This is a genomic window from Pseudomonas sp. D1-36, assembly GCF_051132205.1.
In the GTDB taxonomy this organism is placed as follows: domain Bacteria; phylum Pseudomonadota; class Gammaproteobacteria; order Pseudomonadales; family Pseudomonadaceae; genus Aquipseudomonas.
Genome location: NZ_CP071674.1, coordinates 4,925,367 through 5,156,052 on the forward strand (window position 1 = coordinate 4,925,367; position 230,686 = coordinate 5,156,052).

Consider the following 230,686-nt stretch of genomic DNA (forward strand, 5'->3'; position numbering starts at 1 on the left):
GTCTTTGTCAGTCATAGAAAACTCGTTTTGCTCATGTGTTCGGGTGCTCGGTACACGTGGATTCGTGTCGGCGGAGCACGCCTTGTTCAGTTCGACGCACGGTACAGCCCGTGCGCATCGATGTAGGCCAGGACCGCGTCGGGCACCAGGAAACGTACCGACTTACCGCTGGCCAGCAGTTGACGGATCTGGGTGGCGGATACCGCGAGCGGCGTCTGCCAGACGAATGCAATCTGTCCGCTCGGCCCCTTGAGGGCCAGCGGGTCGCTCACCGAGCGCGCCGCCAGCAGGTTGCGCAAGGCATCCGGCGGTTCGCTGTCGGCATCCGGGCGTTGCAGCACCAGGATGTGGCAATGCTGGAGCAACTCTTCCCAGCGATGCCAAGTGGGCAGGCCGCAAAAAGCGTCCCAGCCCAGAAGTAGAAAAACCTGGGCATCGGCGGCCAGTTCGGCACGCATCAGCTCCAGGGTATCAATGGTGTAGGACGGTTTGTCCCGCTGCAATTCGCGGGCATCCACCACCAACGGCGCCACGCCGGCCACCGCGCACTCGACCATCGCCAGGCGATCCCGGGCCGACACCTGCGGCGCGTCCCGATGAGGCGGCCGGGCGCTGGGCGTCAGGCGCAACTCATCGAGGGCCAGCGCGTCGGCGACTTCCAGCGCACCGCGCAGATGGCCGATGTGCACCGGGTCGAATGTGCCACCCAGGATACCAATGCGCTTTGGCGCGATCGCCGTCACAACGGGCATCGTCATAGAGGCCAGTGGGTCGAGGTCGCCCAAGTCAGGCCGGCTCCTGTCCGCGCAACTGGCCGTCACCGACCACGATGTACTTCTCGCAGGTCAGGCCTTCGAGGCCCACCGGACCGCGGGCGTGCAGCTTATCAGTAGAAATGCCGATCTCGGCACCCAATCCGTATTCAAAGCCATCGGCGAAGCAGGTCGGGGTGTTGATCATCACCGAAGCAGAGTCCACTTGCGCCACGAAACTCCGGGTTTCGCCCTGGTGTTCGGTGACGATGGCGTCGGTGTGATGGGAGCCATGACGGTTGATATGCTCGATCGCCTGGTCGAGCCCATCGACCACGCGGATCGACAGGATCGGCGCCAGGTATTCGGTATCCCAGTCTTCTTCCGTGGCCGCAACGGCCTCGATAATTGCCCGCGTGCGCTCGCAACCACGCAGCTCGACGCCTTTTTCGCGGAACTGGGCAGCCATCGACGGCAGGAAATCCTTGGCTACGGCCTGGTCCACCAGCAGGGTTTCCATCGCACCGCAGATGCCATAACGATAAGTCTTGGCGTTGAAGGCAATGCGCTGGGCCTTCGGCAATTCGGCGTGGGCGCTGACGTAGATATGGCAGATGCCGTCCAGGTGCTTGATCACCGGCACGCGGGCGTCGCGACTGACGCGCTCGATCAGGCCCTTGCCGCCGCGGGGCACGATGACGTCCACAAACTCGGGCATGGTGATCAGCGCCCCGACCGCGGCGCGATCGGTGGTTTCCACCACTTGCACGACGGCGGCCGGCAGGTTGGCTTCGGCCAGGCCACGCTGGATGCAGGCGGCAATGGCGCGGTTGGAATGGATCGCCTCGGAACCGCCACGCAGGATGGTCGCGTTACCGGACTTCAGGCACAGGCTCGCGGCGTCGATGGTCACGTTCGGCCGCGACTCGTAGATGATCCCGACCACGCCCAGGGGCACGCGCATCTTGCCGACCTGGATACCCGATGGCCGATAGCTCATGTCGCGGATCGCCCCGACCGGGTCCGGCAGTGCCGCGACCTGGCGCAGACCGACGATCATGCCGTCGATGCGCGCCGGTGTCAGCGCCAGGCGTTCGAGCATGGCCGGTTCCAGACCATTGGCCCGGCCAGCGGCCAGGTCCAGCTCATTGGCGGCGGACAACTCGGCGCGAGACGCGTCCAGCGCGTTGGCGGCGGCCTGCAAGGCGCGGTTTTTCTGCGCGGTGCTGGCACGGCCGATGACGCGCGACGCTTCGCGGGCGGCGCGACCCAGGCGGGTCATGTAGTCAAGAACGGACTCAGTCATGGTCTGTGTGGTCTTGGCAAAGAGGAAAGCGGCAGATTATAGCTGTCGTAACCCTCGACTAACAGCATGGACTCACAGCGGTGACCGGCGGAGGCGCAAAACAGCCATCGAACGTGAATGTTTCCGTGAATGTTCAGCGGTAATTAAGCTTTCCATTGTTATCATCGCGCTACTTTTGGCCTTACTTCGTCCATCGACATGACCGATTCGCCTTCCGTACCCATCGCTTTGCCACACGCTTTTTTTGATCGCGACGCCCAGGTGCTCGCCCGGGACCTGCTGGGCAAGGTCATTCGCCACAAGGTCGGCAGCCTGTGGCTCAGTGCGCGGATCATCGAGACCGAAGCCTATTACTTCGCCGAGAAAGGCAGCCACGCCTCCCTGGGCTATACGGAAAAGCGCAGGGCGTTGTTTCTCGATGGCGGCCACATCTATATGTATTACGCCCGGGGCGGCGATTCACTGAATTTCAGTGCGCAAGGCCCGGGTAATGCGGTGTTGATCAAGTCTGCGTATCCCTGGGTGGATGCCATCAGCGGCCCGGACAGCCTGGCGCGGATGCTCCTCAACAATCCCGACGCCCAAGGCCGACCACGCGCGCCACAAAAGCTGTGTGCCGGCCAGACCTTGCTGTGCAAGGCCCTGGGCCTGAAAGTGCCGGACTGGGACGCCAAACGCTTCGACCCTGAACGGCTGCTGGTGGAAGATGTGGGCGTGCCGACGGTGAATGTGATCCAGACCACTCGCCTGGGCATTCCACTGGGACGAGACGAACACCTGCCCTACCGCTTCGTCGATGCCGCCTACGCGCAATGGTGTACCCGCAACCCGCTGCGGCGCGGACAGGTCGAGGGCCGGGATTATGTTTTGCTGTCCTGAACACAACGCCGTGCATGCCCATCAATATTCAATGGAGTTGTCTTTATGGGCCAATGGCTCGATAGCATTACCGGCTGGCTGACCGTCAACCCACAATGGCTGGCGGTGGCGGTGTTTGTCGTCGCTTGCGTTGAATGCCTGGCCATTGCCGGGTTGATTGTGCCGGGCACGGTGTTGTTGTTCGCCATCGCGGTGCTGGCCGGCAGTGGGGCGTTGTCCCTGGGCGAAACCTTGCTGCTGGGCCTTCTCGGCGGATTGCTGGGGGATCTGGTTTCGTACTTTCTCGGACGGCATTTCCACCAGAACATCCGGCGCCTGCCGGGGCTGCGACAACATCCGGAATGGATGAGCGCAGCGGAAAGCTATTTCCAGCGCTACGGTATCGCCAGCCTGCTGGTGGGGCGTTTCATCGGCCCGCTGAGGCCGATGCTGCCGATGGTGGCCGGGATGTGCGACATGCCGTTCCCACGCTTCGCGGTCGTCAGCGTGGTGGCGGCGGCAGGCTGGACCGTTGCCTACCTGCTTCCCGGCTGGGCCACCGGAGCGGCGTTCCGCCTGCCACTGCCCGAAGGCTTCTGGCCACAAGCCGGCGTCGTCATCGGCAGCATCGCGGTGATGCTCGGCCTGAGCGTCAACAGCAGCCTGCGTCGTCACCGTCATGCCTCGGCAATCATCGCGGGTGTTGGCCTGGCCATCCTGATCGGCCTGTTCACTGGTTTTCGCTACCTGACGGCTTTCGACCAGGGCCTGATTGCCCTGGTCCAGGAACATCGCAGCGCAACGCTGGATGAAATCGCCGTGACCTTCACGCTGATCGGCGAATTCCGCTACATGCTGATCTTCAGCGCCCTGGTTACCGGACTGTTGTTATTGGGACGCCAATGGCGCCAGGCAATCTTTGCCGGGGGCACGATGCTGCTCACGGCCCTGGCCAACACCGGCTCCAAACTGTTTTTCGCCCGCGTGCGCCCTGAGATCCTGAGCGAACCGTTGACCAGCTACAGCATGCCCAGCGGCCATGCTTCTGGCGCATTCGCGCTGTTCCTGACCCTCGCCGTGCTGGCCGGCCGGGGACAGCCGCCGCGCCTGCGCTTGACGTGGCTGCTGCTAGGCGCATTGCCGGCCCTGGCCATCGCCCTGTCGCGGGTGTACCTCGGGGCGCATTGGCCGAGCGACATCGTTGCCGGCGCCATGCTCGCCGCCACCGTCTGCGCCGCCGTCCTGTGGCTGACCCAGCGCCAGGAACCGCTGCGCGCCATGTCGCCAAGAGTCTGGTGGCTGGTCCTGCCGGCGCTGTTGGCGGCCTTCAGCTTCTTCGCCCTGCGGCACCTGCCGCATGCGATGTTGCGGTATGCCTATTGATGTCAGGCAAACAGTTCGCCCTGTAATTCATCCAACAGCGCTTGGATCGCATCCAGCCGCTGTTGCGGGTCGTCAAGTTGCAGGAGGTCGATCTTGTCCAGTTCATTGAACGGCAGCAGATAGGCCAGCTGATTGGCGAGGGACTGTTGGCCCTTGGCTTCGGTGCCCATGTTCAGCGCCTCGACCATCGGGTGTTCGGCGAGGGCCTTGAGCAGCGCCACCAGGTCGGCATCTTCATCTTGCAACGGTTGTTCCGGCTCGTCCTCCAGCCACTCGACCTGCGCCACGGTGAGCTGATCCGCCTGGACGCTGGTGCTGTGCACCAGGAAACGCCGTGCGCCTTGCACGCGGATCCCCAGCAGACCGTTTTCCTGCTGGGAAAAATCGGTGATCAGCGCTTCACACCCGACCCGCGCGTAGCCATCGGGAGCAATGCCGACTTCCTCGCCATCGAGGATGCACACCACGCCAAAACCTTCGCCTTTTTTCATGCAGCGCCCGATCATGTCGAGGTAACGCGCCTCGAAGATTTGCAGATCAAGAGTGCAACCGGGGAACAACACAGTGTTCAACGGGAACAGCGGCAAGCTCATAACCCATTCCTTAAACAGTCATCGACACCACCAGCGGCAGCAGCACCGCCGTGGCCACGCCCATCAAACTCATCGCCAGGGCCGCGAAGGCGCCGGTCTCCTCGCTTTCCTGCAACGCCACCGAGGTGCCCACCGCGTGGGCGGTCAGGCCCAGGGCCATGCCCCGCGCTTCAGGGCTGTGGACACCCAATCGGGTCAAAATACTCGGCCCCAGGATCGCCCCCAGCACACCGGTGATCAGCACGAACACCGCCGCCATGGCCGCCACGCCGCCAATCTGCTCGGCCACCAGCATGGCGATCGGCGACGTCACCGACTTGGGCGCCATCGTCATGAGGATCATGTGCTCGGCGCCAAACGCCCAGCCCAGCACCACCGCGGAACCGGTGGCGAACACCCCGCCTACCACCAGCGTAGTAAAAATCGGCCAGAACAATTGGCGGATTCGCCGCAGGTTCAAGTACAACGGCACCGCCAAGGCCACGGTTGCCGGCCCCAGCAGAATGCTCAGGATCTCGGTGCTCTTGCGGTACTCGGCGTAACTGATGCCGCAGCCCACCAGCACGGCGATCAACACCAGCATCGACATCAATACCGGCTGAAGAAACACCCAGCGAGTCTTCTCGAACGCCGCCAGCACCAATTGATAGGCGCCCAGGGTAATGCCGATGCCGAACAGCGGGTGATGGATGACCGAGGTCCAGGCGCCTTGCCAATCGAACATCATGGGGCGTCCTCCGGCTCGACACTGTGGCGCCGGGCCAGGCGCTGCATTATCACGCCCGTCAACGCCACCGAAAGGACCAACGACAACATCAGCGCACCGACAATCGCCCAGAAATCGGCGGCGATCGCCCGGGCATAGACCATCACCCCAACCGCCGGCGGCACCAGCAGCAACGGCAGGTAGCGCAACAGGCTGCTGGCGGCCAGGTTCAACGGCTCGCTGACTTCGCCGCGAGTGATCAGGTAGCCCAGCATCAGCAGCAGGCCAACGATCGGCCCCGGCAGGATCGGCAGGAACAAATGGTTGATGGCAGTGCCCAGCAATTGGAACAGCACCAGCCAGGTCAGGCCCCGTAGCAACATCCGCTCTTTCCCCCGCAACACGTGTTCAAAGAATGCGCCGGCATTATAAGCACGCCCACGCTATGGTTCGGCATTCGTAAAAAGCATGGTCGATGACCTTCCCGGTCGGCCATGTTGATCTACAGTGGTTCTCGGGGGCGCAGACCCCCGTTCCATAAAAGCAGGACAGATGAACCAAGGAGAGTCTCAATGCCCTACGTTCCCGTTACAGCGCTCAAGGATTATGTCGGCAAGGAACTGGGATGTTCCGACTGGCTGACCATCGACCAGGACCGCATCAACCTGTTCGCCGAAGCCACCGGCGACTTCCAGTTCATCCATGTCGACCCGGTCAAGGCCGCGCAGACCCCGTTCGGCAGCACCATCGCCCACGGTTTCCTGTCGCTGTCGCTGATGCCCAAATTGATGGAAGACATCCTGATCCTGCCCGAGGGTGTGAAGATGGTCGTCAACTACGGGCTCGACAGCGTGCGCTTCATCCAGCCGGTGAAGGTCGACTCCAAGGTCCGGCTCAAGGTCGATCTGGTGGACGTGACCGAGAAAAAACCTGGCCAATGGCTGCTCAAGGCCACCGCCACGCTGGAAATCGAAGGTTCGGAAAAACCGGCCTACATCGCCGAGCCACTGTCGCTCTGCTTCGTGTAGACCCTCGCGGTCGCGAAACCGCTCATGCAGTTTCGCATCGCGTCAACGCGCATAGCTGCGGCATACTCGTCGCCTGATTACCTGGATCCCGTTATGCGCGCACTTGTACCCCTGACCCTGGCCCTCCTGCTCACAGCCTGCGGCGATGGCGAATCGCTGCTGCCTCCCGATGCACGCCTGCCCGATGGCGGGCGTTATCGCGGCGACCTGGTGGACGGCCTGTTGCAAGGCCAGGGACGCATCGATTACCCCAACGGCAGCTGGTACGCCGGCCAGTTCGACAAGGGCCAGTGGCACGGCACCGGGGAGTGGCACGGCAGCAATGGCGAAGTCTATCGCGGCCAATTCGAGCAAGGCCTGTTCCATGGCCAGGGCAGCCTGACCACACCGACCAGCAGCTACACCGGCGGCTTCAAGCAAGGCCGGCGGGACGGCGAAGGGACGCTCAAGGAAAACGGCATGACCTACCGGGGCGAATTCAAGGCCGACCGTTACTCCGGCCTCGGGCGTCTCGAACTCGACGATGGCAGCCAGTATCAAGGCCCGTTCGCCAACGGCAAGCCCAACGGCGAAGGCCAGCGCTTCGATGCCAGCGGCAACCAGTTCACCGGGCATTTCGTCGACGGCCAGCTCCAGGGCAAGGGCACGTTCAACAGTGCCGAAGGCGACGTCTACATCGGCGGTTTCCGCAACAACCAACTCAACGGTCGGGGGCGTTATGAAAATGCCGACGGCGATGTCTGGATCGGCCAGTTCAAGGACGGCGCGCTGACCGGCAAAGGCGAACTGATTGGCGCGGACGGCAGTCATTATCTCGGCCAGTTCAACGAATGGCGCTTCACCGGCGAGGGCCGCCTCAACCTGCCCGATGGCAGCTTCTACGTGGGCCAGTTCGAAAGCGACAGCTACCACGGGCGCGGCACCTTGGTACTGACCGACGGCACGGTGCAAAGCGGCACCTGGGCCAACGGCCTGCGGATACGCGACGCCGACGGTAAGCTGCTGCCGGACGTGCTCGAACGCGGCATCCTGGCCCAAGGCCGCCTGCTCGACGAAGCGCTGGCCGATATCCCCGCGTCGACGCCTGAGGTGGAACTGTACAGCCTGACCCTGGGCGGCGACGGCAAGCAGAGCGTGTTCCTGCGTGAATCCGACTACGTTGCCAATATGCTTGCCAGCCGTTTCGGCGCGACCGGCCAGATCCGCCTGGTGAACCACCGCGATCACCTCAGCGACCGGCCCATGGCCAGCCGCGAAAGCCTGCGCCGCGCCGCCGTCACTTTGGCCGAGCGCAGCGGCCCGGAAGACCTGATATTCATCTACCTGACCAGCCACGGCACCAGCGAGCACGAACTGGTGCTCGACCAACCTCGCATGGAACTGGCCGACCTGCCCGCCGACGAACTGGCCGTTGTCCTGGCGCCGCTCAAGCATCGCGACAAGATCGTGGTGATCTCGGCCTGTTATTCCGGTGGGTTCATTCCGGCGCTCAAGGATGAACGCACGTTGATCATGACCGCGTCCCGGGCCGACCGGGTGTCATTCGGCTGCTCCGAGGAGGCCAACTTCACTTATTTCGGCGACGCCCTGTTCGCCCAGGCGCTGAACCAGACCGACGACCTGGAGCAAGCGTTCAAGCGCGCCAAGGGCATCGTTGCCGAACGCGAGCAGGCGGACAATTTCGAAGCCTCGGAACCGCAGATCTGGGCGCCGAGGACGGTGCTGTCCCACTGGCAATTGCTGCGCAAGCAACAAGCGCGAAAAGCATTGCGAAGTGCTGCATTGAACGACGAGGGCAAAAAGAGCAACTAAGCTGAACCGTATCAAGGGGGAGACACTATGTACTTGACGCCTCAGCATGTTTTGCTCGCCGGCGCGACCGGATTGACCGGGGAACATCTGTTGGATCGGCTGCTCAATGAGCCGACCATCACCCGGGTACTGGCGCCTTCCCGCCGGCCACTGGCCGAGCATCCGCACTTGGAAAATCCGGTTGGAGAACCGGCCGAGTTGCTGCAACGGCTCGAAGGCCCGGTCGACATCGCCTTCTGCTGCCTCGGCACCACCATCAAGAAAGCCGGCTCCGAACAGGCGTTTCGCGCCGTGGACCTGGACCTGGTGGTGGCCTTCGCCAAACGCGCCCGGGAGCTGGGCGCGCGGCATCTCATCGTGATCAGTGCGTTGAATGCCGACGCGAAGTCGTCGATCTTCTACAACCGGGTCAAAGGCGAAATGGAGGCGGCCCTCAAGGCCCAGGATTGGCCGCAACTGACCATCTGCCGCCCTTCCCTGCTGCTCGGCGAGCGGGTTGAACCGCGCCTGGCCGAGCAACTGGCCGGGCCGTTGTCCAAGCTGATTCCCGGCAAGTACCACGGTATCGAAGCCTGCCAACTGGCCCGGGCCATGTGGCGTCTGGCGCTGGAAGAGCAGGATGGGGTGCGGGTGGTGGAGTCGGATGAGTTGCGCAGGCTTGGGAAATGATTCTGTAGCGCCTGCGTGGATGCATAGTGGCGAGGGAGCTTGCTCCCGCTCGACTGCGCAGCAGTCGCCTTGGATCTCAGGGGGAAAAGCTGGGGGCTTCTCCGCAGCCCAGCGGGAGCAAGCGCCCTCGCCACAGGTTGTGAGGCAATTGCTTGCTACAACCCCCCAGTCGCCTGGAACCCCACACCCAACGCCGTAAACAACGACAACGGCAACAACAAAGTATCGAGCAACGCGCTCCCAGGCAGGTCGAGGCCCGGATAGCTCGGCGCCTCAGCGCCAAAGCGGTCCTTGGCGCAGCAACCGCCGTTCAGCGCATAAAGATCCAGGCGCGTCCCGGCGTACACCACCGGAGCACCCGGCTTGGCGGCGTCGAGGGTGCGGGCGGTGGCGCAACCGGTCAGTTGCAACGCCAGCAACACCGCCAGCAGCTTATTCATCGCTGCTCAAATGATGCTCGCCCCAACGTGGCAGCATGTCTTGGGGAATGTTCATCAGGTTGAGGATCCGGGCGACCACGAAATCGATCAGGTCATCGATGGTCTGTGGCTGATGATAGAAACCCGGCGAGGCCGGCAAAATGGTCACGCCCATGTTCGACAGCTTGAGCATGTGCTCCAGGTGAATGCTCGAATACGGCGCTTCCCGGGGCACCAGGATCAACTGGCGACGCTCCTTGAGCGTGACGTCCGCCGCCCGTTCGATCAGGTTGTTGCAGGCACCGGTGGCAATCGCCGACAGCGTCCCGGTGGAACACGGCACCACCACCATCGCCGCTGGCGCGCCGGAGCCGGAGGCCACCGGCGACATCCAGTCTTCCTTGCCATACACACGAATCTGCCCCGCCGCCGCACCGGTGTACTCGGTGAGGAAGGCCTGCATCATCTGGGTCTTGGGTGGCAGGGTCACGTCGGTCTCGGTGGCCATCACCAGTTGCGCGGCCTTGGAGATGAGGAAATGCACTTCGCGGTCTTCGCGCACCAGGCAATCGAGCAAGCGCAAGCCGTACTGGGCGCCGGACGCACCAGTCATCGCCAGCGTGATGCGTTCGGGGCCATTGCCCTGCAAGCGAGTGTTCATTTCAGCGCCTCGGCCAGTTTGCCGTGCAGGCCGCCGAAGCCGCCATTGCTCATGATCACCACGTGGGTACCGGGCTGGGCCTGGCTTTTGACGCGTTCGATGATGCCCTCCAAGGAATCGCTGACAATCGACGGCACCGTACACAGCGCGGCGGTGGCGGCCAGATCCCAACCCAGGTTGGCCGGCGCATACCAGATCACCTGGTCGGCATCGACCACGCTTTCCGGCAAGCCGTCGCGGTGGGCACCGAGCTTCATGGAATTGGAGCGCGGCTCGATGATAGCGATCAACGGCGCATCACCGATGCGCTTGCGCAAGCCGTCGAGGGTGGTGGCAATAGCCGTCGGGTGGTGGGCGAAGTCGTCGTAAATGGTGATGCCGCGGACTTCGGCAACCTTTTCCATCCGCCGTTTCACGCTTTTGAACGCGCTCAACGCGGCGATGCCCATGGACGGCACCACGCCGACATGCCGGGCCGCCGCCAGGGTCGCCAGGGCATTGGCGACGTTGTGCTGGCCGGTCATGTCCCACTCGACCACGCCTTGGGGCTGGCCTTCGAACATCACTTCAAACTCAGAGCCGTCATCCTTGAGCAGCTTGACCTGCCACTGACCGCCCGCACCGGTGGTTTGCACCGGCGTCCAGCAGCCCATTTCAATGACGCGCTGCAACGCCGGCTCGGTAGTCGGGTGGATCACCAGGCCTTCGCTGGGGATGGTGCGCACTAAATGGTGGAATTGCCGCTCAATGGCCGGCAAATCGGGGAAGATGTCCGCATGATCGAACTCGAGGTTATTAAGGATCGCCGTGCGTGGACGGTAGTGGACGAACTTCGAGCGCTTGTCGAAAAATGCGCTGTCGTACTCATCGGCCTCGATCACGAAGAACGGCGTGCCACCCAGGCGCGCCGACACCGAGAAATTCTGCGGCACGCCACCGATCAAGAAGCCCGGGCTCATGCCCGCGTGCTCCAGCACCCAGGCGAGCATGCTGCTGGTGGTGGTCTTGCCGTGGGTGCCGGCCACGGCCAGGACCCAACGGCCCTGCAGCACATGGTCGGCCAGCCATTGCGGCCCGGACACGTACGGCAGGCCTTTGTTGAGCACGTACTCCACCGCCGGGTTGCCACGGGACATGGCGTTGCCGATGACCACCAGGTCCGGCGCCGGGTCCAGCTGTGCCGGGTCATAGCCCTGGGTCAACTCGATGCCCTGGGCTTCCAGCTGAGTGCTCATGGGTGGATAGACGTTGGCGTCGGAACCCGTCACGTGATGGCCTAATTCCTTCGCCAAAACCGCCATCGAACCCATGAAAGTGCCGCAAATACCGAGAATATGGATGTGCATAGTCGACCTCGTAAACATGGCCGCAGGTTAGCGTAGGGAGGGGAAAATCGCACCTTGTGTTTGGCCTTCGCACCGAGATCCACCGTGGGAGCGAGCCTGCTCGCGAAGGGCCGCGACGCGGTTATCGGGCAATCGCGTGCTTGCGCAGTTTGCGGTAGAGGGTATTGCGGCTGATCCCCAGCTGTTCAGCTGTGTGGGTCATATGCCAGCGCTGGCGCTCCAGCGCATCGAGCAACGCCAGTCGCTCGGCATCTTCCAGCGGGTGTTCTGTCGGGGCTTCTACCTGCTCCACCGGGCATTGGCGGATCATCGCCGGCAAGTCTTCCAAACCAATCCGCCCGCCGTCGCATAACGCAGCGAGGGTACGCAGCACATTGCGCAGTTGCCGCACGTTGCCCGGCCAATCGAAGCCCAGCAACGCCTGGCGCGCCGGTTCGTCGATAAACACCGTCTCGGCGCCGCTCTCTTCAGCCAACAGGAAATCCAGCAGCTGAGATTTGTCACTGCGCTCACGCAACGCCGGCAACGGGATTTCCAAGCCATTGAGGCGGTAATACAGATCCTCGCGAAAACTGCCATCGCGCACCCGGTCGAGCAATTGCCGGTGAGTGGCGCTGATGATGCGTACGTTCACCGCCTCGGGTTCGCCGCCGATGGGCACCACGAGGCGATCTTCCAGCACCCGCAGCAAGCGAGTCTGCAAGGCCAGCGGCATGTCGCCGATTTCATCGAGAAACAGCGTGCCGCCGTCGGCCTGTTGCAACTTGCCGCGCATGCCCTCTTTTCTCGCGCCGGTGAAGCTGCCGCCGCGATAACCGAACAGCTCGCTTTCGATCAGGCTTTCTGGAATCGCGGCGCAGTTGAGGGCGACGAAGTTTTTTTCGGCGCGCTGGCTGGCATGGTGCACAGCCTTGGCAAACGCCTCCTTGCCGGAGCCGGTCTCGCCGTGGATCAGCAGCGGCACATCGCGTTCGTAGACCCGCAGTGCCTTGCGAAAATGTTCCTGCAACGCCGCATCCCCCAGGCAGATCCCCGGCAGACGTGCCGACTCGATGACTTTGAAGGCCGGCGCGACCGGGGCCGGGACGCTACGCGGCTGGCCGCGCAACACGGCAAACAGATGCCGGCCGTCACGGGTGCGCAACGGCCAACTGGCGCTGGCCTGGGCACTGGCCCGGCCCATCAGCTCATCCAGGGAACAATCAAAAAAGTCTTCGACCCGCTGACCAAGCAAGCCGCCACGAATGTGCCCGAGCAGGTTCAGCGCGCTCTGGTTCACCGCGCAGATCCGCCCTTCGCCGTCGAACGCCATCAGCCCTTCGCTGAACAGCCCCACGGACTCGGCCTGCAAGTGGAAGCGCAGCAACCATTGATTGTCGAAGCAACGCAGGAAATAACAGCTCTCGATCATCTTCGCCGAGAGATTGACCAGGGCCATGGTGTGAAACTGGCTCTGGCGCGACACGTCTGGCCGGGCCGAGGACACGTCAAGCACCGCCAGCAGTTCGCCATGAGGGTCGAACACCGGGCTCGCCGAGCAGGTCAGGCCGGTGTGACGGCCGCGGAAATGTTCTTCCTGGTGGATGGTCAGGGCTTGGCGTTCCACCAGGCAGGTGCCGATGCCGTTGGTGCCTTCGCAGGCTTCGCTCCAGTCGGCGCCCAGCCAAAGGCCGGCCCGCTCGAAAATCTTCCGCTCGCTGGGGGCAGTGACGCAGTTGAGGATCACGCCCCGAGCGTCGGTGAGCAGCACAGCGTGGCCGGCGCCGGAGAGTTGCTGATGCAGGCTGGTCATTTCCGTGCCGGCGATATGCAGCACTTGCTGCAAACGCTCGCGGCTTTCCAGCACTCGGCCATGTTCAAGCACCGTCGGCGCCAGGTTCTGCGCCGGGTCGAGGTGATAGTCCTCAAGGCAGCGCAGCCAGGAACGGGCAATCGACGGATCGCTGCCAGGCCCCTGCAAATGGGCCTTGCCCTGGGTGACCGTCAAGACTTGCTGGGCATGGCGACTCAAATGGTTGCTGTGCATGTTCTTATTATTCTCCCCGAAGGACCTTTTTGGACCTGCAGACACATTGCCCCGTGGCGAGGGAGCTTGCTCCCGCTGGGCTGCGCAGCGGCCCCAAAACCTGAGCACGCGGTGCATCAGGTTGACCGAGTTGGCTTTGGGGGACCGCTTCGCGATCCAGCGGGAGCAAGCTCCCTCGCCACATAAGCGGTCCGCCCATGGCCTCGCCGTCGAAGCCAGCATCCTCCAGCCCACCGACCTTTGCAATGCTGGCGCGACCTGCCGGTCACAGACTGTCTCAGCCATGGCACAAACTGTCACACCCTGCGTATCGCAACCGTGACACAGCCCCTCCGTTTGTCTGACGAATTCCTCCCAAAGTCTTGATTTCCGGGCCCTGCAAGGCAATGGCCCAACCTTTGCTCTAGGCTTAAGTACCAGCGCGAATTTGCGCGGCTCCCTAATAAGCACAAAAGCCAAGGAGAACTCATCATGCGTTACGCTCACCCCGGTACTGAAGGCGCTATCGTTTCGTTCAAGGCCAAATACGGTAACTACATCGGCGGCGAGTTCGTCGCGCCTGTCAAAGGTCAGTACTTCACCAACACTTCGCCGGTCAATGGCCAGCCCATTGCCGAATTCCCGCGCTCCACGGCCGAAGACATCGACAAAGCCCTGGATGCCGCTCACGCCGCCGCTGATGCCTGGGGCGCTACGTCGGTCCAGGCCCGTTCGCTGATCCTGCTGAAAATCGCCGACCGCATCGAAGCGAACCTCGAAACCCTGGCGATCACCGAATCCTGGGACAACGGCAAGGCCGTGCGTGAAACACTCAACGCCGACATCCCATTGGCAGCCGACCACTTCCGCTACTTCGCCGGTTGCCTGCGAGCCCAGGAAGGCAGTGCCGCCGAGATCGACGGCAACACCGTGGCCTATCACATCCATGAACCATTGGGCGTGGTCGGGCAGATCATCCCGTGGAACTTCCCGCTGCTGATGGCCGCCTGGAAACTCGCCCCGGCTCTGGCCGCCGGCAACTGTGTGGTACTCAAGCCGGCCGAGCAAACCCCGCTGGGCATCTGCGTGCTGATGGAACTGATCGGCGACCTGCTGCCACCGGGCGTGCTGAACGTGGTGCAAGGTTTCGGCAAGGAAGCCGGTGAAGCCCTCGCCACCAGCAAGCGCATCGCCAAAATTGCCTTCACCGGTTCCACCCCGGTGGGCTCGCACATCATGAAATGCGCCGCCGAGAACATCATCCCGTCCACCGTGGAACTGGGCGGCAAGTCGCCGAATATCTTCTTCGAAGACATCATGCAGGCCGAGCCAAGCTTCATCGAAAAAGCCGCCGAAGGCCTGGTGCTGGCGTTCTTCAACCAGGGCGAAGTCTGCACCTGCCCATCCCGCGCCTTGGTGCAGGAGTCGATCTACGACGAATTCATGCAAGTGGTGATGAAGAAAATCGAGCAGATTAAGCGCGGCGACCCGCTGGACACCGACACCATGGTCGGCGCCCAGGCATCCGAGCAGCAATTCGACAAGATTCTTTCGTACTTGGAAATCGCCAAGGGCGAAGGCGCGCAACTGTTGACCGGCGGCCAGGTGGAGAAACTCGAAGGCAACCTTTCCAGCGGTTATTACATCCAGCCGACCCTGCTCAAGGGCACCAACAAGATGCGCGTCTTCCAGGAAGAAATCTTCGGCCCGGTGGTGAGCATCACCACCTTCAAGGACGAAGCCGAAGCCCTGGCCATCGCCAACGACACCGAGTTCGGCCTCGGCGCGGGCCTCTGGACCCGCGACATCAACCGCGCCTACCGCATGGGCCGGGCGATCAAGGCCGGTCGCGTCTGGACCAACTGCTACCACCTGTACCCGGCCCACGCCGCGTTCGGTGGCTACAAGAAGTCCGGCGTCGGGCGCGAGACGCACAAGATGATGCTCGACCACTACCAGCAGACCAAGAATCTGCTGGTGAGCTACGACATCAATCCGCTGGGGTTCTTCTAAGTAAAAAAGGGCGAGGCAGGCAACCCTGCTTCGCCCTTTAGATTGCCTTCGCGAGCAGGCTCGCTCCCACAGGGATTTGTGGATAACTCTTCTTCAGGGTTGGAACCGATCCACTGTGGGAGCGAGCCTGCTCGCGAAGGCGGCGGTCCAGCTTGCATCCATGCTGTATGCAACACACCGGTTCCAAGAGCAGCCCCGCTCCAACAGGGCCAAAAAAAATAAAAACAGGTGAACCCTTATGCCAAGCGATCATGCAACCCCGCAACCGGCAACGTCCTCGGTCGATTTCGAAAAAGTCGGCTCCGAATATTTCCAACAACGTGAACTGAAGAAAGGCGCGGCGGGCTGGGTCCTGCTGGTAGGCCTGGGCGTGGCCTATGTCATTTCCGGCGACTACGCTGGCTGGAACTTCGGCCTGGCCCAGGGCGGCTGGGGTGGGATGTTCCTCGCCACGCTGCTGATGGCCGCGATGTACCTGTGCATGTGTTTTTCCCTCGCCGAGCTGTCTTCGATGATCCCCACCGCCGGCGGCGGCTACGGTTTTGCCCGCAGCGCATTCGGGCCTTGGGGCGGATTCCTCACGGGAACCGCGATCCTGATCGAATACGCCATTGCCCCGGCGGCGATTGCCGTGTTCATCGGCGCCTATTGCCAGTCGCTGTTCGGCATTGGCGGCTGGATGATCTACCTGGCGTTCTACATCATCTTCATTGCCATCCACATTTTCGGCGTCGGAGAAGCCCTCAAGCTGATGTTCATCATCACCGCCGTCGCCGCTCTGGCACTGGGAGTCTTCCTGGTGGCGATGGTGCCGCACTTCAACGTCGCCAACCTGCTGGACATTCCGGTCACCGAGGCCGCTGGGGCCAGTTCGTTCCTGCCGTTCGGCTACGTCGGCGTCTGGGCGGCCATCCCTTATGCGATCTGGTTTTTCCTCGCCGTTGAAGGCGTGCCGCTGGCCGCTGAAGAAACCAAGAACCCCAAGCGCGACCTGCCGCGCGGCCTGATCGGCGCGATGCTGGTGCTGGTGGCCTTTGCCCTGCTGATTCTGGTGATCGGCCCGGGCGGCGCGGGCTCCAACGCGCTGATGGCGTCGGGCAACCCACTGGTGGAAGCCCTGGCCAAGGCTTACGGCGGCTCGACCTGGATGGGCAACTTCGTCAACCTGGTCGGCCTGGCCGGTTTGATCGCCAGTTTCTTCTCGATCATCTACGCCTACTCGCGGCAGATCTTCGCGCTGTCCCGCGCCGGCTACCTGCCGCGCAAACTCTCGGAAACCAATAAAAGCAAAGCGCCGGTCCTGGCGTTGGTCATCCCCGGCATCATCGGTTTCGGCCTGTCCTTGACCGGCCAGGGCGACCTGCTGATTCTGGTGGCGGTGTTCGGCGCGACCATTTCCTACGTGCTGATGATGGCCGCGCACATCACCCTGCGCATCCGTCGCCCCAAAATGGACCGGCCATACCGCACGCCGGGCGGCATCTTCACCTCGGGCGTGGCCCTGGTGCTGGCGTGTATCGCCGTGGTGGCGGGCTTCCTGGTCGATCCTCGGGTGGTGATCGGCGCCGCGATCATCTATGGAGTGTTAATTGCTTACTTTGCTTTCTACAGTCGGCATCACTTGGTCGCAGGCACGCCCGAAGAGGAATTCGCGGCCATTCAAAAAGCCGAAGAAGCCTTGCACTAAGCCGTAACGTGCCGAAAAACACGGCGCCGCCCAGCGGCGCCGTCACGGAGAACCTGTATGGCCAGTTTTGCACACACGGTCGGCGCCCAGACCTACCGCTTCGACAGCCTCAAAGACCTGATGGCCAAGGCCAGCCCGGCGCGTTCCGGGGATTTCCTGGCCGAGATCGCCGCGCTCAACGATGGCGAGCGCGTGGCCGCGCAAATGGCCCTGGCTGACTTGCCCCTCAGCCATTTCCTGCAAGAAATGCTGATTCCTTACGAGGCCGACGAAGTCACCCGTTTGATCGTCGACACTCACGACAAACAAGCTTTTGCCGTCGTCAGCCACCTCACGGTCGGGGGTTTTCGCGATTGGCTGCTCAGCGAAGCCGCCGACGAACAGAGCCTGCGGGCACTGGCTCCTGGCCTGACGCCGGAAATGGTCGCCGCCGTGTCGAAAATCATGCGCGTGCAAGACCTGGTGCTGGTGGCGCAGAAAATCCGCGTGGTGACCAAGTTCCGCGGCACCCTCGGCCTGCGCGGGCGATTGTCCACGCGCCTGCAACCCAACCACCCCACCGACGAACCCGCCGGCATCGCCGCGAGCATCCTCGACGGCCTGCTCTTCGGCAACGGCGACGCCATGATCGGTATCAACCCGGCCACTGACAGCACCGCCTCGATCTGCGCCATGCTGGAAATGCTCGACGCCATCATCCAGCGCTACGACATCCCCACCCAAGGTTGCGTGCTGACCCACGTCACCACCTCCATCGAAGCGGCGAACCGGGGCGTGCCCCTGGACCTGGTGTTCCAGTCCATCGCCGGCACCGAAGCGGCCAACGCCAGTTTCGGCATCAGCCTGAACATTTTGAAGGAAGGCTACGACGCAGGGCTCAGCCTGAATCGCGGCACCTTGGGCAACAACCTGATGTATTTCGAAACCGGCCAAGGCAGCGCGCTGTCGGCCAATGCCCACCACGGCGTCGATCAACAGACCTGCGAGACGCGGGCCTACGCCGTGGCGCGACATTTCAACCCGTTCCTGGTGAACACGGTTGTAGGCTTCATCGGTCCGGAATACCTCTACAACGGTAAACAAATCATCCGCGCCGGCCTCGAAGACCACTTCTGCGGCAAGTTGCTCGGCGTGCCGATGGGCTGCGACATCTGCTACACCAACCACGCCGAAGCCGACCAGGACGACATGGACACCCTGCTGACCCTGCTGGGCGTGGCCGGGATCAACTTCATCATGGGCATCCCCGGCTCCGACGACATCATGCTCAACTACCAGACCACCTCGTTCCACGACGCCCTCTATGCCCGCCAGACCCTGGGCCTCAAGCCCGCGCCGGAATTCGAAACCTGGCTGGCGAACATGGGCATCTTCACTCAGGCCGATGGCCGGGTGCGGTTCGGCGACAACCTGCCACCGGCGTTTCGTCACGCCCTCGCGCATTTGGGATAAGAGACCTGCCCATGGATAAAAACCCCGTCGATTCGCAAAACCCTTGGCTGAACCTGCGCAACCTCACCCCGGCGCGCATCGCCCTGGGCCGCACCGGCACCAGCCTACCCACCTCGGCGCAACTGGACTTCCAATTCGCCCACGCCCAGGCCCGCGATGCTGTGCACCTGGCATTCGATCACCAGGGCATCCGCGCACAACTGACTGAGCGTGGCCGTGAAAGCCTGTTGCTCCACAGCGCAGCCAGCGACCGCAATAGCTATCTACAACGCCCGGATCTGGGTCGACGGCTCGACGACGCCTCCGCGCAAATCCTTCAGGACTACGCCGCCGCCCATCCCGGCGGTGTGGACTTGGTCATTGTGGTGGCTGACGGGCTGTCAGCGCTGGCGGTACATCGCCATACGCTGCCGTTCCTGGCGCGCCTGGAAGAACAGATCGCCGCCGAAGGCTGGTCTGTGTCGCCCATCGTTTTGGTGGAACAGGGCCGCGTCGCGGTGGCCGATGAAGTGGCGCAGCGGCTCGGCGCAAAAATGTCGGTGATCCTGATCGGTGAACGCCCCGGCCTCAGCTCCCCCGACAGCCTGGGGCTGTATTTCACCTACGCCCCCAAGGTCGGCCTGACCGATGCGTATCGCAACTGCATCTCCAATGTGCGCCTCGAAGGCCTGAGCTATGGCATGGCGGCCCATCGCCTGATCTATCTGATGCGCGAGGCCTGTCGCCGACAGCTCTCGGGGGTCAATCTGAAGGACGAAGCCCAGGTAAACACTTTAGAGGCGGAAAACGGTGCCGATATGAAAGGTAATTTCCTACTGGCGCCGCCCCCAAGCTGAACCTGTCATGCAATTGCGCTTTTGATCCGCTTTCAGGCAGCATCTGGGCACGGCAGTCCGCCGTTGTTGTCAGACTTGATGTCGACCTTTGCAGACGAGACCTACCATGCGGATTATCCAAGCGACGCTGGAACACCTGGACCTGCTGACCCCATTGTTCGTCAAATACCGGGAATTCTACGGCTCGCTGCCTTTTCCGGACTCGTCCCGGGCCTTCCTGGAAAAACGCCTGCGCCGCAAGGAGTCGGTGATCTACCTGGCCCTGCCGGATGACGACGACAGCAAGTTGCTCGGCTTCTGCCAGCTCTACCCCAGCTTCTCGTCGCTGTCGCTCAAGCGCGTGTGGATCCTCAACGACATCTACGTCGCCGAAGACGCCCGCCGCCAACTCGTCGCCGACAACCTGATCCGCACCGCAAAAAAAATGGCCAAGGAAACCAACGCCGTCCGCATGCGCGTCTCCACCAGCAGCAACAACGACGTCGCGCAGAAAACCTACGAGTCGATCGGCTTCAAGGAAGACTCCGAGTTCAAGAACTACGTGCTGCCGATCAGTGAAGGGCTTTGACCCCTGCGGCTAGATGAAGCCTCTGTGGCCAGGTGAAACCTTGTGACTGAGTGAAACCCTCGTGGCGAGGGAGCTTGCTCCCGCTGGGCTGCGCAGCAGCCCCAAAACCTGAGCACGCGGTACATCAGGCCGACCGAGCTGCCTGCTTTGGGACCGCTACGCGGTCCAGCGGGAGCAAGCTCCCTCGCCACAAAATCGGTCCGAGCCACGCCTCATCCAGCCAGTCCCCTTGGAAATCCCCCGCTACAAACTCAACACGCGCTTCACAATCCCCACCGTATAATGCCGCTCTTCCCAGCTTGTAAGAAAAAGCTACACATCCTGTAGCCCATACTCAAAGCCTGACCCACCAGCCCCGCCGAGTCGGGCCGCCACCAAGGTGTTACGCATGGATTTCAACCCCCTCGACCTCATCCTGCATCTCGACGTCTACCTCGACATGCTGGTGACCAACTACGGGACGTGGATCTACGCCATCCTGTTCCTGGTGATCTTCTGTGAAACCGGCCTGGTGGTCATGCCGTTCCTGCCGGGCGACTCCCTGTTGTTCATCGCCGGCGCCGTAGCCGCCGGTGGCGCCATGGACCCGGTACTGCTGGGGGGCCTGTTGATGCTCGCGGCCATCCTCGGCGACAGCACCAACTACCTCATCGGCCGTACCGCTGGCGAAAAACTGTTCAGCAACCCCAACTCGAAAATCTTCCGCCGCGACTACCTGCAGCAGACCCACGATTTCTACGATAAACACGGCGGCAAAACCGTGACCCTGGCGCGCTTCCTGCCGATCATCCGCACCTTCGCGCCCTTCGTCGCCGGCGTCGGCAAGATGAATTACCTGCGTTTCTTCGGCTTCAGCGTCCTTGGCACCATCCTATGGGTTGGCGGCCTGGTGACCCTCGGCTACTTCTTCGGCAACGTGCCCTTCATCAAGCAAAACCTGTCGCTGCTGGTGGTGGGCATCATCCTGCTGTCGCTGCTGCCGATGATCATTGGCCTGGTGCGCAGCAAAATGAGCCAGCGCGGCTCAAAAGCCGAAACGCGCTGATCGCTCCATGTGGTCCTTGAGCAACTGGCGCCGCCGACGCGCCCTCGCCAAACACCCCGTGGCCGAGGACACCTGGCAACGGGTGCGCCAGCAATTGAGCTTCCTCGACGGCATCAGCGCCGAAGAAGACCAATGGCTGCGTGAAGCCTGCGTACTGTTCCTGCACGACAAACACCTCACCGCCCTGCCCGGCGTCGAACTGCACCAGGAACAACGCCTGCTGCTCGCCGCCCAGGCCCAATTGCCACTGATGCACCTCGGCGACCTGAACTGGTACCAGGGCTTCCACGAAATCGTCCTCTACCCCGACGACTTCCTCAGCCCCCAACGCTACCGCGACGCCAGCGGCATCGAGCACGAATGGGACGGCGAACACAGCGGCGAAGCCTGGCCCCAAGGCCCGATCATCCTGGCCTGGGACGGCGTGATGGCCAGCGGCGGCTGGGACGGTTACAACCTGGTGATCCACGAACTGGCGCACAAACTCGACATGCTCAACGGCGACGCCAACGGCCTGCCACCGCTCCACGCCGACATGCGCGTCAGCGACTGGGCCGACGCCATGCAACATGCATTCGATGATCTGGACCGCCAGCTCGACCACAACCCCGACGCAGAAACCGCCATCGATCCCTATGCCGCCGAAAACCCCGCCGAGTTCTTCGCCGTCACCAGCGAATACTTCTTCAGCGCCCCGGATCTGCTGCACCAGGCCTATCCTCGGGTGTATGAACAGCTCAAGGCGTTTTACCGCCAGGATCCGTTGGCCCGGCTGCGGCAACTTCAGGCCGAAGATCCGGTCTATCAGGCGTCATACTAAGGTCTAGGGCAAAGCCCAAGACCCTGGTAGCGTGGCAACAGCGGCCGAATATGCCTATAATCGCCGCCACTTTTTGGTCAATCCGACCAGTCATCTGGTCAACTAACGGGGGCACCGCCCAATGAGCTACAGCAAGATTCCGGCTGGCAAAGACCTGCCGAACGACATCTACGTCGCGATCGAAATCCCGGCCAACCACGCCCCGATCAAATACGAAATCGACAAAGACAGCGATTGCCTGTTCGTTGACCGTTTCATGGCCACCCCGATGTTCTACCCGGCCAACTACGGTTACATCCCCAATACCCTGGCCGACGACGGCGACCCCCTCGACGTGCTGGTCGTAACCCCTTACCCAGTGGCTCCAGGCTCGGTCATCCGCGCCCGTCCAGTCGGCATTCTGAACATGACCGACGACGGCGGCGGCGATGCCAAAGTCATCGCAGTACCCCACGACAAACTGTCGCAACTGTACGTCGATGTGAAGGAATACACCGACCTGCCACCACTGCTGATCCAGCAGATCGAGCACTTCTTCGCGAACTACAAAGACCTCGAAAAAGGCAAGTGGGTCAAGATCGAAGGCTGGGCCGGCGCAGACGCCGCCCGCGAAGCGATCACCAAGTCGGTTGCCGCCTACAAAGGCTGAGACCGAACTTAAAAAGAACCCCGGTTAACCGGGGTTTTTTTATGCTTGGACCCTGGCTAATACAACTTCGTATTACCAGCGTTTACCTGCGTTTATCCCGCTAGTTTTGGTTCCTGCAAACGGAAAGATCATCTTATAAATTCACACGACATGTTTATTGCCGAAAGCGCAGTCGCCCCTAAACTTTCCGTTTATGAAAATACATTCCAGTGGCGACCGCTTCAGAGCCCTTCTCAAAGAAGCCAACATCCGATCCGCCGACTTCGCGAAGTTGTACGGCGTAAAATCGCAGCATGTAAATAACTGGTTCAACCGTGGCATCCCACCGGGACGCATCTACAGCATCGCCGGCCTGCTCACCGTCAGCCCGCAATGGCTCGCCACCGGCGAAGGCCCGCAAACCCCACTGGGCCTCGGCCCCGGCACCACCTATGAAGCCGCCGAAAACGACGGCGTCTACAGCGTGGCGGAAACCACGGACATCGAACTGCCGTTCTACAAGGAAGTCCCGATTGCCCCCGGCGAAACCAAAACTTACATCACCGAAATCCCCGATCAATCCATCCGCCTGCCCCGCACCCACCTAGAATCCCTGGAAATCGACCCCAGCGACGCCATCTGCACCACCATGGTCGGTGACAGCATGGCCGAACGCATCGAAGACGGCTCCACCCTCGCCATCGACCGGGGTCTGACCCAAATCGTCGACGGCCAAATCTACGCCCTCGAACACGACGGCATGCTGCGCATCAAATACCTGCACCGCATCCCCGGTAACCGACTTCGGCTGCGCAGCCACAACAGCGCCGCCTACCCCGACGAAGTCTTCAGCGCCGAACAGATCGACGCACAACACATCCACGTGATCGGCTGGGTGTTCTGGTGGTCAACCCTCAACAAACAGAGACCGCCGGTGTCCGATTGACTTCCCAACGGCAGGGATCGCTTTTCGTGGCGAGGGAGCTTGCTCCCGCTGGGCTGCGCAGCAGCCCCCCGCTGTTCCCCCTGATTCACCCCTAACCCAATGATTCCACACCACTTACCACTGGGATTCCAAAGCAAACCCGCGTATCCTCCGCCCCACATTTGCGAGCCCACGCCTCGCACCGACAAGGCAGATCACTTTCTGACCAAGTCCCACAGCCGGCCGCAAGAGCCGGATGTACGTTTTGAAGGCTGGTAAGGTTTGTCAAAAACGAACTGAATCAGTCAACGAGAAGCCGGCCATAAGCCGGCTTTTTATTGTCTGAATTCCAAGGGGTCCAGCGGGTTCTTGCCTATCCGGAACCAATTAAAGATTTGCCCTACAGACCCTATCTCCTTTCCTGACTTATTTCTCCAGCCATCCCCGGCAAAGTCTCGCGCCTTCCTGCGTTGCGAGATGTCTGAATGCGTTTCCCTGACAAGACCCCGTCTCTAAGCGGCGCCATTGGTTCGCTGGTCCTGGCCGTCATGAACAAGCCCAATGTCGAGGCGGTGCTACAGGATTTTCGCAATTGCCTGGGCGACTACGACACCTGGGCGCAAAAGTTCTGGAACGGCCAGACGCTGGACATCGAGCAGGTGTTCAAGGTCGGCAATGAGGTCTCGCTCGCGCCTACGAAGGACGGCGGCAAGCAAGTCAGTGCCGTGGTGGCGAGCTGTCCGGCACAAGGTCCATTGACCCTTGTGCATATGTTCCAGGCATCACGTTTCGTGCCAATCGGCGACACACCGGTGGTGCTCGAGCCCATCATTCGGGACGCGCTGGGGAAAGAAACGTTTGGCGATCCAATCCCATACGTCATCGGCCCCAGCGGCATCCTGGAAATCCCTGAATGCGACCGCGGCCAGCGTTACCGCATCAGCTTTTTTCCGAATGTCACGAGCGATCACGTCAGGGCGCTGTATGCCTCTTATCAAACAGCGATCGCCGAGCTCGAAGGTTGGCTGAAAGCCGAGTGGAACGAGTTTCAACCACAGTGGAAGGAATTCTCCGACAGCCGTTTTTTCAAGCGCGTCGACCTGTTGGAGCAGTCTCAGTTACGCGGCTTTGAAAAAGGCCTGTTTGAACTGTGGGACGACATCAAACAGATCTTCGATCTGCTGGCGGACCTTAAGGCCAACAGTGAAAAGCTCCTGGAATACCTCACCGAGGCCGAGCTTGAGCAACTGCTGGAAACTTCGTCAGAGGCGATCGCCAAAGCGCTGATGATTGTGAGCGATGAGCCCTTGCTCTTCGTTTACACGGCGGCGTTCACCAGTTGGCTGCGGATGTTGCCACCGCAATATTTGGCCGAAGTCCTGGGCGAAGTGCGCGCTGCGGTGCTGATCAACTTCATCCTGGCAATCGTTACCGGCGGCTTAGGCATAGGCCTGCGCCTGAGCGGCAAGGCGCTGCGCTTGGTTCGCTCGGAACGAGCCCGCGCATGGTTGCAGGCCTCGAGCCAACGCCTGGGCCAACTCGGTGGCGACAGCCTTAACGCTCATGCCGATGTGCTCAAGCCGGTCGTGATTGCGGGGCGAGGACCTTCAGTGGGGCCGGCGCCTGTCAGACCCTTGCAAATCACCACGGGAGACTCCCCACCTCTGTCGGTCAGCAATCCTGCCGCGATCGTGCGGGAAAAATCCCAGCCTTCCACTCAGCTAAACAAGTACGAGCCCCACGACGACGCCCCCGCCCAATCGAAAAACCCCAACGGCGACCCCGCCGACAGCGCCGCCCAGACCCGCACCGACGGTTGCCCGGTGTCCATGGTCACCGGCGAAGAGCTGCTCACCCTCGAAGACGGCACCCTCGACGGACGCTTGCCCTTCGTCTTCACCCGCCTCTACCGCACCAGCGCCGCCGACCTGGACATCGGCCTCGGCCGCGGATGGACCCATGCCCTGGCCCATCGCCTGTTGATCGACGGCGAGCAGGTGACCTGGGTCGACCAGGAAAACCGCCGCACCACGTTTCCCCGGCCCAGCCTGCAACGCTCAGCCATCCACAACAGCCTGGCCCGCGCGGCGATTTACCTGAGCAACGAGCCGGACGAATTGATCGTCGCCCAGCCCGGCGAAGACGCTCCTTTCCTACATTTTCGCGACGGTCATCTGACGGCCCTGAGCGATCGGTACGACAACCGCCTGACCGTCCAACGCAACATCTACGGCGACATCAGCCGTCTGGACAACGGTGCCGGCCGCTGTTTGCGTTTGCGCTACGAGCATCGGCACCTGGTCGCCATCGACTATCAGAGCTTCCACCCGGCGCTGACCCTCGACGAAGCCTGGCGCACCGAACAGACCCTGGTGACCTACCGCTACGATGCGCGTTTGCGCCTCATCGAAGCGACCAACGCCGCCGGCGAGAGCGAGCGCTACGACTACGACGACCAGCACGTCATCCTCCAGCGGCAACTGGCCGGGGGCGCGAGTTTCTACTGGGAGTGGCAAGGCCTCGGCCCGGCGGCGCGCTGTGTCCGGCATTGGGCTTCGTTCGCGCAGATGGACAGCCGCTACACGTGGGGCGACGACGGCAGCGTCACGGTCCGGCATATCGATGGCAGCCAGGACGTGTATGTCCACGACGACCGCGCGCGGCTGGTGCGCCAGGTCGATCCCGCCGGCGGCGAACACCTCAAGGCTTATGACGAACAGGGCCGGCTGATCGCCGAGCAAGACCCGCTGGGCGCCGTCACCGAATACCGCTACGACGAAGTCGGACGGCTGGTGGCGCTGATTCCGCCGGAAGGCGAGCCCACGTCCTACGAATACCGAAACGGTTTCCTGCACGCCCGGACTCGCGGCAAGGCCGTGTGGACCTACTGGCGCAATGCCCAGGGCGACATCATCGAAGTCGTCGACCCGGCTCGCCAAAGCACCTGGTATCACTACGACGACCAGGGGCAACTGAACACCATCAGCTACCCGGACGGCGGTGCCCATCATTTTGTGCGAAACCCGTTGGGCCAACTGACGGAAGAAATCCTGCCGGACGACGGCCAGCGAGTTTTTTCCTACGACGCCCTGGGCCGCCTGCTGACCCGTCAAGACGAAAGCGGCGCCGTCACCCATTACCAATGGGACGCCGTGGGCCGCTTGCTACAGACCACCCTGCCCACCGGCGCGACCCGTGCATGGAGCTACAACGCCTACGGCAAGGTCACCGCGGAACGGGACGAACTGGGGCGCGTCACCCGCTACGAATACGCCGACGATCTGCACCTGGTCAGCCGCCGCCTCAACCCCGACGGCAGCGAACTGAAGTACCGCTACGACTCGGCGCGGCTGTTGCTGACCGAAATCGAGAACGAATCCGGCGAAAAGTATCAGCTGGACTACACGCCCAACGGACTGATCCGACAGGAAACCGGCTTCGACGGCCAGCGCACCGGCTATGCCTACGACCTCAACGGCCACCTGCTGGAAAAGACCGAGTTCGGCGCCGACGGCAGCCAGCGGATCACCGCCTACCAACGCGACACCGCCGGCCGCCTGCTGCGCAAGACCTTGCCCGACGGTGCCACGGTCGAGTACGGCTACGACGCCCTCGGGCGGTTGATCAGCGTTGAAGACGGCCATTGGCCGCTGGCCTACGAATACGACAACCAGGACCGCCTCGTCGCCGAACACCAGGGTTGGGCGAGCCTGCATTATCGCTACGACAATGCCGGCCGGTTGGTACATTGCCGCCTGCCCGATCGCAGCACCCTGGATTACCGCCACCTGCGAGGCGGGGCGCTGATCGCCATCGACCTCAACGGCACGTGCCTGACCGAACACCGCTTCAAGGGCGGCCGCGAACGCCAGCGCCAGCAGGGCCAGTTGCTCAGCGACTACAGCTACGACGAACAGGGTCGCCTCAAGGCCCAGACCGTGTGGCAAAGCCAGCAAAAACAACTGTTCTGGCGTGACTATTCCTACAGCGCCAACGGCAACCTCGCCGCGCTTTCCGACACGCGAAACCGACGCGGCTACCACTACGACGCGCTGGATCGCCTGGTGCGCATCGACTACGCCCACAGCCAACCCCCGGAACACTTTTCCCACGACCCGGCCGGCAATGTGTTGTTCAACGACCGTCCCGGCCCGACCACCCTCAAGGGCAACCGCCTGCTGATGGAGGGTGATCGTCACTATGACTACGACGCCTACGGCAACCTGGTCCGCGAACGCCGCGGCCATGCCCAGTGCCTCGTCACGCAATACCGCTACGACAGCCAACATCGGCTCATCGGCGTCACCACCCCCGACGGAAGCGAAACCTCCTACCGCTACGACGCCTTCGGCCGACGCATCGAAAAGACCGTGGACGGCCTCACCACGGAATTCATCTGGCAGGGCGACCAGGTCATCGCTGAAAGCAGCGACCGTCACTACCAGAGCTACGTCTATGAGCCCGGCACCTTCCGCCCCCTGGCCCTGCTGGAAGGCGCAGGCCCGGAAAAAGCCACGCCGTTCTACTACCACCTCGACCACCTCGGCACTCCCCAGGAACTGACCAGCCACCAAGGCGAAGTCGTCTGGGCCGCGCGCTACAACGGCTACGGCAAACTCACCGAACTGCGCCACGGCGACGGCAAGCGCCTGGAACAACCGCTGCGCTTTCAGGGGCAATACCACGACCGGGAAAGCGGCCTGCATTACAACCGGCACCGGTACTACAATCCGGAGACGGGGCGGTATCTGACGCTAGACCCGAGCAAGCTGGCGGGTGGGCTCAATGGGTATCGGTACACCCTGAACCCGACGGGGTGGGTGGATCCGTTGGGGTTGTCATGTTGCCCTGGAGATATTGAGGCCGATGGGCCGTACAGCGAAATAGTGCCCGGGGGAGGTTTGGCTGCGCATGAGGCTCGCGGTGGGCATTTGATTGCAAAGCACGTAGGCAGAACAGATGCACAGCTAGCCCAAAGGATGGAAGCAGAGCCTAATATCCCTGCGGCTTCCACATTCCCTGATAGAGCGACTGCCGAGTCGTCCGCAGCCAGGGGGATAGCCGCCAATAAACAGAACATTGAAGACTTTTTAAATAGCCCAAAGACGAAAACAAAAATCACACATACTTATGCCGAGCCGGTTGGTGTCAGCTTACTGCGCGACCGCGATGATCATATACCAGCGTATAAGGCTTTGTTTGTACTGAAAAAAGACCCTAGGAAACCAGAGGGCTATTTTTTACTGACAGGATTCCCTGAAGCATGAAAACAAAACTTGTCGAACTGCATGATTTTTTTGGCGCCTACTTTCATCAAGACTGGATGATCGAGCATGGAAGCTCAGAAGAAGTCATTAGTTCCTTTTTAGTTGAATCGAATATCGGCATCCTGAGACTCGTCCAGCAGGAAATCGACTCATTGCTTAACGAACAGAGAAGTGAGCAGGACTTAAGAGATTATCTCTTGAAGGAACTTAGCTGTTATTACTGTTACTGGAACGAATGGCAAACCGGCGAACAATGGCTGCTTCATATTGCTAACAGATTAGACATTACAATCAGTCAGCTTGGCCGTCCCAAATGAAAGTTGAGTTGCTCTCGACTGACACACCGCCTTCGCGAGCAGGCTCGCTCCCACATGGGATTCACATGGATGCTGGTGTCGTGTTCCACCCCCGCCACTGAGTCGATAATCAAAAAAACGGAACCCAATCCCAGCGCTCCCGCTCAATTTTAAAGAGACCAACCCAAGACGGAGCCCCGCCGCCATGAACAACCCAACCCTCACCTTCGCCCAACTCCACCCCGGCGACCGCTTCACCTTGCCCGCCGATCACCGCCTATTCACCAAGCTCACCGACAGCACCGCCCGAGAGCACAGCGTGCATTCGATCAATCTCAAGGAAGAAGGCTTCGGTTATCGCGAGGATCCGATCGAGACTCTGCCTCAGGATGCGCCGGTGGCATACGTACCGGTCGGCGGGCCCCTGCGGGCAGGCGGTTAGGCGGAACCGCGCCAGCATTCCCTTTACAGGTATTCGCCTTCCCCCGCGCCGAAGTAGACTGCCAACACACGTAGAACGCTTATCCACGGCAGCACCGGACAATCAGGAATGCTGCACCGCTCTGACCCAAGGAGAAACTCTATGTCCCTTCCGCCCGAAGGCCTTCCGATCTATCGCGTGCTGACCGGCCCAGACGATTCCGCGTTCTGTCATCGCGTCAGCGATGCATTGAAGATGGGTTATATGCTCCATGGCGCTCCCTCCGTCACATTCAACGGAGAACGGGTCATCGTCGCCCAGGCGGTTGTCTGGCCTTCGGCAATGGCACCGGCTTGACAGCAATGCCCCCAAGCAAAAGGCCAGTACTTTATTTGGATCCAAGCGAGGAGATTGGGACTTGTCTGATAGGGTTCGAAGGTCTATTTTGTATCCGCATAAGTATATAGCTCTCAGCACTAACAGGGCCTGAGGGCAGACGCGATTTGTATCGGAAAAGAATACAAACGCGACGCCCCATAATAGGGCGTTTCCAGTTCAAATCGATTTGGGCCGTGTTCCCCACGATTGTCTTCCTTTTGAAACAATCCGGTTTCGGATTGCTGCCAGTGTGAAATGTATGTGGATGGCAAGATTGCCATGAGCACATGGACGTCATGATCACGCGCATTGAGTAGCGGATGCTCAATGCCTACAGGGAGGTTGTCATGCTGGATCGCCAACAGTTGGAAGCGTTTGCCTGCGTCATTGAACACAAAAGTTTTGAACGCGCTGCGTCGGCGCTCAACATCACCAGCGGTGCCATATCGCAGCGAATCAAATCTCTGGAAAACTCGCTTTCAACTATCCTGGTCATTCGCGAAAGACCTATCCATCCCACCTCCGCCGGCCAGGCCTTGTTGCAGCATGTCTCGGCATTGCGTTCATTGGAACATGACGTGCTCAGGCGTCTTTCGCACAGGGGCAACACCACTTCCAAGGTCGCCATCGGCGTACATCCCGATTCACTCAACACCTGGTTTGCGCCGTTATTGATCGAACTGATGCGAGCGGACCGGGTTTGTGTGGAGGTCATTTCCGATGATCGTTGTTCGAGTCTCAATATCCTGAAGCGCGGTGATGTCCAGGGGTGTGTATCAGTCATTGCCGATACCCTCGATGGCTTCGAAGTACATCCTCTGGGGGCCATGGAATACAAATGCGTCAGCACGCCTGGCTACATGCGCCGTTACTTGGCCCGGGGCCTGGGAACGCACTCCCTGCTCGACGCACCGGCCATCACGCGGGGACGCAACGATACCCGTCATACCGCCTTCCTGCGCGAATTGCTGGGCGTCTCCATCGAGCGATTTCCCTGCCACTACTTGCCTTCGCTGCCGAGAGTCCAGGACGCGGTCCTGGCGGGACTTGGCTACGCGCTGATACCCGCGGATGTCGCTGCGCCGTTAATTGACGAGGGTCAGTTGGTCGATCTGATGCCCCAGAGCAGCTACAGGGAGCCCCTTTACTGGCACGGCTGGATGAACCACTCAGTCGTCAAGGATCTGGTAGCGAAACGAATCATCGACACTGCCAGCAGGTCTCTTCAACCCACGCCATGTTGAACGAGCTGCCATGACGTCAAGACTTGTTAAGCGTTACTGCCGCCGCTTCAAAAAAACTAACGCTCGGTTTGCGCTAAAGGCTGGGGGCGTAGAATCGGGCGATATCCAGCAGGGGTGAGCGAGGGGCTCGTCATCGTGAAAAGTACTGAATTACCTGCTTACCACGTACACCTCATGACACCTGACGCCATATTGGAATGCTTGATCGACTGCCAAGGCAGCGATACTTGGAGACACATGCTTGCCCAACGATTTTCCAGCCCGCGTGATTGCGTCGCCGAAATATTCAACCCATTAAGACCAGGCGCTGCTTACTGTTGTACGCGTGAGGATGGTAGTCCTTCAGGATGGGCCGTTTACTTTCGTTTTCACGAGCGTGCCGGTTATGACGGCAGCATGAAGTTGGTCTTGCACAGTGACGATGAAGACGCCACGTTCACCGTCTTCGATGTGCTGTCCTCGGCCTGTGCATCACATAGTCTGGAACAAGGCGTACACACGCTTATCTGCGTGGTGGACAGCAAGATGAAACAACTCGCTGCCTGGTTTTCCAGCAGTCCGTTCAGGCTAGGCGGCGCGGTGGGAGCAAGTGGGGATTCAACGTTGAATGTCTTCTACAGGAAGTTACCAGATGATTCGGCCAGCCACTCCTGACGATTTACCCTCCATCGTGGAAACCTATAACCAGGCAATTGCCGACAAGGTTTTCGCCAATTGCGATGTTCCCCACCACAGCATTGAAAAGTTCGAACTTACCTATTTCGGAAAAAACCAGCGGTTTGCGGTCCTCGTTTATCTTTCCAGCGCGGGGGATACGGTCGCTTGGGGCGCACTCAAGCCGTTTTCAGCCCGACCGGACGATGAAACCATGGCGGAAGTTGCCGTATATGTACGACGGGACATGCGCGCACGCGGCGTGGGTATTCGATTGTTGCAGGCACTGGAGGTCTCTGCGCGCGAGGCCGGTTTCGAATCGTTGGTTGCCATTATCTTGGGGCCGAACCACGCCAGCGCTCGCGGGTGTATTTCCCAAGGCTTTTACGAATGTGTACGAATCCCACAAATCGCCAAGTTGGAAAACAATCTGGTCGACATAGTCTGGCTACAGAAAAAAATGGAAGGGAATACTCATGGTGTCAGTCGTTGACGAGTCGTATCAGCTGGGAACCTTTCGAGACAACGAGGACTCCTTGCGTCGCCTGAAATCCCAAGCGGGCATCGCGCTGGATCTGGAGTTCGATCACCTGAGACAAGCCGGATTGGCTGAAGGGCAGCGGGTGCTCGACGTGGGTTGCGGTCCCGGCATCATTACGACGCAGATTGCAATTCGTACGAAACCGAGCAGGTTGCTGGCACTCGATTGCAATCAGATAAGCGTCAATGAAACACGCGAGCAACTGTCCGTCGCGGGGGTTGATCAAGCTCAGGTTCGCCAGTGCAATCTTTATGACGATCGATTGACCGACCCGGGGCAGTTCGACTTCAGTTACGCTCGATTGGTGTTCCAGCACTTATCGGACCCGCTGGGTGCCCTGCGCAATATCCATCGCAGCCTGGCGATTGGCGGCCGCTTGTGCATTTGCGACATCGATGACCGCTGGTTTGGCGCATCGCCCCAGCCGCCCGAACTGCAGTCATTTCTTGCCCGCGTGGCCAAGGCTCAAGCCGCTCGCGGCGGCGACCGTCACGTGGGCAGCAAGCTGGCCCATTATCTGGAACGAGCCGGTTACGGCGACATCCGCTGCAGCATGCTGTTGGTGTCCACTTCGCTGATCGGAGCCTCGGCGTTCTGCGACCTGGTATTCGGCTACAAGATGGAAGTGCTTCCCGAGGCCGAACTCGAAGCGGCCCGGCGCGAATTGGCGATCATCCAGGACAGCATCGAGAGTCCAGGTGGCTGGGCGGGGATCGGCGTATTCTTCGTATCCGCAGCGAAACAGTAACTGAAAGGAATCACGGAGCATCCCATGCCTGACAAAGCCCAACTGAACGCGGCCACGAACCAGAAGATTGCGCCCTCCGCCCGGATTGCATCGAGCGCAATCCTGGAGGGCGATGTGTCTATCGGCGCAGGCACCGTCATCGGACACGGCGCGGTCCTCGTCGCAGAGGGCGGCACGCTGAGGATCGGTGAAAATTGTATCGTCATGGAAAACGCCGTCATCCGCAGCACTGCCCATAACGACTGCCAGATCGGCAACCATGTGATGGTCGGGCCGCACTGTCACCTGACAGGCTGCCGGATCGACGACGAGGTATTCATTGCCACCGGCGCTTGCGTTTTTAATGGCGCCCACATTGGCAAAGGCGCGGAAGTCCGCATCAATGGTGTCGTTCACATCAAGACCGTGATGGAAGCAGGCGCCATGGTGCCGATCGGCTGGGTCGCGGTAGGCGATCCGGCCCAATACTTCCCCGCCGACCAGCATGAGCAGATCTGGAACGTCCAAAAGACGCTGGATTTCCCCCGCTATGTATTCGGCGTCGATCGCGAGAGCGAAGGCGTTGTCAGGCAGATGATGGAGCGCTACGCACGCTTCCTTCGCAAGCAGCAGGTGGATGATGAATGATGAGCCCGGGCGTATCGTCGGCCCGCTCGTCGACGGCCACAGCCATGTCGCCTCCACGCGTTTCACCCCCCTGAGCTTCCTGGAGGGCGTCGCTGACAATATCGAAGTGAAGCTCCAGGCCAGTGGGTTTCCGGTTCCCAGGTCCAGGATCATTGATCAGTTCCAGCGGGACCTATGCGACCACCAGGGTGACGCTCAAGTCGCCGCTATGGACCGCTCGGGCATCCATCGCTCCGTCCTCCTGCTGCCGGACTTCACCTATGCATTGCCGGACAGCGAACTGAGCATTGAAGAAATGTTCCAGGAACACCAGGCCATTCTCCAACGCCACGCGGGGCGCTTCGAAGTCTTCGCCGGCGTCGACCCACGCTGGGGTAAGGACGGACTCGACCTGTTCATACGCGGGATCGAGACGTACGGCTTCAGCGGCTTGAAGCTCTACCCGCCTTGCGGATACCAGGCCAACGATCCGTTGCTGGAGCCCTTCTATGAATATTGCAACGCTCATCGTCTGCCCGTCCTGTTGCACATCGGGCCGACATCCCCGGCGCTGTCCTTTGCCCATGCCCAAGCCCGCTGGGTGGACGAACCCGCGCGCCGCTATCGGGACATCCCGTTCATCCTGGCCCACGGCGCGGTCAATGATCAGACACAATGCATTGAGCTGTGCAAGTACCGTCCCAACGTCTATCTCGACTTGAGCGGCGCACAGCATTCAATCGACTCTCGCGGCCAGGCGCCCATGTTGAAAGCGTTGTTCGAGAATGAGATCAATCACAAGATCATCTTCGGCACGGACTGGCCCATCAATAATCATGAATCGATCAACAGGCGCCTTCGCTCGTTCATCGTTGACCCCGAACACGCTATCAGTGACCACGACGCCAGCCTGATTCTTTCGGGGAACATGCAACGCCTGCTCAATGGAATCGCGCCGCGCGATCGATGATAGCGCCGATCCGGCGAGCATTACGCCCACAAGCGCAATGCTCAGGGCGCGCCAGGTCGGTCACGCTCGCAGATGGATCGGTTCGTCGTGCTCCAAGCGATCGATAAAAAACGTACGAAAGGGCGAAGGGTGACGCAAGCTGCGCCCCTGCTCGATCAAATGTTTCGCGCGGTCGAATTGCCGGGCACGTATGGCGGCTTCGATCGCGGTCAACTCCAGCAGGTCACGTTGCGCGTTACTGCCCCCGATGGAACGCACCGCGGGCAGGATCTTGCCTAGCAGCTCCAGGGCGCAGTCGTAGTCACCCTGCTGGAATGCAATCAGCCCCCGGCAAACGGTCCGTGTCACGTTGGCAACCATCGGGACCTTGGCATACGTGGTGTCAATACGTCGCAAGATGCGTTGCACCAATACCTGGTGATTGGAGCTGGCCATCGCCATGATCGAATGCACATCGTTGAACCAGTATTGCGACTGATCGATCGACGGCATCCAATACTGTGCGACCTCCTGCCACTGGTCGGAGACATCCACGCCGGTCAGCGACAAGCGCCACAGCAGGCTGACCGCGTCGAGGTCCTCATAGCCGTCGGGGTCGTTCTTGATCCTGATTTTCTGATGGAAAGTCTGCAATGCTGCGTCCGGACGCTGCATATAAAGGTTGAACAATGCGTGGTGCCACCATAGATGGATGCGCATGCAGAGATTGTCGGCCCAACTGCTCTGCGTATCGTCCAGCCATTTCAATGTCTGGGCATATTCTCCGCGTTCATAGCCGACATGACAGGCGGCATGGATTGCATAAATGTCTCGCGGATTGATCGCCAGGGCACATTCGGCCGCGACACTCGCGGCGTCATAGTCACCATTTTCCACCAGCGCGAAGGCCTCGATCCCTCGCACGTAACCATAGAGCGGATGCATGAGCGCCCAAGAAGGACTGGCCGTCACCATGGTTTCGCGCATCCGCTCGGTCCAGCCCATGTTGAATTCCAGCATGTGCACGCTGAACAAGGCCACTATATCCCGAGGATGCAGGGCCAACAGCTCCCGCCAGCAGGCATGGGCCAGTTCATAGTCCTGATTGACCCAGTGATTGCATGCAGCCAGGTGCCCGCGCTCGCGCAGGTCCAGATCTTCTTGGTCCAGACCGCCAAGCAGCACCATGGCGTGCTGTATTTGCCGGTCCTCCATGCTTGATAACCGGACGGCACATTCGATCAACCGGGAAATCGGGCAGCGAACGTCACGCTGTTGAAGGAGCGGAAGTGGATCGAACTCCATTCCAAGAATGCCGACCAGGGCAGTCTCCAATTCGTCTGCTTCGGCGGCGTCGTGTACACGCACCGGCACACCGCGAGCATCAATGAACTCGATCATAAAAAGTCCTTCCTGTTGGTCCCGTGTCGTTCACTGAGAAGCGCTGGCCTGGTGAGGCTCAGGCGGCCAGCTCCGCAAGCCTCGCCGGCGTGATGCCACTGACCAGCGCCGCCGGGTTGATTTCACGGTCGAGGCGCTCGTGGATCAGGTTCAATATCGCAATGAGCAACATCGAGTTACCACCGGCGTCGAAGAAGTCGGCTTGATCGTCGAGCGCCGGATGCTTGAGCACTTCCGCCCAAATGGTGTGGACTGTCGATAGCGGGCTGGTGTCGGTCTGAGTGTGCAGTTCCTGGGTTGGCATGTTCATGGCGTTCCTCCGCATGACAGATGTTTAATGAAGTGGCGGTTAATGTTTGTATTGAACAAGCAGGTTGGCGCGCAGGTTGGGCGCATCGACCGAGAACAGAAATTTCTCGCCCTCGGTCGGCGGGTTCTGACGGGCGTAATCGACATAGTTGATCAGCGTATCGGCTGAGAAGCAGTGCCCGCAGCGCGCGACGTTATCCAGGTACAACTGTCTGCGAGAAAAGCCGAGGCGGGTTTCCTTGAGTTGCGTCACGGGACGGAAGATGTTGTTGCAAAACACTTTACTGACATCACCCAGGCGGGTTCCGCCAGCGTCCAACAGCTCGTTGAGGATTCGCCCATAGAGTTCGGGTTCATCTTTCCCATGGTTGGAGGTCATGGGGTCCTCGCTGACACCAAAACGCGAAGTCACTATTTGCAGACCTGCAACTTCCTGGCGCGTGACCAGGCAACTCGCCGCCGAATCGCTGAGCAAAGCAAAGTTGTTGAAACGTATCGACTCGTCATAGACCTTGTCGGCCGTGATAACCAGAATATTGTTGTAGATCCCGCTACGAATCATGCTCTCGGCCATCACGACTGCACTTATGAAACTGATGCAATTGTTCAGCGTTACGCCGATGGGAAATGCCTTCTTCAATCCCAAGCCTTGCGACACCCGAACGTTGTAGTTGATGTACTCGATTTCATCGCCAGGGAAGCAGGTTGAACAGAACATGACAAAGTCGATATCGTCCGCGGACACGGTGCTGCGAGCCAGTGTCTGACGTGCTGACTTTATGCCAAGCTCGAATATATCGCCGTCGCTCTTGAAGTAGCTTCCCCAGCCAAACACGCTCGGCTCATCCGGATAGCCGAATCGCTCCAGCTGCTTCGTGAAATCAAGCACTTCGTGATACGGACGTTCGAGTTCACCCAGAACGTAGGCACACGCGTCGATCATTATGCGCATCCGTATTTTCCCTATTACAAGAACAGGGCCGGAAGGCCTCCGGCCCGAGAGTGGTCAGGCTGGAATGAACGGATCGCCCAGCATGTTCTTGTCGCGAATGCGGTTATGTGAATAACGGTTCTCGCCCGACACCACGACGGCGCCGTAGTTTTCCAGGCTGACTTCACCACCGAACTCGTGGAGCATGTCGGTATCGGGGTGAATCAGAACCTCCGGCGGCACATAACGCGCGGAATACCCCAGGCGCATTTTGTCGGTCAAGCCCAGGTGCGGCAGCGACGAATGAAGGACGGTCGACCAGAAGATCACGCACTCGCCGGCCTTCATCTCGAAATAGACCGCTTTTGATTCGTCGGGCTTCCAGTCAGGGTCAACTTGCAGGTCACGGTAGTCATACCCCCACAGCCCACGACGAACGCCATCCTTGACCAGATCGTTATTTTTCTCCGGGTTGAAGATCAGGCGCTTCTCTTCGTCGTAATGCATCATGTTATGAGTGCCCGGGACGATCGCCATGCAGGCCGTGTCTTTCATCGTGTCGGTGAAAGCGGTCCAGGCGGTCAAGGTGCCGCGACGCCCTGAGTCATCAGGCCAGACAATATGAGGCCGCCCCGCCACGCCGGCGAACGTGTTCGCCTGATGCCAATCGGTACCCGCATCGCCGGGATACTTCGAAAAGAATTCGGTGCGCCAGCACAGCAAGTCCTTGCCCATCAAGCTACGCACTTTATGCACAATCCTGGGGTTGCAGACATGTTGTCCAAGGAAAGGAATATCCAAGTGCCGGTCATAATTGGCGAGGTTGTTGTTACCCGCATTGGAAATGGTGTTGTCCGAATACACCGCGTTGCTGCGATCGAGCGTCTGCAGGCGCACCGTCCGCCACTGTTTCTCCATCTCTTCCGGCTCGTAGACCTTGAACGGTTTCACATATCCATTCTTGAAGAAAAACGCGATTTCCTCATCGCTCAGTCCAAAATCTTCTTTTAACGTGTCCAAGGTCAATCTCCTTGCCTTCTGAGTGTGGAAGATCAGTGTTGCGTGACGGCTTAATTGAATACGGAAGCTTCGTATCGTGAAGAGATGTTCTTGCGTTGCAGTTTCATGTTTTGCGTCAGCAGGCCGTTCGCCGTGGTGAACGGCTCGGTCGACAGGAAATAATTTCGTATCGGCACGGTGGCGCCACGGTTGTAGTTGTCAATCGTGCGCTCGATGAGTTGCCGGGCATTCGAATCGATATGTTCGACGACCAGCAACATACCCAAGTGGGGTCTACGGGCGCCCAGCGCTACCGCACAGTGAACAAAGGGCAGGCTGTTGAAAGCCTCTTCGACTGAAGTGGGGTGGATCTTCTGGCCGCCCGAAGTAATGATCGTGTCGTTTTTACGGCCGTCGATGAAGATATAACCGTCCTCGTCGATATGGCCGATATCGCCCGTGGCGATAAGGGTTTCGTCCCGATAGACAGCGCGCTCCACTTCCTCTGGCTGGTCCACGTAACCGCAGGTCAACCGCCGAGTTGACTTGAGCAGGATTTCCCCATCGCCATCCAGCATCACGCTACCTGGAACCAATGCCCGCCCAACCGAGCCAGGTCGATTGTGATCAAGGGTATTGACTGCGATAGGTCCGTATTCCGTCATGCCATACGCTTCCAGAAGCGGTAGGCCGCCCGTACGATATCCATTGAGCACAGCCGACGGCAGTGCGGCCATACCACTCCACATCTGCCGGATATTGGCGCCGAACAGCACGCGCAGTTTGTCCCCGTCCCCGTCCGCCAGGCGCCACATCGAGTCGTAAAACAGCGGTGGCGCCAGGAACAAGGTTGGGGACGTCTGCTTGAGGGCCTGCATGACGTTCTGCATGGAGCTCAAGACAATATCGACTCCCGCGTCGATGCACCCGTAGATCAACAGTTTCTGCTGGTAGTTGGACAGCGGCAGGAAGATTAGGAAACGATCGTCTGGCCCGGCATCGATGGCTGAAAAGAATTGCCTGGCGTTATGCAGGACGGTCGCGTTGTTGACGCGAATCTTTTTTTCCTTGCCACTGGTTCCCGACGAGAAAATGACCGGGCCGACGACGGAGTGAGACACATTCGAAGACGTTATTTTTTCAAAGAGGCCCAACCCGCAGATCGGCCCTACGGGGCGCCACAGCTCGCCGTCCACCGCCTCGCCGTACAAGGGACCGGCCAACAGGAAGTCAAGAGTGGCTTGATCGATATCGGCCAGCCCGCCTTGGAACGCTTTCTCGGGAAGCTGCAGGACGACACAGCCGATGTGCAACAACGCGAGGTCCACGACAAAAGCAGGCTTACCGTTTTCGGCAACCATGGCAACCTGCATGCCGGCAGTGATCCCGGCCTCGCGGAGTTGCCGCGAAACGACAGCGATCGTTTCGTATAGATCACAAAACCGGACGCGCTCCACTTCCGCACTACGGTGGAATAAAACTGCATTGCGCTGATTGTGCTTCAGTTCTGAAACCAGTGTTTCCAGTCCCTCACTTTTCATGCCGCTCGCTCCTGCGTCCGATGGCATCGGTCGCTAGAGACTACTACCGGCTATCTCGCTCGTGGCGTTGCGTTAGGTTTTTGCAGCAGCCTTTAGTTTTACTAACGCAAGTTGCGGACTTCAGCGGCGGCTGGGTATTTTCAGGCGTCCCGTGACGCCATACACCCTGCCCCTTGAACGTCAGGTCACGCCATTTCTCTTTGCGGGACCAGCGTATGACGGTGCTGGTTTCGTCAATGCCATTAACTTGATCGGTCCAGCGGAGCTTCATCATGTCGGCTCGAAACTATCTGTTCTACGGCGTCGTTGCGCTGGCTACGGCTTGCGACCAGGCCGTGCTGACCGGCGTGATCTGGATGTCGCTCAAGCTGTCGGGGTCGAGCGTTCCACTTGGCGTCGTCCTGTGTTTCTCGGTCGCCGTGCCGTTCGCGTTGGATGTGGTGAGCCGGGGACGCGCCGCCAATATCGATGCCCACTGGCTGGTCATTTTACGGGTCGCCGTTTTTCTCATGGCGGCGCTGTTGGCATGGCTCGGGCTTGCCACGGCACTCAGCGTTTTTTTGTTGATCGCCCTGATGGTGGGGACGGCCGACTTCCTGACCGCCAGCTCCTTGGAAATCGAAAATACCCGTCGGGTCGTCGCCGACTGGCTATCGGCCGACGATGCCGCGCGCTATATGCAAACGGCCATCCAAGTCGGCGGCTTCACCGGTTCGCTGGCCGGCGGAGCACTGCTGGGCTGGCTCAGCGACTCGGCGTTCCTGATGGGCGTGGCGTTGGCGGGGGCCGCTCTCAGCCCGGCGCTGCTGGCGGGCAGGATGAAACGTAGCGTGACGACCGTAGCGGACAGCGCGAAACCGCGACAAGACAAGCAGACCAGCGATCGTGTGTTCGACATGCCATATGGCTGGATGGCCTGCCTGGGGCTGATTGCCCTGCATATCGGCGCGTTCAACAGCATGATGCCGGTCGTCTATCAACAAGTGAATCATTGGAGCCCTACCAGTTTCGGCATTGCATCCGGTGTCGCAGGTATCGGCGCTTTCCTGGCGGCATTGATGCCACTGGGCAAGCATCGACTCGCCATGTTCGCGGTGGGGCTGATCGTCGTCGATGCGGTGATGGTCATGGCCCCTCAGGTCGCGTTTTCGCTGATCGGTGCCTTCCTGGTCGGCTTTATCACCAATCACCTGCGCATCGCCGTCCGCAGCCAATTGATGCGCAGCGCCAATAACGATGCCCAGGCGGCACTTGTGGGCAGCCGCAGCACCTTTTGCGCGTATTCCATGCAGGCCACGGGCCCGTTGTTGCTGACGTTCGCCACGTCGGCGTCGGTTATGGGGCCAGCATCCGGACCGGCACTGATGATCGGCACCGGTGTGATCACCGCCACCGGGCTGCTGGGGCTGGCTCAGTTGCGTCGCGCCCCGCGACCCGTTCCGTTGGCACGCTCATAAGACATGAAGGGAGGCAACCAATGAGTCACGCAGGCCTTGAAGCCGATCGTCACCACAGTGTTCTCGCGCAAATCTATCAACTGATGAAAGAAGTCGCGCCCCAAAGCGTCCAGGTGAACCCGGACGTGTCGTTTCTCGAAGCCGGGATGGACTCGATGAAAGCGATCCTCCTGGTCTCGCGCCTGGAAGACTGGTTTCAAATCGAATTCGAAACCGATCATCTGGCGCCCCAGTTCCTGGGCAGCCCGGCATCCGTGGCAAGGCTGCTCCAAGATCACTACTTGGCTATCCCGGAAAAGGACTAGGCCTCATGCAAGAACAACAGTTTCCCTACGATGTGCATTTGTACGACCGTCGTTTTCTCAACTGTTTCCAGCGCCACGCTGTAGTTTTCATGAAACGCCTGGGCATCGAAGTGGACTGGCTGTTTTACAACGCCTTGCCGACCGTGGGCGACCTGTTCCAGCAGATGGTGGTGGAGAACAAGCCCAAGTACGCGTTGCAAAGCCGCTACTTCGCCGAAGACGACCTGGCCCTGCTGGGCGTGCGTTTCCACGAGCAGAAGGCAAAGTGCCTGGATGACCTGCTGCCGATTATCCATGGGCAAATCCAGGCCCATGGATGCGCGTTCCTTTCAGGAGACGTGTATTACTTCGCTCACTGCCCCGAATACCGTAGCACCCATGCGCAGCATGTTGTCGTGCTGCGCCAGGCCAATGCCGATGGCAGTTGGGAGGTGGTCGACGACAACGCTGCCAGCGTGTTGTGCGAATACCGTTACCCACACGAAGTGATTGAACAGTTCTTCCAGAATGAGGGCAGCCGGCGCATGTTTTGCCTGGAATGGACGCCAGTTCAATCGCCTGATGTCGAGATTACATTCCGTCAGCGTCACCAGGCCTTCCTGGACGACTTCAACACCGACCCTTGGTTCTATGGCCATCTGGAGCAGTTGCTGGACAACCCGCTGGCCAGCAATACGACAAAGTTTCGGGCATTGCACGATGTGTTCACGCTCCTGGCCGGCTCCCGCAATTGCTTTGCCCGCTATCTGGAGATGACCGGTGCTCCCGTTGCAGCCATGAAACGGGTTGGCCTGTTTGTCCAGGAAGCCAGTGTACTCAAAGGCCTGATGGCGATGGCTCAGATAACCGGCAAGGTTCGCCGCCGCGACTTGATCGAGCGCTGTGCAGCCTTGGCCGGGTTGGAAGCCGACTATCTGCGTGAGCTTCGTTTAACCCGGACGATCGATATCGCCAGCTAGCCTGCAACCAAAGAAACAGGCGTCAACCTTTGGCGAGCAAGCCGCTGGCGATTACAAACACCGCACCATCAGCCATTGCTCCTTGCCCCAAGCCTCGAAGCGCTCCAGCACTTCCCAGCCAAGCTTGGCGTAGTAATCCCGTTCACTGTGGGTGTGCAGGAACAACGTCGCAAAACCTGCTTCTTTGGCATGGTTGCAGATGCCTTCGATCAATTGCGCGGCCAACCCCCTTCGTCGGGCATCCGGGTGGACGAATACGCAGGCCAACCACGGGCCGAGCTCGGGGTGGTCGGGCAGGTCGTCATGTGCCAGCGAGGCACCGCCCAGCAGTTGGTCATGTTCCATGGCGATCAGGCATTTCCAGCGGCCATCGCGCTGGCCTGCCGAGAATTCCTCCTGCCAGTGGGCCAATGATTGGTGGGCGAATTCATAGGTAAATTCTCGATACAGCCATTCGGCCATCAGGTTGCATTTATCCATGTGGTTGAGGAGCCAATCCACTTGCAGCATCTTAACCATCCTTCTGTAGTCTTTTTCCACCGCGTATACGGCGCAGATGCCTACCCGCGCTCATTCCCAGCAAATACCCACCTGCAAGGCCTCAACCTATCGTAATCTCGCAGCTGAACAAGCCCAGCCCCGAATCCGGCCGAGATCTCATTTCACATGCCTTCCATTTATCAGCTCAAGCCTGCCTTCCAAAACCTGCTTCGTCCCACCGTACAACGCCTTTACGACAAAGGCATCACCGCCAACCAGGTGACCTTGCTCGCCGGCTTCGTTTCCGTGCTGGTGGGGGCGGTGATTGCATGGTTCGCCAACCATCCGTGGGTTTTCGTCCTGGTGCCGGTGTGGATGTTCCTGCGCATGGCGTTGAATGCGGTGGATGGCATGCTTGCGCGGGAGTTCGGCCAGCAATCGAATCTGGGCGCCTACCTCAATGAGCTATGCGATATCATCGCCGACGCGGCCTTGATCCTGCCTTTTGCCCTGTTTCCCGATACCAGCCTGTTGCTCGTGTTGTTGGTCACGCTGTTGGCGTTGTTCAGCGAATACGCTGGCGTGCTGGGCGCGATGGTCGGGGCTTCGCGGCGCTATGACGGGCCGATGGGCAAGAGTGACCGCGCGTTTGTGTTTGGCGTGCTGGCGACCGGTATTGCCCTGGGTTGGCTCGGGGCGCTGTGGGTTGATGGTGTGATGGCGGTGGTTGCCGCCCTGCTGGTTTATACCTTGGTCAATCGGGTCCGCCATGGCCTGAGCCAGGTGTCGGAAAACGCTCCCTCAGCATAAGGAAATTGCAATGCGTGAAGCCCAGGAACAGACGTTCACCACCCACGACGGCGTGGAGTTGTTCTACCGGCACTGGCCGGCTGTCGAGGCCACGGCGGGTGAACCCCGTCAGGCTGTGTTGTTGTTTCACCGCGGTCATGAACACTCGGGGCGCATCGCGCACCTTGTGGATGAGCTGGATCTGCCCGGGTTCGAATTTTTCGCCTGGGACGCACGTGGCCACGGCCAGTCGCCGGGCGAGCGCGGCGACAGCCCTAGCTTTGCTACCAGCGCCCGTGACGTGCAGACTTTTTGCGATCACATCGGCGCCACGCACCAGATCGACGAACAGAACATCGCCGTGATCGCACAAAGCGTCGGCGCGGTGATCGCGTCTACCTGGGTCCACGACTACGCGCCGCGCATTCGCTCGCTGGTGCTGGCGTCGCCAGCCTTCAAGGTCAAGCTCTACGTACCGTTCGCCCGTCCGGGCCTGGCGCTGATGCGCAAGTTCCGTGGCAACTTCTTCGTCAACAGCTACGTCAAGGCCAAGTTCCTCAGCCATGACCCGGCGCGGGTGGCGTCCTACGACAGCGATCCGTTGATCACCAAGGCCATTTCGGTGAACGTGCTGCTGGGCCTGTACGAAGCGGCCGACCGGGTTGTAGCCGATGCCCAGGCGATCCAGGTACCGACGCAGCTGTTGATCTCCGGTTCCGACTTCGTGGTGCATCGCAAACCCCAGGAGCAGTTCTTCGAGCGCCTGGGCAGCCTGCACAAGGAGAAGCACATCCTGCCGGGCTTCTTCCACGACACTCTGGGCGAAAAGAACCGTGCGCCAGCCATCGCCAGCGCCCGTCGTTTCATCCTGCAGAATTTTGCCCGCCCGCTGGAGCGCCCTTCCCTGCTGGACGCCGATCGCCTCGGCGTGACCTGCGCCGAAGCCGAAACCCTGGCGACGCCGCTGCCGCACAACTCGCTGCGTGATCTTTACTGGCGCATGACCCGCGCCAGCATGCGCTTTGGCAGCAAGCTGTCTGCCGGCGTGAAACTGGGCTTCGACACCGGTTTCGACTCTGGCAGCACCCTGGACTACGTCTACCGCAACCGCCCCACCGGCACGTCGGCGCTGGGCAAGATGATCGACCAGAACTACCTGAACTCCATCGGTTGGCGCGGTATTCGCCAGCGCAAGGTGCACGTCGAGGAGTTGCTGCGCCTGGCGATGGCCGAGTTGCGCGCCCAGGACCGCGAGGTGCGCATCGTCGACATCGCCGCCGGTCATGGCCGCTACATTCTGGAAGCGCTGCAAGGCGTCAGCCCGTTGCCGGAGTCGATCCTGCTGCGCGACTACAGCGACATCAACGTGCGCGACGGCAGTGCGCTGATCGTCGAGAAGGGCTTGGGCGACATCGCCCGATTCGTCAAGGGCGATGCCTTCGACCGCCAGGACCTGGCGGCGCTGGAGCCCAAGCCGACCCTCGCCGTGGTGTCCGGCCTGTACGAATTGTTCGCCGATAACCAGATGGTCGGCGGCTCCCTCGCGGGCCTGGCCGAAGCGGTGGAGCCCGGCGGTTTCCTGGTCTACACCGGTCAGCCGTGGCACCCGCAACTGGAACTGATCGCCCGCGCCCTGACCAGCCACCGCGCCGGCCAGGCCTGGGTGATGCGTCGGCGCACCCAGGCGGAAATGGATCAGTTGGTCGAGGCGGCGGGCTTTCGCAAGATCACCCTGCGTGTCGATGAGTGGGGCATTTTCAGCGTGTCGCTGGCGCAGCGGGTCCAGTAATGAGCGCCGTCATCGCTCCGGTCCGCGAACCCGCGCTGCTGAAACCGGCGGTGCTGTGGCTGCTGTTGCTGGCGCCGCTGTTCTTCACCACGTACGGCTTCGCCACCTGGGTCACGGCCCAGCGTGACGACGTCGGCAGCCTGGTGTTCGGCTGGGAAAGCCACATGCCGTTCATGGCCTGGACGATCGTGCCGTACTGGTCGATTGACCTGTTATACGGCCTATCACTGCTGTTGCCCAACAGCCGCGACGAACTCAAGCGCCACGCCTTGCGCCTGCTCACGGCCCAAGGAATTGCCGTCAGCTGCTTCCTGCTCTGGCCGCTGACTTTTACCTTCCCTCGGCCGGAAATGGACGGGGTGTTCGGCTGGATGTTTGACGTACTGGCCGGCTTCGATAAGCCGTTCAACCAGGCGCCGTCGCTGCACATCGCGCTGCTGGTGGTGCTCTGGGTCTGTTATGAGCGCCACCTGCAAGGCGTCTGGCGTTGGCTGATGCACGGTTGGTTCGCGTTGATCGGCGTGTCGGTGCTGACCACTTACCAACACCATTTCGTCGACGTGCCGACCGGCGCGCTGGCCGGGTGGTTGTGTGTCTGGTTGTGGCCGCTGGACCGGCCAAGTCCGCTGTTGAGTGCGCGCCTGGCGACCGATCCAGCCCGTCGACGCTTGGCCATGCGTTATGGCTTGGGCGCGGCGGCGATGTTCATCCCGGCGTTTGCCTACGGTGGCGCGTGGCTCTGGCTGATATGGCCGGCGGTGGCGCTGCTCATGGTGGCACTGAATTATCTGGTGTTCGGCGCGAGCGGGTTCCAGAAACGTGAAGACGGCCGGCTGAGCCCGGCGGTGCGCTGGTTGCTGGCGCCTTATCTGATGGCGGCGTGGATCAATTCCCGCCTGTGGACGCGCAAGCACCCGCAACCTGACCAGATCATGGATGACGTCTGGCTCGGGCGGATTCCTACGTCGACAGCGCTGAAGGACAGCCCGTTCAACGGGGTGCTCGACCTGTGCGCCGAGTTGTCCATGGACAGCACGGCAATCGCTTATCGCACCTTGCCTGTGCTCGACCTGACCGCACCGACCACCGAGCAATGCCTGGAGGCCGCGCAGAAAATCGAGCACCTGCGCCAGCACGGGCCGGTGCTGGTCTGCTGCGCCTTGGGTTATTCGCGCAGCGCCACCGCCGTGGCGGCGTGGTTGCTAAGCACTGGCCGTGCTGCCAGCGTCGACGCAGCCATTGCGCAGATCCAGCGTGTGCGCCCGCGTGTCGTCCTACACCCGGCCCATCGCCAGGCGTTGGGGCAAATATCCGCAGGGTTCGGGGAATGGTCATGAGCAGTGACATCGAACTGCACACCGTGGCGAGCTTGTTGCGCCGGGGTCATTCGCTGGATCAGCTTTCCACTGGCCTGACGCTGCTGGCAGCGTTGATCGGCCTGGGCCAATGGCTGGTGGGCAGCGTCGATCCGTGGCTGCTGTTGCTGAGCTTCGGCGTGTTCGTCCTCGGCATGCAGGAAAAATATCTGGCGTTTCGCGTGGCCTTTGATGCCGATCTGTTTCAAATCGTCGCGGATGCCGGCAAGCCACTGACCGAACGCACCCAAGCATTGGACGAGGCCCTCGCCAATCTCGGCCTGCAACCGGCCGAGCGTGGCGGGCGGTCGTGGCCCGAGCGCAGCCACGGCTCGATGCGCCTGCTTCGCCGCCAAGCCTGGCTGGTGTTTACGCAAGCTTTGTTGACCGTGAGCTTCGTCCTGGCCAGTCCCTGGCTGGTTTATTCGGACCTTGGAACTTAAACAGGAAATAAATGGCTTTTGTGGCGAGGGAGCTTGCTCCCGCTGGAGGGCGAAGCCCTCCCCTATGATCTGCCTGATAAACCGCGACCTCAGTGTTAGGGCTACTTCGTAGCCCAGCGGGAGCAAGCTCCCTCGCCACATTGTTTGCCTGCGATAGATGTCGCATAACTTCAAGCTTTCAGGACAAGGAATCCTCATGTTCGAACCCGTGGTCGCCAATCTCATCACCTCCGCCGCGCGGATGGTCACCGGCGCTCGCAGCCTGTGGCTCGGCTGCGCGCCGACGCCGGTACAGCGGATCTATTTCGCCAACCACAGCAGCCACGGTGATTTCGTGTTGCTCTGGGCCTCGCTGCCACCGGCGCTACGCAAGCTCACCCGCCCGGTTGCCGGGGCCGATTACTGGCAAACCAGCCCGGTGCGCCGCTACATCATCAACCGGGTGTTCAACGGCGTGCTGGTGGATCGCGAGCGCAAGGACCCTGCCTACAATCCATTGCAGCCGATGCTCGACGCGCTGGAAAACGGCGACTCGTTGATCATCTTCCCCGAGGGCACGCGCAACCCGGACGAAGGCCTGCTGCCGTTCAAGAGCGGGATCTACCACTTAATGAAAAGCCACCCGGAGGTGGAGGTAATCCCGGTGTGGATCGCCAACCTCAACCGCGTCATGCCCAAGGGCCGCGTGCTGCCCTTGCCGCTGCTGTGCACCACCAGCTTCGGCGCGCCGCTGTGCATCGAGGAAGGCGAAAGCAAAGAGCAATTTCTAGAACGCAGCCGTGCCGCGCTGCTGGCACTGGCCCCGGAGCACGTCTGACATGGATCGATATACCTTGATGTTGTTTGGCGGGATCGGCGCGATTCTGCTGCTGGCTTCGTTGATCGGTTTCATTCTCAAGCTGCGGACCAAAGGCGCGCCGAACTCAGTCATCGAGAACCTCAACGCGCGGATCAACGCCTGGTGGATCATGGTGCTGGTGATCGGCATCGCGTTCTGGCTCGGCAACGCGGCGGTAATCCTGCTGTTCTACGCCGTGTCGTTCTACGCATTGCGCGAATTCCTGACCCTGACGCCGACCCGGCGCAGTGACTATCCCGCCCTCGTGGCGGCGTTTTACCTGGCACTGCCGCTGCAATACCTGCTGATCTACTACGACTGGTACGGACTGTTCTCGATCTTCATTCCGGTGTACGTGTTCCTGCTGTTGCCGATCCTCGCGTCGCTGGGCGGTGACAGCACGCACTTCCTCGAACGCGCGTCGAAAGTGCAGTGGGGGTTGATGATCGCGGTGTTCTGCATTTCCTTCGTGCCCGCCCTGCTGACCTTGGACATTGCAGGTTTTGAAGGGCGCAACCTGTTGCTGATCGCCTACCTGGTGATCGTGGTGCAGCTCTCGGATGTGTTGCAGTACGTCTGCGGCAAGCTGTTCGGCAAGCACAAGATCGCGCCGAACCTGTCGCCGTCGAAGACCGTGGAAGGTTTTGTCGGCGGCATTTTCCTGGCCTCGCTGATCGGCGGCGCGCTGTGGTGGATCACGCCGTTCAACCCCTGGCAGTCATTCCTTATCGCTTTGCTGATCAACCTGCTTGGGTTTGCCGGCGGCATCGTCATGTCGGCCATCAAGCGCGACCGGGGCGTGAAGGATTGGGGCCACATGATCGAAGGCCACGGCGGCATGCTCGACCGCTTGGACTCGGTGTGCTTCGCCGCGCCGATCTTCTTTCATCTGGTTCGGTATTGGTGGACTTGAGATAACCCTGTCCTGAGGCACCGCTTACCTGTGGCGAGGGAGCTTGCTCCCGCTGGGCTGCGCAGCAGCCCCCAGATCTTAGGGCCGCTCCGCGCCCCAGCGGGAGCAAGCTCCCTCGCCACAAAAGCGGTGTGGTGCACATTCAATGCGCCAACATATTGTGATGCACGCTGTACATGATCCACAGCGACAGCCCCACCAGCAGCGCAATCACCACCGCTGAGAACGCCAGCGCCGTCAGGTTCCAGCGTTGCTGCGGTGAGAAGTTCAGGTGCAGGAAATACACCAGGTGGACGACGATCTGGATCACCGCGAATATCGCCACGATCCCGGCCGTCACGGGCTTGGGCAATGTGGGATACATCACCAGGGCGAAGGGGATGACGGTGAGGATGACCGACAGCACGAACCCGGTGAGGTAGGATTTTGCGCTGCCATGGCTGGCATCGACGCTGCTCTGATGACTGCTCATTACATCACTCCAAACAGATAGACCACGGTAAACACACAAATCCACACCACGTCGAGGAAGTGCCAGAACAGGCTCAGGCAGCCCATGCGGGTCGCGTTGACGGTGGTCAGGCCTTTGCGTTGAACCTGGAACATAACGACAGCCATCCACAACAGGCCGGTGGCGACGTGCAGGCCGTGAGTGCCCACCAGGGTGAAGAAGCCCGTGAGGAAGGCGCTGCGGTTCGGGCCATAGCCTTCGGCGATGAGTTTCTCGAACTCATGGATTTCCATGCCGATAAACGCAAGGCCGAGAAGGAACGTCACGCCGAGCCAGGCCAGCACTTTTTGCTTCTGGCCAGCGCTCAGCGCGAGCATGGCGAAACCGTAGGTGATGCTGCTGAACAGCAGGATGAAAGTTTCCGTAAGGACGTAGGGCAATTCGAAAATGTCGGCGGCGCCAGGGCCACCGGCGACGCTTTGCCCCAGTACCGCATAGGTCGCAAACAGCGTTGCGAACAAGATGCAGTCGGTCATCAGGTAGATCCAGAACCCGAACAGGGTCATGGAGCTGGCGTCCGAGTGCCCGTGTTCGGATTCCGGCGCGGTGGCGTTGGGTTGAACGAGATTGGACATGATCAAGCCTCCGCCAACATCTTGATGCGTTGATTTTCGATGCGCGCCACCTCCTCGGCGGGCACGTAGTAATCGATGTCGTCATCGGCGCTGCGCCAGATCACGCCGCCGATGGTCGCGACCAACCCGACAATGGCCAGCCACCAGATATGCCACACCAGGGCAAAGCACATGATCAGGCTGAACAGGCTGATGACCAGTCCCATGGCGGTGTTTCGCGGCATGTGGATGGCTTGGAAGTCGGCTTCGATGGCAGTTTTCTGCCCACGCTCCTTAATGCCCCAATAGGCGTCGATGCCCTCCACCACCGGTTGCTGGGCGAAGTTATAGAACGGCGGCGGTGACGCCGTGGACCACTCCAGCGTGCGACCGTCCCATGGGTCGCCCGTCAGGTCGCGGTTCTGGTGGCGGTGGCGGATGCTGAAGTAGAACTGCAAGATCTGGCAGACCACGCCGCACAGGATGATGCCGACACCGATCAACTCCAGCTCCAGCCAGGGCCGCCACTGCGGAACATCAAAGTGGTTCAAACGCCGCGTCATGCCCATGAAGCCCAGGAAGTAGGACGGCATGAAGGCGAAGTAGAAGCCGACAATCCAGCACCAGAACGCCGCCCGTCCAAAGCCGTCATGGAGCTTGAAGCCGAATGCCTTGGGAAACCAATAGGTCAGGCCGCACAGGTAGCCAAACACGGCGCCACCGATGATCACGTTGTGGAAGTGGGCGATCAGGAACAGGCTGTTGTGCAGCAGGAAATCCGCCCCGGGCACCGCCAGCAGCACGCCGGTCATGCCACCGATGCTGAACGTGACGATGAAGCCCACCGTCCACAGCATCGGCGTTTCAAAGCGAACTCGCCCGCGGTACATGGTGAACAGCCAGGTGAAAATCTTCACTCCCGTAGGCACGGCGATGATCATGGTCATGATGCCGAAGAAGGCGTTGACGTTCGCCCCCGAGCCCATCGTGAAGAAGTGGTGCACCCAGACGATGAACGACAGGATGGTGATGACGATTGTCGCCCACACCAGCGAGTGATAGCCGAACAGACGCTTGCGGCTGAAGGTGGACGCCACCTCGGAAAAGATGCCGAACGCCGGCAGGATCAGGATGTACACCTCCGGGTGGCCCCAGGCCCAGATGAGGTTGACGTACATCATCGGGTTGCCGCCCAGCTCGTTGGTGAAAAAGTGCATGTCCAGGTAGCGGTCGAGGCTGAGCATGAACAGCGTCGCGGTAAGAATCGGGAACGATGCAAGAATCAGCACCGCCGTGCACAGCACCGTCCAGGTGAACACCGGCATGCGGAAAAGCGTCATACCCGGTGTACGCATTTTCAAGATCGTGACGAAGAAATTCACCCCGGTGAGCAACGTTCCGACCCCGGATATCTGTAATGACCAGATGTAATAGTCCACCCCGACCCCGGGGCTGTAGGAAAGCCCCGACAACGGCGGATAAGCGACCCAACCGGTGCGGGCGAACTCACCGACCGCCAGGGAAATGTTCACCAGCATCGCGCCGGCCACGAATAGCCAGAAACTCAACGCGTTGAGGAACGGGAACGCAACGTCCCGGGCACCGATCTGCAAGGGCACGACGATGTTCATCAACCCCACCACCAACGGCATCGCCATGAAGAAAATCATGATCACGCCATGGGCGGTGAAGATCTGGTCGTAGTGTTCCGGTGGCAGATAACCGGGCGAACCGTCGGACGCCATCGCCTGCTGCGTGCGCATCATGATCGCGTCGGAAAACCCGCGCAGCAGCATCACCAGGCCCACGACGATGTACATCACGCCGATGCGCTTGTGATCGACCGAGGTGAACCACTCTTTCCACAGGTACGTCCATTTGCGGCGGTAGGTGATGGCGCCGATGCCCGCCAAGGCGACCAGCCCCACCACCGCGAGGGTCCACATGATGATGGGCTCATCCGTCGGGATCGCCTCAAGGTTGAGTTTTCCAAACATGCTGTTCTACTCCAGGATCTTGTTACTGCCCTTGCGGGGCCCCGACGGGTGATTCGATGCTGCCTTGCATGTGCTCCATGCGATGCTCGACCTCACGGGATCGGTTCATGCCTTCGTACTTATCGATGATGCTCTGGAACAAGTTCGGCTGGACCGAGGCGTAGTGCTCCACCGGGTGCTTGACCGTGGGTCGGGCGAGTCGGGCGTAACTGTCCTTATCCAACCGCCCTTGCCCTGCGCGGACGTCGGCGACCCACTTGTCGAAGCCCGCCGCATCGGTGGCCAGGGTTCGGAAGTGCATGTCGGAAAAACCCGGGCCGTTGTAGTTGGCGGCGATGCCCCGGTATTCCCCGGCCTCGTTGGCAATCAGGTGCAGTTGGGTCTGCATGCCGGCCATGGCGTAGATCTGCCCGCCCAGTGCCGGTATGAAAAACGAGGTCATGGCACCGTCGGACGTCACGCGAAAGTTCACCGGTGTGTCCAACGGCATCGCCAACTCGTTGACCGTAGCGATCCCCAGTTCCGGATAGATGAAGACCCACTTCCAATCCGCCGCGATGACCTGCACCACCAGCGGCTTCACGTCCGAATCCAGCGGCCGGTAAGGGTCCAGCGCATGGGTGGACTTCCAGGTGACCACGCCCAGAATGATGATGATCACCAGCGGGACACCCCAGACCACCGTTTCGATCTTTCGCGAATGCGCCCACTCCGGCGTGTATTTCGCCTTTGTGTTGGAAGCGCGGTACTTCACCGAAAAGACGAACGCCATGACGATGACCGGCACCACCACCAGCAACATCAACAGCGTCGAGAGAATGATCAAGTTGCGTTGGTCAACGCCGACCTGTCCCTTGGGATTGAACAACACCATGTCGCAACCGCCGAGCAACAGCATCCCGCCGACCAGCAACAACCTTGATAAGTAACAAGGCAGTCGAGTTCGCATGTCTTACGCTTCGCTTATTGAGTGTTTGCCAGTTGCTGCGCGATCTTGTCTTTGATCGACAGGCGCTGTTCCTTGAGCTTACGGATATCGTCACCCTCGACATTGCCCGCCGAAATCGATTCGGCCGCTAGCACTTGGTTATCCAAATCCGTGTATTCATCGAGCAGGCGATCAAGTTCCGGATCCTGCTGACGACGTTGTTGAACCGCCTCTTTGCTGCAATTCAAATCCTGATAAAGATCATGAGAAGCAGGCATGGCCTTCTCCTTTTAACGGTGTTGTTGGGGTACACGATTTTTAGAATTGGCCCCTTCGGCTAAGTTGAAAGAAACATCTGGAAACGGTGACGAACGGCATCGTGAACAAAAAAAAGCCCACGAGACGTGGGCAAAGGGAAGAGCCGTTTTGACTTGGATCGGGTCAGGAAGATTGTTTGCCGGTGGCCGACGGCATTGCATTGGAATCGACACGGACTGGGTGCTGCTGGACGGCCCGCTCCCATTCCTTGGCATCGTGACTGCAGAAAATTTCCACGTGCCCATCCTGGACCCGTGCCAGCTCCCGCAGCCGTTGCTGATTGCGCATCCGCGCCGAACGATAGGTGTCCATCATGTATTGATAAAACTTCAGCCCCGGCGGACAGCGACGCTCGGCTTGATGGACTTCATCGTGAAAAAAATAGGCATCGCCGGCGTGCAGCAACCAGCCGTCGGACGTGCGCACGGCAATGCCCGCGTGCCCGGCGGTGTGGCCTTGGAGCGGCACCAGGAAAATGTCCTCTTCTTCCGCGCCGATTAATGCGCGCACCGAGTCGAATCCGAACCAGGTGTCGCCATCCGGGGCATAAAACTCCCAGTTATCGACGCCCTGCCACTGACGCGCCTGGAACCGGCGCCGACTGATCCAAGTGTCGGCGGTGCGGGCCGCCGCCATTTCGTCGCGCATGACGTGAACCCGGGCCTGGGGAAAATCCTGCAGCCCGCCGGCGTGGTCGAAATCCAGATGGGTAACAAGAATGTGCCGCACGTCGTTGGCATCGAAGCCCAGGCGCCGCACTTGCTCCAACGCAGTGAGGCGATGCTCGAACTTGATGTTGTTGAACGCGCGGAAAAAACGACTCAGACGCTCGGGCGTCTGCACATCGCGCTGGCCAAAACCGGTGTCCACCAGTATCAGACCGTTGGTGTCGGTTTCAATCAACAGGCAATGACACACCAGGCACGCCGTCAGCCCCCGGCTGTAACCGTCGAACAGCTTTCCGCCCACCGGGCACATGCAACCGCAGTTGAGGTGGTGGATATGCATGGAGGCCTCCTGCACGAATGGCGCGTCGATTTCTGGTTATTTCCGGACTCTAAGAAATCGACAGGAAGGCGACAGGCTCAATTCCGCAAAGGCGACAGGCGGTGCCCATGCCTGGCCAAACCACGGATTGGGTGGGAGCGAGCCTGCTCGCGAAAGCGCTGGGTCAGCTTGCATTGATGTTGAATGTGCCCTCGTCTTCGCGAGCAGGCTCGCTCCCACGGGTATTTTGGTGTTTGAGCGCTCCCTCACCACAGGGATCACAGCCCACAGGTTTATGGGTAGCTGAAGCTCTTCACCAACGTCAGCTCCCCCACCGCCCGCATGGGCACCACGAAGGTTTCCATCTTCTCGCTCGGCGTGCCTTCTTCGGTGATGACGGTGACTTTCGCCGTGGTCAGGGCCTGTTGCGCCTGTTCGACTTGTTCGCCATCGCCTTCTTCATCCTCGTCACTGCGATAACCGCCGCCGTAGTAGTTCACATACACCAGGTATTGGCCTTTGATCGGCGCGGGCATGGCGAAGATTTCCGGGCCGTAGCCGGTGGTGACGTCGACGTCGAGGGCGGCGCCGTTGGCGACGGCGCGGTCGCCGTACCAGATGTGGGCGCCGTCGGGCGTAACCAGGTGCAGGTCCAGGTCGGTACCATCGCTGTCCCAGGTCAGCAATACCCGCAGCTTGGCCGGGGTCGCGCCGCCGCTGGTGTTGAGGAATTGCGTGCGGTGGCGCTGCTGGCCATCGGCGCTGCGCACTTCCACGCTGTTGCTGCCGTTGGGGAACGAGAACGGCCGATCGAAGCGGCCTTCCTCATCAACCTTCAACGGCAGGCTCACACCGTTGACGATGAGCTGGCCTGGCTCATTGCTCTTCGGCGTGCCTTTGATCTGACCGCTGATGCGCGCCGTGTTCGCCTGGCCCTGGGGCGTGTTGACGGACGAGGCCGGGTAGTTGACGGTCTGGCTGAAGCTTTCGCCCTCGCCGCCCGGCGCGCCGCTGCGCCAGCCGCCGACTGGGGTTTCTAGCTTGATCGGGTCGGCGGCCATGGCCGATGGCAACGCAGCGAGGCCGCAAAGCAACAGCAAGACCTGTGGATAACGGAGTGTCATGGTCTATTCCAGCAAGAGGTGACGGGCGAGCCCTTCGATATAGGTTTCGTCCTGGCCGTTGGGGTGAGCTTCAAAGGCCAGGTGCAGATATTCATGGGTCAGGTCGAGGCGGTCTTGCAGCGACAGCACGCCGCGCACGTAGATGCGCTGGCGCTCGCGGTCCACATACGGCCGGCCGAAGGCGACGCGGCACACCGCGAAGGAACTGATTTCGTTGTAGCCCACTTCGCTTTCCAAGCGTTGACGCCAGCCACGTCGCTGCTTCAGCAACCATTCCTGGGCGGCGGGCAATGCTTGGCAGGATGCCACCGGATTGTCCCAACGGCTGAGGCTCGCGCGCGGATAGGCATGCAGCAGGATCGCGTCGTAACGCTGGCCGTCGTGGGCTTGTTCGACGGCTTGGGCCCAGGATAGTTTGTCCGGGCCGGGTTGATCGGAGTGATAAGTGACGTCGGTGCCAGCCAGGACCAGGTCGCTGGTCCAAGCGGCAATGGCCCGGGTTTCAGGCGCCGCCGGACGTGGCGCGACGCGCTGGCGATGGCTGCTGTCGTCGATGCTCAGGCAATCGCCGTTGCGCTGGGCGTTTTGCAGCAGGTAGGTGCGAATCGCCACGGCCAGGGCTTTGGCCGCTTCGGCGGGTTCGGCCTTGGCTTCGCGTTGCAGGACCCGGGCGACGTACTCCTCCCGGTCCAGTCGCGCCACCAGTTTGCCCGGCAGCAGGAACAGTTCGCCGTCGCTGTGGATGTCCAGCTGGTTACCGTTGGTGAACTCGACGCGGTAGTCGCCGCGCAACTGGCCCGGCGTGGCGGGTCGCTCGCCAGCCATCACCCGTTGCAACGGGTAACGGGCAAACAGGTCGACTTCCACGCAGCGTCCGGTGTCCACAGGCCAGCGGGACGGCAGCGCCGTGGCCAAGCCATCGCCGTATTTCTTCAGGACCTGCTGACTGGTGCCGCGGCCACCGGCCCACACCGGGGTGCCATCAGCCAGCCAACCGGCGAAACCGCCTTGGCGCGACGAGGGCCCCTGGTCGCCCAACCAACTCCAGGTCTTGACCCGCAGGCGAGCGCCCAACTGGCCGACCAACCGACCATCCGCCGCGCCGAGCACCACGTCGAGCAATACCCGACGGGCCTGCTCCTGGGCCGGTAGCATCGCCAGCGCCTTGAGCAGTTCGGCCACCGGCACCTGGGTTTGCGGCTGCAAGGTCGGCAGGTCCAACAACCATTTCGGCGCCTGGCGCGCCTGCCAGTAATCACGCCATCCCGGCGCGGAAATCCCGAGTCGCTGGGGTTCGAAATACAAACCACAGGACTTCACCAGCGCCTGATCGCGGCCGATGCTCTGCCCAGCGTTGCAGCAATAGACCTCTTCCTTCGATTCGCCGCGGCATTCGTAAACCGGCTCGCGAGCATCGGTGTCCACCAGCCAGGCGTAGACGAAGAGTTTCCACAAACTGCCCAACGGTGCCTGCAAGGAATTGGTCAACGGCTGGCGATCCAGCACCTGGGTCTGGCTCACCCGCAACAGTTGACCGTCGAAGGCCAGGCGCAACGGCTCCTCCTGCGCTGTCGTCAGCGCAGGAATCAGGCACAACCACCACCAGCCCCAAGCCCTGCGCATGTCAGTTGACCGTCACCTGACCCAGCGCCGGTTTCTGTTCCCGCGCCTGGTTCTGTGGCGCATAGACCTGGGTGAAACGCACCGGCGGCAAGGTGAACTGACCCTTCTGGGAGAAGCGCACCAAATGTCGCAGGCGCAACTCGCCACTGAGGGCATCGACCGGTACCGCGTAGGCCATCTGGCCCGGCTCGAAGCGCGCCTTTTCCAGGGAAGTTGGCTCGCTGTCGGCCTTGCCCATCAACTGGATGCCCCACGTGGTGCGCTCCACATCGGCGCCCGGTGGCAACGGCACTTCGAGCATGCCGTAGCGCAGCGGTGTCGCGGCCTTGCTGTTGATGATCACTTCATCCAGGTAGAGGGCGTCGCTGGACAACGGCTTGTTGCCCACGGCTTCAAGCTTGAACGTGAAAGCCTCGTCGCCCGGCACCAGGCGCGACAGGCGACGGGTGATGGACACCGCCATCGGCGCGACGGGCGCTTGCTGACTCTGGAAGCTCAATGCCGCTTGCAACGGACGCTCCTGGGCGCCGCTGAGCGTCAGCAAGGTCGGCAACTGCGCGCCCTGCCATTGCCAGTAGGTTTCACCCGTGGCGCCTTGCTGGGCTTTCCAACCTTCCCCCGGCGTCAATGCCACGGCCGGCGCGGCCTGTTCGATGCTGCGTTGCAGCCAGGTCAGGGCCAACGCGCGTTCCAAGGTGGATTGCTGCGGCAGCACGCGCTCCAGCAATGCACTGGCGCGGGCCTGATCGAAGCCCTGCAACGACAGCAGCAGTGCTTCCACGAACGGCTGCGAGCTCAGCTCCAACTGCTGTTGCGCGGCCTCGGCCTGACGGCTGAACGCTGCGGGCAACGGCACCTTCGCCTGCTTGGCGAGGGATGCGGTCAGCACCCGGGCGCTGGCCAGGCCGAGGGCCGAATCCGGCGCGTACATGACCAGGCTGTCTTCACCGCTGTCCAGCACGCTCTCGGTGCTGTCTTCACTGGCTTTCGCCAGGTCGTCCATCAGCCCGCTGAGCAAGGTATTCACCGGCAGTTGCATCTGCTTGGCGAACGACAGGATCAACGCCCGCTGCAACAGCGGCGTGTCAGCGGCCTGCTTGGCATAGACCTCCAGCACCCGCTGCCAGTGTTCCGCCGGCAGGTTCAGGTCCAAAGCCTTGCTGGCGTGCCAGTCGGCGTAATAGGCATAAGCGGTGAGGAATGCATCCGGCTCGCCGTCCTGGCCCCACCAGGTGAAGCTCGCCGACGGCCCGGCCATCTGCACCAGGCGCAAGCGGCTGTTCTGCATGATCAACCGCAAGCGGTCGCGGATCTGCGGGTTCGACGCCAGGGTTGGATACGCGATGCTCAATGGCAACAGGCGGCTGGCCGTCTGCTCGACGCCGCCGTACGGGTAGCTCAGCAATTCGTCCAGGGCAGAACGGAACAGCGCTTGCGGGCTATCGTCCAGGCGCAGGCGGATATCGCTGGCGTCGGCCGGCAGGTTCAGTGGTGTGTCGCCGCCGGCCACATCGAGGCGCTGGCCCTGGGTGACTTGCCAACCGTTGCCGATGGCATTGAGGTGCATGGCCAGGGCGTCCTGGGTCTCACCGTTCAACTGCAACTGGACGCTCAAGTCGCCGCTGCTCAGTTCCAGGGCCGGCAACGCTACGTAGTTGATGCCATTTTTCAGTTCCGCCACCACGCGCTGTTCGGCGCCGGCGTAGCGGATCAGCAGCTCGGCTTTCAAAGGTTTCTCGGACTGGCTGAAAGCGAACAGGCCCAATTGCGGCTTGTCGCCCACACGGAAGCGGGTCGGGCCGCTCCACTTCAGGTACAGCGGTTTTTCCGACGCGATGAATTGCTTCTTCTGACCGACCTGGCCGTCGTCCGCGATTGCCTTGGCGGTGATGCGCCAGCGGGTCAAGGAGTCAGGCATCTTGAAGGTGAAGCGGGCCTTGCCGTTGGCGTCAGTGACCAGCTCCGGTTGCCAGGCTGCGGTGTCGACATCTTCGCGACGCGGCCGCTCCAGCACCTTGACCCCGCGCTCGCTGCGGTTGGCCTTGCCCGGCGCGCCGGGGCTGCCCGGCAGTGCCACGTCGTAGCTGATGAACGACAGGCTGGCGCTGGTGCGCACGTTGTTGCGGCGCGGGTGATAGAAGAATTGGTCGATGGTTGGCGCGACTTCCGGTTGCAGCGCGTAGACCATCTCATCGACAACGCTGACGGTCAGGTGCGCCGGGATCGCCTTGCCTGCGAACTGGGTGCCCAGGTCGACGGTCACCGTGTCGCCGGGGCGATAGGTCGCTTTGTCGGTGGTGATCGCTACGTCGATCTGCGGCGCGACGACCTTGATGCCTGCGTTCTGGAAACTGTACTGGCCGCCCTTGGTGTACAGCACGGAGAAGGTCAGGTTCGGCGCGAAATGATCCTTCACGGCGATGCGTGCGCGGTACTGGGTATCGCTGAGTTTTTCCATCTTCAGCCAGTCGGCGCCCTTGGAGAGCATCGCGGTGGCCTCGACCTTGTCCCGCTCCAGTGACAACAGCGCGTCGCTGACCGGCTCCGGGAAGGTGATCAGCGCCAGGGCTTCGTCACCGGTCTTGTACTCGGCTTTATCGAGGACGATTTCGACCGTGCCCGGCACGGCCTTGATGCCTTCGCCCGTCACCGCATGGCTGGTCGCGCCGATGGCCCGGCCATGGTCGTCCTTGAGCGTGAGGTTGTAGGTGCCGGGACGGTCGAAGGTCAGGCTGAAGCCCTTGTCGTTGGCGGCGAGCTTGCCTTCGCCGGTGGTCTGGTCTTCCAGACGCACCCAGGCGTAGCTGCCCGGTGTCACGGCCTTGCTTTGTTCGCTGCCCCCTTCGTTGGCGTAGCTGAACGCGACTTTCTCGCCGGCTGCGCTGAAACGTCGAGGCGCGCCCAGGCGGAAATTCGCCGCGCCACGGTCGATGAGGATTTCCTTGGTGGTCTTGACCCGATACGCCGCGCCATCACTGGCGAACACCGTGAGCGTGTAGCGGCTCGGTTTGTCGGCGGCCGGCAAATCGAGCGTGGCGTTGCCCTTGTCATCGGTGGTCACTTCGCTGCTGGTCAGCTCGACCGGGAATTGCCCAAGGTATTGCAGCTCGTTATCCACCATCGACAACTGCTGGGCCCGCAGGCTCAGGCTGACCTTGGCGTTCGCCACTGGCTTGCCGTCCGGGTACAGCAGCACCAGATTGCCCTTGACCGGCTCACCGGTGCGGTAATCCTGCTTGGCCAGGTTCAGCGCGATCTCGAAGTGCGGCTTGATGTATTCGGCCACGCGGAAGGCGCTGCTGTAGAGCTGGTCCTTGTAGCTGAAGCGCAATTCATAACCACCGGCCACGGCATTTTCCGGCAGTTGGAAACGACCTTGTGTACCGGCCTTGGAATCGAGCTTCAGGGACAGGGTTTGCAACGCCGTGCCGGTGGCATCGAGCACGCTGACGTTGACGTCGGCGGCCGCTGGTTGCACCGAGTCGCGGGCGTTCTTGAACTCGCGACCGACGATTTTCAGCGACACCCAATCTCCTGGCCGGTACAGCGGCCGGTCGGTGAAAGCGTAGAGTTTGGTGTCGTAGATTTCGCTGTCGTAGTAAAAGTTTTCCGAGACGAATACCCCGCCCTCTTCGTCTTCACCGATGACAAACGAACGCTCCGGGCTGACGTGCTTGAGACGCACCAGGCCGTCTTCATCAGTGGCACCGCTGCTCATCACGCCCAGGCCGTCGGTCCACAACACATTGACCTTGGGTACCGAGCGCCCTTCATGCTTGCGCGCGGCCCAGACCAGCAATTCGTCCCCGGCGATCTTGCTTACGGCCACGGTATTGGACACGAAAACCATGGTGGTCGCGCGGTATTTGCCAATCAGCGCTTCCACCAGGTACAGGCCCGGTTTCAACTGCCCCAACGGCACGTAGACGTTACCCGGCGCGACGCTGACGAACTCGCTGGACGAACCGGCCAGGTTGACGCCGGCTGGCGGCTGGATCGGCTTGGCCTGCCACAGCGGATAGCGGAACTGGCTGACCACCGGCAAACCGGGGATCAAGGCGAATTGTGCCGGCGCATCGTATGGCGTCGGCGCGATCAGGGCGTTGCCGATCTTCAGCTCCGGCACCTCTTCGGTAACCTGCTGGCGGGATTCGTAGGAGAACGCCCGCTGCATCACGCGACGGGATTTGCGGTACCAGTTGTCCCACAGGTACGCGAGGGTGTTGGACAGGCCTTCACCCTTGAACTGGCCGTCGCTGACCACCCTGTGGAGGTTCTTTTGGCGCTTGAGGAACTCCAACGGCTTTTCGATCCGATAGACCCGGATATCAGCACCGCCGTAGGGCTCCATGCGAAACCGTCGGTAATCACGCCCCGGGGCTTCGAGGCGGACCATCGCCTGCTCGTCGCTGGCGAAGCTGCTGTCGGCGAGCAGGAAAAAGCTTTCGCCGGACACCGGCGTATAGCCGCTGGGCTCCACGGTGTCTTCGGCATTCACGAGGGGCGCCAACAACAGAGCAAACAGCAGGGGCAGTTTCGAACACAAGCGCAGCATGCGGGCACCGGTCATTGGGTGAGAAAGTTGAGTCGATAGACGCCGATGAAGTTGGGGTTGGCTGCGTCGGGTATCCATCGGGTGTCCTTCCAGTTCATGAGTTGTTGCAGGCTTGCGGAGCGCATGCCGTTGTCGGTTGGGGTGGTGGTGCCGGTGTGATAGGCGATGTAGCGGCCCATCCAGATCATCAAGTGTTGATCGTCGCCCTGATCGAAGAACATCAGGTCGCCGGGGCGGGCCTGGGTGACATCCCGGCCCACCAGGCGGCTGTTGAACTGGATCAGCTTGATCGCATTGACGTAGGGCCCGATCTTGCCGCCGCCCTGTTGCCATTGCTGGGCGAGACGCCGTTGCGCATCGCTGAGGGGCAGTTCCGGCGGCAGGTAGCGATTGGACAAGCCATTGCTGCGCAGCCATTTTTCATCGTGGACCTTGAGCGCTTCGTTGGCCGCGAAACGCACCAGCCCGGCGCAGTCCTGCTGGTACCAGCGCGGGCTCGGGCCTTTGGTCAGCTGTTCCTGGGCGATGCGCACGAACCAGGCGCGAAAGACCTGGGATTGCTGTGCATCCAGCGCCGGCGCCTCGACGGCAAGCGCCGGCCCGCCGAGCAGCAAAGCCAGCAGCAACGCCCATGCGCGGTTGCGAATCAATCCCGTCACAGCGCTTTCCATTCCAGCGGCAACCACTGCCAGCGACCGTCCGGCTCGCTGCCTTCAGGCAATGTCAGGGCGTATTTGCCATAGCCACCGAGGGTGCGCAGTTTAGGGATCAGATAGGTTTGCGCGGCGTTGTAGAACACCGGCTCCATGTCTTGAGGCAGGCTGTCGAGGGTTTCGCGTTGCATCAGTTGCGCCATGGAATCCGGGCCGAAGTAGACCGGCATCAGCAAGTCCTTGGGCACCACGTCGGCCATGGGCGGGAAGCGCTTGTCGAGGGTACCGAGGGCTTTGTCGACCAGCTTGTCATCAAGGGAGAACAGCAACGTCGAACCGTGGCGCGCCAGGCTCACGCGCATGAACGCCTTGCCGGTGATCGCTTCAGGCTGCTCCGCCTCTTTGGCCGCGTAAGGGCCGAAGTTGGTGCTGACCTGGCGTTGCCATTGGTGCGTCGAACCTTGTTGTTTCTCTACCACCGGGAACGCGTGTTCAGCGACGTTGTTTTCATACGCCCCCACCATCGAACCAAACAGGTTGCCCAAATCGGCGTCGAGCTTGCCATCGTCTTCGTTCAGGCTCGCCACCAGCAATGGCGTGTACAGGCGAGAATCGGCGTACCAGCACAGGCCCGCCGCGCCCGCCACATGATCAACCATGGCCTGGGCGGCTTTTTCCTCGGCGCCCAGTTTCACCAGCAACGGTTTCTGCTGCTCGGCGGCCAGGGGCAACGCTACGCAGGCGCTGGCGCCCATGGGCATGGCTTGCCAGATCGGCTTGAAATCGAAGTCCGGCTGGTTTTCCAGTTCGTCCATGGCCAAAAAGCTGTGCCAGCCCTTGTCGTCCATGTCGAAGCGCAAGCCGGCGAAGTTCGGGATGAAACGCTGGTAGCCCATGGCAAGCACACTGGCGTTGACCGAGATGCGCTGCTTGACCTCGGGTGCCTTGGCCGCCAGGCCGAATGCTTCGGGGAAGAGTTTTTCCCCCGCCAGCAGGACTTCTAAGGCCTGGGTCGAAACCATGCCGGCTTCATCGGTAGGGCCATGGCCTTGGTCGTACAGCTTGCTCGGGTTGGAGAGCACGACGAGTTTGTCGCCGTGGGAGGCGAAAACCAGGGATTTGCTGGCGTTATAGCTCAGTTGATAGAGCGCGACCTCATCGCCGCTCACCTTCAGGTCGCCGAGCTTGCTCAACTGGGTGTCATCCAGGGCGACTTTCGCCAGCGGTTCCAGGACCTTGGCCAACCCGCCGCGATCCATCACCAGCAGGAAATCCTTGAGACGACCGTCCGCCCCGCGCCACAAGGCCACGTCCGCCGGCTGGTCGAAAAGCTGCTCGATCAGGCTGTCCTGCAGCTTGAGGTCATGCTCGTAGATGATCCGGCGCAGGCTGCCGATCAGGCCGAGACGGTCGGCGTGGGCTTCGTAATAGAAGACAAAATCTTCGGTGAGCGTGGCCTTGAGAAACGGCACCGTTAACAGGTCCTTGGGCAACTGGCTCAGGGAATGCGCCTCGATCAAGCCGTCGGGACGACTCACGCCGAGTTTTTCCAACGCCAGCGCCATGGGCGGGGCCTTGGGCTTGGTCATGAACCAGCCCAACCCGGCGGCAGCGCCGGCCACCAGGCACAGCCCGATCAGAATCGCCGGCCAACGGCGCCCAGGTTTGGCGACAGGTGTCGGCGTGGTCGGGGAAGCAGTGTTGTCGCTCATATTCACAAGGGCCTATTCATCCGTGGAGCGGAGTACTTAGTAGTTGAACGTCTTGACCAGCAGCAGATCGCCAATGGCGCGCAGGGGCACGACAAAGGTTTCGCGTTTTTCATCGACGGTGTTTTCGTTGAGCACCAGGTTGATCTGCGAGGTGATTACCTCGTTCTGGTTGCTGGCTTCGTCGAAGTTGTAGCCGCCGCTGCCGTAGTTGCCCCAATAGTTCACGTACACCAGGTAAGTGCCGTGCATGGGTGCGGTCATGGTGAACATCTCGGGGCCGGGGCCGTCGACGCCGTCCGGGTCGAGGCCGCCGCCGTTGGTCAGGGCCGGCCGGCCGAAAAAAGCATGTTGGCCGTCGGGTGTGACGATATGCAGGTCGAGTTCGGCTTTCGGATCGTCCCAGCCCAGCACCACGCGGATTTGCGCCGGAGTGCGCAAGTTGTTGGCTTCATAGAATTGCACGCGCTTGAGGGACTGGCCTTCGGAGCTGCGCACCTCGACGCTGTTGGAGCCGGCGCCAAACGCGTACGGCCGGGCGAAACGCCCCTCGTCATCGGTGTAGAGATTCAGCGGGTTGCCGTTGACCGACAGGCTATGGGGCTGGCGCGCCGTGCCCATGTCCTTGATCCGGCCTTCGATCATCGTGCGGTTGCGCTGCACGCCCCGATCGATCGGTGGCGTGGGGTAGGCGACTTGCGGGTTTTGCGTGCGATCGAGCAAGCCGTGGTAACGCCAGCCGCCGACCGGCTCCGACATTTCAGCCGAAGGCCCGGCCCACGCCAGCGGCGCGCCGAGCAGCACGATCAACAATGAAAGAAAACGCACTATGCCTCCTGCCATGCACGACGCAACCCGGCGCCCTTCCTCGGCGCTGCTTGTCATTGTTCGGGTTTCGTCTGAAGGCCCCGTCGCAAGAGGGCCGTAGATGGCGCGAAGAGTAGCCATTTGACGGATTTTTCACAATCGGGGGACGCGCGATTCTGTGTGGGAAATCACGTATCGAAGCTGATGTGAGCCGAATACGGAACCCGACGTCACTTCTGACGAAGTCCCGTGGCGAGGGAGCTTGCTCCCGCTGGGCTGCGCAGCAGCCCCAAACCCGCCGTGTTGATCCAGTTTGCGACCGCTGCGCGCGCGAGCGGGAGCAAGCTCCCTCGCCACAAAAGCACTGGATCATAGCCTGCGTTACCCCGCCCTGATTTGCCCGAGCACCCCATGTCTGCTAGTGTCGCGCCGGTTTAACAGTCAACCGGAATAGCCGCCATGGCCCGCAAAAAAGCTGCATTGGATTTCGAACAATCTCTGGCCGACCTGCAGACGCTGGTCGAACGCCTGGAGAACGGCGAACTGTCGCTGGAAGACTCGCTGACTGCTTTCGAGCAAGGTATCGGCTTGACTCGCGACTGCCAGGCAGCGCTGGCCCAGGCCGAGCAGAAGGTACAATTGCTGCTCGAACGCGACGGCGAGCTGACCGAAGAACCTTTCGACGCGGAACAGCCTGAATGATCGGCGCCTATCAGGCCAGCAGCCAGGCCCGGGTCAATGCTGCACTGGAGACCCTGTTCAGCGCCCCGAGCCCGGAACTGGCGCGCCTGTACGAAGCCATGCGCTACAGCGTGATGAACGGCGGCAAGCGCGTGCGCCCGCTGCTGGCCTATGCCGCGTGCGAAGCCCTTGGCGGCGTGGCCGAGCAGGCCAACGGCGCGGCCTGCGCGGTCGAGCTGATTCATGCCTATTCCCTGGTGCATGACGACCTGCCCGCCATGGACGACGACGACCTGCGTCGCGGCCAGCCGACAACCCACAAGAAATTCGACGAAGCCTGCGCAATTCTTGCGGGCGACGGTTTGCAGAGCCTGGCTTTCAGCGCCCTGCTGGACCCGACCCTGAGCGAATGCCCGGCGCAGGTTCGCCTGGACATGGTCAGCGCCCTGGCGTTGGCGGCGGGCCCGGCCGGCATGGTGGGCGGCCAGGCCATCGACTTGGGTTCGGTGGGCCTGAAGCTGGATCAGAGCGCGCTGGAATACATGCACCGGCACAAGACCGGCGCTCTGATCGAGGCCAGCGTCCGGCTCGGCGCCCTGGCCAGCGGTCGGGCCACGCCGGAACAACTGCAAGCCTTGCAGACCTACGCCCGGGCCATCGGCCTGGCGTTCCAGGTTCAGGACGATATCCTCGACGTCGAAAGCGATACCCAGACCCTGGGCAAGCGCCAGGGTGCCGACATTGCGCGCGACAAGCCGACCTATCCGGCCTTGCTCGGCCTCGATGCAGCCAAGGCCTACGCCCTGGAACTGCGCGACCAGGCCCTGGCCGCGCTGCGACCCTTTGACGCGGCGGCCGAACCGTTGCGCGATCTGGCGCGTTATATCGTCGAACGACGCAGCTGATCCACGGTCAACCCATTTAAGTGCGTATCGGCCAAGTTCCGGCCGACGCGTGGGCAGCTTGCGATGCATAAGGTAAACTGCCGCCTCTTTCTATACCTATAACGATTCGCCTGATGCCCACGACGTTTCAAGAGATCCCCCGCACACGCCCGACCACGCCCCTGCTGGACCGCGCCAACACGCCGGACGGCCTGCGTCGACTGGGTGAAGCCGAGCTGGAGACCCTGGCCGATGAGTTGCGCCTGGAACTGCTCTACACGGTCGGCCAGACCGGTGGGCACTTTGGCGCGGGCCTGGGTGTCATCGAGCTGACCATCGCGTTGCACTACGTCTTCGACACACCGGACGACCGGTTGGTGTGGGACGTCGGGCACCAGGCGTATCCGCACAAGATCCTCACCGGTCGTCGCGACCGCATGGGCACGTTGCGCCAGAAGGACGGTGTCGCCGCCTTTCCGCGCCGCTCCGAGAGCGAATACGACACCTTTGGCGTCGGTCACTCCAGCACCTCCATCAGCGCCGCCCTGGGCATGGCGATTGCCGCCCGCCTGCAAAACAGCGAGCGCAAGGCGATTGCCGTGATCGGCGACGGTGCACTGACCGCAGGCATGGCCTTCGAGGCGCTGAACCATGCGCCGGAGGTCAACGCCAACATGCTGGTGATACTGAACGACAATGACATGTCGATCTCGCGCAACGTTGGCGGATTGTCCAATTACCTTGCGAAGATCCTCTCGAGCCGCACCTACGCCAGCATGCGCGAAGGCAGCAAGAAGGTCCTGTCGCGCCTGCCGGGCGCCTGGGAAATCGCCCGCCGCACCGAAGAATATGCCAAGGGCATGCTGGTGCCCGGCACGCTGTTCGAGGAGCTGGGCTGGAACTACATCGGCCCCATCGACGGCCATGACCTGCCCACGCTGATCGCCACCCTGCGCAACATGCGCGATCTCAAGGGCCCGCAGTTCCTGCACGTGGTCACCAAGAAAGGCAAAGGCTTCGCCCCGGCGGAAGTCGACCCGATCGGTTACCACGCCATCACCAAGCTTGAACCCCTGGATGCCCCGGCCGCCGCGCCGAAAAAGACCGGTGGGCCGAAGTATTCCGGCGTGTTCGGCCAATGGCTGTGCGACATGGCCGCCGCCGACCCGCGCCTGGTGGGCATTACCCCGGCGATGAAGGAAGGCTCCGACCTGGTGGCGTTCAGCGAACGCTACCCGCAGCGTTATTTCGACGTAGCGATTGCCGAACAACATGCCGTGACCCTTGCGGCCGGCATGGCCTGCGAAGGCGCCAAGCCGGTGGTGGCAATCTATTCGACTTTCCTTCAACGCGGCTATGACCAACTCGTCCACGACGTGGCTGTGCAGAACCTCGATGTGCTGTTCGCCATCGACCGCGCCGGGCTGGTGGGCGAAGACGGCCCGACCCACGCCGGCAGCTTCGACTTGTCCTACCTGCGCTGCATCCCGGGCATGTTGGTGATGACGCCGAGCGATGAAAACGAACTGCGCAAGATGCTCACCACCGGCCACCTGTTCAATGGCCCGGCGGCAGTGCGCTACCCTCGCGGCACCGGCCCGAACGCGACGATCGAGGCTGACCTTGAGCCCATCGAGATCGGCAAGGGCGTGATCCGCCGTCAAGGCAAGCAAGCGGCCCTGTTGGTGTTTGGCGTGCAGTTGGCCGAAGCCTTGAAAGTCGCCGAAAAGCTTGATGCCACCGTGGTGGACATGCGCTTTGTCAAACCCCTCGACGAAGACCTGGTGCGCGAGATGGCCGACAGCCACGAACTGCTGGTGACCATCGAGGAAAACGCCATCATGGGTGGTGCCGGCGCCGCGGTCAGCGAATTCCTGGCGCGGGAAAACATCCTCAAGTCGGTATTGCACCTTGGGCTGCCGGATCTCTACGTCGAACACGCCAAGCCTGCGCAAATGCTGGCCGAATGCGGGCTGGACGAGGCGGGGATCGAAGCGGCGGTGCGACTGCGGTTGCAGCTGTTGGGCCTGTAACTCTTCAGACCACACGGCCCCCCTGTGGGAGCGAGCCTGCTCGCGATAGCGGTAGACCAGTCGATGCTGTGCTGACTGACCTACCGCTATCGCGAGCAGGCTCGCTCCCACATTGGTTTCTGTGTGGACCACGAAATCATGGAACACCGATGAAACGCCGCCTCGCCCTCGCCCTCGCCCTGCTCCCCACCCCCGACCTGCTGGCCAATACCTTCGAACGCGACCAAGCCCTCAAGCTGCCCGACATCCTCATCAGCGCCAACCGCCAGGTAGAGGCCCGCAACGACAGCAGCGCCGCCAACACGGTATTCACCCGTGACGACATCGACCGCCTGCAACCGGCCAGTGTCACCGACTTGCTCAGCCGCGTGCCGGGCGTGCAAGTGGCGCCATTGGGCGGGCGCGGCAGCCTGCCGGGGATTTACATCCGCGGCACCAAGTCGGCCCAGAGCCTGGTGTTGGTGGACGGCCAGCGCATCGGCAACGCCACCTCTGGCGACAGCAACCTGCAACGCCTGAATATCAACCAGATCGAGCGGGTAGAAGTGTTGCGTGGCTCGCGCTCGGTGATCTACGGCGCCGATGCGGTGGGCGGGGTGATCCAGATCTTCACACGGCGCGGCAACGATCAAGGGCTGCGACCACGCCTGCGCCTGGGTATTGGCAGCCACCAGACCTGGGAGCGCAGCGTGGGCATGTCCGGAGGCGACGAGCAGACGCGTTTCAACCTCGGCGCCAGCCTGGACGAAACCGCAGGAAGCAATCGGACCCACGAGTCCTACGCCAGCGACCGAGACGCCGACGCCAACCGCAACCGGTCCTTCAGCCTGAGCTTGAGCCATGCCGCCAACGACGATCTGGAGCTCGGCCTGAACCTGCTGGATAACCGTGGCAAAAGTGAATACGACAACCCGTTCGGCCGCTTCGACCCCAGCACCTTCGAGTCCTTGCCCCAGCAGCCGTACAGCGAGTTTGCGGTGAGCAGTTTCAGCAGTTACGCGGACGCTCGGATCAACGACGCCTGGACGTCCCGCCTCGAACTGAGCCACAGCGAGAACCGTGAGAAAACGTTCGACAAGCTCAGTGATGTTCGCGAAGTCTTCAACACCTACCGCGATTCGGTGAATTGGCAGAACGACGTGACACTGGACGAGCGCAACAGCCTGATCGTGGGCGGCGACTGGTATCAAGACCGGGTCAATAGCAGCACGCCGTTCGAGGAAGACAGCCGCTGGAACCGCGCGGCGTTTATCCAGCATCGCTTCCAGGCCGAAACCTTCTCGACAGAGTTGGGCCTGCGCCGCGACCAGAACCAGCAATTTGGTGGCCAGAACAGTTGGAGCGGCACCTTCACCTTGCCAGTGAACTCGGACAACGACGTATTGCTGACCTACAGCGAAAGCTTTCGCGCCCCCACATTCAACGACTTGTATTACCCGGACTTCAGCAACCCAGACCTGAAACCCGAAACGGCCAAGAGCTACGAAGTGCAATGGCGCAGCCAACTTAGCGACAGCGCCCGCCTGGAGGCTTCGCTGTACCGCACGGACCTGGAGGACGCGATCATCTTCGGCAGCGGCTCACGCCCGCAGAACGTTGCGTCGGCGCGGATCAATGGTTTCGAAGCGGCCTTGCGGCAGGAATTGTTCGGTTGGCAGGGCAACCTGGGCCTGACCTTCATCGACCCACGGGACCGTGACAGCGGCCACACCCTGGCCCGCCGCGCTCGTCGCACGTTGAGCCTGGACCTGGACCGACAATTCGATCGCCTGGGTTTCGGCGCCACCTGGCAAGCGGTGAGCAGCAGCTATGACGACGAAAACAACCGCAATGCCCTGAGCGGCTATGCCCTGCTCGGGTTGCGCGGCAGTTGGGCGCTGAGCCGGGAAGTGAAGTTGGAGATGAAGGTGGATAATCTGTTGGACAAAGGTTACAGCCGGGCGCTGTATAGCCATGGGGTGTTGCAGCACGGGTATCGGGAGGAGGGTCGGGCGTGGTTGTTTGGGGTGACCTGGACCCCGGAATTTTGATCCAGAATCTGTTGTGCCTGGGCCGACCCCATCGCGAGCAGGCTCGCTCCCACAATTTGACTCGATGTGAATCCAAAATCAGCGGCGCTACGAATCCTTGTGGGTGCGAGCTTGCTCGCGATTGAAGGCACCGCGGTCTACCGGTCGGGCGCAATCAACCCGCACAGCCGCGCTGTCGCCTCGATCATCTGCCCACTGGGCCGCTCCAGCCCTTTGTCATCCACCAGCAAAAGTCGCCCCTGCGCCACCGGCCAGGCTTTCCAGGCATCGAGCTGTGCCTGATCCGTGGCGAGGATCATCTGCGGCTGGCGCTGGAGTACCGATTCCACACTCACTTGCGGCGCCGGTACGCTCAGGTCGGCGAACACATTGCGCGCGCCGCATATCGCCAAGGCGTCACTGATGATCTGCCCACCGCCGACGGTATACAGCGGCCGGTCCCAGACCTGATAGAACACCGGCACAGGCCTCTCCCGTCGGTAGCGTTGGCGTAGCGCCTCCAGGCGCTGGCGCAGTTGCGCCGCTCGCTGCACGCCCCGCTCCGGGCGGCCGAGTTGGGTGGCTATATCTTGAATTTGCGTAATGAGTTGATCGAGATCGTGGGGCTCGGCGATGTAGATCGGGATGCCCAACGCCTTGAGCTGCTGGCGCTGGGCCGGGCCCACGCTGCCTGGCCAAAGCAGGAGCAGATCGGGCTTGAGGCTGAGCAGGCGCTCCATATCCAGTTGGCCGTAACGCCCAACGGAAGGCAGCTCTTTGAGGGCCGGCGGACGTTCACCACCGTCCAACACACCCACCAGCAGGTCAGCGGAGTCCAGCTCAACGACTATTTCAGAAAGCGAGGGCGCCAGGCTGACAACGCGCGAAGCCGCCATCGTCGAGGCGCTGGCGGCCAGCAGGAGGACCGCCAGCCAGAGACGCATCAACCGAGCTGACGCGGGATGCGATACAGGTAGAACAGCACGGCGGTGGATAACGCCAACAGCATCAGCGGCACCGCTTCGAGGCCGACGAATACCGCCAACGCGCCAATCCAGGCCGGCAGGCCTGCCACCAGGAAAGCTGCACGACGCCGGGCTGCCAGGGTGATCCAGGCCTCGGGTTCTCCAGGCGTATCGAGGGATTTATGCGTGGCGATCAGGGCGTTTTTATAGCCGCCGAAAAACCGCAGGCTGACAAACATCGACGCCACGCCGGCGATGAACAGCGGCATCGCCAGCACCGGCAGGATCGCCTCGCCCTGACCAAATACCGTGTTGATCACAAATAATGGCAGCAAGGCCAGCGCCAGGTACTGCCACCAACTGACGGCCAGCCGCCGCCGAACCTGGCCGCGCGTCACGCCCGGTCGACCTCGCCCTGGTGCTCGTTGCCCATCATGTGGTCGAGTTTGCTGGCTTTGGTCGCCAGGTAGAGCTTGTTGTGAGGGTTGTGGCCGGTGTGCAGCGGCACGCGTTCAGCCACCGCGATGCCCATGTCGGTCAGTGCCTTGACCTTGCGCGGGTTGTTGGTCATCAACCGCAAGGCCTTGACGCCCAGGTGTTCCAGCATCGGCAGGCAGATGCTGTAATCGCGCAAATCGGCGGCGAAGCCGAGGCGCTCGTTGGCTTCCACGGTGTCGGCCCCGCCGTCTTGCAATTCATAGGCACGGATCTTGTTCAACAGGCCAATGCCACGCCCTTCCTGGCGCAAATACAGCAGCACGCCGCGACCTTCACGGGCGATGGCTTGCAGCGCGGCTTCAAGCTGCGAGCCGCAATCACAGCGCTGGCTGAACAACGCATCGCCCGTCAGGCATTCGGAGTGCAGGCGACCGAGTACTGGAGCGCCGTCGGCGAAATCACCCAGGCTCAGCACGACGTGCTCGCGACCGGTGGCTTCATCGAGAAAACCATGCATGGTGAATTGAGCAAAAGGCGTTGGCAGCTTGGAAGCGGCAACAAAAACGACAGGCACCGGTGTGCTCCTGATCTAGTACTGGAGATTCGCAGAGGCGGGCATTGTAACAGCACGATCCGATGGGCGCTTAGGCTGAATTATCACGCATAACCATCGAAAAGTTTGATCACAACTTCGGTGGTTTGCCGTGCTCGTCGAAGGGATAGGGTTGATTCCAACGCTCGAAAATCGGTTTCAGCTCACCGCTCTTCACTAACACTTCCATGCGTCGGTCAAACAGCGCACGCAGCACGCGACCGTTTTCGTTGTCGGCGAAGCCCAGGTACAGCGGTAGATTGATCAGCGGCGACATTTTGAATTGCTGGGGATCGTCGGCCTTGGCGAGCACCTCCTCGATCTCCATGGAAGCATCAATATAAAAATCGGCACGGTCATGGGCCAGCATCGGCAGGATTCCCACGGCGCGATGAATTTCGTTGAAACGTCGTACGTTGGGCAGGTAGTTGTCGTACTCGTAGCCGCGCATCCACACCAGTCGATAGTTGCCGATGGTGGCTAACGTTGGGGACGGCTTGGAGGCCAGTCCGAGGGCATAGATATGATCAACATCGTAGTGCCACTTTGGGTAAAGCACTCCTGCGGACTCATTCCGATAGGCGCCGACCTGCACATCGACCTCGCCGCGCTGCACCAACCCGATCGAGCGCGTGTAGGGCACGCTACGGGTTTCCAGCTTGACGCCTTCGGGCTCGAATACCGCGCGCAAAAGCTCCCACCCCATGCCCTGCCCATCGGCCTGTGTGTAATCGGCCCACTCTTCACTGGCGGCGCGAATCTTGCCGGGCAGCGGCGCCGACTCGGCCACCCGAACGCCGAACAACGCTCCGATACACAGCAACAGCAAAAGTGCGCGGCTTACGCCCATGCCTCGTTCCCTCAGGTGAAACACCACACCAACCCTTGCATTGCAAGCCAGGCAAAAACGCCGGCCAACACGTCGTCGAGCATGATGCCGACACCCCCGTGTACCTTCCGGTCGATCCAGCGGATCGGCCATGGCTTGAGGATATCGAAGAAGCGGAACACCAGGAAACCGGCCAACAGCCATTGCCAACCTTCAGGCACCAGCCACAAGGTGATCCACATGCCGACCATTTCGTCCCAGACGATGCCTTCGTGGTCGTGTACCCGCAGGTCATCCGCCACTTTGCCGCACAGCCAGAAGCCGAACAGCATGGTGATGCCCAGCATCAGCCAGTAGCCCCAATCCGGCAACATCTGCCACAACGGTATAAAGGGTAGCGCAACCAGCGAGCCCCAGGTGCCCGGCGCCTTGGGCAAGGTACCCGAACCGAAGCCGAACGCCAGGAAATGCCAGGGATTGCGCCAGACCGAGGGCGGAACGAATTCGGCCGGTACCTGGTTGGGATGATCTGTCACGGTGTCTCCCCAAAATGTTGATAGCCCCGTGTTTGCGGGGTGATGTCGCGCCCGAGGTCGTCAACCAGCATGACGCCCTGCCCCTGCGTGACACTGCCGACCACATGGATCGGCCAGCCTTCGGCCAGAAGTGCCGACAATCGGACCGACGGCAGGGTGAACAGCAATACATAGTCGTCCCCACCACTCAGGGCGGCGTGTTGCGCGCCTGACAGGCCGAGCAGCGCCATAAGTGCATTGGACAGCGGAAGCCGGTCACGTTCAACCGTCAACGCCACGCCGGACGCCAGCGCGATATGCCCACAGTCCGCCAGCAGGCCGTCGGAAATGTCCATCGCCGCGCTGGCCTTGCCCCGCAGTGCCAGGCCGAGGTCGATCTGCGGTCGCGGCGCCCAGTAATGGCCCAGCAATGGCTCGGCGACTGCAGGCTCAGCGCTGCGCTGGCCGAGGACCAGCGGCAACGCGCCGGCGGCATTGCCCAGCTCACCGCCGACACACAGCAGATCGCCGGGCTGCGCGCCGCCGCGGGTCAAGGCCTGGCTGGACGGGACGCGGCCGAACACGGTCAGGGTCAGGCTCAGGGGCCCCCGCGTGGTATCGCCGCCCACCAACGCGACGCCGCATGCCCGGGCCATCTGACTCAAACCCTGGGCATAGGCTTGCAGCCAATCGGCGGCAACCATCGGCAAGGTCAGGGCAAGGGTAAAGGCGAGAGGGCTCGCGCCCATGGCGGCCAAGTCACTGACCGCCACGGCCAGCGAGCGCTGGCCGAGCAGGAACGGATCGCAAGGATCCGGGAAATGCACACCGGCGACCAGCGTGTCGGTGGAAACCGCCAGCTGTTCCCCGGGAGGGACGGCCAGCAAGGCGCAGTCGTCGCCGATCCCCAGCGCAACGCCCTCGCCGCCCTGCGCGCATGGCGCAGCGGCGAAGTAGTTACGGATCAGCTCGAATTCACCCATAGTCAGTCGTCACAAACGCCAATCAGCGCTTGAACGCCTTCACTTCGGCTTCACGCAGGCGCGGGGCGAGCTTGTCGAGCACACCGTTGACGAACTTGTGGCCGTCGGTGGAACCGAAGACTTTCGCCAGCTCGATCCCTTCGTTGATTACCACGCGGTACGGCACGTCGACGCGCTGCATCAGCTCCCAGGTGGACAAGCGCAACACGGCGAGCTCGACTGGGTCCAGCTCATCGATGGTCAGGTCCAGGCAAGGTGCCAGTGCGTTGTCGATTTCAGTCTTGTGGGCGGGGACGCCGTGCAGGATCTCGCGGAAGTACGCACCATCGACATCACTGAAATCGTTATCGACGCGAAACTGCGCTTCGATCTCGTTCAGCGATTGCTTGGCCATATGCCACTGATACAGGGCCTGGGTCGCGAGCTGACGGGCTTCGCGGCGCTTGACGCTTTTCGAAGGCTTGCCGGCGTCCGCAGGCTTTGGATCGCGCGGGTTGAAACGATCGCTCTCGTCGCTAATCACTTGGCCTCCAACTGCGCCAGCAGGCTGACCATTTCCAGGGCGGACAAGGCAGCTTCGGCACCTTTGTTACCGGCCTTGGTGCCGGAACGTTCGATGGCTTGCTCGATGGAATCAACGGTCAGCACGCCGAAAGCGACCGGCACGCCGAACTCCATGGACACCTGGGCCAGGCCCTTGGTGCATTCGCCGGCCACGTATTCGAAGTGCGGAGTACCGCCACGAATGACCGCACCGAGGGCGATGATTGCCGCAAATTCGCCCTTTTGGGCGACTTTCTGCGCAACCAGCGGGATTTCGAAGGCGCCAGGCGCACGGATGATGGTGATGTCGCCTTCGCTCACGCCATGGCGAACCAGCGCATCCACCGCGCCGTCGACCAGGCTTTCAACCACAAAGCTGTTGAAACGGCCGACTACCAGCGCGTAGCGGCCCTTGGGGGCGATGAAGGTACCTTCGATGGTCTTCAGGGTCATTCGTCAGATCTCTTAAAGAGCCGGAGCACGTTCGATACGCGCTCCTCAGTGATATTAGCCACGAATACAGGGCGGGAAATCCCGGGCCATTATTCGGAGGGCACGTATTCTACAACTTCCAGGTCGAAACCGGATATCGCATTAAATTTCATCGGCGCGCTCATCAGACGCATCTTGCGCACGCCCAGGTCGCGCAGGATCTGCGAACCGGCACCGACAATGCTGTAGGTGGTCGGCTTTTTCACCGGTTGCTGCTCGGTGGTCTCACGGATGTGGGCCAACAGCACGTCACCATCGAGTGGATGCCCGAGCAACAGCACCACGCCGCTGCCCGCCTCGGCCACGGCGGCCATGGCCGCGCGCAGGCTCCAGCGGCCCGGTTGCTTGACCATCAGCAGGTCGCGTAGAGGGTCCATGTTATGCACGCGGACCAGGGTCGGCTCTTCAGCACAAACAGTGCCCAGGGTCAGCGCCATGTGCACGTCGCCTTCCACCGAGTCGCGGTAGGTCACCAGGTTGAACTGGCCCAGTTCGCTGTCCAGCGGCTGCTCGGAAATCCGCTGAACGGTACGTTCGTGGATCATTCGGTAGTGAATCAGGTCGGCGATGGTGCCGATCTTGATGTTGTGCTCGGCGGCGAACGCTTCCAGCTCGGCGCGACGGGACATGGTGCCGTCGTCGTTCATCACTTCGCAGATGACGCCGGCGGGCTCGAAGCCGGCCATGCGCGCCAGGTCGCACGCCGCCTCGGTATGGCCGGCGCGGGCCAGGGTGCCGCCGGCCTGGGCCATCAACGGGAAGATGTGGCCGGGGCTGACGATGTCTTCGGCCTTGGCGTCGGCGGCCGCGGCCGCTTGTACGGTGCGCGCGCGGTCAGCGGCGGAGATACCGGTGGTCACGCCCTCGGCGGCCTCGATGGACACGGTGAACTTGGTGCCGAAGCCCGAGCCATTGCGCGGCGCCATCAGCGGCAGCTTCAGCAGCTCGCAGCGTTCGCGGGTCATCGGCATGCAGATCAGGCCACGGGCGTGCTTGGCCATGAAGTTGATGTGTTCGGCCTTGCAGCATTCGGCGGCCATGATCAGGTCGCCTTCGTTCTCGCGGTCTTCGTCATCCATGAGGATGACCATCTTGCCTTGGCGGATGTCTTCAACCAGTTCTTCGATGCTATTGAGCGCCACGCGGCACCCCCTTGGGTCAGGATTTGAGGTAGCCGTTAGCGGCCAGAAAGCTTTCAGTGATATTGCCGGCTGCTGGCTGCGCGGCCTTGTCGCCCAGCAGCAGACGCTCCAGATAGCGGGCCAGCAGGTCGACCTCCAGGTTGACCCGACGACCAGGCCGGTACGAGGCCATGATGGTTTCGCTCAGGGTATGGGGGATGATCGTCAGCATGAACTCAGCGCCGTCCACCGCGTTGACCGTCAGGCTGGTGCCATCGACGGTGATCGAGCCTTTATGGGCGATGTACTTGGCCAGCTCTTTCGGGGCCCGGATACGAAACTCCACGGCCCGGGCGTTATCGGTACGCGAGACCACTTCGCCGACACCGTCGACGTGGCCGCTGACCAGGTGCCCGCCGAGGCGCGTGGTCGGCGTCAGGGCTTTTTCCAGGTTGACCGGGCTGCCACTCTTGAGATCGTTCATCGCGGTACAGTCGAGGGTTTCGCGGCTGACGTCAGCCAGGAAGCCATTGCCGGGCAGCTCGACGGCAGTCAGGCAGACGCCGTTCACGGCGATGCTGTCGCCCAACTTGACGTCGCTCAGGTCGAGCTTGCCGGTTTCGACATGCACCCGCACATCGCCGCCCTTGGGGGTGAGTGCGCGGATACTGCCGATGGATTCGATGATGCCGGTAAACATGGAGTCCTCCTCGAGAACGGGCCGCCGCTTGAGCGAAAGCCGGGAATTATACGCTGGCCGATGAAACGGGAACGGCGATGACTCGCCAGTCATCGCCCACGGCGCGGATTTCGGTGATTTTCAGCGGCGCGGCGTCCTTCATCTGCGCCAGCGGCCAGTCCAGCAGCGGTCGCGCCGAGGAGCCCAGAAACTTGCCGGCGATGAAAATCTGGAACTCGTCCACCAGGCCCTGACGGGCAAAGGCTCCCGCCAGGCGCGGGCCGGCTTCCACCAACACTTCGTTGACGCCTCGGGCCGCCAACTCCGCCAACAGGCGGCGCAGATCGACCTGACCGTCGTCACCCGCCACGATCATGCATTCGGGGCCGTTGGCGTACTGTTCTTCCACCGCCATGCAGGTAGCGACGAGCGCCGGGCCCGCCCTGAAAAACGGCGCATCCAGCGGCACTCGCAAGCGGCCGTCCACCAGCACCCGCAGCGGCGGACGGCTCATGGACAGCGCGGTCTGCTCGGCGTCCAGCCCGAGCTCGTCGGCACGCACGGTCAGCCGGGCATTGTCCGCCAGCACCGTATCGGCGCCGGTCAGCACCACGCTGGCCTGGGCCCGCAGGCGTTGTACCGCCGAGCGCGCGGCGGGGCCGGTGATCCACTGGCTCTCGCCACTCTCCATGGCGGTGCGCCCATCAAGGCTCATGGCGAGCTTGACCCGCACGAACGGCAGGCCATGTTCCATGCGCTTGAGGAAACCTTCATTGAGCTTGCGCGCTTCGCCTTCCAGCACGCCGCTTTCTGTGGCGATGCCGGCCTGGGCCAGCCGCTGCAGGCCGCGCCCGGCGACTTCCGGGTTCGGGTCTTGCATCGCGGCCACCACCCGCGCCACCCCGGCGGTGACCAACGCATCGGCACAGGGCGGTGTGCGCCCATGGTGGCTGCACGGTTCGAGGGTCACGTAGGCCGTGGCGCCCCGGGCATTTTCACCGGCGGCGCGCAGGGCATGGACTTCGGCATGGGGTTCGCCAGCGCGGATGTGCCAGCCTTCGCCGACGACTTCGCCGTCCCGCACGATCACGCAACCCACCCGTGGGTTGGGATGGGTCGTGTAGTGACCGCGTCGCGCCAATTCCAGGGCGCGGGCCATGTAATGGGCGTCGAGGACGGCTTGTTGCGCCGGGCTGGTCATTCTTTCACCGGCTCGCGGGCCAGGCGGTCGATTTCCTCGCGGAACTCATTGAGGTCCTGGAAACGCCGGTACACCGAGGCGAAACGGATGTAGGCCACTTCATCGAGCTTCTGCAGCTCGGCCATCACCAGCTCGCCGACCACCAGGGATTTGACCTCGCGCTCGCCGGTCGCCCGCAGCTTGTGCTTGATGTGCACCAGCGCGGCTTCCAGGCGTTCGACGCTCACCGGGCGTTTTTCCAGGGCGCGCTGCATGCCGGCGCGCAGTTTTTCTTCATCGAACGGCTGGCGACTGCCGTCGGTCTTGATCAGGCGCGGCAACACCAGCTCAGCGGTCTCGAACGTCGTGAAACGTTCGCCGCAGGCCAGGCATTCGCGGCGGCGGCGGACCTGTTCGCCCTCGGCGACCAGTCGCGAGTCGATGACTTTGGTGTCGTTGGCACCGCAGAAGGGACAGTGCATGGTGGGCAGGCAACAAAAAAAGGGAGGGCCATGGTAGCGCATCCCACTGGCAAGACAAGCCATAGGGTTTACGGTATACAGACGGGCTTAACGCCAGATCCATCGAATTCACCTTGCTGGAGCCACCCATGCCGCTACGATCCATTGTTTTGCTCAGTCTCTTCAGCCTGCTGATGGCGTGCAGCAGCGACGCCCCGAAACCCGCCGCGCCAGCCCCGGCGCCCGCGCCTAAACAGGCTCAGGAAAAGGCCCGCCAAGCCACCGAGCTTGGGCCGCTGCCGGCGCATCAGCGAGAACTAAGCGGTACCTTGCAAGGCGTGCCGGCAGGGGCCGAGGTGGAACTGGCGCTGCTGGTGATCGATGACAAGGATCGCCCGCAGCAACTGCTCGCCAGTTCCAGCCTGATCGGCACCAACCAGGCACTGCCCTTCCGCCTGCGCTTCAACCCCGAAGCCTTCCCCGTTGGCGCCCGCGTGGAACTGCGCGGCCGGGCCAGCCAGTCGGGCCAGTTGATCCTGCACCTGCCGGAGCAACGCATCAGCCAACCGACCACCCAGGCGCTGGGCGTCCTGCAATTCGTCAAAGCGCCATGAGGCCACCGCAGGACCTGCAACAAGCGCTGGACGAGTTACTTGGCGATGCACGTTTGGTGGCCTGTGCGCTGCCGGACACAGACTTGAAGCTGTGGTTGATCGACGGCGACAACATGGACCGAGCCTTCAGCCCGGAAGAAACCCGGCGCATCCTCCACGAGCCGCCGTATTGGAGCTTCTGCTGGGCCAGCGGCCTGGCGATGGCGTGCTATCTGGCCGAACAGCCACAATGGGTCGAGGGCAAGCGAGTGCTGGATTTCGGTGCCGGCTCCGGCGTGGCGGGCATTGCGGCGGTCAAGGCCGGGGCGCTGGAAGTGGTGGCCTGCGACCTGGATCCGCTGGCGCTTGCCGCGTGCCAGGCCAATGCAGTGCTTAACGGCGTGACGTTGGGTTATTCGACGGATTTTTTCGCCGAGGCTGATCGCTTCGATCTGATCCTCGTCGCCGACGTGCTCTACGACCGGGCGAACCTGCCGCTGCTGGACCAGTTCCTCAGCCGTGGCCGCGAGGCACTGGTGGCGGATTCCCGGGTGCGGGACTTCCAGCATCCGCTGTACCGACGCATCGAAATGCTCGAGGCCATGACCTTGCCGGACCTGGCTGAGCCGGAGGAGTTTCGGCATGTGAGCCTGTACCACGCGCGGCGCTTGTCTTAAAGCATCGCGAGCAGGCTCGCTCCCACATAGAACTCTGTTCAGTTCATGAAAAATGCAGGCAGCATAAAACACGGTGGGAGCGAGCCTGCTCGCGATAGCGGTCTATCAGGCGCCGCAAGCCCCCGCTTTCAGCCACCCCCACCAAGCCGTATAGTTGCCCCATTCAAGCGTTCTACGAGATTCCCCATGACCCAGGACACGTCTTACATCTTCGACGCCACCACGGCCGATTTCGACCAGTCGGTGATCGCCAACTCTTTTCAAAAACCGGTGCTGGTGGATTTCTGGGCCGAGTGGTGTGCGCCCTGCAAGGCACTGATGCCCATGTTGCAAGGTATCGCCGAGAGCTATCGGGGCGAACTGCTGCTGGCCAAGGTCAACTGCGACGTCGAGCAAGACATCGTCGCCCGCTTCGGCATTCGCAGCCTGCCGACCGTGGTGCTGTTCAAGGACGGCCAGCCGGTGGACGGCTTCGCCGGGGCTCAACCGGAATCGGCGGTGCGGGCGATGCTCGAACCCCATGTGCAGATGCCGCCTCCAGCCGCAGCCGACCCTTTCGAACAGGCCCAGGCGCTGTTCGATGAGGGCCGCTTCGCCGATGCCGAAGCCGTGCTCACCGTGTTGCTGGGCGAAGACAACACCAACGCCAAGGCGCTGATCCTTTACGCACGTTGCCTGACCGAGCGCGGCGAGCTGGGCGAGGCACAAACAGTGCTCGACGCCGTGAAAAGCGATGAACACAAGGCCGCACTGGCTGGCGCCAAGGCGCAGATCCAGTTTCTCGGCCTGGCCAAGGATCTGCCGGACGCCGCCGACCTCAAGGCGCGGCTGGCGAAAGATTCTCAGGACGACGAGGCGGTGTATCAACTGGCGATCCAGCAACTGGCGCGCCAGCAGTACGAGCCAGCGCTCGAGGCGCTGCTCAAGTTGTTCATCCGCAATCGCAGCTACAGCGAAGGCCTGCCCCATAAGACGTTGCTGCAAGTGTTCGAACTGCTGGGCAACGATCACCCGCTGGTGACGACCTACCGTCGCAAGCTGTTCGCCGCGCTTTACTGACCGATCCAGCTGTAGAGCGGCGTATCCCCGCCGCTCAGCACCTTGACCTCGGCGCTGTGGCGCAGGCGCACCAGCAAGCGCTTGCCTGACGAGGCGCTGCCGGTCAGGCTCTCAAGCTGTTCGAGCAAGTCCGGGCCGCTCAGTTGCCCGGCCTTGCGCAACAACTCCCGGGCGATCTGCCACTGGGCGTCATCCTGATTCGTCGACTTGGCGGGCGCCGCCGCCGCGCCTTCGGACTTGGCCACTTGCAATCGCGCGCCGAGCTGCGCCCAGTCGCCTTCATCCATCTCTATCGTCAAGTCCACCGGCCAATCACCGACCGTCCCGCGTATCCGCAACATCAGCGTGCTCCTGAAGATTTCATCTGCCCATGCTCCCATGGGCCTTGCGCGACGCCAAGCAGATGGTCAAACTCCTCGCACTATCGTTATAAGATTACATAACCTTTCTGGAGATTCGTCATGCGTCGTTTGCTTCTTGCCCTGCCATTCGCCCTGCTGCCATTGGCTGTCGCTCACGCGGCGGTGGAGCATGACCACGATCATGAGCATGATCACGAGCACGGCAGCCTGGGCGCCCATGAGCACGGCGTCGCCCGGTTGAATGCGGCCCTGGATGGCCAGACCCTGGAATTGGAATTGGAAAGCCCGGCGATGAACCTGGTGGGCTTCGAACACGCCGCCAGCAGCGATGCCGACAAAGCCAAGGTCGCCGCCGTGCGGGCGCAGCTGGATAAACCCCTGGCGTTGTTCAACCTGCCGGCCGCCGCCAAGTGCACCGTGGCCCAGCAGGAATTGGAAAGCCCGTTGTTCGGTGATGAGCCGGACCACGAAGACCACGACGAAGAGGCAGATGGCGACGAGCACCATGGCGAACACAGCGAGATCCATGCCGACTATCAATTCACTTGCACGGCCCCTGGCGCCTTGAAGAACCTGGATCTGGCGACACTGTTCAAAACCTTCCCGGCCACGCAGAAAATTCAGGTACAACTGATCAGCCCGAGCGGCCAGCAAGGCGTGGAAGTGACGGCCAAGGCGCCAGCGTTGAAATTCTGATTCACCGCAAAAACCATGTGGGAGCGAGCCTGCTCGCGAAGGCGCCGGCACATCCAAACCGATGTTGACTGACTCACCGCATTCGCGAGCAGGCTCGCTCCCACAGGAATTCCCGTTAACCTGAAAAACCGGCGATATGACCCAAGCACTCATCGAACTGTCCGACCTGGGCTTCAGCTGGCCCGGGCATCCGCCACTGCTGGACATCCCGGCGTTTCGCCTGGATGCCGGCGAAACCTTGTTCCTCAAGGGGCCGAGCGGCAGCGGCAAGACCACCTTGCTGGGGCTGTTGGGCGGTGTGCAAACGCCGGATCGCGGCAGCATCCGCCTGCTTGGCCAGGAGCTCACCGAATTGGGCGCGGGCAGCCGCGACCGCTTTCGCGTGGACCACACCGGCTACATCTTCCAGCAGTTCAACCTGCTGCCGTTTCTCTCGGTGCGCGAGAACGTCGAACTGCCTTGCCATTTCTCGAAATTGCGCGCGCAACGGGCCATCCAGCGCCACGGGAGTGTCGATCAAGCCGCCGCCACATTGTTGGCCCACCTGGGGCTGAACGATACGAACCTGCTGGAGCGCCGGGCCGACTCGCTGTCCATCGGCCAACAACAACGGGTCGCCGCCGCTCGGGCCCTGATCGGTCAACCGGAACTGGTGATCGCCGACGAACCGACCTCAGCCCTGGACTACGACGCCCGGGAAAACTTCCTGCGTCTGCTGTTCGCCGAATGCAGCGAAGCCGGGTCGAGCCTGTTGTTCGTCAGTCACGACCAGAGCCTGGCGCCGCTGTTCGACCGTCACCTCTCGCTGGCCGATCTGAATCGCGCCGCCAAGCCACTCGAGGTCTGAGATGTATTTGCTCCGTCTAGCCATGGCCAGCCTGGCGAACCGTCGCTTCACCGCGATCCTTACCGCTTTTGCCATTGCCCTCTCGGTGTGCCTGTTGCTCGCGGTGGAGCGAGTGCGCACCGAGGCGCGGGCCAGCTTCGCCAGCACCATCAGCGGCACCGACCTGATCGTCGGCGCCCGCTCCGGCTCCGTGAATCTGTTGCTGTACTCGGTGTTTCGCATCGGCAACGCCACTAACAACATCCGCTGGGACAGCTTCGAGCAGTTCGCCAACAACCCGAAAGTGAAGTGGGCGATCCCCATGTCCCTTGGCGACTCCCATCGCGGTTACCGGGTGATGGGCACCACCGAGGCCTACTTCGAGCATTACCAGTACGGCCGCCGGCAACACCTGGCGTTGGCCGATGGCCGCGCGTTCGCCACCGACCCATTCGAAGTGGTGCTCGGCGCGGAAGTGGCCGAGGCGCTGCATTACAAACTCGGGGAAAAGCTGGTGCTGGCCCACGGCGTGGCGGCGATCAGCCTGGTCAAGCACGACGACAAACCCTTTACCGTGGTGGGGATTCTCAAGCGCACTGGCACGCCGGTGGATCGCACGCTGCACATCAGCCTCGGCGGCATGGAGGCCATCCATATCGATTGGAAAAATGGCGTGCCGGCCCAGGGCAATGGGCGCATCAGCGCCGACCAGGCCCGCAACATGGACCTCACGCCGAAAGCGATTACCGCGTTCATGCTTGGCCTCAACAGCAAGATTTCCACCTTCGCCTTGCAACGCGAGATCAATGAGTTTCGTGGCGAACCGCTGCTGGCGATCCTGCCGGGCGTGGCGCTGCAAGAACTGTGGAGCCTGATGGGCACGGCGGAAAAAGCCTTGTTCGTGATCTCGCTGTTCGTCGTGCTGACTGGCTTGATCGGCATGCTCACGGCGATTCTCACCAGCCTCAACGAGCGGCGCCGGGAGATGGCGATCCTGCGTTCGGTGGGCGCGCGGCCCTGGCATATCGCGAGCCTGCTGGTACTCGAAGCCTTCGCCCTGGCATTGGCCGGGGTCACCGCCGGGCTGGCCTTGTTGTACATCGGCATCGCCGCCGCCCAGGGTTATGTGCAGTCGGCCTACGGTTTGTACCTGCCATTGGGCTGGCCGAGCGAGTATGAATGGGCGCTGCTGGCTGGCATTCTGGTCGCCGCCCTGCTGATGGGCAGCGTGCCGGCCTGGCGCGCCTATCGCCAATCGTTGGCCGATGGCCTGTCGATCCGTTTATGAGGACGTTGAAAATGCCCCGCGCCCTGCTTGCACTGTTGATTATGGTTTCCCTGCCGCTGTGGGCGGCCGAGCCGAGGGACCTGGCCTGGTCGGAGATGATCCCACCAGATGCGCCGCCGGAAGTGCCGAACATGACGCCCCTGCACGACCTGTCGAAGATGAGCGATGCCTTGGCCGCCGAATCCGCCCCGGCGGCCAAGCAGGACCTGCCCAATGCCCCGGTGGTCAAGGCCCTCGATGGCCAGCAGATCCGCTTGCCCGGTTATATCGTGCCGCTGGAAGTCAGCGAGGAAGGCCGTACCACCGATTTCCTGCTGGTGCCGTATTTCGGCGCCTGCATCCACGTGCCGCCCCCGCCGTCGAACCAGATCGTGCATGTGAAAAGCGAAGTCGGGGTCAAGCTCGACGAGCTGTACCAACCGTACTGGGTCGAAGGGCCGATGCAGGTCAAGCCGTCCACCAGTGAACTGGCCGATGCCGGGTATCAGATGGAGGCGCAAAAGATTTATGTCTATGAACTGCCGGAGTGACCCCGCAGTGATGCGTTGTTTTTGCGATAGCTTGCTCGCGATGGGCTTCATCACATTTTCATTGAGCTGAGTCAAAAGACCGGGCCAGACGGCTTCGTACCATGGGACATCAATTTTCGATTCCTTCTGGAGCCCCCATGCACAAGTCTCTGCTCAGCGCCTCCCTCATCGCGCTAGCCCTCGCTGCGCCGTTTGCCCAAGCCCATACCGCCGGCGACATCATCGTTCGCGCCGGCGCGATCACGGTCAACCCGGACGCCGACAGCTCCAGCGTCAAGGTCGACCGTGGCCCGCTGGCCGGCGCCGACCTGGGCGGTAAGGCGACCCTGAGCAGCGACACACAGTTGGGCCTGAACTTCGCCTACATGCTCACCAACAACTGGGGAATCGAATTGCTGGCGGCCTCGCCATTCGAGCACGACGTGAAACTCAAGGGCACCGCACTCGGCGCCGCCAACAACAAGCTCGGCACCCTCAAGCACCTGCCGCCGACCCTGAGCCTGGTCTACTACCCGCTCGACGCCAAGTCGGCATTCCAACCCTATGTCGGCGCCGGCATCAACTACACCTGGATCTATGACGAACACGTCGGCAGCGAAGCCAGCGCCAATGGGTTCAGCAACTTTCGCGCGAAAAACAGCTGGGGCATGGCGTGGCAAGTCGGTGCCGACTATATGCTGACAGACAACATCATGATCAACGGCCAGATCCGCTACATCGACATCGATACCACGGCCTATGTCGACAACAACGCCGTGGCCGGCGGTACGAGGGCCAAAGTGGACGTCGATGTGGACCCGTTCGTCTACATGGTTGGGTTGGGTTACAAGTTCTGACCCCACACGACATTGACATGCCTACACACCCCGTGGCGAGGGAGCTTGCTCCCGCTGGACTGCGAAGCAGGCCCGACGAATTTGCGACCGCTTCGCGCCCGAGCGGGAGCAAGCTCCTTCGCCACAGGTTTCACTTGCCACAAAAGCGATGCATGACTTACAAAAAAGGCGCCCCGAAAGGCGCCTTTTTTTCGGCTGCGAAACTCAGCGCCCCAACAACCGCGCCAGCCCCACGCTCATCGGCGTCTGCTTCGGGACGTTGAAGCGCTCCAGTAAACGAGCATTGTTTGCCCGCGAATGGCGGATATCGCCGGAGCGCGCCGGGCCATGGCTGATCGTAGGTAAATCGCCCACCACCACGGCCAGGGCCTGGAGCATCTGCTTCAAGGTCGTGGCCTGGTTCCAGCCGACATTCACCGCGCCGACCTCCACTTCCGGTTTTTCGATGGCCTGGACCAGCACGTCCACCAGATCCTCAACGTAGACGAAATCCCGAGTCTGCTCGCCGTCGCCGAACACGGTGATCGGCAGGCCTTTCTGCGCCCGTTCGCTGAAGATACTGATGACGCCTGAATACGGCGAGGATGGATCCTGGCGCGGACCATAGATGTTGAAGAAGCGGAACACCACCGGCTCCAGTTCATGCTGGCGACGATAGAAGTCGAAATAGAATTCGCTGGCCAGTTTGTCTGCCGCATAAGGCGTCAACGGCGCCTTGGGCGTCTCTTCGTCGATGGACTGGCCTTCGCCATTGTTGCCGTAGACCGCGGCGCTGGAGGCGAACAGCACCCGCTTCACCCCGGCCTGGCGCATGGCTTCGCAGACGTTCAGGGTGCCGATGAAATTGCTCTGGTGCGTGCGCACCGGGTCGTCCACCGAGGCTTGCACCGAGGCCACGGCGGCCAGATGCGCCACGGCGCTGCAACCGGCCACGGCCCGGGCGACCAGCGCGGCGTCGGCGACATCGCCCTCGATCAGCTCCAGAGCCGGGTTATCCAGCGGCAGGTTGCTGCGCTTGCCAGTGGACAGGTCATCGAGAATGCGCACCGAATGCCCTTTGGCAAGCAAGGCGTCGGTCAGGTGCGAACCAATGAAACCCGCGCCGCCGGTGATGAGAACTGGGCCTTCAGCCATGGCGATAGAACCTATCCAGTAGGGCCGGGAGTGCGGCGCGCCAGGCGCGGGGCTTGATCCCGAAGGTGTGCAGAATTTTCTTGCAGGCCAATACCGCGTGCTGCGGTTCTTCCGCCGCGTCCGGCCTTGCGGCGTGGGCCTGGGGCGTCGGCGACTCGATGGCCAGCGGGTGCAGGGCGCGGGCTTCGGTGAGGATCGCCTGGCCCAAAGCCAGCGGCGTGGTCGCCTCATGCCCGGCGTAATGATAGGTGCCCCACAGCGGCGCCGCGCAATCGAGTTGCTTGAGCACCGAAATGATCACCCGCGCGGCATCGTCCACCGGCGTGGGGTTACCCCGACGGTCGTCGGCCAGCAACAACTCTTCAGGCTGCTCGGCCCGGGCCAGGAAACGGCCGAGGATGCCGTCGGCGCTGTCGTCCAGCAGCCAGCCAAAACGCAGCAGAACATGTTGCGGGCAAGTGGCGCGCACGCTTTGCTCGATGCGCCACAACGCCTGGCCACGCAGGCCCAGGGGCACCGGTTCATCCTTTTCGCTGTAGGCGGTGGCGCGGGAGCCGTCGAACACGCGATAGCTCGACGGTTGCAGCAAGACAATGTTGTGATGCTGGCACAGTTCGGCCAGGCGCTCGACCGCCCGCTCTTGGCTGGCCAGGCGTTGCTCGCTGACGGTTTCGGCCTGGAACCAGTCGAAGTAGTACGCCAGGTTGATCAAGGCGTCCGGCCGGGTGTCGTCGAGCAACTGCGTGAGGCTCGCGGCATCCCAGCCGTCTTCGGGGGGGCGGGGGGCGAGAAAACCGATGTCTTCTTCCGCACCGAGGCGAATCAGCGCCTGCCCAAGGGCATTTCCGCCGCCCAGTAACATAAGGCGCATTCGCATAAAGTCAGCAGGCCCAGTCTGTTGGCACAAGAATTTGGTCGACAACGCCCGAGGGCGTCGCCGGAATCGTTGCATTTTGCGGGTTTAGTGCGCAACCGTCATCCGTAATGTGTAGATCGCCGGGTTTGCCGTCTTCCAAGGCGGTTGCCGAGCTCTTGTGGCGAGGGGATTTATCCCCGCTGGGCTGCGCAGCAGCCCCAACCAAGCAAATGAGGCGAGCCTGACCCACCCAGGTGTTAATCAAAGGGACTGCTGCGCAGTCCAGCGGGGATAAATCCCTTGCCACTTGCATCCTCCCCACCCCACCCGCCTAAACTGCCCCCATGAATCTGCCCCTTGCAGCCGACCACGCCATGGCAGGCTTTCATCCCGCCGTTCGCGCCTGGTTCAGCCAGACATTCCCGGCCGTCACGGCCGCCCAGGCCCGGGCGTGGCCGTTGATCGGCCAGCGCCGCTCGGTGCTGGTCGCCGCGCCCACGGGTTCGGGCAAGACCCTGACCGCATTTCTCGCGGTCCTGGATGACTTGGTACATCGTGGCCTGGAGCAAGGCGGGCTGCCGGACGAGACACTCGTGGTCTACGTCTCGCCGCTCAAGGCTTTGAGCAACGACATCCAGATCAACCTGCAGAATCCCCTGGCCGGCATCACCGAGCAATTGCAGCGAATGGGGCTGCCGCCCTTGCCCATCACCACCGCCGTGCGCACCGGCGACACGCCGCAAAAAGAACGCTCGGCGATGCGCAAGACCGCGCCGCACATCCTCGTGACCACGCCCGAATCGCTCTATGTGCTGCTCGGCTCCGATTCCGGCCGGCAGATGCTTGCCAGCACCGGCACGGTGATCGTCGATGAAATCCACGCCATCGCCGCCAGCAAGCGCGGCAGCCATCTGGCCTTGAGCCTGGAACGGCTGCAAGCGCTGTGCGCCGAACCGTTGGTGCGCATCGGCTTGTCCGCCACGCAAAAGCCCATCGAGGCGGTATCGCGGTTTCTCGTCGGTGAAGGACGCGCCTGTGAAATTGTCGACATCGGCCACGCCCGCCCCCGCGACCTGGACATCGAGGTGCCGCCGGTGCCGCTTTCTGCGGTGATGGCCAATGACGTCTGGGAACTGGTCTACAACCGCCTCGCCGAGCTGGCCCGGGCGCACCGAACCACACTGGTATTCGTCAACACCCGGCGGCTGGCCGAACGCCTGAGTCGTCACTTGAGCGAGCGCCTGGGCAAAGACTCGGTGGCGGCCCACCACGGCAGCTTGGCGAAGGAGTTTCGCCTCGACGCCGAGCAACGCCTCAAGCGCGGCGAGCTGCAGGTACTGATCGCCACGGCGTCGCTGGAGTTGGGCATCGATATCGGCGACGTCGACCTGGTCTGCCAGATCGCCTCGCCCCGTTCGATCTCGGCGTTCCTGCAAAGGGTTGGCCGCTCCGGTCACCAGGTCGGCGGCACGCCCAAGGGGCGCCTGTTCGCTACCACGCGCGACGACTTGATCGAGTGCGCCGCCCTGCTCGATTGTGTGCGCCGTGGCGAGCTGGACATCCTGCACATCCCCAAGGCGCCGCTGGACGTCCTGGCCCAGCAGATTGTCGCCGAGGTCAGTTGCCAGGAATGGCATGAGCAGGCGTTGCTGGAGATGTTCCGCCGCGCCTCGCCCTATGCCGGGCTCGACGAAGATCATTACCAGGCCCTGTTGCAAATGCTCGCCGAAGGCCTCAATGGCCGGCAAGGCGTACGCAGTGCCTACCTGCACCGCGATGCCGTGACCCGGACCTTGCGTGGACGGCGCGGTAGCAAGCTGACGGCCGTGACCAGCGGCGGCACCATCCCGGACAACGCTGACTACAGCGTGCTGCTCGAACCGCAGGGCTTGAACATCGGCAGCGTCAACGAAGACTTCGCTGTCGAGAGCATCGCCGGCGACGTCTTCCAACTCGGCAATACCTCGTACCGGATCATTCGCGTCGAGACCGGCCGCGTGCGGGTCGAGGACGCCCAGGGCCAACCGCCCACCATTCCGTTCTGGCTCGGCGAAGCCCCAGGGCGCAGCGCCGAACTGTCCCTGGCCGTGGCCCGCCTGCAAGCCCAGCTGGATCAGTTGCTCGGCGCCACGCCGGGCAACCTGCAACCGGCCCTCGACTGGCTGACCGGCACCTTGCACCTGAACCTCGCCAGCGCCGAACAGATCCTCGATTACCTGGCCCCGGCGCGCCTGGCCTTCGGCGCCCTGCCCTCCCAGGACACATTGGTGATGGAACGGTTTTTCGACGAATCCGGCGGAACCCAACTGATCATCCACACGCCTTTCGGCAGTCGCATCAACCGCGCCTGGGGCCTGGCCCTGCGCAAGCGTTTCTGCCGCACCTTCAACTTCGAATTGCAGGCCGCCGCCAGCGAGGACGCCATCGTGCTGTCGCTGTCCACCAGCCACAGCTTCGAACTCGACGAAGTCTGGCGCTACCTCAACAGCCAGAGCGCCGAACAGATCCTGGTCCAGGCGGTGCTGGACGCGCCGTTGTTCGGCGTGCGCTGGCGCTGGAACGCCGGCGTGGCCCTGGCGTTGCCGCGCTACACGGGCGGGCGCAAAGTCGCGCCGCAGATCCAGCGCATGAAAAGTGAAGATTTGATCGCCAGCGTATTTCCTGACCAGATCGCGTGCCTGGAAAACCTCGCCGGCGAGCGTGAGATTCCCGACCACCCGCTGGTGGAACAGACCCTCGACGATTGCCTCCATGAAGCCATGGACAGCGAAGGCTGGCTGGCCCTGCTGCGGCGGATGGAGGCGGGCGAGATACACTTGGTCAGCCGCGACCTGCCTGCGCCCTCGCCCCTGGCGGCGGAAATCCTCAGCGCCCGGCCCTATACCTTTCTCGACGACGCGCCGCTGGAAGAACGCCGCACCCAAGCGGTGATCAATCGACGCTGGAGCGATCCGCAGTCCACCGATGACCTGGGCGCATTGGACGCCGATGCCATCCAGGCCGTGCGGGAAGAGGCCTGGCCGACGCCGACCAGTATCGATGAAATCCACGAAGCGCTGATGAGCCTGGCCTGCATCGCCGACAGCGAAGCCAGCGCCGATCCGTCGTGGCTGGAGGGGCTGCAAACCCTGGCCGAGCGCGGCCGCGCCAGCCATGTGCGAATCAGCGATGAACGCGGCCTGTGGGTGCCGTTGGAGCGGCTGACGTGCTTGCAAGCAATTTATCCACAAGCCCAATGGCAGCCGCCGCTGGCACCGCTGCCGGGGTTTGATGCGCCGTGGGACAGCGACGAGGCCGTGGTGGAAGTGCTGCGCGCGCGTCTCAGCGCCTTTGGCCCGCAGCCATTGACCGCGATCGCCTACCCGCTTGGGCTGTCGCCGGCGCAAGCGACCCAGGCCCTGGCCCAGCTGGAACAGCAAGGCTATGTGCTGCGCGGTCGCTTTACCCCGGGCACCGGGCAAGAGGAATGGTGCGAACGGCATCTGCTGGCGCGGATCCACCGCTACACGGTCAAGCGCCTGCGCCGGGAAATCGAGCCGGTAATGTTGCAGGACTTCATGCGGTTCCTGTTCGACTGGCAGCACTTGTCGCCGTCCAGCCAGGGCCGGGGCAGCGCCGTGCTGCCATCGATCATCAGCCAGTTCGAGGGCTACCCGGCCGCCGCCTCGGCCTGGGACAGCGACCTTTTGCCGGCGCGGATCAAGGATTATTCGCCGACCTGGCTTGACGAGCTGTGCCGCAGCGGCAAGTTCGTCTGGACGCGCCTGAGCGCCCGCCAGAAGCTGTCCGCCAGCGCCCTGCGCAGCACGCCAATCGTGTTGCTGCCGCGCGCCAAGGTCGCGCTGTGGAGCAGCCTCGCCGAGCAGACACCGATCAGCGAACTGTCGCTCAAGACGCAAAAAGTCCATCAAGCCCTCAGTGAACACGGCGCGTTGTTTTTCGATGAATTGCTGCACGAGGCCCACCTGCTGCGCAGCGAACTGGAAACCGCCTTGCAGGAATTGGTCGGTGCCGGGCTGGTGAATGCCGACAGCTTCGCCGGGCTGCGTGCCCTGATCACCCCCGCCAGCAAACGCCAGGCCCGCAGCAGCCGGCGCGGGCGCGGGGCGTTTGTCGGAGGCATGGACGATGCTGGGCGCTGGGCCTTGCTGCGCCGCAGCTCGCCAGCGCCAGAACCCGGCAACCGGCCCGCGCCCACACCGCCCGACACGCTGGAACACATCGCCATGACCCTGCTGCGCCGTTATGGCGTGGTGTTCTGGCGTTTGCTGGAACGCGAAGCCGACTGGCTGCCGAGTTGGCGTGAGTTGCTGCGCACGTTTCATCGCCTGGAGGCGCGAGGCGAGATTCGGGGCGGGCGTTTCGTCAGCGGGCTGGCCGGCGAACAGTTCGCCTTGCCTGAAGCCATCCCGCTGCTGCGCGACGCACGGCGCAGGCCCATCGATGGCAGCCTGGTGGCGGTGTGCGGGGTCGATCCGTTGAACCTCGCTGGCACGTTGCTGGGGGCGAAAGTACCGGCGCTGGCGAGTAATCGGCTGGTTTATCGGGACGGGTTGCCGGTGGCTGCGGTGGTTGCGGGCAAGCAGCATCTGTTTGTGGAGTTGGATGCAGAAGGGATGGCGGGGGTCAGGAACAAGCTTATTCAGAAAAGTTGAGGGTGTCTGGCTGGACCCCATCGCGAGCAAGCTCGCTCCCACATTGGATCTACGGTGAATGGCCAACCCTGTGGGAGCGAGCCTGCTCGCGAAGGGGCCACTAGCATCACTATAAAACTGAGCAACTTACTGAGTTTGCTCAGGGGCAGCACCTTCCTCCTTCGGCTCCTCAACCAAGCGCTTCGGCAACACCACCTGCTGTGGATAAGTCTGCGCGAAGTGCACCGACGGCTCGTTATCCACAAGCTTTTTCAACCGCTGGTTGAACGCCCGGCTCACGGCATATTGTCCGCCCGAGACCGTGCGGAACTGGGCGGTGAGGACCACGCCGTTGAGGTCCATCTTGTCCACGCCGAATACATCCAGCGGCCCTTGCAGGTTGAACTTGAGAAATGGGTCCTCGGAGATCGAATCGCCGGCTTCGCGGATCAGCTCGATGGCGCGGTCCACGTCGGTGTCGTAGGTGAACTGCACCGAGAAAAACGCAAAGGCGAATTGCCGGGATTGGTTGGTCACGGCCTTGATCTGCCCGAACGGCACCGAATGCACGAAGCCCTTGCCGTCGCGCAGGCGCAGGGTGCGGATGGTCAGGCCTTCGACGGTGCCGGCATGGCCGGAGCTGAGCACCACCCAGTCGCCAATGGACAGCGTGTCCTCAATGATGATGAACAGCCCGGTGATCACGTCCTGGACCAATTGTTGCGATCCAAAACCAATCGCCAGCCCCACCACGCCGGCCCCCGCGAGCAATGGCGCGACGTTGATGCCGAGATTGGCCATGGTGGTGATCGCGCAAATCACCACCAGGATTATTTTCGACGCGTTGCGCAACAGCGGCAGGATGGTCTTGACCCGCGTGCTGGGCTGGCGAGCGCCGCGCTTGTTGAGCGGTGGTTTCAGTGCTTCCTGGATCGCCGTGTCGAGCACTACCCATGTCAACCACGTCACCAGGAAGATCAAGCCAATGCGGCTCAGGGAATCACTGATCGCCCGCCCCACGGCATTGCGCGAGGCGAACTCGAACAGCGACACGCCCCAGATCCGCCCGAGGATCTCAATGAATGCCACGGCCATGACGATGCGCAACAACCCATGCAACAGGCTCAACAGCCGCCCTTTGTAGGCGCTGTGGCGCTGGATGGCCTCGGCTTTGGGGGACTTGAAGATGTGCTGGAACACGGTGCTGAGGAACACCGTCGCGATCAGCAAAATGGTGGTGAACAAGGCGCAACGCAGGGCCTTCTGGTTGTCCTCGCCGACACCGACCAGGCTCACCGCCGACACCAGTACCATCAGCAGGATCGGCCAGTACCAAAGGCCGGAAAAGATCCGCAGCGACTCCTGCAATGCGGGTTGCTTCAAGCGCTGGGTCAGCGACCGGTTGCGGATCAGATGGGCCACCGGCCGGCGCATGTGGATCACCAGCCAACCGAAGATCATCGAAGCCGACAGGCCGGTGAACACCGCGACGCTGCTGGTGATGTTGCCACCCAGCTGTCGAGCGATCTGCGGGCTGGTCAAGGCATCGCTCAGCGCGGCCAGGAAGCCGATCAGGAACAACGGCCGCGGGCTGAAACGACGAAGGATCGCCACTGCTCGCCGCTTGTGGCCGCCATTGAACATGACGATGACGCAGAGCAGTACCGATGTGGAGACAATGCCGCTGCTGGTGGCGTAGGCAAAACACAACGCCAACGCCCGGCCGACCGACACTTGCAGGAAATGGCTGACATAGAGGGTCAGCGGCAGACAGGCCACGGCCGGTAACGTGTAAGGCAGCAGGTAGCCGAGCAGGTCCAGCATCCGTTGGCGAGTGCGCAGCCAGCGGCGCCGACTCAAACGGCGCATCAGCAATCGCGTGCTGCTCCATATCAGCGCAAACGTCCCCAGCCACACGCCCGAAAGCAACAGGAAATCCCCCGCCACACGCCACGACGAGCGGGACGTCTGATCCACCAGGCGATCCACCTCGTCCGCCGCACGATCCGCCCGCAGACGCCACGCGCCCACCAGGCTGCGGTCAAGGTCGAGCTTGTCCTGGACGTCGTCGATGCTCGAGCTGATGGCCCCCAACAGGCCCCCCTGTACCAGCGGCTCGGGTTCGGCCGGGGCTTCGGCGGGCTTGGAGGTGCCGGGGATCGCAGCGGTCCCGTAGGCGCTGGTGCCGGCCATGGCCAGCAGGAAAAGCAGCAACACAGTGCTCAATCGGGACAAGACGCAGGGCTCCTTCACGCAGGATCGGTAAGGAACTGATCAACAACGGGCCGGCAAGTTCGCTCGGAAGGCCAATACAACCCTGGTGGCGAGGGGATTTATCCCCGCTGGGCTGCGCAGCGGCCCCAAAAGCAGCCCCTCGGTGTCTCAGGCTGATCATGCCCGACCTTATTGGGCCTGCTGCGCAGGCCAGCGGGGATAAATCCCCTCGCCACAACTGCTCAGCCCCTTCCGTCGGTAAGGCCATCGAAACTTTCCAGCCCGCCCAGCGGTCATCAAAAGACACAGGCGGTACGAGGTCATTGGCACGGGAGGGATACATGACGGCGATCCACATTGGCATTTCCGGTTGGCGCTACACGCCTTGGCGGGGCGACTTCTACCCCAAGGGGCTGGCGCAGAAACGGGAACTGCAATTCGCCTCTCGAGCGGTCAACAGCATCGAAATCAATGGATCGTTCTACGCCCTGCAACGTCCCGAGCGGTATGCCCAGTGGTACGCCGAGACGCCGCCAGGCTTCGTGTTCAGCGTCAAGGCGCCGCGCTTCATCACCCATGTCAAACGCCTGCGGGATATCCACAAGCCGTTGGCGAATTTCTTCGCTTCCGGGGTGCTGGAGCTCAAGGAAAAACTCGGCGCCATCCTCTGGCAGTTTCCGCCCAACTTCAAATTCGACCCGGAGCTGTTCGAGGACTTCCTCAAGCAGCTGCCCCACGACACCCACGCCGCCGCCGCGCTGGCACGCGAGCACGAGTCGCGCCTGGACGGCCACGCCAGCACCGAGACCGATAAAAAGCGACCATTGCGCCACGCGGTGGAGATCCGACATGAAAGCTTCGTCGACCCACGCTTCGTCGCCCTGCTCAAACGCTACGACGTCGCCCTGGTGGTCGCCGATACCGCCGGAAAATGGCCCTATCGCGAGGACGTGACCAGTGACTTCGTCTACCTGCGCCTGCACGGCGCCGAAGAGCTGTACGCCAGCGGCTATACCGACGAGGCGCTCAAGCGTTGGGGCGACCGGATCGAGGCCTGGAGCCACGGCACGCAGCCGAGCGACGCCCAGTTGATCGATCCGAAAAAAAAGCCTCGGGCACGCAAGAGCCGAGAGGTGTTCTGCTATTTCGACAACGACATCAAGGTCCGCGCGCCCTACGACGCGCGCCACCTGCTGGAGCGCTTCGACCTGGACAAGCACCTCGCCACCGCTCCCGGTGAGCGCCCGGCAGAAGGAGTATTGCCATGAGCACGCCAGAATCCAGCGAAGCCACCCGCGAGCCGTTGCAGGACGCCGCGCAGCGCTTGCTCGACCAGGTCAATCGATTCACGGTGCTGACGGTCAATACGCACAAGGGCTTCACCGCGTTGAACCGGCGTTTCATCCTGCCGGAACTGCGCGAAGCCGTGCGCAGCGTTTCCGCCGACGTGGTGTTCCTGCAAGAAGTGCATGGCACCCACGAGCACCATCCCCAGCGCTACAGCAACTGGCCGAGCATTCCCCAATACGAATTCCTCGCCGACACCCTCTGGCCGCAGTTCGCCTACGGGCGCAACGCGGTGTATCCGGCGGGCGACCATGGCAACGCGTTGCTGTCGAAATTCCAGATCATCCGCCACGACAACCTCGACGTGTCCATCAGCGGCCATGAAAGCCGCGGCATGCTGCACAGCGTATTGCGCCTGCCGAACGCTGAGGGTGGACGGGACGTGCACGCCATTTGCGTCCACCTGGGGCTGCGTGAAGGCCATCGCGTAGAACAATTGAAGTTGCTTTGCCAACGCCTGGGCGAGCTGCCGCCCGAGGCCCCAGTGATCGTCGCGGGGGATTTCAACGATTGGCGCGGCAAGGCCACTGACCTGCTCGAGCCCTGCGGTTTGCGGGAGGTGTTCGCTGAACAGTGGGGCAAACCGGCCCGAAGTTTTCCGGCACGCCTGCCGATTTTGCGCCTGGACCGGATCTATGTGCGCAACCTCAAGGCCCATCACGCCCAGGTACTGAATGTACGACCCTGGTCGCACCTTTCCGACCACGCACCGCTGTCGGTGGAGATTGAATTATGAGCGCGACGATGAACAAGGCGACGGTGGAAAAGGTCGAGGTACCGCCCACCGAGCGCAACCCGGCGCTGGCCGACGTCGAATATGGCTGGCATGGCAACAACCGCGTCACGCTCCTGGAAAACGGAGAGGAGTATTTCCCACGTATCTTCGAGGCGATTCGCCGTGCCCAGGAAGAAGTTCTCCTGGAGACTTTCATTCTGTTCGAGGACAAGGTCGGCTTCGAACTGCGGGACATATTGGTGGACGCGGCCAAGCGCGGCGTACGCATCACCGTCAACCTCGACGGTTTTGGTTGCGGTGAGCTGAGCACTGCGTTTCTCGCGTCGTTGAGCGATGCCGGAGTACGCCTGCAAATGTTCGACCCTGCCCCACGGCACCTGGGCATCCGCACCAACTGGTTCCGCCGCCTGCACCGCAAGATCGTGGTAGTGGATGGCGTGATCGCATTCATCGGCGGGATCAACTTTTCCGCTGACCACCTGGGCGATTTCGGCCCCGAGGCCAAGCAGGATTATTCGGTGGAGATCAAAGGCCCGGCGGTGGTGGATATCCATCACTTCGCGCTGCTGCAAACCGGGCGTCCGGCCCGGGCCAAGTATTGGTGGCAACGTCGCCGCAGCCGCCGTACCGAGCTGGCATTCAATGATCATGACGGTCAGGTGCGCCTGGTTTATCGCGATAACCACGAGCATCAGACCGACATCGAGGAGGTCTACCTGCAAGTGCTGCGCAGCGCCCAGCGCCGGGTAGTGATCGCCAACGCCTATTTCTTCCCCGGTTATCGGTTGCTGCGTGAGCTGCGCAACGCCGCGCGACGCGGCGTCGAGGTCCGGCTGATCCTGCAAGGGCAACCGGACATGATGATCGCCAAGCTGGCGGCGCGGATGCTTTATGACCATTTGATCAAGGCCGGCGTGACGATCTACGAATATTGCGAGCGCCCGCTGCATGGCAAGGTCGCCCTGGTGGACGAGGACTGGGCCACCGTGGGTTCGAGCAACCTCGACCCGCTGAGCCTGTCGCTGAACCTGGAAGCCAACGTGCTGATCCGCGACCGCGGCTTCAACCGCGAACTGTTCGAGCGCCTCGAACACCTGAGCCGCAATCACTGCACCGTCATGCCAGAAAACCACGCCCCGCGCGGGCTGCTCTGGCGCATGACTATCGGTTTCATGGTGTTCCACTTCCTGCGTCATTTTCCGGCCTGGGCCGGATGGCTGCCGGCCCATAAACCACGTCTGAAACCTTTTTCACCGCCGACGGCGGTCCGGAGCGAACCCCATGAACCACTCTGACGCGCACACCGCGCCGAGAGATGCCCATGCGCCGGAACAGGCCAAGCCCAAGTCCCGCTGGAGCCGCTGGAAACGCCCGCTGACCCTGGCTTTTTTCCTGCTGTTGATTGTGCTGTTCACCGCATTGGCTCGGCGCATCGACTGGTCCGAGGTTTTCACCACCCTGGCGGACTTCAAGCTGCGCACGCTTTTCATTGCCGCCGCCCTGACCATCACCAGTTTCGTCACCTACGCCTGCTTCGATCTGATCGGCCGTACCTACATCCGGCAGAAACTTGGGTGGCGGCAGATCCTGCCGGTGGGGGTGATCAGTTATGCGTTCAATCTCAACCTCAGCGCCTGGGTAGGTGGCATCGCCATGCGCTACCGACTTTATTCGCGGCTGGGGGTGAGCACGGGCAATATCGCCAAGATCCTGGGCTTGAGCCTGGCAACCAACTGGTTCGGTTATATGACCCTGGCCGGCGTGGTGTTCAGCAGCGGCCTGGTGACCATGCCTCCAGGCTGGAAGCTGAGCAGCAATGCACTGCAAGGCGTCGGGGCGCTGTTGTTGCTGGCAAGCGCCGGCTACCTGCTGGCCTGCCGCTTTTCAAAACGCCGCGCCTGGACGGTTCGGGGGATGGAGATCAACCTGCCTTCCCTGCGCATGGCCGTGCTGCAACTGGCCCTCGGGGCGTTGAACTGGTCGTTGATGGCGGCGGTGATCTTTACGTTGCTGCCGAGCAAACTGGATTACCCGGTGGTGCTCGGGGTGTTGCTGATCAGCAGTATCGCCGGGGTGATCACTCACATTCCCGCTGGGCTCGGCGTGCTGGAAGCGGTGTTCGTCGCGCTGCTGCAGCATGAGGTGTCGCGGGGCAGCTTGATCGCGGGGCTGATTGCCTATCGGGCGATCTATTTCATCCTGCCGTTGTTGATCACGGTGGTGATGTACCTGGTGATCGAGGCGAAGGCCAAGGCGTTGCGGGTCAAGCCTGGGGTCAAGTGATGCGGTGCCTGATCCGACGAACAGGCCCGCCTGGACACTTATGTCTACCGCTCCTGAATGATGCTCAACCGCTCGCCCACCACCATCTCCGTGATCCAGCTCACCAGGATCGAGGTGTAGGCCTGTTGTGACACGGGGTCGCTCAGGGAATGGTCGGCGCCGTCGATGATCCGGTGGGTCAGCGAATGGGTCTGCTGACAGGCGGCGCGGTAGCTCATGATGGTGGCATGGGGCACATGATCGTCGGTCTCGGACTCCACCAGCAGCACATCGCCTGTGAACTGCGAGCACGCGTGCAAGGCGCGATTGGTGTCGGCATGGACGAGCGTGCTGCGATAATCGAGCAGGTCGGCTTTATCCAGGTCGCGCTTGGGCGTGTGCCATTGCTCGTCGCGATAAAGTGCCGGCACGCGCAAGGCGAGCCAACGCACCGGACGCAGCGAGGTCAGGATCGAGGCCAGGTAGCCACCGTAGCTGGTGCCAACCACGGCTATCGCCGAGGTATCGAGGGCGGGATGGGCGAGCAATCGGTCGTAGGCCGCCAGCAGGTCCCGCAGATTGTCCTCCCGCGTGACCCGTGACAGCGGGATCCCGGCGCCCCCCGTATGCCCACGCAAGTCGAAGGTCAGGCAGACACAGCCCAGGCCGGCGATGCCCTTGGCCCGCTCCAGGTCGCGCTCCTGGCTGCCGCCCCAACCGTGTACGAACAACACGCCGGGGACCTTCGACTTGGGGCTGAGGAAGGTCCCGTTCATATGCTCATCGTCAATGGCAATCTGGATGGTTTCGCTTCTAGCCGTCATAGGATTGGACCGTTACGTATTTGAGTAGGAAATCACTATTCTCTGCCGCGCCGCGATAAACCTCCGTAGCGCCGGCCGGCAGTGGTTGGTCGGTGTAGGTCTCAACCGAGGACACCCGAACCGCGCGGGTCGCGGGATCCTCGACAAACACCTGCAATGCCGCGAGCTCCGCGCTGCTGGCGCCGCCCATTCGCCACGACTGCTCCAGCACGCCGCCGCGAAATTGGCCACCGGTGTCGGTCCCTTGGGCAATGTCGTAGTTGCGCCGCGAAGCAAAGAACGTGGGATACGCCTGGTTGGCAGCGTCATCGAACACCTGCGCCAACCGCACCGCTTCGCGTACATCGTCCGGCAATTCCAGGCCGAGCAACTCGATGTAGCCACCCTGGGCCACCAGCAGGTCAGAGCCGCCGTAGACCTCTTCGCCTTGGTTGTCGCGGGTCAGGTGCTGGACGCCGCAATAGCTCAGGACCTTGCCGTTGATAAAGCTCTGGCCCACGCTCTGGGTCTTGACCTCATTGAGGTTCTGCTCCAGCACGATCCCCTCGCTGAATAACGCCTGGGCGTCTGGAGCCGCGACGATTTCATCGAATTGCGCGATGCTGCGGATAACCCGCTGACCCCGTCCGGCACAAGCATGGATTGGCTTGAAGCGAATCGGCCCGGCGTAGAGCAAATGCTCGGCGGCCTGGCGCGCATCCTTGAGCGAGAAGACGCTGACACCATCAAGCACGACGCCACGGGTCAACTTGCCGAACAGCGGTGACCAGCCCTTCGGCGCGACCGCGTCCTTATTCAACAGACCATGGGCAATCGCCTTGGTGCAGATGAAATCGTGATCGACATAGCCGCCCCAAAGATCGTCCGGTCCCTTGACGCCCAGACGCAACGCGGCCTCTGGACCGATCAGAGTTTGCGTAGGCAACAGATACAAATCCCGCTCGGCGTGTTGCTGGCTGTCGTAACTGCCGCCGTATTCCAAGCCAAGGATATTCGCCAACCAGCGGGCCAGAGCCCTATTGGTTTCGACTTCATGCAGGGGTGCCTGGGGATTGACCGAGTGGGCCACCACTAATTTGTCACGAGGGATCGACGTCATGCGTTGTCCTTTTAACTGCGCTCAATAGCCGTAGCTATAAGGATTGCAGAGATCAGGCCAACGGCTCGGCAGGGGACGAACGGTCGAGGAAACGGGGGGATGGGCGAATAATGTGGCACCGGGCCTGTTTCATTCTGCACGACTGCAAGCGGACGTCCGGCAATTTGCACGACCGCTGCGCACATCCCCGTCAGCCTCTGGGTGCGTTCTGAGGGGTCACGCCAAATTTCGCCCGGTAGTCACTCGGCGCTAAGCCGGTGATTTTCTTGAAAGTCGCTCGAAAGGCAGAAGGGTCCTGATAGCCGACGGTCCAGGCGATGTGATCGATGGTGCCGTTGGTGAATTCCAGCATTTCCCGAGCCTTGCCAACTCGCAGGTGCTGGCAGTATTCGGTGGGCTTGAGCCCCGTGGCCGCGCGGAACCTGCGCAGGAAGGTGCGCTCTTCCAGTCCCGCCTGTTCGGCCATCGCGCCAAGGGAAACATCCACCGCGCCGCTGCGTTGCAGCCAGTGTTGCACCTTCAGGATCGCACCGTCGCCATGCCCCAGGATTGGCGCGAAATTGCTGCCGCACTGGCTCGCGCTGTCGCTGTGCTCGATCACCAGGAACTGTGCGGTGCGTGTGGCGATGCTTGGCCCGAGCAGACGATCCACCAGCCGCAGCCCAAGCTCCGCCCAGGCCATGAGCCCGGCGGTGGTGATCAGATCGCCGTCGTCCACAATGGGTTTATCGGCGTCCAGCTTGATCTTGGGATAACGCGCCGCGAAGGTCGTGGCTGAAGTCCAATGGGTGGTCGCGCTGCGCCCATCCAGCAAACCGCTTTCGGCCAGCAGGATCGAGCCGACGCAAACCCCGCCCAAAACGGTGCCACCTGCGTGCTGCGTCCGTAGCCAATCCATCAGGGTCGGCGTCGCGATAGCTTCATTGAAGCCTGCAATAGAGGGCGGTATCAACAAGGCGATCAAGGGCGCGTGCGGACCGGCATCGCTGGCAAACACCCGCGACGGCACTTCGCCGTTCGCCGTTTGCCAGTGACTTACGCGCAGCCGTGGCAATTGCACACTGGCCTGCTCCGCCGCGATGGCATCCGCCACCGCAAACAAGTCGGTCAAACCGTGCACCGCCGCCATTTGCGCGCCGGGGTAGATCAGCACGCCGAGTTCGACGAATGCCCTTTCCTGCGCCATTGTCAGTTTTCCCTCGCTTATTGTCGTTGCGGCCAATCGTCGAATCCCGGACAAACGCCAATACTGGCGCCACATCCTGATTAAACGAGGAAGACCCCATGTCCAAGCAAGCGCTCATCGTAGTCGATATCCAGAATGACTACTTCCCCCAAGGGAAATGGCCTCTGGCCGGCGCCGAAGCAGCCGCCGATAACGCCGCCAGGTTGATCGAGGCGTTTCGCCAGGCCGCAAACCAGGTGATTCACATCCGCCATGAATTCACTTCCGACCAGGCCCCTTTCTTCACGCCAGGCTCCGAAGGCGCGCAGTTGCACCCCAAGGTAACCAACCGCGCCGACGAACCGGTGGTGCTCAAACACTTCGTCAATGCGTTTCGCGAAACCGAGCTGCAAGCGACACTCGAGCATCACGGTATCGAACGGCTGGTGGTCGTGGGTAGCATGAGCCACATGTGCATCGACGGCATTACGCGGGCGGCCGCTGACATGGGTTATGAGGTGACGGTGGTCCACGACGCCTGCGCCAGCCGCGACCTGGAATTCAATGGGCTTGTCGTCCCTGCTGCCCATGTCCATGCCGCATTCATGTCAGCGCTGGGGTTTGCCTATGCGAAGGTGGTGAATACGGAACAACTACTGGCTGTCGAAAAGCCCTAACCAACTCTCAGGCAGAAAAAAACCGCGCCTCGGGAACCGAAGCGCGGTTTTGTTTCAGCTTGGAGCTTGGGGCTTGATGCTCAGAGCTGCCTCAGAACGGAATATCGTCATCGAAGCTGTCGAAATCCGGTGCCGGCTGCGGCGCGGCCTGTTGTGGGGCCGGGCGCTCGCGTTGTGGCTGTGGCGCTGACTGCGGACGAGGGGCTTGCTGGCGCGGGGCGGACTGCTGGTAGTTGTTGCCACCCTGCTGCTGGTCGCCTTGCGGACGGCCACCAAGCAATTGCATGGTGCCTTGCATGTCGACCACGATTTCAGTGGTGTAGCGCTTGATGCCGTCCTTTTCCCACTCGCGGGTCTGCAGCTTGCCTTCGATGTACACCTGCGAACCCTTGCGCAGGTATTCGCCGGCGATCTCGGCCACTTTGCCGAACATCGACACGCGGTGCCATTCGGTCTTCTCGACCTTCTGGCCGGTCTGCTTGTCGGTCCATTGTTCGCTGGTCGCCAGGCTCAGGTTGGTCACGGCGTTGCCGTTAGGCAGGTAGCGAACTTCTGGATCCTGGCCGCAAGTACCGACCAATATGACTTTGTTAACCCCACGGGCCATAACGTTCTCCTAGGCTTCGCACGCTGCCGGGGCCGGGTTATTCACCAGGCGCTCGAGCGTCGCACGATCCAATAATTCGGTGTCCAGTTTGATGTATACGGCCGCCTCGTCGGCGACCACCACTGCATCGGTTACTCCAACGACGGCCCTGAGGCGCTCGGCCAGGCCTGCTTCGCGAATGGCTTCGGGCGACAACGGCAAGCGCAGGCTCGTCACATACGGAGGTTCGCGCATGGTAACAGCAAAGGCCAACCAAAGTGCAGCCAGCGCGGCGCAACCCAGGAACACAACCGACAAACCGCCATGCTGGAACAGCCAGCCGCCGAGAATCCCGCCCAACGCCGAACCGAGGAATTGGCTGGTGGAATACACCCCCATCGCCGTGCCCTTGCCGCCCGCCGGTGAAACCTTGCTGATCAGCGACGGCAACGACGCCTCCAGCAGATTGAACGCGGTAAAGAAAACCACGGTGCCGATCACCAGGGCCCGCAGGCTGTCGCCGAACTGCCAGAAGAATAGCTCAGTGAGCATGAGGGTCACGACGGCGCCGAGTAAAACTCGTTTCATTTTGCGTCGCTTCTCGCCATAGATGATGAACGGGACCATGGCGAAGAACGAAATAACCAGTGCCGTCAGGTAGACCCACCAATGCTGCTCCTTGGGCAGGCCGGCCTTTTGCACAAGTGCCAGCGGCAGGGCCACGAAGCTGGACATCAGCATGGAATGGAGGACGAAGATGCCAAGGTCCAGGCGCAGCAGGTCGGGATGTCTGAGTGTCGGCACCAGCGCCTGGCGGGCCACGCCGGATTCGCGGTGCTGCAAGGGCCCGGTAGAGCGCGGCACGAAGACCGCGACGATGAGGATACCGACCAATGCCATGGCACCGGTTGCCAGAAACAGGCCCGATAAGCCAAAGGCACGCGTCACCAACGGTCCTACAACCATGGCGACCGCGAACGACAGACCAATCGTCATGCCGATCATGGCCATGGCTTTTGTCCGATGCTGTTCGCGAGTCAGGTCTGACAGCAAGGCCATGACGGCGGCGGAAATCGCCCCCGCCCCTTGCAGGATCCGTCCGGCGATCACGCCCCAGATCGAATCCGCGTTCGCCGCCAGCACACTGCCGAGGGCAAACACGATGAGCCCCAGGTAAATGACGGGACGTCGCCCGATACGGTCGGAAATAATGCCGAAGGGAATCTGGAAAATGGCCTGGGTCAGGCCATAGGCGCCGATCGCCAACCCGATGAGGGCCGGGGTCGCGCCTGCCAGGTCCATGCCATAGGTCGCCAGTACCGGCAACACCATGAACATGCCCAGCATGCGGAAGGCGAACACCAGGGCCAGACCGCTTGCCGCGCGGGTCTCGCCGCTACTCATGCGTTCGCTGTGGGGATCGTGCATGGAAAAACCTCGTGTGAACCGGCGGGGATTCTACCAGTCCCATCGATTGAGGGGGTATATGGCGACCGTTTGCCGCGCAGTCTTCATGTATGACACTTGATAGTGTGTATCCATCCAGTGTTTACCCGTATACTCCTACGTTTTCGACGCCCGCCGAGCGAGGCCACTTTGGACAAGATCCTGATTCGTGGGGCCCGTACCCACAACCTGAAGAACATCGACCTGACCCTGCCCCGGGACAAGCTGATCGTCATCACCGGCCTGTCCGGATCCGGTAAATCATCCCTGGCCTTCGATACCTTGTACGCCGAAGGCCAGCGACGCTATGTCGAATCGCTGTCGGCGTATGCCCGGCAGTTCTTGTCGATGATGGAAAAACCCGACGTCGACACCATCGAAGGCCTGTCGCCGGCGATCTCCATCGAGCAGAAATCGACCTCCCACAACCCGAGGTCGACGGTAGGCACCATTACCGAGATCTACGACTACCTGCGCCTGCTGTATGCGCGTGTCGGCATGCCCCGCTGCCCCGACCACGACATCCCGCTGGAAGCCCAGACCGTCAGCCAGATGGTCGACCTGGTGCTGGCCCAACCCGAAGGCAGCAAGTTGATGCTCCTGGCGCCGGTCATACGCGAGCGCAAGGGCGAACACCTTATGGTGTTCGAAGAACTGCGCGCTCAAGGCTTCGTACGTGCCCGGGTCAACGGCAAGCTGTGCGAGCTGGACGAACTGCCGAAGCTGGATAAACAGAAGAAGCACTCGATCGACGTGGTAGTGGACCGTTTCAAGGTCCGGGGCGACCTGCAACAGCGCCTCGCCGAATCCTTCGAGACGGCCCTGAAACTGGCGGACGGCATAGCGTTGGTTGCGCCGATGGACGACGAACCCGGCGAAGAGATCATCTTTTCCGCGCGCTTTGCCTGCCCGATCTGCGGCCACGCCATCAGCGAGCTGGAGCCCAAGCTGTTCTCGTTCAACAACCCGGCCGGCGCTTGCCCGACCTGCGACGGTCTGGGGGTCAAGCAGTTCTTCGACACCAAGCGTTTGGTCAATGGCGAACTGACCCTGGCCGAGGGCGCGATTCGCGGCTGGGACAGGCGTAACGTCTATTACTTCCAGATGCTCGGGTCGCTGGCGGCTCACTATAAGTTCAGCCTGGACAAACCCTTCAACGAACTGCCCGCCGAACAGAAGAAGTTCATCCTGCAAGGCAGCGGCTCGCAAAACGTCGACTTCAAATACCTGAACGACCGTGGCGATATCGTCAAGCGCTCCCACCCGTTCGAAGGCATCGTGCCCAACCTGGAGCGGCGCTACCGCGAGACCGAGTCGGCCAGCGTGCGTGAGGAACTGGCCAAGTTCCTCAGCACCCAGCCCTGCCCGGACTGCCGCGGCACCCGTTTGCGCCGGGAGGCGCGGCACGTGTGGGTCGGCGAGAAAACCTTGCCGGCGGTGACCAGCCTGCCGATCGGCGATGCTACCGATTATTTCGGTGGGCTCAAGCTGACGGGCCGTCGGGGCGAAATCGCCGACAAGATCCTCAAGGAAATCCGCGAGCGCTTGCAGTTCCTCGTGAACGTAGGCCTGGACTACCTGACCCTCGACCGCAGCGCTGACACGCTGTCTGGTGGCGAGGCCCAGCGTATCCGCCTCGCCAGCCAGATCGGCGCCGGCCTGGTGGGCGTCATGTACATCCTCGACGAACCGTCCATTGGCCTGCATCAGCGGGACAACGACCGCTTGCTCGGAACGCTGAAACACCTGCGGGACATTGGCAACACAGTCATCATGGTCGAGCACGATGAGGACGCGATCCGCCTGGCCGACTATGTAGTGGACATCGGTCCCGGCGCGGGCGTGCACGGCGGCCACATCGTCGCCCAAGGGACGGCGGCCGAGGTCATGGCGCACCCTGACTCGTTGACCGGCAAGTACCTGTCTGGCCGAGTGAAGATCAAGGTGCCGGCCAAACGTACGCCGCGTAACAAGAAGTTGTCGCTGACCCTCAAGGGCGCCCGCGGCAACAACTTGCGCAATGTCGACCTGGAAATTCCCATTGGTCTGCTGACCTGCGTCACCGGCGTATCCGGCTCCGGCAAGTCGACGTTGATCAACAACACGCTGTTCCCACTGAGCGCCACGGCCTTGAACGGTGCCACGACCCTGGAAGCCGCCGCCCACGACAGCATCAAGGGCCTCGAGCATCTCGATAAAGTCGTTGACATCGACCAGAGCCCGATTGGCCGGACGCCACGTTCCAACCCCGCGACATACACCGGATTGTTCACACCGATCCGTGAGCTGTTCGCCGGCGTACCGGAATCGCGCTCACGGGGCTACGGGCCAGGCCGGTTCTCGTTCAACGTCAAGGGCGGACGCTGCGAAGCCTGCCAGGGCGATGGCTTGATCAAGGTGGAAATGCACTTCCTGCCCGATATCTACGTGCCGTGCGACGTATGCAAGAGCAAGCGCTACAACCGGGAAACACTGGAGATCAAGTACAAGGGCAAGAACATCCACGAAACCCTGGAGATGACCATCGAAGAGGCCCGGGTCTTCTTCGACGCGGTGCCGGCATTGGCGCGCAAGCTCCAGACATTGATGGATGTAGGCCTTTCGTACATCAAGCTCGGGCAATCGGCGACGACCTTGTCCGGTGGGGAGGCCCAACGGGTGAAGCTATCCCGCGAGCTGTCCAAGCGCGATACCGGCAAGACCCTGTATATCCTCGACGAGCCGACCACCGGTCTGCATTTCGCCGATATCCAGCAGTTGCTCGACGTGCTCCACCGCCTGCGCGATCACGGCAACACCGTGGTGGTTATCGAGCACAACCTGGACGTGATCAAGACCGCTGACTGGCTGGTGGACCTGGGGCCGGAGGGCGGATCCAAGGGCGGACAGATCATCGCGGTAGGTACGCCGGAACAAGTGGCGGAAATGAAGCAGTCCCACACTGGGCACTACCTCAAGCCATTGCTGGAGCGTGACCGGGACTGATTGGCCCGGACACGAAAAAGCCCCTGGCATCCCATCGATGCCAGGGGCTTTTCGTTTTTCAGAGAGAACCTGCCTACGATCAATATTGCGATTGCAGGTAATTCTCCAACCCGATCAGCTTGATCAGGCCCAACTGTTTTTCCAGCCAGTAAGTGTGATCTTCTTCGGTGTCGTTGAGCTGCACACGTAAGATCTCGCGAGTTACATAGTCGTTGTGCTGCTCGCACAGCTCGATACCTTTACACAAAGCAGCGCGAACCTTGTACTCCAAACGCAAGTCGGCAGCGAGCATGTCAGGCACGGTAGTGCCGATGTCCAGGTCGTCCGGACGCATGCGTGGCGTGCCTTCAAGCATCAGGATCCGGCGCATCAGCGCATCGGCGTGCTGAGCCTCTTCTTCCATCTCATGGTTGATACGTTCGTAGAGCTCGGTAAAACCCCAATCCTCGTACATCCGCGAATGGATGAAATATTGATCACGGGCCGCCAGTTCGCCGGTCAGCAACGTGTTGAGGTAATCGATTACGTCTGGGTGACCTTGCATCGCCCTACATCTCCACAAGCTTTGAAAGGCTCTAGTTTGAACCAAGCTGACTGCAAGGTCACTCGCCCAGCGCAACAAAAGCGAAGATAATCTAAGAAAAGAGCGCTAAATAACGCAAAAACCGCCCAAATGAGGGCGGTTCTGCTTCTCGTTTAGACTTAGTTAAGCTGTACGCCCAACGCCTTCGCGATACCCTCTCCGTAAGCAGGGTCTGCCTTGAAGAAATGCTGCAGTTGGCGATCAATCACGTCAGCCGACACGCCTGCCATTGCACCGGCGATATTGCTGATCAACAGCGCCTTCTGTTCCTCGTTCATCAAGCGGAACAGCGCACCTGCATGGCTGTAGTAGTCGGTGTCCTCGCGATGATCATAACGATCCGCTGCACCGCTGAGGGCCAGTGCCGGTTCCGCATAACGCGGGGCTTGCTTCGGCGCCTCCACGTAACTGTTGGGCTCATAGTTTGGCGCTGCGCCGCCGTTACTGCCAAAAGCCATGGAACCGTCGCGCTGGTAGGTATTGACCGGGCTGCGCGGAGCATTCACCGGCAGTTGCTGGTGGTTGGTACCTACGCGGTAGCGGTGAGCATCGGCGTAGGCGAATACACGGCCCTGCAACATGCGATCAGGCGAAAGACCCACGCCCGGCACCATGTTGCTCGGCCCGAACGCCGCTTGCTCCACTTCGGCAAAGTAGTTCAAGGGATTACGATTCAGCTCGAGTTCGCCGACTTCGATCAGCGGGAATTCCTTCTGCGACCAGGTCTTGGTCACGTCGAACGGATTCTCGTAATGGGCTGCAGCCTGGGCTTCGCTCATGATTTGGATGCAGACGCTCCATTTTGGAAAGTCACCGCGCTCAATCGCATTGAACAGGTCACGCTGGGCGTAATCCGGATCGGTGCCCGCCAGGCGCGCGGCTTCGGCCGGCGCGAGATTCTTGATGCCTTGCTTGGTCTTGTAGTGCCATTTAACCCAGTGACGCTCGCCTTGGCCATTGATCAGGCTGTAGGTGTGACTGCCGAAGCCGTGCATATGACGGTAGCCGTCAGGAATACCCCGATCGGAAAACAGAATGGTGACCTGGTGCAGCGCCTCTGGGGAATGCGACCAGAAATCCCACATCATCTGGGCACTCTTGAGGTTGCTTTGCGGCAAGCGTTTCTGAGTGTGGATGAAGTCTGGGAATTTCAGCGGGTCGCGGATGAAGAACACCGGGGTGTTGTTGCCAACGATGTCCCAGTTACCTTCTTCTGTGTAGAACTTAAGGGCGAAGCCTCGAGGATCGCGCTCGGTATCCGCAGAACCGCGTTCGCCGCCCACGGTAGAGAAGCGAAGGAACGTAGGCGTCTGCTTACCGACCGATTCGAACAGCTTGGCGCTGGTGTATTGGGTAATGTCACGCGTTACGGTAAACGTACCGTATGCGCCCGACCCTTTAGCGTGCACACGACGCTCGGGAATATTTTCGCGGTTGAAATGAGCAAGCTTCTCGATCAGGTGGAAATCATCGAGCAACAGCGGGCCACGAGGACCTGCGGAGCGAGAGTTCTGGTTATCGGCGACGGGGGCGCCGCTAGCGGTCGTAAGCGTTTTGATCTGGCTCATGCTCAATTCTTCCTAGGTCGGTCTTCGGACTGCCGGCTAATCGGCTGGTGAGGAGTATTGATCAACAAGATGAGCGCCACAAATTCATTAAATTGTGCGCTTCAATAGAAATTATCTAACAACAACCCCAACGCCATATAGTGGCGTTTGCGACCCAAGCAAGCTTGTATGAATAAGCTCTTTTTCTTGCGAGCACAAAAAACCGGGCACTGGGCCCGGTTCTTCGTTGCAGACTGTCGTCTTACTCGGCGCTTACAGCTTCGCCAGCAGTAGCACGATCAACCAACTCGACGTACGCCATAGGCGCGTTGTCGCCAGCGCGGAAACCGCACTTGAGGATGCGCAGGTAGCCACCCTCACGGGTAGCGTAACGCTTGCCCAGGTCGTTGAAGAGCTTACCAACGATGGCTTTCGAACGAGTACGGTCGAAGGCCAGGCGGCGGTTAGCCAGGCTGTCTGTCTTGGCCAGAGTGATCAGCGGCTCGGCAACGCGGCGCAGTTCTTTGGCTTTCGGCAGTGTAGTTTTGATCAGCTCGTGCTCGAACAGCGACACCGCCATGTTCTGGAACATGGCCTTGCGGTGCGAGCTGGTGCGGCTCAGGTGACGACCACTTTTACGATGACGCATGGTTCATTCCTTACCAAACACAACGTTCGGTGATTACGACGATCAGGCAGTCGCCTTGTCGTCCTTCTTAAGACTTGCAGGCGGCCAGTTGTCGAGGCGCATGCCGAGGGACAGACCGCGGGAGGCCAGAACGTCCTTGATTTCAGTCAAGGATTTCTTGCCAAGGTTCGGAGTCTTCAACAGCTCTACTTCGGTACGCTGAATCAGGTCGCCGATGTAGTAGATGTTTTCCGCCTTAAGGCAGTTAGCCGAACGTACAGTCAGTTCCAGATCGTCAACCGGGCGAAGCAGGATCGGATCGATCTCGTCTTCCTGCTCGATAGCCTCAGGCACGATGTCACCCTTGAGGTCGACGAACGCAGCCAACTGCTGTTGCAGAATGGTTGCAGCGCGGCGGATTGCCTCTTCAGGATCCAGGGTACCGTTGGTTTCCAGATCAATAACCAGCTTGTCCAGGTTGGTACGCTGTTCGACACGGGCGTTTTCCACCACGTATGCGATACGGCGAACCGGGCTGAACGAAGAGTCAAGCTGCAAGCGACCAATGCTGCGGCTTTCGTCTTCATCGCTCTGACGCGAGTCTGCCGGTTCATAACCACGACCACGAGCTACGGTGAGCTTCATGTTCAGGGCGCCGTTAGACGCCAGGTTAGCGATTACGTGATCGGGGTTAACGATCTCGACATCATGATCCAGCTGAATATCGGCAGCGGTAACCACCCCCGAACCCTTCTTCGACAAGGTCAGCGTAACTTCGTCACGACCGTGCAGCTTGATAGCCAGACCTTTAAGGTTCAACAGGATTTCAATTACGTCTTCCTGTACACCTTCGATGGCGCTGTACTCATGGAGCACACCGTCAATCTCGGCCTCGACTACTGCACAGCCGGGCATTGAGGACAACAGGATGCGGCGCAGCGCGTTGCCCAGGGTGTGGCCGAAACCACGCTCGAGAGGCTCGAGTGTGATCTTGGCGCGGGTTGGACTGACAACCTGCACATCAATATGGCGGGGTGTCAGGAACTCATTTACCGAAATCTGCATGGATGCACCTATTTTCTAGCCCTTACTTGGAGTAGAGCTCGACAATCAGGCTTTCGTTGATGTCGGCGGACAGATCACTGCGAGCAGGAACGTTCTTGAAAACGCCCGACTTCTTCTCAGTGTCTACTTCTACCCATTCTACGCGGCCACGTTGGGCACACAGATCGAGAGCTTGGACAATGCGAAGTTGGTTCTTTGCTTTCTCGCGAACAGCAACCACGTCACCAGCACGAACCTGGTAGGACGGAACGTTCACGGTCTGGCCGTTAACGCTGATCGACTTGTGCGATACCAGCTGACGGGATTCGGCACGAGTAGAACCGAAACCCATACGGTATACAACGTTGTCCAGGCGGCATTCGAGCAGCTGCAACAGGTTTTCGCCGGTTGCGCCTTTCTTGCCAGCAGCTTCTTTGTAGTAGCCGCTGAATTGACGCTCGAGAACGCCGTAGATACGACGGACCTTCTGCTTTTCACGCAGTTGGGTGCCGTAGTCGGACTGGCGACCGCGGCGTTGGCCGTGGATACCAGGTGCTGCTTCGATGTTGCACTTCGATTCGATCGCGCGCACGCCGCTCTTCAGGAAGAGATCGGTGCCTTCGCGACGAGCGAGTTTGCATTTTGGACCAATGTAACGAGCCATTCTTTACAATCTCCTGGATTACACGCGGCGCTTCTTCGGCGGACGGCACCCGTTGTGCGGGATTGGCGTCACGTCGGTGATGCTGGCGATCTTGTAGCCACAGCCGTTCAAAGCGCGGACTGCGGATTCACGACCTGGACCTGGACCTTTGACGTTGACGTCGAGGTTTTTCAGGCCGTATTCCAGCGCAGCTTGACCAGCACGCTCAGCAGCTACTTGAGCAGCGAACGGGGTGGACTTGCGGGAACCGCGGAAACCCGAACCACCGGAGGTAGCCCAGGAAAGAGCGTTACCTTGACGGTCGGTAATGGTCACGATGGTGTTGTTAAAAGAAGCATGGATGTGGGCGATGCCATCAACCACTGTCTTTTTAACTTTTTTACGAGGACGAGCAGCAGGTTTTGCCATGATTAAATTCCTGTCGATTCGCTGGGGCGATTACTTGCGGATCGGCTTACGCGGACCTTTACGGGTACGCGCGTTGGTCTTGGTACGCTGACCGCGTACTGGCAGACCACGACGATGACGCAGACCGCGATAGCAACCGAGGTCCATCAAGCGCTTGATTTTCATGTTGATTTCGCGACGCAGGTCACCTTCAGTGGTGAACTTCGCCACTTCGCCACGCAGCTGTTCAATTTGCTCGTCGCTCAGATCCTTGATCTTTGCGGCTGGGTTGACCCCAGTCTCTGCACAAATTTTCTGTGCAGTAGTGCGACCAACACCATAGATGTAGGTCAGCGAGATAACAGTATGCTTGTTATCTGGAATGTTAACGCCTGCAATACGGGCCATTCAGTGGGACTCCAATTGACAGCTACCTACGCCCCGGAAGCCAAGAAATAGGGCGCGAGATAATATCGCTGTAATAACAAATAATCAACCCGGCAGCGCACTAGCTGCCGGGCTTAAAGCACAATCACACTCAGCCTTGGCGCTGTTTGTGACGCGGTTCCGCGCTGCAAATTACCCGAACAACACCTTCGCGGCGAATAATCTTGCAGTTGCGGCACAGCTTTTTCACCGATGCACGAACTTTCATCACCAACTCCTCGAACCTTATGGACGCTACTCAGCGCAACATGCCGCTGCCGTAGCCCTTCAGGTTGGCTTTCTTCATCAGGGATTCGTACTGGTGCGAAACGAGGTGCGATTGTACTTGGGACATGAAGTCCATCACAACCACGACCACGATCAGCAACGAGGTCCCGCCAAGGTAGAACGGAACGTTTGCCGCAACCACCAGGAACTGGGGAAGCAAGCAGACGGCCGTCATGTAAAGAGCACCGAACAAGGTCAAACGAGTCAGAACGCCATCAATGTAGCGCGCAGACTGCTCACCAGGACGGATACCCGGAATAAAGGCACCGGACTTCTTCAGGTTTTCCGCTACGTCTTTCGGATTGAACATCAACGCCGTATAGAAGAAGCAGAAGAAAATAATCCCTGCACTAAACAGCAGAATATTCAACGGCTGACCAGGAGCGATCGACTGCGAGATGTCCTGCAACCAGCCCATACCTTCAGACTGGCCGAACCAGGCACCCAACGAAGCCGGGAACAGCAAGATGCTGCTCGCGAAAATGGCCGGGATAACACCGGCCATGTTCACCTTCAACGGCAAGTGGCTGGTCTGCGCAGCAAAAACCTTACGGCCCTGCTGACGCTTGGCGTAGTGAACAGCAATACGACGCTGACCACGCTCGATGAACACCACGAAACCGATAATCGCTACTGCCAGCAAACCGATGGCAACCAGAGCAAAGATGTTGATATCGCCCTGACGCGCAGACTCGAAAGACTGCCCGATCGCTCTCGGAAGACCGGCGACGATACCTGCGAAGATCAACATCGAGATACCGTTGCCAACACCACGCTCAGTAATCTGCTCACCCAGCCACATCATGAACATCGCGCCCGCCACAAAAGTGGTTACCGCGACGAAATGGAAGCCAAAGTCACCAGTGAACGCTACGCCCTGCCCCGCCAGACCGATGGACATGCCAACGGCCTGGACGAGAGCGAGGACGACAGTGAGGTAGCGGGTGTACTGGCTGATCTTGCGACGGCCAGCTTCACCTTCCTTCTTCAACTGCTCCAACTGCGGACTGACAGCGGACATCAGCTGCATGATGATCGATGCCGAAATGTACGGCATGATCCCCAGTGCAAAGATGCTCATCCGCTCCAGCGCGCCGCCGGAAAACATGTTGAACAAGCTAAGAATGGTCCCCTCATTCTGTCGAAACAGGTCCGCGAGTCGGTCCGGGTTGATACCTGGAACCGGGATGTGTGCGCCTATTCGGTAGACGATAATCGCCAGGAACAGAAAACGCAGACGAGCCCAGAGTTCAGACATACCGCCTTTGCCGAGCGCAGAGAGAGCACCTTGCTTAGCCATTTATTCCTCGAACTTGCCGCCAGCTGCTTCGATAGCCGCACGCGCACCTTTGGTGGCGCCGATTCCCTTTCCGATGGTGACAGCACGAGCAACTTCGCCCGACAGCATGATTTTCACACGCTGTACGTTCTGGTTGATCACGTTGGCATCCTTCAGGGACTGCACGGTGACGATGTCGCCGTCCACTTTGGCCAGCTCGGACAGACGCACTTCAGCGCGGTCCATGGCCTTCAGGGAAACGAAACCGAACTTCGGCAGGCGACGATGCAGCGGCTGTTGACCGCCTTCAAAGCCTGGAGCGATGGTGCCACCGGAGCGGGAGGTCTGACCTTTGTGGCCACGGCCACCGGTCTTGCCCAAACCACTACCGATACCACGGCCCGGACGATGCTTTTCGCGACGGGAACCCGGCGCTGGACTCAGATCATTGAGTTTCATCGATTAACCCTCGACACGCAGCATGTAGTAAGCCTTGTTGATCATCCCGCGATTCTCGGGAGTATCCTGGACTTCTACAGTATGACCGATGCGACGCAGACCCAGACCCTTAACGCACAGTTTGTGGTTAGGGATGCGGCCGGTCATGCTTTTGATCAGCGTAACTTTTACGGTAGCCATGATCAGAAGATCTCCTTGACGCTTTTGCCACGCTTGGCGGCAATGGATTCAGGAGACTGCATTGCTTTCAAACCCTTGAAGGTGGCGTGAACCACGTTTACCGGGTTAGTCGAGCCGTAGCACTTGGCCAGAACGTTCTGAACGCCAGCAACTTCGAGGACAGCACGCATAGCGCCACCAGCGATGATACCGGTACCTTCAGAAGCAGGCTGCATGTACACCTTCGAAGCGCCATGGGCAGACTTCATTGCGTACTGCAGGGTGGTGCCGTTCAGATCAACCTGGATCATGTTGCGGCGAGCAGCTTCCATTGCCTTCTGGATCGCAGCAGGCACTTCACGCGACTTGCCACGGCCGAAGCCAACACGGCCCTTACCATCACCTACCACGGTCAACGCGGTGAAAGTGAAGATACGGCCGCCTTTAACGGTTTTGGCTACGCGGTTAACTTGAACCAGCTTCTCGATGTAGCCTTCGTCGCGCTTTTGGTCGTTATTTGACATAACTTAGAACTCCAGCCCAGCTTCACGAGCAGCATCAGCCAGCGCCTTGACGCGGCCGTGGTACTTGAAGCCAGAGCGGTCGAAAGCCACCTGCGAGACGCCAGCGGCTTTAGCACGCGTAGCGACCAGCTGGCCAACCTTAGTGGCCGCGTCGATGTTGCCAGTGGCGCCATCACGCAGTTCTTTATCCAAAGTCGAGGCACTTGCCAGGACTTTGTTGCCGTCGGCCGAAATGACCTGGGCGTAGATGTGCTGCGACGAGCGGAACACGCAGAGACGCACGACTTCGAGTTCGTGCATTTTCAGGCGTGCTTTGCGAGCGCGACGCAGTCGAGTAACTTTTTTGTCGGTCATTTGCTATGCCCTACTTCTTCTTGGCTTCTTTACGACGGACGACTTCGTCCGCGTAGCGCACACCTTTGCCTTTGTACGGCTCTGGTGGACGGAAGTCGCGGATCTCGGCGGCCACTTGACCTACCAGCTGCTTGTCGATGCCCTTGATCAGGATATCGGTCTGGCTAGGAGTCTCAGCGGTGATGCCTTCCGGCAGTTCATAATCCACTGGGTGCGAGAAGCCAAGAGCCAGGTTCAGCACTGTGCCTTTTGCTTGCGCTTTGTAACCAACACCGACCAGCTGGAGCTTGCGCTCGAAGCCTTGGCTTACGCCTTGGACCATGTTGTTAACCAACGCACGAGTGGTACCAGCCATTGCGCGAGTCTGTTGATCGCCATTGCGAGCAGCGAAACGCAGCTCACCAGCTTCTTCAACGATCTCAACGGACGAATGGATGTTCAGTTGCAGAGTGCCCTTGGCACCCTTCACCGAAAGCTGTTGGCCTGCGAATTTGACTTCGACACCGGCTGGCAGCTTAACGGGGTTCTTAGCGACGCGTGACATGCTTATCCCCCCTTAGAACACAGTGCAAAGAACTTCGCCGCCGACACCGGCAGCGCGCGCAGCACGATCCGTCATCACACCTTTGTTGGTGGAGACGATAGACACGCCCAGGCCGCCACGAACTTTCGGCAGATCCTCAACGGACTTGTACTGACGCAGGCCAGGACGGCTAACGCGCTTCACTTCCTCGATGACCGGACGGCCTTCGAAGTACTTCAGCTCGATGGACAGCAGAGGCTTGATTTCGCTGCTGATCTGATAACCCGCAATGTAACCTTCGTCCTTCAGGACTTTGGCAACAGCTACCTTCAACGTGGAAGATGGCATGCTTACGACGGACTTTTCAGCCATCTGGGCATTACGGATACGAGTTAGCATGTCCGCTAACGGGTCCTGCATACTCATGGGCTAGACGCTCCTAATACACAAAAAATTAGCCTTTCGGCTAGTACGTGTCGCCGAGCGCATCCGCGCAATAAAAACACGGGCTCAGGCGAGCCGGGTATTCTAGACACACCCCAGAAATGAATCAAGCCCCAAAAGGGGCTTGATTCAAGTTCAAGGTCACCGGCGGTCAGGATCTCGCGACCCCGAACACCAGGACATTGACAGTGCTTACCAGCTGGCTTTGACCAGACCTGGAACGTCACCACGCATAGCGGCTTGACGCAGCATGTTACGGCCGAGGCCGAACTTGCGGTACACGCCGTGCGGACGACCAGTCAGGCGGCAGCGGTTACGCATGCGCGAGGCGCTGGCGTCACGTGGCTGCTTCTGCAGTGCTACGGTAGCTTCCCAACGCGCTTCTGGACTTGCGTTCAGATCAACGATGATAGCTTTCAGCGCTGCACGCTTGGTGGCGTACTTGGCAACGGTGAGCTGACGCTTCAGCTCACGGTTCTTCATGCTCTTCTTGGCCATTGTCCTACTCCAATCAGTTGCGGAACGGGAATTTGAAAGCACGCAGCAGCGCGCGACCTTCTTCATCCGTCCGAGCAGTGGTGGTCAGGGTAATGTCCAGACCGCGGAGAGCATCGATCTTGTCGTAATCGATTTCCGGGAAAATGATCTGCTCTTTCACGCCCATGCTGTAGTTGCCACGACCATCGAAGGACTTGGCATTCAGGCCGCGGAAGTCGCGAACCCGAGGCAGGGAGATCGACAGCAGACGATCCAGGAACTCGTACATACGCTCACGGCGCAGGGTCACTTTGACGCCGATCGGCCAACCTTCACGGACTTTAAAGCCAGCGATGGATTTCCGAGCGTAAGTCACAACGACTTTCTGACCGGTGATCTTTTCCAGGTCGGCAACGGCATGCTCGATGACTTTTTTGTCGCCGATCGCTTCGCCCAGACCCATGTTCAGGGTGATTTTGGTAACGCGCGGAACTTCCATCACGTTCGAAAGCTTAAGTTCTTCCTTAAGTTTCGGTGCGATTTCCTTCCGGTAAATCTCTTTTAGTCGTGCCATGGTCTTCTACCTAGCAGTGTTCAAGCATCAACCGCTTTTTGGGTCGACTTGAAGACACGAATTTTCTTACCGTCTTCTACTTTGAAACCAACGCGGTCAGCCTTGTTGGTTTCGCCGTTGAAGATGGCGACGTTGGAAGCGTGCAGTGGCGCTTCTTTCTCGACGATACCGCCTTGTACGCCCGACATCGGGTTAGGCTTGGTATGACGCTTGACCAGGTTCAGACCACCAACAACCAGACGGTTGTCAGCAAGAACCTTCAGCACCTTACCGCGCTTACCCTTGTCTTTGCCGGCGATCACGATGATCTCGTCGTCACGACGAATCTTTTGCATGTCGGATCTCCTTACAGCACTTCTGGGGCGAGCGAGACGATCTTCATGAACTTCTCAGTACGAAGTTCACGGGTCACTGGCCCAAAGATACGGGTGCCGATTGGCTCTTGCTTGTTGTTCAACAGAACAGCAGCGTTGCCATCAAAGCGGATGATGGAGCCGTCAGCACGACGAACACCGTGGCGAGTGCGGACTACGATAGCAGTCATCACTTGGCCTTTTTTCACCTTACCGCGAGGAATTGCTTCCTTGACGGTAACTTTGATGATGTCACCGATACCAGCGTAACGACGATGGGAGCCACCCAGCACCTTGATGCACATAACACGGCGAGCGCCGCTGTTATCGGCCACATCGAGCATGGATTGAGTCTGAATCATATAATTTCTCCGACCCCTAGCCCTTAGACTTCCACAGCGCGTTCGAGAACATCAACCAGCGCCCAAGACTTGGTCTTGGCCATCGGACGAGTCTCACGAATAGTGACCTTGTCGCCGATGTGGCACTGATTGGTTTCGTCGTGCGCGTGCAGCTTAGTCGAACGCTTAACGTATTTACCGTAGATCGGGTGCTTAACGCGACGCTCGATCAGAACGGTGATGGTTTTGTCCATCTTGTCGCTGACAACACGGCCAGTCAGCGTACGGACAGTTTTTTCGGCTTCAGCCATGATTACTTACCTGCCTGCTGGTTGAGCACAGTTTTCACGCGAGCGATGTCACGCTTAACTTGCGAGAGCAGATGAGACTGCCCCAACTGGCCAGTTGCTTTCTGCATACGCAGATTGAACTGGTCGCGCAGCAGGCCGAGCAGTTGCTCGTTCAGCTGCTGTGCTGATTTTTCACGAAGTTCATTCGCTTTCATCACATCACCGTCCGTTTAACAAAGGAGGTGGCGAGCGGCAGCTTTGCAGCAGCCAGGGCGAAAGCCTCACGCGCCAGCTCTTCAGAAACACCCTCGATTTCGTACAGGACTTTGCCTGGCTGAATCTGGGCAACCCAGTACTCCACGTTACCCTTACCTTTACCCATCCGAACTTCGAGTGGCTTCTTGGTGACAGGCTTGTCCGGGAATACACGGATCCAGATCTTGCCGCCACGTTTTACGTGACGGGTCAGAGCACGACGCGCTGACTCGATCTGACGAGCGGTGAGACGACCACGAGCAACAGACTTCAGCGCGAACTCGCCGAAGCTGACTTTGCTACCGCGCAATGCCAGGCCACGGTTGTGACCGGTCATCTGCTTGCGGAACTTCGTACGCTTTGGTTGCAACATTTGGCGTACCCCTTACTTAGCAGCTTTTTTACGAGGCGCTGGTGCTTGTGGCTTCAGTTCTTCTTGGCGACCACCAATTACTTCGCCTTTGAAGATCCAAACCTTTACACCGATCACACCGTAGGTGGTGTGAGCTTCGTAGTTGGCATAGTCGATGTCGGCACGCAGGGTGTGCAGTGGCACACGACCTTCGCGATACCATTCAGTACGTGCGATTTCAGCACCGCCGAGACGACCGCTCACTTGGATTTTGATGCCTTTGGCACCAATGCGCATTGCGTTCTGTACAGCGCGCTTCATAGCGCGACGGAACATTACACGGCGCTCCAGCTGCTGAGCTACGCTCTGCGCAACCAGCATACCGTCGAGTTCCGGCTTGCGGATCTCTTCGATATTGATGTGCACAGGCACACCCATTTGCTTGGTCAGGTCCTGACGCAGTTTCTCAACATCTTCACCTTTCTTCCCGATAACGATACCTGGGCGAGCGGTGTGGATGGTGATACGTGCAGTCTGAGCCGGACGATGGATATCGATACGGCTGACGGACGCGCTTTTTAGTTTGTCTTGGAGATACTCACGCACCTTCAGATCAGCGAACAAGTAGTCCGCATAAGTCCGGCCGTCTGCGTACCAGACGGAGGTGTGCTCCTTGACGATTCCCAGGCGAATGCCAATGGGATGTACTTTCTGACCCATCTCTTCGACTCCGTTACTTGTCAGCAACCTTGACAGTGATATGGCAAGACCGCTTGACGATGCGATCAGCACGGCCTTTGGCACGTGGCATGATGCGCTTCAGCGAACGCCCTTCGTTGACGAAAACGGTGCTGACCTTCAGGTCATCAACGTCTGCGCCTTCGTTATGCTCGGCGTTGGCTACGGCCGACTCCAGCACTTTTTTCATGATCTCGGCGGCTTTCTTACTGCTGAAAGCCAACAGGTTGAGCGCTTCGCCCACCTTCTTCCCGCGGATCTGGTCGGCGACCAAGCGGGCTTTCTGGGCGGAGATTCGAGCGCCCGACAACTTAGCGGCTACTTCCATTTCCTTACCCCTTAACGCTTGGCTTTCTTGTCAGCCACGTGCCCACGGTATGTGCGGGTACCGGCGAACTCGCCCAGTTTGTGGCCGACCATGTCTTCGTTCACGAGAACTGGGACGTGCTGGCGACCGTTGTGTACAGCGATGGTCAGACCGACCATTTGTGGCAGGATCATCGAACGGCGCGACCAGGTCTTAACTGGTTTGCGATCGTTCTTTTCCGCCGCCACTTCGATCTTCTTCAGTAGGTGAAGATCAATAAAAGGACCTTTTTTCAGAGAACGTGGCACTGTCGTATCCCTCTATTTACTTGCGACGACGGACGATCATTTTGTCGGTACGCTTATTACCACGAGTCTTCGCGCCCTTAGTCGGGAAGCCCCATGGCGATACCGGATGACGACCACCAGAGGTACGACCTTCACCACCACCATGTGGGTGGTCAACCGGGTTCATGGCAACACCACGAACGGTTGGGCGAACGCCACGCCAGCGCTTGGCACCAGCTTTACCCAACGAACGCAGGCTGTGCTCGGAGTTCGAGACTTCGCCCAGGGTCGCACGGCATTCAGCCAGTACTTTACGCATCTCACCAGAACGCAGACGCAGGGTCACGTAGACACCCTCACGAGCGATCAGCTGAGCCGAAGCACCAGCGGAACGAGCGATTTGCGCGCCTTTACCTGGCTTCAATTCGATGCCGTGTACGGTGCTACCAACTGGAATGTTACGCAGTTGCAGAGCGTTGCCCGGCTTGATCGGCGCCAAGGCACCTGCGATCAGCTGGTCGCCAGCGCTCACGCCTTTAGGGGCGATGATGTAGCGACGCTCGCCATCTGCGTACAGCAGCAGAGCGATGTGAGCAGTACGGTTTGGATCGTATTCGATACGCTCGACGGTGGCAGCGATGCCATCCTTGTCGTTGCGACGGAAGTCGACCAGACGATAATGCTGCTTATGACCACCACCAACGTGACGAGTGGTAATACGGCCATTGTTGTTACGACCACCAGACTTCGATTTTTTCTCGAGCAGCGGTGCGTGAGGAGCGCCTTTATGCAGCTCCTGGTTGACCACCTTGACCACAAAACGGCGGCCAGGGGAAGTCGGTTTGCATTTAACGATTGCCATGATGCACCCCTTCCTTACTCAGCACTGCTGCTGAAATCGAGATCTTGGCCTGGCTGAAGGGAGATAACTGCCTTCTTCCAGTCATTACGCTTGCCCAGACCGCGAGCAGTGCGCTTGCTCTTACCCAGAACATTCAGGGTAGTAACGCGCTCTACTTTGACGCTGAACAGGCTTTCGACGGCCTTCTTGATTTCCAGCTTGGTTGCATCGGTTGCAACCTTGAAAACGAACTGGCCTTTCTTGTCTGCCAGAACCGTAGCCTTCTCGGAAACGTGCGGGCCAAGCAGAACTTTAAATACGCGTTCCTGGTTCATCCCAGCAGCTCCTCGAATTTCTTCACGGCCGACACGGTGATCAACACCTTGTCGTATGCGATCAGACTGACCGGATCGGAACCCTGCACGTCACGAACGTCGACGTGTGGCAGGTTGCGAGCAGCCAGGTACAGGTTCTGATCAACAGCGTCAGACACGATCAGGACGTCAGTCAGACCCATGCCATTCAGCTTGTTCAGCAGATCTTTGGTTTTCGGTGCTTCAACAGCGAAGTCCTGAACCACGACCAGACGATCAGTACGCACCAGCTCAGCAAGGATGGAACGCATTGCTGCGCGGTACATCTTCTTGTTCAGCTTCTGGGAGTGATCCTGAGGACGAGCTGCGAAAGTGGTACCGCCGCCACGCCAGATTGGGCTACGGATAGTACCGGCACGAGCACGGCCAGTACCTTTCTGACGCCATGGGCGCTTACCGCCACCAGAAACGTCGGAACGGGTCTTTTGCTGCTTGCTACCTTGACGGCCGCCGGCCATGTAGGCCACGACTGCTTGGTGAACCAGCGTCTCGTTGAATTCGCCGCCAAATGTCAGTTCGGAAACTTCGATCGCTTGAGCGTCATTTACATTTAATTGCATGTCAGCTTCCCCTTAACCGCGAGCCTTGGCTGCTGGACGTACAACCAAGTTGCCGCCAGTAGCGCCAGGAACAGCGCCCTTGACCAACAACAGATTGCGTTCAGCGTCCACGCGCACTACTTCGAGGGACTGCACGGTCACGCGCTCAGCGCCCATATGACCGGACATTTTTTTGCCCTTGAATACACGACCAGGAGTCTGGCACTGGCCGATAGAGCCTGGAACGCGGTGGGATACGGAGTTACCGTGGGTGTTATCTTGCCCGCGGAAGTTCCAACGCTTGATCGTACCCTGGAAGCCTTTACCTTTGGACTGACCGGTTACATCAACCAGTTGACCAGCAGCGAAGATTTCAGCGTTGATCAGATCGCCGGCCTGGTACTCGCCTTCTTCAAGGCGGAATTCCATTACGGTACGACCAGCGGCTACGTTCGCCTTGGCGAAGTGGCCAGCTTGAGCAGCTGTTACACGCGAAGCGCGACGCTCGCCGACAGTGACTTGCACTGCACGATAGCCATCGGTCTCTTCAGTTTTGAACTGGGTGACGCGATTCGGCTCGATCTCAATGACCGTGACCGGAATGGAGACACCTTCTTCGGTGAAAATACGGGTCATACCGCATTTACGACCGACTACACCAATAGTCATGTTGTAAACCTCATGAGTGTACGGGGCTTTCACCCGCTATGGCCGCCCATTTCAGAGCGTTACACGACTAAGACCGAGTCTTAGCCGAGGCTGATCTGCACTTCCACACCGGCCGCAAGATCAAGCTTCATAAGAGCATCAACGGTTTTATCCGTTGGCTGGACGATGTCCAGAACGCGCTTATGAGTACGGATCTCGTACTGGTCACGCGCGTCTTTGTTGACGTGCGGGGAGACCAGAACGGTGAACCGCTCTTTACGGGTAGGCAGTGGAATTGGACCACGCACTTGAGCACCAGTACGTTTCGCGGTTTCCACGATTTCCTGGGTGGATTGGTCGATCAGGCGATGGTCAAAAGCCTTCAACCTGATACGGATTTGCTGATTTTGCATTGGATTTCAGACTCCGGCTGCTATTCCCACCGGGCGCAATACGCCCGTTAAAAGGAGGCGCAATTCTATAGACGCCCCTGATAGGTGTCAACCTAATAAAAAAGCCCCCGCTAAGCGGGGGCTTTCCTGTTCATCGAGTCGACTCTGAAAGAGTCTTATTCGATGACTTTGGCTACGACGCCAGCGCCGACGGTACGACCGCCTTCACGGATAGCGAAACGCAGGCCGTCTTCCATTGCGATGGTCTTGATCAGAGTGACAGTCATCTGAATGTTGTCACCTGGCATTACCATTTCAACGCCTTCTGGCAGCTCGCAGTTACCAGTCACGTCAGTTGTACGGAAGTAGAACTGTGGACGGTAGCCTTTGAAGAACGGAGTGTGACGACCGCCTTCTTCCTTGCTCAGAACGTAGACTTCTGCGGTGAACTTGGTGTGCGGCTTGACGGTGCCTGGCTTGACCAGAACCTGGCCACGCTCAACGTCGTCACGCTTGGTGCCGCGCAGCAGTACGCCGCAGTTCTCGCCAGCACGACCTTCGTCGAGCAGCTTGCGGAACATTTCAACGCCGGTGCAGGTAGTTTTCTGAGTGTCGCGCAGACCGACGATCTCAACTTCTTCCTGGATACGGACGATGCCACGCTCAACACGACCAGTCACAACAGTACCGCGACCGGAGATCGAGAATACGTCTTCGATTGGCATCAGGAACGGCTTGTCGATAGCACGCTCTGGCTCTGGGATGTAGCTGTCCAGAGTTTCCACCAGCTTCTTGACAGCAGTGGTGCCCATTTCGTTGTCGTCTTGGCCGTTCAGAGCCATCAGAGCCGAACCGATGATGATTGGAGTGTCATCACCTGGGAAGTCGTAAGTGCTCAGCAGGTCGCGCACTTCCATCTCAACCAGTTCCAGCAGCTCAGCGTCGTCAACCATGTCAGCCTTGTTCAGGAAGACAACGATGTACGGAACGCCTACCTGACGGGACAGCAGGATGTGCTCACGGGTTTGTGGCATCGGACCATCAGCGGCCGAGCAAACCAGGATCGCGCCGTCCATCTGGGCAGCACCGGTGATCATGTTTTTTACGTAGTCGGCGTGACCTGGGCAGTCAACGTGTGCGTAGTGACGCACGGACGAATCGTATTCAACGTGAGCGGTGTTGATGGTGATACCGCGAGCTTTCTCTTCCGGGGCGCTGTCGATCTTGTCGAAGTCAACCTTGGCCGAACCGAAAACTTCGGAGCAGACACGGGTCAGAGCAGCGGTCAGGGTAGTTTTACCGTGGTCAACGTGGCCGATGGTGCCAACGTTGACGTGCGGTTTGTTCCGTTCAAATTTTTCTTTAGCCACGACAATTAACTCCTAGCTTAAAGGGGCTGGATCAGCCTTGCTTTTTGGTAACAGTCTCGACGATATGCGACGGAGCTGTATTGTATTTTTTGAATTCCATAGAGTAGCTTGCGCGACCCTGAGACATGGAGCGAACGTCGGTTGCGTAACCGAACATCTCACCCAACGGAACCTCGGCGCGGATAACCTTGCCGGAAACCGTATCTTCCATACCCAGAATCATGCCACGACGACGGTTAAGGTCGCCCATGACATCACCCATGTAGTCTTCAGGCGTAACGACTTCTACCGCCATGATAGGTTCAAGCAACTCACCACCGCCCTTCTGGGCCAGTTGCTTGGTAGCCATGGAAGCAGCCACCTTAAACGCCATCTCGTTGGAGTCGACGTCGTGGTAAGAACCGTCGAACACAGTCGCCTTCAGGCCGATCAGCGGATAGCCGGCAACAACGCCGTTCTTCATCTGCTCTTCGATACCTTTCTGGATCGCCGGGATGTATTCCTTAGGAACCACACCACCAACGACTTCGTTCAGGAATTGCAGACCTTCCTGACCTTCGTCAGCCGGTGCAAAACGGATCCAGCAATGACCGAACTGGCCACGACCGCCGGACTGGCGAACGAACTTGCCTTCGATTTCACAGCTCTTCGTGATGCGCTCACGATAGGAAACCTGAGGCTTACCGATGTTGGCTTCGACGTTGAACTCACGGCGCATCCGGTCAACCAGGATGTCCAGGTGCAGCTCGCCCATGCCGGAGATGATCGTCTGACCAGTCTCTTCATCAGTCTTGACGCGGAAAGAAGGGTCTTCCTGAGCGAGCTTGCCCAGAGCGATACCCATTTTTTCCTGGTCGTCCTTGGTCTTAGGCTCAACGGCAACCGAGATAACCGGCTCCGGGAAGTCCATGCGAACCAGGATGATTGGCTTGTCAGCGTTGCACAAGGTTTCACCGGTGGTGACGTCCTTCATGCCGATCAAGGCCGCGATGTCGCCAGCGCGCACTTCCTTGATTTCTTCACGGGCGTTTGCGTGCATTTGCACCATACGACCCACGCGCTCTTTCTTGCCTTTTACCGAGTTGATCACGCCGTCGCCGGATGCCAACACGCCCGAGTAAACTCGAACGAAGGTCAAGGTACCCACGAATGGGTCAGTAGCGATCTTGAACGCCAAAGCCGCGAACGGCTCGTCGTCACTTGCGTGACGCTCCATTTCCTCTTCCTCGTTATCCGGGTTGGAACCCTTGATAGCAGGAATGTCGGTTGGAGCAGGCAGGAAGTCGATAACGGCGTCGAGAACCAGGGGAACGCCCTTGTTCTTGAAGGAAGAACCGCAAACAGCCAGAACGATCTCACCAGCGATAGTACGCTGACGCAGAGCGGCCTTGATTTCCTCGTTGGAGAGTTCTTCGCCCTCGAGGTACTTGTTCATCAGCTCTTCATTGGCTTCGGCCGCAGCCTCAACCATGTTGCTGCGCCATTGCTCGGCTTCTTCCAACAGCTCGGCAGGAATTTCCTTACGAACAGGGACCATGCCCTTGTCGGAGTCATTCCAGTACACGGCCTGCATGTTGATCAGGTCGATCTGGCCCTGGAAGTTGTCTTCCGAACCGATAGCGAGCTGGATAGGCACCGGAGTGTGACCCAGACGCTGCTTGATCTGACCGATCACGCGCAGGAAGTTGGCACCAGCACGGTCCATCTTGTTTACATAAACAAGACGTGGAACACCGTATTTGTTGGCCTGACGCCATACGGTTTCCGACTGAGGCTCAACGCCCGAAGTACCACAGAACACAACGACCGCGCCGTCGAGTACACGCAGGGAACGCTCAACTTCAATGGTGAAGTCTACGTGGCCCGGGGTATCGATAACGTTGAAGCGATGCTCGTGCGGGTACTGCTTCTCGGAACCTTTCCAGAAGGCGGTAATAGCAGCAGAAGTAATGGTAATACCACGCTCCTGCTCCTGAACCATCCAGTCTGTGGTCGCGGCGCCGTCATGCACCTCGCCCATTTTGTGACTTTTGCCGGTGTAAAAAAGGACGCGCTCGGTGGTGGTGGTCTTACCAGCATCCACGTGAGCAACGATACCGATGTTACGGTAGCGGTTAATCGGTGTAGTACGAGCCATAAAGCCCTCGCAAATTGAGTGACGCTAAAATTAGAAGCGGTAGTGCGAGAAAGCCTTGTTGGCTTCAGCCATACGGTGCACGTCTTCACGCTTCTTAACTGCAGCACCTTTACCTTCAGCAGCGTCCAACAGTTCACCAGCCAAACGCAGGGCCATGGACTTCTCGCCGCGCTTGCGGGCGAAGTCTACCAGCCAGCGCATTGCCAGGGCGTTACGACGGGAAGGACGAACTTCGACCGGAACCTGGTAAGTAGCACCGCCTACACGGCGCGACTTCACTTCGACCAGCGGAGCGATGGCGTCGAGAGCTTTTTCGAAGATTTCCAGGGGATCGCTGTTCTTGCGCTCCTTAACTTTGTCCAGTGCGCCATAAACGATACGTTCGGCAACGGCTTTCTTGCCGCTTTCCATAACGTGGTTCATGAACTTGGCGAGAATCTGGCTTCCGTATTTCGGATCGTCCAGAATCTCACGTTTGGCTGCTACGCGACGTCTTGGCATGATAAGCCCTCAAGCGGTCTTCAGGTTAGCCCGGGACAGCGGATGCGTGCCCGACCTTACTCTTATCGACTCAATAAAAATGAAAAACTGCAAAACGACCGATTACTTCGGACGCTTGGTACCGTACTTCGAGCGACCCTGGTTACGACCTTTAACGCCGGAAGTATCCAAAGAACCGCGGACGGTGTGGTAACGAACACCTGGCAAGTCTTTTACACGACCGCCGCGGATCAGTACCACGCTGTGCTCTTGCAGGTTGTGACCTTCACCACCGATGTACGAGGAAACCTCGAAACCGTTGGTCAGGCGCACACGGCATACTTTACGCAGTGCCGAGTTAGGTTTTTTCGGCGTGGTGGTATACACACGGGTGCATACGCCACGACGTTGCGGGCAGTTCTGCAGCGCAGGCACGTCGGATTTCTCGACGATACGCTTACGCGGCTGACGTACCAGCTGGTTGATAGTTGCCATCTACTAGCTCCACTGTTGTCTTGCGACGCTATTGTCTTACAAGAAAAGCAAAATGGCAGGAACGAATTCCCGCCAAATTTAGGGGATCAAGAGTCTAAAGAGGATCTTGCCCCCAGTCAAGGCAAGGCCCCGACCTCCCCGCCCACCGAATCTCGACAATTTGTCTCGATCCGCCGAACGGGATGGCCAGGGCCAGGCACTTAATCAACGCCGAACTCAGTTACCGCTCGAGTTCAGTGCTTCGGTCAGTGCAGCTTCCACTTCACTGGCGCTCACGCGCAGCGGCTTGTCTGCATCACGACGACGCTTGCGTTCGCTGTGATAGGCCAAACCGGTACCGGCCGGGATCAGACGACCCACGACCACGTTTTCTTTCAGGCCGCGCAAGTAGTCGCGCTTGCCGGTTACCGCCGCCTCGGTCAGTACGCGAGTGGTTTCCTGGAAGGAAGCCGCCGAGATGAACGATTCGGTGGACAGCGACGCCTTGGTGATACCCAGCAGTACGCGAGTGAACTTGGCAAGGAACTTGTCCTCGTTCGCCAGACGCTCGTTTTCCACCAGCACGTGAGTCAGTTCCATCTGGTCGCCCTTGATGAAGCTGGAGTCGCCAGACTCGGAGATCTCAACTTTACGCAGCATCTGACGCAGGATGGTCTCGATGTGCTTGTCGTTGATCTTCACGCCCTGCAGACGATAAACGTCCTGGATTTCGTTCACGATGTACTTGGCCAGCGCACTGACACCCAGCAGACGCAGGATGTCATGTGGATCGCTCGGACCGTCGGAGATAACTTCGCCGCGGTTTACCTGTTCGCCTTCGAAGACGTTCAGGTGACGCCACTTAGGAATCAGCTCTTCGTACGGATCGCTACCGTCGTTCGGGGTGATAACCAGACGGCGCTTGCCCTTGGTTTCTTTACCGAACGCGATGGTGCCGCTGACTTCAGCCAGAATCGAGGCTTCTTTCGGACGACGAGCTTCGAACAAGTCGGCAACACGCGGCAGACCACCGGTGATGTCGCGGGTCTTCGAAGTTTCTTGCGGGATACGAGCGATAACATCACCGATCGCGATCCGCGCACCGTCCGCAACACCGACCAGGGCGTTGGCTGGCAGGAAGTACTGAGCGATTACGTCAGTACCTGGCAGCAACAGATCCTTGCCGTTGTCGTCGACCATCTTCACGGCCGGACGGATGTCCTTGCCTGCAGCTGGACGATCTTTTGCGTCGAGCACTTCGATGTTGGTCATACCGGTCAATTCGTCAGTCTGACGCTTGATCGTGATGCCTTCTTCCATGCCCACGTAGGTCACGGTACCTTTCATCTCGGTGACGATTGGGTGAGTGTGCGGATCCCACTTGGCCACGATGGCACCAGCGTCGACCTTGTCGCCTTCCTTCACCGAAATCACGGCACCGTACGGCAGCTTGTAGCGCTCGCGCTCACGACCGAAGTCGTCGGCAATCGCCAACTCACCGGAACGGGAAACGGCGACCAGGTGACCGTCGACACGCTCAACATGCTTCAGGTTGTGCAGGCGGACAGTACCGCCATTCTTCACCTGAACGCTGTCGGCCGCGGAGGTCCGGCTTGCCGCACCACCGATGTGGAACGTACGCATGGTCAGCTGGGTACCCGGCTCACCGATGGACTGGGCAGCAATAACGCCGACCGCTTCACCGATGTTCACCTGGTGACCACGTGCCAGGTCGCGACCGTAGCACTTGGCGCAGATGCCGTAGCGGGTTTCACAGCTGATCGGCGAGCGCACGATCACTTCGTCGATGCTGTTGAGTTCGATGAATTCGACCCACTTCTCGTCAACCAGGGTGCCAGCAGGAACGATGACGTCCTCGGTACCCGGCTTGAATACGTCACGGGCGATGACACGACCCAATACGCGCTCACCCAGCGGCTCTACAACGTCACCCCCTTCGATGTGCGGAGTCATTACCAGGCCATGCTCGGTGCCGCAATCGATCTCGGTCACGACCAGATCCTGGGCAACGTCTACCAGACGACGAGTCAGGTAACCGGAGTTCGCCGTTTTCAACGCGGTATCCGCAAGACCCTTACGAGCACCGTGAGTGGAGATGAAGTACTGGAGTACGCTCAAACCTTCACGGAAGTTCGCAGTAATCGGGGTCTCGATGATGGAGCCGTCCGGCTTGGCCATCAGGCCACGCATACCGGCGAGCTGACGGATCTGCGCAGCAGAACCCCGCGCACCCGAGTCGGCCATCATGTACATCGAGTTGAAGGATTCCTGGTCGACTTCCTTGCCATGGCGGTCGATGACCTTCTCTTTCGAGAGGTTGGCCATCATGGCCTTGGATACTTCGTCGTTCGCCTTGGACCAGAGGTCGATCACCTTGTTGTACTTCTCGCCCTGGGTTACCAGGCCGGACGCGTACTGGCTTTCGATCTCTTTCACTTCTTCGGTGGCTGCACCGATGATGCGGGCTTTTTCATCAGGGATAACGAAGTCGTTAACACCGATGGAAACGCCGGAGATGGTCGAATAGGCAAAACCGGTGTACATCAACTGGTCAGCGAAGATCACGGTCTCTTTCAGACCAACCACGCGGTAGCACTGGTTGATCAGCTTGGAGATCGCCTTTTTCTTCATCGGCAGGTTGACGACATCGAAGGACAAGCCTTTCGGCACGACCTGGAACAGCAGCGCACGGCCGACGGTGGTGTCGACGATACGAGTGTTGGTCACGCTGTTGCCATCACGATCGTTTACGGTTTCGTTGATCCGCACCTTGACCTTGGCGTGCAGTGCGGCTTCGCCGGCACGGAACACACGGTCAACTTCCTGCAGGTCCGCGAACACACGACCTTCGCCCTTGGCGTTGATCGCTTCACGAGTCATGTAGTACAGACCCAATACAACGTCCTGGGACGGAACGATGATTGGCTCACCGTTGGCTGGCGACAGGATGTTGTTGGTCGACATCATCAACGCACGCGCTTCGAGCTGGGCTTCCAGCGTCAGCGGTACGTGCACGGCCATTTGGTCGCCGTCGAAGTCGGCGTTGTACGCAGCACAGACCAGCGGGTGCAGCTGGATAGCCTTACCTTCGATCAGTACCGGTTCAAACGCCTGGATACCCAGACGGTGAAGGGTCGGTGCACGGTTGAGCAGCACTGGGTGTTCGCGAATTACTTCGGCAAGAACGTCCCAGACCTCTGGCAGCTCGCGCTCGACCATCTTCTTGGCGGCCTTGATGGTGGTCGCAAGACCACGCATTTCCAGCTTGCCGAAGATGAACGGTTTGAACAGTTCCAGAGCCATTTTCTTTGGCAGGCCGCACTGGTGCAGACGCAGGGTCGGGCCTACGGTAATTACCGAACGACCGGAGTAGTCAACACGCTTACCGAGCAAGTTCTGACGGAAACGACCCTGCTTACCCTTGATCATGTCAGCCAGGGATTTCAGAGGACGCTTGTTCGAACCGGTGATAGCGCGGCCACGACGACCGTTGTCGAGCAATGCGTCCACCGCTTCCTGCAACATACGCTTTTCGTTGCGCACGATGATGTCCGGAGCGGACAGATCGAGCAGGCGCTTCAAGCGGTTGTTACGGTTGATCACCCGACGATACAGATCGTTGAGGTCGGAAGTCGCGAAACGACCGCCATCGAGCGGAACCAGCGGACGCAGGTCTGGCGGCAGTACCGGCAGAACGGTCAGCACCATCCACTCTGGCAGGTTGCCGGAACCCTGGAAGGCTTCCATCAACTTCAGACGCTTGGACAGCTTCTTGATCTTGGTTTCGGAGTTGGTTTGCGGAATCTCTTCACGCAGACGACCAATCTCGTGCTCCAGGTCGATAGCGTGCAGCAGTTCGCGGACAGCTTCGGCACCCATGCGGGCATCGAAATCGTCGCCGAACTCTTCCAGCGCTTCGAAGTACTGTTCGTCGTTGAGCAGCTGACCTTTTTCAAGAGTGGTCATGCCTGGATCGATAACGACATAGCTCTCGAAGTAGAGAACGCGTTCGATATCACGCAGGGTCATGTCCATCAGCAGGCCGATACGGGACGGCAGCGATTTCAGGAACCAGATGTGGGCAACCGGCGAGGCCAGTTCGATGTGTGCCATGCGCTCACGACGAACTTTTGCCAGCGCGACTTCAACGCCGCACTTCTCGCAGATCACGCCGCGATGCTTCAAGCGCTTGTACTTACCGCACAGGCACTCGTAATCCTTTACCGGGCCAAAGATCTTGGCGCAGAACAGACCATCACGCTCGGGTTTGAACGTACGGTAGTTGATGGTTTCCGGTTTTTTTACTTCACCGAACGACCACGAACGGATCATCTCAGGCGAGGCCAATCCAATACGGATGGCGTCGAACTCTTCGACTTGACCCTGGTTTTTCAGCAAATTCAGTAGGTCTTTCAAGGCCTTTCCTCCTGGCGGAGCAGAGAGCGGGCAAACAGCCCCGCTCTCGATTCGCGTCACGTGTTATTCGGTTTCCAGATCGATATCGATGCCGAGGGAACGAATTTCCTTGATCAACACGTTGAAGGACTCGGGCATGCCCGGCTCCATACGGTGATCGCCGTCCACGATGTTTTTGTACATCTTGGTCCGGCCGTTCACATCGTCCGACTTCACTGTGAGCATTTCTTGCAGAGTGTATGCAGCACCGTATGCTTCCAGTGCCCAGACCTCCATCTCCCCGAAACGCTGACCACCGAACTGCGCCTTACCACCCAGCGGCTGCTGGGTAACCAGGCTGTAAGAACCGGTAGAACGAGCGTGCATCTTGTCGTCTACCAAGTGGTTCAGCTTCAGCATGTACATGTAGCCAACGGTAACCGGACGCTCGAACTTGTTGCCGGTACGACCATCGAACAGCTGCATCTGGCCGCTTTCTGGCAGGTCCGCCAGTTTCAGCATGGCCTTGATTTCGCTTTCCTTGGCACCGTCGAACACCGGGGTAGCCATTGGAACGCCGCCGCGCAGGTTCTTCGCCAAGTCCAGGATTTCCTGGTCGGAGAAGGTGTCCAGCTCTTCGTTGCGCCCGCCGATCTCGTTGTAGATCTCGTGCAGGAACTTACGCAGATCAGCGACCTTGCGCTGCTCTTCGATCATGCGGTTGATCTTCTCGCCCAACCCTTTGGCCGCGAGGCCCAGGTGAGTTTCGAGAATCTGACCAACGTTCATACGCGAAGGTACGCCCAACGGGTTGAGAACCACATCGACCGGGGTGCCATTGGCATCGTGCGGCATGTCTTCAACCGGCATGATCACGGAGACCACACCCTTGTTACCGTGACGACCGGCCATCTTGTCGCCCGGCTGGATGCGACGACGGATTGCCAGGTAAACCTTGACGATTTTCAGCACGCCTGGAGCCAGGTCATCGCCCTGCTGCAGTTTGCGCTTCTTGTCTTCGAACTTGTCGTCCAGCAGACGGCGGCGATCAACGATATAGGCCTGGGCCTTCTCGAGCTGCTCGTTCAGAGCATCTTCAGCCATGCGCAGCTTGAACCACTGGCCATGCTCAAGACCGTCGAGGACTTCGTCGGTGATCTCCTGACCTTTCTTCAGGCCGGCGCCGCCTTCGGCTTTGTGGCCGACCAGGGCGGAGCGCAGACGCTCGAAAGTCGCGCCTTCGACGATACGGAACTCTTCGTTCAGGTCCTTGCGGATCTCGTCGAGCTGAGTCTTCTCGATCGACAGTGCGCGAGCGTCACGCTCAACGCCGTCGCGGGTAAAGACCTGTACGTCAATGACGGTACCCTTGGTGCCGGTAGGCACGCGCAGGGAGGTGTCTTTCACGTCGCTGGCTTTTTCACCGAAGATCGCACGCAGCAGCTTCTCTTCCGGAGTCAGTTGGGTCTCGCCTTTCGGAGTGACCTTGCCGACCAGGATGTCGCCCGCGCCTACTTCAGCACCTACGTAAACGATACCGGCTTCGTCCAGCTTGTTCAGTGCAGCTTCACCCACGTTCGGGATGTCCGCAGTGATTTCCTCTGGGCCAAGCTTGGTGTCACGAGCCACACAGGTCAGTTCCTGGATGTGGATCGTGGTGAAGCGGTCTTCCTGGACCACACGCTCGGACAGGCAGATGGAGTCTTCGAAGTTGAAGCCGTTCCATGCCATGAACGCGATGCGCATGTTCTGACCCAGCGCCAGTTCACCCATGTCGGTGGACGGGCCGTCGGCCATGATGTCGCTGCGCTGAACCCGATCACCTTTGCTGACCAGCGGACGCTGGTTGATGCAGGTGTTCTGGTTGGAGCGGGTGTACTTGGTCAGGTTGTAGATGTCGACACCGGCTTCGCCCGGCTCTACTTCGTCATCGGCAACACGAACCACGATACGGCTGGCGTCGACGGAATCGATCACACCGCCACGACGAGCCACGACGCAAACGCCGGAGTCGCGCGCAACGTTGCGCTCCATGCCAGTACCTACCAGTGGCTTATCGGCACGCAGGGTCGGTACAGCCTGACGCTGCATGTTCGAACCCATCAACGCACGGTTGGCGTCGTCGTGCTCGAGGAACGGGATCAGCGACGCTGCAACCGACACTACCTGCTTCGGCGATACGTCCATCAAGGTGACGTCTTCCGGCGCCTTGACGGTGAACTCGTTCAAGTGACGAACAGCTACCAGCTCGTCGGTCAGGACTTTCTTGTCGTTCATCGTGGCCGAAGCCTGAGCGATCACGTGATCAGCCTCTTCGATGGCAGACAGGAACACGATCTCGTCGGTGACCAGGGCGTCTTTCACCACACGGTACGGGCTTTCGAGGAAGCCATACTGGTTGGTGCGCGCATAGGCGGCCAAAGAGTTGATCAGACCGATGTTCGGACCTTCCGGCGTTTCGATCGGGCATACACGACCGTAGTGAGTCGGGTGTACGTCACGAACTTCGAAGCCTGCACGCTCACGGGTCAGACCGCCTGGGCCGAGTGCGGAAACACGACGCTTGTGGGTGATCTCGGACAGCGGGTTGTTCTGGTCCATGAACTGGGACAGCTGGCTCGAGCCGAAGAATTCCTTCACCGCCGCGGCCACTGGCTTGGCGTTGATCAGGTCTTGCGGCATCAGGCCTTCGCTTTCAGCCATCGACAGGCGTTCCTTGACCGCGCGCTCTACGCGCACCAGGCCAACACGGAACTGGTTTTCGGCCATTTCGCCTACGCAGCGAACGCGACGGTTACCCAGGTGGTCGATGTCATCGACGATGCCTTTGCCGTTACGGATGTCGACCAAGGTCTTGAGCACCGCAACGATGTCATCCTTGTTCAGCACGCCCGAACCTTCGATCTCGGTACGACCGATACGACGGTTGAACTTCATCCGGCCGACCGCGGAGAGGTCATAGCGCTCAGGGCTGAAGAACAGGTTGTTGAACAGGGTCTCGGCAGCATCCTTGGTTGGCGGCTCGCCAGGACGCATCATGCGATAGATCTCGACCAGGGCTTCCAGCTGGTTGCCAGTGGAGTCGATCTTCAGCGTGTCGGAGATGAACGGACCGCAGTCGATGTCGTTGGTGTACAGGGTCTCGATACGAACGACCTGAGCCTTGACGATCTTCGCCAGGATCTCGACGGTGAGCTCGGTATTGCACTCAGCGATGATCTCGCCGGTGGCTGGATGCACGATGACCTTGGCGGTGGTGCGACCCAGGACGTAGTCCATCGGCACCTGCAGCTCTTTGATACCGGCTTTTTCCAGCTGGTTGATGTGGCGAGCAGTAATACGACGGCCTTGCTCGACAATAACCTTGCCCTTGTCGTCCTGGATATCCAGGACCGCGATTTCACCGCGCAGGCGCTGAGGCACCAACTCCAGGCTCAGGTTCTCACCTTGCACATGGAAGACGTTGGTGGTGTAGAACGCGTCCAGCACTTCTTCGGTCGTATAGCCGAGCGCGCGCAGCAGTACCGATGCAGGCAGCTTGCGACGACGGTCAATACGCACGAATACGCAGTCTTTCGGGTCGAACTCGAAGTCCAGCCACGAACCGCGGTAAGGAATGATGCGCGCGGAGTAGAGCAGTTTGCCGGAACTGTGCGTCTTACCACGGTCGTGGTCGAAGAACACGCCCGGGGAACGGTGCAGCTGGGAAACGATTACACGCTCGGTACCGTTGATTACGAAGGTACCGTTCTCAGTCATCAGGGGGATTTCACCCATGTAGACTTCTTGCTCTTTGATGTCCTTGATCGCTTTATTCGACGATTCTTTGTCGAAAATGATCAGGCGCACTTTTACCCGCAAAGGTACGGCGTAAGTAACACCGCGCAATACGCATTCTTTGACATCAAATGCCGGTTCGCCCAGGCGATAACCGACGTACTCCAGCGCAGCATTGCCGGAGTAGCTGATGATCGGGAAAACGGATTTGAAGGCCGCATGCAGGCCCACGTCGCGGAACTGATCTTTAGTCGCTCCCGCTTGCAAGAATTCACGATACGAATCCAGCTGGATGGCCAGGAGGTACGGCACATCCATGACGTCCGGCAACTTGCTAAAGTCCTTGCGGATACGTTTTTTCTCAGTATATGAGTAAGCCATCAGCGTTCCCCAGCTTGGTCACCTGCTTGTTTGGCCCCTCCCGACGGGAGCAGCCAGAAAATCGTGCAAACCCCATGGTTTGCGCCACCACATCGGGTGGTTACAGCTCGCGATCAGCACCGACCCAGTCGGCTGCCAATAACGGAAAAAGGCCGGTGGCAAGAGCCACCAGCCATCAGCCTGTCGCTTAACGCTCGGGCTGGAGACGCAAAGTCGATGCTTACTTCAGCTCGACTTTAGCGCCTGCTTCTTCCAGTGCTGCTTTGGCTTTGTCAGCTGCGTCTTTGGCAACAGCTTCCAGAACCATGGCAGGAGCGCCGTCAACTACAGCCTTGGCTTCTTTCAGGCCCAGACCGGTCAGTTCACGTACTGCCTTGATCACGTTTACTTTCTTCTCGCCAGCTTCGGTCAGCATGACGTTGAATTCGGTTTGCTCTTCAGCAACGGCAGCGGCAACAGCTGGACCAGCGGAAGCAGCAGCAGCGGTAACACCGAATTTTTCTTCGAAAGCTTTGATCAGCTCAACAACTTCCATTACGGACATGTTGCCAACGGCTTCGAGGATATCGTTTTGAGAGATAGACATGACTCTAAATTCCTGGATTGGGGGACGGCCTACGCGACCATCGAAATAAACAAAAAACGCGAAAAGGAGTGTCGAGCCTTAGGCTGCGGCAGCTTCTTTCTGGTCGCGCAGTGCCGCCAGAGTACGAGCCAACTTGCTGGTAGCGCCTTGAATCACGCTCATCAGCTGGGAGATTGCTTCGTCACGGGTCGGCAGAGTTGCCAGTACGTCGATCTGGTTAGCTGCGAGGAACTTGCCCTCGAACGCAGCTGCCTTAATCTCGAACTTGTCCTGACCTTTGGCGAATTCCTTGAACAAACGGGCAGCAGCGCCAGGATGTTGGGTGGAGAACGCGATCAAGGTCGGGCCGGTGAACACGTCGTTGAGGACACTGTATTCAGTGTCAGCAACAGCGCGCTTGAGCAGGGTGTTACGTACTACACGTACGTAAACGCCAGCTTCACGAGCCTCTTTACGGAGTCCGGTCATAGCGCCTACTGTTACGCCACGGGCATCAGCCACGACAGCGGACAGAGCAGCTTTGGCAGCCTCGTTGACTTCAGCGACGATGGCCTTCTTGTCTTCGAGTTTAATTGCCACGGGTTTAACTCCTGCTTGTTACCGTTTCATCCGATCGAAACCGAATGTCGTTTTGGTGTCTGATTCGGTAAGGAACCGGGAGCACCATCTGCGTAGGCTTGTGGTTTAAGACTTTCGTCGCCTACGGTCTTGGACAGCCCCCGCCAGGCAGGGACCCCAATATTTGATTGGCGCAATCGCTTGCGCCAACCTTTGTCTTACGCGTCGAGCGAGCTCTGATCGATGATCAGACCTGGGCCCATAGTGGTGCTCAGGGTAACGCGCTTGACGTAGATACCTTTCGAAGAAGCTGGCTTGATGCGCTTCAGATCAGCGATCAGAGCTTCGACGTTTTCCTTCAGCTTGACGGCGTCGAAGCCGATTTTGCCAACGGAAGTGTGAATGATGCCGTTCTTGTCGGTGCGATAACGAACCTGACCGGCCTTGGCGTTTTTAACCGCGGTGGCTACGTCTGGGGTTACGGTGCCGACTTTAGGGTTAGGCATCAGACCACGTGGACCGAGGATCTGACCCAACTGGCCTACAACGCGCATGGCATCCGGGGATGCGATCACGACGTCATAGTTCAGGTCGCCGCCTTTCATTTCAGCAGCCAGATCGTCCATGCCTACGCGATCAGCACCAGCGGCCAGAGCAGCTTCAGCTGCTGGGCCCTGGGTGAACACGGCAACACGAACAGTCTTGCCAGTGCCGTGTGGCAGCACGGTAGCGCTACGTACGACCTGGTCGGATTTACGTGGGTCAACGCCCAGGTTAACAGCAACGTCGAACGACTCGCTGAACTTGACAGTCGACAGCTCGGCCAGCAGAGCGGCGGCGTCTACAAAGTTGTAGGCCTTGCCTGCTTCGATTTTGCCGGCGATAGCCTTTTGACGCTTGGTCAGCTTAGCCATTACACACCCTCCACGTTAAGGCCCATGCTACGAGCAGAACCGGCGATAGTACGCACGGCTGCATCCATATCAGCTGCAGTCAGATCCGCGTTTTTGGTTTTCGCGATTTCTTCCAGCTGAGCACGGGTAACGGTGCCAACCTTAACGGTGTTTGGACGAGCGGAACCGCTGGTCAAACCTGCAGCCTTCTTCAGCAGAACCGAAGCAGGGGTGCTTTTTGTTTCGAAAGTGAAGCTGCGGTCGCTGTAGACAGTGATGATCACTGGAGTCGGCAGACCTGGCTCAAGACCCTGAGTACGGGCGTTGAAAGCCTTGCAGAATTCCATGATGTTCACGCCGTGCTGACCCAGTGCAGGACCAACAGGTGGGCTTGGGTTAGCCTGAGCGGCCTTCACTTGCAGCTTGATGTAAGCGGTAATCTTCTTGGCCATGAGGCACTCCAATTACGGGTTCGAACGCCTCGAAAGGCTCCCCGGTTGCTTGCGCGTTTATCCCAGTGACGACAAAACCCCACAGCCTTGGGCTGCGGGGTTGGGATGCCTGTCCAATCAGACCTTTTCGACCTGACTGAACTCCAACTCTACCGGAGTAGAGCGACCGAAAATGAGCACCGCGACCTGAATCCGGCTCTTTTCGTAGTTAACCTCTTCAACCGTGCCATTGAAGTCAGCGAATGGACCGTCGGTGACGCGTACAACCTCACCTGGCTCAAACAATGTCTTCGGCTTCGGCTTGTCGCTACCATCAGCGACACGACGCAGAATCGCTTCCGCCTCTTTATCTGTGATCGGCGCCGGCTTGTCGGCGGTACCGCCAATAAAGCCCATCACCCGAGGGGTATCCTTGACCAAGTGCCAAGTCCCTTCGTTCATATCCATCTGTACCAGCACATAGCCTGGAAAGAACTTACGTTCACTTTTGCGCTTCTGGCCATTACGCATTTCAACCACTTCTTCAGTGGGAACCAGAATCTCGCCAAAGCCATCTTCCATGCCTGCCAGCTTCACACGCTCTATCAACGAGCGCATAACATGCTTCTCGTAACCCGAGTAAGCATGCACAACGTACCAACGCTTAGCCACGGGACACCCTTAGCCAACAATCAAGGAAACAAGCCAACCGAGCAGGGAATCGAGCCCCCACAGCAGCAACGCCATCACCAAAACAACAGCCACAACGATCAACGTGGTCTGCGTGGTTTCCTGGCGAGTCGGCCATACGACTTTACGAATCTCGGTGCGAGCTTCCTTAGCGAGTACAAAGAAAGACTTGCCCTTGGCTGTCTGCAGGCCTACAAAGGCAGCTACAGCAGCAATGGCAAGCAATGCAAGTACACGGTACAGGATCGGCGAAGCAGAAAAATACTGATTGCCAACAACGCCAACAACCACCAAAGCGACTACCACTAGCCACTTGAGCAGATCGAAGCGAGAGCCTTGAGCTTCAGCTTTAGGAGTCATCTATGAAGATCCTGTGAAAAGAAAGCCAGACACACCGAGTGAATCTGGCAGGTCAGGAGGGAATCGAACCCCCAACCTACGGTTTTGGAGACCGTCGCTCTGCCAATTGAGCTACTGACCTAAAACAAAATCAGGCCGACCATTATGCCGGCCCGAAAAAGACATTACAACTATTTACTCGATGACTTTGGCTACGACGCCAGCGCCGACGGTACGACCGCCTTCACGGATAGCGAAACGCAGGCCGTCTTCCATTGCGATGGTCTTGATCAGAGTGACAGTCATCTGAATGTTGTCACCTGGCATTACCATTTCAACGCCTTCTGGCAGCTCGCAGTTACCAGTCACGTCAGTTGTACGGAAGTAGAACTGTGGACGGTAGCCTTTGAAGAACGGAGTGTGACGACCGCCTTCTTCCTTGCTCAGAACGTAGACTTCTGCGGTGAACTTGGTGTGCGGCTTGACGGTGCCTGGCTTGACCAGAACCTGGCCACGCTCAACGTCGTCACGCTTGGTGCCGCGCAGCAGTACGCCGCAGTTCTCGCCAGCACGACCTTCGTCGAGCAGCTTGCGGAACATTTCAACGCCGGTGCAGGTAGTTTTCTGAGTGTCGCGCAGACCGACGATCTCAACTTCTTCCTGGATACGGACGATGCCACGCTCAACACGACCAGTCACAACAGTACCGCGACCGGAGATCGAGAACACGTCTTCGATTGGCATCAGGAACGGCTTGTCGATAGCACGCTCTGGCTCTGGGATGTAGCTGTCCAGAGTTTCCACCAGCTTCTTGACAGCAGTGGTGCCCATTTCGTTGTCGTCTTGGCCGTTCAGAGCCATCAGAGCCGAACCGATGATGATCGGAGTGTCATCACCTGGGAAGTCGTAAGTGCTCAGCAGGTCGCGCACCTCCATCTCAACCAGTTCCAGCAGCTCAGCGTCGTCAACCATGTCAGCCTTGTTCAGGAAGACAACGATGTACGGAACGCCTACCTGACGGGACAGCAGGATGTGCTCACGGGTTTGTGGCATCGGACCATCAGCGGCCGAGCAAACCAGGATCGCGCCGTCCATCTGGGCAGCACCGGTGATCATGTTTTTTACGTAGTCGGCGTGACCTGGGCAGTCAACGTGTGCGTAGTGACGCACGGACGAATCGTATTCAACGTGAGCGGTGTTGATGGTGATACCGCGAGCTTTCTCTTCCGGGGCGCTGTCGATCTTGTCGAAGTCAACCTTGGCCGAACCGAAAACTTCGGAGCAGACACGGGTCAGAGCAGCGGTCAGCGTGGTTTTACCGTGGTCGACGTGACCGATGGTACCAACGTTGACGTGCGGCTTATTACGTTCGAACTTTTCCTTAGCCATCGAAATCACCCCTAGGAGAAGAATTTAGCAAGTCACACGAGCCATTAAAACAAAGGCAGATATTTTCATATCTGCCTTGTAATATGGAGCTCTTGAGCGGATTTGAACCGCTGACCTCACCCTTACCAAGGGTGTGCTCTACCAACTGAGCTACAAGAGCAAAACATTTTGCACAACCTGCAAACTTGGAGCGGGTAGCGGGAATCGAACCCGCATCATCAGCTTGGAAGGCTGAGGTTCTACCACTAAACTATACCCGCGGAGCTTGCAGCTCACGCTAAAACTGGTGGAGGGGGAAGGATTCGAACCTTCGAAGTCGTAGACGTCAGATTTACAGTCTGATCCCTTTGGCCGCTCGGGAACCCCTCCTAAGCGAGCCGGCATTCTATATCATGCCAGCCTTCTGTCAAGCATTTTCTCATTAAAAACCTGAGGTTAGCTGCGTTGACATCGCTCCGCACTGATAACCGTTAAAGATCTTCACTGCGAAGCGGGCGCCATTCTATGCAAACTACCCAGCAGGCGCAACCCCTTCGCATGGCATTATTTTATGTTTTAACTCATTGAATTCTTTAGAAAGGTTTTGAACCAACCCTTCATTAACCTTTCCTGCGCTTTCAGGAACAACCTGGACCCAAAATCCTCCGCCCTCAGGTGCACCTTCGGAGCTCAGCACAGATGTACGCCCCATCACGCCCAACGAAACCAATCGCTGCTCCAGCTGCCTGGCCAGCTCAGCACGAGCAAAACCGCCTAGATAATTACAATTCTTGCGCACCTCTCCGGACTTGCCGAAATCACGCCTGACAAGCGAATCCGCCGTTTCACTCAGAAGATGAATATCCTGCTGCGAGCCGCGATACAAGCTCAGTGGCGTTACATCCTTGGCCCGCAGCGGGGCCTCCTGCTGATGCCAGACATAGTAGAAGCCATTCAGAACCAGTAACAACAGAAACAGCCACCGCATAGAAACCTCAAGACAAAGGACAAGCCATCGCCAAGCCAACAAAAACCAGGTCAGGCGCAACCTTGGCTTGCGGTACAACCCCAACAACCAGACTGGCGTCCCCTCCCGTTAAAAACACCTCGAAATCCTGCCCCCAGTATTGCCGCGCCAATTCAAGCTGGGTCAGGACGAAACCTCTGAGCATCAGCATACAACCGCGCTCAACCGCCTCGACCGTCGCCCTTCCCGGAGCAAGAGTCTCGTGCGCTCGCTCGGCAGCAGTGTCATCGTAGCGAATTCGCCGAGTATGGGTACGCAACTGGTTGCGCATCAAAGGCATGCCCGGACAAATGAACCCCCCTAGATGCTCACCGTCCGCCGCGACGAAGTCGGCTGTAACGGCCGTGCCAAAATCGAGCACCAGGCAAGCGCCGGAAGCGAGATGGAAACCGCCAAGCAAGGCAAGCCAACGATCAAGACCTAACCGATCGTACTCTTCGTAACCATTTGTCACGCCTGCCATTTCTCGAGCCGGTACGGCACGTACCACGGACACCCCGAAGGTCTGTGTCAAGGAAGCGACCAACGAGTCAGTTTCCTCGGGCGTCCTGACGCTGACCAGACGGCATTTCTTTAGCTGAAACCTCTGGGCATCGCTCAGGCTGGCGAGCAGATCATCATCGGAACCGACCACACCACCTTCAACAGGCGTAACACCGTCGGAGCAAAGAACCCGCCATTTGATAAAACTGTTGCCGCAATCGAGCTCAAGAATCATCACGCAACCTCAAACTGAGCTCACCGCCGCTAAAGCTCTTTTCCACACCATCCACCTTCAAACGCAGCGCTCCCTGGTGGTCAATGCCCATCACTACGCCGTCAATCTGGTTCACACCCGCAATTAGCGAAACGGCACGGCCCTGCCATAAATGATAGTTTTCCCACTCCAGCTGGATCGCCGCAAACCCCGACGCATGATGCAACTCGAGGTACTGTTGAAGCTTCGCGCTCATATGGACCACAAGATCGTTACGATCAAATACACGGCCTGCCTCTAGGCTCATGGACGTCCACTGCTGATCAACCTCGTCAGTTGATTGCATATTCACGTTGACCCCGACACCCAGGACGACATGACAGACGTCCGCCGGATCACCCACTAATTCGAGCAAGATACCGGCAATTTTTTTGTTGCCCACCAACACATCGTTGGGCCATTTCAACCCAGCCTCAGCGATTCCAAAATCACGAAGCGCATGCATGACAGCGAGCCCAACGACGAGACTCAGCCCTTCGATTTGCCGCATACCGCCATCAATGCGCAAGACCAGACTGTAATAAAGATTGGCAGCGAACGGACTGACCCACTTACGGCCACGACGACCGCGCCCAGCGAGCTGCCGCTCAGCCAAGACCAAGAATGGCGCATCCACTCCGCGCTCTATGGAACGCAACGCTTCGGCATTAGTAGAGTCGATGGAGTCATGGATATAGACAGGCCAATCAAGGCCTTCTTTCGCGCAGATTTTCGCAGCATCCAAAAGTGACAGCGGCCTAGCCAACTGATACCCCTTGCCTCTAACTTTATGAACAGACAATCCCAACTCGGCCTCCAGATGCTGCAATTGCTTCCAGACAGCACTGCGACTGATGCCCAGCCCGGCACCTAGTGCCTGGCCTGAATGGAAACGACCATCCTTCAGAAGTTTTAACAACGTGAGCATACGAACCGCGCCTGATTACCGAGGCCAGCATGATAGCCATGCACAGGACTGTTGCATAGAAACTCGAAACGGCTTTACCAAGCGCAAAAACAAAACCCCTACCTGCATTAGCAGATAGGGGTTTCGGAATTCAATCTTGACGATGACCTACTCTCACATGGGGAAACCCCACACTACCATCGGCGATGCATCGTTTCACTTCTGAGTTCGGGATGGGATCAGGTGGTTCCAATGCTCTATGGTCGTCAAGAAATTCGGTAGCCAGCGCGTGCCTTGCGGTCACGTTCCAGCGAATGGGTATGTGATAGCGTGTTGCTTTGTGAGTATCTCGAACTTTCGGTTCGTTTCGTCTTCACAACACCGCAATCTGGCCTCTTTCGAGTCTACAAATTGCTTGGGTGTTATATGGTCAAGCCTCACGGGCAATTAGTACAGGTTAGCTCAACGCCTCACAGCGCTTACACACCCTGCCTATCAACGTCGTAGTCTTCGACGGCCCTTCAGGGAGCTCAAGGCTCCAGTGAGATCTCATCTTGAGGCAAGTTTCCCGCTTAGATGCTTTCAGCGGTTATCTTTTCCGAACATAGCTACCCGGCAATGCCACTGGCGTGACAACCGGAACACCAGAGGTTCGTCCACTCCGGTCCTCTCGTACTAGGAGCAGCCCCTCTCAAATCTCAAACGTCCACGGCAGATAGGGACCGAACTGTCTCACGACGTTCTAAACCCAGCTCGCGTACCACTTTAAATGGCGAACAGCCATACCCTTGGGACCGGCTTCAGCCCCAGGATGTGATGAGCCGACATCGAGGTGCCAAACACCGCCGTCGATATGAACTCTTGGGCGGTATCAGCCTGTTATCCCCGGAGTACCTTTTATCCGTTGAGCGATGGCCCTTCCATACAGAACCACCGGATCACTAAGACCTACTTTCGTACCTGCTCGACGTGTCTGTCTCGCAGTCAAGCGCGCTTTTGCCTTTATACTCTACGACCGATTTCCGACCGGTCTGAGCGCACCTTCGTACTCCTCCGTTACTCTTTAGGAGGAGACCGCCCCAGTCAAACTACCCACCATACACTGTCCTCGATCCGGATAACGGACCTGAGTTAGAACCTCAAAGTTGCCAGGGTGGTATTTCAAGGATGGCTCCACGCAGACTGGCGTCCACGCTTCAAAGCCTCCCACCTATCCTACACAAGCAAATTCAAAGTCCAGTGCAAAGCTATAGTAAAGGTTCACGGGGTCTTTCCGTCTAGCCGCGGATACACTGCATCTTCACAGCGATTTCAATTTCACTGAGTCTCGGGTGGAGACAGCGCCGCCATCGTTACGCCATTCGTGCAGGTCGGAACTTACCCGACAAGGAATTTCGCTACCTTAGGACCGTTATAGTTACGGCCGCCGTTTACCGGGGCTTCGATCAAGAGCTTCGCGTTAGCTAACCCCATCAATTAACCTTCCGGCACCGGGCAGGCGTCACACCCTATACGTCCACTTTCGTGTTTGCAGAGTGCTGTGTTTTTAATAAACAGTCGCAGCGGCCTGGTATCTTCGACCGGCGTGGGCTTACGCAGCAAGTGCTTCACCCTCACCGGCGCACCTTCTCCCGAAGTTACGGTGCCATTTTGCCTAGTTCCTTCACCCGAGTTCTCTCAAGCGCCTTGGTATTCTCTACCCAACCACCTGTGTCGGTTTGGGGTACGGTTCCTGGTTACCTGAAGCTTAGAAGCTTTTCTTGGAAGCATGGCATCAACCACTTCGTCACCCAAAGGGTAACTCGTCATCAGCTCTCGGCCTTGAGATCCCGGATTTACCTAAGATCTCAGCCTACCACCTTAAACTTGGACAACCAACGCCAAGCTGGCCTAGCCTTCTCCGTCCCTCCATCGCAATAACCAGAAGTACAGGAATATTAACCTGTTTTCCATCGACTACGCTTTTCAGCCTCGCCTTAGGGACCGACTAACCCTGCGTCGATTAACGTTGCGCAGGAAACCTTGGTCTTTCGGCGTGGGTGTTTTTCACACCCATTGTCGTTACTCATGTCAGCATTCGCACTTCTGATACCTCCAGCAAGCTTCTCAACTCACCTTCACAGGCTTACAGAACGCTCCTCTACCGCATCACTTACGTGATACCCGTAGCTTCGGTGTATGGTTTGAGCCCCGTTACATCTTCCGCGCAGGCCGACTCGACTAGTGAGCTATTACGCTTTCTTTAAAGGGTGGCTGCTTCTAAGCCAACCTCCTAGCTGTCTAAGCCTTCCCACATCGTTTCCCACTTAACCATAACTTTGGGACCTTAGCTGACGGTCTGGGTTGTTTCCCTTTTCACGACGGACGTTAGCACCCGCCGTGTGTCTCCCATGCTCGGCACTTGTAGGTATTCGGAGTTTGCATCGGTTTGGTAAGTCGGGATGACCCCCTAGCCGAAACAGTGCTCTACCCCCTACAGTGATACATGAGGCGCTACCTAAATAGCTTTCGAGGAGAACCAGCTATCTCCGAGCTTGATTAGCCTTTCACTCCGATCCACAGGTCATCCGCTAACTTTTCAACGGTAGTCGGTTCGGTCCTCCAGTCAGTGTTACCTAACCTTCAACCTGCCCATGGATAGATCGCCCGGTTTCGGGTCTATTCCCAGCGACTAGACGCCCTATTAAGACTCGCTTTCGCTACGCCTCCCCTATTCGGTTAAGCTCGCCACTGAAAATAAGTCGCTGACCCATTATACAAAAGGTACGCAGTCACCCAACAAAGTGGGCTCCCACTGCTTGTACGCATACGGTTTCAGGATCTATTTCACTCCCCTCTCCGGGGTTCTTTTCGCCTTTCCCTCACGGTACTAGTTCACTATCGGTCAGTCAGTAGTATTTAGCCTTGGAGGATGGTCCCCCCATATTCAGACAAAGTTTCTCGTGCTCCGTCCTACTCGATTTCACTTCTAAGATCCTTTCGCGTACAGGGCTATCACCCACTATGGCCGCACTTTCCAGAGCGTTCCGCTAAAATCAAAGAAGCTTAAGGGCTAGTCCCCGTTCGCTCGCCACTACTAAGGGAATCTCGGTTGATTTCTTTTCCTCAGGGTACTTAGATGTTTCAGTTCCCCTGGTTCGCTTCTTGCACCTATGTATTCAGTACAAGATAACCATCTTATGATGGCTGGGTTCCCCCATTCAGACATCTCCGGATCACAGTCTGTTTGCCGACTCCCCGAAGCTTTTCGCAGGCTACCACGTCTTTCATCGCCTCTGACTGCCAAGGCATCCACCGTATGCGCTTCTTCACTTGACCATATAACCCCAAGCAATCTGGTTATACTGTGAAGACGACATTCGCCGAAAATTCGATCTGGCTCTAAGAGCCACTCACAAATTTTACCTTAGCCTGATCCGTTACCAGTGAAAGTAACGTTCAGTCTATCTTTCTATCACATACCCAAATTTTTAAAGAACGATCTAATCAAAAGACTAGAAATCAACATTCATCATCCCGCGGATGGAATGCTCATTTCTAAGCTTTCAGAAGCAGTTTATGGTGGAGCCAAGCGGGATCGAACCGCTGACCTCCTGCGTGCAAGGCAGGCGCTCTCCCAGCTGAGCTATGGCCCCATAACAAAATTGGTGGGTCTGGGCAGATTCGAACTGCCGACCTCACCCTTATCAGGGGTGCGCTCTAACCAACTGAGCTACAGACCCAATTTCGAGCTTGTAACTGTTAGCTGTGAGCTATCAGCTTGGAGCTTAAAGCTGCTTCTATCGTCTTCTTCAATGAATCAAGCAATTCGTGTGGGAGCTCATGGAGCCGCTGCTGTCGTCGATTAAGGAGGTGATCCAGCCGCAGGTTCCCCTACGGCTACCTTGTTACGACTTCACCCCAGTCATGAATCACACCGTGGTAACCGTCCCCCCGCAGGTTAGACTAGCTACTTCTGGTGCAACCCACTCCCATGGTGTGACGGGCGGTGTGTACAAGGCCCGGGAACGTATTCACCGCGACATTCTGATTCGCGATTACTAGCGATTCCGACTTCACGCAGTCGAGTTGCAGACTGCGATCCGGACTACGATCGGTTTTGTGGGATTAGCTCCACCTCGCGGCTTGGCAACCCTCTGTACCGACCATTGTAGCACGTGTGTAGCCCAGGCCGTAAGGGCCATGATGACTTGACGTCATCCCCACCTTCCTCCGGTTTGTCACCGGCAGTCTCCTTAGAGTGCCCACCATAACGTGCTGGTAACTAAGGACAAGGGTTGCGCTCGTTACGGGACTTAACCCAACATCTCACGACACGAGCTGACGACAGCCATGCAGCACCTGTCTCAATGCTCCCGAAGGCACCAATCCATCTCTGGAAAGTTCATTGGATGTCAAGGCCTGGTAAGGTTCTTCGCGTTGCTTCGAATTAAACCACATGCTCCACCGCTTGTGCGGGCCCCCGTCAATTCATTTGAGTTTTAACCTTGCGGCCGTACTCCCCAGGCGGTCAACTTAATGCGTTAGCTGCGCCACTAAGAGCTCAAGGCTCCCAACGGCTAGTTGACATCGTTTACGGCGTGGACTACCAGGGTATCTAATCCTGTTTGCTCCCCACGCTTTCGCACCTCAGTGTCAGTATCAGTCCAGGTGGTCGCCTTCGCCACTGGTGTTCCTTCCTATATCTACGCATTTCACCGCTACACAGGAAATTCCACCACCCTCTACCATACTCTAGCTCGACAGTTTTGAATGCAGTTCCCAGGTTGAGCCCGGGGATTTCACATCCAACTTAACGAACCACCTACGCGCGCTTTACGCCCAGTAATTCCGATTAACGCTTGCACCCTCTGTATTACCGCGGCTGCTGGCACAGAGTTAGCCGGTGCTTATTCTGTCGGTAACGTCAAAACACTAACGTATTAGGTTAATGCCCTTCCTCCCAACTTAAAGTGCTTTACAATCCGAAGACCTTCTTCACACACGCGGCATGGCTGGATCAGGCTTTCGCCCATTGTCCAATATTCCCCACTGCTGCCTCCCGTAGGAGTCTGGACCGTGTCTCAGTTCCAGTGTGACTGATCATCCTCTCAGACCAGTTACGGATCGTCGCCTTGGTGAGCCATTACCTCACCAACTAGCTAATCCGACCTAGGCTCATCTGATAGCGCAAGGCCCGAAGGTCCCCTGCTTTCTCCCGTAGGACGTATGCGGTATTAGCGTCCGTTTCCGAGCGTTATCCCCCACTACCAGGCAGATTCCTAGGCATTACTCACCCGTCCGCCGCTCGCCACCAGGTACAAGTACCCGTGCTGCCGCTCGACTTGCATGTGTTAGGCCTGCCGCCAGCGTTCAATCTGAGCCATGATCAAACTCTTCAGTTCAAACATCTTTGGGTTTTGAGAAAACCCTAAACTTGGCTCAGCAATCGTTGGTTACATCTTTGATTTCTCGCGGAGTAACTTGTGATGCTGATAATCTGTTGACTAGCAGTCTGACTCCACAAGCACCCACACGAATTGCTTGATTCAGTTGTTAAAGAGCGGTGGGTTGAGCCTTTCGTCTCAACCGAGGCGCGCATTCTACAGCGCCCCGTGTATCTGTCAAGCGGTTATTTTAAGAAGTTTTCAAAGTTTCGCTTGGAAATCCTTAACAACTTCAACCACTTGCGCTTCCGATCTCTCGTTAGCGGGAGGCGAATTCTACAGCGTTACTCGCTGCTGTCAACACCTCTTTTTTACCGCTTTCGACCGAGAGGATCGAACCGTCGATAGCGCCCAACAAACCGGCCTATCCACTCCTTCCGCGCCTCGATGAACTGAAGCGAAGCACTTACCGAAACTTGGTTAACTCATTGAAACTCAAGGAGTTTTCCGTTTCGACTGCGCCGGAAGTGGGGCGAATTATAGACATCCAGAATTTGCCGTCAACCGTTATTTTCAGCTTTACGTAGATTTCAGCGTAATACGTGCGAAAGCCTTCTTGCCGGCCTGGCACACATGGGTAGAACCCAGCTTATATATGTAGGTGCGATCCACCACCTCACCATCTATACGCACACCTCCCGAACCCAGGAGGTCCCGCGCCATTGCGGCATTCTTGACCAAACCTGCCTTATTAAGCACCGCAGCGATCGGCATATCCTCAGCGGCGATCAACTCGACCTCAGGCAAATCATCCGGCAACTCACCATCTTTCATGCGATTACCTGCTGCACGATGAGCATTGGCCGCAGCCTCCTCACCATGGAAACGCGCAACGATTTCCTCGGCCAACTTGATCTTGATGTCACGCGGATTCGCCCCAGCCTCCACATCCGCACGGAACCCATTGATCTCGTCCATGGACCGGAAACTCAACAGCTCGAAATAACGCCACATCAGAACATCAGGAATAGAGACCAATTTGCCATACATGACGCCTGGCGCTTCCTGGATGCCGACGTAGTTGCCCAGGGACTTGGACATCTTCTTCACGCCATCGAGCCCTTCCAGCAAAGGCATGGTCAGGATGCACTGAGCCTCTTGGCCATAACCGCGCTGCAGCTCACGCCCCATCAGCAGATTGAACTTCTGGTCGGTTCCGCCAAGCTCAACGTCCGCGCGCAACGCGACCGAGTCGTAACCCTGTACGAGCGGGTAGAGAAACTCATGAATGGCGATTGGCTGGTTGGTTGTGTAGCGCTTGTCGAAATCATCACGCTCGAGCATGCGAGCGACAGTGTATTGGGAAGTCAGGCGAATGAAATCAGCCGGCCCCATCTGATCCATCCAACTAGAGTTGAAAGCCACCTCAGTCTTGGCGGGGTCAAGAATCTTGAAAACCTGAGTCTTGTAGGTTTCCGCGTTGTCGAGAACCTGCTCACGGGTCAACGGTGGGCGTGTCGCGCTCTTCCCGCTCGGATCACCGATCATCCCGGTGAAGTCACCTATAAGAAAGATGACCTGGTGCCCAAAGTCCTGGAACTGGCGCAGCTTATTGATAAGCACGGTATGGCCAAGGTGCAGGTCAGGCGCCGTCGGATCGAAACCAGCCTTGATGCGCAGCGGCTGCCCGCGCTTGAGCTTTTCGATCAGCTCGGACTCGACCAACAGTTCTTCCGCACCACGTTTGATCAGCGCTAGCTGCTCTTCAACCGACTTCATAACAGACCCGTAAGGCTCAGATTCAAAGGGCCCCAACCATACAAGATCGCGCACCAAATACAAGGTTTGCCGGGCATGAGGAAGCCCATCCAACAGAACAGAAGGCTCGCGGGCTTGCTTCGCAGGGGTTTTGGTTATATTTTATACAGTTATTTCATCTTCATCATGTCATTCATCTTTTCCAATTCATTTTTTAAAAGTCAAAATTACTTATGACCTCAGAACCGTCTAAAGCGCCGCCGCTTTACCCGAAGACCCACCTGCTTGCTGCAAGTGGCATCGCAGCCCTCCTTAGCCTGGCGCTCCTGGTGTTTCCCTCCAGCGATGTTGAAGCCAAAAAGACGACTTTGAGTCTCGAACTGGAAAGCCCTGCTGAACAACTGACACAAGAACAAGACGCCGCCGAAGCCGTTCAGGCCACAAACGAACCGGCCGCCTCTCCTTTTGCGCAGATTGAAAACAGCCCGGAAGATACTGCCCAGGCTGCAGCACCTGTCGCAGAAGAACAGAAAGGACCGGACCATCGCGAAGTGATCGTTGCGAAAGGCGACACGCTCTCTACCCTTTTTGAAAAGGTCGGCCTGCCCCCGACTGCCGTCCATGAAATCCTGGCCAGCGACAAGCAAGCCAAACAATTCGCCCAACTGCAACGCGGCCAGAAGCTGGAATTCGAACTCGATCCAGAAGGCCAACTGACCAACCTGCACACCAAGCTGAGCGATCTGGAAACCATCACCCTGACCAAGAACGACAAGGGTTATGTGTTCAACCGCGTCACCGCCAAACCTACCGTTCGCTCAGCCTACGTTCATGGCGTCATCAACAGTTCGTTGTCTCAGTCGGCAGCGCGCGCCGGCCTTTCCCATAGTCTGACCATGGACATGGCCAATGTGTTTGGCTACGACATCGACTTTGCCCAGGACATTCGCCAGGGTGACGAATTTGACGTCATCTATGAACAGAAGATGGTTAATGGGAAGAGCGTCGGCAACGGCCCGATTCTTTCCGCGCGCTTCACCAACCGTGGAAAAACCTACACCGCGGTGCGCTACACCAACAAACAAGGCAATAGCAGTTACTACACCGCCGACGGCAACAGCATGCGCAAGGCATTCATCCGCACACCGGTTGATTTCGCCCGCATCAGCTCGAAGTTTTCCGCCGGTCGCAAGCATCCGATCCTGAACAAGATCCGCGCCCACAAAGGTGTCGATTACGCCGCTCCTCGCGGTACGCCAATCAAGGCTGCCGGTGATGGAAAGGTACTGCTGGCCGGACGTCGCGGCGGGTATGGCAATACGGTGATCATCCAGCACGGCAATACCTATCGCACGCTGTACGGTCACATGCAGGGCTTTGCCAAAGGCGTGAAAACGGGCGGCACCGTCAAGCAAGGCCAAGTCATCGGCTATATTGGCACCACCGGCCTGTCCACCGGTCCGCACTTGCATTATGAGTTCCAGGTCAACGGCGTCCACGTCGACCCGCTTGGCCAGAAATTGCCGATGGCCGATCCGATTGCCAAGGCCGAGCGCACGCGCTTCCTGGCTCAGAGCCAACCCTTGATGGCTCGCATGGATCAAGAGAAAGCCACGATGCTAGCCTCGAGCAAGCGCTAAGTCATGGCGCTTTATATCGGTGTGATGTCCGGGACCAGCCTGGATGGCTTGGATATCGCACTGGTCGAACTGGACCCGGCGATCAAATTGATCGCCACCCACTACATCCCCATGCCCACCGCCCTGCGCACCGAGCTGCTCGAATTGTGCACCAGCGGGCCCGACGAGATTGCTCGCTCGGCGATTGCCCAGCAAAACTGGGTAAAGCTGGCCGCACAGGGCATACACGCCTTACTCAACGAACAGAAACTCAAGCCGGCGGACATCACGGCAATTGGCAGCCATGGCCAGACCATTCGCCATGAGCCGGCCCGTGGATTTACCGTGCAGATCGGCAATCCAGCATTGCTGACTGAGTTGACCGGCATCACCGTCGTTAGCGATTTCCGCAGCCGTGATGTGGCTGCTGGCGGACAAGGCGCCCCACTCGTTCCTGCGTTTCACGAGGCGCTGTTTGAAGAGCGAGTCGGAAATCGCGCCGTTCTGAACGTCGGCGGCTTCAGCAATCTCAGCCTGATAGAGCCCGCGAAACCCGTAGCCGGTTTCGACTGCGGTCCGGGGAACGTATTGCTCGATGTCTGGATACTTCAACAACGAGGCGAGCACTTCGATCGCGATGGCCAATGGGCCGCCAGCGGGAAAGTCGAACCAGTCCTGCTGAAGACCCTGCTCAGCGACCCGTTCTTCGTCACCAAGGGGCCGAAAAGCACTGGGCGTGAAGTCTTCAACTTGCCTTGGCTGACCCGGCATCTGTCGCAGCTGCCAGGCATCGCCCCGCAAGACGTACAGGCCACGCTGCTCGAACTCACTGCCCTGACGATTGTTGAATCACTGCAACATGCCCAGTCAAATACCCAAGAGTTGTTGGTCTGCGGCGGCGGCGCGCACAACCACACGCTCATGAAGCGCCTGGCTGACTTGCTGCCGCATGCTACCGTCAACAGTACTGCAGTTTACGGCGTTGATCCGGATTGGGTCGAAGCCATGGCCTTCGCCTGGCTTGCCCATTGCTGCCTTGGCGGTATTCCAGGCAATCGCCCAAGCGTCACAGGCGCCCGCGGCCTGCGCGTTCTCGGCGCTATCTACCCGGCCTGAGGTCAAAATTGCAGGCAACAAAAAACCGCAGTGCCGTAAGGCACCCGCGGTTTTTTTATGAAGCTATCAGATCGAGAATGAAGAGCCGCAGCCACAAGTAGTGGTAGCGTTTGGATTCTTGATCACGAAACGCGACCCTTCCAGGCCCTCCTGGTAATCCACCTCGGCCCCGGCCAGATACTGGAAGCTCATCGGATCGACCACCAGGCTCACGCCTTCGCGCTCGACAATGGTGTCATCCTCAGCCACTTCTTCATCAAAAGTGAAGCCGTACTGGAAACCTGAACAACCGCCGCCCGTTACAAATACGCGCAGCTTCAAACGATCATTGCCCTCTTCATCGACCAGGCTCTTCACCTTGTGCGCGGCACCTTGGGTGAATTGCAAAGCCGTGGGGGTGAAGGTTTCGACGCTCATGCTGAATATCTCCCGGCGCTTACGCCGCCATAATGCGTGATGGCGGGCATTATCCGCTTCTCCTACAAAATTGGTCAACTATTAGAAAAGCAACGGCAGCTACAAGCCCGAGCCTATAGCTGCCGCGGTGAAGCTTGCAGTTGCGGTTACGGCAACATCCCTGCGTGGGACAGGCCCAGGCGTTCATCCAGGCCGAACAGGATGTTCAGGTTCTGCACTGCCTGGCCGGACGCACCCTTGACCAAGTTGTCGATGACCGACAATACCACTACCAGGTCGCCATCCTGCGGACGATGCACGGCAATCCGGCAAACGTTCGCACCACGCACGCTGCGGGTCTCAGGGTGGCTGCCGGCGGGCATTACGTCGACAAACGGCTCATTGGCGTAACGCTTTTCAAACAACGCCTGCAGGTCCACCGAACGGTCGACGACGGTCGCATACAGGGTGGAATGGATACCACGTATCATCGGTGTCAGGTGCGGCACGAAGGTCAGGCCGACATCCTTGCCCGCTGCCCGGCGCAACCCTTGGCGAATCTCCGGCAGGTGGCGGTGCCCCTTCACCGCGTAGGCCTTCATGCTTTCCGACGTTTCGGAATACAGCGAACCGACACTGGCGCCACGCCCGGCACCGCTGACACCGGACTTGCAGTCGGCAATCAGCCGCGAGGTATCTGCAAGGCCGGCTTCCAGCAGCGGCAGGAACCCCAGTTGCGTTGCAGTCGGGTAGCAACCAGGGACAGCGATCAGCCGTGCCTGCCTGATTTTCTCCCGATTGACTTCCGGCAGCCCATAGACCGCCTCGTCAAGCAGCTCCGGCGCGCCGTGAGGCTGGCCGTACCACTTGGCCCATTCGTCGGCGTCCTGCAGGCGAAAGTCCGCTGACAGATCGATGACCTTGGTTCCGGCGGCGAGCAATTCGCCTGCCAGCGCGTGAGCCACGCCGTGGGGGGTGGCGAAGAACACCACATCGCAGGCGCCAAGGGTCTTGATATCCGGAACACTGAATGCCAGGCCATCATAATGACCACGCAGGTTCGGATACAGGTCGGCGACGGCCAGGCCGGCCTCGGATCGGGAGGTGATGACCACTACCTCAACCTGCGGATGCTGTGCCAGCAGACGCAGCAGTTCGACACCGGTGTAACCCGTGCCGCCGACAATACCGACCTTGACCATAGACCTGCCCTCAACGAACCCACTGGAAAGCCGTCGATGATAGGGGGCACGCGTCGCCGCGACAACCGCCAAGGTGACGTGTGGCCGCTCTAACCTCTACTATCGGCCTACCGTGAATCTGGGAATAACCAAAAATGCTCTATCTGTGGCTCAAAGCACTTCACATCGTCAGCATGGTCTGCTGGTTTGCCGGCCTGTTCTATCTGCCTCGCCTGTTTGTCTATCACGCCCAAAGCGAAGACAGCGTCAGCAAGGAACGCTTCAGCATCATGGAACGCAAGTTGTATCGCGGCATCATGGGTCCGGCGATGATCGCTACCCTGGTGTTTGGCATCTGGCTGCTCAGCCTTAACGCCGGCGCCTACTTCACTCAAGGCGGCTGGATGCACGCCAAGCTCACCCTGGTGGTATTACTGATCGGTTATCACCACATGTGTGGAGCCCAGGTGAAGCGCTTCGCCCGTGGCGAAAACACCCGCAGCCATGTCTTTTATCGCTGGTTCAATGAAATACCGGTCGTGATATTGCTGGCTATCGTAATTCTCGTCGTGGTCCAGCCGTTCTGATTTCAAACGCACACTGACCCGGGGTACCTCCAATGTCACTGCCCGCCTTGCTTGAACAACGTCTGCGGCTGCCCGTCGTGGCAGCACCCATGTTTCTCATTTCCAACCCCCAATTGGTGCTGGCCTGCTGTCGCAACGGTGTAGTCGGCAGCTTTCCGGCCTTGAACCAACGCGAGAGCAGCGGCTTCAAGGCGTGGTTGGAAGAAATCGAAGCGGGCTTGGCCAATCTGGAAAACCCGGCCCCCTACGCGGTCAATCTGATCGTTCATAACAGTAATCCACGGCTTCAGGCCGACCTGGCGATCTGCATCGAACACAAGGTGCCGATCGTCATCACCAGCCTGGGCGCAGTGAAAGAACTGGTCGATGCGGTCCATGGCTATGGCGGACTGGTCTTCCACGATGTGACGACTCGCCGCCATGCCGAAAAAGCCGCCGAAGCAGGCGTCGACGGCCTGATTGCCGTCGCGGCCGGTGCGGGTGGGCATGCCGGGACCTGGAGCCCGTTCGCACTGGTTGCGGAAATCCGGCAATTCTTTGATAAAACCCTACTACTCGCAGGATGCTTGAACCACGGTCATCAGATCCTGGCGGCTCAATTGCTCGGCGCGGATCTGGCCTACTTCGGAACGCGCTTTATCGGCACGATCGAAAGTCACGCGTCCGACGCTTATAAAGAGATGTTGCTCACATCCAAAGCCGCGGACATCGTGCATACTCCCGCTGTATCTGGAGTGCCGGCCAGTTTCATGCGCCAGAGCCTGGAAAGTGCCGGCTTCGACCTGGCGGCCCTGCAAGGCAAGGGTGCGTCGGGCTCCGATTCGAAACTCAAACCGCTCAATGATGAAGCCAAGGCCTGGAAAACCGTATGGTCCGCAGGTCAAGGCGTGGGCGAGATCGATGATTTGCCAAGCGTCGACCAACTGATCGCACGCCTGGATGAAGAATACCGCCAGGCGCAAGCGCGGGCGGCACAGCTTGGCGGCCAATGGCCCCGCTGAAATCAACCACAAATACAACTTGGAAAGACAAGGATGCCAGGCATGAGCGAAAACCGCTTCAACATTGTATTCGACGGGGCTTTGCTGCCTGGCGTCGATACAACTACCGCCAAGCTCAATCTCGCCGAACTGTTCAAAAGCGATGTCAGTGCCATAGAACGTCTGTTCAGCGGTCGCAAAGTGTCCCTGAAGCACAACCTCTCCCAGAATGAAGCGCAGCAGTATCTGGAAGCGCTCCATAAAACCGGGATCGATGCACGGATCGAAACGGAACCGTCCCTCCAACTGAACCTTGGCGAAGTGCAGGAATCGCCCCAGTCGAGTGCGCGTCATCCCGAGTCGGTCATCGACCCAGTCTCTCCCTACGCGCCTCCCCGGGCACAGGTAGGTGAAGCATTCGCCGAGTACGGCACGCTCAAGCCCTTCAGTTTCGAAGGCCGTATCGGGCGCCTGCGCTACCTGGCATGGACCATGGTTTTGACTCTGGCCGTCCTGCCGCTGGTCGGCCTGGGATTCTGGCTCGCCACGACCTGGCTGCTCGCTTCCGATTCGATAGCGGGGCTGATCGTCGGCGGCCTGGTCGCTGCCGTGGTTGTGCTGGCTTTTGCCTTCGTGAGTATCCAGTTCAACGTCCAGCGCCTGCATGACCTCGGCTGGTCAGGTTGGTTGTGGCTGATCAACCTCGTGCCTTTCGTGGGCAGTATTTTCCCGTTCATCCTCATCATCGCCCCGGGCAATACCGGCGCAAACCAATACGGCCCACCTCCGCCACGCAATACCACGGCAGTCAAAGTACTTGCGTCGCTCTGGCTGGTGATGATCGTGTTGATTTTCATGGCCACGTTTGCCGGCATCTTCGGAGCCCTCCAGGATTACGACAGCAGCGACGTAAGCAGCTATGAGAGCAGCGAATACAGCGACCAGAGCGCCGAAGAACCCGCCGTCGAGGCAGCCGAGCCCGCCTCGCCTTCTGTAGACTATCAAGAAGAAGAGGAACAATAAGCGTACTTCGTGCCGGTGACTGCCCCATCCACCGGCGCGAAGCCGTTGCGATGGAGAACCGCATGACCCGTTACGCTCTGATCACTGGCGCCTCCAGTGGTATCGGCCTGGCCATGGCCGAAGCACTGGCTCGGCGCGGGCGCAACCTGTTACTGGTAGCTCGACAGCGCGATCGGCTGGAAAGCATTGCGATCGAACTGACCCAACGATTTGGCGTGGAGGTTTTGTTTCGAGCCTGCGACCTGAGCGAGCCCCTGCGACTTTCAGGTTTCCTGCTCGAGCTGGAGGAAGGTGAACGCCAGATCGACCTGCTGGTCAACTGCGCCGGCATCAGCACCTGCGGTCCGTTCCTGGGCCAGGACTGGATGACCGAGCAAGACCTGATCGAGGTGAACATCCTTGCCCTGACCCGCCTTTGTCATGCCGTAGGCAATAGCATGGCGTTGCACGGAGGCGGTCAGATTCTCAACGTTGCTTCTATCGCAGCGTTCCAGCCTGGCCCCTGGATGAGCACCTATCACGCCAGCAAAGCCTATGTATTGCACTTCTCCGAAGCCCTTCGAATAGAGCTGAAGAAATACGCAATCAACGTATCCGTACTTTGCCCAGGCCCCACCCAGACTGCCTTTTTTAGCAAGGCCCAGCCCGACGGGAAGACGCTGCGCAGCACTAGCAACTCGATGCCCCCTGAGGAGGTCGCGCTGTACGCCGTCCGCGCACTGGAAAGAAACCGGGCCATCATCATTCCTGGGCGCCGCAATCGCTGGATTGCCCTGCTGCCACGACTCGGGCCGCGCTGGCTGGTTCGAATCCTCGCCGGCAGATCCAACAGAGCCTGTTACGCACGTTGAAGCCCCTTCCCCTGAAAAACCCGGGCTCGATGACCGAGCCTTCAGTAAACTTGGCTCAAACAACTCAACGGAGAAACAGCTGTGGATACTCTGTTTACCAAGATCATCAACCGGGAAATCCCGGCCAGGATCATTTACGAGGATGATCAGGTCCTGGCCTTCCATGACATTGCCCCACAGGCTCCGGTGCACTTCCTGGTCATTCCGAAAAAGCCGATCCGAACCCTCAACGACCTGACCGAGGAAGACAAGGGACTGGCCGGGCACATCCTGTTCACCGCCCAGCGCCTGGCGCTCGAACTTGGCTGCGAGGAAGGCTTCCGCGTGGTGATGAACTGTAATGAACTTGGCGGGCAGACTGTCTATCACATCCATATGCACGTGCTGGGACAGCGCCAGATGAACTGGCCGCCGGGTTGATACCCTGCCCCAACGCAAATCCTCAGCGGCCGATTGAGTTAGACTGGCCGCCGTGATTTTTTCCGGAGGTAAGCATGACTACCCAACGTCACTACTCGCCCATTGACCGTCTGTTGCTGCAGGCCGATACCGCGATGCGCACGCTGCTGCCTTTCAGTGGCCAACCGTACCGCCCATCACCGGCAATCGTGCAGCCGGAAGTGCAGATGAGCGATGAAGAGACTCGCCATGTCGCTGGGCTGATGCGCATCAACCACACCGGCGAAGTGTGCGCCCAGGCCCTATACCAGGGCCAGGCGCTGACGGCGAAACTGCCGCAGGTCCGGGAGGCGATGGAACAGGCCGCCGAGGAAGAAATCGATCACCTGGTCTGGTGCGAGCAACGTATCCACCAACTGGGAAGCCACACCAGCGTGCTGAATCCCTTGTTCTACGGCATGTCTTTCGGGATCGGCGCAGTCGCCGGGTTGATCAGCGACAAGGTCAGCCTCGGATTCGTAGCGGCAACCGAACATCAAGTGTGCAAGCACCTGAACGAACATTTGCAGCAATTGCCGGCCGAGGACGAAAAGTCCAGGGCGATTCTCGAACAGATGCGCCAGGACGAAGAACATCATGCTGAAAGCGCGCTCGATGCAGGCGGCTTCCGATTCCCGGCCCCCGTCAAATTCGGCATGAGCTTGTTGGCCAAAGTGATGACCAAGAGCACCTATCGGATCTGACAGCGGACGCGGAACCAAACCTTCAAAACCAAAAAAGGCGACTGTCCATTCAGGGCAGTCGCCTTTTTTTCAGCCGAAACCTTAGCGCGGCATGTTGCGCGCGTAGAAGATCTCCAGCATTTCGTGTTTCACGCGCTCTTCCACCTGGCCACGCTGTTCGATGGACAGGTTGCTGGTGGCGTCACCGAACAGGTAGTTGTCCAGTTCGAAGTCCTTGAGGAGCATTTTCGTGTGGAACAGGTTCTCCTGATACACGTTCACGTCGGTCATCTGGTACGCGTCGCGAGTGTCTTCGGAGAGGTAGTTCTGGATCGAGTTGATTTCATGATCGATGAAGTGCTTGTGCCCTTCCACGTCCCGGGTAAACCCACGCACACGATAATCCACCGTCACAATGTCGGAATCGAACTGGTGAATCAGGAAGTTGAGCGCCTTGAGCGGTGAAATGACGCCACAGGTCGACACATCAATGTCCACTCGGAACGTCGCGATACCGTCCACCGGATGAATTTCCGGGTAGGTGTGTACCGTGATGTGGCTCTTATCGAGGTGGGCCAGGATAATTTCAGGCAACGGGCCCGGCGACTCTTCGATCTGGCTGTCGGTCGGTGTCACCGGCTCTTCCGAGATCAGAATGGTCACGCTGGCGCCTTGGGGTTCATAGTCCTGACTGGCGATGTTCAGGATGTTGGCACCAATGATATCGACAACTTCCGTGAGGATCTGCGTGAGGCGCTTGGCGTTGTACTCTTTATTGATGTACTCGACGTAGGCCTGTTGGTCTTGCGGGGTTTCCGCATAGCAGATGTCATAGATGTTGAAGCTCAAGGTCTTTGTCAGGTTATTGAACCCATGGAGCTTGAGTTTGCTTTTCACCGTTTGAAAACTCTCTGTGTATTGCGGCCTGGCCGCGTGATCAAGCATGCCCGTCAGATGCGAACGACGCACCTGCGTAGGACGGTTAACACCTCTTCGCGATGGCGATTTTGGTTGTCTGTCCAGACAAGTGAGCGGCCGCTGGCCGATCACTGCCCTGAAAAAAGTGGCGCATTATGCAGACGTCAGCTTCTGATCGCCAGAGCTTGCACCGCTTTTGTGATGGTTGGATGTCGATTTAACCCAACTCGATGATTTCATAATCATGGGTGATTTCGACGCCTGCCGCACCGAGCATGATCGAGGCCGAGCAGTATTTCTCCGCCGACAGCTCAATGGCGCGCTTGACCTGGGCCTCCTTCAACCCTCGGCCCTTTACTACAAAATGCATATGGATCTTGGTGAACACCTTTGGATCCTCGGTCGCGCGCTCGGCTTCCAGAAAAGCTTCGCAGCTTTCCACTGCCTGGCGCGACTTCTTGAGGATGCTGACCACGTCGAAATTACTGCAGCCACCCACACCCAGCAGAAGCATTTCCATTGGTCGAACACCCAGGTTCCGACCTCCGGCATCCGGCGGGCCGTCCATGACAACTACATGACCACTGCCCGACTCACCGAGGAACATGGCTTCGCCAGCCCATTGGATGCGTGCCTTCATCGCCAAGACTCCACTGTCAAAAAAAGGGGGCGCCAGCTTAGCACAGGGCCCCGTCATGGCAGCGGTCGCCTGGCGTTACTTGGAGCTGATACAGCTAAGTAAATTCTCGAATCAATTTTGAACGCCTCTGTTAAGCTGGCGCCCAATCGCTGGCGTATGGCCAGCTTTTTTTGCGAAAGCTATTCGCACCCACAACAACACCAAACCAACACAAAGCGCAGTTTTCCGGGACACAACCATGGTTGCTATTACTCCCACGTCCAAGATCAAGAATCTCGACAAACTCTTGATGCATTGCCAGCGTCGCCGTTACCCCGCCAAGCACAACATCATCTGCGCAGGTGATCGTTCCGACACGCTGTTTTTTATCATCAAGGGCTCGGTCACTATCCTGATTGAAGATGACGATGGGCGAGAGATGATCATCGCCTACCTCAATTCAGGGGATTTTTTTGGCGAGCTAGGGTTGTTCGAACAGGCGGGGAAAGAGCAGGAACGCAGTGCCTGGGTGAGAGCCAAGGTCGAATGCGAAGTTGCGGAAATCAGTTACGGCAAGTTCCGGGAACTGTCGCAGCAAGACCCGGACATCCTTTACGTCCTAAGTGGACAAATCGCACAGCGCTTGCGAAACACCACTCGCAAGGTCGGCGACCTCGCCTTCTTTGATGTAACAGGCCGCGTTGCCCGCTGCCTCCTGGAACTGTGCAAGCAACCCGACGCCATGACTCATCCGGACGGCATGCAGATCAAGGTGACCCGCCAGGAAATCGGTCGGATCGTGGGCTGTTCGCGGGAAATGGTCGGCCGGGTACTCAAGGATCTGGAAGAACGTAACCTGGTCAATGTCAAAGGCAAGACCATGGTGGTGTTCGGAACCCGCTAAAGGCTGTCGAGCAGGTTCTGATAGAGCGTTTGGAGCCGTTCCAGCGCGTGAGGCGCCGGGTATTTTTCATGGAGGGCGATGTGGCTCTCCGCGCGCACGCGCTGCTCCAGGCCACACGCCTCATTGAAACGATTGACCGCAGCCACCATGCAATCGCGTTCGTCTTCCAGCAACAACGCACCATGCACCAGCCCTACAGGCCGTTGCCCGCCCTTGCTCTGGCGCCAGCGCTGCGCAGTGCCGACCATCTTGCGACCGTCAAGATTGACATTGAAGCGCCCGTCACAAAACGCTCCCTCCACTTCACCCAGCGAAGCGACCCCGCCCAACTCATCGATCAACTGGCAGATGGGATCGCACAAGCGGCGGTAAGCGGTTTCGATCCGACCGTGGTCACCCTCGCTTCGCGGTGGTGCGTAGACCAACGCGATATTGACGGTGGCAGCGGATTGAGGCACCGGCTCACCGCCGGTTTCACGCAACAGCACGGGCCACCCATTGGCGGCCGATACTTCACAAGCCAGCTCGAAGCCAGGCAAACGGCTCAAGCGCCGCGGCATGACCAACGCGCGGTCGCTGGGCTGCCAGAACAGCAAGCCGGACTCAGCGTCCCCGGCGCAGATGCTGGCCAGCAGATCCTGTTCGGCTTGGAGTCCGTTTTCAATGGTGAAGGCTATGGCTGGAGGCATCATCAGTCCAGCGTCGAGCCGCTCACCGGAACGCCGCGCTCAGGGAAAAACAACCGCTGCAATTCCGTGCCCGGGCTTTCAGCCCGCATGAACGCCTCGCCCACCAGGAACGAATACACATCGCTGACTTCCATCAACTCGACATCGGCCCGGTTGAGGAGGCCGCTCTCGGTGATGACCAGCCGATCACGGGGGATCCGTGGCAACAGGTCCAAGGTCGTCTCCAGGCTGACTTCAAAGGTGTGCAGGTTGCGGTTGTTCACGCCAACCAGTTTGGTGTCCAACGTCTTGAGGGCACGCTCCAGCTCGTCGCCATCATGAACTTCCACCAGCACATCCAGGCCAACGTCCTTGGCGACCGCAGCCAACTCGGCCATCTTCACGTCGTCCAGGGCAGAGACGATCAACAGCACGCAATCGGCGCCCAACGCTCGCGCCTCGACGATTTGATACGGATCGATCATGAAGTCCTTGCGGATGACCGGCAACTTGCATGCCGCCCGAGCCTGCTTGAGGTAATCGTCCGCGCCTTGGAAAAAATCGACATCGGTCAGCACCGAAAGGCAGGTCGCGCCGCCTTTCTCGTAGCTCTTGGCAATGTCGGCCGGAACAAAATGCTCCCGGATCACGCCCTTGCTGGGGGAAGCTTTTTTGATCTCGGCGATTACCGCCGGTTGCTTTCTCTTCGCCTGGTCGATCAATGCCTGGGCAAAGCCACGTGGCGCGTCCGCCAAACGTGCGAGGGCTTCAAGCTCGGTCAGACTGACCCGGGCACTGCGCTCGACGACTTCCTGCCTTTTGCGGGCCAGAATGTTTTCCAGAACCGTTGGCACGCTCATCCTTCATTCTCCACTTTGAATACGGCGGTAAATGCGCCCAATTCTTCCAGTTTTTCCCTGGCCAGCCCGGTGTGCAATGCATCGTGGGCGAGCTCTACGCCTTGCTTGAGGCTGCTGGCGTGATCAGCGGCGTACAACGCGGCACCCGCGTTGAGCATGATCATTTCCGCCGCTTTCTGGCCATTCTCCGTTTTACGACGTCCCAGGGCATCGCGGATCAACTCCAGCGACTGGGCCGGTCCATCCACCGCCAGGCCATGCAGGCTCTGGCTCTTCATGCCCAGGTCTTCAGGTTCGACCCAATATTCAGTGATCTGATCGTTTTTCAGCTCAGCCACGAAGGTCGGCGCGGCGAGACTGAACTCATCCAGGCCATCCTTGGAATGGACCACCAATACGTGTTTACTGCCCAGGCGCTGCAGGACCTCGGCCAAGGGGCGGCACAGCGCCTGGCTGAATACGCCGACGACCTGGTGCTTCACGCCGGCCGGATTCGTAAGCGGGCCGAGCATGTTGAACAGCGTGCGCAGCCCCAGTTCACGGCGCGGTGCCGCCGCGTGCTTCATGGCGCTGTGGTGGGTCTGGGCAAACATGAAACCGATGCCGACGCTATCGATACACCGCGCCACCTGGACTGGCGTCAGGTTCAGGTAGATACCGGCGGCCTCCAGCAAGTCGGCGCTGCCGCTCTTACCCGAGACAGCGCGATTGCCGTGTTTGGCGACGGTGCAGCCGGCTGCCGCAACCACAAACGCCGAGGCCGTGGAAACGTTGAAGATGTTGGCGCCATCGCCCCCCGTACCCACGACATCCACCACGCCGTCCAGCGTCTTGAGTTCAACTTTGTCCGCCAATTCACGCATGGTCGTGACTGCACCGACGATCTCGTCGATGCTCTCGCTCTTCATGCGCATGGCCATCATGAACGCGCCGATCTGCGCATCCGTGCATTGGCCGGTCATGATTTCGCGCATCACGTCGCGCATTTCATCGGTGCTCAGGTCGAGCTGGCCGACGATACGGTTCAGGGCTGCCTTGATATCCATGAAAAGTCCTTAGCGCGTGCCGCCGCTTTGTTTGAGGAAGTTGGCGAACAGCTCGTGGCCCTGCTCTGTGAGGATAGACTCGGGGTGGAATTGCACACCCTCAATATTTAACGTCTTGTGTCGCAGTCCCATGATCTCGTCCACCGAGCCGTCTTCGCGCTGGGTCCAGGCGGTCAATTCCAGGCAATCAGGCAAGGTTTCGCGCTTGACGACCAGGGAATGGTAGCGAGTGACCGTCAGCGGATGATTCAGGCCTTCGAATACGCCCTTGTCTTGGTGGAACACCGGGCTGGTCTTGCCATGCATGACTTGCCGGGCGCGCACGACGTCGCCACCGAACGCCTGGCCGATGGACTGGTGGCCCAGGCAGACACCGAGGATCGGCAATTTGCCGGCGAAATACTTGATGGCCTCGATGGATACGCCCGCTTCGGTCGGCGTGCACGGGCCGGGCGAGACCACGATACGTTCGGGCTTGAGGGCCTCGATCTCGGCGATGGTCAGCTCGTCGTTGCGCACCACCTTGACCTCGGAGCCCAGCTCGCCGAGGTATTGCACAACGTTGTAGGTAAAGGAGTCGTAATTATCGATCATCAGCAACATGGCGTAGCAACCTTTGGATTCACTGACTTTAAATACGGCCTCGGAGCGCGAAAAGCTCCGGGCCACAGGTTGTCGGGGAGCAATTCAGTTGCCTGAAGTCTGCTCCGCCAACGCCACGGCGCGGAACATCGCCCGACGCTTGTTCAAGGTTTCTTCCCACTCCAACGCAGGCACAGAGTCGGCGACAATGCCACCGCCCGCCTGTACATGCAGTTCGCCGTTCTTGATGACCGCGGTACGAATGGCGATGGCCGTGTCCATGTTGCCGTTCCAGGCGAAATAACCCACCGCGCCGCCGTACACACCGCGCTTGACCGGTTCCAGCTCGTCGATGATTTCCATCGCCCGGATTTTCGGCGCGCCAGACAAGGTGCCCGCCGGCAGGATCGCCCGCAACGCATCCATGGCCGTCAATCCGGCCTTCAACTGGCCGGTGACGTTGGACACGATGTGCATCACGTTGGAATAGCGCTCGATGACCATTTTCTCGGTGAGCTTCACCGAACCCACTTCCGATACCCGCCCGGTGTCATTGCGGCCAAGGTCGATCAGCATCAGGTGTTCGGCAATTTCCTTGTCGTCCGACAGCAGGTCTTCTTCCAGAGCCCGATCCGCTTCTTCCGTGGCGCCGCGAGGACGAGTGCCGGCAATCGGACGCACGGTGATCAGGTTGTCTTCGACTCGCACCAGCACTTCCGGCGAACTGCCCACGACGTGGAAGTCGCCGAAATTGAAGAAGTACATATAGGGTGTGGGGTTGAAGCAGCGCAGCGCCCGGTAGAGGTCGATAGGCGCGGCCTTGAAGTCGATGGACATCCGTTGCGACGGCACGACTTGCATGCAATCGCCGGCGAGGATGTATTCCTTGATGGTATCGACGGCCCGTTCGTAATCGTCCTGCGTGAAGCTGGAGCGGAACACCGGGTCGGTTGCCGACTGCTTGCTGAAATCCAGGCCTGGGCGTGGCGTGATCGGCTGGCGGAGTTTTTCCAGCAGCGCCTGCAGGCTTTTCTGACCTTGCTCGTAGGCATCTTCCTGAGACGGATCGGCCAGGACGATCGCGTGCATCTTGCTCGCCAGGTTATCGAAGACGACAACCGCATCGGAGACCATCAACAGGATGTCCGGTACGCCCAACGGATCAGGGTTGGGACAAGTGCCGAGGCGCTTCTCCACATAGCGCACGCAGTCGTAGCCGAAATAACCCACCAGACCGCCGTTGAAACGGGGCAGGCCGGGGATGGTCGGCACGTTGTAGCGAGCCTTGAAGGTCTCGACGAACGCCAGCGGGTCTTCGGCTTCGAGGCTTTCGATCTCAACGCCGTCCTGGGTCACGCTGATGTGATGGCCATGCACCCGCAACACGGTGCGACACGGCAAGCCGATGATGGAATAACGGCCCCATTTCTCACCGCCCTGCACCGATTCGAGCAGATAGGAGTTGGGCTGGTCAGCCAGCTTGAGATAGATCGACAACGGCGTGTCGAAGTCGGCCAGGGTTTCGCAGGCGAGCGGGATGCGGTTGTAGCCGGCAGCGGCTAGACGCAAGAATTCTTCGCGGATCATGGGGTGCCTCGTGGCAAGAGGAGCTGTCAGTCAGGTATGCAAACGCGCCGGATAACCGGCCAGGAACAAGTCAGGCGCGCCAACGCCAGCGGGCCAAGGCCTTCATGACTTTCATCCAGAGTTTGCGAGTGACCACCACGATGGCGTTTCCAGAAGAGGATTGAACAGCGTCGGGCAACGTTATCTCAGCGGCCGGGTCCAGGCAACCGGGAATTAACAGGCGCAAATCATCGACCACCAGTGTCGGAAACTCTTCGGCGATCGGCCGGCCGTGGTTGTAGCCATAACTCAGCGCCACGCATTTGACTCCGGCCGCCTTTGCCGCCAGCACATCACTGCGCGAGTCGCCGACGAACAGCGATTGAGAAGCCGGGACATTGGCCATTTTCATCACGAAGAACAGCGCGGCCGGGTCTGGCTTTTTCTGCGGCAGGGTGTCGCCGCCGATGATCCAGCGAAAATATCGGCCGATTTTCATCTGGTCCAGCAGCGGCGCGACGAAGCGTTCCGGCTTGTTGGTGATCAACGCCATCTCCACGCCTTGCTTGTGCAGCCATTTGAGCGTGGAACGCACTCCGGGATAGACCACGGTCAGTTCGTGGTTGCCTTCGTAGGCTTCGTTGAAAAGCTCCATCGCCCGCTCGGCCTCGGCTTCATCGACGCCCTGGGCATCGATGTGGTTGGCCAGGGCCCGGCGCACCAGCATGGGCGCGCCGTTGCCAACCCATTGGCGAACCGCGTCGATACCAGCGGGGGGACGTCCAAGTTTGAGCAGCATGCTGTCCACGGCTGCCGCGAGGTCCGGGACCGAATCAACCAGCGTGCCATCGAGGTCGAACATCACCAGGCGCGGCAGGCTGCCGGGAAACAGCTGCTCGAAACCGCTCATGGGCGCGCCAGGGCCAATTCGGCGCGCATTTTCTCAATGACCTCTTTGTAGTCGGGCGCATTGAAGATCGCCGAACCGGCGACAAAGGTGTCGGCGCCGGCCGCGGCGATTTCGCGGATGTTGTTCACGTTCACGCCACCGTCGATCTCCAGCCGGATGTCGCGCCCCGAGGCATCGATCAGCGCCCGGGCTTCGCGCAGCTTGTCGAGGGTGCCCGGGATGAACTTCTGCCCGCCGAAGCCGGGGTTGACGCTCATCAGCAAGACCATGTCGACCTTGTCCATCACGTATTTGAGTACATCCAAGGGCGTTGCCGGGTTGAACACCAGGCCAGCCTTGCAGCCACCTTCGCGGATCAACTGCAAGGAGCGGTCGACATGCAACGAGGCTTCCGGGTGGAAGGTGATATAGGTCGCGCCTGCCTCGATGAAATCACCGACGATGCGATCCACCGGGCTGACCATCAGGTGCGCGTCGATCGGAGCGGTGATGCCGTACTTGCGCAGCGCCGCGCAGACCATCGGGCCGATGGTCAGGTTGGGTACGTAATGGTTGTCCATGACATCGAAGTGCACGATGTCGGCCCCGGCGGCCAGAACGTTGTCCACTTCTTCGCCCAAGCGGGCGAAGTCGGCGGAGAGAATCGACGGAGCAATAGCGAAGGGCTGCATGACGCACCTGTTTTGAGCGAAATCACGATGGCGCGCATTGTATACCTCAAGATTTGGCGCGCCCACCGTGGCAGACGATCAATACGCCGCGCGGTAGATCTTCTCGATATCGGCGGCGCTCAGTTGCCGCGGGTTGTTGCGCATCAGCCGCTCTATCCCCGCAGCCTCCGCTGCCATGGACGGGATCACATCCTCGGTCACGCCCAAGCCGCTGAGCCCTGAGGGGATTTCAACGGCGGCACACAACGCAACCATGGCTTGCACCGCCTCGTCCGCGGCTTCGAGGTCGCTCAGATGGGCGGTCTTGATGCCCATGGCGTCGGCGATGTCTCGCATGCGTTCGACACAGGCCATTTTGTTCCACGCCATGACATAAGGCAGCAGCAACGCGTTGGCCACACCATGGGATACATGGAACCGCCCGCCCAGCGGATAAGCCAGCGCGTGCACGGCCCCCACCCCGGCATTGCCGAACGCCATGCCCGCCATCAGGCTTGCGGTGGCCATGTCTTCGCGGGCTTGCAGGTGCGAAGGGTTGGCGTAGGCCTTGGGCAGTGCGCGGGTGATCAGTTTGATTGCGCCGATGGCCAGGGCATCGGTGATCGGTGAAGCATTGAGCGACAGGTAGGACTCGATCGCGTGCACCAGCGCATCGACACCGCTGGCGGCGGTCACCCCCCGCGGGCAGGTGAGGGTCATTTGCGGGCTGACCAGCGCCACGTCCGGCAACAGGTAATCGCTGACGATGCCTTTCTTCAGCTGTGCAGCCTTGTCGGAGAGGATCGCCACGTTCGTGACTTCCGACCCGGTACCGGCCGTGGTAGGGATGGCGATCATCGGCGGGCCTTTGCGCGGCACCTGATCGACGCCGAACATGTCTTGCAGTTCGCCGTGATAACCGGCATAGACGCCCACGCACTTTGCGATATCGATGGCACTGCCGCCACCCAGGCCGATCAGGCCGTCATGGCCACCGTCGCGGTAGGCTTGCATGCAGTCTTCGACGATGGCGATTTCCGGGTCCGGCATGACCCGGTCGAAAATCTCGTAGTCGCGGCCGCCAAGATGCTGCAGCGCCAACTCCACGGTGCCGGACTTCACCAGCGCCGCATCGGTCACGATCAGCGGGTTGTCGACATCCAACCGCGTCAGTTCCGCCGCCAGTTGCTCGATGGCAGCGGCACCGGTGATCAGTTTGTGGGCGATCTTGAACGAGGAAAGACTCATGTGCGCGGCCTCTTGCTCGAGAGTGGGCTGGCACAAGGATAGCTCGGTATGGCGGGTTGTCTGCTATTCAGCGTGTGAATGCCCCAACGAATCCAATGTGGGAGCGAGCCTGCTCGCGAAACGGAGTGTCAGCCGACATAAACGTTGAATATGCCACCGCATTCGCGAGCAGGCTCGCTCCCACACTGCTTTACCGCAATTCTCAGACCTGGGTAGTACGCAGCTTCTCGCTGCGCCCACGCAACCACTCCAGGGTCAGCAACAGGATCACCGAGAAGGCGATCAGCAGCGTTGCTGCCGCCGCGATGGTGGGGCTGAGGTTTTCACGGATGCCGCTGAACATCTGCCGAGGCAACGTCGCCTGCTCCGGCCCCGCCAGGAACAAGGTCACCACCACTTCATCGAACGACGTCGCGAAGGCGAACAGCGCGCCGGAAATGACGCCTGGGGCGATCAACGGCAAGGTCACCCGGCGAAACGCCGTCAATGGCGACGCTCCGAGGCTGGCGGCAGCCCGGACCAGGTTGTGGTTGAAGCCCTGCAAGGTCGCCGAAACGGTGATGATGACAAACGGTACGCCCAGCACAGCGTGGACGACGATCAGTGAAAAGAAGCTGTTACCCATTCCCAACGGCGCGAAGAACAGGTAGCTGGCCACGCCGATGATCACCACCGGCACCACCATGGGCGAAATCACCAGGGCCATCACCAGCGCCTTGCCCGGGAAGTCGCCACGGGTCAGTCCGATAGCGGCCAATGTGCCAAACACCATCGCCAACAGCGTCGCCGCCGGAGCGACGATGATGCTGTTCTTCAAGGCCCGCATCCATTCCGCCGAAGCGAAGAAGTCGTGGTACCACTGCAGCGAAAAGCCCTGCAACGGGTAAACCAGGAAGCTGCCGGAGTTGAACGACAATGGAATGATCACCAGCACCGGCAGGATCAGGAACAACAGGATCAGCCCGCAGAGTATGCGCAAGCTGTAGAACCACACCCGTTCGACGGGGGACATGTAAGGACTCAGCATTTCGATCTCCCCTTAGCTCAGGCGCAGGCGACTGGCGCCCACCAGCCAGCTGTAAATCAGATAAAGCACGATGGTCGCCAGCAACAGCAGGCCGCCGAGCGCCGTGGCCATGCCCCAGTTGATGCTGGTGTTGGTGTAGAACGCGACGAAGTAGCTGACCATCTGGTCGTTCGGGCTGCCCAGCAGCGCTGGGGTGATGTAGTAGCCGATGGCGAGAATGAACACCAACAGGCAACCGGCACCGACACCTGCGTAGGTCTGCGGGAAGTACACCCGCCAGAAACTGGCGAACGGGTGGCAACCCAGGGAAATCGCCGCGCGCATGTAGGTGGGCGAGATACCCTTCATCACGCTGTAGATCGGCAGGATCATGAACGGCAGCAGGATGTGGACCATGGAGATGTACACACCGACGCGGTTGAATACCAGTTCCAAAGGTTTATCGATGATGCCCATGGCCATCAAGGCGCTGTTGATCAAGCCTCCCGATTGCAGCAGCACGATCCACGCCGCCACACGCACCAGGATCGAGGTCCAGAACGGCAGCAGCACCAGAATCATCAACAGATTGCTCTGGCGCGACGGTAGGTTCGCCAGTAGATAAGCCAACGGATAGGCGAGCACCAGGCAAATGGCGGTAATGACCAGGCCCATCCAGAAGGTGCGGGTAAAAATGTCCAGGTAGATCGCCTGGTCGGGAGTGGCCGGCGCGAGTTCACCGAGATCGTCGATGCGATGGTCGACCGCCGCGAGCAGGTAGTACGGCGTGACGTCGCTGGTGTTACGGCGGATCACCTGCCAATAGGCCGGGTCCCCCCAACGTTCGTCGAGGCCTTCGAGCGCTTCTTTATAGGAAGCCGGTTCGGCAGCGAACGGCAGCGCCCTGGCAGTCTTGGTCAGGAGGCTGCGATAGCCGGCCAGTTCCATGTTCAATCGTTTGGACAGGTCGCCCAAAGTCTGATTTTTCCGGGCTTCGGCCAGGTCCTCGCTGGCTGCCTTGTAAACAGGCTCGCCTGGCAATCCACGTCCATCCCAGGCGGCGACCGCAGCCACGGTGCGCGGCATTGCGTTGACCACTTCCGGGTTGCTGACGCTTTTGAACAACAGCGCGACGATGGGCACCAGGAACACCAGCAACAGAAACAGCACCAACGGCGCGATCAAGGCCTGGGCCTTCCAGCGGTTGACCCGCTCGGCGCGCTTGAGCCGCTGCTTTAGGGTGGGGCTGGTGCCCGCGTTCAGTGGAACGGCGATGGCCATGGCGAACTCCGCAAATCTTTTTATCGTTACAGGGGCGGCGGGCCGCCTCTGTTCTTTTGAAACCACAACCTGGACGTACGCGTGATCGTGGCGAGGGAGCTTGCTCCCGCTGGGCCGCAAAGCGGCCCCAAAAATGTCGGCAATGCCTATCTCGTGAGTGCTACGCACTCAAGCGGGAGCAAGCTCCCTCGCCACAAAAAGCCTCGCCTCCCAGGAAGACGTGGGTTACTTCGCCGCCCAGGAGTTGAAGCGCTGTTCCAGTTGCTCGCCGTTGTCAGCCCAGAAGCTCACGTCGATCTGCACTTGGTTGGCAATGTTCTCCGGAGTGGTCGGCATGTCTTTCAGGACATCCTTGGCCAGCAACGGAACAGCCTGGGTGTTGGCCGGGCCGTAGGCGATGTTTTCCGAATAGGTCTTCTGCTGCTGTGGCGCCACAGAGAAGGCGATGAATTTCTTCGCCGCTTCTGCGCGCGTCTTGTCCAGGCCACGAGGAATAGCCCAGGCGTCGAAGTCGTAGATGCCGCCGTTCCACACCACTTTCAGGTTGCTTTCTTTCTGCACCGCGGCGATCCGGCCGTTGTAGGCCGAGCTCATGACAACGTCACCGGAAGCGAGGTATTGCGGCGGTTGGGCACCAGCTTCCCACCATTGGATGTTCGGCTTGAGTTCGTCCAGCTTCTTGAAGGCGCGGTCCTGGCCATCTTTACCAGCCAGCACTTTGTAGACGTCTTTGGGCGCCACGCCGTCGGCCATCAAGGCAAATTCCAAGGTGTACTTCGCGCCCTTGCGCAGGCCACGCTTGCCCGGGAACTGCTTGGTGTCCCAGAAATCAGCCCAGCTGGTCGGTGCGGTTTTCAGCTTATCGGCGTTGTAGGCCAGCACGGTCGACCAGACGAAAAAGCCCACGCCGCAAGGCTGGATGGCGCCCTTGACGTAGTCTTCGGTCTTGCCGAACAAGGCCGGATCGAGCTGCTCGAACATGTCCTCGTCGCAGCCACGGGACAATTCCGGCGACTCGACTTCCACCAGGTCCCACGAGACGCTCTTGGTATCGACCATGGCCTTGACCTTGGCCATTTCGCCGTTGTACTCGCCCGCCACGATCTTGCCATTGCCGGCAGCTTCCCACGGTGCGTAAAAGGCTTTGACCTGAGCCGCCTTGTTCGCCCCGCCGAAAGACACCACGGTCAGGTCCGGGCCCGCCGCCATCGCGCTTGCCGCACCCATCATGCCCAATGTCAGGGCTGTGAACTTCAAGGATCTCAACATTTATTGTTCTCTCCACGTGCAGGGTTGGTGTTGGTACAGCAGGGGGGCGATCAGTTCGCCTCTAAAAGGGGATCGAGCGCGCGCACATGCTCGACTTGCCAGCCAAGCGGAACCACGTCCCCGACGGCGAGCGCGGGATCGAGCTCGGCAATGGGCTGTTTCACGAAGAAGTCGTTCTTGCCGCAGACCTCCAGGCGAACCCGGACGTGGTCGCCCAGATAGATGAATTCCGCCACCCTCCCTGAAAAGCGGTTGACGCATTGTTCGCTGGAGCCGTTGAGGCTCACCCGCTCCGGCCGGATCGAGAGCGTGACCGGCTCGCCAGGCTGGCCGACATTGACGGCCAGGGCCTCGACTTTCTCACCGCGCCCCAACTCCACCAGGCACCGATCGCCGGTCTGGCTGTGCAGGCGGCCGTTGAGGCGGTTGTTTTCGCCGATGAAGTTGGCGACGAAGGTGTTTTTCGGTTCTTCGTACAATGTGCGCGGCGGGGCGATCTGCTGGATCTCGCCCTGGTGGAACACGGCCACACGGTCGGACATGGTGAGGGCTTCGCCCTGGTCGTGCGTCACGTAGACCACGGTGACGCCGAGGCGCTGGTGCAGGTGCTTGATTTCCATCTGCATGTGTTCACGCAGCTGTTTGTCCAATGCACCAAGGGGTTCGTCCATCAAGACAAGTTGCGGCTCGAACACCAGCGCCCGGGCCAGGGCCACGCGCTGCTGCTGGCCACCGGACAATTGCGCCGGATAACGCTGGGCGAAGGTTTCCAGCTGGACCATGCTCAAGACTCGCTTGACCCGATCACCGACGTCGCTCTTGTTCAAGCCGCGAACGGTCAACGGGAAGGCCAGGTTCTCGGCGACGGTCATGTGGGGGAACAAGGCGTAGTTCTGGAACACCATGCCGATGTCGCGCTTATGAGGCGGCACGTTGTTGATGGAACGGCCAGCCAGCAGGATTTCACCGGCGGTCGGAGTCTCGAAACCGGCGAGCATCATCAGGCTGGTGGTCTTGCCGGAGCCGGAAGGTCCGAGGAGGGTCAGGAATTCGCCTTTGCGAATGTCCAGGTTGAGGTCTTTGACGATCAGGTTCTCGCCGTCGTAGCTCTTTTGCACACCACGAAAGCTGACCAGCACATCACTGGCCCCCGCGCTTGAATCGACCTGGCTCATACCCGCACCTTTTGTATTGATGACTGCTTGTGAGTCCAAGCCTAGTGGAGCCCGGGACCCGCGCAAATCGGGCCGCAGGAGAGAATCGCCTCAGCCGGATGGAAGAGTCGGGGTAGGGATTTCCCTACACGGGTGGCGGGATTGGATAAGTGCAGTGGCAAGTTTCAAGCAGCGAGCTGCAAACCGGGGCAAGCGCTGTGCTGGGGCGTGTCGCAAATGGATATGCCAACACAAACCCTGTGGGAGCGAGCTTGCTCGCGATGGCGGTCTGTCAGCTACCTATGCGCTGTATGGTCCGACGCTATCGCGAGCAAGCTCGCTCCCACAAGGGGACGATGGTGGGATTCAGAGCAACTTGTGCTCCATCGCGTATTTCACCAGTTCCGCCAGCGAGGTGATGTTGAGTTTCTGCATCAGCCGCGCCTTGTGGGTACTGATGGTCTTGCTGCTCAGGGCCAGTTGCTGGGCGATGTCGTTGACATTGGCGCCTTGGGCGAGGCGTTCGAAGACTGAGAACTCGCGCTCCGACAATAGTGAATGCAGCGGTCGGGTGTCGGTCAGGCCCACTTCGAAGACCATGCGGTCGGCCAGGTCCGGGTCGATGTAGCGTCCGCCGGCAGCGACTTTTCGAATCGCCATGAGCAGCAATGCCGGGTCGCTGTCCTTGGTGGCGTAGCCGGCGGCGCCGACCTTAAGGGCGCGAGCCGCCATTTGCGCTTCGTCATGCATGGACAACACCAGGATGGCCGGCGGGTTGTTCAACGCCCGGATCCGTGGGATCGCCTCCAGGCCGTTGACGCCCGGCATGGAAATATCCAGCAGCACGACTTCGCAGGGCACGTGTCGCAGGGTCTCGAGCAGTTGTTCGCCATTGCTCGCCTCCCCCGCCACCACCAGATCCTTGGCCAGGCCGATCAACTGCTTGATCCCTTCGCGGACGATGGTGTGGTCTTCGGCTACCAGTACACGGATCACATTGTTCTCCAGATTCAGAATCTCATCGCGAGCAAGCTCGCGTAACATTAATCCATGTGGGAGCGAGCTTGCTCGCGATGCGGTCACCCCGGATAACCACTCCCGTCATGCCTCACCCAACGGCACGCGCACCGACAAGGTCGTCCCCTCCCCCGGCTCGCTGCCCAGAGTCAACTGTCCGCCCATGATCAACACACGCTCACGCATGCCAACCAAGCCAAAGGACGTTGGCCTACTGGCGTCGGCAATGAATCCTACACCGTCATCGCTGACCGTCAGGCATAGATGGCCGCCTTCCTGGGTCAGCGTCAGTTCCACAGTATGCGCCTGGGCGTGGCGCATCACATTGGTCAGCGCTTCCTGGAGAATCCGGAACAGACCGATGGCCTTCGCGTCGCTCAACGGTGGCAAGTTGTCAGGCACCTGCACCAGGCACGGGATGTGGGTACGCGCCTCGAAGCGCCGTGCCTGCCATTCAATGGCCGAAGCGATACCGGCATCCAGGATAGGTGGGCGCAACGCTGTGGCCACGTCTCGCACCAGTTGAAACAGCTGGGCGATCAAGCGCTTCATGCTGTTGAGCCGCTCCTGCAGGCCAGGATCCAGCTGCGCGTAGGCCAATTCGCACATGGAAGTCTCCAGCTTCAGCACCGTCAGCATCTGGCCCAGCTCGTCGTGGACCTCCCGGGCAATACGTGCTTTTTCTTCCTCTCTTACGCTTTCCAGGTGCGCCGACAACTCACGCAACTGTTCACGCGAGCTGGCCAGCTCCAGTTCGATGCGCTTGCTTTCAGTGATGTCCCAGACGATACCGTCCCAGACGTAGGCGCCATCCTCGAGACGACGTGTGATTGCCTTGATCTCGGCCCAGCGTTGCTGCCCTTCGCGCGTCAGGATGCGGCCTTGCCATGACCAGTCGCTGTCGCTGTCCAGCGCCTGGTCCTGGGTGCGGTGGTAATCGGCCTTGTCGTCCGGATGGACCAGGCTGCGCAGACCGGTATCACTGCGGGCCAAAGTCGCCGGGGAGTAGCCCACCAGGCTTTCGCTGCCTTCGCTGATGTAGGCAAAGTCGATTTGTCCAGTCACCGGAGCCCGCTCCAGTCGAAAGACCAACCCCGGCACGTTCGCCGCGATGCCTTGCAGGCGCGCCTCGCTTTCACGCAAAGCCGCCAATGCGCGTCGACGCTCCGTCACGTCGTTTAGGTAGACGACCAGGTATTCGGCATCGCGAAAACGCAGGAAGCTCAGGGAAACGTCGGCCGGCAGGATGCTACCATCGGCGCGCACACATTCGGTCTCGAAACTCTGCGGCCCGTCTTCACTGGCTCGGGCGCGCTTCCACAAATTCAACCAACGGTCCATGTGCAAGCCCGGCTCGAAATCGATCAGCGGGCGGTCGATGATCCCGCCCGGGCCGTAGCCCAGCATGGTTTCGGCGGCGCGGTTGGCGTAGCGCACATGGCTGTCCCAGTTGACCCAGAGGATGCCGACCGTGCTTTGATCGATGGAAAACTGCGTCAGCCGCAAGGCTGCTTCGCTGGCGGTGCGTTGGGCGATGTCCTCTCGCGCGGCACGCAACCGGCGCTCCAGTCCACGTTGCTGGCGGCGTTGCCAAGACACGGTGGCCACGCTGGCGAGCAGCAATGCCAGCAACAGCAAGGTCAGGTTCTGCCAGAAACCCGGAGTTTCGGTCAGGCGCGGGTATTTCGGCTTGAGCCAACGACTGTGCAGTTGCTCAAGTTCCTTGGCCGGGATGGCTTGCAGCCCCTTGTCGATAATTTCGGCCAACTGGGGCCAGTCCCGGCGCGTGGCGACCCGTAGCAACTGTGGCGACCCAATATCGCCCACCACCGCCAGTTCCGAGAACTCGGGCTCGACCATCAACCGTCCCAGCTGCGCCTCATCGACCACCGCGAACCGGGCCTGCTGGGTCAGCAACAATTGCAGCGCCTCGCGCTCCATCGGCACCCCTTGCAGGTTCAACGCTGGGTAATTGCTGCGCAGATAATCCGCCGTGGCGCTGGGCATGCGCACCGCAACGCGGACCTGGCCGTCGAGCTTCTCCAGCTCCACGCCCTCGGCGCTTTTCTGCGCGCCGACGATCAATTGCGGCACTCGCATGTAAGGGTCGGAAAACTGCCAGAGCCTGAGCCCGACCGGGGTTTGGGTCAGGCCGGGCGCGACATCGATTTCGCCGTCACGTACCGCTGCTTCCAGCTGCGCGACGTCTTGGAAATTGCGCCAGGTCAACTCGACGTTCAACGTCTTGCCCAGCCATTGCATCAACTCGACATGGGTACCGGACAACCGCTGTAAACGCCGATCGTATTGTGCATAGGGGGCCTGCAATACCACGCCGACCCGCAGCTGTTGATGTTGCGTCAGCCATTGACGCTGTTCCGCACTCAGTTGCACGCCATGAACCTGCGGCGCAGGCGCAGCCCAAGCCATCAAGGGAAGCCATAAACAGCCGATAACCCACAGGCAGCAATAACGCATCATCGAAGTCTCATGCACTGACAAATACTGACCAACCCATTAGGCTGCCGGAAATACTTCTGGTCATGGAATATCCGATGCCCTCTGTTTATCGCCTGGCGTTGCCAGCATTGTGCCTGTCGCTGATCCTGCCGAGTGCATTTTCTGTGCAGGCTGGCGAAACGGCACCCGCCGCAGTGGAACCATCCGCTGGAGAAAAGCCGGTCGAACGCCAACCCTTGCTCGAGCGTAGCCAGGAAGAGGCGGCGGCGCTCGTAAGAAAAGTCCCCGCTCAAGAGCAGCAACAGCTACAAACCGGTAGCGACGCCTTCCTCGCGCTGTGGAAGCCAGCCAATACCAGCGAGCCCAAGGGCGCCGTCATCATCATCCCTGGCGCCGGTGAAACCGCTGACTGGCCTCAAGCAGTCGGCCCCCTGCGCAAGAAACTGCCTGATGCCCAATGGAGCAGCCTGAGTATCACCCTGCCGGACCTGCAAGGCGACGTCATCGCTCCGCGCACCGTGGAAACGCCACCCGAGACCAAACCCGCCGACGTCGCGGCCGCGGCACCGGACGCCACCACCGCCGCACCGATCGAGCAAGTGACGGGGGGCGAAGCCGAGGCAGCGGATGCCGCCATCGCCGAAACCGGTGAAGAACACGCCAACGCCGATGCCGAGCGCATTTTCGCCCGCATCGATGCGGCGCTGGCCTACGCCGAACAGCAGAGCGCCCGCAGCATTGTGCTGCTAGGCCATGGCACGGGCGCCTATTGGGCAGCGCGCTACCTTAGCGAAAAGCAACCCTCGCAGATCGAACGCTTCGTGATGGTCGCGGCCCAGACTCCGGTAACCGCCAAGCCTGGCCTGGCAGAGCTGACACCCACCCTGAAGCTGGCGACCGCCGATATCTTCTATATGGACAAGCCACTGGACCGCAACGCGGCACTGGAGCGCTTGCAAGCGAGCAAACGCCTGAAAGGATCGACCTTCAGCCAGGTTGCCCTCAAAGCCGTGCCGAACCGTTCGGCGGAGCAAGAGCAATTGTTCCGTCGGGTCCGGGGTTGGTTGAATCCGCAAAACCCTGGGGAGTGAGACCTTCCCAGCGGTAAGCGACACGCTAGCTATCTGTGGCAAGGGAGCTTGCTCCCGCTCGGCTGCGCAGCAGTCGTCAGCCAACTGAGACTCCGTAAGAAATTCGGCGCCAGGTTGAGGCGCCGCTTCGTGAACCAGCGGGAGCGAGCTCCCTCGCCACAGGCACCCCGTATTAGCGGAAATCCCTCCGCTCGCGAATCAAACGATAGGCATTGTGCAGCTCTCGGGTCCTGTCGGTCGCTTCACGCACCTGTAAAGGCGTGGCGCCGCTGCCGGCGATCTTGTCCGGGTGATGCCGGCTGAGCAAGCGGCGATAAGCCCGCTTTATTTGCGACGGCTCGCTGGTGGCCGAAACACCCAGCAATCGCAATGCCTCCTGATAAGTCACGCCGCTTGAGGGTTGCGACAGTTTCTGCGGTTCGTAATCCATCGCCAACGCCTGGACCTGCTGCGGCGTCCAACCCAGCCATTTGCCCCACTGGACAAGCAACTCGCGCTCGCTGGCGCCAGCGCGACCGTCAGCCCAGACCATCCTCCAGCAGGCGCGTAGCACGCCTTCGGCCGCGTGGGGCTGAGTGGCGAGGCGACGCAGATAACCGCGCAAGCGATCATGCTCGGACTTGCCTCGGTTGAATGCCGCAATGGCACGACGCTGCGCCGGTTCGCTCAGGTCGAGGGCGCGCATTTCCAGGCGAGCCTGCTGAATGTGACCGTCCACAACCCGCCCATCGCTTTTCGCCAGGCGTCCGAGCAACACGAACAATAATTCATCGTTGCGCAACGCCGGGCGCCCGCCCAGCCGTTCACGCACTTGCGCCCAGCTGTGGACGTTCAGGCGCCTGTCCAGCGCCTGTCCCAGCAATGCGCCAAGCATGGCCCCCGGGATGCTGGCTATGGCAAAGCCTGCTCCCGCTCCGATCAGAGTCCCTGGCCACCACATATCAACGGCTCGCTTCTATCAATTTTTCAATCTGCGCCAAACGTTCAAGGGTTCCGACATCTACCCAATGACCTTGCAGCCGCTCGCCGCTGACCTGCCCATGGTCCATGGCCTTGCGCAGCAACGGTGCGAGCTTGAACGCGCCAGCCGCGCAACCGTCGAATAATCGCGGATGCAGGACGGCGATACCGCTGTAGGTCAGTTTGTCGGCCGTGGACGCGCCTTCATGAACCTTTCCGTCGGTGAGGACGAAATCGCCATCTGGGTGATGTTCAGGATTGTCCACCAGCACCAGATGAGCCGACGCGTCGAGCGAACGAGGCAAGGTGCTGAAATCGAAATCAGTCCATATGTCGCCATTGACCACGAGAAACGCTTCATCGCCCAGCAACGGCAGCGCCCGGAAAATCCCCCCGCCGGTTTCCAGCGGCTCGCCTTCCGGGGAATAGACGATGCGCACGCCGAACCGTGAGCCGTCCCCCAGGTGGTCTTCGATCTGCTGCCCGAGCCAGGCGTGATTGATGACGATCTCGCCAAACCCGGCGGCGACCAGCGCCCGCAGGTGATATTCGATCAAGGGAATTTCGGCGACACGGATCAAAGGCTTAGGCGTGGTAAGCGTCAGCGGGCGCATGCGCTCCCCCTTGCCCGCCGCGAGGATCATCGCCTTCATGCATTTGCCCCGGCCGATTGGCGCAGGCTGCGGAGCAACTCATCCAGCGGCGCCAGCTCAGGACGGCGGTCGATGACCGCTTCTATATAGTCGAAGAAGCGCGGTACGTCCTTCAGGTAGCGCGGCTTGCCGTCGCGGTGGCAAATGCGCGCGAAGATGCCGATCACCTTGAGATGGCGCTGCACGCCCATCAAGTCGCTGGCCCGCAGGAAATCTTCGAAGTCCGGCTGCACAGCAATGCCAAGGGCACCGGCCTGCTGCCAATAATCCTCCAGCCAACCGCGCACTCGCGCCTCGGGCCAACTGAGGAAAGCATCCTTGAAAAGGCAGGTCACATCGTAGGTCACCGGCCCGTAGACCGCGTCCTGGAAATCGAGCACACCTGGATTGGGATCGCTGAGCATGAGATTGCGCGGCATGTAGTCGCGGTGCACCAGCACTTTCGGCTGGGCCAGGGCGCTGTTGATCAACAGTTCGCAAGCCTGCTGCCAAAGTTGCTGCTGTGTCGCATCGAGTTCGATGCCCAACTCGCGCTTGACGTACCACTCCGGGAACAGCTCCAACTCGCGACGCAGCAAAGCAACGTCATAACTGGGCAGCGGAGCCACCATAGGCAATTGCTGAAAAGCCAACAATGCCTGCAAGGCATCGCGGAATAAATCGTCGGCATTTTCGCCGTTGATTACATCCAGGTAGGTCTGGTTACCCAGATCATTGAGCAAAAGAAAACCGCGATCGAGGTCTTCGGCATAAATTTTTGGCACGTTGATGCCGGATTTCGCCAGCAAAAACGCGATATCCACGAAGGGTTTGCAGTTTTCCTGGGGCGGCGGTGCATCCATCACGATCAGGCTGCGGCCCGCGCCTTCCCAGCGGAAATATCGCCGGAAACTCGCGTCGCTGCTGGCCGCGGTCAACGTGGCCGGGGGTACGCCCCCCCACCCCTGTTGATCGAAAAGGATCGGTAACTGCTCATCGAGCCAAACTTTCAGGTGTTGCAAGCGTACATCTTGGTCAGGCATTGCAAGGGTCTCCGACGGCGCTAGCCGTCAAGCGGGTCATGCTTTATTATCCAGCATCTTTTTCAGACCATCGAGAGGCGTGCGGCCCACACCGCGGGCAGATGGCACGCAGGAAGCCCGGACTAATAAGATGGCATTGAAATCCCCCGCGTTTCGTAAAAAATTTCCGTTGCTGGTTACCGGCAGTCTGCTGGCCCTGCAACCCCTGGCCTCTTCATTCGTCGTTGCGGCGCAACAGTATGACTGTTCCGTCTCCGCTTCGGGTGCCTGGGACTGTTCACCCAAGACGCCGGCCGCTGCATTGCCGCCACGTCCCGTGCATGAAGGCAGCGCGGTTGCCGACAGCGGCAGCGCACCGGCCGACAGCGATTCGGGCGAGGTGGCCGGCGACAAGCCGATGCTCGTCACCGAAGCCAAGGGCCGCGGCTTGAAGACGCGCAGTGAAGACTACAGTCACTTGGACTGGGTTCCGCGCGAGAACCTCACGCCCGCTCAACTGGCTGAAACCGGTCCTTACTGCGCTGGCGCGTACATCGAGCCGACGCGCCCGGGCATGAACGACAAGACCGCCAAGAGCGACGCGCCGACCTTCCTGGGCGCCAAGGCTTCGCGCTACGAGCAGGAGCAGCAGGTGGCGACCCTGGCCGGCGACGTGGTCATGCGCCAGGGCAGCATGCAGGTCGAAGCCGACGAGGCCAGCCTGTACCAGGCCGAGAACCGTGGCGAGCTGAACGGCAACGTGCGGGTCCGCGACAACGGCGCGCTGATTGTCGGCGACCACGCCGATGTGCAGCTGGACACCGGTGAAGCCAAGGTCGACAACGCCGAATACGTGATGCACAAGTCGCGCATCCGCGGTAACGCGCTGTACGCCCGCCGCGCCGAAAACGCGATCATCCGCCTCAAGGACGGTACGTACACCACGTGCGAACCGGGCAGCAACGCGTGGACACTCAAGGGCAACAACATCACCTTGAACCCGGCCACGGGCTTCGGCACCGCGACCAACGTCACGCTGCGGGTCAAGGACTTCCCGGTCTTGTACACGCCTTATATCTATTTCCCGATCGACGACCGTCGTCAGTCCGGCTTCCTGCCGCCGACCATCGGCAGCGGCAGTGATACCGGCTTCCTGCTGGTCACCCCGTACTACTTCAACCTGGCGCCGAACTACGACGCCACGTTGTACCCACGCTACATGAGCAAGCGCGGCCTGTTGATGGAAGGCGAGTTCCGTTACCTGACCAAGTCCAGCGAAGGCCAGTTCGGCGCCGCGTACCTCAACGACGAAGACGATGAGCGCAGCGGGCAGAGCGACTACGACAAGACCCGCTACATGTATAACTGGCAGCACAAGGGCGGCCTCGACTCGCGCGTGCTGACAGAAGTCGACTACACCAAGATCAGCGATCCGTATTATTTCCAGGATCTGCAGACCGATCAGATCGGCGTCGAGTCGCGGGACTACGTGAACCAGCAAGGCGCTGTCAGCTATCGCGGCGACAACTACACCGCTCGGCTCAATGCCCAGGCTTACCAGATGGCGACGATTTCAAAAATCACGCCGTACAATCGCCTGCCTCAGATCACCTTCAATGGCTCGCTGCCCGAACATCCGTATGGACTGGATTTCGCGTACAAGACCGAACTGGTGCGGTTTGATCGTGATTTGCGCACCGGTGACTACACCGATGAAGACGGCAATACCGAGCCGTTCCTGGATAACAACATCCGCGGCTTGGCCAGGGCTAACGGCGACCGTCTGAACCTGGCACCCGTCATGAGCCTGCCGATGACCGCAAGCTATGGCTACATCAAGCCGTCGCTCAAGTACCAGTACACTCAATATGACCTGGACCTGGATAGCAGGGGCAGATCTCAGGTCGCTGCGCAGAACGCCGAGGCCGATCGCCTGCGCGGCACCTACAGCAGCAGCCAGAGCCGTGGTGTTCCAATCGCCAGCATCGACAGTGGCCTGTATTTCGACCGTGACACCCAATGGTTCGGCACCAACTATCGCCAGACCCTGGAGCCTCGCCTGTTCTATCTCTATGTACCGGAGAAGGACCAGAGCGATATCCCCGTGTTCGACACCAGCGAATCGACCTTCAGCTACTCCTCGCTGTTCCGGGATAACCGTTTCACCGGCTCCGACCGTGTTGGCGACGAAAACAAATTGTCCCTTGGCGTGACCAGTCGCTGGATCGAAGAAAACGGGTTCGAGCGTCAGCGCGTCAGCGTCGGCCAGGCTCTGTACTTCAAGGATCGTGAAGTCCAACTGCCAGGCATCGACTTCAAGACACGTGAAGACGCCAAGTCCGACGTTTCCCCGTATGCCTTGGAATACGAATATCGCTGGAACCGCGATTGGCGCACCACGGCGACCTACAACTGGGACCCGGACACCCGCAGCCCCCGTTCGGGCAGCGCGATGTTCCACTACCAGCCTGAAGACAACCCGAACAAGGTCATCAACGCCGGTTATCGCTATCGCAACGACCAGGTCCGCTATGACGAATCCACCGGCCAATGGCAAGTGGGCGGTGGCGACTATGGCCGTCCGGGCGATCCGAACTACGTGAAGGACTACTACAAGATCAAGCAGCACGATTTCTCGATCATCTGGCCGATCGTGCCGCAGTGGAACGCCATCAGCCGCTGGCAGTATGACTACAACCGCAACCGTACCCTGGAAGCCTTCGGTGGTTTCGAATATGACAGCTGCTGCTGGAAACTGCGCCTGATCAACCGTTACTGGGTCGACTATGAAGAATTCAGTCAAGCCGCCCCGCAAAACGAAAAAGGCGACCACGGCGTCTTCCTCCAAATTGTTCTGAAGGGACTCGGCGGCCTTACCGGCGCCAAAGTAGAGAGTTTCCTCGACAAAGGCATTCAAGGTTATCGTGAACGTGAAGACCAAGCTTTCTGATTGTCTGCGCCCGCTGATGCTGGGCGCGCTGTTCCTGGGTACCGCAGCGAACGCTGCGGTACAGTCCATCGACAAGGTCGTGGCCATCGTCGACAACGACGTGGTCATGCAGAGCCAACTGGACCAGCGTGTCCATGAAGTGCAGCAAACCATCGCCAAGCGTGGCGGCGGCTTGCCACCACCGGGCGTGCTGGACCAGCAGGTGCTCGAGCGCCTGATCGTCGAAAACCTGCAGCTGCAGATTGGCGAACGTTCCGGTATCCGCATCACCGATGAGGAACTGAACCAGGCCGTCGGCACCATTGCCCAGCGCAACAACATGTCCATCGATCAGTTCCGCGCCGCCCTGGCTCGCGACGGCCTGTCCTTTGATGACGCCCGCGACCAGATCCGCCGTGAGATGGTCATCAGCCGCGTACGTCAGCGACGCGTGGCCGAGCGCATCCAGGTGTCCGAGCAGGAAGTGAAGAACTTCCTCGCTTCCGACCTGGGCAAGATGCAGCTGTCTGAAGAACTGCACTTGGCGAACATTCTGATCCCAACCCCCGAGAGCGCCAACTCCGAAGCGATTCAGAGTGCCTATCGCCAGGCGATGGATGTTTACCAGCAGCTCAAGCAAGGTGCTGACTTCGGCCAGATGGCCGTGGCGCGTTCGGGCAGTGAGAACGCCCTGGAAGGTGGTGACATGGGCTGGCGTAAAGCCGCTCAATTGCCGCCTCCGTTTGATCGCGAGCTCAGCGCCATGGCCGTGGGCGACATCACCCAGCCGGCCCGCACTCCAGGTGGTTTCATCATCCTCAAACTGCTGGAAAAACGCGGCGGCGGCACACAGGTGCGCGACGAAGTACATGTCCGCCATATCCTGATCAAGCCGAGCGAGATCCGTAGCGAAGCCGAGACCAAGCGCCTGGCCGAGAAGCTCTACGAGCGGATCACCGCCGGCGAAGACTTCGCCGAGCTGGCCAAAAGCTTCTCGGAAGACCCGGGTTCCGCCCTTAACGGTGGCGACCTGAACTGGGTCGACCCGAATGCGCTGGTCCCCGAGTTCCGCCAGGTCATGGCCGAAACACCCCAGGGCCAACTGTCCAAGCCGTTCAAGAGCCCTTACGGCTGGCACGTCCTGGAAGTCCTTGGCCGTCGCGCCACGGACAGTACCACCCAGGCGCGCGAGCAACAGGCGATGACGGTATTGCGTAACCGCAAATACGACGAAGAGTTGCAAACCTGGCTTCGCCAGATTCGCGACGAAGCCTACGTCGAGATCAAACTCCCTGGTGCAGACCAGGCCGCGCAGTGAAACCCAAGCGTTTCGCGCTGACCCCCGGCGAGCCTGCCGGCATTGGTCCCGACCTGTGCCTGCTGCTCGCCTCGCAAGCCCAGCCTCACCCCCTGATTGCCATCACCAGCCGCGACCTGCTCCTCGAGCGGGCCGCGCAACTGGGGCTGGCCGTCGATCTGCGCTTGGTTACGCCAGACGCCTGGCCCGATGCCCCGGCACCTGCGGGCAGCCTGTATGTCTGGGATACGCCCCTAGGCGCACCGGTCGTCACCGGTCAATTGGATACGGCAAACGCGGCGTTTGTTCTGGAAACCCTGACCCGCGCCGGCCAAGGCTGCCTGGATGGGGCTTTCGCCGGGATGATCACCGCCCCGGTACACAAGGGTGTCATCAATGAATCCGGTATTCAGTTTTCCGGACACACGGAATTCCTGGCAGACCTGACCCGAACCTCGCAAGTCGTGATGATGCTCGCCACGCGCGGCCTTCGCGTAGCCTTGGTCACCACTCATCTGCCCTTGCGAGATATCGCCGACGCGATCACACCGCAACGCCTGGAACGGGTCACGCGCATACTGCACGCCGACCTTCAGGAAAAATTCGGCATCGTCCGGCCACGAATCCTGGTGTGTGGGCTCAATCCCCATGCCGGCGAAGGCGGACACCTGGGCCGTGAAGAAATCGACATCATCGAACCTACATTGGAACGCCTGCGTAGCGAGGGCATGGACCTGCGTGGCCCGCTGCCTGCCGACACTCTGTTTACCCCCAAATATCTGGAGCACTGCGATGCGGTGCTGGCGATGTACCACGACCAGGGCTTGCCCGTGCTGAAGTACAAAGGCTTCGGCGCGGCGGTCAATGTGACGCTGGGCTTGCCGATCATCCGCACCTCCGTGGACCACGGCACCGCCCTGGACCTGGCCGGCAGCGGCAGGATCGACACCGGCAGCCTGCAAGTCGCCTTGGAAACCGCTTACCAGATGGCCGAGACCCACTTATGACCGAGCAATACCAACACCGCGCGCGCAAGCGCTTCGGCCAGAATTTTTTGCATGACGCTGGCGTGATCGACCGCATCCTGCGTTCCATCAATGCCAAGCCCGATGATCGCCTGCTGGAGATCGGTCCAGGCCAGGGTGCACTGACCCAAGGCCTGCTCGGTAGCGGCGCGCAACTGGACGTGGTGGAACTGGACAAGGATCTGGTGCCGATTCTCAACCAGCAATTTGCCGGCAAGAGCAATTTCAACCTGCACCAGGGCGACGCACTGAAGTTTGACTTCAACAGCCTGGACGCCGCGCCGGGCAGCCTTCGGGTGGTTGGCAACCTGCCCTATAACATTTCCACGCCGCTGATTTTCCATCTGCTGAGCAATGCCGCACTGATCCGCGACATGCATTTCATGCTGCAGAAAGAAGTGGTCGAGCGCCTCGCCGCCGGTCCTGGCGGTGGTGATTGGGGCCGACTATCGATCATGGTCCAGTACCATTGCCGGGTCGACCATTTGTTCAACGTGGGCCCGGGAGCATTCAACCCGCCCCCTAAAGTCGACTCCGCGATCGTCCGCCTTGTACCTCATGCGGTCCTTCCTCACCCGGCCAAGGATCACCGCCTGCTGGAGCGCGTAGTGCGCGAAGCTTTCAACCAGCGTCGCAAAACCCTGCGCAACACGTTGAAACTGCTGCTCAGCAGCGCTGAAATCGAAGCCGCGGGTGTTGACGGCAGCTTGCGCCCCGAGCAACTGGACCTGGCGGCCTTCGTGCGCCTGGCCGACAAGCTCAGTGAACAGGTCGCGCCAAAAGACAACGTCATTTGACATGCGAGGCCGTTATCGGGAAGTACGCCGGTCTGGTTTACTACCCGACACTTGGCCTAGACTGACTCCCTCAGTTCTTCCCGCGTCCCGCTTTCAAGGCCTTTTTGCATGTCCGATCCTCGTTACCAGGTCGACGTCAGCGTCGCCACCCGCTTCCTCGCTGAACAGTCACAACCCGAGCACGACCGCTTCGCCTTCGCCTACACCATCACAGTGCGCAACAATGGCTCGCTGCCCGCCAGGCTGCTGTCACGGCATTGGATCATCACCAACGGCGACGGCCATGTAGAAGAAGTGCGTGGTGAAGGCGTGGTTGGCCAACAGCCACTGATCGATGCCGGCAAGAGCCACAGCTATAGCAGCGGGACAGTGATGACGACCAAGGTCGGCACCATGGAGGGCACCTACCAAATGCTCGCCGACGACGGTAAGCGATTCGATGCGATCATCAAGCCCTTCCGACTGGCGGTGCCCGGAGCGCTGCACTGATGGCCACGTATGCGGTTGGTGACCTGCAGGGCTGCCTGGACCCGCTCAAATGCCTGCTGGAGCAGGTAGCGTTCGACCCATGCAAAGACACGCTGTGGCTAGTCGGCGACCTGGTCAACCGTGGCCCGCAGTCGCTGGAAACCCTTCGTTTCCTCTATGGTATCCGCGACTCTTTGGTATGCGTGCTCGGCAATCACGATCTGCACCTGTTAGCCGCCTGGCAAAACATTGAGCGCCTGAAAAAATCCGACACCTTGAGCGAGATTCTCGACGCCCCCGATTGCGTCGAGCTGCTTGAATGGTTGCGCCAGCAAAAACTCATGCATTACGACGAGGCGCGCAACCTCGCGCTGGTCCATGCCGGCATCCCACCCCAATGGTCGCTGCGCAGAGCGCTCAAGTGCGCTGGCGAAGTGGAACAGGCGTTGCGCGACGACAACCTGTTCGGCCCCTACCTGGACGGCATGTACGGCAACGAACCCGTCAAATGGGACAACGACCTCACCGGCACGGCCCGTCTTCGCGTCATCACCAATTATTTCACGCGCATGCGCTTCTGCACCCGCGACGGCAAGCTCGATCTCAAGGGCAAGGAAGGCATCGAGACCGCCCCGCCCGGCTACGCGCCGTGGTTCAAGCACAAGGAGCGCAAAACCCGCGACCTGAAGATCATTTTCGGGCACTGGGCGGCACTCGAAGGCCAAACTGACGAAGCCGGGGTTATTGCCCTCGATACCGGCTGCGTCTGGGGCAGCGCGATGACACTGATGAACGTCGACACCGGCGAGTTGCTGCGCTGCGATTGCGACGAGAAGGGCCACGCCAGACTCAATACATCGACCATTGCATCATTGCCGGCCGGCACCGACGCTTGACCGGCGTTGCGCCCAAGGCCACAGGAGTACCTCATGACCGAATTCAAACGCATCTCCCCCGAGCAGGCCCAGGCCCTGCGTGAACAAGGCGCGGTGCTCGTCGATGTGCGCGACCCGGCCACTTACGCAACTTCACATATCAGTGGCTCCAAGCATTTGGATAACCATTCCCTTCACGCTTTCATCCAGGGCGCTGATCTCGATGCGCCTACCATCGTAGTCTGCTATCACGGCAACTCCAGCCAAAGCGCAGCGGCTTACCTGGTCAGCCAGGGTTTCAGTGACGTGTACAGCATGGACGGCGGCTTTGAGCTGTGGCGCACGGTTTATCCTGATGAAACAGAGCAAGGCACCCACGAATAATTTTTTATGACACCCAAGCCCACGAGAACCGCGGGCTTGGGCGATGGCGGACGAACGGTCTGCCACAACTAATTACGTATTCAACCTTTACCTCTCGGATTCCGAACTATCCTTAGCCTCAGGCCATCCAAAACAGGGGAGAGCCGGTACACCGGCGCGCGGATCATCGGGAGTCAGCTTTCAGGAGCCGCATTCTTGAAAGCATTCTGGGGGGTAAAACGGCAACTGGGGTCCCAGCGGCTGTCCAGCATCGACTGATTGATCCGACACCGGCTCCACGTATCGAGCGAGGTGACGTCATGAGTATTTTTAGCCACTTCCAGCAACGTTTCGAGTCCACGCGGCAGGAGGAGTACTCGCTGCAGGAATACCTCGAACTCTGCAAGCAAGACCGCAGTGCCTACGCATCGGCTGCGGAGCGTCTGTTGCTGGCAATCGGAGAACCTGAACTGCTGGACACCTCGACCAACTCGAGGCTCTCGCGGATTTTTTCCAACAAAGTGATCCGGCGCTACCCGGCCTTTGCAGACTTCCACGGGATGGAGGAATGCATCGAACAGATCGTGTCCTATTTCCGCCATGCCGCCCAAGGCCTGGAGGAGAAGAAGCAGATTCTCTATCTGCTCGGCCCCGTCGGTGGCGGTAAATCGTCCCTGGCCGAGAAACTCAAGCAACTGATCGAAAAAGTGCCCTTCTACGCCATCAAGGGCTCTCCTGTCTTCGAATCGCCCCTGGGGCTTTTCAACGCCACCGAGGACGGCGCGATCCTCGAAGAGGACTTCGGCATTCCCCGTCGCTACCTCAACACCATCATGTCGCCATGGGCCACCAAGCGCCTGGCGGAGTTCGGCGGCGACATCAGCCAGTTCCGCGTGGTCAAGCTCTATCCTTCGATCCTCAACCAGATCGCGGTGGCCAAGACCGAACCAGGTGACGAAAACAACCAGGACATCTCGGCCCTCGTGGGCAAGGTCGATATCCGCAAGCTAGAAGAATTCCCACAGAACGACGCCGATGCCTATAGCTATTCGGGCGCGCTGTGCCGGGCCAACCAGGGCCTGATGGAGTTCGTCGAGATGTTCAAGGCGCCGATCAAGGTGCTTCACCCATTGCTGACCGCCACCCAGGAGGGTAACTACAACAGCACCGAGGGGCTGGGGGCGATACCATTCAGCGGCATTCTGCTCGCTCACTCCAACGAATCGGAATGGCATACCTTCCGCAACAACAAAAACAACGAAGCCTTCATCGACCGGATCTACATCGTCAAGGTGCCTTACTGCCTGCGCGTCTCCGATGAGGTGAAGATCTACGACAAGCTGCTGTTCAACAGCTCGCTGTCCAAGGCCCATTGCGCGCCCGACACGCTGAAGATGCTCGCCCAGTTCACTGTGTTGTCGCGCCTGAAGGAGCCGGAGAACTCCAACATCTATTCGAAGATGCGGGTGTACGACGGCGAAAACCTCAAGGACACCGATCCGAAGGCCAAGTCGATCCAGGAATACCGGGACAACGCGGGCGTGGACGAAGGGATGAACGGACTGTCCACCCGTTTTGCGTTCAAGATCCTGTCCAAGGTGTTCAACTTCGACCCCCACGAAATCGCCGCCAACCCTGTCCATCTGCTGTACGTTCTCGAGCAACAGATCGAGCAGGAGCAGTTCCAGGCGGAGACCCGGGAGCGCTACTTGCGTTTCCTCAAGGAGTACCTGGCGCCACGGTACATCGAGTTCATCGGCAAGGAGATCCAGACGGCCTATCTGGAGTCTTACAGCGAGTACGGCCAGAACATTTTCGACCGTTACGTGCTGTATGCGGATTTCTGGATCCAGGACCAGGAATATCGCGATCCGGAAACGGGCGAGATTCTCAATCGCGTAGCGCTCAACGAAGAGTTGGAAAAGATCGAGAAACCCGCGGGCATCAGCAATCCGAAGGACTTCCGCAACGAAATCGTCAATTTTGTCCTACGCGCCCGGGCCAACAACAACGGCAAGAACCCTACCTGGCTCAGCTACGAGAAGCTTCGGGTGGTCATCGAGAAGAAAATGTTCTCCAACACCGAAGACCTGTTGCCCGTCATCAGCTTCAATGCCAAGGCCAGCAAAGAGGACCAGCAAAAACACAACGACTTCGTTACACGCATGGTCGAACGTGGCTATACCGACAAACAGGTACGGCTGCTGTCCGAGTGGTACCTGCGGGTCCGTAAATCACAATAGCCAGCAACAAGCCGCAAGCGACAAGCTGCAAGAGGAAAGCGCGTGAACCCTGGAGCCGGGTTACTGCTTCCACTTGCAGCTTGCAGCTCACCACTTGAAGCTGCCCGGAGGGCACCCATGAGCTATGTGATCGACCGACGCCTGAATGGCAAGAACAAGAGCACGGTAAATCGCCAGCGTTTCTTGCGGCGCTACCGCGACCACATCAAGAAGGCCGTCGAGGAGGCGGTCAGTCGTCGTTCCATTACGGATATGGAACATGGCGAGCAGATCAGCATCCCTGGCCGGGATATTGACGAGCCGGTGCTTCACCATGGCCGGGGCGGCAAGCAGACCGTCGTACACCCTGGAAACAAGGAATTCACCAGCGGCGAGCATATCCCTCGCCCACCCGGTGGAGGCGGCGGCAAGGGCCCGGGCAAGGCTGGCAATTCCGGCGAGGGCATGGATGAATTCGTCTTCCAGATCACCCAAGAAGAGTTCCTTGAATTCATGTTCGAGGACCTGGAACTGCCAAACCTGGTCAAACGCAACCTGACCGGCACCGATACTTTCAAGACCGTGCGCGCCGGTATCAGCAATGAGGGTAATCCGGCGCGGATCAATATCATCCGCACCCTGCGCTCAGCCCACGCACGTCGCATCGCGCTTTCGGGCAGCAGCCGGGCAAAACTGCGCGAGGCCAAGGAGGAGCTTGCCCGCCTCAAGCAGGAGGAGCCGGACAATTTCGGCGACATCCAGGCCTTGGAAGCGGAAATCGAGCGTCTTAGCGCGCGCATCCATCGCGTGCCGTTCCTCGATACCTTCGACCTCAAGTACAACCTTTTGGTGAAGCAACCGAATCCTAGCTCCAAAGCGGTCATGTTCTGCCTGATGGACGTGTCCGGCTCAATGACGCAGGCCACCAAAGACATCGCCAAGCGGTTCTTCATCCTGTTGTACCTGTTCCTCAAGAGGAATTACGACAAGATCGATGTGGTGTTCATCCGGCACCACACCAGCGCCAGGGAAGTCGACGAAGAAGAGTTTTTCTATTCAAGGGAAACCGGCGGCACCATTGTTTCCAGCGCCCTGAAGCTGATGCAGGAAATCATGGCCGAACGCTACCCCGCCAACGAATGGAACATCTATGCGGCCCAAGCGTCCGACGGTGACAACTGGAACGACGACTCGCCGATTTGTCGCGACATCCTGATCAACCAGATCATGCCGTTCGTCCAGTACTACACGTACGTCGAGATTACGCCGCGCGAACATCAAGCGCTGTGGTATGAATACGAACGCATTGCCGAAGCGTTTTCCGATACTTTTGCCCAGCAGCAACTGGTCTCGGCCGGGGATATCTACCCGGTCTTCCGTGAACTCTTCCAGCGCAGGTTAGTGACATGACCGCCAAAAAAGAGCAGAAACGCCAGCCTATTTCCACCGGCTCCGAATGGACGTTCGAGCTGATACAAGCGTACGACCGTGAGATCAGCCGTATCGCGGATCGCTATGCCCTGGACACCTATCCCAACCAGATCGAAGTGATCACCGCCGAGCAAATGATGGATGCCTATGCATCCGTCGGTATGCCGTTGGGTTATCACCATTGGTCGTATGGCAAGCACTTTCTCAGTACCGAGAAATCCTACAGCCGGGGCCAGATGGGCCTGGCCTATGAGATCGTGATCAACTCCGACCCATGCATCGCCTATCTGATGGAGGAGAACACGATCTGCATGCAGGCGCTGGTGGTGGCTCATGCCTGTTATGGCCATAACAGCTTTTTCAAGGGCAACTATCTGTTCCGCACATGGACCGATGCCAGCTCGATCATCGACTACCTGGTCTTCGCCAAGCAGTACATCATGCAATGCGAAGAGCGCCATGGCATCGACGCGGTGGAGGACTTGCTGGACTCTTGCCATGCCCTGATGAACTACGGCGTGGACCGCTACAAGCGACCCTATCCGATCTCCGCCGAAGAGGAACGGCGACGCCAGAAGGATCGAGAGGAACATCTGCAGAAACAGATCAATGACCTATGGCGGACCATTCCCAAAGGCGCCGACAAGTACAACGAGAAGGACAATGCACGCTTTCCGGCCGAGCCCCAGGAAAACATTCTCTACTTCATCGAAAAACATGCGCCCCTGCTGGAGCCCTGGCAACGGGAAATCGTGCGTATCGTGCGCAAGATTGCCCAGTATTTCTATCCGCAGCGCCAGACCCAGGTCATGAACGAAGGGTGGGCGACGTTCTGGCACTACACCTTGATGAACGACCTGTACGACGAGGGCCTGGTCACGGACGGCTTCATGATGGAGTTCCTGACCTCCCATACCAGCGTGGTGTTTCAGCCCGGCTTCGACAGTCCGTATTACAGCGGCATCAATCCCTATGCTCTGGGTTTCGCCATGTATCGGGACATCCGGCGCATGTGCGAAAACCCTACGGAGGAAGATCGCCGCTGGTTCCCGGAAATCGCCGGCTCGGACTGGCTGTCGACGATCAAATTCGCGATGAGCAGCTTCAAGGATGAAAGTTTTATCCTGCAATACCTGTCGCCCAAGGTAATACGCGACCTCAAGCTGTTCAGCATCCTTGACGACGATCAAAAAGATGACCTGCTGGTGCCCGCCATCCATGACGAAGGTGGTTACCGCGTCATCCGGGAAACCCTGGCGGCGCAATACAATCTGGGCAACCGCGAGCCCAACGTGCAGATCTACAGCATCGACCGCCGCGGTGATCGCTCACTGACTCTGCGTCATCAGCAGCACAACCGCAAACCGCTAGGCGAATCAACGGATGAGGTACTCAAGCACCTGCATCGTCTATGGGGGTTCGACATCCATCTGGAAACCCTGCAGGGCGATCAAGTGATGAAAACCCATCATGTGCCGCCACGCACCGAACAAGCCGAAGGAGATTATGGGCGCCTGGATCTGGCCGTCATTCATCTTTGATCACGCTTTCGCCTCCGAACGTCCGACATAAAGGTTTATCCTGTCGGCCCAACGGAGGTTTTTTATGCAGATCTACAAAGTCGGCGGCGCTGTACGCGATCGCCTGCTAGGCATCCCCGTCACCGACGTTGACCGGGTCGTGGTGGGCGCCACTGCCGAGGAGATGCTCGCCAAGGGTTTTCGCCCCGTAGGGGCTGATTTTCCGGTATTTCTTGATCCAAAGACTGGCGAGGAATACGCCCTGGCCCGCACCGAGCGCAAGAACGGCCGAGGTTATGGTGGTTTCGTGTTCCATGCCAGCCCCGAGGTCACGCTCGAAGAAGACCTGGTCCGCAGAGACTTGACGATCAACGCGATGGCCGAGGACGACCACGGCAATCTCACCGATCCCTACCACGGGCAGCGCGATCTGGAAGCACGCTTGCTCCGTCACGTTTCCCCCGCATTCGCCGAAGATCCCCTTAGAGTCTTGCGCGTTGCACGTTTTGCGGCACGCTATGCCCCCCTGGGTTTCAAGGTGGCCGACGAGACGCTCGAGCTGATGCGCCAGCTCAGCGAATCCGGCGAACTGGAGGCATTGACGGCTGAACGCAGCTGGAAGGAAATTTCCAGAGCGCTGATGGAGAGCCAGCCCCAGGTATTTATCCAGGTACTGCGCGACTGCGACGCCCTAAAAATCCTCATGCCCGAAGTGGATGCGCTGTTTGGCGTTCCACAACCCGAAGTCCATCATCCGGAAATCGACACCGGCGCTCACACGCTGAGCGTGCTGGAACAGTCGGCACGGCACAAGCAACCGCTGACCGTGCGCTGGGCTTGCCTGCTGCATGACCTGGGCAAAGGCCTGACACCCGAGCATGAATGGCCGAGACACATCGCCCATGAGCACAAGGGGCTGAAGCTGATCAAAGCGGTCAACGAACGCTTCAAGGCGCCACGCGACTGTCAGGAATTGGCACTGCTGGTTGGCCAATATCACACGCATGGACACCGCGCGCTTGAATTAAAGGCGTCTACGCTGCTGGAACTGTTGCAAAGCTTTGATGTGTACCGCCGTCCCCAGCGCTTCGAGGAGTTCATCATGGCCTGCGAAATGGATGCACGGGGGCGCAAGGGGCTTGAGGAACGGAATTATCCACAGGCTGATTATCTGCGGGGAGCCGCGGCAGCGGCTCGCGCAGTGGCGGTGCAGCCGCTGTTGGAAAAGGGCTTCAAGGGACAGGAACTGGGTGAGGCAATCAAGCGTGAGCGCCTCAGGGCATTGAAGGCCTACAAGGAAGCAGCAGCGAATTAAAGGCGGTCGTGCCAGTTTCCGCGTGTTCGCCGGGGGTTCCGCCGCCTCAGAGCAGATCCGGTGGCGTAAGCTGCTGCCCTCGCCATTGGAAAGCCACCGGGGCCAATACCTGGTCGATCTGCGCCTCTTCCCACAACGTGGCAAAGCTTTTGCCCACGCCAGGGTGGATTCGATCCGGCGCGATCAAAGACAAAGGCCACAGGACAAAGGCATTCTTGAGAATTTCGGCACGCGGTAGGATCAAGCCGTCGAAGTTGCCTACCTGCTCGCCATACAACAACACGTCGATGTCCAGCGGCAGGCCCTTGCGGTCCGGTGCATAACGACCGTTGTCGGCCTCGATGAACTTGAGGCGACGGTCCAACTCAATCAGCGACAGGTCAGTGAAGGCCGACAAGACGAAATTGAAAAAAGGCCCACTCTTGATACCCACCGGCTGGCTCTCGAACACGGCCGAACAGCGCATGTCCACCAGGAAACCGGCCAGTGCTTCAAGCCCCGCGCATAGATGGGTTTCGCGCTCGATATTGCTACCAAGCCCGAGGAAAACCTGTGTCAGCGACATCCGCGCTCGATCTCCACGCCCACACCGCTGGCAGCCGGTACGGCGCCAGGCTTGGTCACTTTCAGGCGCAGCCAGGTGATTTCGAACTCATCCATGAGCACCTGGGCCAGTCGTTCGGCAAAGGTCTCGACCAACTGGAACTGCGCCTGCTCGGCGAACGCCTGGATGCGTGACGATACGCTGGCGTAATCGAGCGCCAGGGTCAGGTCGTCGCCCGCAGCGGCCGGACGGTTGTCCCAGGCAAAACTCAGGTCAAGGCGCAGGCACTGTCGGATGCCTCGTTCCCAGTCGTAGGCACCGATTACCGTGTCGACTTCAAGGCCTTCGATAAAAACTCTGTCCAAGCACTCTTCTCCGCAGCACGACAAGGGCGCATTGCGCCGTTAGAATCAGGGCGTCCCCGCCCGGAATGGTTAGCATGTTTTGGTTACTGGCGATCCTCGCCTACCTGCTCGGCTCACTGTCCTTCGCCATTTTGCTCAGCCGCCTGACCGGTCGTCCGGATCCGCGAATGAGTGGCTCGGGTAATGCCGGCGCCACCAACATGCTACGCCTGGCCGGACGAAAACTCGCCATCCTGACCCTGCTCGGTGACCTCTGCAAAGGCCTCTTCCCGGTACTGATCGCCAGCCTTGCAGGACTGTCGTTACAGCAACAGGCCTGGATCGGCGTCTGTGCCGTCATCGGCCATCTGTTCCCATTGTACTTTCGCTTTCGTGGCGGCAAGGGCGTCGCCACTGCCGCTGGAATGCTGCTGGGCCTGTATCCGCCGGCCGCCCTGCTTGCCGTCTGCACCTGGCTACTGACTTTCTACCTGACCCGCACCAGCTCGCTAGCCGCGCTGATCGCCACACCGCTCACCCTGCCATTACTGGCTTGGCAGGAGCCGGCGGCCCTGCTGCCGATGACAGCGCTCGTCGCGCTGATCGTCTGGCGTCACCGGGGCAATCTACGCGACCTGTTCGCCGGGCGCGAACGGCATTTCTAAACGTCGCTTCACAGCGGCGACAACTGCTCCATTGGCCAACGGGCCTGCACGCTGATCGCCAGGCTCTCCTGCTGGCCCGCTTGCAGGCGCTGGCAGCCGGCAAAGGCAATCATCGCGCCGTTATCCGTGCAGAACTGTGGTCGAGCGTAGTAAACGTCGCCCTTCATGTCGCCGAGCATTTTTTCCAGGGATATCCGCAACGCCTTGTTCGCGCTCACGCCGCCGGCGATAACCAGGCGCTTGAGCCCGGCCTGCTTCAACGCGCGCTTGCACTTGATGGTCAAAGTCTCTACCACGGCCTGCTGGAACGCCAGGGAGATGTCGCAACGGGCTTGCTCACTGTCGTCCCCGGCGCTGACACATTGCTGCCAGGTGTTCAGCGCGAAGGTTTTCAAGCCGCTGAAGCTGAAATCCAGACCCGGTCGATCGCACATCGGACGCGGAAAGACGAAACGTCCTTCAACACCCTGGGTTGCCAGCCGTGCGATTTCCGGCCCGCCCGGATAGTTGAGCCCCATCATCTTCGCGGTTTTGTCGAAAGCTTCCCCGGCGGCATCATCGAGCGATTCACCCATGAGCTCGTATTGACCGATCCCATCCACGCGGACCAGCTGGGTATGCCCACCCGACACCAACAAAGCGACGAACGGGAATTGCGGCGGCTGCGGCTCCAGCATCGGCGCCAGCAGATGGCCTTCCATGTGATGCACGCCCAGCGCCGGGATGCCCCAGGCAAAGGCCAGCGCCTGGGCGCAGGAAGCGCCGACCAGCAGCGCGCCCACCAGGCCCGGCCCGGCCGTATAGGCAATGGCATCGATCTCGGTCGGCACACAGTCGGCTTCGGCCAGGACCTGGCGGATCAAGGGCAGCATGCGCTTGACGTGGTCGCGGGACGCAAGCTCGGGCACCACGCCGCCGTAGGCGCGATGCAGGTCGATTTGACTGAACAAAGCGTCAGCCAGCAGGCCGCGCTCACTGTCGTAGAGGGCAACGCCGGTTTCGTCGCAGGATGTTTCTAATCCCAGTACTAGCATGGGTTTGCGCCTTGTAGAGGCTGAATTCGAAGGCGCGCATAATAGTCGCCGCGTTGTGCCCCGACCAGCGGTTTTCGATCAGAGGCTTTGCATTCCGAGCGATGAGGGGTTAACATCCGCAACCCTTAAAAACCGACGTCTTCAAGTGCTCTTTTGCCGCGAGGATGTTGACCCCGGTAATGAATGAAGGTAGCTCTGGATGCCAGCCGTCAAAGTAAAAGAGAACGAACCCTTCGACGTAGCTCTGCGTCGTTTCAAGCGCTCCTGCGAAAAAGCCGGTGTTCTGGCTGAAGTTCGTAGCCGCGAATTCTACGAGAAGCCGACTTCCGAGCGTAAGCGCAAAGCAGCAGCCGCTGTTAAGCGTCACGCCAAGAAAGTTCAGCGCGAACAGCGCCGCGCCGTACGTCTGTACTAATACACAGACGCCCGTCGCAAGCTTCTTGCCAAGCCCGGCCTTCAAGCCGGGCTTATGGCATTTGCGGAACAACGCTTGATGCTTCACCGTCAAAGTCGCAGACGCGACCTAGACAACCCGCTTCACCGCGTCAGACCTGGCTCTTTTGCCAGCGGTGCACGTCTCTTCTGACGAGCCTTCCAAGGCTACTGACGAGCACACCCTGATTCCTCTAACGACGATCAGCCCAAGGCACCTGCCTGCGTGCCCGCCTCATGAGCTATCCGTGGCCAGATCGGCCGTTACCGGATTCAGCGCAACACATTCATACAGTCGAGTACTGATAGTAATTAACGTCAGTGGACAATCGGCAGATACACTTCCGACAGCAATGAAGCAAACGATCCGGTCGAGCCACCTTTTTGCCGTGCCTCGAAACCTGGAATCGATCATGCCTGCTGGTTTCGGATCCCTATTTCGCGCAGTGATGATGAGAACGCCATGGCCGGGCTAATTCCCCAGAGCTTTATTGACGACCTCCTGAACCGCACCGACATCGTCGACGTGGTCAGCTCTCGCCTGCAAATGAAGAAAGCAGGCAAGAACTACACCGCCTGCTGCCCGTTTCACAAAGAGAAAACCCCGTCCTTCAGCGTCAGCCCCGACAAGCAGTTCTATTACTGCTTTGGCTGCGGCGCGGGCGGCAATGCCCTCGGCTTCATCATGGACCACGACAACCTGGACTTCCCCCAGGCAGTCGAAGAACTGGCCAAAGCCGCAGGCATGGAAATTCCACGGGAAGAGAGCGGCCGGCAGCACAAGCCACGCCAACCCACCGATTCGCCGCTTTATCCGCTGCTGACGGCGGCAGCGGACTTTTATCGCCAGGCGCTTAAAAGCCACCCCGCGCGCAAGGCGGCGGTGGACTACCTCAAGGGTCGCGGATTGACTGGCGAGATTGCCCGGGATTTCGGCCTCGGCTTCGCCCCGCCCGGCTGGGACAATCTGTACAAACACCTGAGCAGCGACACGCTCCAGCAGCGCGCCATGATCGACGCAGGCCTGCTCATCGAGAACGCCGAGACAGGCAAGCGCTACGATCGCTTCCGTGACCGAGTGATGTTTCCGATCCGCGATACACGGGGGCGCATCATCGCCTTCGGCGGCCGGGTTCTGGGCGATGACAAGCCCAAGTACCTGAACTCTCCGGAAACCCCGGTTTTCCATAAAGGCCAGGAACTCTATGGCCTTTACGAGGCACGCAAGAACAACCGCAACCTCGACGAGATCATTGTCGTGGAAGGCTACATGGACGTTATCGCCCTGGCACAGCAAGGCTTGCGCAACGCCGTTGCGACCCTGGGAACGGCCACCAGCGAAGAACACATGAAGCGCCTGTTTCGCGTGGTGCCCAGCGTGCTGTTCTGCTTCGATGGCGACCAGGCGGGACGCAACGCCGCCTGGCGCGCATTGGAAGCGACATTGCCATGCCTGCAGGACGGGCGACGTGCACGTTTCCTGTTCCTGCCCGAAGGCGAGGACCCGGATACCCTGGTGCGCTCCGAAGGCACCGACGCATTTCGTGCGCGGATCAACCAGCACGCCCAACCGCTGGCCGATTATTTTTTCCAGCAACTGACCGAAGAAGCCGATCCACGCTCCCTTGAAGGCAAGGCCCACATGGCCACTCTCGCGGCACCGCTGATCGACAAGGTGCCCGGTGCCAACCTGCGCACACTCATGCGCCAACGGCTCAGCGAAATCACCGGCCTGAACAACGAAGCGATGAATCAATTGGTGCACAGCGCTCCGCAGGAAGCACCGCCAGCGTATGACCCAGGCATCGATTACGACGCGATGCCGGATTTCGCCGACTATCATCAACCTCAGCAGGATTACGCGCCTCAGCAGGAATGGACGTCGAAAAAAACCGCCGGTGGCGGCAAGAAATGGGACAAGAAACCCTGGGACAAGAACGGCAAGCGGGGCGATCGCGACCAGCCACGTGTCCCGCGCGTGCCGGCCGCCGTCGAACCACCAACACTGGCCGCCCTGCGCACCTTGCTGCATCACCCGCAACTGGCTGAGAAGGTAGAGGACGCAGGACATTTTGCCGCCGAGGACCACAGCAATACACAATTGCTGGTCGCACTCCTTGAAGCCGTGCAGAAGAACCCCAAGCTAAACTCATTCCAGTTGATCGCTCGGTGGCATGGCACCGAGCAGGGGCGCCTCTTGAAGGCGCTGGCCGAGAAGGAATGGCTGATAGAGGGAGACAACCTTGAACAACAGTTTTTCGACACCATTACTAGCTTGTCCGCCCGCCAACGCGAGCGAAACCTGGAACAACTTCTGCGCAAAGCTCGCCAGAGCGAGTTGACCAGCGAAGAGAAAAACCAATTGCGGGATTTACTCAGCCGCAATGTTTGCGCATCAAACCCGACCTCAACTGGCGCGTGAGGTCACAGCTCAGGTATAATCCTCGGCTTGTTTTTTGCCCGCCAAGACCTTCAGTGGATAGGGTGTTATGTCCGGAAAAGCGCAACAGCAGTCTCGTATCAAAGAGTTGATCCTATTGGGTCGTGAGCAGGGCTACCTGACTTACGCGGAGGTCAACGACCACCTGCCGGAGGATATTTCAGATCCGGAACAGGTGGAAGACATCATCCGCATGATCAATGACATGGGGATCAACGTATTCGAGGTTGCTCCAGATAAGGATGCCCTTATGCTGGCCGACGCCGATACCGACGAGGCGGCCGCTGAAGAAGCGGCCGCAGCGTTGGCGGCGGTCGAGACCGACATTGGTCGCACCACCGACCCCGTGCGCATGTATATGCGTGAAATGGGTACGGTAGAGCTCCTCACGCGTGAAGGCGAAATCGAAATCGCCAAGCGTATTGAAGAAGGCATCCGTGAAGTGATGGGCGCGATCGCGCACTTCCCTGGCACGGTCGACCATATTCTCTCCGAGTACACCCGCGTTACCACCGAAGGTGGCCGCCTATCCGACGTCCTGAGCGGCTACATCGACCCGGACGACGGCATCGCGCCGCCTGCCGCTGAAGTGCCGCCGCCGATCGACGCGAAAGCCGCCAAGGCTGACGACGATACCGATGACGAAGACGCCGAAGCGAGCGACGACGAAGAAGAGGCCGAAAGCGGTCCCGATCCGGTCATCGCTGCCCAGCGCTTCGGTGCCGTGGCCGACCAGATGGAGATCACCCGCAAGGCCCTGAAAAAGCATGGTCGCCACAACAAGCAGGCAATCGCCGAGCTGTTGGCGCTGGCCGAGCTGTTCATGCCGATCAAGCTTGTACCCAAGCAGTTCGAAGGCTTGGTAGAGCGTGTTCGCAGTGCCTTGGATCGCCTGCGTCAGCAAGAGCGCGCGATCATGCAATTGTGCGTTCGTGATGCGCGCATGCCCCGTGCAGACTTCCTGCGCCAGTTCCCTGGTCACGAAGTCGACGAAAGCTGGACCGATGCACTGGCCAAGGGCAAGAGCAAATACGCCGAAGCCATTGCCCGCCTGCAACCGGACATCATTCGTTGCCAGCAGAAGCTAAGCGCGCTGGAGACCGAGACCGGCCTGAGCATCGCTGAAATCAAGGACATCAACCGTCGCATGTCGATCGGCGAAGCCAAGGCCCGCCGCGCGAAGAAAGAGATGGTCGAAGCGAACTTGCGTCTGGTGATCTCCATCGCCAAGAAGTACACCAACCGTGGCCTGCAATTCCTCGACCTGATCCAGGAAGGCAACATCGGCCTGATGAAAGCGGTGGACAAGTTCGAATACCGTCGCGGCTACAAGTTCTCGACTTATGCTACCTGGTGGATCCGTCAGGCGATCACTCGCTCGATCGCCGACCAGGCCCGCACCATCCGTATTCCGGTGCACATGATCGAGACGATCAACAAGCTCAACCGTATTTCCCGGCAGATGTTGCAGGAGATGGGTCGCGAACCGACCCCGGAAGAGCTGGGCGAACGCATGGAAATGCCTGAGGACAAGATCCGCAAGGTACTGAAGATCGCCAAAGAGCCGATCTCCATGGAAACCCCGATCGGCGATGATGAAGACTCCCATCTGGGTGACTTCATCGAAGACTCCACCATGCAGTCGCCGATCGATGTCGCCACCGTTGAGAGCCTCAAGGAAGCGACTCGCGAAGTACTTTCCGGCCTCACGGCCCGTGAAGCCAAGGTTCTGCGCATGCGTTTCGGCATCGACATGAATACCGACCACACCCTCGAGGAAGTCGGTAAGCAGTTCGATGTGACCCGTGAGCGGATTCGTCAGATCGAAGCCAAGGCGTTGCGCAAACTGCGCCACCCGACGCGAAGCGAGCATCTACGCTCTTTCCTCGACGAGTGACCTTCAAAACCCCCGGCCCTGCCGGGGGTTTTGCTATGCGCAGATAAAACGCTTTCGTTGCCACCCCCGCCCTTTTGCCCGTCTACACTCGAAACATCCTCCCCAAGCCAAGACGAGACCGTGATGCCCAGACTGACGGCCGTGCTTTTGCTGTCACTGATGACCTGGACCGCGACGGCCGGCGCGTTGACGCTCACCGACGAAGAGCGCCGCTGGCTCAAGGACCACCCCGACCTGCGCCTGGGTGTCGATGCCTCATGGCCGCCGTTCGAATTCCGCGACGATCAGGGGCGCTACCAAGGCCTGGCTGCCGATTACGTCGATATCATTCGCCAGCGATTGGCGATTACATTGACGCCCATCGAGCCAGTGAGCTGGACCGTGGTGCTGGAGCAGGTCGCACAGGGCAAAATCGATCTTTTGCCGGGCATCATGTCCACCCCCGAACGCCAGAATTATCTGGCTTTTACCCGTCCCTACCTGGATTTCCCGATTGTCATCCTCGCCCATCACGGGGGCGCCCAACCGCGCAGGCTGGAGGACTTGTACGGCTTGAAGATCGCCGTGGTGGAAAACTATGCCCCCCACGAGTTGTTGCGCAATCACCATCCCGACCTGAATCTGGTTGCCCTGCCCAACGTCAGCTCGGCCTTGCAGGCGCTGGCGACGGATCAGGTGGATGCCGTGGTGGGTGACCTTGCTTCCAGCGTCTGGAGCCTGCGCCAGCTCAAGCTCGATGGGCTCTACGTAAGTGGGGAAACGCCCTACCGGTATCAATTGGCGATGGCCGTCCCCCAGGAAAACAAGATTCTCGTGGGCATTCTGGACAAAGTGATGGCAGATATGACGTCGGCCGAAATCAGCGAGATCCAGGAAAAGTGGATCGGCAATGTGCGCGATTATCGTCAACTCTGGTCAGATCTGCTGCTTTACGGCCTGCCAGGAATGCTTCTGCTGGGCGGCATCCTGGCCGTGGTGATTCGCATCAATCGTCGCCTCAGCTCGGAAATAGCCCGGCGAGTCGATCTTGAACAGGAACTGCGCAGCAGCGAATACCATTATCGGGGATTGGTCGAGAGCCTTTCGGCCATCGCATGGGAAGCGAGGGTCAGCGATTTCACCTACAGCTACGTGTCGCCCCACGCCGAAGAGCTGCTCGGCTACCCTCTCGCCCATTGGCTCATTCCTGGCTTCTGGCGCAACATCATCCACCCGGCAGACCTCATACGCGCCCAGACTTATTGCGACCACGAAGTGCTTGCCGGCCGCGATCACTGCGTCGATTACCGGGTTATCACTGCTGATGGTCGCTGCCTCTGGGTCAGGGATATCGTCAGCCTCATCCAGCACGGCCACGAGCCGCTGATGCGTGGCTTGATGATCGACATCAGTGAAGCCAAGCACACCGAGGAAGCGTTACGTCTTTCCGAACAAAAATTCGCCTCGGTGTTTCGCCAGTGCCCCGACATCCTGGTGATTGCGCGCCTGCAGGACGGCTGCCTGCTGGAAGTGAACAAAGCTTTCGAGGAACAGATCGGCATCAGTGCCGACCAGGTGATTGGCAAAAACACTACGGACCTGGACATCTGGGGCATTCAAGGCGTCGGGCCAAGCCTGTTGCAGCGTTTGCAGGCCGGCAGCATCCGCAACCTCGAAATGCCCTTTCGACGCAGCAACGGCCAGGTGTTTACCGGCCTGATCTCGGCCGAACCCTTCGATCTCGACACCACCCCCGCCCTGGTGGTGGTCGTGCGCGACATCAGCCAACTCAAGGAAACCCAACAACAACTGCAGACCTCCGAAGAAAAGTTCGCCAAGGCTTTTCATGCCTCGCCCGACGGCCTGTTGCTGTCCCGGCAAAGCGACGGCCTGCTGATAGAAGTCAACGAGGGTTTCAGTCGCATCACCGGTTTCAACAGCGCCCTGTCGGTGGATCGCTCCACGCTGGACCTCGGCATCTGGGTCAACCTCAACGAACGCAAACAGATGCTCGACCTGCTGCAACGGGACGGTTTCGTCAAGGATTTCAGCTGCCATATCCGCCGCAACGACGGGCAGATCCGGCTCTGCGAGGTGTCCAGCCGTCCCCTGCCCATCGGCAATGAAGACTGCATGCTGACCATCGCCCGGGACATCACTGAGCGCCACTTCATGCAGGAAAAACTGCAACAGGCAGCCACCGTGTTCGAAAGCACCGCCGAGGGCGTCCTGATCACCGACACGCAACAGCACATCAACGCCGTCAACCGCGCTTTCACCGAAATCACCGGCTATAGCGAAAGCGAAGCATTGGGCCACACCCCCCGCTTACTGGCCTCCGGCCTACATGACAGTGCCTTCTATGCGGCAATGTGGCATCAGCTGACGGCGGAGGGTCATTGGCAAGGAGAGATTTCCAACCGACGTAAAAACGGGGAACTGTACCCCAGCTGGCTAACCATCAGCGCCGTGCGCAACCGGGGCCATCAAATCACTCACTTCGTTGCGGTTTTTGCCGATATTTCAAGCCTCAAGCACGCCCAGGCCCGACTCGATTACCAGGCACACCACGACCCGCTCACCGGCCTTCCGAATCGCACCTTGTTCGAAAGCCGCTTGCTGACCGCCCTGAACAGCCAGCAGGAAAACGGGGGACAAGGCGCAGTGTTGTTCCTTGATCTGGACCGTTTCAAACATATCAACGACAGCCTCGGGCACCCGGTCGGTGACCTGCTGCTAAAGGGCATCGCCGTACGGCTGCGCGAGCAGCTACGGGACATCGACACAGTGGCGCGCCTGGGAGGCGACGAGTTCATCATCCTGCTGCCTGGCCTGCAACAGCCCAGCGACGCCGAGCACATCGCCCAAAAACTCCTGAACTGTTTTGGCGCGCCTTTCCAGGCAGGTGAACACGAGTTTTTCATCAGCGCCAGCATTGGTACCAGCCTGTATCCTCAGGATGGCTGCGACGTGGCCACGCTGGTCAAGAATGCCGACGCGGCGATGTACCGATCCAAAGCCAAGGGGCGCAACCGGGTAGAAAGCTACACCCGCGACCTCACGGCCCAAGCCAGCGAGCGCGTGGCGCTGGAACACGAACTGCGACGGGCGATCGAGCGCAACGAGTTGTCGTTGTCTTTCCAGCCAAAAATCAGCCTGGTCGACAACAGCCTGGTGGGCGCCGAGGCACTGATTCGCTGGACCCATCCGACGTTCGGCGACGTGCCCCCGGAACACTTCATTCCTCTGGCCGAAGAAAACGGGATGATCCTGCAGATCGGCGACTGGGTGCTAGAGACCGCCTGCCGACAGCTATGCGAATGGAATTGCACTCACGAAAGCCTCGGCCCGCTGTCAGTGAACCTGGCTGGCGTCCAACTGCGCCAACCCAACCTGCTGGGTCGTATCGAACAACTCTTGCGGGAAAACCATCTCGAACCGGGCTTATTGCAACTGGAGATTACCGAAAACTTCATCATGAGCCAGGCCGAAGAAGCCCTGGCAGTGTTGCACCAGTTGAAAAAACTCGGTGTGCAACTGGCCATCGACGACTTCGGCACCGGCTATTCCTCACTCAGCTACCTCAAGCGCCTGCCGCTGGATATCCTCAAGATCGACCAATCCTTCGTCCGCGGCCTGCCCGATGACCCCCACGACGCGGCCATCGTACGGGCAATTATCGCCCTGGGTCGCAGCATGCAATTCACCATCATCGCCGAAGGCGTCGAAACCCTGGCCCAACAACAATTCCTCGCCGAGGAGGGCTGCGAACAGATCCAGGGCTACATTGTCAGCCTGCCCCTGTGCGCCGAAGAGTTCGCCGCAACGTTTCTGCGTGTAACCGTATCGGATTTTTCGGATAGCACAGCCGAGAAACCGTCGCTATAATCCGCGGCCTACTGAGGGCCCATAGCTCAGTTGGTTAGAGCAGAGGACTCATAATCCTTTGGTCCACGGTTCGAGTCCGTGTGGGCCCACCAAACTGAAAGCCGCGCATTGCGCGGCTTTTGCTTTTCCAGACGGTCATCATCTTGACTTGTCGGGGCCAGAAAAAAGCGTACAACCATCAATCGCAAGCACTACGTCACGGTCATCATTTCCCCCGCGCGACAACCCTTACGTGTCACGCTGATTTTTCGGTACTGAGCAGCCACCGGAGCTTTGCGCTCCAGCAGCTCCAGGCAGGTTTCAGGTTCGTCGAGGGGCAGCGTCTTCAATTCCTCCACCTCGATTTCCCACCACCGACTCGCCAACAGGCGCTCGATAACATCAGGAGCGTGCCTGAACCGCACTACCTTGGCCGGGACGCCCGCTACGATTGCGTAGGCCGGCACATCCCCAGCCACGACTGCCCGGGTTGCAATCACCGCGCCCGTGCCGACGTTGACGCCCTCCATGACCATGGCATGGCTGCCCACCCAGACGTCGTGGCCAATCGTGGCCATTTGGGTCCTGGCACGGTAACTCAGCGGGGAAGCCGTGTATTGGAAAGGATGAGAGCTGAGCCAATCGGTGGGATGCGTGTGCTTTTCCTGGCCTATCACCACGCCAGTGCCCATTGAGCAAAAGCGACCGATCGATGCCACCAGGGATAGATGGCTGCCACTGCGGATATAAGTGTGGGCGCCGATCGCGAGACGCGGCGAGTCAATGTCGACGTGCCCAAGGGCAACGCCCTCTTCCAGGGTCAGCTCTGTCCTCCTGCTCAGCGATTGGAGGCCGCCAGCAAGCTTGCACCGGTGTCTCTTGACCCAACGCTTCCAGTAAAAATCTTTTAACGATCCCATCTTGTTTCCCAAGACTGCAAAGCAGTTCATAGCGGAACGCAATTGCAGCAGAGATACCGGGCCGTGTATGTCAGGCCATTCCGAAAATCCTCATGAAGCCGGTTAGCCTCGACCCGTCGTTTTTTTCAGTGCGGCTCACTTACAATTGCAAACCCCGGCCTTCGAGAGACCTCCATCATCGCCACTCCCAGCCTGTCCCGCCTGTTCCTCGAACTCTTCTGGCAACTCGGCATCCTCGTGGTGCCAGCCTTTTTCGTTACCGTTCTGCCCCCGCCGCTGGCCTTGCTGGCAGTGATTTTCCTAGGGTCGCTGATGGGCCTCGCCGCGCGCCTGGGCGCTCTGACGATGGGCCGAGGCATCGCGAGGCTGACGGTGGGTGCCGTATTTGGCCTGGGCTTCAGCCTGGGCCGGGCGCTGCCGGAGTGGTGGGGCATTCTCGTGGCGATCATCGCCATCATTGTCGGGCTCGCCTGGGTCAGCAAATGGGAGCGGCGCCTTGGGTTGGCACCGGTTTCCACCAAGGGGCCAAGCGCCTGGGGCGGTAACGAGCCGCTTCTGACCCCGGAAGGCGAGCCAATCCGGGTGTTCAACCACAGTGAAATCGCCATGGGCGGTCCTGTGTATTGCGATTACTTGTTTCCAGACGGCGTACTTTTGCAAGGGATCGGTTCTTCGGCGGTATTTTCCAGCGACTGGCGCTATTTTGCCGCGCCGGTGCCGTCACGGCAGAACTGGGGACTGGTCATTCTCGACCGCCAGCAGCGCACCTTATACCGCTGCGCCGAAAGCGAATTCTGGGAGCTGGACGCTTTTGATTCTGATCAACTGAGCGGCCGCTACAGCCCATTGGTCGATAACGGCGTCCGTCAGGTTCGCCTGGAAAAGCTGCTACAAACCGCAGAGGCAGTCGACCTGATTCCCGTCGCGGATCTTTGGCTGGAGCCTGGCTGGCACCCGGACAATCTCCAGCCTACCTTCGAACGTCCGTCCGCTGATGGTCGACAATGCCTGGCTGGCAACATCATCTTGCCGGCTACGCTGCGCGATTTGGACCGACCCCTGGAGCCACTGTATTCGCCGCGCTATGCCGTCAGCATCAATGGGCAGCCGTCCGGGCTCTTGATGACCGCCGATGCGCCATTGGTGTGGAGCACCGATCACCGCGCCCTGGTGTGCCTGGCCGGGGAACAGGCCAACGAGGCGCAAGGCGAACGGTATTGGTCGTGGCAAGTGGACAAAGGCTGGCGCGACCTGCCCTTGCCTTGGATCAAGAGCACCACCGAACCGTCTTTTTATTGGCATGACTTGCTGAAGCTCGATGCAGGCCAGGTGCATATCGACGCTTACCTCGACTATCCACGACCGGGTTCCGGCCAGTATGGCTACCGCTTGGACAGTATCCACAGCGATACCGAGACGCAGACGGGCCACGACATCCAGGGTCGGGTGCAGGTGGGCGAGTTCAAGCTGACGCGCACGGCCATCGTCATGCCGTTGGACAGCCCGGGCCGCCGGGGCGATTCGCACATCGAGACCCAAGCGCTGCTGGGCGGCACAAGCGCGCGCCTGGGCTGGCAGGGTGACAATCGCGAAGGGCTTGGTGGCTATCGCTGCCAGACCGGTGACTGGCTCCTGCCGGAACGCTGGCTGCTGGATCATCGCGCCTCGGACTGTGGTCGGTACCTGGCGCTGCTGCCTTTTGGAGGGGCAACGACCGTTGCCACCCATGCAGTGGTGGCCGACGTGCAAGAGCGGCGCCTGCTGAAAGGGCCCGCCATGTGGGTAGAACGGATCCTCGACTTTCGCGATGGTCGGTTGAGTCTGGCGGTGGTCGTAGGTCGTCTCGACAATGATCTGCAGAGCAGCCCGCTCCGGCGCTTCAATGTCGCGGCGCCAGAGGTCGGCAGCGACGCGTCTTTCTGTCGCCCCAACGAGCAATCCCGGCTGTTCTATAACACGGTGCAGTTGCAGCCCACAGACTCGCAACTGAGCGTCATCCCCCCATGGCGCTTGGTGGATCGGCCGCAAGCGGCGACTGCCGATGGCGATTTCATCCAGCCCGCGCCGACTCATCGGGACGCTGCCTGGCTGTTCGGCAGCGAGACCGAATATGCCGACAGCTGGGTGCGCGCCGGTACGCCGCGGCTTGGCGGTTATCTGCTGACGGCTTCAGGCTGCGCCTTGGTCGATCTGGCCCCTTCGATGATCTGGTCCTCGGATGGCCGCTACCTGGCCCTGACCCGCATGGCAACTGACGTGGCGCAGCTGTGCGAAAGTTATCGGGGCTGGCAAATGATGCTTCTCGATGTCCAGGCGCACACGCTGCGGATTCATCCGCGATGGCTGGGCAATCGGCCCGAGTTCGAAGGCTTCGATGAAGAAAAGCTGCGGGTCCGGTGTTTCGAACGCGACTGGGAAACCGAAGACGATGAGGATCGAGGCGCGGCGCAGTCGTTTACGCTCGACGATTTGCTGCTGCTGCCCGCGGAACAACTGATCGGCGAGGACGGCCTCTGGCTCAGGCCTTCGCAAGCGCACCTCGCCCCAGCCTGGCGAGCGCTGGCCTTGCCTGCCATCAGCTACTTCGAACGCCGGAGCCTGTAACATGCCCGCCAATGATGCCTGCGCTGGAGCTGACCTTGACTGATACCCGCCCTCCCGTCCTCGACGAAATTGATCGCCAGCTGATCGCGGCGCTGCAAATCAACGCCCGGGAAAGCGTCGCCGTGCTTGCCCGGCAGTTGGGCATCGCCCGCACGACCGTGACCTCGCGCCTGGCTCGACTGGAAAAATCCAAGATCATCACCGGATACGGCGTGCGTCTGGGGCAGCGAGTGATCGATGGCGGTTTGCAGGCTTACGTCGGCATAAAGGTCCAGCCACGCTCGGGGAAAGACGTATTGCGGCGCTTGAGTGCGATGGCCCAGGTCCAGCAGTTGTGCGCGGTGAGCGGCGAGTTCGATTACGTGGCCTGGCTGCGCACCGACTCGCCGGAACAGCTGGATCAACTGCTGGACCAGATCGGCAGCGTGGACGGGGTGGAGAAAACTACCACTTCGATCATTCTCAGCAGCAAGATCGACCGGGGGCAGCCCGTCTAGAACCTGCCCAAAATCCTGTGGGAGCGAGCCTGCTCGCGATGGCGGCGGATCAGTCAACATTTGCACGGGCTGACGGCCCGCTATCGCGAGCAGGCTCGCTCCTACAAGAGCTGGTTTCGTCATTAAGCCTATCTAGGCAGTGAAAATGACGGCGATACGTACAAAACGACGACACATTGCGTCTTATTAACGTGTTTCATGCTCTCTAGAATGGCTGGCATCTTTCCTATACTCAGACGCGAACACCGCGCCGAGTCGCCTACCAAGGTCAGCCATGAACAAGAACAATCGCCACCCTGCCAACGGCAAGAAACCCATCACCATTTTCGGCCCGGACTTTCCCTTCGCCTTTGACGACTGGATCGAACACCCAGCTGGCCTGGGCATGATTCCGAAGCACAATCACGGCGCCGAGGTAGCGATTGTCGGCGCCGGGATCGCCGGCCTGGTGGCCGCTTACGAGCTGATGAAAATGGGCCTCAAACCGGTGGTGTACGAGGCGTCGAAGCTGGGCGGACGCCTGCGCTCCCAAGCGTTCAACGGCGCCGAAGGTATCGTCGCCGAACTCGGCGGCATGCGTTTCCCAGTGTCGTCCACGGCGTTCTACCACTACGTCGACAAGCTGGGCCTGGAGACAAAACCCTTTCCCAACCCGTTGACGTCGGCCTCGGGCAGCACGGTCATCGACCTTGAAGGGCAGACCTATTACGCAGAAAGCATGGCTGACCTTCCGGCGTTATTCCAAGAAGTGGCCGACGCCTGGGCCGACGCATTGGAGGCTGGCTCGCGCTTCGGCGATATCCAGCAAGCGATCCGCGACCGCGACGTCCCGCGTCTCAAGGAGCTGTGGAACACCCTGGTGCCGCTGTGGGATGACCGCACCTTCTATGACTTTGTCGCTACGTCAAAGGCCTTCGCCAAGCTCTCGTTCCAGCATCGCGAAGTGTTCGGCCAGGTTGGTTTCGGCACTGGCGGCTGGGACTCGGACTTTCCCAACTCGATGCTCGAAATCTTTCGCGTGGTGATGACCAACTGCGACGATCATCAGCACCTGGTGGTCGGCGGCGTCGAGCAGGTCCCCCACGGAATCTGGAAACACGTGCCAGAGCGCTGCGTGCATTGGCCGGAAGGCACCAGCCTGAATTCGTTGCACCTGGGCGCGCCTCGCAGCGGCGTGAAGCGCATTGCCCGTGCCGATAACGACCGCTTCACCGTGACCGACGTCTGGGGTGACACCCGGGAATACGCCGCCGTGCTGGTGACGTGCCAGACTTGGCTGCTGACCACCCAGATCGAATGTGAAGAAGCGCTGTTCTCGCAAAAAATGTGGATGGCCCTGGACCGCACCCGCTACATGCAAGCATCGAAGACATTCGTGATGGTCGACCGGCCCTTCTGGAAGGACAAGGACCCGCAGACCGGCCGCGACTTGATGAGCATGACCCTCACCGATCGGCTGACTCGCGGCACTTACCTGTTCGACAACGGCGACGACAAGCCAGGCGTCATCTGCCTGTCCTACTCATGGATGAGCGATGCGTTGAAAATGCTGCCGTATCCCGTGGAAAAACGCGTGAGGCTGGCGCTTGATGCGCTGAAAAAAATCTATCCGAACGTCGACATCGCCGCGCGGATCATTGGCGATCCGATCACAGTTTCCTGGGAAGCCGACCCCTATTTCCTCGGTGCATTCAAAGGCGCCCTGCCGGGCCACTACCGATACAACCAACGCATGTATGCACACTTCATGCAAGACGACATGCCGGCTGAACAAAAAGGGATCTTTATCGCCGGTGATGACGTCTCATGGACACCCGCCTGGGTAGAAGGCGCGGTCCAGACCTCGCTCAATGCCGTGTGGGGGATCATGAAACATTTCGGCGGTGAAACTCACCCCGAGAACCCGGGGCCAGGCGATGTGTTCGACGAAATCGGTCCGATCGCCTTGCCCGAATAAGGAGTTGTCGATGCGCGTAGCCCTTTACCAATGCCCACCGCTGCCCATGGAACCGGCCGGCAACCTGCAGCGACTGCACCAGGTCGCGCTGGAAGCCAGGGGTGCCGATGTGCTGGTGTTGCCGGAGATGTTCTTGACTGGCTACAACATTGGGGTCGATGCGGTGAATGTACTGGCCGAGGTCTACAACGGCGAATGGGCGCAGCAAATCGGCCGCATCGCCAAGGCGGCCGGCCTGGCCATTCTCTATGGTTACCCGGAGCGCAGCGAAGATGGGCAGATCTACAATTCGGTCCAATTGATCGACGCCCACGGCGAGCGCCTGGCCAATTATCGCAAGAGTCATTTGTTCGGCGACCTCGACCGCACGATGTTCAGCGCGGGCGATTCAGCGTTGCCGATCGTGGAGCTCAACGGTTGGAAGCTCGGCTTCCTGATCTGCTATGACCTAGAGTTTCCAGAAAATGCCCGGCGCCTGGCGCTGGCCGGCGCCGAGCTTATCCTGGTACCCACCGCCAACATGCATCCGTACGAGTTCATCGCCGACGTCACCGTGCGCGCCCGGGCCATCGAGAACCAGTGTTTCGTGGCCTATGCCAACTATTGCGGCCACGAAGGTGAGTTGCAGTATTGCGGTCAGAGCAGCATTGCCGCCCCGAACGGCAGCCGCCCGGCGTTGGCGGGGCTGGACGAAGCGTTGATCGTGGGTGAGCTGGATCGACAATTGATGGAGCAAACGCGGGCAGCCTACAACTACCTGCACGATCGGCGTGCGGCGCTGTACGGCGACTTGCACAAACACTGATCCGGGCTAATCCGCTAGCATGAGCACATCCCAGTCCTGGAAGCGCTCATGCCGGCCCCCGATTCCCTCCGCCCCTCTACCGAAACCCTGTCCAACGGCCTGAAATTGACGTTGCGTCATGCTCCTGGCCTCAAGCGCAGCGCTGCGGTGTTGCGCGTGGCCGCCGGTAGCCATGATGCGCCCAAGGCCTGGCCGGGGCTGGCGCACTTTCTTGAACATCTTTTCTTCCTGGGGACGGAGCGTTTTCCCACTGGGCAGAACCTGATGGCCTACGTGCGGGACCACGGCGGGCAGGTCAACGCGCGTACCAGTGAACGCACCACGGAGTTTATTCTGGAGCTGCCTCCTGCCGCCCTGCCCGGTGGGCTTGAGCGGTTGGCGGACATGCTTGCCCATCTGCGTCTGGATGAGACCGACCAGTTGCGAGAGCGGGAAGTGCTGCACGCAGAGTTTATTGCCTGGTCCCAGGATGCGGCGGCCCAGCGGCAGGTTGCCTTGTATGAAGGACTGTCGAAGGGTCACCCACTGCGCGGCTTTCATGCGGGCAATCGCGACAGCCTCGCCGTACCACAGCCAGAATTCCAGAGCGCGCTGCGCGATTTCTACCAGCGTTTCTATCAGAGCGGCCAGATGACCTTGAGCCTGGCCGGCCCGCAACGCATCGGGACCCTGGAGGCGCTGGCCACTCAGTTCGGTGAAAGCCTGCCAACCGGCAGAACGCAGGTCAGGCAGCCACCGCCGAGGCTCATGGCAGCAACCGAGACCGGGTACCAGCAGGCCCGGCAAGATTCGCTCGACGTACTGTTCGCCTTCGAAAACTTGCCTGCCGCCTCGCCCCAAGCCTTGGATTTCCTCTGCCACTGGCTCAACGCCCCTAAACCGGGCGGGTTGCTTGCAACGTTGCGCCAACGCGGTCTGGCTGACAGCCTCAAAGCCGTGCCCCTGTATGAATTTTCTGGTCAGGCACTGCTTCACATCGAGTTCAAGCACGACCGCGACCAGGTGCCGACTGATATCCAACCGCTGCTGCGCGATTGGCTGGGTTTTTTTGCCGCTCAGGATGACTGGGCATCACTTCGCCAGGCGTTCACTGCGCTACGCCAACGCCAACTGGAGACGGCAACAGCCTTGCAACTGGCTCGTTGGGACAGCGAAGGACGCCAAGGCCCCTTGTCGGAAAACGACCTGATGCGCCTCAGGGAAATCCTCAAGCAATTACACGCCGTCGACCAGCCCGTCGAACCGTGGCAATTGCCCTCGCCCAACCCGTTTCTGCAGAGCATCAACGAACCACCCCGCGCCGGATTGATTCGCGGCCAAACCAGTGCCCACCGCGGCTTACGAACATTCGCACAAGACCGCAGCCGGGGCCGGCGCGAACGCTCGCCCATGCAGTTCAGCCAGGCATTGCCGGATACCTCGCCGGAAGGCGCGGTGTACCTGCGCTGGCTATTGGCGGCCCCCGTATCGCCCGGCCACCAACGCAGGCTCGATCGGCAATTGGCGGATCTGCGCGAAGACGCCCGCCAGGCCGGCGTGGACATTACCTTCGAGACTCATGACGAACAATGCCTGCTGAAACTGACCGGCTTGCAGGCACCGATGCCGCGAGTACTTGAACACCTGCTGGTGGAACTGGGCCAGCCGCTGCCGCCAGTCCCGGCCAATAGCGAGCCTCCCTTGATACCGATCCGACAGCTGTTGCGTGAATTGCCGGAGCTCTTGCGGCAAACCCCACGATCGCCATCATCGTCCGACAGCGATCAGAGCGTCTGGACGAACGCCCGATGGGACGGCTTGGCCGTCGGTCTGGCGGCGGCCACTCAAGTGGCGCTGGGCCCCGTTCTGGCGCGAATTCCTGGGATCGCCCGAGAAGAAGCGGTGTCGACGCTCGTGGCTGCTCCGGGACGCGCCTGGCACACGCTCGAAACTCCAGGAGACGACCACGCCGTACTGATGTTCTGCCCCACGGCAACCCAGGACATTTGCGACGAGGCTGCGTGGCGTTTGCTCGCCCATCTGAGCCAAACCCCGTACTACCAACGCCTGCGAGTGGACCTGCAACTGGGCTATGCGGTGTTCAGTGGTTTGAAGCAGATCGACGGACGCACCGGCCTGCTACTGGGCGCCCAATCACCCGGTGCCTCGGCAGCGCAGTTGGCTGAACATATGGAGCAGTTCCTGGAAACCTTGCCTGAGTTGATCCAGCAGCTAGACGACTCGACCCTGACCAGCCAGCAACAGGCCTTGGCCAGCCAGATTCAAAGCGCGGCGATGCCCATCGTCCAGGCAGCCGAACTGCTCTGGCAGGGCAAACTGGCCGGTCGTCCAACGGACTACCTGCAACGGTTACCCGACGTCATAACATCGATGACACGCGGACAACTGGTCGACGCCGCGCACCGTTTGAAAGAAGCCCTCGGCGGACGTTCCTGCCTGAGCAACGCGCCGTGCCCGGGAACGCCCTGGCGCGCGGTGCGATGATCGTTACCGGCCATGCAACGAGCTTTCTCAAAGAATCGCGGCGAAGGAATTTGTCAGATTTAGTAACATAGCCGCCTAAGCATCTGAACATCTCCGAGCGGAGGTGGACTATATGTATAGGTTCCACCCGTACCATCTAACCGAAGTATCCCAACCAAAGGAGTATTCCCATGTCCTGGTCCAAACCCGCATATATCGATCTGCGTATCGGCTTCGAAGTCACCATGTACTTCGCCAGCCGTTGATTGCTGCAGGCGGTAGTACGCAACACCACGCCTCGGTCATCCGGGGCGTTTTTATTTTCGGTTTGTAGATGGAGCGACCATGTTCGTCCAGATTCTAGGCTCCGCCGCGGGCGGCGGTTTTCCCCAGTGGAACTGCAACTGCGCCAATTGCGCAGGTTTTCGCAACGGCAGCCTGCGGGCCCAGGCGCGTACCCAGTCGTCCATCGCGATTTCCGACGACGGCGTGAGCTGGGTGCTGTGCAACGCCTCGCCGGACATTCGCGCCCAGCTCCAGGGATTTGCCCCGATGCAGCCTGGCCGGGCCCTGCGGGACACCGGTATCGGCGCGATCATTCTGATGGACAGCCAGATCGACCACACCACCGGCCTGCTCAGCCTGCGCGAAGGTTGCCCGCACCAGGTCTGGTGCACCGACATGGTCCATGAAGACCTGAGCACGGGTTTCCCACTGTTCAACATGCTCACCCACTGGAACGGCGGCCTGAGCTGGAACCGCATCCAACTCGATCAGAGTTTCACTATTGCCGCTTGCCCAAGCCTGCGCTTTACCCCACTGCCACTTCGCAGCGCCGCCCCGCCCTATTCCCCGCACCGCTTCGACCCGCACCCGGGCGATAATATCGGGCTGATCGTCGAAGACCTGCGCACCGGCGGCAAGCTGTTCTATGCACCAGGCCTGGGCAAGGTCGACGGTCCGCTGCTGGACATCATGGCCGGCAGCGACTGCCTGTTGGTGGACGGCACGATGTGGGACGACGATGAAATGCAGCGCCGTGGCGTCGGCACCCGCACCGGTCGGGAAATGGGCCACCTGGCGCAGCACGGCCCTGGCGGCATGCTTGAAGTGCTGGAGCAACTGCCCGAGCAGCGCAAGGTCCTTATTCATATCAACAACACCAACCCGATACTCGACGAGGATTCACCCGAGCGGGCCGAGCTGGTGCGACGCAATGTCGAAGTCGCCTACGACGGCATGAGCATCGAACTGTAGGAGGCCCCGAAATGACTGACACGCCATTGACCACCGCAGAATTTGAAGCAGCCTTGCGCGCCAAGGGCGCCTTCTACCATATCCATCACCCGTACCACGTGGCGATGTACGAAGGCCGTGCCACACGCGAGCAGATCCAGGGTTGGGTCGCGAACCGCTTCTATTACCAAGTGAACATTCCGCTCAAGGACGCCGCGATCCTGGCCAACTGCCCGGATCGGGAGGTCCGCCGCGAGTGGATCCAGCGTTTGCTTGACCATGACGGCGCCCCTGGCGAAGACGGCGGCATCGAAGCCTGGCTACGGCTGGGCCAAGCGGTGGGCCTCGATCCCGATCAATTGCGTTCCCAGGAACTGGTGCTGCCAGGTGTGCGCTTCGCCGTGGACGCCTATGTCAACTTCGCCCGCCGCGCCTCTTGGCAGGAAGCCGCCAGCAGCTCGCTGACCGAACTGTTCGCCCCGCAGATCCACCAGTCGCGCCTCGACAGTTGGCCGCAGCACTACCCATGGATCGACCCGGCCGGCTACGAATACTTCCGCACCCGCCTGGGCCAGGCCCGGCGCGACGTGGAGCACGGGTTGGCGATCACCTTGCAGCACTACACCACGCGTGAAGGCCAGGAACGCATGCTGGAGATTCTCCAGTTCAAACTCGACATTCTCTGGAGCATGCTCGACGCCATGAGCATGGCCTACGAACTGAACCGCCCGCCCTATCACACCGTGACCGACCAACGGGTCTGGCACAAAGGAATCGCCTTATGAGTTTCGATCGCAGCCAAATCCCCGATTGGCGCCCCGGCTATCGCTTTCAGTACGAACCGGCCCAGAAAGGTCACGTGCTGCTCTATCCTGAAGGCATGATCAAGCTGAACGACAGCGCTGCGCTGATCGGTGGCCTGATCGATGGCGAGCGCGATGTGGCGGCGATCATCGCTGAGCTGGACAAACAATTTCCCGGTGTGCCTGAGCTCGGTGACGACATCGAGCAATTCATGGAGGTCGCCCGTGCTGAGCACTGGATCACCCTTGCCTGAGAAGCCCGCCGTCGGCCTGCCGTTGTGGCTGCTGGCCGAGCTGACCTATCGCTGCCCGCTGCAATGCCCGTACTGCTCCAACCCGCTGGACTTTGCCGAGCAAGGCAAGGAACTGAGCACCGAGCAGTGGTTCAAGGTGTTCCGCGAGGCCCGGGAGATGGGCGCTGCGCAGTTGGGCTTTTCCGGTGGCGAACCGCTGGTGCGCCAGGACCTGGCCGAGCTGATCGGGGAGGCGCGCAAGTTGGGTTTCTACACCAACCTGATCACCTCCGGTATCGGTTTGACCGAACAGAAAATCAGCGATTTCAAGAAGGCCGGCCTGGACCATATCCAGATCAGTTTCCAGGCCAGCGATGAGCAGGTGAACAACTTGCTGGCCGGCTCGAAGAAAGCCTTCGCGCAAAAACTGGAAATGGCCCGGGCGGTGAAGGCCCACGGCTATCCGATGGTGCTGAACTTCGTGACCCATCGGCACAACATCGACAAGATCGATCGCATCATCGAGCTGTGCATCGCCCTGCAAGCCGACTTCGTCGAGCTCGCCACGTGCCAGTTCTATGGCTGGGCGCACCTCAACCGCGTCGGCCTGCTGCCCACCCGGGAACAGCTGGTGCGGGCCGAACGCATTACCAATGAATACCGGGCCAAGCTGGAAGCCGAAGGCAATCCGTGCAAGTTGATCTTCGTGACCCCGGACTACTATGAGGAACGCCCCAAAGCCTGCATGAACGGCTGGGGCAGCATCTTCCTGACCGTCACGCCGGACGGCACCGCATTGCCGTGCCATGGCGCCCGGCAAATGCCGGTGCAGTTTCCGAATGTGCGCGATTACAGCATGCAGCACATCTGGTACGACTCGTTCGGCTTCAACCGTTTCCGCGGATACGACTGGATGCCCGAGCCCTGCCGCTCGTGCGATGAAAAAGAAAAGGATTTCGGCGGCTGCCGCTGCCAGGCGTTCATGCTCACAGGCGACGCCAGCAACGCCGACCCGGTGTGCAGCAAATCCGAACACCACGGCATGATTCTCCAGGCGCGCGAAGACGCCGAGCATGCCACGCAAACCATTGAACAATTGGCCTTTCGCAATGAACGAAACTCGCGCCTCATCGTTAAAGGCTGATCCGCTCAGCGCCGCCCAGGCTGTCGCGGCAGGCATCGACTTTGCCGAACTGCAACTCGGGCCTTCAGGGCTTTTCTGGAATGAATACCGCCCAGCGGATGGCGCCTGCCGGATCTGGCATTGGCAAGATGCCAAGGCCCGCTGTCTGACCCCGGACGGGTTCAGCGCGCGCAGTCGGGTCTACGAATACGGTGGCGGGTCGTTTTGCCTGAGCGATGACGGCGTGCTGTTTGTCAACGAGGCCGACCAACAGCTGTATTACCAGTCATTGGACGGCGATCGTCCCGTGGCGCTGACTTGGGGCGAGAGGCGATATGGCGACCTGCACTTCGCCGCGGGGCGAGTGCTGGCGGTTGAGGAACAGGCCAATCAGCATCGTCTGGTGTCGATCGGGCTGGCCGATTTTAAGCGACAGGTGCTGGCCGAGGGTGCGGATTTCTACGCCGCGCCGATCCTGAGCCCGGATCAAAAGCGCCTCGCCTGGATCGAATGGAGCCGTCCTCATCAACCCTGGACGGCCACGCGACTGATGTTGGCAGAGCGTAACGATGCAGGTTGGAGTGAGCCGCGCTGCGTTGCCGGCCAAGGTGAGGATGAGTCCATCCAGCAACCACGATTCGACGCGGCGAATCGTCTTTATTGCCTGACGGATCGGGGTGGTTATTGGCAGCCTTGGGTCGAAGATGCCGGCTTCTTGAAACCATTGGCTGCCGCCGAAGCCGATCACGCCCCGGCGCCTTGGCAATTGGGCGGCTGTACCTGGCTGCCCTTGGGCGAGGACATTTACCTGGCGAGCTGGACCGAAGCGGGTTTTGGCCGGCTGGGCCTGCGCCATAGCGGCGCGATTGAGGAGTTCACCGGACCCTACAGCCGCTTTCGCAGCCTGGCCATGGATGAGCAATTCGTTTATGCAATTGCCGCTTCGCCGACCAGCCCGTCGGCGGTCATTGCTATTGAACGACAAAACCACGAAGCCATAATCGTGGCCGGCGGCGTTTCGCCGTTACCCGCCGAGCACATCAGCTGTCCGCAAACCCTGCGCTATCCCGTCGCTTCAAGCGAGGCCCACGGGTTCTTTTATCCTGCGATGGACGCCAAGGCTAAACCGCCGCTGGTGGTGTTTATCCATGGCGGGCCGACGTCGGCCTGCTATCCCATTTTCGACCCGCGCATCCAATACTGGACCCAGCGCGGCTTTGCCGTGGCCGATCTCAACTACCGCGGCAGCAGTGGCTACGGCCGGGCTTACCGGCAGGCATTGCATTTGAACTGGGGCGTGGTGGATGTCGAGGATGCCTGCGCGGTTGTCGCGTATCTGGATGAGCAGGGCTTGATCGATAGCCGCTGCGCCTTCATTCGTGGCGGCAGCGCCGGTGGGTACACGACACTTTGCGCCTTGGCGTTCCGGAACGTATTCCGTGCCGGCGCCAGCCTCTACGGCGTCAGCGACCCCGCTGCCCTGGGCCGCGCGACACACAAATTCGAAGGGGACTACCTGGACTGGCTGATCGGCGATCCACAGCTGGACGCCGAACGCTACAGGGCCCGCACGCCGTTGCTTCACGCCGACCGGATCCGCGCGCCGATGATTTTTTTCCAAGGTGAACTCGATGCCGTGGTCGTGCCGCAGCAAACCCGCGATATGGTCAAGGCCTTGGAAGACAACGGTGTTCCGGTGGAGGCGCACTACTACCCGGACGAGCGCCACGGCTTTCGCAAGGCGTCGAACCAGGCGCATGCGCTGGAGCATGAGTGGTTGTTTTATCGAAAAGTGATAGAAGTGAGCTTATAAAAAGTGGCGAGCTCTTGTGGCGAAGGGAGCTTGCTCCCGCTCGATTGCGCAGCAATCGCAGGGCTTGGGGCCGCTCCGCGACCCAGCGGGAGCAAGCTCCCTCGCCACAAGAGCAATCCTCTAGCTGCAAACTTTCAGCGCTTGGCGATGATGTACACCGCATGCACGATGCCTGGGATGTAGCCCAACAGCGTCAGCAGAATATTCAGCCAGAAAGCCCCGCCGAAACCGACTTGCAGAAACACACCCAGCGGCGGCAGAAGAATGGCGATGATGATGCGAATGATATCCATGGATGACTCCCTGATTGGCGATGGCCATATTGCCATATGCTCATGGACACCTGACCGCTCGTCAGGGTTCAGTGCGGACCATCAAGGGGCGCCCAAAGGGAAGGTTATGCGCGGACAAAAAACGCAGGCAAAAGAAAACCCCGCCGAAGCGGGGCTTTGCAGACTGTTTCCCTGACATCCATTTCACTCCGCCTTCCTGGCAGAATCCTACGTGTCCGTGTTGTTACTTTTGCGCGTCCTGCGCTACGTCCATGGAAGCTAGATTAGCCGTGGATCCAATCTGCCGATAGAGGGAAATCGCCAGCACGTGATGTAAGCATTTGCTTACATCACGACACACCTTCAGAACTGGCCCGGCTCCAAGAGGAACAGCGACTCACTGCCGGCCTTCACCGAAGCGCTCAGCGAATGAATTCGCGGTAACAGGCGGGCGAAGTAGAATCGCGCCGTGCCCAGCTTGCCTGCGTAGAAATCATCCTGGCTTTCCTTGCCCAGGGCCGCCCTGGCCATCAACGCCCACATGTAGGCATAAGCGGTGTAGCCGAACGCTTGCAGGTATTCCACCGAAGCCGCGCCAATTTCGTTCGGGTTGTTTTTTGCCCGATCGAGCAGCCATTCGGTCAGCTCGTCCAGCGTGCCAACGGCATCGTTCAACGGTTGGGTGAACTCCGACAAATCGCTGCTTGCGGTGGCGGTGAAATGACGGATTTCATCGGCGAACAATTTATAGAACGCCCCACCACTTCCGACGATCTTGCGCCCTACCAGATCCAGCGCCTGGATACCGTTGGTGCCTTCATAGATCTGCGTGATGCGCACGTCACGCACCAGTTGCTCCTGGCCCCATTCGCGGATGTAACCGTGACCGCCGAAGATCTGCTGGCCATGGACCGTGGTTTCCAGGCCCAGATCGGTCAGGAAAGCCTTGGCCACCGGCGTCAGCAGCGCGACCAGGTCTTCCGCGCGCTTGCGCGTGGCTGGGTCTTCGCTGAATTTCGCGGTATCCAGTTGCATCGCCACGTAGGTGGAAAATGCGCGGCCACCTTCGTTCGAGGCTTTCATGGTCAGTAGCATGCGGCGCACGTCCGGGTGGACGATGATCGGGTCAGCGATCTTGTCTTTGTTTTGCGCGCCGGTTGGCGAACGGCTTTGCAGGCGATCGCGGGCGTATTCGATAGCGTTCTGATAGGAACGCTCGCCAGTGGCCAGGCCCTGGATACCGACGCCCAGGCGCTCGTAGTTCATCATGGTGAACATCGCCGCCAGGCCTTTGTTGGGCTCGCCGACCAGATAACCTACCGCTTCGTCGAAGTTCATCACGCAGGTGGCGGACGCCTGGATGCCCATCTTGTGCTCGATCGAACCGCAGTTGGCTGCGTTGCGTGCGCCCAGGCTGCCGTCGGCATTGACCATGAATTTCGGCACGAGGAACAGCGAGATGCCTTTCGGCCCGGCCGGTGCGTCCGGGAGCTTCGCCAACACCAGGTGAATGATGTTTTCGGTGAGGTCGTGTTCGCCGCCTGTGATGAAAATCTTGGTGCCGCTGACTTTGTAGGAACCGTCGGCCTGGGGTTCAGCCTTGGTCCGGATGATCCCCAGGTCGGTACCGGCGTGAGGCTCGGTCAGGCACATCGAGCCGGCCCAGATGCCCGCGTACATATTCGGCAAGTACGCGGCCTTCAACGCTTCGCTGGCGTGGGCATTGATCGACAGGCAAGCCCCGGCGGTCAGCATCGGGTACAGCCCAAATGAGAGGCTGGCGGAGTTGACCATTTCCTCGACCTGGGCCGAAACAGCCTTGGGCATGCCCATGCCACCATACGCCGGATCACCACCGACACCCACCCAGCCGCCTTCGGCATAAGTCTTATAAGCCTGTGGGAAACCTGCCGGGGTCGTGACGGCGCCGTCAGCCCAGTGGCAACCTTCCTCGTCAGCCGCGCGGCTGAGGGGCGCTACGCTTTTGCTGGTGACCTTGCCGGCCTCTTCAAGAATCGCCTCGACAGTTTCAGCGTCCACAGTGTCGGCCAGCGCCGGCAATTGAGCCCAAAGTTTCGCGACCTCGAATACTTCATTGAGGACGAAGCGCATATCGCGCAGGGGCGCTTTGTAGTCAGCCATGGCAAACCTCGCAGGATCTAAACAATTGGTTCGTGGGAAAGCGTTTCACAATGGGTCAGAGTGTACCCCAACAACTTTTGCGACACATAGGGTCAACCCGTGACCGTTTTGTAATTTTTAGTCACGGTCGAAATTTGATGTTTTATCGTGGCGAGGGAGCTTGCTCCCGCTGGGGTGCGCAGCAGCCCTTTTTTGAGAGCTACGCACTCAAGCCGGAGCAAGCTCCCTCGCCAAGGAGATATTTCAGCCCTTCAAAGCGCAAACAACTGCGCCGGCAACTTCATCAGGCATTCGCTTCCCGCCTCGACAGCTGAGCGATGAGCGGCCGTGCGCGGCAACAGGCGCTTGAAATAAAATTCACAAGTCGCCAGCTTGGCCCGGCAAAAATCCGCGTCGCCATCGCCACTGTCGAGTTGCGCCTGAGCCACCAACGCCATGCGCAACCACAGGTAAGCCAGGATGATGTAACCGCTGTACATCAGGTAATCCACGGAGGCGGCCCCCACCTCATCGGGATTTTTCATGGCAGCCATGCCGACCTGGGTCGTCAAATCACCCCATTGCCGATTAAGCCCGTCCAGTTGCGCAATGTATCCCTGGAGTTGCGCATGCCCGGTATTGGCGGCGCAGAACTGATGAACAATTTTGGTAAACCCGCGCAGCAGCTTGCCTTGGCTGCCCAGCACCTTGCGTCCCAGCAAGTCCAAGGCCTGGATGCCGTTGGTGCCTTCGTAGATCGGCGCGATCCGACAATCGCGTACCAATTGTTCCATGCCCCACTCGCGGATAAAGCCGTGGCCGCCGAAAACCTGCATGCCGTGGTTGGTTACCTCCAGCCCCGTGTCGGTCATGAACGCTTTGCAGATAGGCGTGAGGAAGGCCAACAGGTCTTCGGCCTCTTGGCGGGCGGTTTCGTCGCGGCTCAAGTGCGCGGTGTCGAGCAATTGCGCAGTGAAGTACGTCAGCGCCCGGTTGCCTTCGTTGAAGGCCTTCATCGTCAAGAGCATCCTGCGCACGTCAGGGTGGACGATGATTGGGTCGGCCGCTTTTTCCGGCGCCTTGGGGCCGGTCAGCGAGCGCATCTGCAGACGATCATTGGCGTATCTGACCGCGCCCTGGAAACTCGCCTCGCCCAGACAAAGACCCTGCATGCCGGTGCCGAGGCGGGCATGGTTCATCATGGTGAACATACAGTTGAGGCCCTTGTTCGCCTCGCCGATCAGGAACCCCTTGGCGCCGTCGAAGTTCAGCACACAGGTCGCCGAGGCCTTGATGCCCATCTTGTGTTCGATCGACCCGCAGGAAACGCCATTGCGCTCCCCGGCCTCGCCTGCGGCGTCGGGCAGGAACTTCGGCACGATAAACAACGAGATGCCCTTGGTCCCGGCCGGAGCATCCGGCAGCTTGGCGAGCACCAGATGGATGATGTTGTCGCTCATGTCGTGCTCGCCGGCGCTGATGAAGATCTTGCTGCCGGTCACCGCATAGCTGCCGTCAGCCTGGGGCACCGCGCGGGTCTTGATAATGCCCAGGTCGGTGCCGCAGTGGGCTTCGGTCAGGCACATGGTACCGGTCCACTGGCCGGCGGTGAGTTTGCTGAGATAGGTCTGCTTCTGTTCCTCGGTGCCATGGGCGTGGATCGCCGACATGGCGCCGTGGGTCAGGCCAGGGTACATGCCCCAGGAAGTGTTGCTCGACCCGATCATTTCGCTGATGACCAGGCCCAGGGAACTGGGCAGGCCTTGGCCGCCATACGCTGGGTCCGCCGCCAGGCCGTGCCAGCCGCCTTCCACATACTGTGCGAACGCCTGCCGGAAACCTGTAGGCGTAGTCACCACGCCATTGTCGAAATGGCAGCCCTCCTCGTCACCTGGACGATTGAGCGGCGCCAGCACATTCTCACAGAACCGAGCACCTTCCTCGAGGATGGCGCTGACCATGTCCGGGCTGGCATCGCTGGCACCCAGTTCGGCATAGCGGCCATGGAAATCGAAGACGTGGTCGATCAGAAAGCGCATGTCGCGCAGGGGAGCTTTGTACTCGGGCATGGTGGTTTTCTCCGGTAGCAGATCGTTTAAACCTACTGCCGGCCACCGGGGCCCACAATCACAGTCCAGACGCTGAATGCGCCATCATCACTCAACCCGCGGCGGCCTCCATGCGCACCGCACCACGACGACTCTGCCCGAAGGCGACCACACAGTTTCGCCCCGCGCCCTTGGCGTTATACAGCGCCTGGTCCGCCGATTTGAGCACCTCTTCGGGCGTACGCTGCTCGATGCGCTCGGCCACGCCGATGCTGACGGTTACCGATACGCTGGAGGCGCCAGCGCCCGAGCGACGCTGGCGCCCTTGCTGATCGTCCTGGGGGCGACTGTCGGAATTACGCAATTGAATAGCGTAGGTCTCGATGGACTGACGGATGACTTCCAGATGGGGCATGCACTCATCAATGGTTTTACCGGCGAACACCAGCGCAAATTCCTCACCACCATAGCGATAAGCCCTACCGCCCCCGCCGATTTTTGACAGCTTGCTGGCTACCAGGCGCAGCACTTGATCGCCGACGTCGTGGCCGTGGGTGTCGTTGAACTTCTTGAAATGGTCCACGTCGCTCATCGCCAATACGTAATTGCGCCCCAGGCGCTGCATGCGCTCATTCAAGGCACGACGTCCCGGCAGGCCGGTGAGCTCGTCGCGGAACGCCATTTGATATGCCTCGTGGGCGACCGCGGCAGCAATCATCAGCATCACCTGGCTGCACATGATGTTCAGGGTGAACGGCAAGATGAAGGTTTTCGGCAGCATCCAGAACAATCCCAGCAGCCCCACCAGTTGCGCCGCGTGAAGCGGCCGGGGATTACGCCAGTATTGCCAGGCCAGCAGCAGGAACGCGGCGGCGAACATAGGGTAGGACAATTGGATCAGGCTCATCCAGGCGCCGTGCAACGCGGGCCAGCGGATCTCCGAAAGCCACAACAACAAGGCCTGGGGGAAACTTTGCTCCAGGGCCAGCGCCACGCTGCCGAAAACCAGCAACACCGCGAACCGCGCCACCATGTCCTGGAACAGATGGGTGCGCTCCTGCCACGCCGCGAACAGCCCGAACAACAGCGGCAGCAACAAGCAGACGAGATGGAACACCACCGCCGCGTCTTCACGCACCTTACCGTTATCGCGGTAGAAATCGGTTTGGGTGTCCAGCAGGAAGTAGGCGATGTACACCGTGACCATCAGAAACAGCTCACGCTGGCGCCGGTAAACGGAGCAATACGCGCCCCCCAGTAGCAATACCAATGTAGGAAGCACATTGAACAGGGAGGTAAAGAATACGTTGAGATCCTTGACGTAGGCAGCCGCGAGCCCTGCCAACAACAGCAACAGTGACGGTAGGAAATGGCTGAGACGTACAGCGGAAGAACGCGGCAAGGGTAAGCTCCGACCCGGCTGATCAAGGATGGCATTGTGCCTGCGCTGTGTGACCGATGTCACACTGCCATCGCTGTAACGGCAGAGGCCGGAGTTTTCTTAAGGCTTTGTTGGATGAATATTGTTTCAGGATCGCTATAAATCCCCGTGGCGAGAGAGCTTGCTCCCGCTCGGCTGCGAAGCAGTCGTAAACCGGCGGGTGCGGTGTGTCTGATGCTCGCATTCGGCAGGTTTGGGGCCGCTTCGCAGCCCAGCGGGAGCAAGCTCCCTCGCCACGGGTTCGTCGAAAGCCTTGATTGGGGTTATGGCAGGCATGAAAAAGCCGCTGCTCCCGAAGAAGCAGCGGCTTGTGGAGAATCGCCTAAGGCTTAGTAGCCCAGCGCGAAATCTTCTTCCTTCATGTCCATCAGGTTGTTGGCGCCCGACAACATGGCCGCAACATGGGTGCGGGTACGCGGCAGGATGCGCTGGAAGTAGAAGCGCGCGGTCTGCAGCTTGGCGGTGTAGAACGCTTCTTCGGTGGTGCCGGCTGCGAGTTTTTCCGCTGCCAGACGCGCCATGTCGGCCCAGAAATAGGCCAGGCAGGCGTAACCGGAGTACATCAGGTAATCCACCGAGGCAGCGCCGACTTCTTCGCGATCCTTCATGGCCGCCATGCCAACCTTCATGGTCAGCTCGCCCCATTCTTTGTTCAGCGCAGCCAGGGGTTCGACGAACTCCTTGACCGCTTCGTTGCCTTCGTTGCCCTGGCAGAACTTGTGGACGATCTTGGTGAAGCCCTTGAGCGCTTCGCCCTGGGTCATCAGGACTTTACGGCCCAGCAGGTCGAGCGCCTGAATGCCGGTGGTGCCTTCGTACAGCATCGAGATGCGGCTGTCGCGAACGTTCTGCTCCATGCCCCACTCGGCGATGAAGCCGTGGCCGCCGTAGATCTGCACGCCATGGTTGGCCGATTCGAAGCCGACTTCGGTCATGAAGGCCTTGGCGATCGGCGTCATGAACGCCAGCAGCGCATCGGCTTTCTTCTTCTCTTCTTCATCCACGCCGTACTTGACGATATCCACCTGCTTGGCGGTGAAGTACACCATCGCCCGGTTGCCCTCGGCGAAGGCCTTCATGGTCAACAGCATGCGGCGCACGTCAGGGTGCACGATGATCGGGTCGGCGGCCTTGTCTGGCGCTTTCGGGCCGGTCAAAGAACGCATTTGCAGGCGATCACGGGCATATTTCAGGCCGCCCTGGAAGCCGATCTCGGCGTGGGCCAGGCCTTGCAGCGCAGTGCCCAGGCGTGCGGTGTTCATGAAGGTGAACATGCAGTTCAGGCCCTTGTTCGCCGGGCCGATCAGGAAACCGGTGGCCGCGTCGAAGTTCATCACGCAGGTGGCGTTGCCGTGGATGCCCATCTTGTGTTCCAGGGAACCACAGCTCACGGCGTTGCGCTGGCCGACGGTGCCGTCGGCGTTCGGCAGGAATTTTGGAACGATGAACAGCGAGATGCCCTTGGTGCCGGCGGGTGCATCCGGCAGGCGTGCCAGCACGATGTGGACAATGTTGTCGGCCATGTCGTGTTCGCCAGCCGAGATGAAAATCTTGGTGCCGGTCACTTTGTAGGAACCGTCGGCCCGAGGTTCGGCCTTGGTGCGCAGCATACCCAGGTCGGTGCCGCAGTGAGGTTCAGTCAGGCACATGGTGCCGGTCCATTCGCCGGACACCAGCTTGGTCAGGTACGCCTCTTGCTGCTCGGGCGTGCCGTGTTCGGAAATGGTGTTCATCGCGCCATGGGACAAGCCTGGGTACATGCCCCACGACCAGTTGGCTTCACCGACCATCTCGCTGACCGCCAGGCCCAGGGACTCCGGCAGGCCTTGGCCGCCGTGCTCGACGTCATGGGCCAGGCTTGGCCAGCCGCCTTCGACGAACTGCTTGTAGGCTTCCTTGAAGCCGGTCGGAGTTTTCACGCCGGACTCGCTCCAGGTGCAACCCTCAAGGTCACCCACGCGGTTCAGCGGTGCCAGCACCTGCTCACAAAACTTGGCGCCTTCTTCGAGAATGGCGTCAACCATGTCTGGAGTTGCGTCCTGGCAAGCCGGAAGGCTCTGATAATGCGCTTCGTAGCCGAGCAGTTCGTCACGAACGAAGCGAATATCACGCAAGGGGGCCTTGTAGTCAGGCATAGCGATAAACCTCTGCTGATGTAACCGGGGATGAACGACCGCGCGGATTTGTTGTAGCGGTCAAACAGTTGTTTGAAACATACGTTTACGCCCAAAACTTGTCAAGCATCGATCTTTTGCCATTCGTCATCGATT

Annotated in this window: 215 protein-coding genes, 7 tRNA genes and 3 rRNA genes (1 of these 225 running past the window's edge); 90 read left to right on the plus strand and 135 right to left on the minus strand. The window is 60.0% G+C overall.

Features of this window, described 5'->3' with window-relative positions; genetic code table 11:
• From rsfS to J3P76_RS22105, 3 genes are all read right to left on the minus strand, one after another.
• Positions 1-15, minus strand: the beginning of a protein-coding gene (gene rsfS, locus J3P76_RS22095) for a ribosome silencing factor (protein WP_420767336.1). Its footprint begins 480 nt before the window's first position; only the first 15 of its 495 coding nucleotides appear in the window; it begins with the start codon at positions 13-15; its stop codon lies off the left edge, out of view.
• Between the two features lie 71 nt (positions 16-86).
• On the minus strand, positions 87-758 hold the full coding sequence (gene nadD, locus J3P76_RS22100) for a nicotinate-nucleotide adenylyltransferase (RefSeq protein ID WP_434701246.1): 672 nt from the start codon (positions 756-758) through the stop codon (positions 87-89).
• Positions 759-786: 28 nt separating this feature from the next.
• Positions 787-2,058, minus strand: a complete 1,272-nt coding sequence (locus tag J3P76_RS22105; RefSeq protein WP_434609384.1) for a glutamate-5-semialdehyde dehydrogenase — start codon at positions 2,056-2,058, stop codon at positions 787-789.
• 198 nt (positions 2,059-2,256) lie between these two features.
• On the opposite strand from J3P76_RS22105, the gene J3P76_RS22110 reads away from it, so the two are divergent.
• Positions 2,257-2,937, plus strand: a complete 681-nt coding sequence (locus tag J3P76_RS22110; protein ID WP_434562126.1) for a DNA-3-methyladenine glycosylase — start codon at positions 2,257-2,259, stop codon at positions 2,935-2,937.
• Positions 2,938-2,982: 45 nt separating this feature from the next.
• Positions 2,983-4,299 carry a bifunctional DedA family/phosphatase PAP2 family protein gene (locus J3P76_RS22115; protein WP_434609381.1) on the plus strand — a complete coding sequence of 439 codons (1,317 nt, stop codon included), beginning with the start codon at positions 2,983-2,985 and terminating at the stop codon, positions 4,297-4,299.
• 2 nt (positions 4,300-4,301) lie between these two features.
• Here the strand turns inward: J3P76_RS22115 and J3P76_RS22120 are convergent, their stop codons facing one another.
• The 3 genes from J3P76_RS22120 to J3P76_RS22130 are packed head-to-tail and all read right to left on the minus strand — an operon-like array spanning position 4,302 to position 5,981.
• Complete coding sequence (locus J3P76_RS22120) at positions 4,302-4,892, minus strand: LON peptidase substrate-binding domain-containing protein (RefSeq protein ID WP_420767340.1); 591 nt, start codon at positions 4,890-4,892, stop codon at positions 4,302-4,304.
• Positions 4,893-4,902: 10 nt separating this feature from the next.
• The gene (locus tag J3P76_RS22125; RefSeq protein WP_420767341.1) at positions 4,903-5,619 is read right to left on the minus strand and encodes an LrgB family protein; all 717 of its coding nucleotides are present in this window, start codon (positions 5,617-5,619) and stop codon (positions 4,903-4,905) included.
• Positions 5,616-5,981 carry a CidA/LrgA family protein gene (locus tag J3P76_RS22130; protein WP_434701247.1) on the minus strand — a complete coding sequence of 122 codons (366 nt, stop codon included), beginning with the start codon at positions 5,979-5,981 and terminating at the stop codon, positions 5,616-5,618. The genes J3P76_RS22125 and J3P76_RS22130 overlap by 4 nt, the downstream gene beginning before the upstream one ends.
• Before the next feature lie 189 nt (positions 5,982-6,170).
• Between J3P76_RS22130 and J3P76_RS22135 the strand changes: the two genes are divergently transcribed.
• The 3 genes from J3P76_RS22135 (at position 6,171) to J3P76_RS22145 (ending at position 9,107) form a co-directional block, all read left to right on the plus strand.
• Positions 6,171-6,626 (plus strand): MaoC family dehydratase, encoded by a 456-nt coding sequence (locus J3P76_RS22135; RefSeq protein ID WP_039594307.1) that lies wholly within the window; start codon positions 6,171-6,173, stop codon positions 6,624-6,626.
• Positions 6,627-6,719: 93 nt separating this feature from the next.
• Positions 6,720-8,438 (plus strand): C13 family peptidase, encoded by a 1,719-nt coding sequence (locus tag J3P76_RS22140; RefSeq protein WP_420767344.1) that lies wholly within the window; start codon positions 6,720-6,722, stop codon positions 8,436-8,438.
• Between the two features lie 27 nt (positions 8,439-8,465).
• A complete protein-coding gene (locus J3P76_RS22145; RefSeq protein ID WP_420767345.1) occupies positions 8,466-9,107 on the plus strand; it encodes an oxidoreductase in 642 nt (213 codons plus the stop codon).
• Positions 9,108-9,262: 155 nt separating this feature from the next.
• Here the strand turns inward: J3P76_RS22145 and J3P76_RS22150 are convergent, their stop codons facing one another.
• The 4 genes from J3P76_RS22150 to J3P76_RS22165 all read right to left on the minus strand — a co-directional run bounded on the left by J3P76_RS22150 (position 9,263) and on the right by J3P76_RS22165 (position 13,559).
• On the minus strand, positions 9,263-9,547 hold the full coding sequence (locus tag J3P76_RS22150; RefSeq protein ID WP_045157038.1) for a YceK/YidQ family lipoprotein: 285 nt from the start codon (positions 9,545-9,547) through the stop codon (positions 9,263-9,265).
• Positions 9,540-10,187: a flavin prenyltransferase UbiX gene (ubiX, locus tag J3P76_RS22155; protein ID WP_420767346.1), complete on the minus strand. Its 648-nt coding sequence runs from the start codon at positions 10,185-10,187 to the stop codon at positions 9,540-9,542. The genes J3P76_RS22150 and ubiX overlap by 8 nt, the downstream gene beginning before the upstream one ends.
• The gene (gene mpl, locus J3P76_RS22160; protein WP_434562118.1) at positions 10,184-11,533 is read right to left on the minus strand and encodes a UDP-N-acetylmuramate:L-alanyl-gamma-D-glutamyl-meso-diaminopimelate ligase; all 1,350 of its coding nucleotides are present in this window, start codon (positions 11,531-11,533) and stop codon (positions 10,184-10,186) included. The genes ubiX and mpl overlap by 4 nt, the downstream gene beginning before the upstream one ends.
• A 121-nt stretch (positions 11,534-11,654) precedes the next feature.
• Complete coding sequence (locus tag J3P76_RS22165) at positions 11,655-13,559, minus strand: sigma-54-dependent Fis family transcriptional regulator (RefSeq protein ID WP_434701248.1); 1,905 nt, start codon at positions 13,557-13,559, stop codon at positions 11,655-11,657.
• A 471-nt stretch (positions 13,560-14,030) separates the two neighbouring features.
• Between J3P76_RS22165 and exaC the strand changes: the two genes are divergently transcribed.
• From exaC to J3P76_RS22260, 19 genes are all read left to right on the plus strand, one after another.
• Positions 14,031-15,551, plus strand: coding sequence for an acetaldehyde dehydrogenase ExaC (gene exaC / locus J3P76_RS22170; RefSeq protein ID WP_434562114.1), 1,521 nt, complete (start codon positions 14,031-14,033; stop codon positions 15,549-15,551).
• A 238-nt stretch (positions 15,552-15,789) separates the two neighbouring features.
• Positions 15,790-17,238, plus strand: coding sequence for an ethanolamine permease (eat, locus tag J3P76_RS22175; RefSeq protein WP_434609370.1), 1,449 nt, complete (start codon positions 15,790-15,792; stop codon positions 17,236-17,238).
• Positions 17,239-17,295: 57 nt separating this feature from the next.
• Complete coding sequence (locus J3P76_RS22180; protein ID WP_434609367.1) at positions 17,296-18,690, plus strand: ethanolamine ammonia-lyase subunit EutB; 1,395 nt, start codon at positions 17,296-17,298, stop codon at positions 18,688-18,690.
• Between the two features lie 11 nt (positions 18,691-18,701).
• Complete coding sequence (gene eutC, locus J3P76_RS22185) at positions 18,702-19,526, plus strand: ethanolamine ammonia-lyase subunit EutC (protein ID WP_434562108.1); 825 nt, start codon at positions 18,702-18,704, stop codon at positions 19,524-19,526.
• Positions 19,527-19,632: 106 nt separating this feature from the next.
• Positions 19,633-20,094 (plus strand): GNAT family N-acetyltransferase, encoded by a 462-nt coding sequence (locus J3P76_RS22190; RefSeq protein WP_420767353.1) that lies wholly within the window; start codon positions 19,633-19,635, stop codon positions 20,092-20,094.
• Positions 20,095-20,482: 388 nt separating this feature from the next.
• Positions 20,483-21,139 (plus strand): DedA family protein, encoded by a 657-nt coding sequence (locus tag J3P76_RS22195; RefSeq protein ID WP_434562106.1) that lies wholly within the window; start codon positions 20,483-20,485, stop codon positions 21,137-21,139.
• A 7-nt stretch (positions 21,140-21,146) separates the two neighbouring features.
• A complete protein-coding gene (locus J3P76_RS22200; protein ID WP_420767355.1) occupies positions 21,147-21,959 on the plus strand; it encodes a zinc-dependent peptidase in 813 nt (270 codons plus the stop codon).
• Between the two features lie 121 nt (positions 21,960-22,080).
• Positions 22,081-22,608 (plus strand): inorganic diphosphatase, encoded by a 528-nt coding sequence (gene ppa, locus J3P76_RS22205; protein WP_003205933.1) that lies wholly within the window; start codon positions 22,081-22,083, stop codon positions 22,606-22,608.
• 193 nt (positions 22,609-22,801) lie between these two features.
• Positions 22,802-23,533 carry a LexA family transcriptional regulator gene (locus J3P76_RS22210; protein WP_420767356.1) on the plus strand — a complete coding sequence of 244 codons (732 nt, stop codon included), beginning with the start codon at positions 22,802-22,804 and terminating at the stop codon, positions 23,531-23,533.
• A gap of 464 nt (positions 23,534-23,997) precedes the next feature.
• Positions 23,998-28,779, plus strand: coding sequence for an RNase A-like domain-containing protein (locus tag J3P76_RS22215; protein ID WP_434701249.1), 4,782 nt, complete (start codon positions 23,998-24,000; stop codon positions 28,777-28,779).
• Positions 28,776-29,096, plus strand: coding sequence for a contact-dependent growth inhibition system immunity protein (locus J3P76_RS22220; RefSeq protein ID WP_434609361.1), 321 nt, complete (start codon positions 28,776-28,778; stop codon positions 29,094-29,096). The genes J3P76_RS22215 and J3P76_RS22220 overlap by 4 nt, the downstream gene beginning before the upstream one ends.
• Before the next feature lie 184 nt (positions 29,097-29,280).
• The gene (locus J3P76_RS22225; protein WP_434609358.1) at positions 29,281-29,517 is read left to right on the plus strand and encodes a hypothetical protein; all 237 of its coding nucleotides are present in this window, start codon (positions 29,281-29,283) and stop codon (positions 29,515-29,517) included.
• A 141-nt stretch (positions 29,518-29,658) separates the two neighbouring features.
• Positions 29,659-29,853, plus strand: coding sequence for a DUF1737 domain-containing protein (locus J3P76_RS22230; RefSeq protein ID WP_434609356.1), 195 nt, complete (start codon positions 29,659-29,661; stop codon positions 29,851-29,853).
• Between the two features lie 341 nt (positions 29,854-30,194).
• Positions 30,195-31,118: an HTH-type transcriptional regulator ArgP gene (argP, locus tag J3P76_RS22235; RefSeq protein WP_434701250.1), complete on the plus strand. Its 924-nt coding sequence runs from the start codon at positions 30,195-30,197 to the stop codon at positions 31,116-31,118.
• 135 nt (positions 31,119-31,253) lie between these two features.
• Positions 31,254-31,772, plus strand: coding sequence for a hypothetical protein (locus tag J3P76_RS22240; protein ID WP_434701251.1), 519 nt, complete (start codon positions 31,254-31,256; stop codon positions 31,770-31,772).
• A complete protein-coding gene (locus J3P76_RS22245; RefSeq protein WP_434701252.1) occupies positions 31,750-32,265 on the plus strand; it encodes a GNAT family N-acetyltransferase in 516 nt (171 codons plus the stop codon). The genes J3P76_RS22240 and J3P76_RS22245 overlap by 23 nt, the downstream gene beginning before the upstream one ends.
• A gap of 43 nt (positions 32,266-32,308) precedes the next feature.
• Positions 32,309-33,061, plus strand: a complete 753-nt coding sequence (locus J3P76_RS22250) for a class I SAM-dependent methyltransferase (protein ID WP_434609345.1) — start codon at positions 32,309-32,311, stop codon at positions 33,059-33,061.
• 24 nt (positions 33,062-33,085) lie between these two features.
• Positions 33,086-33,688, plus strand: a complete 603-nt coding sequence (locus tag J3P76_RS22255; RefSeq protein ID WP_434609343.1) for a gamma carbonic anhydrase family protein — start codon at positions 33,086-33,088, stop codon at positions 33,686-33,688.
• Complete coding sequence (locus J3P76_RS22260) at positions 33,681-34,637, plus strand: amidohydrolase family protein (RefSeq protein WP_434609340.1); 957 nt, start codon at positions 33,681-33,683, stop codon at positions 34,635-34,637. Before J3P76_RS22255 ends, J3P76_RS22260 begins: the two co-directional genes overlap by 8 nt.
• A 60-nt stretch (positions 34,638-34,697) precedes the next feature.
• Here the strand turns inward: J3P76_RS22260 and J3P76_RS22265 are convergent, their stop codons facing one another.
• The 5 genes from J3P76_RS22265 to J3P76_RS22285 are packed head-to-tail and all read right to left on the minus strand — an operon-like array spanning position 34,698 to position 39,797.
• Positions 34,698-36,017, minus strand: a complete 1,320-nt coding sequence (locus J3P76_RS22265; RefSeq protein WP_434701253.1) for a tetratricopeptide repeat protein — start codon at positions 36,015-36,017, stop codon at positions 34,698-34,700.
• A 58-nt stretch (positions 36,018-36,075) separates the two neighbouring features.
• Positions 36,076-36,327 carry an acyl carrier protein gene (locus J3P76_RS22270; RefSeq protein WP_434609337.1) on the minus strand — a complete coding sequence of 84 codons (252 nt, stop codon included), beginning with the start codon at positions 36,325-36,327 and terminating at the stop codon, positions 36,076-36,078.
• A 39-nt stretch (positions 36,328-36,366) separates the two neighbouring features.
• A complete protein-coding gene (locus J3P76_RS22275; protein WP_434609335.1) occupies positions 36,367-37,278 on the minus strand; it encodes a hypothetical protein in 912 nt (303 codons plus the stop codon).
• 54 nt (positions 37,279-37,332) lie between these two features.
• Positions 37,333-38,283 (minus strand): chlorinating enzyme, encoded by a 951-nt coding sequence (locus J3P76_RS22280; RefSeq protein ID WP_434609333.1) that lies wholly within the window; start codon positions 38,281-38,283, stop codon positions 37,333-37,335.
• Positions 38,284-38,327: 44 nt separating this feature from the next.
• Positions 38,328-39,797 (minus strand): AMP-binding protein, encoded by a 1,470-nt coding sequence (locus J3P76_RS22285; protein WP_434609331.1) that lies wholly within the window; start codon positions 39,795-39,797, stop codon positions 38,328-38,330.
• Between the two features lie 272 nt (positions 39,798-40,069).
• On the opposite strand from J3P76_RS22285, the gene J3P76_RS22290 reads away from it, so the two are divergent.
• From J3P76_RS22290 to J3P76_RS22300, 3 genes are read left to right on the plus strand one after another with little or no spacing between them, the layout of a single operon-like run.
• Positions 40,070-41,254 carry an MFS transporter gene (locus J3P76_RS22290; RefSeq protein WP_434609329.1) on the plus strand — a complete coding sequence of 395 codons (1,185 nt, stop codon included), beginning with the start codon at positions 40,070-40,072 and terminating at the stop codon, positions 41,252-41,254.
• Between the two features lie 20 nt (positions 41,255-41,274).
• Positions 41,275-41,559: an acyl carrier protein gene (locus J3P76_RS22295; protein ID WP_434609327.1), complete on the plus strand. Its 285-nt coding sequence runs from the start codon at positions 41,275-41,277 to the stop codon at positions 41,557-41,559.
• A gap of 5 nt (positions 41,560-41,564) precedes the next feature.
• Positions 41,565-42,518, plus strand: coding sequence for a hypothetical protein (locus J3P76_RS22300; RefSeq protein ID WP_434609325.1), 954 nt, complete (start codon positions 41,565-41,567; stop codon positions 42,516-42,518).
• A gap of 51 nt (positions 42,519-42,569) precedes the next feature.
• On the opposite strand, the gene J3P76_RS22305 is transcribed toward J3P76_RS22300, so the two are convergent.
• Positions 42,570-43,028, minus strand: coding sequence for a GNAT family N-acetyltransferase (locus tag J3P76_RS22305; protein ID WP_434609323.1), 459 nt, complete (start codon positions 43,026-43,028; stop codon positions 42,570-42,572).
• 156 nt (positions 43,029-43,184) lie between these two features.
• Here J3P76_RS22305 and J3P76_RS22310 point away from each other — a divergent pair, with 156 nt between their 5' ends.
• The 6 genes from J3P76_RS22310 to J3P76_RS22335 all read left to right on the plus strand — a co-directional run bounded on the left by J3P76_RS22310 (position 43,185) and on the right by J3P76_RS22335 (position 49,125).
• Entirely contained in the window at positions 43,185-43,808 is a 624-nt protein-coding gene (locus J3P76_RS22310) for a CDP-alcohol phosphatidyltransferase family protein (RefSeq protein ID WP_434609320.1), read from the plus strand.
• A gap of 10 nt (positions 43,809-43,818) precedes the next feature.
• Complete coding sequence (locus J3P76_RS22315) at positions 43,819-45,576, plus strand: bifunctional alpha/beta hydrolase/class I SAM-dependent methyltransferase (RefSeq protein WP_434701254.1); 1,758 nt, start codon at positions 43,819-43,821, stop codon at positions 45,574-45,576.
• Positions 45,576-46,913, plus strand: coding sequence for a phosphatase PAP2/dual specificity phosphatase family protein (locus J3P76_RS22320; protein WP_434609314.1), 1,338 nt, complete (start codon positions 45,576-45,578; stop codon positions 46,911-46,913). Before J3P76_RS22315 ends, J3P76_RS22320 begins: the two co-directional genes overlap by 1 nt.
• Positions 46,910-47,374 carry a hypothetical protein gene (locus J3P76_RS22325; protein WP_434649915.1) on the plus strand — a complete coding sequence of 155 codons (465 nt, stop codon included), beginning with the start codon at positions 46,910-46,912 and terminating at the stop codon, positions 47,372-47,374. The genes J3P76_RS22320 and J3P76_RS22325 overlap by 4 nt, the downstream gene beginning before the upstream one ends.
• A gap of 196 nt (positions 47,375-47,570) precedes the next feature.
• Positions 47,571-48,191 carry a lysophospholipid acyltransferase family protein gene (locus J3P76_RS22330; protein ID WP_420767573.1) on the plus strand — a complete coding sequence of 207 codons (621 nt, stop codon included), beginning with the start codon at positions 47,571-47,573 and terminating at the stop codon, positions 48,189-48,191.
• A 1-nt stretch (position 48,192) separates the two neighbouring features.
• Positions 48,193-49,125 (plus strand): phosphatidate cytidylyltransferase, encoded by a 933-nt coding sequence (locus J3P76_RS22335; protein ID WP_039594237.1) that lies wholly within the window; start codon positions 48,193-48,195, stop codon positions 49,123-49,125.
• Between the two features lie 142 nt (positions 49,126-49,267).
• On the opposite strand, the gene cyoD is transcribed toward J3P76_RS22335, so the two are convergent.
• The 12 genes from cyoD to J3P76_RS22395 all read right to left on the minus strand — a co-directional run bounded on the left by cyoD (position 49,268) and on the right by J3P76_RS22395 (position 64,915).
• Complete coding sequence (gene cyoD, locus J3P76_RS22340) at positions 49,268-49,597, minus strand: cytochrome o ubiquinol oxidase subunit IV (protein ID WP_420767572.1); 330 nt, start codon at positions 49,595-49,597, stop codon at positions 49,268-49,270.
• Positions 49,597-50,211: a cytochrome o ubiquinol oxidase subunit III gene (gene cyoC, locus J3P76_RS22345; RefSeq protein WP_434609307.1), complete on the minus strand. Its 615-nt coding sequence runs from the start codon at positions 50,209-50,211 to the stop codon at positions 49,597-49,599. Before cyoC ends, cyoD begins: the two co-directional genes overlap by 1 nt.
• Before the next feature lie 2 nt (positions 50,212-50,213).
• Entirely contained in the window at positions 50,214-52,187 is a 1,974-nt protein-coding gene (cyoB, locus tag J3P76_RS22350; protein ID WP_434609305.1) for a cytochrome o ubiquinol oxidase subunit I, read from the minus strand.
• A 22-nt stretch (positions 52,188-52,209) separates the two neighbouring features.
• The gene (gene cyoA, locus J3P76_RS22355; RefSeq protein ID WP_434701255.1) at positions 52,210-53,136 is read right to left on the minus strand and encodes a ubiquinol oxidase subunit II; all 927 of its coding nucleotides are present in this window, start codon (positions 53,134-53,136) and stop codon (positions 52,210-52,212) included.
• A gap of 14 nt (positions 53,137-53,150) precedes the next feature.
• On the minus strand, positions 53,151-53,393 hold the full coding sequence (locus J3P76_RS22360; protein ID WP_420767568.1) for a YdcH family protein: 243 nt from the start codon (positions 53,391-53,393) through the stop codon (positions 53,151-53,153).
• A 163-nt stretch (positions 53,394-53,556) separates the two neighbouring features.
• A complete protein-coding gene (locus J3P76_RS22365; RefSeq protein ID WP_420767567.1) occupies positions 53,557-54,441 on the minus strand; it encodes an MBL fold metallo-hydrolase in 885 nt (294 codons plus the stop codon).
• Between the two features lie 272 nt (positions 54,442-54,713).
• Complete coding sequence (locus tag J3P76_RS22370) at positions 54,714-55,544, minus strand: YfaP family protein (protein WP_434609297.1); 831 nt, start codon at positions 55,542-55,544, stop codon at positions 54,714-54,716.
• 3 nt (positions 55,545-55,547) lie between these two features.
• Positions 55,548-57,167 carry a DUF2300 domain-containing protein gene (locus J3P76_RS22375; protein WP_434675442.1) on the minus strand — a complete coding sequence of 540 codons (1,620 nt, stop codon included), beginning with the start codon at positions 57,165-57,167 and terminating at the stop codon, positions 55,548-55,550.
• 1 nt (position 57,168) lies between these two features.
• The gene (locus J3P76_RS22380; RefSeq protein ID WP_434702049.1) at positions 57,169-61,737 is read right to left on the minus strand and encodes an alpha-2-macroglobulin family protein; all 4,569 of its coding nucleotides are present in this window, start codon (positions 61,735-61,737) and stop codon (positions 57,169-57,171) included.
• Positions 61,734-62,393: a DUF1175 domain-containing protein gene (locus J3P76_RS22385; RefSeq protein ID WP_420767564.1), complete on the minus strand. Its 660-nt coding sequence runs from the start codon at positions 62,391-62,393 to the stop codon at positions 61,734-61,736. Before J3P76_RS22385 ends, J3P76_RS22380 begins: the two co-directional genes overlap by 4 nt.
• A complete protein-coding gene (locus tag J3P76_RS22390) occupies positions 62,378-64,087 on the minus strand; it encodes a DUF2138 domain-containing protein (protein ID WP_434701256.1) in 1,710 nt (569 codons plus the stop codon). Before J3P76_RS22390 ends, J3P76_RS22385 begins: the two co-directional genes overlap by 16 nt.
• A gap of 36 nt (positions 64,088-64,123) precedes the next feature.
• A complete protein-coding gene (locus J3P76_RS22395) occupies positions 64,124-64,915 on the minus strand; it encodes a YfaP family protein (RefSeq protein WP_420767584.1) in 792 nt (263 codons plus the stop codon).
• Positions 64,916-65,350: 435 nt separating this feature from the next.
• Between J3P76_RS22395 and J3P76_RS22400 the strand changes: the two genes are divergently transcribed.
• The 4 genes from J3P76_RS22400 to J3P76_RS22415 all read left to right on the plus strand — a co-directional run bounded on the left by J3P76_RS22400 (position 65,351) and on the right by J3P76_RS22415 (position 70,519).
• A complete protein-coding gene (locus J3P76_RS22400) occupies positions 65,351-65,593 on the plus strand; it encodes an exodeoxyribonuclease VII small subunit (protein WP_003185917.1) in 243 nt (80 codons plus the stop codon).
• A complete protein-coding gene (ispA, locus tag J3P76_RS22405; RefSeq protein ID WP_420767562.1) occupies positions 65,590-66,477 on the plus strand; it encodes a (2E,6E)-farnesyl diphosphate synthase in 888 nt (295 codons plus the stop codon). Before J3P76_RS22400 ends, ispA begins: the two co-directional genes overlap by 4 nt.
• Positions 66,478-66,590: 113 nt before the next feature.
• Positions 66,591-68,489 (plus strand): 1-deoxy-D-xylulose-5-phosphate synthase, encoded by a 1,899-nt coding sequence (gene dxs, locus J3P76_RS22410; protein ID WP_434609290.1) that lies wholly within the window; start codon positions 66,591-66,593, stop codon positions 68,487-68,489.
• 149 nt (positions 68,490-68,638) lie between these two features.
• A complete protein-coding gene (locus J3P76_RS22415) occupies positions 68,639-70,519 on the plus strand; it encodes a TonB-dependent receptor domain-containing protein (RefSeq protein ID WP_434609287.1) in 1,881 nt (626 codons plus the stop codon).
• 137 nt (positions 70,520-70,656) lie between these two features.
• Here the strand turns inward: J3P76_RS22415 and J3P76_RS22420 are convergent, their stop codons facing one another.
• From J3P76_RS22420 to nrdR, 12 genes are all read right to left on the minus strand, one after another.
• Positions 70,657-71,442, minus strand: coding sequence for a cobalamin-binding protein (locus tag J3P76_RS22420; protein WP_434562080.1), 786 nt, complete (start codon positions 71,440-71,442; stop codon positions 70,657-70,659).
• Entirely contained in the window at positions 71,442-71,861 is a 420-nt protein-coding gene (locus J3P76_RS22425) for an MFS transporter (RefSeq protein ID WP_434609285.1), read from the minus strand. Before J3P76_RS22425 ends, J3P76_RS22420 begins: the two co-directional genes overlap by 1 nt.
• The gene (gene ribA / locus J3P76_RS22430; RefSeq protein WP_420767557.1) at positions 71,858-72,475 is read right to left on the minus strand and encodes a GTP cyclohydrolase II; all 618 of its coding nucleotides are present in this window, start codon (positions 72,473-72,475) and stop codon (positions 71,858-71,860) included. The genes J3P76_RS22425 and ribA overlap by 4 nt, the downstream gene beginning before the upstream one ends.
• Before the next feature lie 109 nt (positions 72,476-72,584).
• The gene (locus tag J3P76_RS22435) at positions 72,585-73,343 is read right to left on the minus strand and encodes a substrate-binding periplasmic protein (RefSeq protein ID WP_420767556.1); all 759 of its coding nucleotides are present in this window, start codon (positions 73,341-73,343) and stop codon (positions 72,585-72,587) included.
• A gap of 11 nt (positions 73,344-73,354) precedes the next feature.
• A complete protein-coding gene (locus J3P76_RS22440) occupies positions 73,355-73,858 on the minus strand; it encodes a phosphatidylglycerophosphatase A family protein (RefSeq protein WP_420767555.1) in 504 nt (167 codons plus the stop codon).
• Complete coding sequence (gene thiL, locus J3P76_RS22445) at positions 73,855-74,820, minus strand: thiamine-phosphate kinase (protein WP_434701257.1); 966 nt, start codon at positions 74,818-74,820, stop codon at positions 73,855-73,857. Before thiL ends, J3P76_RS22440 begins: the two co-directional genes overlap by 4 nt.
• A gap of 22 nt (positions 74,821-74,842) precedes the next feature.
• Positions 74,843-75,343: a transcription antitermination factor NusB gene (nusB, locus tag J3P76_RS22450; RefSeq protein WP_039594265.1), complete on the minus strand. Its 501-nt coding sequence runs from the start codon at positions 75,341-75,343 to the stop codon at positions 74,843-74,845.
• Positions 75,340-75,816, minus strand: a complete 477-nt coding sequence (gene ribH / locus J3P76_RS22455; RefSeq protein WP_039594266.1) for a 6,7-dimethyl-8-ribityllumazine synthase — start codon at positions 75,814-75,816, stop codon at positions 75,340-75,342. The genes nusB and ribH overlap by 4 nt, the downstream gene beginning before the upstream one ends.
• An 89-nt stretch (positions 75,817-75,905) precedes the next feature.
• Positions 75,906-76,997: a bifunctional 3,4-dihydroxy-2-butanone-4-phosphate synthase/GTP cyclohydrolase II gene (gene ribBA / locus J3P76_RS22460; RefSeq protein ID WP_420767553.1), complete on the minus strand. Its 1,092-nt coding sequence runs from the start codon at positions 76,995-76,997 to the stop codon at positions 75,906-75,908.
• A 16-nt stretch (positions 76,998-77,013) separates the two neighbouring features.
• On the minus strand, positions 77,014-77,676 hold the full coding sequence (locus tag J3P76_RS22465) for a riboflavin synthase (protein ID WP_434701259.1): 663 nt from the start codon (positions 77,674-77,676) through the stop codon (positions 77,014-77,016).
• Positions 77,677-77,722: 46 nt separating this feature from the next.
• Positions 77,723-78,856 (minus strand): bifunctional diaminohydroxyphosphoribosylaminopyrimidine deaminase/5-amino-6-(5-phosphoribosylamino)uracil reductase RibD, encoded by a 1,134-nt coding sequence (ribD, locus tag J3P76_RS22470; RefSeq protein ID WP_434609279.1) that lies wholly within the window; start codon positions 78,854-78,856, stop codon positions 77,723-77,725.
• A complete protein-coding gene (gene nrdR / locus J3P76_RS22475) occupies positions 78,853-79,317 on the minus strand; it encodes a transcriptional regulator NrdR (RefSeq protein ID WP_013694316.1) in 465 nt (154 codons plus the stop codon). Before nrdR ends, ribD begins: the two co-directional genes overlap by 4 nt.
• A 128-nt stretch (positions 79,318-79,445) precedes the next feature.
• Between nrdR and J3P76_RS22480 the strand changes: the two genes are divergently transcribed.
• The 3 genes from J3P76_RS22480 (at position 79,446) to trxA (ending at position 81,625) form a co-directional block, all read left to right on the plus strand.
• A complete protein-coding gene (locus tag J3P76_RS22480; protein WP_420767550.1) occupies positions 79,446-79,910 on the plus strand; it encodes a YbaY family lipoprotein in 465 nt (154 codons plus the stop codon).
• On the plus strand, positions 79,907-80,566 hold the full coding sequence (locus tag J3P76_RS22485) for a class I SAM-dependent methyltransferase (protein WP_434701260.1): 660 nt from the start codon (positions 79,907-79,909) through the stop codon (positions 80,564-80,566). The genes J3P76_RS22480 and J3P76_RS22485 overlap by 4 nt, the downstream gene beginning before the upstream one ends.
• A 186-nt stretch (positions 80,567-80,752) precedes the next feature.
• Positions 80,753-81,625 (plus strand): thioredoxin, encoded by an 873-nt coding sequence (gene trxA / locus J3P76_RS22490; RefSeq protein WP_434701261.1) that lies wholly within the window; start codon positions 80,753-80,755, stop codon positions 81,623-81,625.
• Here trxA and J3P76_RS22495 read toward each other — a convergent pair.
• Positions 81,619-81,966 (minus strand): hypothetical protein, encoded by a 348-nt coding sequence (locus tag J3P76_RS22495; RefSeq protein WP_434675447.1) that lies wholly within the window; start codon positions 81,964-81,966, stop codon positions 81,619-81,621. The two genes, trxA and J3P76_RS22495, sit on opposite strands and share 7 nt — an antisense overlap.
• A 120-nt stretch (positions 81,967-82,086) precedes the next feature.
• On the opposite strand from J3P76_RS22495, the gene J3P76_RS22500 reads away from it, so the two are divergent.
• The 5 genes from J3P76_RS22500 to J3P76_RS22520 all read left to right on the plus strand — a co-directional run bounded on the left by J3P76_RS22500 (position 82,087) and on the right by J3P76_RS22520 (position 86,163).
• A complete protein-coding gene (locus tag J3P76_RS22500; protein WP_434562068.1) occupies positions 82,087-82,683 on the plus strand; it encodes a DUF2796 domain-containing protein in 597 nt (198 codons plus the stop codon).
• Positions 82,684-82,819: 136 nt separating this feature from the next.
• Positions 82,820-83,530, plus strand: a complete 711-nt coding sequence (locus tag J3P76_RS22505; RefSeq protein ID WP_434701262.1) for an ABC transporter ATP-binding protein — start codon at positions 82,820-82,822, stop codon at positions 83,528-83,530.
• 1 nt (position 83,531) lies between these two features.
• Complete coding sequence (locus J3P76_RS22510; protein WP_434675448.1) at positions 83,532-84,797, plus strand: ABC transporter permease; 1,266 nt, start codon at positions 83,532-83,534, stop codon at positions 84,795-84,797.
• Between the two features lie 11 nt (positions 84,798-84,808).
• Positions 84,809-85,327: a DUF3299 domain-containing protein gene (locus J3P76_RS22515; RefSeq protein WP_434701263.1), complete on the plus strand. Its 519-nt coding sequence runs from the start codon at positions 84,809-84,811 to the stop codon at positions 85,325-85,327.
• Between the two features lie 137 nt (positions 85,328-85,464).
• Entirely contained in the window at positions 85,465-86,163 is a 699-nt protein-coding gene (locus tag J3P76_RS22520) for an OmpW/AlkL family protein (RefSeq protein ID WP_420767542.1), read from the plus strand.
• A 204-nt stretch (positions 86,164-86,367) separates the two neighbouring features.
• Here J3P76_RS22520 and J3P76_RS22525 read toward each other — a convergent pair whose 3' ends face one another.
• Both J3P76_RS22525 and J3P76_RS22530 read right to left on the minus strand, forming a co-directional pair.
• Positions 86,368-87,297, minus strand: coding sequence for an NAD-dependent epimerase/dehydratase family protein (locus tag J3P76_RS22525; protein ID WP_420767541.1), 930 nt, complete (start codon positions 87,295-87,297; stop codon positions 86,368-86,370).
• Positions 87,290-88,174 (minus strand): sugar nucleotide-binding protein, encoded by an 885-nt coding sequence (locus J3P76_RS22530; RefSeq protein ID WP_420767540.1) that lies wholly within the window; start codon positions 88,172-88,174, stop codon positions 87,290-87,292. Before J3P76_RS22530 ends, J3P76_RS22525 begins: the two co-directional genes overlap by 8 nt.
• A gap of 323 nt (positions 88,175-88,497) precedes the next feature.
• On the opposite strand from J3P76_RS22530, the gene J3P76_RS22535 reads away from it, so the two are divergent.
• Positions 88,498-92,808, plus strand: a complete 4,311-nt coding sequence (locus J3P76_RS22535) for an Lhr family helicase (RefSeq protein WP_434701264.1) — start codon at positions 88,498-88,500, stop codon at positions 92,806-92,808.
• A gap of 126 nt (positions 92,809-92,934) precedes the next feature.
• Here J3P76_RS22535 and J3P76_RS22540 read toward each other — a convergent pair whose 3' ends face one another.
• Positions 92,935-94,980: a mechanosensitive ion channel family protein gene (locus tag J3P76_RS22540; protein WP_434702050.1), complete on the minus strand. Its 2,046-nt coding sequence runs from the start codon at positions 94,978-94,980 to the stop codon at positions 92,935-92,937.
• Positions 94,981-95,342: 362 nt separating this feature from the next.
• Here J3P76_RS22540 and J3P76_RS22545 point away from each other — a divergent pair, with 362 nt between their 5' ends.
• From J3P76_RS22545 to J3P76_RS22560, 4 genes are read left to right on the plus strand one after another with little or no spacing between them, the layout of a single operon-like run.
• Positions 95,343-96,269: a DUF72 domain-containing protein gene (locus J3P76_RS22545; protein WP_420767538.1), complete on the plus strand. Its 927-nt coding sequence runs from the start codon at positions 95,343-95,345 to the stop codon at positions 96,267-96,269.
• The gene (locus tag J3P76_RS22550; RefSeq protein WP_420767537.1) at positions 96,266-97,084 is read left to right on the plus strand and encodes an endonuclease/exonuclease/phosphatase family protein; all 819 of its coding nucleotides are present in this window, start codon (positions 96,266-96,268) and stop codon (positions 97,082-97,084) included. Before J3P76_RS22545 ends, J3P76_RS22550 begins: the two co-directional genes overlap by 4 nt.
• Entirely contained in the window at positions 97,081-98,379 is a 1,299-nt protein-coding gene (gene clsB / locus J3P76_RS22555; protein ID WP_434701265.1) for a cardiolipin synthase ClsB, read from the plus strand. Before J3P76_RS22550 ends, clsB begins: the two co-directional genes overlap by 4 nt.
• A complete protein-coding gene (locus J3P76_RS22560; RefSeq protein ID WP_420767535.1) occupies positions 98,366-99,367 on the plus strand; it encodes a lysylphosphatidylglycerol synthase domain-containing protein in 1,002 nt (333 codons plus the stop codon). The genes clsB and J3P76_RS22560 overlap by 14 nt, the downstream gene beginning before the upstream one ends.
• Before the next feature lie 44 nt (positions 99,368-99,411).
• Here the strand turns inward: J3P76_RS22560 and J3P76_RS22565 are convergent, their stop codons facing one another.
• The 3 genes from J3P76_RS22565 to J3P76_RS22575 all read right to left on the minus strand — a co-directional run bounded on the left by J3P76_RS22565 (position 99,412) and on the right by J3P76_RS22575 (position 102,455).
• The gene (locus J3P76_RS22565) at positions 99,412-100,170 is read right to left on the minus strand and encodes an alpha/beta hydrolase family protein (protein WP_305498458.1); all 759 of its coding nucleotides are present in this window, start codon (positions 100,168-100,170) and stop codon (positions 99,412-99,414) included.
• Entirely contained in the window at positions 100,160-101,269 is a 1,110-nt protein-coding gene (locus tag J3P76_RS22570; RefSeq protein WP_434609264.1) for a DUF3182 family protein, read from the minus strand. Before J3P76_RS22570 ends, J3P76_RS22565 begins: the two co-directional genes overlap by 11 nt.
• A 190-nt stretch (positions 101,270-101,459) precedes the next feature.
• The gene (locus J3P76_RS22575; RefSeq protein WP_434649890.1) at positions 101,460-102,455 is read right to left on the minus strand and encodes a GlxA family transcriptional regulator; all 996 of its coding nucleotides are present in this window, start codon (positions 102,453-102,455) and stop codon (positions 101,460-101,462) included.
• A 98-nt stretch (positions 102,456-102,553) separates the two neighbouring features.
• On the opposite strand from J3P76_RS22575, the gene J3P76_RS22580 reads away from it, so the two are divergent.
• Positions 102,554-103,111, plus strand: a complete 558-nt coding sequence (locus J3P76_RS22580; protein WP_434701266.1) for a cysteine hydrolase family protein — start codon at positions 102,554-102,556, stop codon at positions 103,109-103,111.
• A gap of 91 nt (positions 103,112-103,202) precedes the next feature.
• Here J3P76_RS22580 and J3P76_RS22585 read toward each other — a convergent pair whose 3' ends face one another.
• Together J3P76_RS22585 and J3P76_RS22590 are read right to left on the minus strand one after the other, a co-directional pair.
• Positions 103,203-103,718 (minus strand): single-stranded DNA-binding protein, encoded by a 516-nt coding sequence (locus J3P76_RS22585; protein WP_024778338.1) that lies wholly within the window; start codon positions 103,716-103,718, stop codon positions 103,203-103,205.
• Positions 103,719-103,727: 9 nt separating this feature from the next.
• A complete protein-coding gene (locus J3P76_RS22590; RefSeq protein WP_434701267.1) occupies positions 103,728-105,125 on the minus strand; it encodes an MFS transporter in 1,398 nt (465 codons plus the stop codon).
• A 168-nt stretch (positions 105,126-105,293) separates the two neighbouring features.
• Between J3P76_RS22590 and uvrA the strand changes: the two genes are divergently transcribed.
• Entirely contained in the window at positions 105,294-108,128 is a 2,835-nt protein-coding gene (uvrA, locus tag J3P76_RS22595) for an excinuclease ABC subunit UvrA (RefSeq protein WP_434701268.1), read from the plus strand.
• A gap of 79 nt (positions 108,129-108,207) precedes the next feature.
• Here the strand turns inward: uvrA and bfr are convergent, their stop codons facing one another.
• The 56 genes from bfr to tyrS all read right to left on the minus strand — a co-directional run bounded on the left by bfr (position 108,208) and on the right by tyrS (position 151,920).
• The gene (gene bfr, locus J3P76_RS22600) at positions 108,208-108,672 is read right to left on the minus strand and encodes a bacterioferritin (protein WP_420767529.1); all 465 of its coding nucleotides are present in this window, start codon (positions 108,670-108,672) and stop codon (positions 108,208-108,210) included.
• 158 nt (positions 108,673-108,830) lie between these two features.
• Complete coding sequence (locus J3P76_RS22605; RefSeq protein ID WP_434562046.1) at positions 108,831-110,279, minus strand: catalase; 1,449 nt, start codon at positions 110,277-110,279, stop codon at positions 108,831-108,833.
• A gap of 241 nt (positions 110,280-110,520) precedes the next feature.
• Complete coding sequence (gene rplQ, locus J3P76_RS22610) at positions 110,521-110,907, minus strand: 50S ribosomal protein L17 (protein WP_003176402.1); 387 nt, start codon at positions 110,905-110,907, stop codon at positions 110,521-110,523.
• Positions 110,908-110,949: 42 nt separating this feature from the next.
• The gene (locus tag J3P76_RS22615) at positions 110,950-111,951 is read right to left on the minus strand and encodes a DNA-directed RNA polymerase subunit alpha (protein WP_420767527.1); all 1,002 of its coding nucleotides are present in this window, start codon (positions 111,949-111,951) and stop codon (positions 110,950-110,952) included.
• Positions 111,952-111,973: 22 nt separating this feature from the next.
• Entirely contained in the window at positions 111,974-112,594 is a 621-nt protein-coding gene (gene rpsD, locus J3P76_RS22620) for a 30S ribosomal protein S4 (protein WP_003176404.1), read from the minus strand.
• Between the two features lie 18 nt (positions 112,595-112,612).
• Complete coding sequence (gene rpsK / locus J3P76_RS22625) at positions 112,613-113,002, minus strand: 30S ribosomal protein S11 (protein WP_002555466.1); 390 nt, start codon at positions 113,000-113,002, stop codon at positions 112,613-112,615.
• A 30-nt stretch (positions 113,003-113,032) separates the two neighbouring features.
• Positions 113,033-113,389 (minus strand): 30S ribosomal protein S13, encoded by a 357-nt coding sequence (gene rpsM / locus J3P76_RS22630; protein ID WP_009045849.1) that lies wholly within the window; start codon positions 113,387-113,389, stop codon positions 113,033-113,035.
• Positions 113,390-113,519: 130 nt separating this feature from the next.
• Positions 113,520-113,636 (minus strand): 50S ribosomal protein L36, encoded by a 117-nt coding sequence (rpmJ, locus tag J3P76_RS22635; protein ID WP_002555468.1) that lies wholly within the window; start codon positions 113,634-113,636, stop codon positions 113,520-113,522.
• A gap of 30 nt (positions 113,637-113,666) precedes the next feature.
• Positions 113,667-114,995, minus strand: a complete 1,329-nt coding sequence (gene secY / locus J3P76_RS22640; RefSeq protein WP_018612224.1) for a preprotein translocase subunit SecY — start codon at positions 114,993-114,995, stop codon at positions 113,667-113,669.
• On the minus strand, positions 114,996-115,433 hold the full coding sequence (gene rplO / locus J3P76_RS22645) for a 50S ribosomal protein L15 (protein WP_003186032.1): 438 nt from the start codon (positions 115,431-115,433) through the stop codon (positions 114,996-114,998).
• A 3-nt stretch (positions 115,434-115,436) separates the two neighbouring features.
• A complete protein-coding gene (gene rpmD / locus J3P76_RS22650; protein WP_003176408.1) occupies positions 115,437-115,613 on the minus strand; it encodes a 50S ribosomal protein L30 in 177 nt (58 codons plus the stop codon).
• Positions 115,614-115,615: 2 nt separating this feature from the next.
• Entirely contained in the window at positions 115,616-116,116 is a 501-nt protein-coding gene (gene rpsE, locus J3P76_RS22655) for a 30S ribosomal protein S5 (RefSeq protein WP_003186035.1), read from the minus strand.
• 3 nt (positions 116,117-116,119) lie between these two features.
• Positions 116,120-116,470, minus strand: a complete 351-nt coding sequence (gene rplR, locus J3P76_RS22660; RefSeq protein WP_003186037.1) for a 50S ribosomal protein L18 — start codon at positions 116,468-116,470, stop codon at positions 116,120-116,122.
• Between the two features lie 10 nt (positions 116,471-116,480).
• A complete protein-coding gene (gene rplF / locus J3P76_RS22665; RefSeq protein ID WP_003186039.1) occupies positions 116,481-117,014 on the minus strand; it encodes a 50S ribosomal protein L6 in 534 nt (177 codons plus the stop codon).
• 12 nt (positions 117,015-117,026) lie between these two features.
• Entirely contained in the window at positions 117,027-117,419 is a 393-nt protein-coding gene (gene rpsH / locus J3P76_RS22670) for a 30S ribosomal protein S8 (protein ID WP_017848802.1), read from the minus strand.
• A gap of 210 nt (positions 117,420-117,629) precedes the next feature.
• Entirely contained in the window at positions 117,630-117,935 is a 306-nt protein-coding gene (gene rpsN / locus J3P76_RS22675) for a 30S ribosomal protein S14 (RefSeq protein ID WP_003186042.1), read from the minus strand.
• Between the two features lie 13 nt (positions 117,936-117,948).
• Positions 117,949-118,488 carry a 50S ribosomal protein L5 gene (rplE, locus tag J3P76_RS22680; protein ID WP_030140492.1) on the minus strand — a complete coding sequence of 180 codons (540 nt, stop codon included), beginning with the start codon at positions 118,486-118,488 and terminating at the stop codon, positions 117,949-117,951.
• Positions 118,489-118,508: 20 nt separating this feature from the next.
• A complete protein-coding gene (gene rplX / locus J3P76_RS22685; RefSeq protein ID WP_003186046.1) occupies positions 118,509-118,823 on the minus strand; it encodes a 50S ribosomal protein L24 in 315 nt (104 codons plus the stop codon).
• Between the two features lie 11 nt (positions 118,824-118,834).
• Positions 118,835-119,203 (minus strand): 50S ribosomal protein L14, encoded by a 369-nt coding sequence (gene rplN / locus J3P76_RS22690; protein WP_420767526.1) that lies wholly within the window; start codon positions 119,201-119,203, stop codon positions 118,835-118,837.
• A 23-nt stretch (positions 119,204-119,226) separates the two neighbouring features.
• Positions 119,227-119,493: a 30S ribosomal protein S17 gene (gene rpsQ, locus J3P76_RS22695; protein ID WP_003194644.1), complete on the minus strand. Its 267-nt coding sequence runs from the start codon at positions 119,491-119,493 to the stop codon at positions 119,227-119,229.
• A gap of 2 nt (positions 119,494-119,495) precedes the next feature.
• Positions 119,496-119,687 carry a 50S ribosomal protein L29 gene (gene rpmC / locus J3P76_RS22700; RefSeq protein ID WP_002555481.1) on the minus strand — a complete coding sequence of 64 codons (192 nt, stop codon included), beginning with the start codon at positions 119,685-119,687 and terminating at the stop codon, positions 119,496-119,498.
• Positions 119,687-120,100 (minus strand): 50S ribosomal protein L16, encoded by a 414-nt coding sequence (rplP, locus tag J3P76_RS22705; RefSeq protein WP_003186052.1) that lies wholly within the window; start codon positions 120,098-120,100, stop codon positions 119,687-119,689. Before rplP ends, rpmC begins: the two co-directional genes overlap by 1 nt.
• Positions 120,101-120,112: 12 nt before the next feature.
• Entirely contained in the window at positions 120,113-120,799 is a 687-nt protein-coding gene (rpsC, locus tag J3P76_RS22710) for a 30S ribosomal protein S3 (RefSeq protein ID WP_003176422.1), read from the minus strand.
• A 13-nt stretch (positions 120,800-120,812) separates the two neighbouring features.
• A complete protein-coding gene (rplV, locus tag J3P76_RS22715) occupies positions 120,813-121,145 on the minus strand; it encodes a 50S ribosomal protein L22 (RefSeq protein WP_003103908.1) in 333 nt (110 codons plus the stop codon).
• Positions 121,146-121,156: 11 nt separating this feature from the next.
• Positions 121,157-121,432 (minus strand): 30S ribosomal protein S19, encoded by a 276-nt coding sequence (gene rpsS, locus J3P76_RS22720; protein WP_002555486.1) that lies wholly within the window; start codon positions 121,430-121,432, stop codon positions 121,157-121,159.
• Positions 121,433-121,448: 16 nt separating this feature from the next.
• Positions 121,449-122,273 carry a 50S ribosomal protein L2 gene (gene rplB, locus J3P76_RS22725; RefSeq protein WP_007924198.1) on the minus strand — a complete coding sequence of 275 codons (825 nt, stop codon included), beginning with the start codon at positions 122,271-122,273 and terminating at the stop codon, positions 121,449-121,451.
• Between the two features lie 14 nt (positions 122,274-122,287).
• The gene (gene rplW / locus J3P76_RS22730; protein ID WP_002555488.1) at positions 122,288-122,587 is read right to left on the minus strand and encodes a 50S ribosomal protein L23; all 300 of its coding nucleotides are present in this window, start codon (positions 122,585-122,587) and stop codon (positions 122,288-122,290) included.
• A complete protein-coding gene (gene rplD / locus J3P76_RS22735) occupies positions 122,584-123,186 on the minus strand; it encodes a 50S ribosomal protein L4 (RefSeq protein ID WP_003186057.1) in 603 nt (200 codons plus the stop codon). The genes rplW and rplD overlap by 4 nt, the downstream gene beginning before the upstream one ends.
• A 12-nt stretch (positions 123,187-123,198) precedes the next feature.
• Complete coding sequence (gene rplC, locus J3P76_RS22740; protein WP_003186059.1) at positions 123,199-123,834, minus strand: 50S ribosomal protein L3; 636 nt, start codon at positions 123,832-123,834, stop codon at positions 123,199-123,201.
• An 80-nt stretch (positions 123,835-123,914) separates the two neighbouring features.
• Complete coding sequence (gene rpsJ / locus J3P76_RS22745; protein WP_003186070.1) at positions 123,915-124,226, minus strand: 30S ribosomal protein S10; 312 nt, start codon at positions 124,224-124,226, stop codon at positions 123,915-123,917.
• A gap of 155 nt (positions 124,227-124,381) precedes the next feature.
• Positions 124,382-125,575, minus strand: coding sequence for an elongation factor Tu (gene tuf / locus J3P76_RS22750; RefSeq protein WP_339481469.1), 1,194 nt, complete (start codon positions 125,573-125,575; stop codon positions 124,382-124,384).
• Between the two features lie 31 nt (positions 125,576-125,606).
• Entirely contained in the window at positions 125,607-127,712 is a 2,106-nt protein-coding gene (fusA, locus tag J3P76_RS22755; protein ID WP_434562044.1) for an elongation factor G, read from the minus strand.
• A gap of 30 nt (positions 127,713-127,742) precedes the next feature.
• Positions 127,743-128,213, minus strand: a complete 471-nt coding sequence (gene rpsG, locus J3P76_RS22760; protein ID WP_003186074.1) for a 30S ribosomal protein S7 — start codon at positions 128,211-128,213, stop codon at positions 127,743-127,745.
• A gap of 102 nt (positions 128,214-128,315) precedes the next feature.
• Complete coding sequence (rpsL, locus tag J3P76_RS22765) at positions 128,316-128,687, minus strand: 30S ribosomal protein S12 (protein WP_003186084.1); 372 nt, start codon at positions 128,685-128,687, stop codon at positions 128,316-128,318.
• Positions 128,688-128,903: 216 nt separating this feature from the next.
• Positions 128,904-133,103: a DNA-directed RNA polymerase subunit beta' gene (rpoC, locus tag J3P76_RS22770; RefSeq protein ID WP_420767525.1), complete on the minus strand. Its 4,200-nt coding sequence runs from the start codon at positions 133,101-133,103 to the stop codon at positions 128,904-128,906.
• Positions 133,104-133,166: 63 nt separating this feature from the next.
• Positions 133,167-137,240: a DNA-directed RNA polymerase subunit beta gene (gene rpoB / locus J3P76_RS22775; protein ID WP_420767524.1), complete on the minus strand. Its 4,074-nt coding sequence runs from the start codon at positions 137,238-137,240 to the stop codon at positions 133,167-133,169.
• 220 nt (positions 137,241-137,460) lie between these two features.
• Entirely contained in the window at positions 137,461-137,826 is a 366-nt protein-coding gene (rplL, locus tag J3P76_RS22780; RefSeq protein WP_007970414.1) for a 50S ribosomal protein L7/L12, read from the minus strand.
• A gap of 78 nt (positions 137,827-137,904) precedes the next feature.
• Positions 137,905-138,405, minus strand: coding sequence for a 50S ribosomal protein L10 (gene rplJ / locus J3P76_RS22785; protein WP_003206099.1), 501 nt, complete (start codon positions 138,403-138,405; stop codon positions 137,905-137,907).
• A 197-nt stretch (positions 138,406-138,602) separates the two neighbouring features.
• A complete protein-coding gene (gene rplA / locus J3P76_RS22790; RefSeq protein ID WP_030138521.1) occupies positions 138,603-139,298 on the minus strand; it encodes a 50S ribosomal protein L1 in 696 nt (231 codons plus the stop codon).
• Positions 139,298-139,729 carry a 50S ribosomal protein L11 gene (gene rplK / locus J3P76_RS22795; protein WP_003176435.1) on the minus strand — a complete coding sequence of 144 codons (432 nt, stop codon included), beginning with the start codon at positions 139,727-139,729 and terminating at the stop codon, positions 139,298-139,300. Before rplK ends, rplA begins: the two co-directional genes overlap by 1 nt.
• 117 nt (positions 139,730-139,846) lie before the next feature.
• On the minus strand, positions 139,847-140,380 hold the full coding sequence (gene nusG / locus J3P76_RS22800) for a transcription termination/antitermination protein NusG (protein ID WP_010443972.1): 534 nt from the start codon (positions 140,378-140,380) through the stop codon (positions 139,847-139,849).
• A gap of 9 nt (positions 140,381-140,389) precedes the next feature.
• Positions 140,390-140,758, minus strand: a complete 369-nt coding sequence (gene secE / locus J3P76_RS22805; protein WP_024776457.1) for a preprotein translocase subunit SecE — start codon at positions 140,756-140,758, stop codon at positions 140,390-140,392.
• A 45-nt stretch (positions 140,759-140,803) separates the two neighbouring features.
• Positions 140,804-140,879 (minus strand) — tRNA-Trp (locus tag J3P76_RS22810).
• A 53-nt stretch (positions 140,880-140,932) separates the two neighbouring features.
• Positions 140,933-142,126, minus strand: coding sequence for an elongation factor Tu (tuf, locus tag J3P76_RS22815; RefSeq protein ID WP_339481469.1), 1,194 nt, complete (start codon positions 142,124-142,126; stop codon positions 140,933-140,935).
• An 84-nt stretch (positions 142,127-142,210) separates the two neighbouring features.
• Positions 142,211-142,286: transfer RNA gene (locus J3P76_RS22820), tRNA-Thr, on the minus strand.
• Positions 142,287-142,312: 26 nt separating this feature from the next.
• Positions 142,313-142,386: transfer RNA gene (locus J3P76_RS22825), tRNA-Gly, on the minus strand.
• A gap of 24 nt (positions 142,387-142,410) precedes the next feature.
• Positions 142,411-142,495: transfer RNA gene (locus tag J3P76_RS22830), tRNA-Tyr, on the minus strand.
• A gap of 142 nt (positions 142,496-142,637) precedes the next feature.
• Positions 142,638-143,093, minus strand: a complete 456-nt coding sequence (locus J3P76_RS22835; protein WP_434562040.1) for a hypothetical protein — start codon at positions 143,091-143,093, stop codon at positions 142,638-142,640.
• 7 nt (positions 143,094-143,100) lie between these two features.
• The gene (locus J3P76_RS22840; protein ID WP_434609247.1) at positions 143,101-143,850 is read right to left on the minus strand and encodes a pantothenate kinase; all 750 of its coding nucleotides are present in this window, start codon (positions 143,848-143,850) and stop codon (positions 143,101-143,103) included.
• A complete protein-coding gene (gene birA / locus J3P76_RS22845) occupies positions 143,840-144,796 on the minus strand; it encodes a bifunctional biotin--[acetyl-CoA-carboxylase] ligase/biotin operon repressor BirA (RefSeq protein WP_434701270.1) in 957 nt (318 codons plus the stop codon). Before birA ends, J3P76_RS22840 begins: the two co-directional genes overlap by 11 nt.
• Positions 144,797-144,930: 134 nt before the next feature.
• A 5S ribosomal RNA gene (rrf, locus tag J3P76_RS22850) occupies positions 144,931-145,046 on the minus strand.
• Between the two features lie 155 nt (positions 145,047-145,201).
• A 23S ribosomal RNA gene (locus J3P76_RS22855) occupies positions 145,202-148,093 on the minus strand.
• Between the two features lie 241 nt (positions 148,094-148,334).
• Positions 148,335-148,410: transfer RNA gene (locus J3P76_RS22860), tRNA-Ala, on the minus strand.
• Positions 148,411-148,420: 10 nt separating this feature from the next.
• Positions 148,421-148,497, minus strand: a tRNA-Ile gene (locus J3P76_RS22865).
• Between the two features lie 123 nt (positions 148,498-148,620).
• A 16S ribosomal RNA gene (locus J3P76_RS22870) occupies positions 148,621-150,159 on the minus strand.
• The 16S, 23S and 5S rRNA genes sit together here with 2 tRNA genes alongside, the layout of an rRNA operon.
• A 561-nt stretch (positions 150,160-150,720) precedes the next feature.
• The gene (tyrS, locus tag J3P76_RS22875; RefSeq protein ID WP_434701271.1) at positions 150,721-151,920 is read right to left on the minus strand and encodes a tyrosine--tRNA ligase; all 1,200 of its coding nucleotides are present in this window, start codon (positions 151,918-151,920) and stop codon (positions 150,721-150,723) included.
• Positions 151,921-152,132: 212 nt separating this feature from the next.
• On the opposite strand from tyrS, the gene J3P76_RS22880 reads away from it, so the two are divergent.
• Both J3P76_RS22880 and J3P76_RS22885 read left to right on the plus strand, forming a co-directional pair.
• Positions 152,133-153,539 (plus strand): peptidoglycan DD-metalloendopeptidase family protein, encoded by a 1,407-nt coding sequence (locus tag J3P76_RS22880; RefSeq protein ID WP_434701272.1) that lies wholly within the window; start codon positions 152,133-152,135, stop codon positions 153,537-153,539.
• 3 nt (positions 153,540-153,542) lie between these two features.
• Positions 153,543-154,634, plus strand: a complete 1,092-nt coding sequence (locus J3P76_RS22885) for an anhydro-N-acetylmuramic acid kinase (RefSeq protein WP_434701273.1) — start codon at positions 153,543-153,545, stop codon at positions 154,632-154,634.
• A gap of 66 nt (positions 154,635-154,700) precedes the next feature.
• On the opposite strand, the gene erpA is transcribed toward J3P76_RS22885, so the two are convergent.
• Together erpA and argC are read right to left on the minus strand one after the other, a co-directional pair.
• Positions 154,701-155,051: an iron-sulfur cluster insertion protein ErpA gene (erpA, locus tag J3P76_RS22890; RefSeq protein WP_420764845.1), complete on the minus strand. Its 351-nt coding sequence runs from the start codon at positions 155,049-155,051 to the stop codon at positions 154,701-154,703.
• Positions 155,052-155,197: 146 nt separating this feature from the next.
• Positions 155,198-156,232 (minus strand): N-acetyl-gamma-glutamyl-phosphate reductase, encoded by a 1,035-nt coding sequence (argC, locus tag J3P76_RS22895; RefSeq protein WP_420764846.1) that lies wholly within the window; start codon positions 156,230-156,232, stop codon positions 155,198-155,200.
• Positions 156,233-156,366: 134 nt separating this feature from the next.
• Between argC and hemJ the strand changes: the two genes are divergently transcribed.
• The 6 genes from hemJ (at position 156,367) to coq7 (ending at position 160,794) form a co-directional block, all read left to right on the plus strand.
• A complete protein-coding gene (gene hemJ, locus J3P76_RS22900) occupies positions 156,367-156,798 on the plus strand; it encodes a protoporphyrinogen oxidase HemJ (RefSeq protein ID WP_434701274.1) in 432 nt (143 codons plus the stop codon).
• A 32-nt stretch (positions 156,799-156,830) separates the two neighbouring features.
• Positions 156,831-157,799, plus strand: a complete 969-nt coding sequence (locus J3P76_RS22905; RefSeq protein ID WP_434701275.1) for an NAD(P)H-dependent flavin oxidoreductase — start codon at positions 156,831-156,833, stop codon at positions 157,797-157,799.
• Positions 157,800-157,841: 42 nt separating this feature from the next.
• On the plus strand, positions 157,842-158,801 hold the full coding sequence (locus J3P76_RS22910) for a DUF805 domain-containing protein (protein ID WP_420764849.1): 960 nt from the start codon (positions 157,842-157,844) through the stop codon (positions 158,799-158,801).
• Between the two features lie 62 nt (positions 158,802-158,863).
• Positions 158,864-159,652, plus strand: coding sequence for an SDR family NAD(P)-dependent oxidoreductase (locus J3P76_RS22915; protein ID WP_420764850.1), 789 nt, complete (start codon positions 158,864-158,866; stop codon positions 159,650-159,652).
• 81 nt (positions 159,653-159,733) lie between these two features.
• Positions 159,734-160,072 (plus strand): histidine triad nucleotide-binding protein, encoded by a 339-nt coding sequence (locus J3P76_RS22920; protein WP_305498431.1) that lies wholly within the window; start codon positions 159,734-159,736, stop codon positions 160,070-160,072.
• Between the two features lie 74 nt (positions 160,073-160,146).
• Positions 160,147-160,794, plus strand: coding sequence for a 2-polyprenyl-3-methyl-6-methoxy-1,4-benzoquinone monooxygenase (gene coq7, locus J3P76_RS22925; protein ID WP_420764852.1), 648 nt, complete (start codon positions 160,147-160,149; stop codon positions 160,792-160,794).
• A gap of 81 nt (positions 160,795-160,875) precedes the next feature.
• On the opposite strand, the gene speD is transcribed toward coq7, so the two are convergent.
• Positions 160,876-161,670 carry an adenosylmethionine decarboxylase gene (speD, locus tag J3P76_RS22930; RefSeq protein WP_039590886.1) on the minus strand — a complete coding sequence of 265 codons (795 nt, stop codon included), beginning with the start codon at positions 161,668-161,670 and terminating at the stop codon, positions 160,876-160,878.
• 238 nt (positions 161,671-161,908) lie between these two features.
• Positions 161,909-162,331, minus strand: a complete 423-nt coding sequence (locus J3P76_RS22935) for an OsmC family protein (RefSeq protein ID WP_008061600.1) — start codon at positions 162,329-162,331, stop codon at positions 161,909-161,911.
• 238 nt (positions 162,332-162,569) lie between these two features.
• On the opposite strand from J3P76_RS22935, the gene crp reads away from it, so the two are divergent.
• The gene (gene crp, locus J3P76_RS22940) at positions 162,570-163,214 is read left to right on the plus strand and encodes a cAMP-activated global transcriptional regulator CRP (protein ID WP_420764853.1); all 645 of its coding nucleotides are present in this window, start codon (positions 162,570-162,572) and stop codon (positions 163,212-163,214) included.
• Here the strand turns inward: crp and J3P76_RS22945 are convergent.
• From J3P76_RS22945 to J3P76_RS23010, 14 genes are all read right to left on the minus strand, one after another.
• On the minus strand, positions 163,211-163,903 hold the full coding sequence (locus J3P76_RS22945) for a lipoate--protein ligase family protein (RefSeq protein ID WP_434701276.1): 693 nt from the start codon (positions 163,901-163,903) through the stop codon (positions 163,211-163,213). The genes crp and J3P76_RS22945 overlap by 4 nt on opposite strands.
• Positions 163,904-163,905: 2 nt before the next feature.
• Entirely contained in the window at positions 163,906-164,742 is an 837-nt protein-coding gene (trpC, locus tag J3P76_RS22950) for an indole-3-glycerol phosphate synthase TrpC (RefSeq protein WP_434701277.1), read from the minus strand.
• On the minus strand, positions 164,739-165,788 hold the full coding sequence (gene trpD, locus J3P76_RS22955; RefSeq protein WP_420764856.1) for an anthranilate phosphoribosyltransferase: 1,050 nt from the start codon (positions 165,786-165,788) through the stop codon (positions 164,739-164,741). The genes trpC and trpD overlap by 4 nt, the downstream gene beginning before the upstream one ends.
• 9 nt (positions 165,789-165,797) lie before the next feature.
• Positions 165,798-166,391, minus strand: a complete 594-nt coding sequence (locus tag J3P76_RS22960) for an aminodeoxychorismate/anthranilate synthase component II (protein WP_420764857.1) — start codon at positions 166,389-166,391, stop codon at positions 165,798-165,800.
• A gap of 84 nt (positions 166,392-166,475) precedes the next feature.
• Complete coding sequence (trpE, locus tag J3P76_RS22965) at positions 166,476-167,957, minus strand: anthranilate synthase component I (RefSeq protein ID WP_420764858.1); 1,482 nt, start codon at positions 167,955-167,957, stop codon at positions 166,476-166,478.
• Between the two features lie 70 nt (positions 167,958-168,027).
• On the minus strand, positions 168,028-168,846 hold the full coding sequence (locus tag J3P76_RS22970) for a phosphoglycolate phosphatase (protein ID WP_434675461.1): 819 nt from the start codon (positions 168,844-168,846) through the stop codon (positions 168,028-168,030).
• Entirely contained in the window at positions 168,843-169,517 is a 675-nt protein-coding gene (gene rpe / locus J3P76_RS22975) for a ribulose-phosphate 3-epimerase (RefSeq protein ID WP_420764860.1), read from the minus strand. The genes J3P76_RS22970 and rpe overlap by 4 nt, the downstream gene beginning before the upstream one ends.
• A gap of 78 nt (positions 169,518-169,595) precedes the next feature.
• Positions 169,596-170,744, minus strand: a complete 1,149-nt coding sequence (locus J3P76_RS22980) for an iron-containing alcohol dehydrogenase (protein ID WP_434562012.1) — start codon at positions 170,742-170,744, stop codon at positions 169,596-169,598.
• 202 nt (positions 170,745-170,946) lie between these two features.
• Entirely contained in the window at positions 170,947-171,771 is an 825-nt protein-coding gene (locus J3P76_RS22985; RefSeq protein ID WP_420764862.1) for an ABC transporter permease, read from the minus strand.
• Between the two features lie 12 nt (positions 171,772-171,783).
• On the minus strand, positions 171,784-173,031 hold the full coding sequence (locus tag J3P76_RS22990; protein WP_420764863.1) for an ABC transporter permease: 1,248 nt from the start codon (positions 173,029-173,031) through the stop codon (positions 171,784-171,786).
• Positions 173,032-173,256: 225 nt separating this feature from the next.
• Complete coding sequence (locus tag J3P76_RS22995; protein ID WP_042730717.1) at positions 173,257-174,300, minus strand: ABC transporter substrate-binding protein; 1,044 nt, start codon at positions 174,298-174,300, stop codon at positions 173,257-173,259.
• A gap of 50 nt (positions 174,301-174,350) precedes the next feature.
• Complete coding sequence (locus J3P76_RS23000; RefSeq protein ID WP_420764864.1) at positions 174,351-175,475, minus strand: ABC transporter ATP-binding protein; 1,125 nt, start codon at positions 175,473-175,475, stop codon at positions 174,351-174,353.
• Between the two features lie 345 nt (positions 175,476-175,820).
• Positions 175,821-176,498 carry a response regulator gene (locus J3P76_RS23005; protein ID WP_420764865.1) on the minus strand — a complete coding sequence of 226 codons (678 nt, stop codon included), beginning with the start codon at positions 176,496-176,498 and terminating at the stop codon, positions 175,821-175,823.
• Positions 176,499-176,555: 57 nt separating this feature from the next.
• Positions 176,556-178,952: a PAS domain-containing sensor histidine kinase gene (locus J3P76_RS23010; RefSeq protein ID WP_434701278.1), complete on the minus strand. Its 2,397-nt coding sequence runs from the start codon at positions 178,950-178,952 to the stop codon at positions 176,556-176,558.
• Between the two features lie 74 nt (positions 178,953-179,026).
• Between J3P76_RS23010 and J3P76_RS23015 the strand changes: the two genes are divergently transcribed.
• Positions 179,027-180,022, plus strand: coding sequence for an alpha/beta hydrolase family protein (locus J3P76_RS23015; RefSeq protein WP_434609215.1), 996 nt, complete (start codon positions 179,027-179,029; stop codon positions 180,020-180,022).
• Between the two features lie 172 nt (positions 180,023-180,194).
• Here the strand turns inward: J3P76_RS23015 and J3P76_RS23020 are convergent, their stop codons facing one another.
• The 3 genes from J3P76_RS23020 to J3P76_RS23030 are packed head-to-tail and all read right to left on the minus strand — an operon-like array spanning position 180,195 to position 182,657.
• On the minus strand, positions 180,195-180,962 hold the full coding sequence (locus J3P76_RS23020) for a TerB family tellurite resistance protein (protein ID WP_420764868.1): 768 nt from the start codon (positions 180,960-180,962) through the stop codon (positions 180,195-180,197).
• Between the two features lies 1 nt (position 180,963).
• Positions 180,964-181,635 carry an N-acetylmuramate alpha-1-phosphate uridylyltransferase MurU gene (gene murU / locus J3P76_RS23025; protein WP_434609212.1) on the minus strand — a complete coding sequence of 224 codons (672 nt, stop codon included), beginning with the start codon at positions 181,633-181,635 and terminating at the stop codon, positions 180,964-180,966.
• Positions 181,632-182,657, minus strand: a complete 1,026-nt coding sequence (locus tag J3P76_RS23030; protein ID WP_434701280.1) for an aminoglycoside phosphotransferase family protein — start codon at positions 182,655-182,657, stop codon at positions 181,632-181,634. Before J3P76_RS23030 ends, murU begins: the two co-directional genes overlap by 4 nt.
• Before the next feature lie 130 nt (positions 182,658-182,787).
• Between J3P76_RS23030 and J3P76_RS23035 the strand changes: the two genes are divergently transcribed.
• The 11 genes from J3P76_RS23035 to J3P76_RS23085 all read left to right on the plus strand — a co-directional run bounded on the left by J3P76_RS23035 (position 182,788) and on the right by J3P76_RS23085 (position 196,878).
• Entirely contained in the window at positions 182,788-185,586 is a 2,799-nt protein-coding gene (locus J3P76_RS23035) for an LPS-assembly protein LptD (RefSeq protein ID WP_434675465.1), read from the plus strand.
• On the plus strand, positions 185,567-186,883 hold the full coding sequence (gene surA / locus J3P76_RS23040; RefSeq protein ID WP_420764872.1) for a peptidylprolyl isomerase SurA: 1,317 nt from the start codon (positions 185,567-185,569) through the stop codon (positions 186,881-186,883). Before J3P76_RS23035 ends, surA begins: the two co-directional genes overlap by 20 nt.
• Positions 186,880-187,869, plus strand: a complete 990-nt coding sequence (pdxA, locus tag J3P76_RS23045; protein WP_434609208.1) for a 4-hydroxythreonine-4-phosphate dehydrogenase PdxA — start codon at positions 186,880-186,882, stop codon at positions 187,867-187,869. The genes surA and pdxA overlap by 4 nt, the downstream gene beginning before the upstream one ends.
• Entirely contained in the window at positions 187,866-188,684 is an 819-nt protein-coding gene (gene rsmA / locus J3P76_RS23050) for a 16S rRNA (adenine(1518)-N(6)/adenine(1519)-N(6))-dimethyltransferase RsmA (RefSeq protein ID WP_434609206.1), read from the plus strand. The genes pdxA and rsmA overlap by 4 nt, the downstream gene beginning before the upstream one ends.
• 108 nt (positions 188,685-188,792) lie before the next feature.
• Positions 188,793-189,173 (plus strand): Co2+/Mg2+ efflux protein ApaG, encoded by a 381-nt coding sequence (gene apaG, locus J3P76_RS23055; RefSeq protein WP_434561994.1) that lies wholly within the window; start codon positions 188,793-188,795, stop codon positions 189,171-189,173.
• Complete coding sequence (locus J3P76_RS23060; RefSeq protein ID WP_434609203.1) at positions 189,173-190,048, plus strand: symmetrical bis(5'-nucleosyl)-tetraphosphatase; 876 nt, start codon at positions 189,173-189,175, stop codon at positions 190,046-190,048. The genes apaG and J3P76_RS23060 overlap by 1 nt, the downstream gene beginning before the upstream one ends.
• Before the next feature lie 33 nt (positions 190,049-190,081).
• Positions 190,082-190,411 (plus strand): thiosulfate sulfurtransferase GlpE, encoded by a 330-nt coding sequence (gene glpE, locus J3P76_RS23065; RefSeq protein WP_420764877.1) that lies wholly within the window; start codon positions 190,082-190,084, stop codon positions 190,409-190,411.
• 299 nt (positions 190,412-190,710) lie between these two features.
• A complete protein-coding gene (locus J3P76_RS23070) occupies positions 190,711-192,633 on the plus strand; it encodes a PrkA family serine protein kinase (RefSeq protein ID WP_420764878.1) in 1,923 nt (640 codons plus the stop codon).
• A gap of 117 nt (positions 192,634-192,750) precedes the next feature.
• Complete coding sequence (locus J3P76_RS23075) at positions 192,751-194,022, plus strand: YeaH/YhbH family protein (RefSeq protein WP_420764879.1); 1,272 nt, start codon at positions 192,751-192,753, stop codon at positions 194,020-194,022.
• On the plus strand, positions 194,019-195,584 hold the full coding sequence (locus tag J3P76_RS23080; RefSeq protein WP_434561990.1) for a SpoVR family protein: 1,566 nt from the start codon (positions 194,019-194,021) through the stop codon (positions 195,582-195,584). Before J3P76_RS23075 ends, J3P76_RS23080 begins: the two co-directional genes overlap by 4 nt.
• A gap of 64 nt (positions 195,585-195,648) precedes the next feature.
• Complete coding sequence (locus tag J3P76_RS23085) at positions 195,649-196,878, plus strand: multifunctional CCA addition/repair protein (RefSeq protein ID WP_434561988.1); 1,230 nt, start codon at positions 195,649-195,651, stop codon at positions 196,876-196,878.
• Between the two features lie 46 nt (positions 196,879-196,924).
• On the opposite strand, the gene folK is transcribed toward J3P76_RS23085, so the two are convergent.
• Together folK and folB are read right to left on the minus strand one after the other, a co-directional pair.
• Positions 196,925-197,443 carry a 2-amino-4-hydroxy-6-hydroxymethyldihydropteridine diphosphokinase gene (folK, locus tag J3P76_RS23090; RefSeq protein WP_420764882.1) on the minus strand — a complete coding sequence of 173 codons (519 nt, stop codon included), beginning with the start codon at positions 197,441-197,443 and terminating at the stop codon, positions 196,925-196,927.
• Positions 197,434-197,787, minus strand: a complete 354-nt coding sequence (folB, locus tag J3P76_RS23095; protein WP_420764883.1) for a dihydroneopterin aldolase — start codon at positions 197,785-197,787, stop codon at positions 197,434-197,436. The genes folK and folB overlap by 10 nt, the downstream gene beginning before the upstream one ends.
• Before the next feature lie 74 nt (positions 197,788-197,861).
• Here folB and plsY point away from each other — a divergent pair, with 74 nt between their 5' ends.
• On the plus strand, positions 197,862-198,431 hold the full coding sequence (gene plsY, locus J3P76_RS23100; protein ID WP_420764884.1) for a glycerol-3-phosphate 1-O-acyltransferase PlsY: 570 nt from the start codon (positions 197,862-197,864) through the stop codon (positions 198,429-198,431).
• Between the two features lie 8 nt (positions 198,432-198,439).
• On the opposite strand, the gene tsaD is transcribed toward plsY, so the two are convergent.
• Entirely contained in the window at positions 198,440-199,465 is a 1,026-nt protein-coding gene (tsaD, locus tag J3P76_RS23105) for a tRNA (adenosine(37)-N6)-threonylcarbamoyltransferase complex transferase subunit TsaD (protein ID WP_434609198.1), read from the minus strand.
• Between the two features lie 199 nt (positions 199,466-199,664).
• Here tsaD and rpsU point away from each other — a divergent pair, with 199 nt between their 5' ends.
• The 5 genes from rpsU to J3P76_RS23130 all read left to right on the plus strand — a co-directional run bounded on the left by rpsU (position 199,665) and on the right by J3P76_RS23130 (position 208,193).
• The gene (gene rpsU / locus J3P76_RS23110) at positions 199,665-199,880 is read left to right on the plus strand and encodes a 30S ribosomal protein S21 (RefSeq protein ID WP_002551877.1); all 216 of its coding nucleotides are present in this window, start codon (positions 199,665-199,667) and stop codon (positions 199,878-199,880) included.
• Between the two features lie 480 nt (positions 199,881-200,360).
• On the plus strand, positions 200,361-202,319 hold the full coding sequence (dnaG, locus tag J3P76_RS23115; protein ID WP_420764886.1) for a DNA primase: 1,959 nt from the start codon (positions 200,361-200,363) through the stop codon (positions 202,317-202,319).
• 67 nt (positions 202,320-202,386) lie between these two features.
• The gene (rpoD, locus tag J3P76_RS23120; protein WP_434701281.1) at positions 202,387-204,234 is read left to right on the plus strand and encodes an RNA polymerase sigma factor RpoD; all 1,848 of its coding nucleotides are present in this window, start codon (positions 202,387-202,389) and stop codon (positions 204,232-204,234) included.
• Positions 204,235-204,357: 123 nt separating this feature from the next.
• Positions 204,358-208,101: a bifunctional diguanylate cyclase/phosphodiesterase gene (locus J3P76_RS23125; RefSeq protein WP_420764888.1), complete on the plus strand. Its 3,744-nt coding sequence runs from the start codon at positions 204,358-204,360 to the stop codon at positions 208,099-208,101.
• A 15-nt stretch (positions 208,102-208,116) separates the two neighbouring features.
• Positions 208,117-208,193, plus strand: a tRNA-Ile gene (locus J3P76_RS23130).
• A gap of 99 nt (positions 208,194-208,292) precedes the next feature.
• Here the strand turns inward: J3P76_RS23130 and J3P76_RS23135 are convergent.
• Entirely contained in the window at positions 208,293-209,000 is a 708-nt protein-coding gene (locus tag J3P76_RS23135; RefSeq protein WP_434609195.1) for a CatB-related O-acetyltransferase, read from the minus strand.
• A gap of 240 nt (positions 209,001-209,240) precedes the next feature.
• On the opposite strand from J3P76_RS23135, the gene J3P76_RS23140 reads away from it, so the two are divergent.
• The 11 genes from J3P76_RS23140 (at position 209,241) to J3P76_RS23190 (ending at position 222,534) form a co-directional block, all read left to right on the plus strand.
• The gene (locus J3P76_RS23140) at positions 209,241-211,604 is read left to right on the plus strand and encodes a hypothetical protein (RefSeq protein WP_434609193.1); all 2,364 of its coding nucleotides are present in this window, start codon (positions 209,241-209,243) and stop codon (positions 211,602-211,604) included.
• A 35-nt stretch (positions 211,605-211,639) separates the two neighbouring features.
• Positions 211,640-212,101: an Lrp/AsnC family transcriptional regulator gene (locus J3P76_RS23145; RefSeq protein WP_420764891.1), complete on the plus strand. Its 462-nt coding sequence runs from the start codon at positions 211,640-211,642 to the stop codon at positions 212,099-212,101.
• A gap of 274 nt (positions 212,102-212,375) precedes the next feature.
• A complete protein-coding gene (locus J3P76_RS23150) occupies positions 212,376-214,058 on the plus strand; it encodes a flavin monoamine oxidase family protein (protein ID WP_420764892.1) in 1,683 nt (560 codons plus the stop codon).
• Positions 214,059-214,068: 10 nt separating this feature from the next.
• On the plus strand, positions 214,069-214,863 hold the full coding sequence (locus J3P76_RS23155) for a carbon-nitrogen hydrolase family protein (RefSeq protein ID WP_434609190.1): 795 nt from the start codon (positions 214,069-214,071) through the stop codon (positions 214,861-214,863).
• A gap of 48 nt (positions 214,864-214,911) precedes the next feature.
• Positions 214,912-217,347, plus strand: a complete 2,436-nt coding sequence (pqqF, locus tag J3P76_RS23160) for a pyrroloquinoline quinone biosynthesis protein PqqF (protein WP_434628196.1) — start codon at positions 214,912-214,914, stop codon at positions 217,345-217,347.
• 170 nt (positions 217,348-217,517) lie between these two features.
• Positions 217,518-217,592: a pyrroloquinoline quinone precursor peptide PqqA gene (pqqA, locus tag J3P76_RS23165; protein ID WP_003177660.1), complete on the plus strand. Its 75-nt coding sequence runs from the start codon at positions 217,518-217,520 to the stop codon at positions 217,590-217,592.
• Between the two features lie 79 nt (positions 217,593-217,671).
• Complete coding sequence (pqqB, locus tag J3P76_RS23170; protein WP_434609186.1) at positions 217,672-218,583, plus strand: pyrroloquinoline quinone biosynthesis protein PqqB; 912 nt, start codon at positions 217,672-217,674, stop codon at positions 218,581-218,583.
• Positions 218,584-218,594: 11 nt separating this feature from the next.
• Positions 218,595-219,347, plus strand: coding sequence for a pyrroloquinoline-quinone synthase PqqC (gene pqqC / locus J3P76_RS23175; RefSeq protein WP_434609184.1), 753 nt, complete (start codon positions 218,595-218,597; stop codon positions 219,345-219,347).
• Positions 219,344-219,619: a pyrroloquinoline quinone biosynthesis peptide chaperone PqqD gene (pqqD, locus tag J3P76_RS23180; protein WP_420764897.1), complete on the plus strand. Its 276-nt coding sequence runs from the start codon at positions 219,344-219,346 to the stop codon at positions 219,617-219,619. The genes pqqC and pqqD overlap by 4 nt, the downstream gene beginning before the upstream one ends.
• Positions 219,612-220,742, plus strand: a complete 1,131-nt coding sequence (gene pqqE / locus J3P76_RS23185; RefSeq protein ID WP_434561969.1) for a pyrroloquinoline quinone biosynthesis protein PqqE — start codon at positions 219,612-219,614, stop codon at positions 220,740-220,742. The genes pqqD and pqqE overlap by 8 nt, the downstream gene beginning before the upstream one ends.
• Positions 220,708-222,534 (plus strand): prolyl oligopeptidase family serine peptidase, encoded by a 1,827-nt coding sequence (locus J3P76_RS23190; RefSeq protein WP_434609180.1) that lies wholly within the window; start codon positions 220,708-220,710, stop codon positions 222,532-222,534. The genes pqqE and J3P76_RS23190 overlap by 35 nt, the downstream gene beginning before the upstream one ends.
• A 134-nt stretch (positions 222,535-222,668) precedes the next feature.
• Here the strand turns inward: J3P76_RS23190 and J3P76_RS23195 are convergent, their stop codons facing one another.
• The 5 genes from J3P76_RS23195 to J3P76_RS23215 all read right to left on the minus strand — a co-directional run bounded on the left by J3P76_RS23195 (position 222,669) and on the right by J3P76_RS23215 (position 230,551).
• A complete protein-coding gene (locus tag J3P76_RS23195; RefSeq protein ID WP_038436734.1) occupies positions 222,669-222,827 on the minus strand; it encodes a YqaE/Pmp3 family membrane protein in 159 nt (52 codons plus the stop codon).
• A gap of 342 nt (positions 222,828-223,169) precedes the next feature.
• Positions 223,170-224,948, minus strand: a complete 1,779-nt coding sequence (locus J3P76_RS23200; protein ID WP_420764900.1) for an acyl-CoA dehydrogenase C-terminal domain-containing protein — start codon at positions 224,946-224,948, stop codon at positions 223,170-223,172.
• A gap of 251 nt (positions 224,949-225,199) precedes the next feature.
• A complete protein-coding gene (locus tag J3P76_RS23205) occupies positions 225,200-226,996 on the minus strand; it encodes an acyl-CoA dehydrogenase C-terminal domain-containing protein (RefSeq protein ID WP_434609178.1) in 1,797 nt (598 codons plus the stop codon).
• Positions 226,997-227,087: 91 nt separating this feature from the next.
• Positions 227,088-228,377, minus strand: a complete 1,290-nt coding sequence (locus tag J3P76_RS23210; RefSeq protein WP_420764902.1) for a GGDEF domain-containing protein — start codon at positions 228,375-228,377, stop codon at positions 227,088-227,090.
• A gap of 368 nt (positions 228,378-228,745) precedes the next feature.
• Entirely contained in the window at positions 228,746-230,551 is a 1,806-nt protein-coding gene (locus J3P76_RS23215) for a phenylacyl-CoA dehydrogenase (RefSeq protein ID WP_434701282.1), read from the minus strand.
• Between the last annotated feature and the right edge of the window lie 135 nt (positions 230,552-230,686).

Bases quoted from the DNA above. Each gene is read 5' to 3' on its own strand.
- nadD (WP_434701246.1), bottom strand. From the start codon at position 758: ATGACGATGCCCGTTGTGACGGCGATCGCGCCAAAGCGCATTGGTATC.
- J3P76_RS22105 (WP_434609384.1), bottom strand. From the start codon at position 2,058: ATGACTGAGTCCGTTCTTGACTACATGACCCGCCTGGGTCGCGCCGCC.
- J3P76_RS22110 (WP_434562126.1), top strand. From the start codon at position 2,257: ATGACCGATTCGCCTTCCGTACCCATCGCTTTGCCACACGCTTTTTTT.
- J3P76_RS22115 (WP_434609381.1), top strand. From the start codon at position 2,983: ATGGGCCAATGGCTCGATAGCATTACCGGCTGGCTGACCGTCAACCCA.
- J3P76_RS22120 (WP_420767340.1), bottom strand. From the start codon at position 4,892: ATGAGCTTGCCGCTGTTCCCGTTGAACACTGTGTTGTTCCCCGGTTGC.
- J3P76_RS22125 (WP_420767341.1), bottom strand. From the start codon at position 5,619: ATGATGTTCGATTGGCAAGGCGCCTGGACCTCGGTCATCCATCACCCG.
- J3P76_RS22130 (WP_434701247.1), bottom strand. From the start codon at position 5,981: ATGTTGCTACGGGGCCTGACCTGGCTGGTGCTGTTCCAATTGCTGGGC.
- J3P76_RS22135 (WP_039594307.1), top strand. From the start codon at position 6,171: ATGCCCTACGTTCCCGTTACAGCGCTCAAGGATTATGTCGGCAAGGAA.
- J3P76_RS22140 (WP_420767344.1), top strand. From the start codon at position 6,720: ATGCGCGCACTTGTACCCCTGACCCTGGCCCTCCTGCTCACAGCCTGC.
- J3P76_RS22145 (WP_420767345.1), top strand. From the start codon at position 8,466: ATGTACTTGACGCCTCAGCATGTTTTGCTCGCCGGCGCGACCGGATTG.
- J3P76_RS22150 (WP_045157038.1), bottom strand. From the start codon at position 9,547: ATGAATAAGCTGCTGGCGGTGTTGCTGGCGTTGCAACTGACCGGTTGC.
- ubiX (WP_420767346.1), bottom strand. From the start codon at position 10,187: ATGAACACTCGCTTGCAGGGCAATGGCCCCGAACGCATCACGCTGGCG.
- mpl (WP_434562118.1), bottom strand. From the start codon at position 11,533: ATGCACATCCATATTCTCGGTATTTGCGGCACTTTCATGGGTTCGATG.
- J3P76_RS22165 (WP_434701248.1), bottom strand. From the start codon at position 13,559: ATGCACAGCAACCATTTGAGTCGCCATGCCCAGCAAGTCTTGACGGTC.
- exaC (WP_434562114.1), top strand. From the start codon at position 14,031: ATGCGTTACGCTCACCCCGGTACTGAAGGCGCTATCGTTTCGTTCAAG.
- eat (WP_434609370.1), top strand. From the start codon at position 15,790: ATGCCAAGCGATCATGCAACCCCGCAACCGGCAACGTCCTCGGTCGAT.
- J3P76_RS22180 (WP_434609367.1), top strand. From the start codon at position 17,296: ATGGCCAGTTTTGCACACACGGTCGGCGCCCAGACCTACCGCTTCGAC.
- eutC (WP_434562108.1), top strand. From the start codon at position 18,702: ATGGATAAAAACCCCGTCGATTCGCAAAACCCTTGGCTGAACCTGCGC.
- J3P76_RS22190 (WP_420767353.1), top strand. From the start codon at position 19,633: ATGCGGATTATCCAAGCGACGCTGGAACACCTGGACCTGCTGACCCCA.
- J3P76_RS22195 (WP_434562106.1), top strand. From the start codon at position 20,483: ATGGATTTCAACCCCCTCGACCTCATCCTGCATCTCGACGTCTACCTC.
- J3P76_RS22200 (WP_420767355.1), top strand. From the start codon at position 21,147: ATGTGGTCCTTGAGCAACTGGCGCCGCCGACGCGCCCTCGCCAAACAC.
- ppa (WP_003205933.1), top strand. From the start codon at position 22,081: ATGAGCTACAGCAAGATTCCGGCTGGCAAAGACCTGCCGAACGACATC.
- J3P76_RS22210 (WP_420767356.1), top strand. From the start codon at position 22,802: ATGAAAATACATTCCAGTGGCGACCGCTTCAGAGCCCTTCTCAAAGAA.
- J3P76_RS22215 (WP_434701249.1), top strand. From the start codon at position 23,998: ATGCGTTTCCCTGACAAGACCCCGTCTCTAAGCGGCGCCATTGGTTCG.
- J3P76_RS22220 (WP_434609361.1), top strand. From the start codon at position 28,776: ATGAAAACAAAACTTGTCGAACTGCATGATTTTTTTGGCGCCTACTTT.
- J3P76_RS22225 (WP_434609358.1), top strand. From the start codon at position 29,281: ATGAACAACCCAACCCTCACCTTCGCCCAACTCCACCCCGGCGACCGC.
- J3P76_RS22230 (WP_434609356.1), top strand. From the start codon at position 29,659: ATGTCCCTTCCGCCCGAAGGCCTTCCGATCTATCGCGTGCTGACCGGC.
- argP (WP_434701250.1), top strand. From the start codon at position 30,195: ATGCTCAATGCCTACAGGGAGGTTGTCATGCTGGATCGCCAACAGTTG.
- J3P76_RS22245 (WP_434701252.1), top strand. From the start codon at position 31,750: ATGATTCGGCCAGCCACTCCTGACGATTTACCCTCCATCGTGGAAACC.
- J3P76_RS22255 (WP_434609343.1), top strand. From the start codon at position 33,086: ATGCCTGACAAAGCCCAACTGAACGCGGCCACGAACCAGAAGATTGCG.
- J3P76_RS22260 (WP_434609340.1), top strand. From the start codon at position 33,681: ATGAATGATGAGCCCGGGCGTATCGTCGGCCCGCTCGTCGACGGCCAC.
- J3P76_RS22265 (WP_434701253.1), bottom strand. From the start codon at position 36,017: ATGATCGAGTTCATTGATGCTCGCGGTGTGCCGGTGCGTGTACACGAC.
- J3P76_RS22270 (WP_434609337.1), bottom strand. From the start codon at position 36,327: ATGAACATGCCAACCCAGGAACTGCACACTCAGACCGACACCAGCCCG.
- J3P76_RS22275 (WP_434609335.1), bottom strand. From the start codon at position 37,278: ATGCGCATAATGATCGACGCGTGTGCCTACGTTCTGGGTGAACTCGAA.
- J3P76_RS22285 (WP_434609331.1), bottom strand. From the start codon at position 39,797: ATGAAAAGTGAGGGACTGGAAACACTGGTTTCAGAACTGAAGCACAAT.
- J3P76_RS22290 (WP_434609329.1), top strand. From the start codon at position 40,070: ATGTCGGCTCGAAACTATCTGTTCTACGGCGTCGTTGCGCTGGCTACG.
- J3P76_RS22295 (WP_434609327.1), top strand. From the start codon at position 41,275: ATGAGTCACGCAGGCCTTGAAGCCGATCGTCACCACAGTGTTCTCGCG.
- J3P76_RS22300 (WP_434609325.1), top strand. From the start codon at position 41,565: ATGCAAGAACAACAGTTTCCCTACGATGTGCATTTGTACGACCGTCGT.
- J3P76_RS22305 (WP_434609323.1), bottom strand. From the start codon at position 43,028: ATGCTGCAAGTGGATTGGCTCCTCAACCACATGGATAAATGCAACCTG.
- J3P76_RS22310 (WP_434609320.1), top strand. From the start codon at position 43,185: ATGCCTTCCATTTATCAGCTCAAGCCTGCCTTCCAAAACCTGCTTCGT.
- J3P76_RS22315 (WP_434701254.1), top strand. From the start codon at position 43,819: ATGCGTGAAGCCCAGGAACAGACGTTCACCACCCACGACGGCGTGGAG.
- J3P76_RS22320 (WP_434609314.1), top strand. From the start codon at position 45,576: ATGAGCGCCGTCATCGCTCCGGTCCGCGAACCCGCGCTGCTGAAACCG.
- J3P76_RS22325 (WP_434649915.1), top strand. From the start codon at position 46,910: ATGAGCAGTGACATCGAACTGCACACCGTGGCGAGCTTGTTGCGCCGG.
- J3P76_RS22330 (WP_420767573.1), top strand. From the start codon at position 47,571: ATGTTCGAACCCGTGGTCGCCAATCTCATCACCTCCGCCGCGCGGATG.
- J3P76_RS22335 (WP_039594237.1), top strand. From the start codon at position 48,193: ATGGATCGATATACCTTGATGTTGTTTGGCGGGATCGGCGCGATTCTG.
- cyoD (WP_420767572.1), bottom strand. From the start codon at position 49,597: ATGAGCAGTCATCAGAGCAGCGTCGATGCCAGCCATGGCAGCGCAAAA.
- cyoC (WP_434609307.1), bottom strand. From the start codon at position 50,211: ATGTCCAATCTCGTTCAACCCAACGCCACCGCGCCGGAATCCGAACAC.
- cyoB (WP_434609305.1), bottom strand. From the start codon at position 52,187: ATGTTTGGAAAACTCAACCTTGAGGCGATCCCGACGGATGAGCCCATC.
- cyoA (WP_434701255.1), bottom strand. From the start codon at position 53,136: ATGCGAACTCGACTGCCTTGTTACTTATCAAGGTTGTTGCTGGTCGGC.
- J3P76_RS22360 (WP_420767568.1), bottom strand. From the start codon at position 53,393: ATGCCTGCTTCTCATGATCTTTATCAGGATTTGAATTGCAGCAAAGAG.
- J3P76_RS22365 (WP_420767567.1), bottom strand. From the start codon at position 54,441: ATGCATATCCACCACCTCAACTGCGGTTGCATGTGCCCGGTGGGCGGA.
- J3P76_RS22370 (WP_434609297.1), bottom strand. From the start codon at position 55,544: ATGACACTCCGTTATCCACAGGTCTTGCTGTTGCTTTGCGGCCTCGCT.
- J3P76_RS22375 (WP_434675442.1), bottom strand. From the start codon at position 57,167: ATGCGCAGGGCTTGGGGCTGGTGGTGGTTGTGCCTGATTCCTGCGCTG.
- J3P76_RS22380 (WP_434702049.1), bottom strand. From the start codon at position 61,737: ATGACCGGTGCCCGCATGCTGCGCTTGTGTTCGAAACTGCCCCTGCTG.
- J3P76_RS22385 (WP_420767564.1), bottom strand. From the start codon at position 62,393: ATGGAAAGCGCTGTGACGGGATTGATTCGCAACCGCGCATGGGCGTTG.
- J3P76_RS22390 (WP_434701256.1), bottom strand. From the start codon at position 64,087: ATGAGCGACAACACTGCTTCCCCGACCACGCCGACACCTGTCGCCAAA.
- J3P76_RS22400 (WP_003185917.1), top strand. From the start codon at position 65,351: ATGGCCCGCAAAAAAGCTGCATTGGATTTCGAACAATCTCTGGCCGAC.
- ispA (WP_420767562.1), top strand. From the start codon at position 65,590: ATGATCGGCGCCTATCAGGCCAGCAGCCAGGCCCGGGTCAATGCTGCA.
- dxs (WP_434609290.1), top strand. From the start codon at position 66,591: ATGCCCACGACGTTTCAAGAGATCCCCCGCACACGCCCGACCACGCCC.
- J3P76_RS22415 (WP_434609287.1), top strand. From the start codon at position 68,639: ATGAAACGCCGCCTCGCCCTCGCCCTCGCCCTGCTCCCCACCCCCGAC.
- J3P76_RS22420 (WP_434562080.1), bottom strand. From the start codon at position 71,442: ATGCGTCTCTGGCTGGCGGTCCTCCTGCTGGCCGCCAGCGCCTCGACG.
- J3P76_RS22435 (WP_420767556.1), bottom strand. From the start codon at position 73,343: ATGGGCGTAAGCCGCGCACTTTTGCTGTTGCTGTGTATCGGAGCGTTG.
- thiL (WP_434701257.1), bottom strand. From the start codon at position 74,820: ATGGGTGAATTCGAGCTGATCCGTAACTACTTCGCCGCTGCGCCATGC.
- ribH (WP_039594266.1), bottom strand. From the start codon at position 75,816: ATGACCCTGAAGACCATCGAAGGTACCTTCATCGCCCCCAAGGGCCGC.
- J3P76_RS22465 (WP_434701259.1), bottom strand. From the start codon at position 77,676: ATGTTTACCGGCATCATCGAATCCATCGGCAGTATCCGCGCACTCACC.
- ribD (WP_434609279.1), bottom strand. From the start codon at position 78,856: ATGACCAGCCCGGCGCAACAAGCCGTCCTCGACGCCCATTACATGGCC.
- nrdR (WP_013694316.1), bottom strand. From the start codon at position 79,317: ATGCACTGTCCCTTCTGCGGTGCCAACGACACCAAAGTCATCGACTCG.
- J3P76_RS22480 (WP_420767550.1), top strand. From the start codon at position 79,446: ATGCCGCTACGATCCATTGTTTTGCTCAGTCTCTTCAGCCTGCTGATG.
- J3P76_RS22485 (WP_434701260.1), top strand. From the start codon at position 79,907: ATGAGGCCACCGCAGGACCTGCAACAAGCGCTGGACGAGTTACTTGGC.
- trxA (WP_434701261.1), top strand. From the start codon at position 80,753: ATGACCCAGGACACGTCTTACATCTTCGACGCCACCACGGCCGATTTC.
- J3P76_RS22495 (WP_434675447.1), bottom strand. From the start codon at position 81,966: ATGTTGCGGATACGCGGGACGGTCGGTGATTGGCCGGTGGACTTGACG.
- J3P76_RS22500 (WP_434562068.1), top strand. From the start codon at position 82,087: ATGCGTCGTTTGCTTCTTGCCCTGCCATTCGCCCTGCTGCCATTGGCT.
- J3P76_RS22505 (WP_434701262.1), top strand. From the start codon at position 82,820: ATGACCCAAGCACTCATCGAACTGTCCGACCTGGGCTTCAGCTGGCCC.
- J3P76_RS22510 (WP_434675448.1), top strand. From the start codon at position 83,532: ATGTATTTGCTCCGTCTAGCCATGGCCAGCCTGGCGAACCGTCGCTTC.
- J3P76_RS22515 (WP_434701263.1), top strand. From the start codon at position 84,809: ATGCCCCGCGCCCTGCTTGCACTGTTGATTATGGTTTCCCTGCCGCTG.
- J3P76_RS22520 (WP_420767542.1), top strand. From the start codon at position 85,465: ATGCACAAGTCTCTGCTCAGCGCCTCCCTCATCGCGCTAGCCCTCGCT.
- J3P76_RS22525 (WP_420767541.1), bottom strand. From the start codon at position 87,297: ATGGCTGAAGGCCCAGTTCTCATCACCGGCGGCGCGGGTTTCATTGGT.
- J3P76_RS22530 (WP_420767540.1), bottom strand. From the start codon at position 88,174: ATGCGAATGCGCCTTATGTTACTGGGCGGCGGAAATGCCCTTGGGCAG.
- J3P76_RS22535 (WP_434701264.1), top strand. From the start codon at position 88,498: ATGAATCTGCCCCTTGCAGCCGACCACGCCATGGCAGGCTTTCATCCC.
- J3P76_RS22540 (WP_434702050.1), bottom strand. From the start codon at position 94,980: ATGGCCGGCACCAGCGCCTACGGGACCGCTGCGATCCCCGGCACCTCC.
- J3P76_RS22545 (WP_420767538.1), top strand. From the start codon at position 95,343: ATGACGGCGATCCACATTGGCATTTCCGGTTGGCGCTACACGCCTTGG.
- J3P76_RS22550 (WP_420767537.1), top strand. From the start codon at position 96,266: ATGAGCACGCCAGAATCCAGCGAAGCCACCCGCGAGCCGTTGCAGGAC.
- clsB (WP_434701265.1), top strand. From the start codon at position 97,081: ATGAGCGCGACGATGAACAAGGCGACGGTGGAAAAGGTCGAGGTACCG.
- J3P76_RS22560 (WP_420767535.1), top strand. From the start codon at position 98,366: ATGAACCACTCTGACGCGCACACCGCGCCGAGAGATGCCCATGCGCCG.
- J3P76_RS22565 (WP_305498458.1), bottom strand. From the start codon at position 100,170: ATGACGGCTAGAAGCGAAACCATCCAGATTGCCATTGACGATGAGCAT.
- J3P76_RS22570 (WP_434609264.1), bottom strand. From the start codon at position 101,269: ATGACGTCGATCCCTCGTGACAAATTAGTGGTGGCCCACTCGGTCAAT.
- J3P76_RS22575 (WP_434649890.1), bottom strand. From the start codon at position 102,455: ATGGCGCAGGAAAGGGCATTCGTCGAACTCGGCGTGCTGATCTACCCC.
- J3P76_RS22580 (WP_434701266.1), top strand. From the start codon at position 102,554: ATGTCCAAGCAAGCGCTCATCGTAGTCGATATCCAGAATGACTACTTC.
- J3P76_RS22585 (WP_024778338.1), bottom strand. From the start codon at position 103,718: ATGGCCCGTGGGGTTAACAAAGTCATATTGGTCGGTACTTGCGGCCAG.
- J3P76_RS22590 (WP_434701267.1), bottom strand. From the start codon at position 105,125: ATGCACGATCCCCACAGCGAACGCATGAGTAGCGGCGAGACCCGCGCG.
- bfr (WP_420767529.1), bottom strand. From the start codon at position 108,672: ATGCAAGGTCACCCAGACGTAATCGATTACCTCAACACGTTGCTGACC.
- J3P76_RS22605 (WP_434562046.1), bottom strand. From the start codon at position 110,279: ATGAGCCAGATCAAAACGCTTACGACCGCTAGCGGCGCCCCCGTCGCC.
- rplQ (WP_003176402.1), bottom strand. From the start codon at position 110,907: ATGCGTCATCGTAAAAGTGGTCGTCACCTGAGCCGCACCAGCTCGCAC.
- J3P76_RS22615 (WP_420767527.1), bottom strand. From the start codon at position 111,951: ATGCAGATTTCGGTAAATGAGTTCCTGACACCCCGCCATATTGATGTG.
- rpsD (WP_003176404.1), bottom strand. From the start codon at position 112,594: ATGGCTCGTTACATTGGTCCAAAATGCAAACTCGCTCGTCGCGAAGGC.
- rpsK (WP_002555466.1), bottom strand. From the start codon at position 113,002: ATGGCAAAACCTGCTGCTCGTCCTCGTAAAAAAGTTAAAAAGACAGTG.
- rpsM (WP_009045849.1), bottom strand. From the start codon at position 113,389: ATGGCCCGTATTGCAGGCGTTAACATTCCAGATAACAAGCATACTGTT.
- rpmJ (WP_002555468.1), bottom strand. From the start codon at position 113,636: ATGAAAGTTCGTGCATCGGTGAAAAAGCTGTGCCGCAACTGCAAGATT.
- secY (WP_018612224.1), bottom strand. From the start codon at position 114,995: ATGGCTAAGCAAGGTGCTCTCTCTGCGCTCGGCAAAGGCGGTATGTCT.
- rplO (WP_003186032.1), bottom strand. From the start codon at position 115,433: ATGAAACTCAATGATCTGAGTCCAGCGCCGGGTTCCCGTCGCGAAAAG.
- rpmD (WP_003176408.1), bottom strand. From the start codon at position 115,613: ATGGCTACCGTAAAAGTTACGCTGATCAAAAGCATGACCGGCCGCATC.
- rpsE (WP_003186035.1), bottom strand. From the start codon at position 116,116: ATGTCAAATAACGACCAAAAGCGCGACGAAGGCTACATCGAGAAGCTG.
- rplR (WP_003186037.1), bottom strand. From the start codon at position 116,470: ATGACCGACAAAAAAGTTACTCGACTGCGTCGCGCTCGCAAAGCACGC.
- rplF (WP_003186039.1), bottom strand. From the start codon at position 117,014: ATGTCACGCGTCGCTAAGAACCCCGTTAAGCTGCCAGCCGGTGTCGAA.
- rpsH (WP_017848802.1), bottom strand. From the start codon at position 117,419: ATGAGTATGCAGGACCCGTTAGCGGACATGCTAACTCGTATCCGTAAT.
- rpsN (WP_003186042.1), bottom strand. From the start codon at position 117,935: ATGGCCAAGAAGAGCATGAAGAACCGTGAGCTGAAGCGTCAGCTCACC.
- rplE (WP_030140492.1), bottom strand. From the start codon at position 118,488: ATGGCACGACTAAAAGAGATTTACCGGAAGGAAATCGCACCGAAACTT.
- rplX (WP_003186046.1), bottom strand. From the start codon at position 118,823: ATGCAAAAGATTCGTCGTGACGACGAGATCATCGTGATCGCCGGCAAA.
- rplN (WP_420767526.1), bottom strand. From the start codon at position 119,203: ATGATTCAGACTCAATCCATGCTCGATGTGGCCGATAACAGCGGCGCT.
- rpsQ (WP_003194644.1), bottom strand. From the start codon at position 119,493: ATGGCTGAAGCCGAAAAAACTGTCCGTACGCTGACTGGCCGTGTTGTC.
- rpmC (WP_002555481.1), bottom strand. From the start codon at position 119,687: ATGAAAGCGAATGAACTTCGTGAAAAATCAGCACAGCAGCTGAACGAG.
- rplP (WP_003186052.1), bottom strand. From the start codon at position 120,100: ATGTTGCAACCAAAGCGTACGAAGTTCCGCAAGCAGATGACCGGTCAC.
- rpsC (WP_003176422.1), bottom strand. From the start codon at position 120,799: ATGGGTCAGAAAGTACATCCCATTGGCATTCGCCTGGGAATCGTCAAG.
- rplV (WP_003103908.1), bottom strand. From the start codon at position 121,145: ATGGAAGTAGCCGCTAAGTTGTCGGGCGCTCGAATCTCCGCCCAGAAA.
- rplB (WP_007924198.1), bottom strand. From the start codon at position 122,273: ATGGCAATCGTTAAATGCAAACCGACTTCCCCTGGCCGCCGTTTTGTG.
- rplW (WP_002555488.1), bottom strand. From the start codon at position 122,587: ATGAACCAGGAACGCGTATTTAAAGTTCTGCTTGGCCCGCACGTTTCC.
- rplD (WP_003186057.1), bottom strand. From the start codon at position 123,186: ATGCAATTAAATGTAAATGACGCTCAAGCGATCGAAGTTTCCGAACTG.
- rplC (WP_003186059.1), bottom strand. From the start codon at position 123,834: ATGACTATTGGTGTAGTCGGTCGTAAATGCGGTATGACCCGTATTTTC.
- rpsJ (WP_003186070.1), bottom strand. From the start codon at position 124,226: ATGCAAAATCAGCAAATCCGTATCAGGTTGAAGGCTTTTGACCATCGC.
- fusA (WP_434562044.1), bottom strand. From the start codon at position 127,712: ATGGCTCGTACTACACCGATTAACCGCTACCGTAACATCGGTATCGTT.
- rpsG (WP_003186074.1), bottom strand. From the start codon at position 128,213: ATGCCAAGACGTCGCGTAGCAGCCAAACGTGAGATTCTGGACGATCCG.
- rpsL (WP_003186084.1), bottom strand. From the start codon at position 128,687: ATGGCAACTATCAACCAGCTGGTACGTCAGCCGCGTAAGCGTATCGTC.
- rpoB (WP_420767524.1), bottom strand. From the start codon at position 137,240: ATGGCTTACTCATATACTGAGAAAAAACGTATCCGCAAGGACTTTAGC.
- rplL (WP_007970414.1), bottom strand. From the start codon at position 137,826: ATGTCTATCTCTCAAAACGATATCCTCGAAGCCGTTGGCAACATGTCC.
- rplA (WP_030138521.1), bottom strand. From the start codon at position 139,298: ATGGCTAAGCTGACCAAGCGTCAAAAGGCTATCGCCGGCAAAATCGAA.
- rplK (WP_003176435.1), bottom strand. From the start codon at position 139,729: ATGGCCAAGAAGATTACCGCTTACATCAAGCTGCAAGTGAAGGCCGCT.
- secE (WP_024776457.1), bottom strand. From the start codon at position 140,758: ATGACTCCTAAAGCTGAAGCTCAAGGCTCTCGCTTCGATCTGCTCAAG.
- tuf (WP_339481469.1), bottom strand. From the start codon at position 142,126: ATGGCTAAGGAAAAGTTCGAACGTAATAAGCCGCACGTCAACGTTGGT.
- J3P76_RS22835 (WP_434562040.1), bottom strand. From the start codon at position 143,093: ATGCGGTGGCTGTTTCTGTTGTTACTGGTTCTGAATGGCTTCTACTAT.
- J3P76_RS22840 (WP_434609247.1), bottom strand. From the start codon at position 143,850: ATGATTCTTGAGCTCGATTGCGGCAACAGTTTTATCAAATGGCGGGTT.
- birA (WP_434701270.1), bottom strand. From the start codon at position 144,796: ATGCTCACGTTGTTAAAACTTCTGAAGGATGGTCGTTTCCATTCAGGC.
- tyrS (WP_434701271.1), bottom strand. From the start codon at position 151,920: ATGAAGTCGGTTGAAGAGCAGCTAGCGCTGATCAAACGTGGTGCGGAA.
- J3P76_RS22880 (WP_434701272.1), top strand. From the start codon at position 152,133: ATGACCTCAGAACCGTCTAAAGCGCCGCCGCTTTACCCGAAGACCCAC.
- J3P76_RS22885 (WP_434701273.1), top strand. From the start codon at position 153,543: ATGGCGCTTTATATCGGTGTGATGTCCGGGACCAGCCTGGATGGCTTG.
- erpA (WP_420764845.1), bottom strand. From the start codon at position 155,051: ATGAGCGTCGAAACCTTCACCCCCACGGCTTTGCAATTCACCCAAGGT.
- argC (WP_420764846.1), bottom strand. From the start codon at position 156,232: ATGGTCAAGGTCGGTATTGTCGGCGGCACGGGTTACACCGGTGTCGAA.
- hemJ (WP_434701274.1), top strand. From the start codon at position 156,367: ATGCTCTATCTGTGGCTCAAAGCACTTCACATCGTCAGCATGGTCTGC.
- J3P76_RS22905 (WP_434701275.1), top strand. From the start codon at position 156,831: ATGTCACTGCCCGCCTTGCTTGAACAACGTCTGCGGCTGCCCGTCGTG.
- J3P76_RS22910 (WP_420764849.1), top strand. From the start codon at position 157,842: ATGAGCGAAAACCGCTTCAACATTGTATTCGACGGGGCTTTGCTGCCT.
- J3P76_RS22915 (WP_420764850.1), top strand. From the start codon at position 158,864: ATGACCCGTTACGCTCTGATCACTGGCGCCTCCAGTGGTATCGGCCTG.
- coq7 (WP_420764852.1), top strand. From the start codon at position 160,147: ATGACTACCCAACGTCACTACTCGCCCATTGACCGTCTGTTGCTGCAG.
- J3P76_RS22935 (WP_008061600.1), bottom strand. From the start codon at position 162,331: ATGAAGGCACGCATCCAATGGGCTGGCGAAGCCATGTTCCTCGGTGAG.
- crp (WP_420764853.1), top strand. From the start codon at position 162,570: ATGGTTGCTATTACTCCCACGTCCAAGATCAAGAATCTCGACAAACTC.
- J3P76_RS22945 (WP_434701276.1), bottom strand. From the start codon at position 163,903: ATGCCTCCAGCCATAGCCTTCACCATTGAAAACGGACTCCAAGCCGAA.
- trpC (WP_434701277.1), bottom strand. From the start codon at position 164,742: ATGAGCGTGCCAACGGTTCTGGAAAACATTCTGGCCCGCAAAAGGCAG.
- trpD (WP_420764856.1), bottom strand. From the start codon at position 165,788: ATGGATATCAAGGCAGCCCTGAACCGTATCGTCGGCCAGCTCGACCTG.
- J3P76_RS22960 (WP_420764857.1), bottom strand. From the start codon at position 166,391: ATGTTGCTGATGATCGATAATTACGACTCCTTTACCTACAACGTTGTG.
- trpE (WP_420764858.1), bottom strand. From the start codon at position 167,957: ATGATCCGCGAAGAATTCTTGCGTCTAGCCGCTGCCGGCTACAACCGC.
- J3P76_RS22970 (WP_434675461.1), bottom strand. From the start codon at position 168,846: ATGAGCGGTTTCGAGCAGCTGTTTCCCGGCAGCCTGCCGCGCCTGGTG.
- rpe (WP_420764860.1), bottom strand. From the start codon at position 169,517: ATGCAGCCCTTCGCTATTGCTCCGTCGATTCTCTCCGCCGACTTCGCC.
- J3P76_RS22980 (WP_434562012.1), bottom strand. From the start codon at position 170,744: ATGAGTCTTTCCTCGTTCAAGATCGCCCACAAACTGATCACCGGTGCC.
- J3P76_RS22985 (WP_420764862.1), bottom strand. From the start codon at position 171,771: ATGCTGAGTCCTTACATGTCCCCCGTCGAACGGGTGTGGTTCTACAGC.
- J3P76_RS22990 (WP_420764863.1), bottom strand. From the start codon at position 173,031: ATGGCCATCGCCGTTCCACTGAACGCGGGCACCAGCCCCACCCTAAAG.
- J3P76_RS22995 (WP_042730717.1), bottom strand. From the start codon at position 174,300: ATGTTGAGATCCTTGAAGTTCACAGCCCTGACATTGGGCATGATGGGT.
- J3P76_RS23000 (WP_420764864.1), bottom strand. From the start codon at position 175,475: ATGAGCCAGGTCGATTCAAGCGCGGGGGCCAGTGATGTGCTGGTCAGC.
- J3P76_RS23005 (WP_420764865.1), bottom strand. From the start codon at position 176,498: ATGTTACGCGAGCTTGCTCGCGATGAGATTCTGAATCTGGAGAACAAT.
- J3P76_RS23010 (WP_434701278.1), bottom strand. From the start codon at position 178,952: ATGATGCGTTATTGCTGCCTGTGGGTTATCGGCTGTTTATGGCTTCCC.
- J3P76_RS23015 (WP_434609215.1), top strand. From the start codon at position 179,027: ATGCCCTCTGTTTATCGCCTGGCGTTGCCAGCATTGTGCCTGTCGCTG.
- J3P76_RS23020 (WP_420764868.1), bottom strand. From the start codon at position 180,962: ATGTGGTGGCCAGGGACTCTGATCGGAGCGGGAGCAGGCTTTGCCATA.
- murU (WP_434609212.1), bottom strand. From the start codon at position 181,635: ATGAAGGCGATGATCCTCGCGGCGGGCAAGGGGGAGCGCATGCGCCCG.
- J3P76_RS23030 (WP_434701280.1), bottom strand. From the start codon at position 182,657: ATGCCTGACCAAGATGTACGCTTGCAACACCTGAAAGTTTGGCTCGAT.
- J3P76_RS23035 (WP_434675465.1), top strand. From the start codon at position 182,788: ATGGCATTGAAATCCCCCGCGTTTCGTAAAAAATTTCCGTTGCTGGTT.
- rsmA (WP_434609206.1), top strand. From the start codon at position 187,866: ATGACCGAGCAATACCAACACCGCGCGCGCAAGCGCTTCGGCCAGAAT.
- apaG (WP_434561994.1), top strand. From the start codon at position 188,793: ATGTCCGATCCTCGTTACCAGGTCGACGTCAGCGTCGCCACCCGCTTC.
- J3P76_RS23060 (WP_434609203.1), top strand. From the start codon at position 189,173: ATGGCCACGTATGCGGTTGGTGACCTGCAGGGCTGCCTGGACCCGCTC.
- glpE (WP_420764877.1), top strand. From the start codon at position 190,082: ATGACCGAATTCAAACGCATCTCCCCCGAGCAGGCCCAGGCCCTGCGT.
- J3P76_RS23070 (WP_420764878.1), top strand. From the start codon at position 190,711: ATGAGTATTTTTAGCCACTTCCAGCAACGTTTCGAGTCCACGCGGCAG.
- J3P76_RS23075 (WP_420764879.1), top strand. From the start codon at position 192,751: ATGAGCTATGTGATCGACCGACGCCTGAATGGCAAGAACAAGAGCACG.
- J3P76_RS23080 (WP_434561990.1), top strand. From the start codon at position 194,019: ATGACCGCCAAAAAAGAGCAGAAACGCCAGCCTATTTCCACCGGCTCC.
- J3P76_RS23085 (WP_434561988.1), top strand. From the start codon at position 195,649: ATGCAGATCTACAAAGTCGGCGGCGCTGTACGCGATCGCCTGCTAGGC.
- folK (WP_420764882.1), bottom strand. From the start codon at position 197,443: ATGTCGCTGACACAGGTTTTCCTCGGGCTTGGTAGCAATATCGAGCGC.
- plsY (WP_420764884.1), top strand. From the start codon at position 197,862: ATGTTTTGGTTACTGGCGATCCTCGCCTACCTGCTCGGCTCACTGTCC.
- tsaD (WP_434609198.1), bottom strand. From the start codon at position 199,465: ATGCTAGTACTGGGATTAGAAACATCCTGCGACGAAACCGGCGTTGCC.
- rpsU (WP_002551877.1), top strand. From the start codon at position 199,665: ATGCCAGCCGTCAAAGTAAAAGAGAACGAACCCTTCGACGTAGCTCTG.
- dnaG (WP_420764886.1), top strand. From the start codon at position 200,361: ATGGCCGGGCTAATTCCCCAGAGCTTTATTGACGACCTCCTGAACCGC.
- rpoD (WP_434701281.1), top strand. From the start codon at position 202,387: ATGTCCGGAAAAGCGCAACAGCAGTCTCGTATCAAAGAGTTGATCCTA.
- J3P76_RS23125 (WP_420764888.1), top strand. From the start codon at position 204,358: ATGCCCAGACTGACGGCCGTGCTTTTGCTGTCACTGATGACCTGGACC.
- J3P76_RS23135 (WP_434609195.1), bottom strand. From the start codon at position 209,000: ATGGGATCGTTAAAAGATTTTTACTGGAAGCGTTGGGTCAAGAGACAC.
- J3P76_RS23150 (WP_420764892.1), top strand. From the start codon at position 212,376: ATGAACAAGAACAATCGCCACCCTGCCAACGGCAAGAAACCCATCACC.
- J3P76_RS23155 (WP_434609190.1), top strand. From the start codon at position 214,069: ATGCGCGTAGCCCTTTACCAATGCCCACCGCTGCCCATGGAACCGGCC.
- pqqF (WP_434628196.1), top strand. From the start codon at position 214,912: ATGCCGGCCCCCGATTCCCTCCGCCCCTCTACCGAAACCCTGTCCAAC.
- pqqB (WP_434609186.1), top strand. From the start codon at position 217,672: ATGTTCGTCCAGATTCTAGGCTCCGCCGCGGGCGGCGGTTTTCCCCAG.
- pqqC (WP_434609184.1), top strand. From the start codon at position 218,595: ATGACTGACACGCCATTGACCACCGCAGAATTTGAAGCAGCCTTGCGC.
- pqqD (WP_420764897.1), top strand. From the start codon at position 219,344: ATGAGTTTCGATCGCAGCCAAATCCCCGATTGGCGCCCCGGCTATCGC.
- J3P76_RS23190 (WP_434609180.1), top strand. From the start codon at position 220,708: ATGAACGAAACTCGCGCCTCATCGTTAAAGGCTGATCCGCTCAGCGCC.
- J3P76_RS23195 (WP_038436734.1), bottom strand. From the start codon at position 222,827: ATGGATATCATTCGCATCATCATCGCCATTCTTCTGCCGCCGCTGGGT.
- J3P76_RS23200 (WP_420764900.1), bottom strand. From the start codon at position 224,948: ATGGCTGACTACAAAGCGCCCCTGCGCGATATGCGCTTCGTCCTCAAT.
- J3P76_RS23205 (WP_434609178.1), bottom strand. From the start codon at position 226,996: ATGCCCGAGTACAAAGCTCCCCTGCGCGACATGCGCTTTCTGATCGAC.
- J3P76_RS23215 (WP_434701282.1), bottom strand. From the start codon at position 230,551: ATGCCTGACTACAAGGCCCCCTTGCGTGATATTCGCTTCGTTCGTGAC.